Source organism: Promicromonospora sp. CA-289599 (assembly GCF_050936155.1).
Classification (GTDB): Bacteria; Actinomycetota; Actinomycetes; order Actinomycetales; family Cellulomonadaceae; genus Promicromonospora.
Map to the genome: position 1 here is coordinate 4,957,382 of NZ_JBNJNI010000001.1, position 226,428 is coordinate 5,183,809.

The 226,428-nt window shown below is 71.7% G+C and carries 208 protein-coding genes and 1 riboswitch (2 of these 209 only partly in view); of the genes, 119 read left to right on the forward strand and 89 right to left on the reverse strand.

Going from position 1 to position 226,428, the window contains the following annotated elements; all coding sequences use genetic code 11:
• A protein-coding gene (gene glcF, locus ACQEVI_RS22040) for a glycolate oxidase subunit GlcF (protein ID WP_432902832.1) crosses the window boundary here: on the forward strand, positions 1-295 show its end. The gene continues 1,043 nt to the left of window position 1, outside the view; only the last 295 of its 1,338 coding nucleotides appear in the window; its start codon lies beyond the left edge, outside the window; its stop codon occupies positions 293-295.
• Between the two features lie 9 nt (positions 296-304).
• Here glcF and ACQEVI_RS22045 read toward each other — a convergent pair whose 3' ends face one another.
• Positions 305-1,129: a transposase family protein gene (locus ACQEVI_RS22045; RefSeq protein ID WP_432894014.1), complete on the reverse strand. Its 825-nt coding sequence runs from the start codon at positions 1,127-1,129 to the stop codon at positions 305-307.
• A 269-nt stretch (positions 1,130-1,398) separates the two neighbouring features.
• On the opposite strand from ACQEVI_RS22045, the gene ACQEVI_RS22050 reads away from it, so the two are divergent.
• Positions 1,399-3,216, forward strand: a complete 1,818-nt coding sequence (locus ACQEVI_RS22050; protein ID WP_432902835.1) for an L-lactate permease — start codon at positions 1,399-1,401, stop codon at positions 3,214-3,216.
• Between the two features lie 30 nt (positions 3,217-3,246).
• Here the strand turns inward: ACQEVI_RS22050 and ACQEVI_RS22055 are convergent, their stop codons facing one another.
• Positions 3,247-4,794: a hypothetical protein gene (locus ACQEVI_RS22055; RefSeq protein WP_432902838.1), complete on the reverse strand. Its 1,548-nt coding sequence runs from the start codon at positions 4,792-4,794 to the stop codon at positions 3,247-3,249.
• Between the two features lie 18 nt (positions 4,795-4,812).
• Between ACQEVI_RS22055 and ACQEVI_RS22060 the strand changes: the two genes are divergently transcribed.
• From ACQEVI_RS22060 to ACQEVI_RS22125, 14 genes are all read left to right on the forward strand, one after another.
• On the forward strand, positions 4,813-5,733 hold the full coding sequence (locus ACQEVI_RS22060) for a hypothetical protein (RefSeq protein ID WP_432902841.1): 921 nt from the start codon (positions 4,813-4,815) through the stop codon (positions 5,731-5,733).
• A complete protein-coding gene (locus ACQEVI_RS22065; RefSeq protein ID WP_432902843.1) occupies positions 5,730-6,737 on the forward strand; it encodes an HAD hydrolase-like protein in 1,008 nt (335 codons plus the stop codon). Before ACQEVI_RS22060 ends, ACQEVI_RS22065 begins: the two co-directional genes overlap by 4 nt.
• A gap of 128 nt (positions 6,738-6,865) precedes the next feature.
• A complete protein-coding gene (locus tag ACQEVI_RS22070; RefSeq protein ID WP_432902846.1) occupies positions 6,866-7,048 on the forward strand; it encodes a hypothetical protein in 183 nt (60 codons plus the stop codon).
• A gap of 2 nt (positions 7,049-7,050) precedes the next feature.
• Entirely contained in the window at positions 7,051-8,019 is a 969-nt protein-coding gene (locus ACQEVI_RS22075; protein WP_432902849.1) for a TlyA family RNA methyltransferase, read from the forward strand.
• Positions 8,016-8,984: an NAD kinase gene (locus ACQEVI_RS22080; RefSeq protein ID WP_432902852.1), complete on the forward strand. Its 969-nt coding sequence runs from the start codon at positions 8,016-8,018 to the stop codon at positions 8,982-8,984. The genes ACQEVI_RS22075 and ACQEVI_RS22080 overlap by 4 nt, the downstream gene beginning before the upstream one ends.
• Before the next feature lie 8 nt (positions 8,985-8,992).
• Positions 8,993-10,747 (forward strand): DNA repair protein RecN, encoded by a 1,755-nt coding sequence (recN, locus tag ACQEVI_RS22085; protein WP_432902855.1) that lies wholly within the window; start codon positions 8,993-8,995, stop codon positions 10,745-10,747.
• 5 nt (positions 10,748-10,752) lie between these two features.
• Positions 10,753-11,976 (forward strand): putative cytokinetic ring protein SteA, encoded by a 1,224-nt coding sequence (gene steA / locus ACQEVI_RS22090; RefSeq protein WP_432902858.1) that lies wholly within the window; start codon positions 10,753-10,755, stop codon positions 11,974-11,976.
• A 90-nt stretch (positions 11,977-12,066) separates the two neighbouring features.
• Positions 12,067-13,026: a copper transporter gene (locus tag ACQEVI_RS22095; RefSeq protein ID WP_432902860.1), complete on the forward strand. Its 960-nt coding sequence runs from the start codon at positions 12,067-12,069 to the stop codon at positions 13,024-13,026.
• 54 nt (positions 13,027-13,080) lie between these two features.
• The gene (locus ACQEVI_RS22100; protein WP_432902863.1) at positions 13,081-14,007 is read left to right on the forward strand and encodes a hypothetical protein; all 927 of its coding nucleotides are present in this window, start codon (positions 13,081-13,083) and stop codon (positions 14,005-14,007) included.
• A complete protein-coding gene (gene murJ, locus ACQEVI_RS22105; protein ID WP_432902866.1) occupies positions 14,004-15,743 on the forward strand; it encodes a murein biosynthesis integral membrane protein MurJ in 1,740 nt (579 codons plus the stop codon). The genes ACQEVI_RS22100 and murJ overlap by 4 nt, the downstream gene beginning before the upstream one ends.
• A gap of 128 nt (positions 15,744-15,871) precedes the next feature.
• Positions 15,872-17,554 carry a CTP synthase gene (locus ACQEVI_RS22110; protein ID WP_432902869.1) on the forward strand — a complete coding sequence of 561 codons (1,683 nt, stop codon included), beginning with the start codon at positions 15,872-15,874 and terminating at the stop codon, positions 17,552-17,554.
• Positions 17,551-18,183 carry an NUDIX hydrolase gene (locus tag ACQEVI_RS22115; RefSeq protein WP_357455968.1) on the forward strand — a complete coding sequence of 211 codons (633 nt, stop codon included), beginning with the start codon at positions 17,551-17,553 and terminating at the stop codon, positions 18,181-18,183. The genes ACQEVI_RS22110 and ACQEVI_RS22115 overlap by 4 nt, the downstream gene beginning before the upstream one ends.
• Positions 18,184-18,371: 188 nt before the next feature.
• Entirely contained in the window at positions 18,372-19,106 is a 735-nt protein-coding gene (locus ACQEVI_RS22120; RefSeq protein ID WP_432902872.1) for a DUF4230 domain-containing protein, read from the forward strand.
• A 63-nt stretch (positions 19,107-19,169) separates the two neighbouring features.
• Positions 19,170-20,159 carry a hypothetical protein gene (locus ACQEVI_RS22125; protein ID WP_432902875.1) on the forward strand — a complete coding sequence of 330 codons (990 nt, stop codon included), beginning with the start codon at positions 19,170-19,172 and terminating at the stop codon, positions 20,157-20,159.
• A 106-nt stretch (positions 20,160-20,265) separates the two neighbouring features.
• Here the strand turns inward: ACQEVI_RS22125 and ACQEVI_RS22130 are convergent, their stop codons facing one another.
• The 6 genes from ACQEVI_RS22130 to ACQEVI_RS22155 all read right to left on the reverse strand — a co-directional run bounded on the left by ACQEVI_RS22130 (position 20,266) and on the right by ACQEVI_RS22155 (position 27,972).
• A complete protein-coding gene (locus ACQEVI_RS22130) occupies positions 20,266-22,212 on the reverse strand; it encodes a glycoside hydrolase family 48 protein (protein WP_432902878.1) in 1,947 nt (648 codons plus the stop codon).
• A gap of 127 nt (positions 22,213-22,339) precedes the next feature.
• Positions 22,340-23,263: a COX15/CtaA family protein gene (locus tag ACQEVI_RS22135; RefSeq protein ID WP_432902881.1), complete on the reverse strand. Its 924-nt coding sequence runs from the start codon at positions 23,261-23,263 to the stop codon at positions 22,340-22,342.
• A 172-nt stretch (positions 23,264-23,435) separates the two neighbouring features.
• Complete coding sequence (locus ACQEVI_RS22140) at positions 23,436-24,641, reverse strand: S8 family peptidase (protein WP_432906054.1); 1,206 nt, start codon at positions 24,639-24,641, stop codon at positions 23,436-23,438.
• Positions 24,642-24,853: 212 nt separating this feature from the next.
• Positions 24,854-26,086 (reverse strand): S8 family peptidase, encoded by a 1,233-nt coding sequence (locus tag ACQEVI_RS22145; RefSeq protein WP_432902883.1) that lies wholly within the window; start codon positions 26,084-26,086, stop codon positions 24,854-24,856.
• A gap of 129 nt (positions 26,087-26,215) precedes the next feature.
• Positions 26,216-27,001, reverse strand: coding sequence for an ABC transporter permease (locus ACQEVI_RS22150; protein ID WP_432902886.1), 786 nt, complete (start codon positions 26,999-27,001; stop codon positions 26,216-26,218).
• Entirely contained in the window at positions 26,998-27,972 is a 975-nt protein-coding gene (locus ACQEVI_RS22155; protein WP_432906056.1) for an ABC transporter ATP-binding protein, read from the reverse strand. Before ACQEVI_RS22155 ends, ACQEVI_RS22150 begins: the two co-directional genes overlap by 4 nt.
• Before the next feature lie 361 nt (positions 27,973-28,333).
• Between ACQEVI_RS22155 and ACQEVI_RS22160 the strand changes: the two genes are divergently transcribed.
• The 10 genes from ACQEVI_RS22160 to ACQEVI_RS22205 all read left to right on the forward strand — a co-directional run bounded on the left by ACQEVI_RS22160 (position 28,334) and on the right by ACQEVI_RS22205 (position 38,110).
• Positions 28,334-29,098: a helix-turn-helix transcriptional regulator gene (locus tag ACQEVI_RS22160; RefSeq protein WP_432902889.1), complete on the forward strand. Its 765-nt coding sequence runs from the start codon at positions 28,334-28,336 to the stop codon at positions 29,096-29,098.
• Entirely contained in the window at positions 29,098-30,534 is a 1,437-nt protein-coding gene (sufB, locus tag ACQEVI_RS22165) for a Fe-S cluster assembly protein SufB (protein ID WP_432902892.1), read from the forward strand. Before ACQEVI_RS22160 ends, sufB begins: the two co-directional genes overlap by 1 nt.
• Before the next feature lies 1 nt (position 30,535).
• A complete protein-coding gene (gene sufD / locus ACQEVI_RS22170) occupies positions 30,536-31,753 on the forward strand; it encodes a Fe-S cluster assembly protein SufD (RefSeq protein WP_432902895.1) in 1,218 nt (405 codons plus the stop codon).
• Entirely contained in the window at positions 31,750-32,094 is a 345-nt protein-coding gene (locus tag ACQEVI_RS22175) for a non-heme iron oxygenase ferredoxin subunit (protein ID WP_432902898.1), read from the forward strand. Before sufD ends, ACQEVI_RS22175 begins: the two co-directional genes overlap by 4 nt.
• Positions 32,095-32,131: 37 nt before the next feature.
• Complete coding sequence (gene sufC / locus ACQEVI_RS22180) at positions 32,132-32,899, forward strand: Fe-S cluster assembly ATPase SufC (RefSeq protein ID WP_432902900.1); 768 nt, start codon at positions 32,132-32,134, stop codon at positions 32,897-32,899.
• 63 nt (positions 32,900-32,962) lie between these two features.
• Positions 32,963-34,330 carry a SufS family cysteine desulfurase gene (locus tag ACQEVI_RS22185; protein ID WP_432902903.1) on the forward strand — a complete coding sequence of 456 codons (1,368 nt, stop codon included), beginning with the start codon at positions 32,963-32,965 and terminating at the stop codon, positions 34,328-34,330.
• A gap of 55 nt (positions 34,331-34,385) precedes the next feature.
• Positions 34,386-34,868: a Fe-S cluster assembly sulfur transfer protein SufU gene (gene sufU / locus ACQEVI_RS22190; RefSeq protein ID WP_432902906.1), complete on the forward strand. Its 483-nt coding sequence runs from the start codon at positions 34,386-34,388 to the stop codon at positions 34,866-34,868.
• 10 nt (positions 34,869-34,878) lie between these two features.
• Positions 34,879-35,256: a metal-sulfur cluster assembly factor gene (locus ACQEVI_RS22195; RefSeq protein WP_275007227.1), complete on the forward strand. Its 378-nt coding sequence runs from the start codon at positions 34,879-34,881 to the stop codon at positions 35,254-35,256.
• A 201-nt stretch (positions 35,257-35,457) separates the two neighbouring features.
• The gene (locus tag ACQEVI_RS22200; RefSeq protein ID WP_432902910.1) at positions 35,458-36,939 is read left to right on the forward strand and encodes a hypothetical protein; all 1,482 of its coding nucleotides are present in this window, start codon (positions 35,458-35,460) and stop codon (positions 36,937-36,939) included.
• Between the two features lie 223 nt (positions 36,940-37,162).
• Positions 37,163-38,110, forward strand: coding sequence for an alpha/beta fold hydrolase (locus ACQEVI_RS22205; protein ID WP_432902913.1), 948 nt, complete (start codon positions 37,163-37,165; stop codon positions 38,108-38,110).
• Between the two features lie 118 nt (positions 38,111-38,228).
• Here the strand turns inward: ACQEVI_RS22205 and ACQEVI_RS22210 are convergent, their stop codons facing one another.
• Entirely contained in the window at positions 38,229-40,847 is a 2,619-nt protein-coding gene (locus ACQEVI_RS22210; RefSeq protein ID WP_432902916.1) for a glycoside hydrolase family 9 protein, read from the reverse strand.
• Between the two features lie 239 nt (positions 40,848-41,086).
• On the opposite strand from ACQEVI_RS22210, the gene ACQEVI_RS22215 reads away from it, so the two are divergent.
• The 4 genes from ACQEVI_RS22215 (at position 41,087) to ACQEVI_RS22230 (ending at position 44,171) form a co-directional block, all read left to right on the forward strand.
• Positions 41,087-41,983, forward strand: coding sequence for a DUF4397 domain-containing protein (locus ACQEVI_RS22215; protein WP_432902919.1), 897 nt, complete (start codon positions 41,087-41,089; stop codon positions 41,981-41,983).
• The gene (locus ACQEVI_RS22220; RefSeq protein WP_432902921.1) at positions 41,980-42,702 is read left to right on the forward strand and encodes a class F sortase; all 723 of its coding nucleotides are present in this window, start codon (positions 41,980-41,982) and stop codon (positions 42,700-42,702) included. Before ACQEVI_RS22215 ends, ACQEVI_RS22220 begins: the two co-directional genes overlap by 4 nt.
• A gap of 169 nt (positions 42,703-42,871) precedes the next feature.
• Positions 42,872-43,432, forward strand: a complete 561-nt coding sequence (locus ACQEVI_RS22225) for an RNA polymerase sigma factor (protein WP_432906058.1) — start codon at positions 42,872-42,874, stop codon at positions 43,430-43,432.
• The gene (locus ACQEVI_RS22230) at positions 43,416-44,171 is read left to right on the forward strand and encodes an anti-sigma factor (protein WP_432902924.1); all 756 of its coding nucleotides are present in this window, start codon (positions 43,416-43,418) and stop codon (positions 44,169-44,171) included. Before ACQEVI_RS22225 ends, ACQEVI_RS22230 begins: the two co-directional genes overlap by 17 nt.
• A gap of 21 nt (positions 44,172-44,192) precedes the next feature.
• Here the strand turns inward: ACQEVI_RS22230 and ACQEVI_RS22235 are convergent, their stop codons facing one another.
• Positions 44,193-45,377 (reverse strand): polysaccharide pyruvyl transferase family protein, encoded by a 1,185-nt coding sequence (locus tag ACQEVI_RS22235; protein WP_432902927.1) that lies wholly within the window; start codon positions 45,375-45,377, stop codon positions 44,193-44,195.
• 112 nt (positions 45,378-45,489) lie between these two features.
• Between ACQEVI_RS22235 and ACQEVI_RS22240 the strand changes: the two genes are divergently transcribed.
• Positions 45,490-47,682 (forward strand): glycosyltransferase, encoded by a 2,193-nt coding sequence (locus tag ACQEVI_RS22240; protein WP_432902930.1) that lies wholly within the window; start codon positions 45,490-45,492, stop codon positions 47,680-47,682.
• Positions 47,679-48,986 (forward strand): nucleotide disphospho-sugar-binding domain-containing protein, encoded by a 1,308-nt coding sequence (locus ACQEVI_RS22245; RefSeq protein ID WP_432902933.1) that lies wholly within the window; start codon positions 47,679-47,681, stop codon positions 48,984-48,986. Before ACQEVI_RS22240 ends, ACQEVI_RS22245 begins: the two co-directional genes overlap by 4 nt.
• Here the strand turns inward: ACQEVI_RS22245 and ACQEVI_RS22250 are convergent.
• The 5 genes from ACQEVI_RS22250 to ACQEVI_RS22270 are packed head-to-tail and all read right to left on the reverse strand — an operon-like array spanning position 48,950 to position 53,030.
• Positions 48,950-49,639, reverse strand: a complete 690-nt coding sequence (locus ACQEVI_RS22250; protein WP_432902936.1) for a hypothetical protein — start codon at positions 49,637-49,639, stop codon at positions 48,950-48,952. The two genes, ACQEVI_RS22245 and ACQEVI_RS22250, sit on opposite strands and share 37 nt — an antisense overlap.
• 32 nt (positions 49,640-49,671) lie before the next feature.
• Positions 49,672-50,277, reverse strand: coding sequence for a response regulator transcription factor (locus ACQEVI_RS22255; RefSeq protein ID WP_432902939.1), 606 nt, complete (start codon positions 50,275-50,277; stop codon positions 49,672-49,674).
• Positions 50,274-51,437 carry a sensor histidine kinase gene (locus ACQEVI_RS22260; protein ID WP_432902942.1) on the reverse strand — a complete coding sequence of 388 codons (1,164 nt, stop codon included), beginning with the start codon at positions 51,435-51,437 and terminating at the stop codon, positions 50,274-50,276. Before ACQEVI_RS22260 ends, ACQEVI_RS22255 begins: the two co-directional genes overlap by 4 nt.
• A gap of 10 nt (positions 51,438-51,447) precedes the next feature.
• Positions 51,448-52,257: an ABC transporter permease gene (locus tag ACQEVI_RS22265; protein ID WP_432902945.1), complete on the reverse strand. Its 810-nt coding sequence runs from the start codon at positions 52,255-52,257 to the stop codon at positions 51,448-51,450.
• Positions 52,254-53,030 carry an ABC transporter ATP-binding protein gene (locus ACQEVI_RS22270; protein ID WP_432902948.1) on the reverse strand — a complete coding sequence of 259 codons (777 nt, stop codon included), beginning with the start codon at positions 53,028-53,030 and terminating at the stop codon, positions 52,254-52,256. The genes ACQEVI_RS22265 and ACQEVI_RS22270 overlap by 4 nt, the downstream gene beginning before the upstream one ends.
• 136 nt (positions 53,031-53,166) lie before the next feature.
• On the opposite strand from ACQEVI_RS22270, the gene ACQEVI_RS22275 reads away from it, so the two are divergent.
• The 12 genes from ACQEVI_RS22275 (at position 53,167) to ACQEVI_RS22330 (ending at position 59,866) form a co-directional block, all read left to right on the forward strand.
• Positions 53,167-54,234: a MerR family transcriptional regulator gene (locus ACQEVI_RS22275; RefSeq protein ID WP_432902951.1), complete on the forward strand. Its 1,068-nt coding sequence runs from the start codon at positions 53,167-53,169 to the stop codon at positions 54,232-54,234.
• A gap of 56 nt (positions 54,235-54,290) precedes the next feature.
• Positions 54,291-55,328 (forward strand): YdcF family protein, encoded by a 1,038-nt coding sequence (locus tag ACQEVI_RS22280; protein WP_432902954.1) that lies wholly within the window; start codon positions 54,291-54,293, stop codon positions 55,326-55,328.
• A 156-nt stretch (positions 55,329-55,484) separates the two neighbouring features.
• A complete protein-coding gene (locus ACQEVI_RS22285) occupies positions 55,485-55,931 on the forward strand; it encodes an Asp23/Gls24 family envelope stress response protein (RefSeq protein ID WP_432902957.1) in 447 nt (148 codons plus the stop codon).
• Positions 55,928-56,119 (forward strand): DUF2273 domain-containing protein, encoded by a 192-nt coding sequence (locus ACQEVI_RS22290; RefSeq protein WP_432902960.1) that lies wholly within the window; start codon positions 55,928-55,930, stop codon positions 56,117-56,119. The genes ACQEVI_RS22285 and ACQEVI_RS22290 overlap by 4 nt, the downstream gene beginning before the upstream one ends.
• Positions 56,116-56,472 carry a hypothetical protein gene (locus ACQEVI_RS22295; protein ID WP_432902963.1) on the forward strand — a complete coding sequence of 119 codons (357 nt, stop codon included), beginning with the start codon at positions 56,116-56,118 and terminating at the stop codon, positions 56,470-56,472. The genes ACQEVI_RS22290 and ACQEVI_RS22295 overlap by 4 nt, the downstream gene beginning before the upstream one ends.
• Entirely contained in the window at positions 56,469-57,035 is a 567-nt protein-coding gene (locus tag ACQEVI_RS22300; protein WP_432902966.1) for a hypothetical protein, read from the forward strand. Before ACQEVI_RS22295 ends, ACQEVI_RS22300 begins: the two co-directional genes overlap by 4 nt.
• Positions 57,032-57,640 (forward strand): hypothetical protein, encoded by a 609-nt coding sequence (locus ACQEVI_RS22305; RefSeq protein ID WP_432902969.1) that lies wholly within the window; start codon positions 57,032-57,034, stop codon positions 57,638-57,640. The genes ACQEVI_RS22300 and ACQEVI_RS22305 overlap by 4 nt, the downstream gene beginning before the upstream one ends.
• 138 nt (positions 57,641-57,778) lie before the next feature.
• A complete protein-coding gene (locus ACQEVI_RS22310; RefSeq protein ID WP_432902971.1) occupies positions 57,779-57,952 on the forward strand; it encodes a CsbD family protein in 174 nt (57 codons plus the stop codon).
• 105 nt (positions 57,953-58,057) lie between these two features.
• On the forward strand, positions 58,058-58,327 hold the full coding sequence (locus ACQEVI_RS22315) for a GlsB/YeaQ/YmgE family stress response membrane protein (protein ID WP_432902974.1): 270 nt from the start codon (positions 58,058-58,060) through the stop codon (positions 58,325-58,327).
• The gene (locus ACQEVI_RS22320; protein WP_432906060.1) at positions 58,324-58,890 is read left to right on the forward strand and encodes an RNA polymerase sigma factor; all 567 of its coding nucleotides are present in this window, start codon (positions 58,324-58,326) and stop codon (positions 58,888-58,890) included. The genes ACQEVI_RS22315 and ACQEVI_RS22320 overlap by 4 nt, the downstream gene beginning before the upstream one ends.
• Positions 58,887-59,486, forward strand: coding sequence for a hypothetical protein (locus ACQEVI_RS22325; RefSeq protein WP_432902977.1), 600 nt, complete (start codon positions 58,887-58,889; stop codon positions 59,484-59,486). Before ACQEVI_RS22320 ends, ACQEVI_RS22325 begins: the two co-directional genes overlap by 4 nt.
• A gap of 17 nt (positions 59,487-59,503) precedes the next feature.
• Positions 59,504-59,866: a hypothetical protein gene (locus tag ACQEVI_RS22330; RefSeq protein ID WP_432902980.1), complete on the forward strand. Its 363-nt coding sequence runs from the start codon at positions 59,504-59,506 to the stop codon at positions 59,864-59,866.
• Here the strand turns inward: ACQEVI_RS22330 and ACQEVI_RS22335 are convergent.
• The 6 genes from ACQEVI_RS22335 to ACQEVI_RS22360 form a co-directional block, all read right to left on the reverse strand.
• Positions 59,855-60,859, reverse strand: a complete 1,005-nt coding sequence (locus ACQEVI_RS22335; protein WP_432902983.1) for an aldo/keto reductase — start codon at positions 60,857-60,859, stop codon at positions 59,855-59,857. The genes ACQEVI_RS22330 and ACQEVI_RS22335 overlap by 12 nt on opposite strands.
• The gene (locus tag ACQEVI_RS22340; protein ID WP_432902985.1) at positions 60,831-61,289 is read right to left on the reverse strand and encodes a MerR family transcriptional regulator; all 459 of its coding nucleotides are present in this window, start codon (positions 61,287-61,289) and stop codon (positions 60,831-60,833) included. Before ACQEVI_RS22340 ends, ACQEVI_RS22335 begins: the two co-directional genes overlap by 29 nt.
• A 56-nt stretch (positions 61,290-61,345) precedes the next feature.
• Positions 61,346-62,092 carry an SDR family NAD(P)-dependent oxidoreductase gene (locus tag ACQEVI_RS22345; protein ID WP_432902988.1) on the reverse strand — a complete coding sequence of 249 codons (747 nt, stop codon included), beginning with the start codon at positions 62,090-62,092 and terminating at the stop codon, positions 61,346-61,348.
• A gap of 146 nt (positions 62,093-62,238) precedes the next feature.
• The gene (locus ACQEVI_RS22350; protein ID WP_432902991.1) at positions 62,239-64,995 is read right to left on the reverse strand and encodes a PKD domain-containing protein; all 2,757 of its coding nucleotides are present in this window, start codon (positions 64,993-64,995) and stop codon (positions 62,239-62,241) included.
• A 13-nt stretch (positions 64,996-65,008) separates the two neighbouring features.
• Entirely contained in the window at positions 65,009-69,391 is a 4,383-nt protein-coding gene (locus ACQEVI_RS22355; protein WP_432902994.1) for a family 16 glycoside hydrolase, read from the reverse strand.
• A 192-nt stretch (positions 69,392-69,583) separates the two neighbouring features.
• Complete coding sequence (locus ACQEVI_RS22360) at positions 69,584-70,600, reverse strand: LacI family DNA-binding transcriptional regulator (RefSeq protein WP_432902996.1); 1,017 nt, start codon at positions 70,598-70,600, stop codon at positions 69,584-69,586.
• A gap of 136 nt (positions 70,601-70,736) precedes the next feature.
• On the opposite strand from ACQEVI_RS22360, the gene ACQEVI_RS22365 reads away from it, so the two are divergent.
• The 5 genes from ACQEVI_RS22365 to ACQEVI_RS22385 all read left to right on the forward strand — a co-directional run bounded on the left by ACQEVI_RS22365 (position 70,737) and on the right by ACQEVI_RS22385 (position 75,272).
• On the forward strand, positions 70,737-71,105 hold the full coding sequence (locus ACQEVI_RS22365; RefSeq protein ID WP_432902999.1) for a hypothetical protein: 369 nt from the start codon (positions 70,737-70,739) through the stop codon (positions 71,103-71,105).
• 272 nt (positions 71,106-71,377) lie between these two features.
• Entirely contained in the window at positions 71,378-72,259 is an 882-nt protein-coding gene (locus ACQEVI_RS22370) for an ABC transporter permease (RefSeq protein WP_432903002.1), read from the forward strand.
• 74 nt (positions 72,260-72,333) lie between these two features.
• Entirely contained in the window at positions 72,334-73,353 is a 1,020-nt protein-coding gene (locus ACQEVI_RS22375; protein ID WP_432903005.1) for an ABC transporter substrate-binding protein, read from the forward strand.
• Positions 73,350-74,168 (forward strand): ABC transporter ATP-binding protein, encoded by an 819-nt coding sequence (locus ACQEVI_RS22380; RefSeq protein WP_432903008.1) that lies wholly within the window; start codon positions 73,350-73,352, stop codon positions 74,166-74,168. Before ACQEVI_RS22375 ends, ACQEVI_RS22380 begins: the two co-directional genes overlap by 4 nt.
• Positions 74,169-74,225: 57 nt before the next feature.
• Positions 74,226-75,272: a Gfo/Idh/MocA family protein gene (locus ACQEVI_RS22385; RefSeq protein WP_432903011.1), complete on the forward strand. Its 1,047-nt coding sequence runs from the start codon at positions 74,226-74,228 to the stop codon at positions 75,270-75,272.
• Positions 75,273-75,279: 7 nt separating this feature from the next.
• Here the strand turns inward: ACQEVI_RS22385 and ACQEVI_RS22390 are convergent, their stop codons facing one another.
• Positions 75,280-76,299, reverse strand: a complete 1,020-nt coding sequence (locus tag ACQEVI_RS22390; RefSeq protein ID WP_432903014.1) for an SGNH/GDSL hydrolase family protein — start codon at positions 76,297-76,299, stop codon at positions 75,280-75,282.
• 283 nt (positions 76,300-76,582) lie between these two features.
• Here ACQEVI_RS22390 and ACQEVI_RS22395 point away from each other — a divergent pair, with 283 nt between their 5' ends.
• The 3 genes from ACQEVI_RS22395 (at position 76,583) to ACQEVI_RS22405 (ending at position 79,344) form a co-directional block, all read left to right on the forward strand.
• Complete coding sequence (locus ACQEVI_RS22395; protein ID WP_432903017.1) at positions 76,583-77,542, forward strand: glycoside hydrolase family 6 protein; 960 nt, start codon at positions 76,583-76,585, stop codon at positions 77,540-77,542.
• Positions 77,543-77,618: 76 nt separating this feature from the next.
• Positions 77,619-78,509, forward strand: a complete 891-nt coding sequence (locus ACQEVI_RS22400) for an SDR family oxidoreductase (RefSeq protein WP_432903020.1) — start codon at positions 77,619-77,621, stop codon at positions 78,507-78,509.
• A gap of 19 nt (positions 78,510-78,528) precedes the next feature.
• Positions 78,529-79,344, forward strand: coding sequence for a hydrolase (locus ACQEVI_RS22405; RefSeq protein WP_432903022.1), 816 nt, complete (start codon positions 78,529-78,531; stop codon positions 79,342-79,344).
• A 2-nt stretch (positions 79,345-79,346) separates the two neighbouring features.
• Here ACQEVI_RS22405 and ACQEVI_RS22410 read toward each other — a convergent pair whose 3' ends face one another.
• From ACQEVI_RS22410 to ACQEVI_RS22420, 3 genes are all read right to left on the reverse strand, one after another.
• Entirely contained in the window at positions 79,347-79,757 is a 411-nt protein-coding gene (locus ACQEVI_RS22410; protein WP_432903025.1) for a barstar family protein, read from the reverse strand.
• Positions 79,758-79,842: 85 nt separating this feature from the next.
• A complete protein-coding gene (locus ACQEVI_RS22415) occupies positions 79,843-80,283 on the reverse strand; it encodes a ribonuclease domain-containing protein (RefSeq protein ID WP_432903027.1) in 441 nt (146 codons plus the stop codon).
• Positions 80,284-80,372: 89 nt separating this feature from the next.
• On the reverse strand, positions 80,373-80,600 hold the full coding sequence (locus tag ACQEVI_RS22420; RefSeq protein ID WP_432903030.1) for a hypothetical protein: 228 nt from the start codon (positions 80,598-80,600) through the stop codon (positions 80,373-80,375).
• A gap of 262 nt (positions 80,601-80,862) precedes the next feature.
• On the opposite strand from ACQEVI_RS22420, the gene ACQEVI_RS22425 reads away from it, so the two are divergent.
• Positions 80,863-82,332 (forward strand): cryptochrome/photolyase family protein, encoded by a 1,470-nt coding sequence (locus ACQEVI_RS22425; protein WP_432903033.1) that lies wholly within the window; start codon positions 80,863-80,865, stop codon positions 82,330-82,332.
• Here the strand turns inward: ACQEVI_RS22425 and ACQEVI_RS22430 are convergent.
• Complete coding sequence (locus ACQEVI_RS22430) at positions 82,307-83,356, reverse strand: LacI family DNA-binding transcriptional regulator (RefSeq protein WP_432903036.1); 1,050 nt, start codon at positions 83,354-83,356, stop codon at positions 82,307-82,309. The genes ACQEVI_RS22425 and ACQEVI_RS22430 overlap by 26 nt on opposite strands.
• Before the next feature lie 172 nt (positions 83,357-83,528).
• Here ACQEVI_RS22430 and ACQEVI_RS22435 point away from each other — a divergent pair, with 172 nt between their 5' ends.
• From ACQEVI_RS22435 to ACQEVI_RS22445, 3 genes are all read left to right on the forward strand, one after another.
• On the forward strand, positions 83,529-85,091 hold the full coding sequence (locus tag ACQEVI_RS22435; protein ID WP_432903039.1) for an alpha-N-arabinofuranosidase: 1,563 nt from the start codon (positions 83,529-83,531) through the stop codon (positions 85,089-85,091).
• A gap of 211 nt (positions 85,092-85,302) precedes the next feature.
• Positions 85,303-86,580, forward strand: coding sequence for a glucuronoxylanase (locus tag ACQEVI_RS22440; RefSeq protein WP_432903042.1), 1,278 nt, complete (start codon positions 85,303-85,305; stop codon positions 86,578-86,580).
• A gap of 149 nt (positions 86,581-86,729) precedes the next feature.
• Positions 86,730-87,347 carry a DUF5134 domain-containing protein gene (locus ACQEVI_RS22445; protein ID WP_432903045.1) on the forward strand — a complete coding sequence of 206 codons (618 nt, stop codon included), beginning with the start codon at positions 86,730-86,732 and terminating at the stop codon, positions 87,345-87,347.
• Positions 87,348-87,386: 39 nt separating this feature from the next.
• Here ACQEVI_RS22445 and ACQEVI_RS22450 read toward each other — a convergent pair whose 3' ends face one another.
• Both ACQEVI_RS22450 and ACQEVI_RS22455 read right to left on the reverse strand, forming a co-directional pair.
• Complete coding sequence (locus ACQEVI_RS22450; protein ID WP_432903048.1) at positions 87,387-87,806, reverse strand: BlaI/MecI/CopY family transcriptional regulator; 420 nt, start codon at positions 87,804-87,806, stop codon at positions 87,387-87,389.
• Between the two features lie 117 nt (positions 87,807-87,923).
• Positions 87,924-88,145, reverse strand: coding sequence for a hypothetical protein (locus ACQEVI_RS22455; RefSeq protein WP_377139468.1), 222 nt, complete (start codon positions 88,143-88,145; stop codon positions 87,924-87,926).
• 216 nt (positions 88,146-88,361) lie between these two features.
• On the opposite strand from ACQEVI_RS22455, the gene ACQEVI_RS22460 reads away from it, so the two are divergent.
• Positions 88,362-89,798 (forward strand): glycoside hydrolase family 30 protein, encoded by a 1,437-nt coding sequence (locus ACQEVI_RS22460; protein WP_432903052.1) that lies wholly within the window; start codon positions 88,362-88,364, stop codon positions 89,796-89,798.
• Between the two features lie 38 nt (positions 89,799-89,836).
• Here the strand turns inward: ACQEVI_RS22460 and ACQEVI_RS22465 are convergent, their stop codons facing one another.
• Entirely contained in the window at positions 89,837-95,887 is a 6,051-nt protein-coding gene (locus tag ACQEVI_RS22465; RefSeq protein WP_432903055.1) for an Ig-like domain-containing protein, read from the reverse strand.
• A gap of 193 nt (positions 95,888-96,080) precedes the next feature.
• On the opposite strand from ACQEVI_RS22465, the gene ACQEVI_RS22470 reads away from it, so the two are divergent.
• Entirely contained in the window at positions 96,081-96,374 is a 294-nt protein-coding gene (locus tag ACQEVI_RS22470; protein ID WP_432903058.1) for a hypothetical protein, read from the forward strand.
• A gap of 12 nt (positions 96,375-96,386) precedes the next feature.
• On the opposite strand, the gene thiE is transcribed toward ACQEVI_RS22470, so the two are convergent.
• On the reverse strand, positions 96,387-97,034 hold the full coding sequence (thiE, locus tag ACQEVI_RS22475; protein ID WP_432903060.1) for a thiamine phosphate synthase: 648 nt from the start codon (positions 97,032-97,034) through the stop codon (positions 96,387-96,389).
• Positions 97,035-97,117: 83 nt separating this feature from the next.
• Positions 97,118-97,221: riboswitch (TPP riboswitch) on the forward strand.
• On the opposite strand from thiE, the gene thiO reads away from it, so the two are divergent.
• From thiO to ACQEVI_RS22500, 5 genes are all read left to right on the forward strand, one after another.
• Positions 97,211-98,512: a glycine oxidase ThiO gene (gene thiO, locus ACQEVI_RS22480; protein WP_432903063.1), complete on the forward strand. Its 1,302-nt coding sequence runs from the start codon at positions 97,211-97,213 to the stop codon at positions 98,510-98,512. It overlaps the preceding riboswitch by 11 nt.
• Entirely contained in the window at positions 98,509-98,787 is a 279-nt protein-coding gene (thiS, locus tag ACQEVI_RS22485) for a sulfur carrier protein ThiS (protein WP_432903065.1), read from the forward strand. The genes thiO and thiS overlap by 4 nt, the downstream gene beginning before the upstream one ends.
• Positions 98,788-98,789: 2 nt before the next feature.
• The gene (locus tag ACQEVI_RS22490) at positions 98,790-99,635 is read left to right on the forward strand and encodes a thiazole synthase (protein ID WP_432903067.1); all 846 of its coding nucleotides are present in this window, start codon (positions 98,790-98,792) and stop codon (positions 99,633-99,635) included.
• Entirely contained in the window at positions 99,632-100,852 is a 1,221-nt protein-coding gene (locus ACQEVI_RS22495) for a ThiF family adenylyltransferase (RefSeq protein WP_432903069.1), read from the forward strand. The genes ACQEVI_RS22490 and ACQEVI_RS22495 overlap by 4 nt, the downstream gene beginning before the upstream one ends.
• A gap of 149 nt (positions 100,853-101,001) precedes the next feature.
• Entirely contained in the window at positions 101,002-101,886 is an 885-nt protein-coding gene (locus ACQEVI_RS22500) for an HAD family hydrolase (protein WP_432903072.1), read from the forward strand.
• Here ACQEVI_RS22500 and ACQEVI_RS22505 read toward each other — a convergent pair.
• The 4 genes from ACQEVI_RS22505 to ACQEVI_RS22520 form a co-directional block, all read right to left on the reverse strand.
• On the reverse strand, positions 101,874-102,608 hold the full coding sequence (locus tag ACQEVI_RS22505) for a lytic murein transglycosylase (protein ID WP_432903075.1): 735 nt from the start codon (positions 102,606-102,608) through the stop codon (positions 101,874-101,876). The genes ACQEVI_RS22500 and ACQEVI_RS22505 overlap by 13 nt on opposite strands.
• A gap of 195 nt (positions 102,609-102,803) precedes the next feature.
• Positions 102,804-105,131, reverse strand: a complete 2,328-nt coding sequence (locus ACQEVI_RS22510; RefSeq protein ID WP_432903077.1) for a hypothetical protein — start codon at positions 105,129-105,131, stop codon at positions 102,804-102,806.
• 174 nt (positions 105,132-105,305) lie between these two features.
• A complete protein-coding gene (locus ACQEVI_RS22515) occupies positions 105,306-107,114 on the reverse strand; it encodes a DUF222 domain-containing protein (RefSeq protein WP_432903079.1) in 1,809 nt (602 codons plus the stop codon).
• Between the two features lie 292 nt (positions 107,115-107,406).
• The gene (locus ACQEVI_RS22520; protein ID WP_432903082.1) at positions 107,407-108,390 is read right to left on the reverse strand and encodes an ArsR/SmtB family transcription factor; all 984 of its coding nucleotides are present in this window, start codon (positions 108,388-108,390) and stop codon (positions 107,407-107,409) included.
• Between the two features lie 154 nt (positions 108,391-108,544).
• On the opposite strand from ACQEVI_RS22520, the gene ACQEVI_RS22525 reads away from it, so the two are divergent.
• A complete protein-coding gene (locus ACQEVI_RS22525; RefSeq protein WP_432903085.1) occupies positions 108,545-108,991 on the forward strand; it encodes a GbsR/MarR family transcriptional regulator in 447 nt (148 codons plus the stop codon).
• Positions 108,988-110,205, forward strand: a complete 1,218-nt coding sequence (locus ACQEVI_RS22530; RefSeq protein ID WP_432903088.1) for a glycosyltransferase — start codon at positions 108,988-108,990, stop codon at positions 110,203-110,205. Before ACQEVI_RS22525 ends, ACQEVI_RS22530 begins: the two co-directional genes overlap by 4 nt.
• A gap of 38 nt (positions 110,206-110,243) precedes the next feature.
• Here the strand turns inward: ACQEVI_RS22530 and ACQEVI_RS22535 are convergent, their stop codons facing one another.
• A complete protein-coding gene (locus ACQEVI_RS22535) occupies positions 110,244-111,536 on the reverse strand; it encodes a glycosyltransferase (RefSeq protein ID WP_432903091.1) in 1,293 nt (430 codons plus the stop codon).
• Positions 111,537-111,677: 141 nt separating this feature from the next.
• Here ACQEVI_RS22535 and ACQEVI_RS22540 point away from each other — a divergent pair, with 141 nt between their 5' ends.
• The 3 genes from ACQEVI_RS22540 to ACQEVI_RS22550 are packed head-to-tail and all read left to right on the forward strand — an operon-like array spanning position 111,678 to position 114,489.
• Complete coding sequence (locus tag ACQEVI_RS22540) at positions 111,678-112,310, forward strand: TetR/AcrR family transcriptional regulator (protein ID WP_432903094.1); 633 nt, start codon at positions 111,678-111,680, stop codon at positions 112,308-112,310.
• Positions 112,307-113,500, forward strand: a complete 1,194-nt coding sequence (locus ACQEVI_RS22545) for an FAD-dependent oxidoreductase (RefSeq protein WP_432903097.1) — start codon at positions 112,307-112,309, stop codon at positions 113,498-113,500. The genes ACQEVI_RS22540 and ACQEVI_RS22545 overlap by 4 nt, the downstream gene beginning before the upstream one ends.
• Positions 113,497-114,489 (forward strand): phosphotransferase family protein, encoded by a 993-nt coding sequence (locus ACQEVI_RS22550; RefSeq protein WP_432903100.1) that lies wholly within the window; start codon positions 113,497-113,499, stop codon positions 114,487-114,489. Before ACQEVI_RS22545 ends, ACQEVI_RS22550 begins: the two co-directional genes overlap by 4 nt.
• Positions 114,490-114,525: 36 nt before the next feature.
• Here ACQEVI_RS22550 and ACQEVI_RS22555 read toward each other — a convergent pair whose 3' ends face one another.
• Positions 114,526-116,025, reverse strand: coding sequence for a SulP family inorganic anion transporter (locus tag ACQEVI_RS22555; RefSeq protein ID WP_432906063.1), 1,500 nt, complete (start codon positions 116,023-116,025; stop codon positions 114,526-114,528).
• A 244-nt stretch (positions 116,026-116,269) separates the two neighbouring features.
• Here ACQEVI_RS22555 and ACQEVI_RS22560 point away from each other — a divergent pair, with 244 nt between their 5' ends.
• Positions 116,270-116,662, forward strand: a complete 393-nt coding sequence (locus ACQEVI_RS22560; protein ID WP_432903102.1) for a MerR family transcriptional regulator — start codon at positions 116,270-116,272, stop codon at positions 116,660-116,662.
• Positions 116,663-116,803: 141 nt separating this feature from the next.
• Positions 116,804-118,096: a Na+/H+ antiporter NhaA gene (gene nhaA / locus ACQEVI_RS22565; protein WP_432903105.1), complete on the forward strand. Its 1,293-nt coding sequence runs from the start codon at positions 116,804-116,806 to the stop codon at positions 118,094-118,096.
• Positions 118,097-118,118: 22 nt separating this feature from the next.
• Here nhaA and ACQEVI_RS22570 read toward each other — a convergent pair whose 3' ends face one another.
• Genes ACQEVI_RS22570 through ACQEVI_RS22585 form a run of 4 tightly spaced genes read right to left on the reverse strand, consistent with a single transcriptional unit; the run spans position 118,119 to position 121,624 of the window.
• A complete protein-coding gene (locus ACQEVI_RS22570; RefSeq protein ID WP_432903107.1) occupies positions 118,119-118,907 on the reverse strand; it encodes an ABC transporter permease in 789 nt (262 codons plus the stop codon).
• Entirely contained in the window at positions 118,904-119,650 is a 747-nt protein-coding gene (locus ACQEVI_RS22575; protein WP_432903109.1) for an ABC transporter ATP-binding protein, read from the reverse strand. The genes ACQEVI_RS22570 and ACQEVI_RS22575 overlap by 4 nt, the downstream gene beginning before the upstream one ends.
• Positions 119,647-120,213: a TetR/AcrR family transcriptional regulator gene (locus ACQEVI_RS22580; protein WP_432903112.1), complete on the reverse strand. Its 567-nt coding sequence runs from the start codon at positions 120,211-120,213 to the stop codon at positions 119,647-119,649. Before ACQEVI_RS22580 ends, ACQEVI_RS22575 begins: the two co-directional genes overlap by 4 nt.
• A 43-nt stretch (positions 120,214-120,256) precedes the next feature.
• Positions 120,257-121,624 carry a TrkH family potassium uptake protein gene (locus tag ACQEVI_RS22585; protein WP_432903116.1) on the reverse strand — a complete coding sequence of 456 codons (1,368 nt, stop codon included), beginning with the start codon at positions 121,622-121,624 and terminating at the stop codon, positions 120,257-120,259.
• 168 nt (positions 121,625-121,792) lie between these two features.
• Here ACQEVI_RS22585 and ACQEVI_RS22590 point away from each other — a divergent pair, with 168 nt between their 5' ends.
• Together ACQEVI_RS22590 and ACQEVI_RS22595 are read left to right on the forward strand one after the other, a co-directional pair.
• Complete coding sequence (locus ACQEVI_RS22590; RefSeq protein WP_432903119.1) at positions 121,793-122,284, forward strand: GbsR/MarR family transcriptional regulator; 492 nt, start codon at positions 121,793-121,795, stop codon at positions 122,282-122,284.
• Positions 122,281-123,441: an FAD-dependent monooxygenase gene (locus ACQEVI_RS22595; protein WP_432903121.1), complete on the forward strand. Its 1,161-nt coding sequence runs from the start codon at positions 122,281-122,283 to the stop codon at positions 123,439-123,441. Before ACQEVI_RS22590 ends, ACQEVI_RS22595 begins: the two co-directional genes overlap by 4 nt.
• Positions 123,442-123,453: 12 nt before the next feature.
• Here the strand turns inward: ACQEVI_RS22595 and ACQEVI_RS22600 are convergent, their stop codons facing one another.
• Positions 123,454-124,461 (reverse strand): hypothetical protein, encoded by a 1,008-nt coding sequence (locus ACQEVI_RS22600; protein ID WP_432903124.1) that lies wholly within the window; start codon positions 124,459-124,461, stop codon positions 123,454-123,456.
• Between the two features lie 169 nt (positions 124,462-124,630).
• Entirely contained in the window at positions 124,631-125,623 is a 993-nt protein-coding gene (locus ACQEVI_RS22605; RefSeq protein ID WP_432903127.1) for a LacI family DNA-binding transcriptional regulator, read from the reverse strand.
• Positions 125,624-125,797: 174 nt separating this feature from the next.
• On the opposite strand from ACQEVI_RS22605, the gene ACQEVI_RS22610 reads away from it, so the two are divergent.
• Genes ACQEVI_RS22610 through pcaC form a run of 12 tightly spaced genes read left to right on the forward strand, consistent with a single transcriptional unit; the run spans position 125,798 to position 136,793 of the window.
• Positions 125,798-126,301 (forward strand): TRAP transporter small permease, encoded by a 504-nt coding sequence (locus ACQEVI_RS22610; protein WP_432903130.1) that lies wholly within the window; start codon positions 125,798-125,800, stop codon positions 126,299-126,301.
• Positions 126,298-127,572 carry a TRAP transporter large permease gene (locus ACQEVI_RS22615; protein ID WP_432903133.1) on the forward strand — a complete coding sequence of 425 codons (1,275 nt, stop codon included), beginning with the start codon at positions 126,298-126,300 and terminating at the stop codon, positions 127,570-127,572. The genes ACQEVI_RS22610 and ACQEVI_RS22615 overlap by 4 nt, the downstream gene beginning before the upstream one ends.
• Positions 127,573-127,628: 56 nt before the next feature.
• Entirely contained in the window at positions 127,629-128,651 is a 1,023-nt protein-coding gene (locus ACQEVI_RS22620) for a DctP family TRAP transporter solute-binding subunit (protein ID WP_432903136.1), read from the forward strand.
• Positions 128,648-129,670: a phosphotriesterase family protein gene (locus tag ACQEVI_RS22625; RefSeq protein WP_432903139.1), complete on the forward strand. Its 1,023-nt coding sequence runs from the start codon at positions 128,648-128,650 to the stop codon at positions 129,668-129,670. Before ACQEVI_RS22620 ends, ACQEVI_RS22625 begins: the two co-directional genes overlap by 4 nt.
• The gene (locus tag ACQEVI_RS22630) at positions 129,667-130,608 is read left to right on the forward strand and encodes a shikimate dehydrogenase (protein ID WP_432903142.1); all 942 of its coding nucleotides are present in this window, start codon (positions 129,667-129,669) and stop codon (positions 130,606-130,608) included. The genes ACQEVI_RS22625 and ACQEVI_RS22630 overlap by 4 nt, the downstream gene beginning before the upstream one ends.
• The gene (gene aroQ, locus ACQEVI_RS22635; RefSeq protein ID WP_432903145.1) at positions 130,605-131,096 is read left to right on the forward strand and encodes a type II 3-dehydroquinate dehydratase; all 492 of its coding nucleotides are present in this window, start codon (positions 130,605-130,607) and stop codon (positions 131,094-131,096) included. The genes ACQEVI_RS22630 and aroQ overlap by 4 nt, the downstream gene beginning before the upstream one ends.
• Before the next feature lies 1 nt (position 131,097).
• A complete protein-coding gene (locus tag ACQEVI_RS22640; protein WP_432903148.1) occupies positions 131,098-132,948 on the forward strand; it encodes a bifunctional sugar phosphate isomerase/epimerase/4-hydroxyphenylpyruvate dioxygenase family protein in 1,851 nt (616 codons plus the stop codon).
• The gene (gene pcaH / locus ACQEVI_RS22645; RefSeq protein ID WP_432903151.1) at positions 132,945-133,730 is read left to right on the forward strand and encodes a protocatechuate 3,4-dioxygenase subunit beta; all 786 of its coding nucleotides are present in this window, start codon (positions 132,945-132,947) and stop codon (positions 133,728-133,730) included. The genes ACQEVI_RS22640 and pcaH overlap by 4 nt, the downstream gene beginning before the upstream one ends.
• Positions 133,723-134,334: a protocatechuate 3,4-dioxygenase subunit alpha gene (pcaG, locus tag ACQEVI_RS22650; protein WP_432903154.1), complete on the forward strand. Its 612-nt coding sequence runs from the start codon at positions 133,723-133,725 to the stop codon at positions 134,332-134,334. Before pcaH ends, pcaG begins: the two co-directional genes overlap by 8 nt.
• Entirely contained in the window at positions 134,327-135,568 is a 1,242-nt protein-coding gene (locus ACQEVI_RS22655) for a lyase family protein (protein WP_432903156.1), read from the forward strand. The genes pcaG and ACQEVI_RS22655 overlap by 8 nt, the downstream gene beginning before the upstream one ends.
• Positions 135,565-136,386: an alpha/beta fold hydrolase gene (locus tag ACQEVI_RS22660; protein WP_432903158.1), complete on the forward strand. Its 822-nt coding sequence runs from the start codon at positions 135,565-135,567 to the stop codon at positions 136,384-136,386. Before ACQEVI_RS22655 ends, ACQEVI_RS22660 begins: the two co-directional genes overlap by 4 nt.
• Positions 136,383-136,793, forward strand: a complete 411-nt coding sequence (gene pcaC, locus ACQEVI_RS22665) for a 4-carboxymuconolactone decarboxylase (protein ID WP_432903161.1) — start codon at positions 136,383-136,385, stop codon at positions 136,791-136,793. The genes ACQEVI_RS22660 and pcaC overlap by 4 nt, the downstream gene beginning before the upstream one ends.
• Before the next feature lie 80 nt (positions 136,794-136,873).
• Here the strand turns inward: pcaC and ACQEVI_RS22670 are convergent, their stop codons facing one another.
• The 3 genes from ACQEVI_RS22670 to ACQEVI_RS22680 all read right to left on the reverse strand — a co-directional run bounded on the left by ACQEVI_RS22670 (position 136,874) and on the right by ACQEVI_RS22680 (position 138,963).
• Positions 136,874-137,023, reverse strand: a complete 150-nt coding sequence (locus ACQEVI_RS22670) for a hypothetical protein (protein WP_432903164.1) — start codon at positions 137,021-137,023, stop codon at positions 136,874-136,876.
• A 121-nt stretch (positions 137,024-137,144) separates the two neighbouring features.
• Positions 137,145-137,789 (reverse strand): trimeric intracellular cation channel family protein, encoded by a 645-nt coding sequence (locus tag ACQEVI_RS22675; RefSeq protein ID WP_432903167.1) that lies wholly within the window; start codon positions 137,787-137,789, stop codon positions 137,145-137,147.
• Between the two features lie 73 nt (positions 137,790-137,862).
• Positions 137,863-138,963, reverse strand: a complete 1,101-nt coding sequence (locus tag ACQEVI_RS22680; protein ID WP_432903170.1) for an amidohydrolase family protein — start codon at positions 138,961-138,963, stop codon at positions 137,863-137,865.
• A gap of 243 nt (positions 138,964-139,206) precedes the next feature.
• On the opposite strand from ACQEVI_RS22680, the gene ACQEVI_RS22685 reads away from it, so the two are divergent.
• The 6 genes from ACQEVI_RS22685 to ACQEVI_RS22710 all read left to right on the forward strand — a co-directional run bounded on the left by ACQEVI_RS22685 (position 139,207) and on the right by ACQEVI_RS22710 (position 145,282).
• Entirely contained in the window at positions 139,207-140,094 is an 888-nt protein-coding gene (locus ACQEVI_RS22685) for an SIS domain-containing protein (protein ID WP_432903173.1), read from the forward strand.
• Positions 140,095-140,177: 83 nt separating this feature from the next.
• Positions 140,178-141,506, forward strand: a complete 1,329-nt coding sequence (locus ACQEVI_RS22690; protein WP_432903176.1) for an ABC transporter substrate-binding protein — start codon at positions 140,178-140,180, stop codon at positions 141,504-141,506.
• Positions 141,503-142,438, forward strand: a complete 936-nt coding sequence (locus ACQEVI_RS22695; RefSeq protein ID WP_432903179.1) for a carbohydrate ABC transporter permease — start codon at positions 141,503-141,505, stop codon at positions 142,436-142,438. The genes ACQEVI_RS22690 and ACQEVI_RS22695 overlap by 4 nt, the downstream gene beginning before the upstream one ends.
• A complete protein-coding gene (locus ACQEVI_RS22700) occupies positions 142,438-143,331 on the forward strand; it encodes a carbohydrate ABC transporter permease (protein ID WP_432903182.1) in 894 nt (297 codons plus the stop codon). Before ACQEVI_RS22695 ends, ACQEVI_RS22700 begins: the two co-directional genes overlap by 1 nt.
• Positions 143,328-144,335 (forward strand): carbohydrate kinase family protein, encoded by a 1,008-nt coding sequence (locus tag ACQEVI_RS22705; RefSeq protein WP_432903185.1) that lies wholly within the window; start codon positions 143,328-143,330, stop codon positions 144,333-144,335. Before ACQEVI_RS22700 ends, ACQEVI_RS22705 begins: the two co-directional genes overlap by 4 nt.
• A complete protein-coding gene (locus ACQEVI_RS22710; RefSeq protein ID WP_432903187.1) occupies positions 144,332-145,282 on the forward strand; it encodes a PfkB family carbohydrate kinase in 951 nt (316 codons plus the stop codon). The genes ACQEVI_RS22705 and ACQEVI_RS22710 overlap by 4 nt, the downstream gene beginning before the upstream one ends.
• Positions 145,283-145,398: 116 nt before the next feature.
• Here ACQEVI_RS22710 and ACQEVI_RS22715 read toward each other — a convergent pair whose 3' ends face one another.
• The gene (locus ACQEVI_RS22715; RefSeq protein WP_432903190.1) at positions 145,399-146,205 is read right to left on the reverse strand and encodes a DeoR/GlpR family DNA-binding transcription regulator; all 807 of its coding nucleotides are present in this window, start codon (positions 146,203-146,205) and stop codon (positions 145,399-145,401) included.
• Between the two features lie 99 nt (positions 146,206-146,304).
• Here ACQEVI_RS22715 and ACQEVI_RS22720 point away from each other — a divergent pair, with 99 nt between their 5' ends.
• Both ACQEVI_RS22720 and ACQEVI_RS22725 read left to right on the forward strand, forming a co-directional pair.
• On the forward strand, positions 146,305-147,621 hold the full coding sequence (locus ACQEVI_RS22720) for an alpha-glucosidase/alpha-galactosidase (RefSeq protein WP_432903192.1): 1,317 nt from the start codon (positions 146,305-146,307) through the stop codon (positions 147,619-147,621).
• Positions 147,618-148,469 (forward strand): class II fructose-bisphosphate aldolase, encoded by an 852-nt coding sequence (locus tag ACQEVI_RS22725; protein ID WP_432903195.1) that lies wholly within the window; start codon positions 147,618-147,620, stop codon positions 148,467-148,469. Before ACQEVI_RS22720 ends, ACQEVI_RS22725 begins: the two co-directional genes overlap by 4 nt.
• A gap of 90 nt (positions 148,470-148,559) precedes the next feature.
• Here ACQEVI_RS22725 and ACQEVI_RS22730 read toward each other — a convergent pair whose 3' ends face one another.
• Positions 148,560-150,110, reverse strand: coding sequence for a DUF4832 domain-containing protein (locus ACQEVI_RS22730; RefSeq protein ID WP_432903199.1), 1,551 nt, complete (start codon positions 150,108-150,110; stop codon positions 148,560-148,562).
• 164 nt (positions 150,111-150,274) lie between these two features.
• On the opposite strand from ACQEVI_RS22730, the gene ACQEVI_RS22735 reads away from it, so the two are divergent.
• From ACQEVI_RS22735 to ACQEVI_RS22750, 4 genes are all read left to right on the forward strand, one after another.
• Positions 150,275-151,198 (forward strand): carbohydrate ABC transporter permease, encoded by a 924-nt coding sequence (locus ACQEVI_RS22735; protein ID WP_432903202.1) that lies wholly within the window; start codon positions 150,275-150,277, stop codon positions 151,196-151,198.
• Positions 151,195-152,079: a carbohydrate ABC transporter permease gene (locus ACQEVI_RS22740; protein WP_432903205.1), complete on the forward strand. Its 885-nt coding sequence runs from the start codon at positions 151,195-151,197 to the stop codon at positions 152,077-152,079. The genes ACQEVI_RS22735 and ACQEVI_RS22740 overlap by 4 nt, the downstream gene beginning before the upstream one ends.
• A 26-nt stretch (positions 152,080-152,105) precedes the next feature.
• Positions 152,106-153,449, forward strand: coding sequence for an ABC transporter substrate-binding protein (locus ACQEVI_RS22745; RefSeq protein ID WP_432903208.1), 1,344 nt, complete (start codon positions 152,106-152,108; stop codon positions 153,447-153,449).
• A 158-nt stretch (positions 153,450-153,607) separates the two neighbouring features.
• Complete coding sequence (locus ACQEVI_RS22750; protein ID WP_432903211.1) at positions 153,608-155,113, forward strand: glycoside hydrolase family 36 protein; 1,506 nt, start codon at positions 153,608-153,610, stop codon at positions 155,111-155,113.
• A gap of 68 nt (positions 155,114-155,181) precedes the next feature.
• Here ACQEVI_RS22750 and ACQEVI_RS22755 read toward each other — a convergent pair whose 3' ends face one another.
• Positions 155,182-156,333: an ROK family transcriptional regulator gene (locus ACQEVI_RS22755; protein WP_432903214.1), complete on the reverse strand. Its 1,152-nt coding sequence runs from the start codon at positions 156,331-156,333 to the stop codon at positions 155,182-155,184.
• 97 nt (positions 156,334-156,430) lie between these two features.
• Positions 156,431-156,640 carry an EF-hand domain-containing protein gene (locus ACQEVI_RS22760; RefSeq protein WP_432903217.1) on the reverse strand — a complete coding sequence of 70 codons (210 nt, stop codon included), beginning with the start codon at positions 156,638-156,640 and terminating at the stop codon, positions 156,431-156,433.
• Between the two features lie 145 nt (positions 156,641-156,785).
• Here ACQEVI_RS22760 and ACQEVI_RS22765 point away from each other — a divergent pair, with 145 nt between their 5' ends.
• The gene (locus ACQEVI_RS22765; protein WP_432903220.1) at positions 156,786-157,379 is read left to right on the forward strand and encodes a hypothetical protein; all 594 of its coding nucleotides are present in this window, start codon (positions 156,786-156,788) and stop codon (positions 157,377-157,379) included.
• Positions 157,380-157,444: 65 nt separating this feature from the next.
• Here the strand turns inward: ACQEVI_RS22765 and ACQEVI_RS22770 are convergent, their stop codons facing one another.
• Positions 157,445-158,125 carry an alpha/beta fold hydrolase gene (locus ACQEVI_RS22770; protein WP_432903223.1) on the reverse strand — a complete coding sequence of 227 codons (681 nt, stop codon included), beginning with the start codon at positions 158,123-158,125 and terminating at the stop codon, positions 157,445-157,447.
• Positions 158,126-158,351: 226 nt separating this feature from the next.
• Between ACQEVI_RS22770 and ACQEVI_RS22775 the strand changes: the two genes are divergently transcribed.
• Positions 158,352-158,924, forward strand: a complete 573-nt coding sequence (locus ACQEVI_RS22775) for a dihydrofolate reductase family protein (RefSeq protein ID WP_432903226.1) — start codon at positions 158,352-158,354, stop codon at positions 158,922-158,924.
• Between the two features lie 101 nt (positions 158,925-159,025).
• Here ACQEVI_RS22775 and ACQEVI_RS22780 read toward each other — a convergent pair whose 3' ends face one another.
• Positions 159,026-159,475, reverse strand: coding sequence for an SRPBCC family protein (locus tag ACQEVI_RS22780; protein ID WP_432903229.1), 450 nt, complete (start codon positions 159,473-159,475; stop codon positions 159,026-159,028).
• Between the two features lie 126 nt (positions 159,476-159,601).
• On the opposite strand from ACQEVI_RS22780, the gene ACQEVI_RS22785 reads away from it, so the two are divergent.
• The 3 genes from ACQEVI_RS22785 to ACQEVI_RS22795 all read left to right on the forward strand — a co-directional run bounded on the left by ACQEVI_RS22785 (position 159,602) and on the right by ACQEVI_RS22795 (position 161,995).
• The gene (locus ACQEVI_RS22785) at positions 159,602-160,555 is read left to right on the forward strand and encodes a helix-turn-helix transcriptional regulator (RefSeq protein WP_432903232.1); all 954 of its coding nucleotides are present in this window, start codon (positions 159,602-159,604) and stop codon (positions 160,553-160,555) included.
• A 49-nt stretch (positions 160,556-160,604) separates the two neighbouring features.
• Positions 160,605-161,552 carry a diacylglycerol/lipid kinase family protein gene (locus ACQEVI_RS22790; RefSeq protein ID WP_432903235.1) on the forward strand — a complete coding sequence of 316 codons (948 nt, stop codon included), beginning with the start codon at positions 160,605-160,607 and terminating at the stop codon, positions 161,550-161,552.
• 116 nt (positions 161,553-161,668) lie between these two features.
• Entirely contained in the window at positions 161,669-161,995 is a 327-nt protein-coding gene (locus ACQEVI_RS22795) for a DUF5808 domain-containing protein (protein WP_432903238.1), read from the forward strand.
• Positions 161,996-162,046: 51 nt separating this feature from the next.
• Here the strand turns inward: ACQEVI_RS22795 and ACQEVI_RS22800 are convergent, their stop codons facing one another.
• Both ACQEVI_RS22800 and ACQEVI_RS22805 read right to left on the reverse strand, forming a co-directional pair.
• The gene (locus tag ACQEVI_RS22800; protein ID WP_432903240.1) at positions 162,047-163,426 is read right to left on the reverse strand and encodes a PH domain-containing protein; all 1,380 of its coding nucleotides are present in this window, start codon (positions 163,424-163,426) and stop codon (positions 162,047-162,049) included.
• Positions 163,427-163,572: 146 nt separating this feature from the next.
• Positions 163,573-164,094: a PH domain-containing protein gene (locus ACQEVI_RS22805; RefSeq protein WP_432903243.1), complete on the reverse strand. Its 522-nt coding sequence runs from the start codon at positions 164,092-164,094 to the stop codon at positions 163,573-163,575.
• Positions 164,095-164,232: 138 nt separating this feature from the next.
• Between ACQEVI_RS22805 and ACQEVI_RS22810 the strand changes: the two genes are divergently transcribed.
• Positions 164,233-165,600, forward strand: coding sequence for an FAD-binding oxidoreductase (locus ACQEVI_RS22810; protein ID WP_432903247.1), 1,368 nt, complete (start codon positions 164,233-164,235; stop codon positions 165,598-165,600).
• A 3-nt stretch (positions 165,601-165,603) separates the two neighbouring features.
• Here ACQEVI_RS22810 and ACQEVI_RS22815 read toward each other — a convergent pair whose 3' ends face one another.
• From ACQEVI_RS22815 to ACQEVI_RS22830, 4 genes are all read right to left on the reverse strand, one after another.
• Positions 165,604-166,179 carry a hypothetical protein gene (locus ACQEVI_RS22815; protein ID WP_432903249.1) on the reverse strand — a complete coding sequence of 192 codons (576 nt, stop codon included), beginning with the start codon at positions 166,177-166,179 and terminating at the stop codon, positions 165,604-165,606.
• Positions 166,180-166,197: 18 nt separating this feature from the next.
• Positions 166,198-168,522 (reverse strand): glycoside hydrolase family 9 protein, encoded by a 2,325-nt coding sequence (locus ACQEVI_RS22820; protein ID WP_432903252.1) that lies wholly within the window; start codon positions 168,520-168,522, stop codon positions 166,198-166,200.
• 62 nt (positions 168,523-168,584) lie between these two features.
• A complete protein-coding gene (locus ACQEVI_RS22825) occupies positions 168,585-169,595 on the reverse strand; it encodes a hydroxyacid dehydrogenase (protein WP_432903255.1) in 1,011 nt (336 codons plus the stop codon).
• Between the two features lie 80 nt (positions 169,596-169,675).
• Positions 169,676-170,791: a substrate-binding domain-containing protein gene (locus ACQEVI_RS22830; protein ID WP_432903258.1), complete on the reverse strand. Its 1,116-nt coding sequence runs from the start codon at positions 170,789-170,791 to the stop codon at positions 169,676-169,678.
• A 206-nt stretch (positions 170,792-170,997) separates the two neighbouring features.
• On the opposite strand from ACQEVI_RS22830, the gene ACQEVI_RS22835 reads away from it, so the two are divergent.
• Positions 170,998-172,998 (forward strand): DUF2264 domain-containing protein, encoded by a 2,001-nt coding sequence (locus tag ACQEVI_RS22835; RefSeq protein ID WP_432903261.1) that lies wholly within the window; start codon positions 170,998-171,000, stop codon positions 172,996-172,998.
• Here the strand turns inward: ACQEVI_RS22835 and ACQEVI_RS22840 are convergent.
• The 4 genes from ACQEVI_RS22840 to ACQEVI_RS22855 form a co-directional block, all read right to left on the reverse strand.
• On the reverse strand, positions 172,988-173,926 hold the full coding sequence (locus tag ACQEVI_RS22840) for a carbohydrate ABC transporter permease (protein WP_432903264.1): 939 nt from the start codon (positions 173,924-173,926) through the stop codon (positions 172,988-172,990). The genes ACQEVI_RS22835 and ACQEVI_RS22840 overlap by 11 nt on opposite strands.
• Positions 173,923-175,008: a carbohydrate ABC transporter permease gene (locus tag ACQEVI_RS22845; protein ID WP_432903267.1), complete on the reverse strand. Its 1,086-nt coding sequence runs from the start codon at positions 175,006-175,008 to the stop codon at positions 173,923-173,925. Before ACQEVI_RS22845 ends, ACQEVI_RS22840 begins: the two co-directional genes overlap by 4 nt.
• Before the next feature lie 6 nt (positions 175,009-175,014).
• Positions 175,015-176,319: an ABC transporter substrate-binding protein gene (locus tag ACQEVI_RS22850; RefSeq protein WP_432903270.1), complete on the reverse strand. Its 1,305-nt coding sequence runs from the start codon at positions 176,317-176,319 to the stop codon at positions 175,015-175,017.
• A gap of 286 nt (positions 176,320-176,605) precedes the next feature.
• The gene (locus ACQEVI_RS22855) at positions 176,606-178,270 is read right to left on the reverse strand and encodes a thiamine pyrophosphate-binding protein (RefSeq protein WP_432903273.1); all 1,665 of its coding nucleotides are present in this window, start codon (positions 178,268-178,270) and stop codon (positions 176,606-176,608) included.
• Positions 178,271-178,552: 282 nt separating this feature from the next.
• On the opposite strand from ACQEVI_RS22855, the gene ACQEVI_RS22860 reads away from it, so the two are divergent.
• On the forward strand, positions 178,553-179,359 hold the full coding sequence (locus ACQEVI_RS22860) for a GH12 family glycosyl hydrolase domain-containing protein (RefSeq protein WP_432903275.1): 807 nt from the start codon (positions 178,553-178,555) through the stop codon (positions 179,357-179,359).
• A gap of 123 nt (positions 179,360-179,482) precedes the next feature.
• Here the strand turns inward: ACQEVI_RS22860 and ACQEVI_RS22865 are convergent, their stop codons facing one another.
• From ACQEVI_RS22865 to ACQEVI_RS22875, 3 genes are read right to left on the reverse strand one after another with little or no spacing between them, the layout of a single operon-like run.
• A complete protein-coding gene (locus ACQEVI_RS22865) occupies positions 179,483-180,946 on the reverse strand; it encodes an NAD-dependent succinate-semialdehyde dehydrogenase (protein ID WP_432903278.1) in 1,464 nt (487 codons plus the stop codon).
• Entirely contained in the window at positions 180,943-182,898 is a 1,956-nt protein-coding gene (locus ACQEVI_RS22870; protein ID WP_432903280.1) for an FAD-binding monooxygenase, read from the reverse strand. The genes ACQEVI_RS22865 and ACQEVI_RS22870 overlap by 4 nt, the downstream gene beginning before the upstream one ends.
• A 48-nt stretch (positions 182,899-182,946) precedes the next feature.
• A complete protein-coding gene (locus tag ACQEVI_RS22875) occupies positions 182,947-184,326 on the reverse strand; it encodes an MFS transporter (protein ID WP_432903283.1) in 1,380 nt (459 codons plus the stop codon).
• Between the two features lie 240 nt (positions 184,327-184,566).
• On the opposite strand from ACQEVI_RS22875, the gene ACQEVI_RS22880 reads away from it, so the two are divergent.
• Genes ACQEVI_RS22880 through ACQEVI_RS22905 form a run of 6 tightly spaced genes read left to right on the forward strand, consistent with a single transcriptional unit; the run spans position 184,567 to position 191,077 of the window.
• Entirely contained in the window at positions 184,567-186,087 is a 1,521-nt protein-coding gene (locus ACQEVI_RS22880; protein ID WP_432906066.1) for a fumarylacetoacetate hydrolase family protein, read from the forward strand.
• Positions 186,084-186,851, forward strand: a complete 768-nt coding sequence (locus ACQEVI_RS22885; RefSeq protein ID WP_432903286.1) for a GntR family transcriptional regulator — start codon at positions 186,084-186,086, stop codon at positions 186,849-186,851. The genes ACQEVI_RS22880 and ACQEVI_RS22885 overlap by 4 nt, the downstream gene beginning before the upstream one ends.
• Positions 186,848-188,368: a 5-carboxymethyl-2-hydroxymuconate semialdehyde dehydrogenase gene (gene hpaE / locus ACQEVI_RS22890; RefSeq protein WP_432903289.1), complete on the forward strand. Its 1,521-nt coding sequence runs from the start codon at positions 186,848-186,850 to the stop codon at positions 188,366-188,368. Before ACQEVI_RS22885 ends, hpaE begins: the two co-directional genes overlap by 4 nt.
• A gap of 2 nt (positions 188,369-188,370) precedes the next feature.
• Positions 188,371-189,480, forward strand: coding sequence for a 3,4-dihydroxyphenylacetate 2,3-dioxygenase (hpaD, locus tag ACQEVI_RS22895; RefSeq protein ID WP_432903291.1), 1,110 nt, complete (start codon positions 188,371-188,373; stop codon positions 189,478-189,480).
• A gap of 17 nt (positions 189,481-189,497) precedes the next feature.
• Complete coding sequence (gene hpaH, locus ACQEVI_RS22900) at positions 189,498-190,283, forward strand: 2-oxo-hept-4-ene-1,7-dioate hydratase (protein WP_432906068.1); 786 nt, start codon at positions 189,498-189,500, stop codon at positions 190,281-190,283.
• Positions 190,268-191,077, forward strand: coding sequence for an HpcH/HpaI aldolase family protein (locus ACQEVI_RS22905; RefSeq protein WP_432903294.1), 810 nt, complete (start codon positions 190,268-190,270; stop codon positions 191,075-191,077). Before hpaH ends, ACQEVI_RS22905 begins: the two co-directional genes overlap by 16 nt.
• A 387-nt stretch (positions 191,078-191,464) precedes the next feature.
• Here ACQEVI_RS22905 and ACQEVI_RS22910 read toward each other — a convergent pair whose 3' ends face one another.
• Entirely contained in the window at positions 191,465-192,025 is a 561-nt protein-coding gene (locus ACQEVI_RS22910; protein WP_432903297.1) for a TetR/AcrR family transcriptional regulator, read from the reverse strand.
• A 110-nt stretch (positions 192,026-192,135) separates the two neighbouring features.
• On the opposite strand from ACQEVI_RS22910, the gene ACQEVI_RS22915 reads away from it, so the two are divergent.
• Entirely contained in the window at positions 192,136-193,650 is a 1,515-nt protein-coding gene (locus tag ACQEVI_RS22915; protein ID WP_432903300.1) for an MFS transporter, read from the forward strand.
• Between the two features lie 45 nt (positions 193,651-193,695).
• Here ACQEVI_RS22915 and ACQEVI_RS22920 read toward each other — a convergent pair whose 3' ends face one another.
• Both ACQEVI_RS22920 and ACQEVI_RS22925 read right to left on the reverse strand, forming a co-directional pair.
• On the reverse strand, positions 193,696-194,157 hold the full coding sequence (locus ACQEVI_RS22920; protein ID WP_432903303.1) for a zf-HC2 domain-containing protein: 462 nt from the start codon (positions 194,155-194,157) through the stop codon (positions 193,696-193,698).
• A gap of 439 nt (positions 194,158-194,596) precedes the next feature.
• A complete protein-coding gene (locus ACQEVI_RS22925) occupies positions 194,597-195,142 on the reverse strand; it encodes a ferritin (RefSeq protein ID WP_432903306.1) in 546 nt (181 codons plus the stop codon).
• Positions 195,143-195,214: 72 nt separating this feature from the next.
• On the opposite strand from ACQEVI_RS22925, the gene ACQEVI_RS22930 reads away from it, so the two are divergent.
• Both ACQEVI_RS22930 and ACQEVI_RS22935 read left to right on the forward strand, forming a co-directional pair.
• Positions 195,215-195,604, forward strand: a complete 390-nt coding sequence (locus ACQEVI_RS22930; protein WP_432903309.1) for an ArsR/SmtB family transcription factor — start codon at positions 195,215-195,217, stop codon at positions 195,602-195,604.
• Position 195,605: 1 nt separating this feature from the next.
• Positions 195,606-196,103: an SRPBCC family protein gene (locus ACQEVI_RS22935; RefSeq protein WP_432903312.1), complete on the forward strand. Its 498-nt coding sequence runs from the start codon at positions 195,606-195,608 to the stop codon at positions 196,101-196,103.
• 68 nt (positions 196,104-196,171) lie between these two features.
• On the opposite strand, the gene ACQEVI_RS22940 is transcribed toward ACQEVI_RS22935, so the two are convergent.
• The gene (locus ACQEVI_RS22940) at positions 196,172-196,642 is read right to left on the reverse strand and encodes a MarR family winged helix-turn-helix transcriptional regulator (RefSeq protein ID WP_432903315.1); all 471 of its coding nucleotides are present in this window, start codon (positions 196,640-196,642) and stop codon (positions 196,172-196,174) included.
• A 90-nt stretch (positions 196,643-196,732) separates the two neighbouring features.
• Here ACQEVI_RS22940 and ACQEVI_RS22945 point away from each other — a divergent pair, with 90 nt between their 5' ends.
• Positions 196,733-197,791 (forward strand): LLM class flavin-dependent oxidoreductase, encoded by a 1,059-nt coding sequence (locus ACQEVI_RS22945; protein ID WP_432903318.1) that lies wholly within the window; start codon positions 196,733-196,735, stop codon positions 197,789-197,791.
• The gene (locus tag ACQEVI_RS22950) at positions 197,791-198,474 is read left to right on the forward strand and encodes an NADPH-dependent F420 reductase (RefSeq protein ID WP_432903321.1); all 684 of its coding nucleotides are present in this window, start codon (positions 197,791-197,793) and stop codon (positions 198,472-198,474) included. Before ACQEVI_RS22945 ends, ACQEVI_RS22950 begins: the two co-directional genes overlap by 1 nt.
• An 11-nt stretch (positions 198,475-198,485) precedes the next feature.
• Here ACQEVI_RS22950 and ACQEVI_RS22955 read toward each other — a convergent pair whose 3' ends face one another.
• Complete coding sequence (locus tag ACQEVI_RS22955) at positions 198,486-199,658, reverse strand: MarP family serine protease (protein ID WP_432903324.1); 1,173 nt, start codon at positions 199,656-199,658, stop codon at positions 198,486-198,488.
• A 315-nt stretch (positions 199,659-199,973) separates the two neighbouring features.
• Between ACQEVI_RS22955 and ACQEVI_RS22960 the strand changes: the two genes are divergently transcribed.
• Complete coding sequence (locus ACQEVI_RS22960) at positions 199,974-201,512, forward strand: alanine/glycine:cation symporter family protein (protein WP_432903327.1); 1,539 nt, start codon at positions 199,974-199,976, stop codon at positions 201,510-201,512.
• 76 nt (positions 201,513-201,588) lie between these two features.
• Here the strand turns inward: ACQEVI_RS22960 and ACQEVI_RS22965 are convergent, their stop codons facing one another.
• From ACQEVI_RS22965 to ACQEVI_RS22990, 6 genes are all read right to left on the reverse strand, one after another.
• The gene (locus tag ACQEVI_RS22965; protein ID WP_432903329.1) at positions 201,589-202,539 is read right to left on the reverse strand and encodes a 3-hydroxyacyl-CoA dehydrogenase family protein; all 951 of its coding nucleotides are present in this window, start codon (positions 202,537-202,539) and stop codon (positions 201,589-201,591) included.
• Entirely contained in the window at positions 202,536-203,018 is a 483-nt protein-coding gene (locus ACQEVI_RS22970; RefSeq protein ID WP_432903331.1) for a ribose-5-phosphate isomerase, read from the reverse strand. Before ACQEVI_RS22970 ends, ACQEVI_RS22965 begins: the two co-directional genes overlap by 4 nt.
• Entirely contained in the window at positions 203,015-204,793 is a 1,779-nt protein-coding gene (locus tag ACQEVI_RS22975) for a dihydroxyacetone kinase family protein (protein WP_432903333.1), read from the reverse strand. Before ACQEVI_RS22975 ends, ACQEVI_RS22970 begins: the two co-directional genes overlap by 4 nt.
• Positions 204,790-205,707, reverse strand: a complete 918-nt coding sequence (locus ACQEVI_RS22980; protein WP_432906071.1) for a sugar phosphate isomerase/epimerase family protein — start codon at positions 205,705-205,707, stop codon at positions 204,790-204,792. The genes ACQEVI_RS22975 and ACQEVI_RS22980 overlap by 4 nt, the downstream gene beginning before the upstream one ends.
• A 213-nt stretch (positions 205,708-205,920) precedes the next feature.
• On the reverse strand, positions 205,921-206,988 hold the full coding sequence (locus tag ACQEVI_RS22985) for a LacI family DNA-binding transcriptional regulator (RefSeq protein WP_432903336.1): 1,068 nt from the start codon (positions 206,986-206,988) through the stop codon (positions 205,921-205,923).
• A 113-nt stretch (positions 206,989-207,101) separates the two neighbouring features.
• Positions 207,102-207,704, reverse strand: a complete 603-nt coding sequence (locus ACQEVI_RS22990; RefSeq protein ID WP_432903339.1) for a TetR/AcrR family transcriptional regulator C-terminal ligand-binding domain-containing protein — start codon at positions 207,702-207,704, stop codon at positions 207,102-207,104.
• A gap of 81 nt (positions 207,705-207,785) precedes the next feature.
• Here ACQEVI_RS22990 and ACQEVI_RS22995 point away from each other — a divergent pair, with 81 nt between their 5' ends.
• Positions 207,786-208,619 (forward strand): SDR family oxidoreductase, encoded by an 834-nt coding sequence (locus tag ACQEVI_RS22995; protein WP_432903342.1) that lies wholly within the window; start codon positions 207,786-207,788, stop codon positions 208,617-208,619.
• A gap of 13 nt (positions 208,620-208,632) precedes the next feature.
• Positions 208,633-209,553, forward strand: a complete 921-nt coding sequence (locus tag ACQEVI_RS23000; RefSeq protein ID WP_432903345.1) for an alpha/beta hydrolase — start codon at positions 208,633-208,635, stop codon at positions 209,551-209,553.
• 35 nt (positions 209,554-209,588) lie between these two features.
• Here the strand turns inward: ACQEVI_RS23000 and ACQEVI_RS23005 are convergent, their stop codons facing one another.
• The 6 genes from ACQEVI_RS23005 to ACQEVI_RS23030 all read right to left on the reverse strand — a co-directional run bounded on the left by ACQEVI_RS23005 (position 209,589) and on the right by ACQEVI_RS23030 (position 217,675).
• Positions 209,589-210,383, reverse strand: coding sequence for an SDR family NAD(P)-dependent oxidoreductase (locus ACQEVI_RS23005; protein WP_432903348.1), 795 nt, complete (start codon positions 210,381-210,383; stop codon positions 209,589-209,591).
• Positions 210,384-210,682: 299 nt separating this feature from the next.
• Positions 210,683-212,446 carry a zf-HC2 domain-containing protein gene (locus ACQEVI_RS23010; RefSeq protein WP_432903351.1) on the reverse strand — a complete coding sequence of 588 codons (1,764 nt, stop codon included), beginning with the start codon at positions 212,444-212,446 and terminating at the stop codon, positions 210,683-210,685.
• A 118-nt stretch (positions 212,447-212,564) separates the two neighbouring features.
• Positions 212,565-213,083, reverse strand: a complete 519-nt coding sequence (locus tag ACQEVI_RS23015; protein ID WP_432906074.1) for a mycothiol transferase — start codon at positions 213,081-213,083, stop codon at positions 212,565-212,567.
• An 83-nt stretch (positions 213,084-213,166) separates the two neighbouring features.
• Positions 213,167-215,059 (reverse strand): PhoX family protein, encoded by a 1,893-nt coding sequence (locus tag ACQEVI_RS23020; RefSeq protein WP_432903354.1) that lies wholly within the window; start codon positions 215,057-215,059, stop codon positions 213,167-213,169.
• Positions 215,060-215,228: 169 nt separating this feature from the next.
• Entirely contained in the window at positions 215,229-216,266 is a 1,038-nt protein-coding gene (locus ACQEVI_RS23025) for an L-idonate 5-dehydrogenase (RefSeq protein WP_432903357.1), read from the reverse strand.
• Positions 216,263-217,675: an MFS transporter gene (locus tag ACQEVI_RS23030; RefSeq protein ID WP_432903360.1), complete on the reverse strand. Its 1,413-nt coding sequence runs from the start codon at positions 217,673-217,675 to the stop codon at positions 216,263-216,265. The genes ACQEVI_RS23025 and ACQEVI_RS23030 overlap by 4 nt, the downstream gene beginning before the upstream one ends.
• A gap of 183 nt (positions 217,676-217,858) precedes the next feature.
• Here ACQEVI_RS23030 and ACQEVI_RS23035 point away from each other — a divergent pair, with 183 nt between their 5' ends.
• Entirely contained in the window at positions 217,859-218,569 is a 711-nt protein-coding gene (locus ACQEVI_RS23035) for a GntR family transcriptional regulator (RefSeq protein ID WP_432903363.1), read from the forward strand.
• Positions 218,570-219,128: 559 nt separating this feature from the next.
• Here ACQEVI_RS23035 and ACQEVI_RS23040 read toward each other — a convergent pair.
• From ACQEVI_RS23040 to ACQEVI_RS23075, 8 genes are all read right to left on the reverse strand, one after another.
• Positions 219,129-220,390, reverse strand: a protein-coding gene (locus ACQEVI_RS23040; protein ID WP_432894622.1) for an IS3 family transposase whose coding sequence is annotated in 2 segments (ribosomal slippage) — positions 219,129-220,045 and positions 220,045-220,390 — 1,263 coding nt in all. Because the reading frame shifts where the segments join, the coding sequence is not laid out codon by codon here.
• Positions 220,391-220,395: 5 nt separating this feature from the next.
• Positions 220,396-222,045, reverse strand: a complete 1,650-nt coding sequence (locus ACQEVI_RS23045; protein ID WP_432903366.1) for a DUF222 domain-containing protein — start codon at positions 222,043-222,045, stop codon at positions 220,396-220,398.
• 283 nt (positions 222,046-222,328) lie between these two features.
• Positions 222,329-223,090 (reverse strand): ABC transporter permease, encoded by a 762-nt coding sequence (locus ACQEVI_RS23050; protein WP_432903369.1) that lies wholly within the window; start codon positions 223,088-223,090, stop codon positions 222,329-222,331.
• 11 nt (positions 223,091-223,101) lie between these two features.
• Complete coding sequence (locus tag ACQEVI_RS23055) at positions 223,102-223,917, reverse strand: ABC transporter ATP-binding protein (RefSeq protein WP_432903372.1); 816 nt, start codon at positions 223,915-223,917, stop codon at positions 223,102-223,104.
• Positions 223,918-224,071: 154 nt separating this feature from the next.
• On the reverse strand, positions 224,072-224,914 hold the full coding sequence (locus ACQEVI_RS23060) for a DUF4097 family beta strand repeat-containing protein (protein ID WP_432903375.1): 843 nt from the start codon (positions 224,912-224,914) through the stop codon (positions 224,072-224,074).
• Positions 224,915-225,003: 89 nt separating this feature from the next.
• Entirely contained in the window at positions 225,004-225,549 is a 546-nt protein-coding gene (locus ACQEVI_RS23065) for a histidine kinase (RefSeq protein WP_432903378.1), read from the reverse strand.
• A gap of 116 nt (positions 225,550-225,665) precedes the next feature.
• On the reverse strand, positions 225,666-226,334 hold the full coding sequence (locus ACQEVI_RS23070) for a response regulator transcription factor (RefSeq protein WP_432903380.1): 669 nt from the start codon (positions 226,332-226,334) through the stop codon (positions 225,666-225,668).
• A protein-coding gene (locus ACQEVI_RS23075) for a sensor histidine kinase (RefSeq protein ID WP_432903383.1) crosses the window boundary here: on the reverse strand, positions 226,331-226,428 show its final stretch. It continues 1,087 nt past the right edge of the window; 98 of the gene's 1,185 nt are visible here — the last part of the coding sequence; its start codon lies beyond the right edge, outside the window; the stop codon is at positions 226,331-226,333. The genes ACQEVI_RS23070 and ACQEVI_RS23075 overlap by 4 nt, the downstream gene beginning before the upstream one ends.

Here is a 226,428-nt window from a genome sequence, read left to right on the forward strand (position 1 = left end):
GCTCGCGACGATCCCCGGTCTCGTGGTCAAGGAGATCGCCGAGGGGGACATGTGCTGCGGGTCGGCGGGCATCTACAACCTGACGAACCCGGAGCCCGCGCGAGAGCTGGGTGACCGGAAGGCCGCGAACGTCGCGGCGACGGGTGCTCAGCTCCTGGTCACGTCCAATCCTGGCTGCCTGCTGCAGATCACGGATGCCCTGGCCCGCCAGGGGCGCGAGATGCCGACGGCGCATATGGTTCTGGTGCTGGACGCGTCGCTGCGGGGGCTGCCGCCTGAAGCTTTGCGCGAGTAAGAGCCCTATTCAGCGCGTGAGTCGGTAGAACTCCAGGTTGGTGATCATGTGGATGATGCTTGGTAGTTCGGCCAGTCGGCCGCGGTAGCCGGCTGAGAGGATCTTCCACTGTTTGAGCAGGGCGATCGCGCGTTCGACCGGTGCTCGGAGGCTGGCGATGTGCCGGTTCCATGCTTTGTCAGCGGTGCTGCGTGGGATGCCGGTGGTCTTCTTGCGCGGGGTCAGGCGGGTGTGCTTGACGTAGGCGGTGTCGGCCAGCACCGCGACCACGCGCTCGGCCCGGGCGGTGGTGATTTGGCCGGCCCATCCGACCTCGTCCAGGGCCCGCGAGTCGTGCCGGGAGCCGCGTACGGGCACGGAGACGTCGGCCAGTGTCCCGTCTCGGAAGGCCGCGACCTGAACGCCCAGCGCCTGCTTCTTGTGCTTGGCGTTGAAGTTCGTCGTCCCGGTCCCGGCACGGTTGCCGGTCGGGATCGGGGTGCCGTCGACCAGCACCGTCCCGCGCGCCAGTGCGTCGGCCAGACGGGTGCGGTCCAGTGCGGTGACCTGTCCGAGCAGCGGCAGTAGGTACCGCCAGATCCGCGAGACCGTGGCCTGAGAGATGCCGAACAGGTCTCCGGTCAGCTGCTGAGCGAGGTTGTGCCGCGCTTTGAGGAGCACCAGCGTCACCGCTGTGCCGAACGGCAGCACGAAGTCGTACCTCTGATCCGGTGGCCGGTTCTGGTGGACCTGCCATGCGCGGGCGATCAGCTCGGTCGTCTGGGCAGGCGTCAGCCCGCAAGTACTCTTGTAGCGCATCGGCCCTTCGATCGGCTCGGAACCTGGCGTAGACAACCTGGATCCAACCGAACGCAAGGGCCGTTGCGCTACCTGCCGAAACTTGCCCCTGACCAGCAACGACGCAGGTCAGGACGTGAAGCACTCATAAGACCCTCGACGCCCCTGAATAGGGCTCTAAGTTGCGCGAGTGAGTTGCGCGGGTGAAACAGGTACTCCCGCTTGCCCGAGGTAACTGCTACGTTTGTCGGCAAGTGGACTGATAGTTCCGACATGCGAAAGTTCCAGCGAACCCTACCCGGCAGCGCGGCCGGACTGGAGTCACCATGGACAACCTCGGCGTCCTCGCCCTGCTCGCCCTCCTCCCGATCCTCGTCGTAGGAACGCTGCTGCTCGGCTTCCGCTGGCCCGCGCGGACGGCGATGCCCGTCGGCCTCGCGGTGGTGGTGGTCGTCGCCCTGTTCGCGTGGAAGATGTCGCCGGTCGCGGTCAGTGCGTCCATCGTGCAGGGGCTGCTGATCGCCGTCGGTCTGCTCTGGATCATCTTCGGCGCGCTGCTCATGCTCGAGACCCTCATCAAGAGCGGCGCGCTGCAGACGATCCGTGCGGGGTTCACCACGATCAGCCCCGACCGGCGGGTCCAGGTGATCATCATCGCCTGGCTGTTCGGGTCGTTCATCGAGGGTGCCGCCGGGTTCGGTACGCCCGCCGCCGTCGTCGCCCCGCTGCTGCTGGCTCTGGGCTTCCCCGCCGCGGCCGCGGTCATGGCCGGGCTGATCATCCAGTCCACCCCGGTGAGCTTCGGCGCCGTCGGTACGCCGATGCTGACCGGGCTCGGGACGGGACTGGCGGACACCTCCGGCGCGCTGGCGCCGGAGGTGCAGGCGCGGGCCGACGTGCTGGGGCTGGACCAGCTCGGCTTCATCGCGCACACCGCCACCCAGGTCGCGACCGTCCACGCGATAGTGGGCATCCTGGTGCCGCTCATCCTCGTCACGCTGATGTGTGGCTTCTACGGCGAGAAGCAGTCGTTCCGCGCGGGGCTCGCCGTCGCGCCGTTCGCGATCTACGCGGCGCTCGCGATGATCGTGCCGTACGTGACCGTGGCGTACGTGCTCGGGCCGGAGTTCCCCTCGATGCTCGGCGGATTCCTCGGGCTGGTGCTCGTGATGTTCACGTCCTCGAAGGGCTTCCTCATGCCCAAGGACGTGTGGGACTTCCCGCCGCGTGAGCGCTGGAGCGACCGCTGGATGGGCACGGTCGACCCGACGAAGGAGGCGGCCGCGCTCACCCGCAGCATGTCGATGGCCCGGGCCTGGGCGCCGTACGTGATCGTCGCGGCCCTGCTGCTCGTGACCCGGAACGTCCCGGCGATCAAGGAGTTCCTGACCGGGCCGGCGGTGATCCCGGTGGAGAACATCTTCGGCACCGGGATCAGCCAGAACCTGGAGCTCCTGTACTCGCCGGGCGCGATCTTCCTGCTCGCGTGCCTCGTCACCTACGTGCTGCACGGCATGAAGGGTGCGCAGATCAAGGCATCGTGGAAGGTCGCAGGAGGACAGCTCGGCGGTGCGGCGTTCGCGCTCCTGTGCGCGGTGCCGCTGGTGCGGATCTTCATCAACTCCGGGCCGGACTTCAACGCGGCGGGGCTCGACTCGATGCCCATCACGCTCGCCCAGGCCGCCGCCGACGTCGCCGGTCAGGGCTGGCCGATAGTGTCGCCGTTCATCGGCGCGCTCGGCGCGTTCGTCGCCGGATCGAACACCGTCTCCAACATGATGTTCGCGCTCTTCCAGTTCAACACCGGGATCGGCATCGGCGCGGCGTCGCCCGAGACCGTGGCCGCGCTGCAGGCGGTCGGCGGCGCTGCGGGCAACATGGTGGCGGTGCACAACGTCGTCGCCGCCGCGGCGACGGTCGGCCTGCTCGGGCGCGAGGGTGACCTGATCCGCAAGACGATCCTGCCGATGACCTACTACTGCCTCGCGGCGGGCGCGATCGGCTACCTGTGGATCTTCGGGTTGGCGTTCAATGCGGGCATGGTCGTTCTGCTCGTCGTGGTGGCGGCCCTGGTCCTGACGGCGACCTGGATGCTGCGCAAGACCGACGCGTACAACCCGGAGGTGGTCCCGGCGCGGGTATGACAGCGCGTCGGCCGACGTCGGCCGCGCACGTCACAGCGGTTCGACCCCGGGAGACGGCCGCTCGCATGGGAGAATGAGCGAGCATCTGTCATCGAAGGGAACACCGTGAACGAAACGCCCCGTGACCAGGGGAACGACCGCGAGGGCGACCGCCGTGGCGAGCGCACAGGCGGCAGTCGCAACGAAGGCCGGGGGCCGCGTCGCGACGACCGCGGCGGAGAGCGCGGTGGTGACCGGGGCCGCCGGTTCGACGGCCCTCGTGGCAGTGACGGCCCTCGGCGCGACGACCGCGGAGCCGACCGTCCGCGCCGACCGTACGAGGACCGGGGTACCGACCGTCCCCGCCGCGACGACCGCGGCACCGACCGTCCCCGGCAGGACGACCGAGGCGCCGGCGACCGCGCGCCTCGGCGCACCGATGACGACCGTGCGCGCCGTTCCTACGGCGACCGGGACAGCCGGGGCGGCCGCGACGACCGCGGCGCCCGTCCTCCGTACCGCGGGAACGACGGCGACCGTCCGCGCCGTTCCTTCGAGGACCGGGACAACCGTGGTGACACCCGTGGCGGAGACCGTCCGGTACGCCGTGACGGTGAGCGTCCCGTTCGTCGTGAGCACGACCGCCCGCTGCGCCGGGACGACGACCGCCCCGCGCGCCGGGACGACGGTCCGCGCCGTTCCTTCGGGGACCGTGACGAGCGCCCGCGCCGTAGCTTCGAGGACCGCGGCGGTAGCCGTCCCGTGCGTCGGGACGACGAGCGTCCGGCCCGCCGTCCGTACGAGGACCGCGGTACCGACCGTCCGCGCCGCGACGACCGGGGTGCGGACCGTCCGGTCCGTCGCGACAACGACCGTCCGGCCCGTCCTTCCTATGGGGACCGTGACGACCGTCCGCGCCGCAGCTTCGAGGACCGTGGGGGCAGCCGTCCCGCGCGTCGGGACGACGAGCGTCCGGCACGTCGGGACGACGACCGTCCGCGCCGCTCGTTCGAGGACCGGGGTACCGACCGTCCGCGCCGCGACGACCGGGGTACGGACCGTCCGGCCCGTCCTTCCTACGGCGACCGTGACGAGCGCCCGCGCCGCAGCTTCGAGGACCGCGGCGCCGGCCGTCCCGCCCGCCGGGAGGACGACCGCCCGCGCCGTGACGATCGTCCCCGTGGGGACGACCGATCCCGGCGCACCGACGGCGACCGTCCGGTTCGTCGCGACGACCGGGGCGCCGATCGCCCGGCCCGCCGGGACGACGACCGTCCGCGTCGCTCGTTCGGCGACCGCGACGACAGGGGCGCCCGCGACAACCGCGGTCGCGACGACCGGGCCGCTCGCCCGTTCCGCGCGAAGGACGGCGACCGTCCCGCGCGACGCGACGACCGTGGCACCGACCGTCTGCACCGTCCGTCCAACGACCGCGCCGACCGTCCGCGCACGGCCGTCCGGGAGGAGCGCGAGGAGCGAGCCCCGCGGCCCCCGGAGCCGGAGATCGCCGAGGACGTCACGTTCAGCCAGCTCGACCGCGAGGTTCGTTCGCGCCTGCGCGGGCTGAGCAAGGACCACGCCGAGTACGTCGGTCTGCACCTGCTGATGGCCGGCCGGATGATCGACGTCGACCCCGAGCGCGCCTACGAGCACGCCCAGGCGGCGCTGCGTGGCGCCGGCCGGATCGACATCGTGCGCGAGGCCGCAGGCCTGGCGGCGTACCACACCAACCGGTTCGCGGAGGCGCTGCGCGAGCTGCGCACCGTCCGCCGGCTGAACGGCTCGTCGGAGCACCTGCCGATCATGGCCGACGCCGAACGGGGGCTCGGACGTCCGGAGCGTGCCCTCGCCCTGGCCGCGTCGGAGGAGGCCGCCTCGCTCGACGCGATGGGCCGTGTCGAGCTCGCGATCGTCGCGAGCGGAGCCCGCTCCGACCTGGGCGAGCACGACGCCGCGCTGGCGGTGCTCGACAAGATCGCCCCGGAGGACGCCAAGGGCGACTCGGGGCTCCGGGTCGTGCAGGCGCGCGCCCTGGCGCTCGAGGCGGCCGGCCGTGTCGACGAAGCCGTAGCGCTGCTGAAGACCGTGGACAGCAAGGCGCTCGAGCGTGCCATCGGCGCCGAGGCGTTCGAGGAGGACATCACGGTGTTCGACATCGAGGAGGACGCTGCGCTCGCCGAGGAGGAGTACGCGGCCGAGCACCCGGAGGAGGTCGCGAAGGACACGTCGGACGACGAGGACGAGGAACCTGAGGGCTCGGACGACGAGGACGCTGCGGAGCCGGACGACGACTCCGCGGACTCCCCGGACTCGGCCGACTCCCCGGATTCTGCCGACTCTGGTGACTCGGCTGATTCTGCCGACTCAGCGGATTCCGCCGACTCACCCGACGAGCCCGAAGCGGACGAGGACGAGTCCGACGAGGAGCCCGCGGAGGAGCAGGCCGACGAGGCGGCTCCCGCACCCGAGGTGAGCGACACCAAGGGTGAGCCGGGCGCCGAGGGCGACCGGTCCGACGTCGGGCAGGAGAAGGCGTGACCGCGAGCGCCGGACTGCTGGCGAGCGCTACCCCGCTCGCCGCCGCGTACGACCTTGCGCTCGTCGACCTGGACGGCGTGGCGTACAAGGGGCACCTGCCGATCGAGCACGCGGCGGCGAGTCTCGCCGCCGCGCGTTCGGGCGGGATGCGCCTGCTGTTCGTGACGAACAACGCGTCGCGCGAGCCGGAGGACGTCGCCGGCCAGCTCACGGGCCTGGACATCCCGACGGACCCGGACGAGGTGATGACGGCGGCGCAGGCGTGTGCCGCGCTGCTCACCACCAGGCTCGACCCGGGCGCGAAGGTGCTGGTGGTGGGCGGGAAGGGCCTGGTGACGGCGGTGCGGTCGGCCGGCTTCACGGTCGTGGGGTCGGCGGACGACAAGCCGGACGCCGTCGCGCAGGGGTACTCGCCCGAGGTGGGCTGGGCGGAGCTTGCCGAGGCCGCCTATGCGGTGGGTGCTGGTGCGTGGCACGTGGCGAGCAACCTGGACCTGTCGCTCCCGACGGCGCGTGGTTTCGCGCCGGGGAACGGTGCCCTGGTAGGTGCCGTGGTGTCGGCGACGGGTGTCACGCCGGACAGTGCCGGCAAGCCGTCGCCGACCATGTACCGCCTTGCGGTCGAGCGGGCCGGGGCGAGCCGGCCGCTGGTGATCGGCGACCGGCTCGACACGGACCTCGGGGGTGCGCGCGGCGGCGGGTACCCGGGGCTGCACGTGCTGACGGGCGTCTCGACGGCGCGCGACGCGGTGCTTGCGGTCCCGGGTGAGCGCCCGTCGTTCCTGGGGGCTGATCTGCGCGCGCTGCTCGAACCGCACCCGGCGCCGGTCCGTACGGACGGCTGGTACGTGTGCGGGGGCGCATCGGCGCAGGTGGCCGACGGCGTGCTGCGGCTCGACGGGTCGGGGATCGACCTGGTGCGCGCCGCGTGTGCCGCGGCGTGGGCCGCGGTCGACGCGGGCGACGACCTGGACCCGGCGACGGTGCCCGAGCTGCCGGCCTGATCCGGGCCGTTCCTCCCGGGCGCTGTCAGGGGCGGCGGGTACCGTGTGCAAGCAGATGGCAGACAGCTCAGGGGCAACGGGTAACAGCCCGACGGGCACGGACGAGCACAGTGGAGCGTTGACGCACGATGGATGAGTTCTACGAGATCGAGGAACCCTCGAGCGGCCCGGCGGATCCCGACGCGGGTGTCCGGAGTGCGCTCGACGCGCTCGACGGGCTCGACGACCTGCCGCCGGCGGAGCACGTCGCCCGGTTCGAGGCAGTGCACGACGCGTTGCGGGCCCACCTGAGCGGTGACACCGCCCTGTGACCATGACGACAGGTGCGGGTCAGGGCCGTGTCGACGCCGAGCTGGTGCGGCGTGGCCTGGCGCGGTCGCGCAAGCACGCGGCCGAGCTGATAGCCGCCGGGCGGGTGGTGGCAGGTGGCCGCGCGGTCGCCAAGCCGTCGGTGCTGGTCGCTGCCGGCGAGACGATCGAGGTGTCGGGCGGGGAGTACACCGAGTACGAGTACGCCTCCCGTGCGGGGCTCAAGCTCGCCGGGGCGCTCGACGCGCTGGACGCCCTCGCGGCAGGCTTGGTGGTCAGCGGCGCCTGGTGTGTCGACCTCGGCGCGTCGACCGGCGGCTTCACCGACGTGCTCCTGCGGCGTGGCGCGGGACACGTCCTCGCCATCGACGTCGGCCACGACCAGATCGTGCCGCAGCTGCGGGAAGATTCGCGCGTCACGGTCGTGGAGGGGTTCAACGCGCGCGACCTGACGCCGGGAGACCTCGAGCGGATACCGGACGTCGTCGTGGCGGACCTCTCCTTCATCTCGTTGCGGAAGGTGCTGCCCGCCGTGGCCCGGGTCGCAGGCCCGGACATGCACGCGCTGCTGCTCGTCAAGCCGCAGTTCGAGGTAGGCCGGGAACGGCTCGGCTCGGGCGGGGTCGTGCGTGACCCGGCTCTGCACCGTGACGCGGTCGAGTCGGTCGCCCGCGCAGCCGAGGAGGCGGGCCTGCGGGTCCGCGCGGTGGTGCCGAGCTCGTTGCCGGGCCCGAACGGCAACCGTGAGTTCTTCCTCTGGCTCGTGTCGACGGGGCCCGTCGCGTCCGTCGGCGCGATCGACGAGGCCGTGGCACAGGCCGTCGCCTGGGACCCCGCGGCGGGGGCGCCGAGCGAGCCGGGTGCGGTAGCCGGCCCGCCGCCCGTGCCGCCGGCCGTCGTCGTCCGGGAGATGCAGCAAGGCGACCAGCCGGCCGACCAGCAGAACGACGAGCAGAAGGAGCAGGTGCGGTGACCAGGCGCGTCCTGATCGTGACCCATGGCGGACGCCCTCGGGCGGTCGCGGCGCTGGCCGAGGCCTTGCGTGAGCTGAAGGCGGCGGGCTTCGAGGCGACGCTGCACGACGACGCGCTCGCGGAGGAGTTCGGCGACCACATGGCCGCGAACCGGGTCCGTGAGGGGGTGCACCGGTCCGAGGCGGTGATGGTGCTCGGGGGTGACGGCACGATCCTGCGTGCGGCGGAGCTGACCCGGGGCACCGACGTGCCCCTGCTCGGCGTGAACCTTGGCCACGTGGGCTTCCTCGCCGAGTCGGAGCGGGAGGACCTGCGCGCCGCCGTCCAGCGGCTCGCGGCCCGCGACTACGAGGTCGAGGAGCGTGCGACCGTCGAGGTCACGGTCCACCTGCCGGGTACGGCGGAGCCGGTGGTCGGCTGGGCGCTGAACGAGGCGACGGTCGAGAAGGCCACGCGCGACCGCATGCTCGAGGTCGCGATCGGTGTGGACGGCCGTCCGCTGCTCTCGTTCGGCTGCGACGGCGTGATCATGGCCACGGCCACGGGCTCCACGGCGCACGCCTTCTCGGGCGGCGGTCCGGTGATCTGGCCCGACGTCGACGCCGTGCTCATGGTGCCGCTGTCGGCGCACGCCCTGTTCGCGCGGCCGCTGGTGATCGGCCCGCGGTCGCGGTACACGGTCGACGTGCTGCCCCAGTCGACGGTCGAAGGAGTGCTGACCTGCGACGGCCGCCGGGAGATCCGGCTGCCCCGCGGGTCTCGCGTCGTCGTGCGGCAGGGGGGTACGGTGCGGCTCGCACGGCTGTCGAACGCGCCGTTCGCGGACCGTCTCGTGTCGAAGTTCAGTCTGCCCGTGTCGGGGTGGCGGGACCGTGTCGGGTCGGGTCACGCCGAGGCGCAGGATGTACCTTCTGACCCAGCCGACACTGCAGAGATACCACCAGAGATACCACCAGAGAATTAAGGAGTCCGGTGCTCGAGGAGATCGCTATCGAGAACCTGGGCGTCATCCGCTCGGCCCGGGTACCCCTGTCCGACGGCCTGACCGTCATCACGGGTGAGACGGGTGCGGGCAAGACGATGGTGCTCACGGGTCTCAACCTGCTCATGGGTGCCAAGGCGGATCCGCAGTCGGTGCGTCCGGGGGCGTCGTCGGCGGCTGTCGAGGGCCGCGTGCGCGTGTCCGGCCGCGACGCGGTGCTGAGCCGGGTCGACGAGGCGGGCGGCGAGGTGGAGGACGACGGCACCGTCGTGATCCTGCGCACCATCGCCGACGGCCGGTCGCGTGCGCACCTGGGCGGCCGTGCCGTACCGCAGGGTGTGCTCGCGGAGATCGCCGAGGACCTGTTCACGGTGCACGGCCAGTCGGACCAGCTGCGGCTGCGCACGTCGGCGAAGCAGCGCGACGCCCTGGACACATTCGTCGGCCCGGCCCACCAGCGCGTGCTTGCCTCGTACCGCACCGCCTGGACCGAACGCGGCGGGCTCCTCGCCGAGATCGCCGACCTCGAGGCACGCGGCGCCGAGCGGGCGCGCGAGGTCGAGCTGCTGCGGATCGGCCTGGAGGAGATCGAGCGGGTCGATCCGGTGACGGGCGAGGACGCCGAGCTGCAGGCGCAGATCGAGCGACTGTCCAACGCCGAGGCCCTGCGCACCGCGGCGACCGAGGCGCACGAGGCCGTAGCGGGAGAAGACGCCGACGGCGCGCGCGAGAACGCGATAGCGCTCGTGGAGCGCGCGCGGCGCGCCCTGGACTCCGCCGCCCACTCGGACGCCGCGCTCGGCGCGCTCGCCACGCGGTTCGCCGAGGTGGGCTACATGCTGTCCGACGTCGCGACCGACGTCGCCGCGTACGTCGACGACCTGCAGGCGGATCCCGCCGGGCTGGAGACGGCGCACAACCGCATGGCCGAGCTGAACGCCCTGACGCGCTCCTACGGTGAGACGATCGACGACGTGCTGCAGTGGGCGAGCGACGCGGGCCTGCGCCTGCTCGACCTGGACGACGGCGGCGACCGCCTCGTCTCGATGCGCGACCGGGTGACCGAGCTGGACGGCGATCTGGCCAGGCTCTCCGAGATCCTCACGGCGGAGCGCTCCCGCGGCGCGTCCCAGCTCGCCGAGGCGGTGACCAACGAGCTGCACGGCCTCGCGATGGGCGGCGCCCACCTCGTGGTCCAGGTGGAACCGCTTGACCAGCCCGGACCGTTCGGCGCGGACCAGGTCACCTTCCTGCTCGTGCCGCACCCGGGCGCGCCGGAGCGACCGCTGGGCAAGGGCGCGTCGGGCGGTGAGCTCTCGCGCGTCATGCTCGCGCTCGAGGTCGCGCTGGCGACGTCCGGTGGCGCGGCGGCGGCGCGCACCGCCGACACCCCGCGCAGCACCTTCGTGTTCGACGAGGTCGACGCCGGCGTGGGCGGTCGGGCGGCGGTCGAGGTGGGCCGTCGTCTGGCACAGCTCGGTCGCAGCACCCAGGTGGTCGTGGTGACCCACCTGGCGCAGGTCGCGGCCTTCGCGGACGCGCACCTGGTGGTCACCAAGAGCTCGGACGGCGACGGCGCCACGCAGGGTGAAGATGACGGAATGATCACGGTTACGGGCGTCCGCGAGGTCACCGCCGACGCGCGGGTGCGGGAGCTGGCGCGCATGCTGTCCGGCCAGGACGACTCGGAGACGGCGCGTACCCACGCGCTGGAGCTCCTGGAGTCCTCGGTCGTGGGACGATAGAGCGGATGAAGCTGATCTCCCGACCCGAGAAGCGCGCCGAGAAGAGCGCAGCGAAGAGCGCCGCGGCGCAGTCCCTCGCGACGACGCAGGCCACGGTGCACGGGCCTGCCCGGATCGGAGCCCGTACCAAGGAGCTCACGTCCCGGCTGAACAACGGTGACATCGCGGTGATCGACCACGTGGACATCGACCGTGTGGCAGCGGACGCGCTGGTGTCCGCGGCGCCCGTCGCGGTGCTGAACGCGGCGCCGTCGACCTCCGGCCGTTACCCCAACACCGGCCCGAACATCCTGGTCGAGGCGGGGATCGTCCTGGTGGACGGCCTCGGCCCGGCGATCATGGCGCTGGACGAGCGGGCCGACGTCCAGATCGTCGGCAACGAGATCCTGGTCGACGGCGAGGTGGTGGCCAAGGGCACCTACCAGACGCCGGAGACGGTGGCCGCTGACCAGGCGGCCGCCCGCGAGGGTCTGTCCGCCGAGATCGAGCGGTTCGCCGAGAACACCATGACGTACCTGCGCCGCGAGCGGGACCTCCTGCTCGACGGCGTGGGCGTGCCCGACATCACGACCTCCATCGAGGGCCGTCACGTGCTGATCGTGGTGCGCGGCTACCACTACCGGGAGGACCTCGCGCTGCTGCGGTCCTACATCCGGGAGAACCGGCCCGTCCTGATCGGCGTGGACGGCGGCGCGGACGCGATCCTCGACGAGGGCTGGCAGCCCGACATGATCGTCGGCGACATGGACTCCGTCTCCGACCGGGCCCTGGCCTGTGGTGCTGAGATCGTCGTGCACGCCTACCGCGACGGCAAGGCCCCCGGGCTGGAGCGCGTGAAGGCGCTCGGTGTGGAGCCCGTGGTCTTTCCTGCCACGGGTACCAGCGAGGACATCACCATGCTGCTGGCCGACGACAAGGGTGCCGAGCTCATCGTCGCCGTCGGCACGCACGCCACGCTCGTCGAGTTTCTCGACAAGGGGCGCTCCGGCATGGCCTCCACCTTCCTCACCCGGTTGCGGGTCGGCGGCAAGCTCGTGGACGCCAAGGGCGTCTCGCGGCTCTATCGCACGCGGATCTCCAACACCCAGCTCACGCTGCTGTCGGGCGCGGGTGTCGCGGCTGTGCTCGCGGCCCTGGCCTCGACCTCGGCGGGCCAGACCTTCTTCGGGCTGATCGGGGCACGCATCGACGACGTCGTGTCCTGGATCAGCCTCCTGTTCGGCGGCTGACCGGTCGGGAGCTCGCTCCCTGACCCCTGCCGCCCCGACCTGACGCCGGGCTCTGACCGCCCGGAACATGCCTAAGGACTCTTCCGTACCGTGATCGACTTTCGATACCACCTCGTCTCGCTCATCTCCGTCTTCCTCGCGCTCGCCGTCGGCATCATCCTCGGTGCCGGCCCGCTGCAGGGCGCGATCGGGGAGACCCTGACGGAACAGGTGGACGCGCTGCGTGCCGAGCGCACCGACCTGCGCACCGAGCTGGACGCCACGCAGACCGCCCTCGACGGCGACGAACGCTTCATCGAGGCCGCGGGCGCACAGCTCGTCACCGGCTCGCTCCAGGACCAGCGGGTCGCGATCGTGCAGCTCGGCGAGGTCCCGCAGGACGAGGCCGACGGCGTGCTGAACCAGCTCACCACGGCGGGCGCCAACGTCGTGTCGACGTCCGTGCTCACCGAGTCCTGGACCGACGCCGCCGAGGAGACGACCCGCGAGACCGTCGCCGGCGGGCTGCGCGCCAACCTGGGCGCGGCCGCTCCGGAGAGCGAGGACGCGAGCGAGACCCTCGGCGCGGCGCTGGCGCTTGCGCTCACCGGCACGGAGAACGGCGCCGAGCGCAGCGCGCAGGCGATTGACCTCGAGGTACAGCTGGAGCGCCTCGGCCTCGTCGAGGCCGGCGACGAGCAGACGGAGCCCGCCCAGGCGCTCGTGCTGCTCGTCGGCTCGGCCGCGCAGCCGGAGCCGACGACCGACGGCGCCACCGAGGCGGCTGAGCCCACGCCCGACGTGTGGACCTCCGTGACCCGCGCCGCCCAGGAGGTGTCCGGAGCGGCAGTGCTCGCCGGGCCGACCGACGAGCCCAACGACACCGTGCAGGCCGTGCGCGACGACGAGGAGATCGCCGCCGAGGTCACCACGGTGAGCGGCATCAACAGGCTCGTGGGGCGCATCAACGTGCCGCTCGCGCTCGCGGCCCGCCTGGACGACGTCGTCGGCCAGTACGGCTTCGAGGACGACGCCACGGCCGTCATCCCGCCGGCGGTCGAGGCCGAATAGCTTGTTGACGTACTGATTGCTGACGTACTGGCCGACACAGACCGAGGGGTAGTCATGGGTGCAGGCAGGTTCATCGCCGCTGGCATTCTCGCCGGAGCCGCGACGGCGTTCGCGCGCCGCAAGCTGGACGAGAAGGTCGCGGAGGGTCGCCTCGGCGGCGCCGCCACGTGGACGCGGACCAACCATCGCGGCGAACCGATCAGTCTGCTGGAAGGCCCCGCGGTCACCGTGGGCCTCGTGGCCGGCGCGGCGGTCGGGGGCGGCGACGCCCCCGGGGCGACGGCGTTCGCCACCGCCGCCGCGGGCGCCTTCGGCCTGGTGGACGACATCGCAGAGGACACCTCGGTGCGCACCAAGGGCCTGCGGGGCCACCTCGGCGCCCTCCGGGAGGGCCGTCTGACCACCGGCGGGCTCAAGGTGCTCGGCATCTCCGGCTCCGCGCTCGTCGCCGCAGCCGTGGGCACGCGCCGCACGGGCAGCGCGTTCGGGCACCTGGTCGACGTCGGGCTCAACGGCGCGCTCATCGGGGGCACCGCGAACCTGATCAACCTGTTCGACCTGCGCCCCGGCCGGGCACTCAAGGCCGGCGCGGCCGCGAGCCTCCCGTTCATGCTGGGCGGCGCGGGCGCCACCGGCGCCGTGCTCGGCGCCGCCGCGGCGGCAGCTCCCGGCGACCTGGGGGAGCAGGACATGCTGGGTGACGGCGGCGCCAACGCGCTCGGCGCGCTCGTCGGCAGCCAGATCGCGTTCGGCACGTCCCGCGCGGTGCGGTGGACGGCGCTCGCGGGCGTGGTCGGGCTGATGCTGGCCTCCGAGAAGATCAGCTTCTCCAAGGTCATCGCGGGGAACGAGTGGCTGAACAAGATCGACATGCTCGGTAGGCGGCCGGTCGAGCCGGCACCGGTGACCGAGCCTGGTCCGGTGACCAGCGGCGTACGGTCGACCTCTGCCTCCGACCCCATGGGTTCCCCGGGCGCGTGAGCCGCGTCAGAACCCTGGCGAGCGCCGCGCTGCTCGTCACGGTCGTCACCCTCGCCAGCCGCATAGTCGGTTTCGGCCGCTGGCTCGGGCAGGGTGCGTGGCTCGGGTCCGACGGCGTCGGGACGGTCTTCAACTCCGCCAACCAGCTGCCCAACCTGCTGTTCGAGGTCGCTGCGGGCGGCGCGCTCGCGGGCGCCGTCGTGCCGCTGCTCGCCGGGCCGCTGAGCCGGGCGGCGTTCACCGCCGACGGTACCGCCGCCTCGAAGGAGCAGGCGTCGAGGATCGCCTCGGCGCTGCTGGGCTGGACGCTGCTGGTGCTGGTGCCGCTGGCCGGGCTCATGGCCCTCCTGGCGCGCCCGATCATCGGCCTGACCGGCCTGACCGATCCGGTGCACGTGGACGTCGCCACGGCCTTCCTGCGCGTGTTCGCCGTGCAGGTGCCGCTCTACGGCCTGGCTGTCGTCCTGGGCGGCATCCTGCAGGCGCACAAACGGTTCTTCTGGCCGTCCTTCGCGCCGCTGATCTCCAGCCTCGTCGTGATCGTGGTCTACGCGGTCTTCGACGCGCTGGCGAACGGCGACCAGCAGCAGGTCGCCGAGCTGTCCGGCCGGGCGCTGGTGTGGCTGGCGTGGGGGACGACGGTCGGCGTCCTGTTCCTGGCGCTGCCGCTCGTCGTGCCCGTGTGGCGCACCGGGCTGCGGCTGCGGCCCACGCTGCGGTTCCCGTCGGGGGAGGGGCCCCGGGCCGCGCGCCTCGCGTTCGCGGGTGTGGGGGCCCTGGTCGTCCAGCAGCTCTCCGTGTTCCTGACGCTGCGCGCGGCCAACGCGGCCGGCGGCGACGGCACGCTCTCGGTCTACCTGTACGCCCAGCAGGTCTACCTGCTGCCGTACGCGGTCCTCGCGTTCCCCATCGCGACCAGCGCGTTCCCGCACTTCGCGGAGCACGCGTCGGCGGGCCGCCTCGACGAGCTGCGTCCGCTCGTGGCGCGGACCACCCGCAGCCTCCTGCTCGTGACCGCCGCCGGCGTCGCCGCGCTGATGGCCGCCGCGCCGTACGTCGAGCGGGTCTTCGACCTCATCGTGCGGGGCGACGCCCCCGGCATGGCGGCCGGGCTCGTCGCGCTGGCGCCGGGACTCATCGGCTTCGCGCTGATCCTGCACCTGTCGCGGGCGCTGTACGCCGTCGACCGCGGCAGGGCCGCCGTCATCGCCACCGCGAGCGGATGGGGCGTGTCGGCGATCGGCGCGGCCCTCGTGCCCGTGCTGTTCGCCGGACGGTCGCCCGGCCGCGGCTGTGCGACACCTGCGTGTGCTGACAACGCGCTGCAGACCGACGTCATGGCGGTCCTGGGGGTCGTCGGCACCGCGGGGATGGTCGTGGCCGGTCTGGGGCTGCTCCTGGCCGTGCGCAGGCACCTGGGCCCGGACGCGCTGAACGGCGTCTGGCGGGCGCTCCTGGTGCTCGTGGCGGCCGCGGGCGTGGGAGCGGCCGCCGGGTGGCTCGTGCCCGCCTGGCTCGGGTCGCAGAAGTTGTTCGGCTGGTTCGTGTCCGGGTCGCGGCACGAGGTGGAGTTCGGCGGCGGCCAGTTCGCCGTCGAGCTGGGCCTCGGACTGGCGGTAGGTCTGCTGGCCGCGTTCGTCACGCTCGTGCTCGCGGCGCTGCTCGACCGCGACCTGCGCGCCGCCGTCGGGCCGCGCCTGGGCGCTCTGCGAAGGAAGTTCTCCCGGAAGTCCTGACACAGCGAGCGCGACGGGCCCGACGGGGGCAGACTCGATCCGAATCAAACCGACAATCCCGGAGCAATGAGCGCGTGTGCTGGTTCTAACACCACCAGCAGGCCGCACCTCGGATAGGGTGGAGTTCCGTGGTCGAACACCGAAACAGTCTCCAGTCCCGTCAGCGGTCCGGCGCCTCCACGCCGACCAAGCACATCTTCGTCACCGGTGGTGTGGCGTCCTCTCTCGGCAAGGGGCTGACGGCGTCGTCGCTCGGCCGACTTCTTCGCTCCCGTGGCCTCAGCGTCACGATGCAGAAGCTGGATCCCTACCTCAACGTGGATCCCGGCACGATGAACCCGTTCCAGCACGGCGAGGTCTTCGTCACCGAGGACGGTGCCGAGACCGACCTGGACATCGGGCACTACGAGCGGTTCCTCGACATCGAGCTCCCTGCCTCGTCCAACGTGACCACGGGCCAGGTGTACTCCCGCGTCATCGCGAAGGAGCGCCGCGGCGAGTACCTGGGTGACACCGTGCAGGTCATCCCGCACATCACCGACGAGATCAAGTTCCGGATGCGCGAGCAGGCCTCCGACGCCGTCGACGTGATCATCACCGAGATCGGCGGCACGGTCGGCGACATCGAGTCGCAGCCGTTCCTCGAGTCCGCGCGTCAGGTGCGGCACGAGCTGGGCCGCGACAACGTGTTCTTCCTGCACGTCTCGCTGGTGCCCTACATCGGCCCGTCCGGCGAGCTGAAGACCAAGCCGACGCAGCACTCCGTCGCCGCGCTGCGCACCGTCGGCATCCAGCCCGACGCGATCGTCCTGCGCTCCGACCGCCAGGTGCCGCAGGGCATCAAGAACAAGATCGCGCTCATGTGCGACGTGGACACCGAGGCAGTGATCAACTGCGCCGACGCCCCGTCGATCTACGACATCCCGCGCGTCATCCACGCCGAGGGCCTGGACGCCTACGTGGTGCGCCGCCTCGGGATGCCCTTCCACGACGTGGACTGGGACGGCTGGAGCCGCCTCCTGGAGCGCGTGCACGAGCCGGAGCACAACGTCGAGGTCGCGCTGGTCGGCAAGTACATCGACCTGCCCGACGCGTACCTGTCCGTGACCGAGGCGCTGCGGGCCGGCGGCTTCGCGAACGACGCGAAGGTCGGCATCCGCTGGGTCGCCGCCGACGACTGCCAGACACCGGAGGGCGCTCAGGCCTCCCTCGAGGGCGTCGACGCGATCCTGGTGCCCGGCGGCTTCGGCGTGCGCGGCATCGACGGCAAGGTCGGGGCGCTGCGCTGGGCCCGCGAGAACCTCGTGCCGACCCTCGGCATCTGCCTCGGCCTGCAGTCGATGGTCATCGAGTACGCGCGCAACGTCCTGGGCTGGGCGGACGCGTCGTCGACCGAGTTCCACCCGAACAGCAGCCACCCCGTGGTGGCGACGATGATCGAGCAGAAGGCGATCGTCGACGGCGAGGGGGACCTGGGCGGCACGATGCGCCTGGGCGCCTACGAGGCGCAGCTCGCCCCGGGCTCCGTGGTGGCCAAGGCGTACGGCAGCGAGAAGGTGACCGAGCGGCACCGCCACCGCTACGAGGTGAACAACGCCTACCGCGCCGAGCTGGAGGAGGCGGGCCTGCTGATCTCCGGCACGTCGCCCGACTCGTCGCTCGTCGAGTTCGTCGAGCTCCAGGCCGACCTGCACCCGTACTACGTGTCCACGCAGGCGCACCCCGAGTTCAAGTCGCGCCCCACCCGTGCGCACCCGCTGTTCTCGGGCCTGATCGCGGCCGCGCTCGAGAAGCAGGCCGCGGGAGCATGAGCAGCGACGAGGTCACCGACGTCATCGACCCGCGCCCGGCGCGGCGGCTGGACGTCCCGTTCCAGGGCTTCGTGGTCGACATGGTCTCGGACGAGGTCGACCTGGGCGAGGCCGGCGGGATCGTCCGCAGGGAGTACGTGGACCACCCGGGCGCGGTGGTCGTGGTGGCGCTGAACGACGACGGCGACGTCCTGCTCCTGCGCCAGTACCGGCATCCCGTCGGCGCGTTCCTCTGGGAGGCGCCCGCCGGCCTGCTCGACCTGGACGGCGAGGACCCGCACGTCGCGGCGGCCCGTGAGCTGGCCGAGGAGGCGGACATGTCCGCCGCCACGTGGGACGTGCTGCTCGACCTGCTGCCCACACCGGGCGGCAGCAACGAGGCGGTGCGCGTCTACCTGGCCCGCGACCTCACGCCGGTGCCCGACGACGAGCTGCACACCCGGGAGGCCGAAGAGGCCGACATGGTCGTCGTCCCCGTGCCGCTGGAGGAGGCCGCGGCGCTGGCGCTCGCGGGCAAGCTGCACAACGCGGCGACGATCGCGGGGGTGCTCGCGGCGGCGATCGGGCGGGCCTCGGACTGGGAGACGCTGCGCCCGGTGGACAGCCCGTGGGAGTACCGCAAGAACTGACGGCAGGGTGACCTCGGTCGGTTGCCTCGAGATCGGTCCGTCGACGGACCGATCTGGAGGCAACCGACCGAAGTCGTCGATCCGGCCGTGCAGCCGACCGATATCGCGTCCGCCCGGCGAGTGTCAGTGAGTGGGGCTAGCGTGTGACTCCACGAGATATTCGGACATATCTCCCTAAGGGGGCGGCTGTGTTGACCAACACCGCGTTGACCGGCACCGACGCCGGCACCGAGCAGGTGCCTGCGCGCCGGCGCATGCCGTCCTGGCTCGCCGGCACCATCGGGCTCCTCGTGGGCCTCGCGCTCGCCGCCGGGGTGGTCCTCGGTGTGCTGTCAGCGCTGCGCGACGACTTCCGCGACGCGTTCTGGCGGGTGCTCGTGGACGGGCTGAACCCGTTCACGACGAGCGAGGTCGACCGGTCCGAGCGTCCGGTCCTGCTCAGCATGAAGGACCTCGCGCGGTTCGTGGCGGGCGAGGCACAGTACGAGGTCCTCGTCGACCTGGAGCGCGACGTCAAGTACGTGCCCGGCTGGGTCGCGGGGGAGCGCACCGTGCTCGTGGTGAACGGCTCGGTCGAGGCTTACGTGGACTTCGAAGGCCTCACCGAGGAAGCCATAGAGATCTCGGACGACGGCACGACGGTGTCCGTCACCCTCCCCGAACCGGAGCTCGCCGAGCCGCGCATCGATCTCGACACCAGCCGCGCCCTGACGGAGGACCGTGGCCTGGTCGACCGCGTGGGTGACTTCTTCGACACCGACACCGACGCGCGCCAGGAGGCGCTCGCCGCGGCGCAGGACCAGATATCGGCCGCGGCCGAGGAGTCCGACCTGGACGAACGTGCCCGGGCGAACACCGTGAAAACCCTTGAGGTGATGTTGTCCGCGTCCGGGTTCGACCAGGTAGTGGTCGAGTTCCGGTAAGTCCGGCCGGTCGCGTACCGGGACTGTCATAACGACGTCACCGGGCTGCGCTATTCTCCCCGCGTGACCAGCGAACCCGACATGCTTCCCAACGTATCGTCCCTTCCGGCGTGGCTCGTTCCGTCCGTCTACCTCAACTGGTCCGAGGACTGGCTGGGCGAGGCGGTCGCCATCGCGAGCCGTAGCCACGAGCACCGTCTGCCCGGTGGCGCGGACGGCCCGCAGCGCGGCGACGTCGTCGTCACCGTCGTGGGCTCCGAGCCGGGCATCGTTGCCGCGGTCGAGCTCATGGGCGCCAGCCAGGGCGAGGACTGGGTCAGTGACGAGGTGTTCGGCCCGGACAAGCCCGTCGTCTGGGACGACCTCTTCAACGGCGCCGCGGCCTACGCGCGGTCGTCCGGCTGGCTGCCCCAGGAGCACGCCCGCCTGGTGCTCGACGGCATCGCCCACCAGTACAAGCACGGCGCCACCGGCACGCTCGACGCGGGCAACTGCGAGACCGACGAGCTCTCGCCGAACCTGCACGTCCTGCGCCTGCTCGGGCACAAGCAGGTGGCGGGCACCGACCTGCGCCGCGAGGAGCGCTGCGCCTCGTGCGAGCGGTTCGTCGACGTCATGCAGCTGATGCCGCACGACGACGGCGCCCACACCGGCGAGACCGGCGAGCGTCCCCTCGCGGAGCTCATCGAGCAGACGTTCCTCGTGTGCGGCCCGTGCCACGCGCTGCTCCACCCGCACGCGGTGCTGTCGCAGCGCGCGCAGATGCGTCCGTCGTGCCCGTCGTGCGGTCAGCGCGGCGCCACCAAGCGCATCGTGTGGGGCCAGGCCATCAACGACAACATGAAGCTCGAGCCGGACGTCGTGTACGGCGGTTTCGACACCCCGGTGCCGACGCCCGACTGGTACTGCCCCGAGTGCTACGCGAACTTCTCGTCGGGTGCCGTGGCGCAGCGCGCGCTGGGCGACCTGCCGGAGGCCGCGCCGGTGCCCGTCTCCGTCGGCGCCGTCGGCACGCCCCCCAACGGTGAGGACCTCTGGGTCCCGGAGGTCTGACCAGGCGCCTGCCGCAGGTCGAAGTCCGCTCCTACCCAGCGATTCGGCCCGAAACTCTCGACAGTTTCGGGCCGAATCGCTGGGTAGGGGCGGACTTTTTGCGGTACTACTCGGCTCCCGCGCCCAGCAGGCGGTCGTACTCCGCCATGGCCGTCGCGACGGCGGTCTGGGCCCAGAACCGGTGGTACGTGAACTGTGGGACGTCGCCGCCGTCCAGGTACTCCTGGACCTCGGGGAACATCGGGTCGTCCGCGTAGAACGCCCGGAGGTCCAGGAACGAGACGCCGGACGAGACCTGGTCGCCGTTCGGGTTGGTGCCCGTCCATCCGCCCGGCACGTAGACGCCGTTCCCGCCGGGCTGGTACTCGTCGTCGAACCGGGCGAAGTCGGCACGGGACTCGACGGTGCCGATGCCCTTCTCGTCGCTGTTCTGCTCCCACATGGCGTCGAGCAGCGCCCTGGCGGTGTCGGCCGCCTGCTGGTCGCCCGAGGCCGCGGCGTAGTAGACGAGCGTGCGGGCGATGGCTCCGGCCACGCCGACGTCCTGCCCGTGCCCGACGACGTCCACGTGCAGGCCCGCGTTGGCCCCGGGGTCGGCCGGGTCCCACGTGTCCGGCGCCCCGCTCCACGAGAGCTCGGACGGCACCTGCCACGAGTCGGCGGTCACGGTGATCTCGTCGAGCACCCAGGGCACCCACTTGTCGAGGATGGACCGCGCGCGCTCGTCGCCCGTCTGGTGGTACAGCTGCGCGATCCGCTCGACGCCCCGCCCCTGCATGCCGAACCACCGGTTCGACGGCGGGTCGTGGTTGACCGGCGCCTCGTCGTACACCATCTCGTAGAACGTCGGCGTGCCCGCCGGGTGCGAGCCGTAGGCACCGTCCACGCTGTTGGTGGCGCCGCCCGCGATGCCACCCTCGGCCGACTGCAACCACCGGAAGAACTCGAGCTGCCGGCGCATGCTCGTCGACCAGTCGTCCTGGGCGGTGGGGGAGGCGGGCACGAGGTCGGCGTCGGCGGACAGGGCGTAGGCCGCGAGCGGGTTCTGGTAACCGAAGTGCGCGTGCGAGGAGCCGATGCGCCACGCCCAGGGGCCGCTCGTGTCCAGGGCGCCGCCCCAGGCGTAGTACCAGGACAGCAGATAGTGCGCCGAGCTGCGCCCGGAGCCCGCCCCGTCTCCCGTCGACGCGCAGCCGATCTCCTTGAAGTACTTGTCGAACAGGGAGTAGCGCAGGTAGTCGCCCATCTTGGACGCCTTGTCCACGGTGCCGGAGATCTCGCCGCCCGCGCCCTGCTCGTTCGCGAACTGCTTGGCCCAGTACACGGCCTCCACGGCCCGGGCGTCGGCGTCCGGCGCGTTCGTGTACTTCCACTGGCGGGCGTAGCTCGCATCGCCCGTGAACAGGTCCAGGTAGCCGTTCGGACCGCCGTAGGAGAAGTCGTCGATGGCGGGCTGGGGGATGGTCTCCCAGACCGACTCCTGCGGGCCGCGCTGGAACGTGTTGATGTACGACGTGCCCTCGTAGTCCGGGCCCAGCAGCTCGGAGGAACCGGGAGCCGCGCCGAAGCCGTACACGTTGTCGACGTCGGCCAGCCAGTGCATGCCGTAGACCTCGCTGGTGCCGTAGGTCTGGCGGAGCTCCGCGCCGATCGGGTCCTGGCCCACCGCGACGCCGGAGTCCAGCCGCGACGGGTAGGCGCTCGGGTGGTTGTGCTCGGGGGCGTACGTGGCGGGCGACGCCGGGTCGTACGCGCCGTTGGTCGGCTGGTTCTCCTCTGTCGGGATCATGTACTCCTCGAGCGTGTCCCACGCGTGGTTGAACGGCTCCCAGTCGCCCGTGATCTGGCCGTAGGAGGCCTCCAGCCAGAGCCAGAAGCTGTACGCCTCCGACGTCGTCTCGTGGCCGTAGTCGGGGGCCTCCACCAGGAGGGTCTCGGCCGAGTGGTAGGGGATGCCCTGCGCGGAGAAGTAGCCGTTGGCGGGATCGTGCAGCTTCGCGTACATCGCCAGGAACCGGTCGGCGTACTTCCCGGTGACCGCACGGGGGTTCATGGCGGGGCCTCCGATGCGTGCGTCGTCGAACGGCGCCCGCGGTGCGAGCGTACTTCCGACGGTCGGTGCCCCGGTCCGCACCGGCAACTGACTTAACTGATTCACACGGCCGACGGCGGCCGCGGGCTCAGCGCACCCGCGTCGTCAGCCACACCCGCGTGGTGCCGGCGATCAGCACCGCCGCGCCGATCATGTGCAGCCCCACCAGCAGCTCGGGCAGGTCGGTGAAGTACTGCACGTACCCGATGAGGCCCTGCCCCAGCGTGATCCCGAGCAGGATGAGGGCGGCGCGCCGCACCGCCGTCGGCCCGCCGCGCACGGACACCAGGTAGGCGACCAGCGCCACCAGGAATGCCCACACCGCTACGGCGTGCCACCTGGTCAGCAGCGCGGGGTCGACGGCGATGCGGTAGCCCACCTCGGCGTCGCCGCTGTGCGGGCCGGCGCCCGTGGTGAGGACGCCGAGCACGACGACGACGGCGGTCAGCCCGGCCAGCGTCCAGGCCAGGGCGCGCACGCGCGGCCCGACCACGAGCGTCGGGGCGTCGTCGCCCTCGCCGAACCGGTGCAGCACGTACAGCGACGCGGCGACGAGCCCGGCCGAGACGCCGAAGTGCAGCGAGACCCAGCCCGGGTGCAGATCGAGCAGCACGACCACGCCACCGATCACGGCCTGCGCCACCACGCCGACGATCGGCACCAGACCGAGCAGGCGGTAGGACCGCGACCGCTTGAGGTCGGTGCAGACAGCGACGGCGAGCAGCACCCCGATGACCGCCAGCACGCCTGCCAGCGTCCGGTTCCCGAACTCGATGTAGGGGTGCAGCGTGGTCGCCTCGTGGAACTGCGGCGTGAAGTGCCCCGGCTCGCACTGCGGCCAGGTCGAGCAGCCCAGGCCCGACTCGGTAAGACGCACGGCGCCGCCGGTCCCGATGATGGCTATCTGGCCGACGAGGTTCGCGATGAGCACGGCGCGGGTCCAGTGGCGGAAACGATCGACCCGTCCGGCGAACGCGGCGAACCAGGAGGTGGGGGCGGCGGTTACGGTCACCCCCCAACGCTACTGGGCGACGACGGCGTCGCCTCCCGCACAGGTCCCGGAATCGCTGTGATCCTGAGCCGACGAGCTGTCAGGAACGCCACAGCCGCCCAGACGTGGACGTGTCAGACCGTCAGGTCACCCGGGTGACCTGACGGTCTGACACGTCGGAGGCGGCCTACCCTCAGAGACCGGTGACGTTCAGCAGCCGGTTGGGCGAACCGGTGCCCGGGTTGGTCACGACGCCCGTCGTGGCGGCGTTGTTCAGCGTGGTGCCGACCTGGGCCGGCGTGGCGCCGGGGTTGGCGCTGAGCACGAGTGCCGCGGCGCCCGCGACGTGCGGCGTGGCCATCGAGGTTCCGCTGATGGTGTTGGTGGCGGTCGGGCTGTTGTACCAGGCCGACGTGATGCCCGAACCCGGCGCGAAGATGTCCAGGCAGGTGCCGATGTTCGAGTACGAGGCACGGGCGTCCGTGCTCGTGGTGGCACCGACGGTGATCGCCGACGGGGTGGAGGCGGGCGAACGGGTGCAGGCGTTCGTGCCGTTCTCGTTGCCCGCGGCGACCGCGTAGGTGACACCGTCCGCGACGGACCTGGCGACGGCGTCGTTCAGGGCCTGCGAGAACCCGCCGCCGAGCGACATGTTGGCGACGGCCGGCTGGCCGGCGGCGTGGTCGGCGGTCACCCAGTCGATGCCCGCGATGACGCCGGCGAGTGTGCCGCCCCCGCTGCAGTCGAGCACGCGGACCGCGACGAGCGTGACGTTCTTGGCCACGCCGTAGGACGCTCCGCCCACGGTGCCCGCGACGTGCGTGCCGTGGCCCTGGCAGTCGGTGGCGTTGTTGTCGTTGCTCACGGTGTCCCTGCCGTGGATCGCGCGACCGCCGAAGTCCTGGTGGGTGGTCAGGATGCCCGTGTCGAGGATGTACGCCTTCACCCCGGCGCCCGTGCTCGTGTAGGTGTACGAGTTGTTGAGCGGCAGCGCGCGCTGGTCGATGCGGTCCAGACCCCAGGAGGGCACCGGCGTCTGCGTGGCGGTCGCCGTGACCACCTGGTTCTGCTCGACGTACGCGACCGACGGGTCGGCCTCGAGCTGCTTGGCGTCCGCCGCGGACATCGTCGCCGAGAACCCGCGCACGGCGTTGCTGTACGAGCGGTCCACCTTGCCGCCGTACTCCCGCACGAGGCTGCTGGCCGCGTTCCTGACCTGCGTCCTGGCGACGTCGTCGTTGTTGAGCACCACGATGTACGAGTCCTCGACCGCCGCGCCGGCGACCGGCGCGGACGCCGGCTCCAGCGGTGTCGACGCCATCGCCGCTGCGGCCGGTGCCGCTGCGAGGACGATTGCGATACCGGTGCCGACGATCAGCCGACGGCGGTTGCTGTGCATGGTCACGTTGCCCCCCTGGGGTATGTAGGTGAAGGTGACCCTAAGTCGGTAATTTCATCCCGCATACCTCACAAAAAGGTCATACTCTCCACATATGGGGTTGGGGTGGCCTTTACCTGGAGGTTGCCGGGTGCGGCGTGGCACCGGACATGTCAGACCCTCAGGTCACCTGGGTGACCTGAGGGTCTGACACGTGCGGGGTTGGGTGACTCTCAGAGGCCGCTGACGTTCAGCAGCAGGTTGGGCGAGCCGGTGCCCGGGTCGGTGACGACGTCCGGCAGGGCAGCGCCCGTCAGGGCGTCGCCGACCTCGGCGGGCGTGGCGGCGGGGTCGGCGCTGAGCACCAGCGCCGCGGCGCCCGCGACGTGCGGCGTGGCCATCGAGGTGCCGCTGATCGTGTTCGTCGCCGTGTCGTCGGTGTACCAGGCCGAGGTGATGTCGGTGCCCGGCGCGAAGATGTCCACGCAGGTGCCGACGTTCGAGTACACGGCGCGGGCGTCAGTGTCCTCGGAGGCGCCCACGGTGAGGGCCTCGGGGGTGGAGCCCGGCGAGCCGTCGCAGGCGTCCGCCCCGCCGTCGTTGCCCGCGGCGAGGGCGAACGTGACGCCGTCCGCGACGGCCGCGGACACCGCGTCGTTCACCGCCTGGGAGAAGCCGCCGCCGAGCGACATGTTCGCTACCGCAGGCTCGCCGGCGGCGTGGTCGGCGGTGATCCAGTCGATGCCGGCGATGACGCCGTCGAAGCTGCCCGAGCCGCCGCAGTCGAGCACGCGGACCGCCACGAGCGAGACGTCCTTGGCGACGCCGTGCTCCGTGCCGCCGACGGTGCCGGCCACGTGCGTGCCGTGCCCGGCGCAGTCGGTGGCGTCGTCGTCGCCGTCCACCGTGTCGATGCCGCTGACCGCACGGCCGCCGAAGTCCTCGTGCGTGGTGAGGATGCCCGTGTCGACGATGTACGCCGTCACGCCCGTGCCGGAGCTGCCGTACGTGTACGAGTCGTCGAGCGGGGGCGCCGCCTGGTCGATGCGGTCCAGGCCCCAGGAGGGGACCGGCGACTGCGTCTCGGTCGCCGTCATCACGCGGTTCTGCTCCACGTACGCGACGGACGGGTCGGCCTCGAGCTTCTTCGCCTGGCCGGGCGACATCGACGCGGAGAAGCCGCGCACCGCGTTGGTGTACGAGTGGCGGACCTCGCCGCCGTACTTCTGCACGAGACCGCTGGCAGTGCTCCTGACCTCGGCCTTGGCGACGTCGGCGTCCTTCAGCACGACGATGTACGAGTCCTCGATCAGCGCGCCGGCGACGGGCGCAGCCTCCTGTGCGGTGGCCGGCGCCGTGGCCGGTGCCGGCGACGTCATTGCCGCGGCGGCCGGGGCTACCGCGAGCGCGAGCCCGATGCCCGCACCGGCGATCAGCCGACGGCGGTTGTTGTGGGTGGAAGTCACGTTGCCTCCTGGGGAGCGTAGGTGAAATGGACCCTAAAGGTGCAGATTTCACCCGCCAACCCCACGAATTGGTCATACCTCTGGCGTATGGCCCCTCGGTAGGTGCTTACCCGGATACGGGCAGGCCGGTCAGTGCCAGCGGAAGAGGCGCGCGGCGCCGGCGCCGAGCGCTGCGGTCCAGCCCAGCAGGATCACGACCGAGAACGGCGGCACGGATCCGTGCAGCAGCGCGCCGCGCATCGCCTCGCCCAGCGCTCCGGAGGGGAGGAGCACCGCGACGTGCGCCAGCGGGCCGGCGAGCTGTCCGGCGGGCAGGAGCACGCCGCCGCCCACCGTGAGCAGCACGAGCACGAGGTTGGCCACGGCGAGCACGCCCTCGGCGCGCAGGGTCCCGGCCAGCAGCAGCGCGAGGGCGGTGAACGCGGCGGTCCCGAGCAGCCCCGCGCCGACGACGGCGGGCAGCGCGCCGAGCTCCGGACGCCAGCCGAGGGCGACCGCGACGCCCGCGATGACGAGGACCTGCACCACCTCGACGGCGAGCACACCGAGCACCTTGCCGGCCAGCAGCCCGCCGCGGCCCAGCGGGGTGGTGGCCATGAGGCGCAGCACGCCGTTGCGCCTGTCGAACGCGGTGGCGATGGCCTGGGACGTGAACGCCGTCGACATCACGGCGAGCGCGAGCACGCCCGGCGTCACGAAGTCGATGCGGGTGTACCCCTGCGTGTCGAGGTCGAGGAACGAGGTGCGCACGAGCCCCACCAGCACCAGCACGGGCAGCACGATCGTCACGAGCAGCTGCTCGCCGTTGCGCAGGATCGCGCGCGTCTCGAAGGAGGCCTGCGCGGCGATCCGGCGGACCACGGGCGCGGCGGCAGGGGTCTCGACAGGTGTCCGAGCCTGTCGGACGGCGCTCATCGCAGGTTCCTTCCGGTGAGGTCGAGGAAGACGTCCTCGAGCGTGCGCCGGCCGGTGCTGACCGACCGGGCCAGGACGCCGCGCTCGGCGAGCCAGGCGGTCACGACCGCCAGCGCGGCGGGATCCACCGCCCCGGTCAGGGTGTACACCCCGGCCTCACCCTCGCTGGCCGCCCAACCACCCTCCCCGCTTCGTTGAGTGCTGGATTTTCGCCCGTTCGATGCCTCTTGACCGGGCGAAAATCCAGCACTCAACGAAGTGAGCAGGTCTGTCAGGGCCAGGCCCGGGGTGGCCTCTATGCGGATCGTGCTCGGGCCCGTGGCCCCGTCCGTCAGGTCGCGAACCGTGCCGGACGCGATCACCTTGCCGTGGTCGACGACGTGCACGTGGTCGGCCAGGTCGGCGGCCTCGTCCATGAGGTGGGTCGTCAGGACGATGGCGACGCCGTCGGCGCGCAGCTCGCGCACGAGGTCCCAGACGGCGCGCCGGCTCTGGGGGTCCATGCCGGCGCTGGGCTCGTCGAGGAAGACGACGTCGGGCCGCCCGACGACCGCTGCGGCGAGGGCGACACGCTGGCGCTGCCCGCCCGACAGACGGCGCACCGTGGTGCGGGCGAAACCGTGCAGACCCAGGCGTTCGGCGAGCTCGTCCACGGGCCGCGGGTTGGCGTACATCGCGGCGACGTGCCGCAGCAGCTCCAGCGCGCGCACCCCGGTGGGGAGGCCGCCGTCCTGCAGCATGACGCCAACGCGGGGGCGCAGGGCGCGGGCGTCGGCGACGGGGTCGAGGCCGAGCACGCGGACCGTGCCGCCGTCGGGGGAGCGCAGGCCCTCGCAGCACTCGATGGTGGTCGTCTTGCCCGCACCGTTGGGGCCCAGGACGGCGGTGACGGCGCCCTGGCGGGCGATCAGGTCGAGACCGTCCACCACCGCGCGACCGTCGTAGCGTTTGACGAGGCCGCGCACCTCCACGGCAACCGCGTGGTCGGGGCTGGCGGCCGCACCGGCGGCGCTGACTGTGGTGGCGCCCGCGGTGGCCGCCTGGGCGGAGTCGATCGCGGGCGCGTCGGACAAGGACACCGGACAATGGTAGGTGGCGGCGCGCGGACCGTCGTCGTGCGACGTGACCTGGGTGTGGATCACACGTGTGAGATGTGTCGCGAACTGCCCCAACTGAGGTTCGCCTTCCTTGCGCATCTCGAATTAGGGAACAAGGATGTTCTCAAAAGCATTGGCGTCTACGAGGCGTGCACACCGAGGGTGAAGTTTGCCTCCGGGCCGACGTGAGATCGATGTGGACCGACGCAGGACCGACGTGAGGGAGGTGACCAGCATGAGCGCAGCGACACAGGTGGCGGTGGGCCACGTGGCCAGCCACGAGACCGACGGCACCACGCGTCGTCGAGTGCTCGAGCTCGTCGCCTCCCGGGGCCCGGTCACCGCCGGCGCCCTCGCCGCCGTCCTGGAGCTGACGGCGCCCGCCGTGCGCAGGCACCTGACCCTCCTGGAGGAGGACGGCAAGATCGCCGTCCACGAGGCCTCGCGGTCGGGCGCGCCCCGCCGCGGGCGCCCCGCCCGGCGGTACGTCGTCACGGGCGGCGGCCAGTCCGAGCTCGCCGGCGGCTACCAGGAGATCGCGCGGCAGGTCCTGCGGTTCCTGCGCGAGACGGGCGGCAGTGACGCGGTGGCGGGCTTCGCCAAGGAGCGGTTCGACGCCGTCGCCCGCAGCTATGCGCCGCACCTCACCGCGGAGACCGCCGAGGGCCGCGCCGCCCAGCTCGTCCAGCTGCTGTCGGCCGACGGTTACGCCGCCTCCGTGCGGCCCGTCCCCGCACCGCTGAGCGGCCCCACCGCCGGCACGGTCGCCCGTGCGGTGCAGCTCTGCCAGGGGCACTGCCCGGTCCAGCACGTGGCCGAGGAGTTCCCCGAGCTGTGCGAGCAGGAGGCCCGCGCGTTCAGCGAGCTGCTGGGCTCGCACGTCCAACGCCTCGCGACCATCGCGGGCGGTGCGCACGCGTGCACGACGAACATCCCCGTGAACCTGCCTGTGAACATCCCCCTGAACCACCCCGCGAAGACCCCCACCGAAGGAAAGTGATGAGCGCAGAAACGCAAGCGCCAGAGCAGCGCTCCGACGATGAGATCATCGCCAGCATCGGCTCTTACGAGTACGGCTGGCACGACAGCGATGCCGCGGGTATGTCCGCGCAGCGAGGCCTGAGCGAAGAGGTGGTTCGCAACATCTCGGCTCTGAAGGACGAGCCCGAGTGGATGCTGAACCAGCGGCTCAAGGCCCTGCGCCTCTTCGGCAAGAAGCCCATGCCGAGCTGGGGCTCCGACCTGTCGGGCATCCACTTCGACAAGATCAAGTACTTCGTGCGCTCCACGGAGAAGCAGGCCACCTCCTGGGAGGACCTGCCCGACGACATCAAGAACACGTACGACAAGCTCGGCATCCCCGAGGCGGAGAAGCAGCGCCTCGTCGCGGGCGTCGCCGCCCAGTACGAGTCCGAGGTCGTCTACCACCAGATCCGTGAGGACCTGGAGGAGCAGGGCGTCATCTTCGTCGACACCGACACGGGCCTGCGCGACTACCCGGAGCTCTTCCAGGAGTACTTCGGCACGGTCATCCCCGCCGGCGACAACAAGTTCTCCGCGCTGAACTCCGCCGTGTGGTCGGGCGGCTCGTTCGTCTACGTGCCGCCGGGCGTGCACGTGGAGATCCCGCTCCAGGCCTACTTCCGGATCAACACCGAGAACATGGGCCAGTTCGAGCGCACGCTGATCATCGCCGACGAGGGCAGCTACGTGCACTACGTCGAGGGCTGCACGGCGCCGATCTACACGTCGGACTCCCTGCACTCGGCGGTCGTCGAGATCATCGTGAAGAAGAACGCCCGCGTTCGCTACACGACGATCCAGAACTGGTCGAACAACGTGTACAACCTGGTCACCAAGCGCGCCACGGCCGCAGAGGGTGCCCAGATGGAGTGGGTCGACGGCAACATCGGCTCGAAGGTCACCATGAAGTACCCGGCGATCTACCTGCTGGGCGAGCACGCCCGCGGCGAGACGCTGTCCATCGCCTTCGCCGGCGAGGGCCAGCACCAGGACGCCGGCGCCAAGATGGTCCACGCGGCGCCGAACACGGTGTCGTCGATCGTCAGCAAGTCCGTGGCGCGCGGCGGCGGCCGCACGTCCTACCGCGGTCTGGTGCAGGTGCTCGAGGGCGCCAAGCACTCCGCGTCCAACGTCCTCTGCGACGCGCTGCTGGTCGACCAGATCTCCCGCAGCGACACCTACCCCTACGTCGACGTCCGCGAGGACGACGTCTCCATGGGGCACGAGGCCACGGTCTCGCGGGTGAGCGAGGACCAGCTGTTCTACCTCATGTCCCGGGGTATGGAAGAGACCGAGGCCATGGCCATGATCGTGCGCGGGTTCGTCGAGCCCATCGCGCGCGAGCTGCCCATGGAGTACGCACTCGAGCTCAACCGCCTCATCGAGCTGCAGATGGAAGGGTCCGTCGGCTGAGATGACGACTGCTACCACCGATCTGACGACAGATCACACACGCGCTGTTGCCGACGGCGCCCACACGCACGGCGCCGTCAAGCCCCAGGGCTCACGGGCCGAGCGCCGCACGTCCTTCGACCTGGCGGACATCCCCGTCCCCAACGGCCGCGAGGAGGAGTGGCGCTTCTCCCCGGCGGACCGCCTCCAGCCGCTGTTCCAGGCCGAGCTCGGCGCCTCGGGCGTCACGGTCCAGGTCGCTGCGGCCCCCGAGGTCACCGTGGAGACCGTCGGCCGTGACGACGCCCGTCTCGGCACCGCAGGCAAGCCCGGCGACCGCACGGCGGTCACCGCGTGGAACGCCTTCGAGCAGGCCACGATCGTGACCATCCCGAAGGAGGCGGTGGCCTCCGACGTCACCTCCGTGCGCCTGACGGGTGTGTCGAAGGACGCGACGGCGGCCCACGTGCTGGTCCGCGCCGAGCGGCACTCCGAGGCAGTGGTGGTCCTGGACCACGACGGCGCCGGAACGCTCGCCGAGACGGTCGAGATCGTCGTCGAGGACGGCGCGCAGCTCACCGTCGTCAGCGTCCAGGACTGGGCCGAGGGCGCCGTGCACGCCTCCTCGCACCGTGCCCGCATCGGTCGCGACGCGAAGCTCAAGCACGTCGTCGTGACGTTCGGCGGCGACGTCGTGCGCGTCACGCCGGACGCCGAGTTCACCGCCCCCGGCGGTGAGGTCGAGATGGTGGGCCTCTACTTCGCGGACACGAACCAGCACCAGGAGCACCGCCTCTTCGTGGACCACGCGGTACCGGACTGCAAGTCTCGCGTGACCTACAAGGGCGCCCTGCAGGGTGCCGGCGCGCACACCGTCTGGGTGGGCGACGTCCTGATCCGGGCCGCCGCCGAGAACACCGACACCTACGAGCTCAACCGCAACCTCGTCCTGTCGGACGGTGCACGCGCGGACTCGGTGCCGAACCTCGAGATCGAGACCGGCGAGATCGCCGGCGCCGGCCACGCCAGCGCCACCGGCCGGTTCGACGACGAGCAGCTCTTCTACCTCCAGGCCCGCGGCATCCCCGAGACCGAGGCGCGCAAGCTCGTCGTGCGCGGCTTCTTCGCCGAGCTCATCCACGAGATCGGCGTCCCGTCGGTCGAGGAGCGCCTGCTCGCCTCCATCGAGGCCGAGCTGGAGAAGTCGATGAGCGTGATCACCGGAGCACCGACCGCATGACCGCGCAGCTGGCCTGCATGACCGACGACCTGGGACCGGAGGAGGCGATGCTCGTGGAGCTCGACGGCGCCGACGGCGCCCCGGTTCCCGTGGCCGTCGCCCGGGACGCGGACGGCAACTTCCATGCCATCTCCGACATCTGCTCCCACGGCGCGGTCTCGCTGTCCGACGGCGAGGTGGAGGGCTGCCTGGTCGAGTGCTGGCTGCACGGCTCCCAGTTCGACCTGCGGACCGGTCAGCCGATCCAGCTCCCGGCTGTGCGCCCCGTGCCCGTCTACCCGGTGACCGTCGACGGCGACAAGGTGCTCGTCGACATCGACGTCACCGTGCCTGTTTCCTGAATCCTCTGACTTCGCAAGCAACCCTGGAGTAATCGATATGCCCACCCTCGAGATCCGCGACCTGCACGTCAGCGTCGAGACCAAGGAAGGCCCCAAGCCGATCCTGCGCGGTGTCGACCTGACCATCGCCAGCGGTGAGACCCACGCCATCATGGGCCCCAACGGCTCGGGCAAGTCCACCCTCGCCTCGGCGCTCGCCGGCCACCCCAAGTACACGGTCACCTCGGGTACCGCCACGCTCGACGGCGAGGACCTGCTGGCGATGTCCGTCGACGAGCGCGCCCGCGCCGGCCTGTTCCTCGCCATGCAGTACCCGGTCGAGGTCACCGGCGTCTCCGTCGCGAACTTCCTGCGCACCGCCAAGACCGCCATCTCCGGCGAGGCCCCCGCCCTGCGTACGTGGGGCAAGGAGGTCAAGGGCGCGATGGAGAACCTGCGCATGGACCCGGCCTTCGCCGAGCGCTCCGTGAACGAGGGCTTCTCCGGTGGCGAGAAGAAGCGCCACGAGATCCTGCAGATGGAGCTCTTCAAGCCCCGCTTCGCGATCCTCGACGAGACCGACTCCGGCCTCGACGTCGACGCGCTGCGCATCGTGTCCGAGGGCGTGAACCGGGCCAAGGAGCAGACCGACATCGGCATCCTGCTCATCACGCACTACACGCGGATCCTGCGCTACATCAAGCCCGACTTCGTGCACGTCTTCGTCGACGGCAAGATCGCCGAGGAGGGTGGCTCCGAGCTCGCCGACCGCCTCGAGGAAGAGGGCTACGACAAGTACCTCGTCAACAAGACGGTCTCGGCCTGATCCACCGCTGACGCTCTGCCGATGCTCTGCTGATGCTCTGCTGATTTTCTGCAAGGGGACACCATGACCACCACCGCCACCGTGCGACCGGGCAACCAGGAACCGCTGGCTGCCGGCGCGGGAGCCGCGCCCGTCGAGACGCAGCTCTCGACGACCGAGCTCGCCGCCGTCCGCGCGGACTTCCCGCTGCTCGAGCGCACGGTGCGGGGCGGTCAGACCCTCGTGTACCTGGACTCCGCCGCGACCTCCCAGAAGCCGCAGGTGGTGCTCGACACCGAGGTGGACTTCTACGAGCAGCGCAACGCCGCGGTCCACCGCGGTGCGCACCAGCTCGCCGAGGAGGCCACCGAGGCGTTCGAGCAGGCCCGCGCGGCCGTCGCGGCGTTCGTCGGGGCCGACGAGGGAGAGATCGTCTGGCAGCCGGGCGCGACCGCAGCGATCAACGTGGTGGCCTACGCCTTCTCCAACGCGTCCCTGGGACGCGGGGGAGAGGCCGCCGCGCGGTTCCGGCTCGCGCCGGGCGACGAGATCGTCGTCACCGAGGCGGAGCACCACGCGAACCTCGTGCCGTGGCAGGAGCTGTGCGCCCGCACGGGCGCCGTCCTGCGCTGGATCCCGGTGGCGGACGACGGCCGGCTCGACCTGTCGAACCTCGACGTGCTCGTCACCGAGCGCACCAAGGTGCTGGCCTTCGGGCACGTGTCGAACGTGACCGGGGCGGTCGCGCCCGTCGCCACGCTCGTCGCGGCGGCTCGGCGGGTCGGCGCCCTCACGGTGCTCGACGCGTGCCAGTCCGTGCCGAACATGCCGGTGGACTTCCACGAGCTCGGCGTCGACTTCGCCGCGTTCAGCGGGCACAAGATGCTCGGCCCGACCGGCGTCGGCGCGCTGTACGGGCGGCGCGAGCTGCTCGAGGCCATGCCGCCCACCGTCACCGGCGGGTCCATGGTCGAGGTCGTGACCATGGAGAGCACCACGTACGCGCCGCCCCCGCAGCGCTTCGAGGCGGGCACCCAGATGGTCGCCCAGGCGGTCGGCATGGGGTGCGCGGCCCAGTACCTCGACGAGCTCGGCATGGCCGGCGTCGCCCGGCACGAGACCGAGCTGGCCGCCGAGATGCTCAAGATCGCCGACATCCCGGGCGTGCGGGTGATCGGACCGCTGAGGGCGGACGGGGTGGGTGAAGAGATCAGCAGGTTGGCGGTCGTCTCGTTCGTGGTCGACGGCGTGCACGCGCACGACGTCGGACAGGTGCTGGACGACAAGGGCATCGCCGTCCGCGTCGGACATCACTGCGCGCAGCCGCTGCACCGCCGGTTCGGGGTCGCGGCGACGGCCCGTGCGTCGGCGTCGGTCTACACGACCGTTGAAGAGGTAGTGGCGTTCCGGGAAGCGTTGGCGGGGGTCCGCGCGTTCTTCGGAGCAGAGTGAGAACTTCGGCACCACCGTCCGGACGGGTGTCCGGGCGATCGAGAGAGGCAGCGTCGTGAGCACGCTCGAGCAGATGTACCAGCAGGTGATCCTGGACCACGCGAAGCGTCCGGTGGGGCACGGCCTCGTCGACCTCGCATCGGTGGTGGAGGGACACCTCGCGGGGGAGTCGCACCAGGTGAACCCGACCTGCGGCGACGAGGTGACCCTCCGGGTCGACGTCACGCCCGAGGGCACGGTGGCGGGCGTCTCGTGGGAGGGGCAGGGATGCTCCATCTCCCAGGCGTCGGTGTCGGTGATGACGTCGCTGGTCGAGGGTGCGCCCCTGGCCGAGGTGGCACGGCTCGACGGCCTGTTCCACGATCTGATGTCGTCCCGCGGCAAGGGCCTGGACGACGACGCCGCGGAGGACGCCCTCGGGGACGCGACAGCGTTCACCGGTGTGTCGCAGTACCCCGCGCGAATCAAGTGCGCGCTGCTCGGCTGGGCAGCGCTCAAGGACTCGCTGGCGCGCAGCGGCGCGCTCGCAACGAGCTGAGGAGAGACCGATGACTGAGGCGAGTACCGAGGTCGGGCAGGAAGCCCCGGCCGCTCCCGCTGAGGGAGTGGGCCCGTCGCCCACCACTGCGGTGGACGTCGAGGAAGCGATGCGCGACGTGATCGACCCCGAGCTGGGGATCAACGTCGTCGACCTGGGCCTGGTGTACGGCATCCAGGTGGACCAGAACAACCACACGACCATCGACATGACGCTCACGTCGGCGGCCTGCCCCCTGACGGACGTGATCGAGGACCAGACCGCACAGGCGCTCGAGGGCATCGTGGACGGGTTCCGCGTGAACTGGGTCTGGATGCCGCCGTGGGGTCCGGAGAAGATCACGGACGACGGCAAGGAGCAGCTGCGGATGCTGGGCTTCAACGTCTGATCCAACGCCTGAGGATCGATGACGTCGGGCGGTAGTTCCCTGAGCTGGGGAGCTGCCGCCCGCCGCGCAAGAGCGGACCCCGGGTTATCTCCCGTGACTTTCGGCGCTTTGACCGGCCGGGAGAGCTACCTTGGCAAGAGTCTGCCGAACGCAGGCCCAGCGCGTCTGGGCATCCTGGGCGCCCCAGCCCCGGGAGTAGTCATGCACCCACCCGTACGACGTCTCTCCAGAGCCCTGGCCACAGCCGCCGCTCTGACCCTCCTCGTGACACCGGCGGTCGCGGTCGCCGCGCCTGACGGGAATGCCAACGGCGGCATCGCTACCACGGTGAGCAGCCCGGAGACGCGCGAGAGCGCCGACGTTCCCCTGGAGACATCGGAGCCGACGATCGACGGCACCCTCCGGGTGGGTTCGACCCTGCGGGCGCTCGCGGGCGAGTGGACGTCGGGTACCCAGTTCACCTATCAGTGGTTCGCGGACGGGGTGGCGATCAGTGGCGCGACGGGGTTCGCCTTCACGCCGACCGCGGCGCAACTCGGTACGGGGATCTCTGTCCGGCTCGATGGTTCCCGGGAGGGCTTCGTTCCGGCGAGCCGGACCAGTGCGGCCACGTCCCACGTGAACGTGGGGTTCTTCTCCCAGGAGCGGCCGGTGATCGTCGGCAACGCGGCGCCTGGTGCCACGCTGACCGTCGCCCGGCCGCCGGCCGTGCCCGCGCCCGATTCCGTGTCCTACCGGTGGCGGCTCGATGGGGTGTCCATCCGGGGTGCGAACCGCAGCGAGCTGACCGTGAGGTCCGACTGGAGGGGGCACGTCATCACGGTCAGCGTGACCGTGAGCAAGGCCGGGTACGTCGTCAAGAGCGTCACGTCGGCGGGTGCGCGGGTCGGGGGCGCGTACACGAGGTCCCCGAGGCCGGTGATCTCCGGGACCGTGCGCGTCGGTTCCACGCTCACGGCGATCCGCGGTACCTGGTCGCCCACGCCGTCGTCGTTCTCCTTCCAGTGGTACGCGGACAGACGGCCGATCTCCGGGGCCACCACGTCGAAGTACACGCTGAAGGGCAGCGACTACAAGAAGGAGATCACGGTGTCCGCGCGCTCCTACCGGGCTGGTTACGGCACGGTGCTGCGGCGTAGTGCGGCGACCGGCGAGGTGCTGGCGTCAGCCGTGCGGTGGGCCGCCCGCGGGGAGATAGGCGGCTGGTCCTCCTTCCCGGTGGGGCCGGGCGGTGTAGCTCCGACGACCTACATCGCGCAGCCTGGCCCAACCACCAGCTGCTACTGGGAGCGCTCCGCTCCCGCACGCCCGAGCGCCGACCCGGACGGCACCAGCGAAGGCTATGGCCAGTGTGTGTTCGAGGTGCTCGACACCGATGTCAGAGTCGGGGCCAGCAAGGACTGCGGCGTCTTTATCAAGTACTACCCCGGGATGGTCAGGACCAGCGACGCGACTGCCGCGCACGGTGTCTATGTCCTTGGCGATCACCTCGAGCGCGGTGTCTACTCCACCTCCGGTCCGGCTGCCGGCGCGGGGGGGTGCGAGTACACCTTCTACAAGGGCTTCTACGGTCACAAAGCGGAGATCGGTTGGGGCTACGTGACGGAGGTCGCGACCATCACGATGCCGGACTCCGCTACCGGTTTCGAGACGGATGGCTGCATCTGGAAGCGCATCGGCTGATCTGTCGCCCGGGCGCCGGGCGTGCGGGGGGAGACCCCGCGCGCCCGGCCCACGTGCGACGTCGCGCCCCCGAATGCCTGGATGTGAAGGGGGGAGACCCCCGAGTGCGGTGCCGAAAAACCTCCTGAGAATGCTCAAGGCTGCAGGATCGTTCGACAGCCTGGATGCGCCGAGGATTGAGCCCGTTCGGTTCATGCAACCACTGCTCCAGGAGATCGCTCTGATGAGAAATGACCTGCACCGTCGACGCGCGCGGCGCGTACTGCCGACGATGCTCCTGCTCGCCGTGACCGCCGGAGCTCTCGCCGCGTGCGGCGACGCGTCCACCCCGGCGAGCTCTACCTCGTCGTCGTCGCCGACGCCGCCCGCACCCGCCGCAGATGCACCCGCCTCGGACTCACCCGCCGACGCCGCGACGCACATGGTCGACGCCGGAGCCGGCCGCAGCCTGGCGTTCCACGTCACCCCCGGTGGTCCTCCCGCCATCGTCCTGGACTCGGGCGGAGGCATGGACTCCTCGTACTGGGACGACCTGGTTCCCCAGCTGGCGGCAGCCACCGGGTCCACGATCATCACGTACGACCGCGCAGGGCTCGGCGACAGCGACGAGGTGCCGGGCGCATGGGACCCGCAGAGCGCCGCCGACGACCTGGAGACCGGTCTGCGCGCACTCGACGTCACGCAGGACGTGGTCCTGGTGGCACATTCCCAGGCGGGTGAGGTCGCCACCTACTTCACCCGCGCCAACCCGCAGCTGGTCTCCGGCGCGGTGCTCGTCGACGCGAACCTGCCTCAGCTCTACACCGACGAGACGATCGCGCGTCTCATCGCCCTGGGCACACCACAGGTCGAGGCCGCGAAGGCGGACCCGTCCACCAAGCAGAACCGCCAGCTGATCGCGACCGCCGAGAACTACGCGCCGATGCACCAGGCCTACCACCAGGTGACCTGGCCGGACGACGTCCCTGTCACCGTCATCGTGGCGGAGAAGACGCCGTTCGACGGTCTGCCGAAGGACGCGCAGCGCTGGCGGGACGCGGCAGCCGCGTTCGTGGCGGCCGGCCCGGATCGCACGCTCGTCACCGCCGAGGGCAGCTCGCACGACGTTCCGATCGACCGACCCGACATCGTGCTCGCCGAGATCGAGACGATGGTCGCCGCACGCGACTGATGCAGCCTTGCTCGTGACTCCGCCTCCCGGCTGATCGCCGCGGCCGACGCCGAGGGCTCGTGGATCAGCCCTCTGGCGTCGGCCGCCCCGACATCCAACCGGTGGTGAATCAGCTCGCCTACGGAGCCGCTTGATCGCAGGCCACGCCGTTCACCGTGAACTCGGTCGGGTTGGTGTTGACGCCGGTGTGCGAACCGTTGAACCCCAGGTCGGTGCTGGCCCCCGGCGCGAGCGTGGCGTTCCATGGCGACCCCGTCGCGGTGACGGCCGTGCCGGACTGCGTCCAGGTGGCCCCCCACCCCTGGGTCACCCGCTGGCCGGACGGGAAGGTGAACCCGAGCGTCCAGGTGAGCGGCGCCGTGGTGTCGTTCGTGATCCGTACCGAGCCGGTGAAGCCGTTGCTCCAGGTGCTCGCCGAGTAGCTGACCCGGCACCCACCGACCGGGCCGGCCGTCGTCTCGAAGGTCGCGGCCGGGCTCGCGCCGGACTGGTTGCCCGCGCTGTCCCGGGCGCGCACCACGAACGAGTACGACGTGCCGGCGGTCAGGCCGGTCACCGTGTAGGTGGTCGTGGTGGACGAGCCGACGAGAACCTCGGTGCTGCCCTGCAGCCGGTAGACGTCGTAGCCGGCGACGCCGCTGGGCGGGTCGCCGTCGTCCGTCACCGCCGGCCAGGTGAGCCGGGCGCCGGAGGAGGTGACGTCGGTCGCCGTCGGCCGGGCCGGGGTGCCGGGCGCGGTGGTGTCGTCGGTGGGTGTACCGGTGGGCTCGGTGCCCCAGATCAGCCTGCCGCCGTCGTACAGCGTGATCGCCTTCGTCTTGACCAGCGCGGTGGAGGTGAGGCCGGCGAACGACGGGTCGTTCGCGTTGTTCCAGCCGGTGCCGCCGCTGACCCGGAACTGGAGCTCGCGGCGGTGCTGCGACTGCCCGCCGGGGTGGATGTTCTGTCCCGCGCAGCTGAGCTCGGCGTAGTAGAGGCTGCCGGACGCCTGCACGGGCCTGGCGGTCTGCGGGCCGCACTCGCTGTAGTTCGCCGACAGGGTGAGGTCGGCCGCGGAGTCGCCCGCGTCGAGGTTGAACCAGTACCGCAGGCGCGCGTTCTCGAGCGAGCGGGCCGGGAAGGCCGACCGGTTGCGGATCAGGGCCTTGATCTCGACGAACGTACCGCTCGGCGGCTGGTTGAGCTGCGCCTCGACGAAGACCTCGTCCTGGTCGGGGGTCTCCGCCTGCGGGAAGCTCGCCAGGGGCGTGCCGCCGTACTCCTCGGCCAGCCGCGCGAGAGCGCTGGAGAAGCCCGCGTTGTAGTCGGTCGCGACCTCGTTGGCCGTGTAGTCCTGGCGTGAGTCGGTGTAGGCGTCGTTGGCCGACGGCGGTCCGCCCACGAGCGCCCCGTAGAGGACGTGCCGGGTCTCGACCGGGTCGGTGATGCTGTCCAGCCAGGACCCGTGCGCGGTGCGGTGGTGCGGCTTGGTCGGCGGGTTGGTGCCGAAGCCCACCACGTACGACGAGTCGCGCGGGTTGTCGCCGAGCGCGTAGTCGATCTGGCGGACGCCGAAGTCGTGATAGCGCGCCTTGAGCGTCGCGTCGGTGAGCCAGTCCGAGTAGACCAGCGCGACGAACGACGTGTTGGCCGCGTACCGCAGCGAGCCCCACGAGTCGAGCACCGCCTGACCGCCGGGGGAGTAGGGCACCTTCTGCCCGTTCACGCCGACCGTCCAGTAGTCGAGCCAGCGGTTGGTGTCGTCGACGTACTTCTGCTTGCCGGTCTCCATCGCCAGCAGCGCGTACGCACCGAACGACTTGTCGTCCCAGGCGATCGTCCACTTGTACTTGCGGGTGCTGGACTGGTTCTCGGTGCCCAGCTTGTCGTACTCGCTCTCGGCCTTGGCCAGGTACGTCGCGTCCCCGGTGGCCTTGTAGAGCCAGTAGGCGCCCCAGACGAGCTCGTCCTGGTAGCCGGACCACGACCTGTAGTAGGGGGCGACCTCGGTGACGCAGTCCGAGTAGCTGCCGCGGTAGGTGTCCGCGAACGAGTAGAGCTGCTTGGCGTGCGTGATGAGCTCGCTCGCGTACCCGGGATCGTCCTGGAGGACGATCGCCGAGGACGCCATCGCCGCGGCCGTCTCGGCGGCGACGTCGGAGCCGGGGCAGGACGCGGTGATCTTGTGCGACGGGCGGTCCATGGTCATGACCTCGGCCGGGCCCCACCACTTGTGGTCGTCCTCGCCGTCGCCCACCTGCACGTACAGCTCGTTCGGCGCGGTGTGGGCCTTGACGAGGTAGTCGTTGACCGAGCGCAGGTTGTCCTTGAGCTCGTCGAGCTGGCCGGCCCTCGTGTATCCCTCGGGCGACTCGATCGCGCCCCACGCGAGCATCGTCGTGCTGAACGCCATCGGGAAACCGAACTTCACGTGGTCGCCGGCGTCGTACCAGCCGCCGGTGAGGTCCTTGCCGACGTCGGCCCCGTCCTGCAGGCCGGAGTCGCCGCGCCAGCTCACCGGGTAGTCGTCCGGCAGGTCACCGGACTGCTGTGCCTGGTAGAAGAACATCGACTTCTGCAGCGCCTCGGCGTAGTTGAAGGCAGGGTCGGCGTTGAAGGCCGGGTCGGCGGCCGGCGCGCCCGTGGCGGGCGACGCGACGAGCAGGGCGGCGGCGAGCGAGAGAGCCGTGCCCGAGGCGAGGGCGGCGGCCCGCCTGCGGCGGGCCGGCGCGTCGGGTGTGCCGGACGGGTGTGCCATGAGGACCTCTTCAGCGCTGGAGACGGTCGGGGAGACGACGTCGGGCCGTGGCACGCCGTCGCCCCGGTGCGACGCGCCTGGACATCGTCGCGAGGGGCGGATTTCGCCGTCAACGACCTAAACGATTCACCGCAGGACAAGAAGTACGGCATCAGGTGCATCCGATCGGTACCTCGGGGCGGAAGTAGGGGTGTCAGCACCCAAGACGCCTCCCGAGGCGTCGCGATCTGGAGGGCACCATGCACCGAACAGCACGCCGCAGCGCAGTGCTCGCTGCCGCATCATCCTTCTCCGTCCTGGTCCTGAGCGCGGTCGGCCTGGCGGCGCCCGCCGCCGCCGACGCCGGACAGGACGCAGTCCTGTCGGTCATGCACGGTGTGCCGGACACCCCCGTGGACGTGTGGGTGAACGACGAGCTCACCGTGGACGACTTCCAGCCCGGCGACATGGCCGGACCGCTGGACCTGGCCGCCGGGACGTACACCGTGGCCGTCACCGCGCCCGACGCCGAGGACACGAGCGAGCCGGTGATCGGGCCGGTCGACCTCGACCTGGAGGCCGGCGGCAACTACACCGCGGTGGCACACCTCGACGCGGAGGGCGCGCCGACGGCGACCCTGTTCACCAACGACCTCTCGGCCACCGCGGCCGGGGAGGGCCGGCTGACGGTGCGGCACACGGCCGCCGCGCCCGCCGTCGACGTCCTGGCCGGCGGCGAGGCCGTCGTCTCCGGGCTGGAGAACCCGGACGAGCAGGCGCTCGACCTGCCCGCGGGCACCGTCTCGGCCGCGGTCGCGGCCGCGGGGACGACCGACCCCGTCGTCGGGCCCGCCGACGTCGAGGTGGCCGACGGCGTGAACACGATCGTGTACGCCTGGGGCAGCCTGGAGGACGAGAACCTCGCCCTCGCCACGCAGACGATCGAGGGCCTGCACTCGGCACCCGGCGGCGTGCCCGCCGGTGTCTCGGGCCTGGCCGCCGACGAGGTGGGCGGGGCGATGTCCGGCCCGGTCGTGGTGGTCTCGGCCGCCGCGCTGCTCCTCCTGCTGGCGGCGCTCGCGCTCGTCGCCGGGCGGCAGTACCGCACGCAGCGGGCGACCGCGGACGACGAGCGATCCGGCCGCACGCGTCGATGACCTCGGCGATCCCATGGAGCACTGCCGCGCGAGCCACCCACCGGGCGGCCCGCGCGGCGGTGCCGGCTCTCGTGCCGGCCCTCGTGCTCGCTCTCGCCGCGTGCGCCGGGCCCGTTCCCGCGGAACGGGCCGCTACGGGTCCGACGTCGGCCGGGCCGTCGGCGTCGGCATCCGCATCGGCATCCGCATCGCGGTCGGCGGCACCGGCGGACGGTGCGGTGACGACGGTGCCCGTGCGTCCCGCACGGGACGTGCCCGATCCGGTGGGCCCCGCGGCCACCCGGCTGCAGGTCCCGGCGCTCGGGATCGACGTCCGCGTCGTGCCGACCGGGGTGGACGGCTCGGACCAGATGGAGCTGCCGGAGTCGTCGGACGTCGCGGGCTGGTACCGGTACGGGCCGGCTCCCGGGAGCGACGCAGGGGCGACGGTCGTCGCGGCGCACGTCGACGACGAGGACAAGGTGGGCCCGTTCGCGCGCCTGCCCGGTATCGCGGAGGGGACGGAGATCAGGGTGCGGACGGCGGACGGGTCCGACCACAACTACACAGTGACGAGTGTTCGGGAACAGCCCAAGGCGGAGGTCGCGTTCGACGCCGTGTTCGACCGGTCGGGGTCGCCGCGGCTGGTGCTGGTGAGCTGTGGCGGGGCCTGGGACGCCGCCGCGGACTCCTACACGGACAACGTCGTGGTGACCGCGACGCCCCGTCCGGCTCCGTGAGCCGGCCCGCAGGGGGTACTTGATCCGTGGTCTCCATGGTCTGCGGCATGGTCTGCGGCCGCGCGCGGCCCTACCATCTGCCATATCAGTGCGGTGCCGCGCCAGGGTCACCGCCTCAGCCCGAGGACGAGCTCTGAACGCCGACGACGCCGCGCTCGACGACACCGAGCTGGACGTGGTGCGCCTCGGCAAGCGCTTCGCCGTCGGCGAGGAGGCGGCGCTCGGCGAGGCGTACGAGCGCTGGTCCGCGCTGGTGCACACGCTGGCGCTGCGGTCGCTGGGATCGCGCGCCGACGCCGAGGACGTGACGCAGCAGGTCTTCGTCGCGGCGTGGCGCGGCAGGCACCGCTACGACCCGGACAAGGCGCGCCTGCCCGCCTGGCTGGTCGGCATCACCCGGCACACGATCGCCGACGCGCACCAGGTCCGCACCAGGGTGCGGCGCTCGGAGGAGGCGGTGACCAGCCAGGCCGCCGTCGACCAGCCGAGCGGTTCCGAGGCCCGGCCGGTCGCCGAACGGGTCGCCGACCGCATAGTGGTCGAGGACGAGCTGCTCCGGATCACCGATCCCGCGCGCACGATCCTGCGCCTAGCCTTCTACGAGGAGCTCTCGCACGCGCAGATCGCCGACCGGCTCGACCTGCCGCTGGGTACGGTCAAGAGCCACATCCGCCGGAGCCTGACCCGGCTCCGCGACCGATTGGAGGTGGACGATGCCGCACATCGATGACGAGACCCTCGCGCTGCACGCGCTCGGCGAGCCCGTGCTCGACGCCGAGCAGCGCGACCACCTCCGCACCTGCGCCACGTGCGCCGCGACGGTGACCGGCCTCGCGCGCGTGGTCGACGCCGCGCGCACCCCGGTCGGCGCGGTCCACGCGGACCTGGTCGCCCCGTCGCCGAGCGTGTGGGCGGGAGTCCGGGACGAGCTCGACCTCGGCGGGAGCGCCACCGACCTGCCGGACACCGCGGACGTGCCGGACGCCGCGGACGGGCCGGACGCCGTCGTCGTCCGGCCCGAGTCCCGGGCGCGCCGCAGGTGGCTGCCTGCCCTGGTCGCCGCCGCCACCGCGCTCGTCCTGGGGCTCGCGGGCGGCGTGCTCTGGGAGCGGCGGGACGCCGACGGCGCCGGGACCACCGTGGCCAGCGTGGCGCTGGAGCCGCTGCCCGGGTGGCAGGGGGCCTCGGGCGAGGCGGTCGTCCAGGAGTCGTCCGACGGCCGCCGCCAGATCGTCGTCAGCGTGGACGCGCCCGCGCCCGACGGCACCTACCGCGAGGTGTGGCTGCTGCGCCCCGACGTCAGCGGACTGGTCAGCCTGGGCATGCTGGAGGGGGACCAGGGGCGGTTCGACCTGCCCGACGGCCTCGACCTGGCCGACTACCCCGTGGTCGACGTCTCCGAGGAGCACTTCGACGGGGACCCCGCCCACTCGGGCGACTCCGTCGTCCGGGGCGAGCTGGCCACCTGACCCGCACCTGGCCGAGCCGCGTCAGGATCGGCGGAACACCGCCGCGACCTCGTCCCACCACGCCGAGAAGTCGGCTCCGTGACGAGCCAGACGTGCGGCCGCCTCCTCGGCGATGCGCGAGCGCGCGCTGTGCAGGCGCTCGATCAGGGCCGGGGCTCGCTCGTCCAGCTCGTCGAGAGCGGCGGTGGTCGGGTCGCCCCAGTGCCCGAGCGCGCCGCCGAGCTTGATGCCCGTGTAGGCGTCGGCGACCAGACCCAGGGTGGGAACCCCGGCTGGGGCGGCGAAGACGGCGGGGTGGTAGCGGCTCGTGAGCACCAGCGCGGCGCCCCTTGCCAGCGCCGCCGCGTGCCGCGAGTCGTCCGTGGGCACGACCTCGCTCGGCACAGGGAGAAGCCCGCGGAGGCGCTCGTGCAGCGCCGCGTCACCGCGCGGCTCGGCGGCGGGATCGAGGGGACCGTAGTGGGCGTGGAAGCGGAGCGGACCGCCGGTGACGTCCGCCGCGCTGCTGATGAGGCGCGCGAGTGATGCCTCGGCCAGCGCCGGCGGGCAGCTGCCGAACCAGCCCGAGAGGCTGACGACGATCCCCGAGGGATCGGTCGGCGGCTCGACACCGCCGCCGAGGAACGTGGCGTCGTCGACCCCGCAGCGCACGTCGAGTCCCCACGAGGCGGCGAGCTCCGCCGAGGCAGGTTCCCGCACCGCGGCCAGCACGGCACCGCGCAGCATCCCCGCCACTGCCTTGGCATCCGCCGCCACGAGGTCCGGCCCGAGCGTCTGGCCGCTGACGACGACGGGCAGCCCGAGCGCGCGCGCCATCGCGGCCAGCGTGGAGCGTTCGTGGACGTGCACGCGCCAGCGCGAGGCGAGGTTGCCGCCGCCGGCCACCAGCACGCCGTCGGACTCCTGGAGGGCCGCGAGAGCGGACACCGCGGGATCGTCGGCCGCCAGCGTCGCGGCACCGGATGCGGCGGCGACGAGCAGTGCGGAACGGGTGGCGGCGTCGCCGCGGCTGAGCCCGGCGAAGCCGAGCCGCGGCACCGCACCGATGCCGTACCGGGCGGCGGACTCCGCGGGCGCGGAGGAGACGCCGACCGCGCTGACCCCTCGGGTGCGGAGCTCGTCGACCGCCGCTTCGAACATCGCCTCGTCGCCGATGTGCATCATCTTGTCCACGACGCCGATGTCCCCGATGACGAGCACGGACATGCTGTGACACCTCCGCCGGTAGTGGCAGGGCTCACGCTACTGCGCGCTCGTCGTGCCCGTTACCATTCGAGCGACGGCTTCCTGCGGCCGTTCCTCACAGGAAGCTGGGCACATGGGGATCCAGACCACCTTGGACGCACTCGCCGGCGCACCACGCATCATCGATGCGATGCGGCTCGCCGACGACCTCGCTCTCGAAGCCCGCCGCGATCCCGGTCTGCGCACCCTCCGGGTGCTCTCCGCCGCGATCGACCGGGACGACCAGGTCGTCGCGATCGCCGCCGTGCACGCGCTGGCCGGTGTCGTCGACCAACAGGCGTCGCGACGGCTCAGCGCGCTGCTGTCCGACGACCGCCCGTTCATCCGGGAGCACGCCGCATGGGCGCTGAGCGAGACCCTTCCCCGGTTCGACGCCGTCGCCCGGCTGCTCACGCTCACCGCGGGCGGAGGCTTCACCGGCATGCTCGCCCAGGACACGCTCGAGAAGTGGTCGGGCACGGTGGGCGACTCGCTCGCCGTCGCGATCGAAGCCGCTCTCCTGGGTGTCGTCGAGCCGGACCCGCGCACCCGCCTCGTCGAGACCCTGGGGCTCGTGCGGCAGCCCATCGCCGACCGTGTTCTCGTCGAGGTCGCCCTCGACGAGCGGGAGCACGAAGACGTCCGTGTCGCGGCCATCGCCGCGCTCGGCCAGCGTGCGAACTCCACACCGGTCGCCGAGAGCCTGGAGAGCCTCGTCGGCGGTTCCGGGCGGCTGTCCGAGGTCGCCCGCCTCGCCCTCGTCGACCTCCAGGTCGTGGAGTCCCGCACCGAGGGCACGGCGGACGGCGGCCTGACCGTCGCCCAGCTCTTCCTGCACGCCGACATCGACCCGTCGTTGTCGGCCGCGGGCTCCGGTGACAACGGCGGCATCGCCACGCTCCTCGTGCGCCTCGGCGACGCCCTCGTCGCCGACCCGGCCGCCCACGTGGACCGGGTGCTCACCCTCTCCCGCGGGGACGCGACCCGCGCCGCCGCCGACCTGCTCTCGGTCGGGACCGCGACCGGCCACGTCTACGGACACGTCCCCCTCTCGCCGGTACCGGTGCCCTCCGCCTCCGCGTGGCCACTGCGGGTCACCGCCCGGCGCGGCATCCGCCGGCTGCTGCGCGCTGCCGGGCAGGTCGACGTGCTCCACCTGCGCATGGCCGACGTCGGCAGCCTCGCCGCACGCGACGTCGCGCGGGAGCGCGGGATCCCGGTCGTGTTCACCGTCGCGCCCGACCCGCACTCGATCATCCAGTCGCTCGATCGCTCCGGCGCGCTGACCAGGTCCACCTTCGGCGAGATCGACCTGGGCGAGCACTTCTGGTTCCGTGCCCGCATGGTCCAGACCCTGGCGGCCAACGCCGCGCACACGGTCCTGTTCCCCCGGCCCGAGCTCGCCCGCGACATGCGGGAGCTCGTCGGCATCGACGTCGCCTCGTACCCCGAACGGCACACCATCGTGGCCGAGGGCGTCGACCTCGAGGTCGTCGACCGCGCCGTCGCCGACGCCTCCGCCTTCGCCGCCACGGCCGGGCCCGACGCCAGGCCCGACGCCCGGTCCGCCGACCCGGCCGCCCCCGGGTGCTTCGCCGACCTGGCGGCCCTGCTCGACGACCTCCCCGCGGACCGCCGCGGGCTCCCGCTGATCGCGACCGTGGGCCGCCTGCACCGGGTGAAGGGCATGGCGACCCTCGTCGAGGCGTGGGCGACGAGCGAGCTGTCCGACCGCGCCAACCTGCTCGTCATCGGCGGCGACCTGGAGCACCCCTCCCTCGACGAGCGGGAACAGCTCGACCGCATCGACGCCGTGGTGCCCGCCGCGTCGCGGGCGCGGGCGGGCCTGCTCCTGCCGGGGCACCAGCCGAACGGCGTCGCCGCCCGCTGGCTCGCCGCCGCGCGCTTCGGTGTGCCGGGCCGGGCGGCCCCGCACGGGGTGTACGCCTGCGCGAGCCTCAAGGAGGAGTTCGGCATCGCGCTCCTGGAAGCGATGGCGACCGGGCTCATGGTCGTCGCTCCCGACGCGGGCGGCCCGGCGACGTACGTCGAGGACGGCGTCACCGGCGTGCTCGCCGCGACGTGGGACCCGGCGGCGCTCGCCACCGCCGTCGGCACCGCCCTCGACCTCGCCGCCCGCGGCGACGAGGTCGTCGCCGGCCGTGCGCACGACATGGTGGCGGAGCGCTTCACCATCCAGGGGATGGCCGCCGCCCTCGGTCCCGTCTACCGGGAGGTCACGGTCGACGAGGCCGAGCTGCTGCGTGCCGCGGGGCCCGTCACGTGACGCTGCTCGTCATCACCCCCGACTACGCCTCGCACGTGCTGCCGCTCGCGACGCTCGCGACCGCGTGGCGCGACGCCGGCTCGGACGTGGTCGTGGCCACCGGTCCCGCCACGGCGAGCATCGTGGCCGGCTTCGGACTCGGCCGGACCGACCTGCCCCTGGGGCGGGGGTCGAACGCCGGGGTCATGCGGGCAGGGGAACAGCCGAAGGACGAGGCGGCGTCGCTGCAGGGGTTCTTCGACGCGACCCGGCAGGGCATGGTGCCCACCCTGAGCTACCAGGCCCGTGAGCGGCTGACCGACCTCATGTGGGATCCGGTCGGACGTGCGCGACGTACGCTCCAGGTGGTCGAGGAGGTCGCGCCCGACGCGATCCTCGTCGACCACCTCGCCTTCAGTGCCCGCCTGGCGCTGCAGACCGCCGGCGTGCCCTACGGCGACGTCGTGCTGGGCCACCCGAGCGCGCTGCCCGTCGCGGGTGAGCTCTACGGCTGTCCACCGTCCTGGCCGCACGCCTTCGCACCCTCGCCCGAGGAGCTGCACGGCCTGCGGACGCTGTGCGCCGAGGTCTCGCGCCGCTTCACCGCCCAGTGGAACGCCGCCGCGCGCGAGCTCGACCCGGCCGCCGCCGAGACGCCCGACGCGTTCGCCACCCACGGCGACACCGTGCTGTACAACTATCCCGCCGCCCTCGCCGCCGGCGACGGGCGGGTCCTGCCGCCGCACGCCTTCCTGGGCTCGACCCGCCGCGAGGAACGTGTCGACGACGACGTCGAACGCTGGCTGGCAGAGGGCGAGCCGTACGTCTACGTGAGCTTCGGCAGCTTCCTGTCGGTGCGCGACGACGTGCTCGCCCGGGTGGCCGAGGCGCTCCGTCGGGTCGGTCTCCGCGCCGCCGTCGCGACGGGTGCGAGCGATCCCGTCTCGCTCGGGGAGATACCCGCGACCTGGCTCGTACGCGACGTGCTGCCGCAGGTGCGCCTGCTGGGCGGCGCGGCGCTCGCCGTCACGCACGGCGGCAACAACTCCGTCACCGAGGCGGTGGGACAGGGGGTGCCCCTTCTCGTGCTCCCGTTCTCGACCGACCAGTTCGCGGGAGCGGCCGCCGTCGAGCGCCGTGGCATCGGCCGGGCCCTCGACCCGAACCGGGCCGACGCCGCGGCCCTCGCCGACGCGGTGCGCGAGGTGGCGTCCCTCGACGCCGGACCGCGCGCCCTGCTCGACGACATCGCCCGCGAGCAGGAGCGGCGTCCGGGCCCGGCCATCGCCTACGACGTGCTGACGGGCACCTCGGCGACCAGCTGAGCCATCGCCGCCGGGTCCCCGGCCGCCGCGCGGTAGCGCTCCATCCGCGCGGCGTTGGCCTCGTACTGCGTGCCCGCGCGTACCTCGCCGACGTGGTGCAGCGCGTAGACCCGGCCCGGGTGACGCACGGGCTCGGCGCCGAGCAGCGCCTGGTGCGCGAGGAACCACGCGGCGTCCTCGAACCCCCAGCCCCGGAAGTTCTCGTCCTGCCCGCCGTGGGCCGCCCAGGTGCGCGGCGTCGCGACGTACACGCCGGAGCACGCGCCGACCACGAGCTCGAAGGAGCAGTCCCGGGGCGGGACCCCCGCGTCGAGCTGCGCCGAGCCGGCATGCCCCAGCCAGCGGTACTGGTCGTACGGCAGGTGCACGCGAGCGCTGCCGGCCGCCGCCGCGATCGCCGCGCGCAACGGCTCCGGCTCGGGCAGGGTGTCCGCGTCGCCCACGACCACCACCGTTCCCTCGGGAACGTCGCGCATGGCCCTGTTGCGGCACGCCGCGAGCACGAACGGCTCGTCGTCGGTGTCGACCGTCGTGACGCGCAGCTCGGGAAGCTGCTCGGCGTACCAGGCGAGCACCCGCTCGAACGCGGGGATGCGCGAGGGCGCGGGACGCCACGGAAGCACGACGATCGCTGGGACGCGCGCGAGACTCACGGCATGAGCGTAGACCGATTCGATGCCGACGCTCAGAGCCAGCCGTTGTCCTGCGCGACACGTACGGCCTCGGCCCGCGTGCGTGCCCCGGACTTGCCCATGGCGGAGGACAGGTAGTTGCGTACGGTGCCCTCGGAGAGGTGGGCCTCGTGGGCGATCTGCGCCGCCGTCCCGCCGTCGGCGGCCAGGACCAGCACCCGCGCCTCCTGGTCCGTCAGCGGGCTGGACCCGATGGTGAGCGACGCGACCGCCAGGTCCGGGTCGACGACGCGCAGTCCCGCGTGCACGCGGCGCACGGCATCGGCCAGCTCGCCGGAGGGCGTGTCCTTGACCACGAACCCGCTCGCCCCCGCGTCCAGGGCGCGCCGCAGATAGCCCGGTCTGCCGAAGGTGGTCACGATCAGCGACCGGCAGCCCGGCAGGGCCTGGGTGAGCGCGGCCGCCGTGGCGATCCCGTCCAGACCCGGCATCTCGACGTCGAGCAGCGCGACGTCGACCCGCGCCTCCCTGGCGGCGGTGACCACCTCGTCGCCGCGGCCCACCTGCGACACGACCTCCAGGTCGGACTCCAGGTCGAGCAGCGCCGCGAGCGCGCCGCGCACCAGTGCCTGGTCGTCGGCCAGCAGCAGCCTGATCATGTGGCGTCCCTGTCGTCGATGTCGTCGGACCTGTCACTGTCCGGGACACGGACCGCCAGCCGCAGTCCGCCCAGCGGGCTGGGCCCGGTCCGTACGACCATGCCGACGGACCGGGCGCGCTCGGTCAGGCCGGCCAGGCCGTTTCCTCCGGTCGTCTGCCCTTCCCGGCCGGGACCGCGGCCGTCGTCGTCGACGAGCAGCGTGCCCGGGGCCAGGGTGACCGTGACGCGGCGGGCCGCGGCATGGCGCAGGACGTTGGTGGTGCCTTCACGCAGTGCCCAGGCGAAGACCTCGCGGTGGTCTTCGGCGACCTCGTCCACCGCGCCGGGCAGGTCCGCCTCGATCCCTGCCGCGTCGAAGGCGGAACGGGCCGCTGCGAGCTCGCCCGCGAGGGTGACCTGGCGTTCGGCCGACACCATGCCGCGCATGTCCGCGAGCGTGGAGCGGACGAGAGCCTGGATCTCCGCGACCTCGTCCCCGGCGCGCTCGGTATCGGCGCGCAGCAGGCGCGTGGCGAGCTCCGCCTTCACGGAGACGACGGTCAGGGAGTGCCCGAGGATGTCGTGCATGTCGCGGGAGATCCGGTCGCGCTCCTGGGCGGCGGCGAGCACGGCGACCTCCTGCTGCGTCCTGTGGAGGGTGCGGTTGCGCTCGGTCGCCCGGCGGAAGCTGAAGATGGCGAGGCTCGCGAGCAGCGCGGTCAGCACCAGGCCGTCCTCGGGCTGCCAGCCGGGTACCACGCGGGGCAGGGCCAGCAGCGCGAGCACGACGGCGCCGACCACGACGACACCGGACCGCGTGGACGCGAACATCATCACCGTGGCGCAGACGAGCACGAGGCCGACCAGACCGGCCTGTCCGGCGGCCAGCGTGATCAGTGCGACGCATACGAGCTCGGCGGCGACCAGGACGGCCGGCGTCCGCCGTGCGGGGGACCGGCCGGCCCAGTGGCGGACGAACGACCAGGCGAACAGCGCCGCGAGCCCGGCTACGCCTGCCGCGCCGACCACCCGCATCGGTGCGGTCGCGGCACCGGCCGCCTCGCGCAGCGGTATCGCCAGGAAGACGATCCAGACCATGGCGAGCAGGGCGCCGATCCAGACCCGCCTCGGCGGCCTGGCTCCGGCCTGCCCTGCCGGGGGTTCCTGTTGCGTCGTCACGTCGTCATCCTCACACCCGAGCCGTGTCCTTGCGGAACCGCCAGACCGCGCCGGCGAAGAAGATCGCGGCCCAGGCCGCCACGTTGACGACGGCGACGACCTCGAAGGACGCGCCGCCGAGGGGAGCGCGGGCGAGCTCGGCGAGCCCATAGGTGGGCATCACCCGGGAGACGGCGGCGAACACGGTGCCGTCGCTGAACGGCAGGAACAGGCCGCCGGCGAAGGAGAGCACCGTCAGCACGGGGCCGAGGACCTGGGCCACGCTCGCTGTGGGCAGCAGGTATCCCATGAACAGTCCGAACGCCGCGAAGACCAGCGAACCGCACCAGGCGATGAGCGCGCACAGGACCCAGGCGGACGCGGGCATCCGCGCACCCGCGAAGGCGCCCACGCCGAACGTGAGGAGTACTGAGACGGCTCCGACCGCCATCGAGGCGAGCACCTTGACCAGCACGTACGCCCACGGCGCCAGGGGCGTCAGGCGCAGCTGGCGCGTCCAGCCCTGAGCGCGCTCCACGGCGACGCCCGCCCCGCCCGATGTCGCCGTCAGCAGCGCGCCGTACAACGCGATGGAGACCAGGAGGGAGGCCGCGAGGTTGGTGTCGGGGCCGATCTGGGTGGTCCTGTTGTCGGCGGACGAGCCGATCCACAGGAAGATGGCGGGCGGGACCACGAGCGAGAAGACCAGGGTGCGCCGGTCTCGCAGCATGCGGCGCAGCTCGAGCCGCAGGTAGGTGCGGATCGCGCCGGCGCGGGCGATCGGGCGGACGGCGCTGCCCGACGTCGGTCGGGTCGCCTCGGGCAGGGGGGCGGAGGTCATCGGCCGGCTCCTTCGGCAGGGGTGGGTGCGTTCTCTTCGGTCTCGCGGTCCGCGGTGAGGGCGAGGAAGACGTCCTCGAGGTTGCGGGACGCCGCGAGTGCCTTCACCTCGGACACCGTGCCGTCCGCGACCAGGCGCCCGTGGCTGACCAGGACTATCCGGTCGGCGTAGGCGTCGGCCTCCTCCAGGTAGTGCGTGGCGAACACGACGGTGCGTCCGGCGTCGGCGTCGTGCCGGATCGCGGTCCAGAACTCGCGACGTCCTCGCACGTCCATGCCGGTGGTGGGTTCGTCGAGCAGCAGGAGGTCGGGGTCGGAGACCAGCGCCATGGCGAAGCGCAGCCGCTGCTGCTGGCCGCCGGAGCACCTGCCGACCTTGCGGCGGGCGATGTCGGCGATCCCTGCGCGCTGCAGGAAGGGCGCGGCGGCGCTCGTCCGGCCGAACAGCCCGGCGGTCAGCTCGACCGTCTCGCTCACGGTGAGGTCGTTCAGGAGACCGCCGGACTGCAGGGCGGCCGCTACCTGACCGTCCGCGATGGCCCGGGCCGGCTCCTTGCCGAACACCCGGACGGTCCCGGACGTCGGCCGGGCAAGCCCCAGCACCATGTCCAGGGTCGTGGTCTTGCCCGCGCCGTTGGGGCCGAGGAAGGCCACCACCTCGCCGGGCCGCACCACCAGGTCGAGCCCGTCGACGGCGCGGACCGCGCCACCCGGGCCGCGGAACTGCTTGACCAGTCCCGTCGCTTCGATCGCCGGAGCAGTTGTCGATGTCATGCCTTCACCCTGTGGCACGAGCGCGGGCAGGCGTGATGCCGGATATCACCGGACCGACATGACACATGTCATCTCGTCCCCGGGTGGGCGGAGGCGGGCTTGCACCTCAAGTGGCTCGAGGTCGCATGGTGGGCGCATGAACACCACGGACACCACGGACAACACCCTGTATCCCATCGGCGACGTCGCGCACCGGACCGGACTGAGCGTGAGCGCCGTCCGCTTCTACTCCGACGAATGCATCGTCGAGCCCACCCGCCTGACCGCCGCAGGCCACCGCCTCTACGGAGTGCGGGCGATCGCAGAGCTCGACTTCATCCGCACCCTGCGCGAGCTGGGCACCGGCCTGGAGCAGATCCGTCAGGTCCTGACCGGCGAGTCCACGCTGCGCTATCTCCTCGCCGAGCACCTGGACGTCGTCGAACGGCAGGAAGCAGACCTGCGCACCAGGCGCTCCGTCCTCCGAGCGCTCGTCCGCCAGGAGAACCCAGGAGAACGGATCAGCCTGATGAGCAGACTGGTGACGATGCCGGACGCCGACCGCCAGCGGTTGATCGCAGGCTTCTGGCAAGAGGTGAGCGCCGACCTGCCCACGGACGTCGCCGAGCGCGTGGGTGAGGCGCAGCCCCGCCTCCCCGGGGACCCGACGGCCGCACAGCTGGAGGCCTGGATCACTCTGGCGGAGCTCCTGCAGGACACCGAGTTCCGCAGCGCGACCCGCGCCTATCTCCAGGAGACCTACGGCAGCGGCCCCGGAGCGATCGTCTCGACCCCGCCGGTCCAGATCTTCATCGCAGCCGCCGGTGAAGACGTGATGCCGAAGCTGATCGCGGCACACGCCAGCGGTCTCGCTCCTGACGACCCGCACGCGCGAGAGCTTGCCGCGCGCCTGGTGCACCAGAGCGCGGACGCGCTCGGCGCGCCGCTCGACGACGAGCTGTGGGAGCGCATCGCCTTCGGGTTTCCCCGGATGGGCCAGGTCGTGCACGAGGCGCTGCACGACCCCGACTACGAGGCGACCCACGGGCGATACCTCTCGCTCGTCGCCACGATCAACGGCGAGCCCTCGCCCGATGCCGAGCTCGAGGCAGCATCGGACCCCGGCCTCGGCCGTGCGGGGGAGACGGTCCTGTCCGAGCTCGGCCGTTGGCTGGCGGCAGCCATCCGCGCCGCGAGACCGACCGGCGCCGGCCCCGAGCGATGATCCTGCCGTCACGACGTCAGCGAGCCGTCGTACCTGGTTGTCCTTAGGATCGAGCGGTGCCCGGATCTCTCGCCCTCGTCTTCGCCGTCGCCGGTCTCGTGCTCGCCCGTCGCGATCCTCGGCGTCTCCTGCCCGGGGTGCTGCTCGGCCTCGCGGCGACGTCGCTCGTGGCGTGGCTGGTAGGGAGTGTGCTCGAGCTCGGTGCCGCGCTCGCGGGGCTCGACGAAGGGGCAAGAAACCTGGCCGGCGGCCTGCTCATGCTTGCCGTACCGCTCGTGGCGGGCGTCGCGCTGGGTGTCGCGCTCGTGATCAACGGCATGACGATGCTGCGCCGCGAGCGCCGGTCTCTCGGGAACACACTCTCGCTGCTGGTCGGTGTCGCCATGCTCGGTGTGCTCGTGGTCGGTGTGCTCGCGGTCCGTGTGGGCTGGCTGCAGCTGGCAGTCGTGCTCCTGCTCCTGATCGCGCCGGTCGCCTACATCGGTTCGGGATTCGCCGCGTACCTCGGCTGGTCGCTCGTCTATGCCCGGCTCGCGCGTCGAGCAGCCACGCCGGCCGCCGTCGTGGTTCTCGGGTCCGGTCTTGTCGGGGGAAAGGTGCCACCGTTGCTGGCTCAGCGTGTCGCGCTCGGCGTCGAGGTCCAGAGCACGCAGCACACGCCGGTACTCGTGCTCTCGGGCGGCCAGGGCGCCGACGAGCCGCGCAGCGAGGGGGAGGCGATGGCCGAGTACGCGCGCGAGCTCGGTGCTCCTTCCGAGCGCATGCTCGTCGAGAGCGCGTCGACGACGACCGAGGCGAACCTCGCGCTCTCGCGGACGCTGCTCGCCGAGTCCGGTGTCGAGGGACCGGTGCTGGCCGTCAGCAACGACTATCACGCGTTCCGTGCGGCCACGTTGCTCCGCAAGCTCGGCATCGACGGGCATGCCATCGGCGCACGCACCGCGCGTTATTACCTGCCGAGCGCGTTGCTGCGCGAGTTCGTCGCGCTGCTGCGCGATCACCGTGTGCTCAACGTGACCGTGCTCGGCATCCTCATGCTGCCGGTCGTGGCATTCGTGGTCTTCTCGCTCGGCCGGCTCCTGGGCGGTATCTGAGCTCACCGGTTCCCGGCGGGACCCGGCCGGACCCGGCCGGGAACCGTCGCCGGAAAAAGTTTGTGACGATCGCTCGACCGCTTCCGTCTCAGGTGTGTCGCCGTTGTGGCGGCTCGCACCCAGGGGGGTGCGAAACGGAGCGTGAAGGAGTGCATCATGGCGAACGTTACGGATGGGGCTCGGTCGAAGGTCCAGACGGACTCCCTGGGGTCGTCCCGGGTCGAGGGCAGGACGACGATCGAGGACTCCGTCGTCGCGAAGATCGCCGGTATCGCCGCCCGTGAGGTCAGCGGTGTCCACGCGCTCGGCGGCGGCGCCGCCCGGGTGGTCGGCAGCATCCGCGACGCCCTCAACTCCACGGACCTGACGCAGGGGATCAGCGTCGAGGTGGGGGAGAAGCAGGTCGCGGTCGACGTGACGATCGTGGCGGACTACCCCGTCGCCCTGCAGACCGTCTCCGACGGCGTGCGCACCGCGATCTACCAGGCGATGCACGACCTGGTCGGGATGGATGTCGCCGAGGTGAACGTGACCGTCAACGACGTGCACCTGCCCACGGACGACGACCAGGAGAGCGAGCCGCAGACGGGCCGGGTCCAGTGAGCGCCACGACCACCGGCGCCGCCGCCGGAGCCGTGCTCGCCCTGACCTGGGTCGTGCTCGGATTCTGGGCGTTCCTCCTGGTAGCGGTAGCGATGCTGATCGGTGCGGCCGCCGGACGGGTGGCCGACGGGCGGCTGGACGTCCGCGCCCTGGCGGACGCCTTCCGCGGCAGGCGTTCCTCGTCATGACGGTCGTGGACCGCTCGGTGGCGGTAGAGCCGGTCGTCCCCGGGGCTACACGGATCACGGCTCGAGCCCTGGAACGCCTCGCCGTCGGGCTGGCCCGGGACGCGGCGCACGTGCCCTCTCGCGACGTCTCGGTACAGCTCTCCGATGCGCGCGGCGGGCTGGCGGTCGCGGTGACCGTGCCGGTCGTCATCGGTGGCTTGGGACCGCGCACCGGGCTGTCGGTCGAGGACCGGGGAACCAGGCTCCGCCAGCAGGTGATCGACGGTATGCGCGACCTCGCGGGGCGCACGGTGAACACCGTCGACATCCGCTACAGCGGCGTCCGTCGTACCAAGCAGGGGAGGGCCAGGTGAACAAGGAGCAGGCGGTCCATCGCCGGGTCCTGCACCGGGAGACGCGCTCCTCGCGCACGGGCGCCGCCGTCGTCCTCGCGTCCGTGCTCATCGTGCTGCTCGTCACGGCCGTCACCCTCAGCGTGTGGTGGCTCGTCGACCCGGGGTCTCGCGACGTCGTGGCGGCTCAGGCCGCCGTCGTGTCATCGATCGCCGGTGACGACGGCACCTTGCTGGCTGCCGGTTGCGTCGCGGTCGTGCTGGCCGTCGTACTGATTGCCGTAGCCCTGCTCCCGGGTCGTCTTGCGCGACGGGCACGCAGCACCGACCGCCTGGCGTTGCTCGTCGACGACGGTGTCCTCGCGGACACGGTCGCCGACGCCGTAGCTGCCCGGTGCGGGGTCGACCCGCGCCAGGTCTCCGCCACGGTCAGCCGAGGCAGCGTCACCATCCGGGTGACGCCGACCAGCGGCGTCGACGTCGACCGTGCCGCGGCGACGGACTCCGCCGTCGCGGCGCTCGCGGCGGTCGGGTTCCCCGTGGCGCCGAAGCTGTTCGTCGCACGTGAGGGAGTGGTCGCATGAGCTCGGCCAGCAGAGTGCTCAACCGTGGTCTGCTCCTGCTGTGCGGTCTGCTGCTGGGTGTCGCCGGGGCGGCCGCGATCCTTGCCGGCGCACCGCAGGGGTACACCGTCGGCTGGTTGCCGGTCGAGCCCGGTGCCGCGGCCGTGGCGCAGGCCAGGTCGGCGGCGGCGGACCTGCCCGCGGTGGGTGGTGCGCCCGGTGCCCTGATCGTCGCCCTCTCCGTGGCGGTCCTGCTGACCGTTCTCCTGGTGGTGTTCGTCTGCACGCGGCGCAGTCGCCGCACGGCGACGGTGCTCGATCTCCGGTCGGGCGACGGGCACATCAGGGTCGACCCGAACGTCGCCGACGCGCTGCTCGCCGGAACGCTCGGCGAGCGTCCCGACGTGCTCTCGGCCCGCACCGCCGTGTACCGGGTCAAAGGGGCGCCGGCGATCAGCCTCGTGCTGACGGTGCGTCGCGGCGCCGACCTGTCCCGGGTGCTGTCCGCGGCCGAGGACGCGCTGGACGAGTGGGACGCGCTGGCGGGCGTCCGGGTACCGGTCATGGTCCACCTGTCCGACCGGAGCTGGCTGGACGGGCTCCGCTCCGCTGCCCGGGTGCGTTGAACCCGGCCGGAAGAAAGATGCTCGGGCGGGCGAAAAAGCCGCACGTGCTCCACGCTAGAAGTGCGTGCGGAACTGGTAGGTGCAGAAGTTCTCACCCATGCGGAACCCGTCCCGGGGGCCGCGCAGAGAGGAAAACCGATGAGTGCAGCAGACAAGATCAAGAACGCAGCGGAAAGCGCACTCGGCAAGGCGAAGGAAGTGGTCGGGAACGTCACCGACAACGACAAGCTCGTCGCCGAGGGCAAGACCGACCAGGCCAAGGCCGAGATCAAGGACACCGTCGAGGACGTCAAGGACACCTTCAAGAAGTAGCCGGCCCCGGGGTGAGGCCGCACCGCGAGGTCGAACGGTGCGGTCTCACCCCGGCCCCGGAACTTCCCCTGTACCCGAAACATCTCTCTGCAAAGGAATTTGATCATGGGATTCTTCAGCTTCTTGTTGCTCGGCCTGATCGCCGGTGCCATCGCAAAGCTCATTCTTCCCGGCAAGCAGGCAGGCGGCTGGTTCGTCACCCTCCTGCTCGGCGTCGTGGGCGCCATGCTCGGCGGCTGGCTCGGCGGGCTCCTCTTCGACGCCGACATGGAGTCGTTCTTCTCCCTGTCCACCTGGCTGCTCGCGATCGGCGGATCCCTCCTCGTCCTGGTGATCTACGGACTCATCACCGGTCGCCGCAGGAACGCCCACTGAGCGCAGAGCACTCCCCGACCTCGCTCGACGGCGCGGACGACCGGATCGTCGCCGGCCGCGCCGCCGACGGGGACGTCACCGCGTTCGCGGTGCTGGTCCGTCGGTACACGCCGATCATGCGCGCCTACACGCGCCGGATCCTGAACGCCAGCGCGGACGTGGACGACGTCGTGCAAGAGGCGTTCGTGACCGCCTGGCAGCGGCTGTCCGAGCTGGAGGACCCGGGGAAGGTGAAGAGCTGGTTGATGCGGATCGTCAGTCGCAAGGCCGTCGACCGGATCCGTGCGCGACGCCCCCAGGTCAGCGTGGACGACGTCGAACCGTCGGCTCCCGCTCACTCCTCGCCCGCCCGTGTCGCGGAGACGAGGGCCGGGGTCGACGCGCTGGGCGCCGCGCTGCACAGGCTCGCCGACGCCGAACGGGAGTGCTGGGTGCTGCGCGAGGTGGGCGGATACTCCTATGACGAGATCGCCGAGGAGATGGGCGTTCCCGTGACCACCGTCAGAGGACTGCTCGCTCGCGCACGCAAGCACATCATCGTGCGGATGGAGGAATGGCGATGAGACCAGAAGACGACGCACCGACTCCGTTCGCCTTTGGTTCGGAGGACCTCGACGGGCACACCATCGAGGAGCTCACCGACTATCTGGAGGCCGGCCGCACCCCGGCGGACCCTTCGATCGACGGCTCTCCGGCCTGCCTGCTGGCGCTCGACGCCCTTGACCGGCTGCGTGGGCTCACCCCCGCGCTGATCGCCGCCGACACGGCCGCGGAACCGGAGGCCGACGACGGCTGGGTCCGGCAGGTGCTCTCCGGGATCGCCCTGGACGCGCATGCCGGACGCCGTATCCCTCTGCCCGCGCCCGGACCGGCCGCCGACCTGGGCATCACCGAGGGCGCGGTCCGGGGCCTGATCCGTGCTGCCGAGAACTCCGTCCCCGGCGTCCTCGTCGGACGCTGCCGCTTCGACGGTGACGTCACGGAACCTGACGCGCCCGTCCGGGTCCTGGTCGAGGCGAGCGCTCCCTACGGTGTGCCGCTCACAGGCGTCGCGGATCAGCTCAGGGCGGAGATCACCGCCCGGCTCGCGGCGCACACCGCGCTGAACATCACGGCCGTCGACATCACGATCCGCGACGTGCGGCGGTTTCTCCCATGAACCGAGGAGGCTTACCGATGAACACGGCACAGGTCGCCCAGGTCGCGGCCGAGATCGAGGACGTCGTCCGTGCGATACCCGGCGTCGCGGACCTGTACCGCCCGGGATCGCCGTTCGCGAACGTCCTCGACGCGGGCACGCGCGGCCTCGGCCTGCGTGACGACGCCGCGCCGCTGGTCCGGGTCCACCGGGGCGACGGAGAGGACCGGGTGGAGATCGCGATGGGGATCCACTCGGCTGCCGGCGCCGCGGTCACGACACAGGCGGTCTACCGGGCCGTCCGCGACCTGCTCATGGAGCGCGAACGACCCGGTGCGCGCGTGGTCCTCACCGTGGTCCACGTCCATGAACCGCCCCTGCGAGGCGCGTCACCTGTCTAGTCCGGCACCGACTTCGGCGTAGTCCCGCGTTCCCACGATCTCATCAGCGGGCAGCGCCTCCGCCAGCTCCGCTCGCTCCGCCTCCGACAGCACCACTCTGACGCTTTCCAGGTTCTCGTCGACCCGGGAGCGGCGGCGCATGCCCGGAATCGGCACCGCGCCCTCGCCGATGACCCACGCCAGGGCGACCTGCGCCAGCGTCGCACCGCGCCGCCGAGCGATCGCCGCCACTCGCTCCGTCAGCCGACGGTTTGCGTCGAACGCTTCGGGCTGGAAGCGCGGGAGGGTCCGGCGGGCGTCGTCGAGGTCAAGATCGTCGAGCGACGTCACGCTCTCGGTGAGCGCGCCGCGCCCGAGCGGCGAGAACGCCACGAGCCCGATGCCGAGCTCGCGCATCGTCGCCAGCTCGTCGTTGTGCAGCGCGTCCCGCGCGAACAGCGAGAACTCGGACTGCACGGCGGCCAGCGGATGCACGGCGTGCGCCCGCCGGATCGTGGCCGTCGATGCCTCGGACAGCCCGATGTGCCGCACCTTGCCCTCCGCGACGAGTTCCGCCATCGCACCGACGGACTCCTCGATGGGCACATCCGGATCCACCCGGTGCAGGTAGTACAGGTCGATGTAGTCGGTCCCGAGGTGCTTCAAGGAGCGGTGGGCAGCCTTGCGGATGTACTCCCGCGTGCCGTTGCGGCCATGAATGGTGCCGTCGTCGTCGGTCTCGGCCGAGGCCTTCGTCGCGAGGACGATCTCGTCCCGGCGCCTGCCAAGGGCTCGGCCGATCAGCTTCTCGTTCTCGAACGGGCCGTACGCCTCGGCGGTGTCGATGAACGTCACGCCGACGTCGACGGCGTGCCGCAGTGTCGCGATCGACTCGGCCTCGTCGCTCGCGCCGTAGTAGGCACTCATCCCCATCGCGCCCAAACCGATGGGCGGCACGCTCAGCCCGTCGCCGAGCAGTACGGGGTCAAGGCCTCGCTGGTGGGTGTTCGTCATGGATCGTTCCTTCCTCGCCGGCCACGTATGCCCGATACGCGGCGATCTTTGTGTCCAGTGCCGCGAGGTGCTCCTGTGTCCGCTTCAGCTGCGCGAGAACGGCCTGCCGGTGCAGCTCGAAAGCCTCGAGGCGTTCGCGTTCCGTCCCAGGGGTTCGGCTCAACGCGGCAACCTGACGAATCTCAGCGATGGGCATCCCGGTCTCCCGCAGCATGACCAGGCCCACGAGCCAGTCCAGGTCGTTGCGGTGGAAGCGGCGATGACCGTTGCTCCGGCGTGGCGTCGGGTCGAGCAGCAGCCCCTCGCGCTCGTAGTAGCGCAAGGCCTGCACGCTCAGCCCGACGACGGCCGAGGCCTCGCCGATCGACAGGCCCTCGTCGGGGACGTCGACCTCGAGCTGCGGAGTCAGAGCGGGCGGCACACGATCCATGACACAACCTATAGCGCGCTACAGGTCAAGCCGCCTGCTCGGCCGGCGGTCGGGCGTCAGATGTCGAACCCTCCGGAGACCTCGATCGACTGGGCGTTGATCCAGCGGTTGTCATCGGAGAGCAGGCTCGCGATGACGCCACCGACCTCGTCGGGCTCGCCGACCCGGCCCAGGGCCGTGCGTCCGGCGAGCTGCGTCTCGAACTCGTCGTTCAGGCCGCCACCGAGCTCGGTACGGATGGCGCCGGGGGCGACCGAGTTCGCCCGGATGCGGCGGTCGCCGAACTCCTTGGCCATGTAGCGGGTCAGGACCTCGAGGCCGCCCTTGAAGCTGGCGTACGGTGCGACGCCGGTGGTCGCGACGCGGCTTGTCGCGCTGACGAGGTTCACGATCTGACCGCCGTCGGCGATCAGCGGCAGCAGGGTCTGGGTGAGGAAGAACGGGCCCTTGAGGTGCACGCGGAACAGGCCGTCGAACTGTTCCTCGGTGACCGTGGCGATGGGGTTGTAGAGGCCGTAGCCGGCGTTGTTGACCAGGTGGTCGAAGTCCGTCCGGCCCCAGGTCTCCCGCAGGGTGCCGCGGAGTGTCGTCGCGAAGGCGGGGAAGGTGGTGACGTCGGTGACGTCGAGCTCCAGTGCTACCGCCGTGCCGCCGTCGGCGTGGATCTTGCCGACGACGTCCGCGGCCGCGTCCGGGTTGTTGTTGTAGGTGATGACGACGCCGAGGCCGCTCCGGGCGCAGGCGAGTGCCGTGGCGGCGCCGATACCGCGGCTGCCGCCGGTGATGATCACGATGTTGTTCATGACCCTGAGTCTTCGGCCGCGGCGGCGACCGGAGAAGGGCGAGACTGCCTAGGAGCGCCGCACCCAGGATGCGAGGATCGAGGAGGTCGGGCGGCGGCCCCTGAACCGGGAGACCGCCGCCCGACCTGTCCTGTCGTGGCCGAAGGTCAGCTCCTGCCGCCGACCACCGTGATCTCGACCGTCGTCCAGTCGCGGGTCCCCTCGCTGTCCGTCGCGATCAGCCGGGCGGTGTATCTGCCCCGCTCCTCGTAGACGTGCGTGACGGTCGGCCCCTCCGTCGTCGTCCCGTCTCCGAGGTCCCACTGGTAGGAGACGATGTCGCGCCCTTCAGGTGCGATCGCGGAGCCCGAGAGGTCGACCGGGCGCCCTGCCCGCACGATCGGACGGCCGGCCTCTGCCGTCACGACCGGGGCGGTGGTGTCGGCGACGCCGCGGCCGTGGAAGACGAGCCAGTCGAGACCGAGGTTCGCGCCGCCGGCCGGCTCGCGCCTGCTCTTCGCGACGAGGTACAGCGTGGTGGCACCCCGCCGCTCCCGGAGCTCGACGGTGGGCGAGACGACCTGCCCGGCGCCCGTGGCCCTGGCGATCTCGACCCGGCCGAGCGTGCGCCCGGTCGGGCTACCGGTCCGCACCTCGACGGTGGTGTCGGAAGCGCCGCGGACGGCGCCCACCGTCAGCGCGTCGATGCCGCGCAGGTCGACCGGGCCGAACGCGATCCAGTCACCGTGGTCGACGTCGGTCACCAGCCGGCCGCCCCGGGCGTCGGCGCCGTCCGACACGGTCACGCCGGAGCTGTCCGCGAAGAACTCGGCCTCCTTGTCACGCACCTGCAGGTTGATGACGTCCTGGCCGGCCAGCGCGGGGACGCCGCCGCTGCCGAGGTCCTCGTAGCCGGCACCGAGCACGGGGTAGACGTTTTGCCCCACCCCGTGGTCCGCCGGATCGAGGAACACCGACCCCGAGCACCCGGTGTAGTTGTCCAGCGGGTGCGCGTGGGTGTCGTGGCCCAGCTGGGTGTTCACCGTGACCTGCTCGCAGTCGATGGTGCCCGCCTCGGTGGAGCCGTCCTCGGGGTCGTCCACGTCGACGGAGTAGTCGACCGTGTCGCCGAGCTCGGCGAAGCCGCCGTGGAACGGCGCCCCGAAGGAGACGTCCGGCCGGGTGTTGCCGACCGTGATCTTCTGCACGGAGACGCCGGTGAACCCGTCGCTGTCGGTGACCGTCAGGCGGGCACCGAACTGGCCCCGCTCGGTGTACGTGTGCGTGGGGGCGGCCTCGGTGGAGTCGACGACGCCGTCGTTCTCGAAGTCCCACTCGTAGGTGATCTCCAGCCCGTCCGGACTCTCGCTGGCGCCGCCGTCGAAGGCCACGGTCAGCGGTTCGTGGCCGGAGTCGACGTCCGCGGTGAACCGCGAGATCGGCCGCCGGCCGTCGGCCGCGTAGTCCACGCGGTAGATGCCGGCGTCGGTGTTGGTGCTCCCTCGGCCCGCGCCCCGGCCGAGGCCGAAGTCGATGACGTAGAGCGAGCCGTCCGGACCGAACTCGGCCTCGAACGGGGCGACGAACGTCTCGCCCTCCAGGAACGGGTCGATCGAGGCGAGCTCACCCGTGCCCTCGTCCAGCGAGAGCACCTTGTAGAAGTTGCGGGCGTACTCGGAGACGAACCAGTGCCCGTCGAAGGTTTCAGGGAACTTCGTCTTCACGTCGAGCTCCGGGTCGAACCGGTAGACCGGGCCGCCCATCGGGGCCGCCCCGCCGGAGCCCAGCTCGGGGAACTCCTCCGAGACCCCGTACCCGTACCAGACGAGCGGCTCCTGCGACGGCGGGAGCTCGCGCAGGCCCGTGTTGTTGGGGGAGTCGTTGACCGGGTTGGCGCAGTCGAACGCCTCGCCGGAGGCCCCGGTCGCGAAGTCGTAGTCGATGTACGCCTGGTTGTCCGCGTGGCAGTACGGCCAGCCGTGGTTGCCCGGCTGCGTCATCCGGACGAACTCGACCTGGCCGTCGGGACCGCGCAGCGGGTCGGCCACGCGGGCGTCGGGCCCGTAGTCCCCGATCAGCACCGCGCCGGTACCGGGGTCGACGGTGATCCGGAACGGGTTGCGGAAGCCCATCCCGTAGATCTCGGGGCGGGTGCCCTCCGTACCCGGCGCGAACAGGTTGCCCTCCGGGACCGAGTAGGTGCCGTCGTCCTCGGGGGTGATCCGCAGCACCTTCCCGCGCAGGTCGTTCGTGTTCGCGGAGGTGCCCTGCGCGTCCCAGCCGCGGCGGCCGGGACGCTCGTCGATCGGGGTATAGCCCGCCTGGTCGAACGGGTCGGCGTTGTCGCCGGTGGCCACGTACAGGTCGCCGTCGGGACCCATCGCGAGCGAGCCGGCCATGTGGGAGTTGGCGCGGCCCTCGCCACGCCAGATGGTGAAGTCGAGCAGCCGCTTCTCCGACGCCGGGTCGATCGTGTCGTCCGGCGCCATCGTGAACCGCGACAGGTTCATCTTCGCGACGTCCGGGTCGCTCCAGAGCAGGTACAGCCACCCGTTCTCCGTGAAGTCCGGGTCCAGGGTCAGGCCCAGGAGGCCGTCGGACTGCGTCAGCAGGTCGAGCGAGTAGTCCAGGTCCAGGGCCGTCTTCTGGCGGAGCGTCTCCTGGTCCAGCACGACCACCTGGCCGGTGCGCTGGATGTAGACGACGCGGCCGTCGTCGGCCACGTCGAGCTCGAACGGGTCGGCGAGCCCCTCGGTGACCAGCGGGACCTTGTCGAACTCGGTGGTCCCGGCATGGTCGGAGCCGGCCGGGACGTCGTGGGCGGTGGCGGCGGTCGTGGCGGGGACCAGGGCACCGAGCGCGACGACCAGACCGGTCGTCGCGGCCAGTGCCCGACGGCGTGCCAGGCGGTGCGGTGCAGACATCAGTACTCCCCTCTCAGTAGCGCAGCTCGGCGAGGTAGCCGAGGCTGGTGCACGCGGACGTCACGCCGTCAGGAGACGGCTGGTCGTGCTCCGTGAAGCCGTACCGCACCCCGGCGAGCGGCACGGCGGCGAAGATCTCGGCGAAGTCGATGGTGCCCGCGCCGACGTCGGCGAAGGAGCCGTCCTCGGCGATGTCCTTGAGGTGCAGCAGCTCGAACCGGCCCGGGTAGCGCGCGAACAGGTCCGTGGCGTAGGTGTCCGTGCTGGCCGCCCAGTACACGTCGAGCTCCATGGTGACGAACGCCGGGTTGGTCTCCCGGACCAGGACGTCGTAGCCCGTGACGCCGTCCTCCTCGGTCTCGAACTCGTACCCGTGGTTGTGGTACGCGACCCGGATGCCCTCGGCGCTCAGCCGCTCGCCCGCCTCGTTGAGGATCGCGGCCGTCCGCGAGTAGTCCGCCAGCGTCCACGAGCCGGAGCCCGAGATGCGCACGTACTCGGCCCCGATCGCGTGCGCCTCGGCGACCACCAGGTCGACGTCGTCCTGCAGGTTCGACAGGCTCACGCCGAGCGACGGCACCTCCAGCCCCGCCTCGTCCGTCAGCGGCGCCAGCTCCGCGGCCGTGTAGCCGTAGAAGTTGCCGGCGGCGCCCGAGGGCTCGATGTTCCGGAAGCCGCACTCGGCCAGCGCCCCGAGCGTCCCTTCGGCGGCCGTCGGCATGGTCGCGCGGACCGTGTAGCCCACCAGGCCGATCGCGGACAGGTCGACCGACCGCTCGCCGGTCACCGGGTGCGGCCTGCCCACCGCCGAGGCGGCCGCTGCGCGGAGGATGTCCCGGCGCTCGCGGCCGGTGAGGACCCGATCGCGGACGAGGTCCTTGGTCACGGAGGCGACCGTGCGGACGAACCTGCCGTGCGTCGCGAACGGCGCGTCGGCCATGATCTCGTCCATCACGGTGCAGCCGGCACGCGTCTCGTGGTTCGGCACGCCGGAGTCGGCGTCGGCGCCGAACCAGACCGTGGCCTCGCTGGTGTAGCCGTACGCGCACACGCTGGTCCCGGGCGGCCCCTCGGAGGGGGACAGGACGGTCAGGTCGACCGTCGTCGTGCTGCGCCCGTACGTCAGGTCGCCGAGGTACTGCACCGTCACCGGGTGCACCCCCTTGGCCAGGCCCGACGTCGGGACGACGACCCGCGCCGGACCGCGGCCCAGCGTGGCCTTCACCGACGTGTCGCCGACCGTGACCCGGACGGTCCCCGTCGGGGCAGGCTCTCCCTTGGCGCCGGGCACCTTGACCTCGGCCCGCACGTCCTTGCCCGCCTTCACCTTCGGCGGGGTGAGCCGCGCCGAGACCTTGGACGCGAGCGCCTGGGAGGTCTCCTGCCCGGTCAGGCGTTCGATCCAGACGTTGCGGAACCGTGGGTTGAGGCCGGCGTCCCCGTGGTCCTGGAGCTTGATGTGGCCCGGCGTCGGCCCCTCGTCCTTGCCGTTGCCGGTCTTGCCGTCGATCGCCACGTCGTCGTGCACCAGCTGCCCGTTCCACCAGAGCGAGAGACGCGCGTCCTCGGTCTTGGTCCCGTCCGGGGCGAACCGGGCGGCACGGAACTGGATGTCGTACGTCTGCCACGTGCCCATCTCGGTCGCGGCGTTCACGTCCGGGGCCTTCTTCAGGTAGATCGAGCCGGCGTCGTTCGTCGCCGGGGGATCGATGCCGAAGGACTCCAGCACCTGCACCTCGTAGCGCTCCTGGATGTAGACGCCGCTGTTGCCGCGGGCCTGCCCGGTCACGTCGTCGGCGTGCTCGGGCTGGAACCACTCGGCGTGCATCCGGAAGTCGCCGAACTTCTCCTTGGTGCGGATGTCGCCGCCGAAGGACTCCATGGTGCCGTCCGCGACGGGCCACGTCGCGGCCCCGCCGCTGACCTTCTCCCAGGCGTCGAGGTCGCCGCCGTCGAACAGGGAGATGCGCTCGCTGGGCGTGACGGTGAGGTTGTCCAGGTTCACGTGCCCCAGGTCGTCCTCGTCGTGCACGTAGGCGATCGTGTTGGCGCCCTCCCGCAGCTGAACCGTCTCGGTCTGCGTCTGCCAGTTGGCCCAGGTCACGGTGCTGTCGAGCCAGACCTGCCGCTGCTTCTCACCGTTGACGTACAGGCTCATCGACCGGGGCGTCGGGCTCGGGTCGGAGTTCTGCCCGTTCGCGTAGCGCAGCCTCAGGTCGTGCGGTCCGGCCTCGCCGGCCTCGACGGCGAAGGTGGTGCGCGCGCCCGGCTCCCAGTTGCGGTCCACGAACCCGGCGCCCGAGTACCCGGCGTGGTTCGTGTTCCAGCCCGCTCCGCCGGAGATGTCGGCGGCCTCGGCCTCGTAGACGGGCGGCGGGGTGGAGCCGTCGGGCAGGCGGTTCAGCGTGTACCAGGCCTCGGTGCTCCACAGCTCCTCGCCGCCCTCGGCCGCGAACGGCCGCGGGGAGTGCACGTTGACCACCCGGCCGGCCTTGAGCCCGTCGATCATGAGCGTGACCGTCCGGCGGTCGTCCGAGAGCGTCGCCGAGGTGACCTCCAGGTCCTCCTCGTCGACCTTGGGCCCGCCGTACTGCGGCGTGGAGACGTAGCGCCACTGCGCCGCCTCGTACTTCTCGGCGAGGTTCTCGGCGGTCTCTGCCGACAGCGGCATCGTGTACTCGATCTCGAAGCCGCCGTCGACGGCCCGCATCTCGAGCATGTCGAACGCCCGGCTCTCGTCGAAGGTGAGCTTCTGCAGGCCGTAGCCGAGCTTGCCCGCCTGACCCCAGTTGCCCGACCAGCCGATGCCGCCCACGTAGATCGAGCCGTCCGGTCCGACGCTCGTCCTGCTCACGCCGGACTCCAGGCCCTGCGTCATGCGGAACACGGCGCCCTGCTCCTGGCCGGCGACGTCCTCCAGGTAGACGCGCTGCAGGCCGCCGTACGTGACGTCGCCGATCGCCATCTGACCCTCGAACACACCCTCGGTGAGGATGACGGGGTTGCTCGGCGAGTTGGAGATCTCGCTGTGCGGCATCCACAGCACGGGCTCGGTGACGGGCTGGTCGTCGTACGGGCCGTCGGGGTTCGTGTAGTGGTTGTAGAACGCGCCCTCCTCGACGCGCACCAGCTTCGACGTCGGCAGGTGCATGCCCTGGTTGTCGGTGACGTACATGCCGCCGTCGGCCCCGAAGCCGAGGCCGTTCGGGGTGCGCAGACCACCCGCGAGGTACTCGACCTCGCCGGTGTCCTCGTCGATCTTCAGCACCGAGCCGCGGTTCTCGACGAGCTGCGGGTCGGCGGTCGCGCCACCGGGCACCATCGCGATGCCCGTGGAGACGTAGAAGTAGCCGTCCTCGTACAGCAGGCCGAACGCGAACTCGTGGTAGTTGCCGCCGAACGGCCAGGTCGCGACCTCGCGGTACTCGTCGGTGACCTCGTCGCCGTCGGTGTCCACGAGCTCGGTCAGCCCGTGCTTCTCGGACACGTAGATGCGGCCGTCGACCACCGTCAGGCCCATCGGTTCCTCGAGCTCCTCGGCGATCTTCGTGTACGTGACGTCGTCGGCGCCGCCGCCACCCGTGACGTTCTCGACCAGGTACACCTCGCCGAGCACGGTCTCGCGGTCACCGCCCCACGTGGCGATGGCCATGCGGCCGTCGGGCAGCCAGTCCATGCCCGTGACCTGCGGCTCGAAGCCGTCGGGGCGCAGGTTCGTCAGCGTGTAGTCGGGGTGCACCTCGGTCAGCGGCAGGCCGTCGCCCGGCGCCTCGTCGACGCCCTCGCAGAGCTTGCGGCCCGGTGAGGTGACGCGCGTGACCTCGGCGTCGGTGCTCAGCACCGAGTTCGGCACCAGCGCGAAGCCGGAGGCGCCCGGCGGGCGCCACTCCAGCGTGAGCTGCTGGCCGAAGTCGCCGTCGAAGTGGTCGATGCGCAGCGCGTGGTACCCGGCCTCCAGCTGGGCCGTCCCGTCCTTCGGCGTCGCCCCGTGCTTGCCGGGGTGGTCCACCACGAGGGTGTCGTCGAGCAGCAGCCGCGCGCCGTCGTCACTGGTGATCCGGAAGTCGTACGTGCCGGCGTCGGGCACGTTCAGGTAGCCGGTGACCTCGGTGACGAAGCGGTCGGTGAGGCCGAAGTCCGCCGCCGTGCGCCAGTCGATCGTCGGCATCAGCTTGTCGATGTTCGGCGTCTGGCCCGGCTTGAGCGTGCAGTAGTCGTCCAGCGGGACCTGGACGTCGAACACCCGGAGCGTGACACCTGGTTCCTGCGGCCGCGTGGGGTCGGCGGCTGCCTGCGCCGGGACCTGGGTGTCGGCCTGCGCCGGCAGCACCGTGAACGGCAGCACGAGCACGCCGAGTATCGCGGCGAGCGTGCGGTAGGTCGATCTGCGTTCCATGGGCCTGCCTCTCCATTGAGGACCTTGCCTGTGCGGGGTCGCGCACGGACGCCGGAGGCGTGGGCGCGCTCCGTCACTATGCGGTCCGGGATGACGCCGGACAACGAGTTGCCGCTTGTTGCCCCTGCGCGACGGCGGACGGCGTGCGTGCGCCCTGTCCTCCGCGAGCCGTCCGCGCGCTGTCTTTGAGCGTCAGGCCCGCCGGGCCGTCGAGCCTCTCTCGACGAGCTTCGCCGGGAGCAGCGCGGGCACCGACAGGCCCGGCGACGGGTTGCGCAGCTGGTTCAGGAGGCGCTGGACGGCGAACGTCCCGAAGTGGCGCAGGGGAGCGGCGACCGTCGTCAGCGGCGGGGTGCAGAAGTCGGAGCCGAAGATGTTGTCGAAGCCGACGACGCTCAGCTCCCGGGGTATCTCGACCCCGAGCCGCGTGAGCCCGCGCATCGCGCCGATCGCGAGCAGATCGTTGTAGGCGACCGTCGCGGTCGCGGTGTGCGTGGTGAGGGCCTGGGCGGCCGAGAGCCCGCCGGCGAGCGTCGGTGCGAACGGGCCGAGGCGGCGTGCCTTCAGGCCGAGCTCCTGGGTCGCCTCGCGGAAGGCGCGCCAGCGCATGCCGTCGGCCCAGGACGCCTCGGGGCCGGCTAGGTAGGTCATCCGGGTGTGCCCGAGGCCGGCCAGGTGCTCGACGGCGCGCCGCATCCCGCGCGCGTTGTCGGTGATGACGCTCGCCACGTCCGTGACGACACGGTTCATCACGACCGTCGGACGCTGTTTGGCGACGGCCCGGATCGCCGAGTCCGAGAGCCGCGAGGTGGCGAGGACGACCCCCTCCACCAGGGGCAGCGTCCGCTCCAGGGCCAGGCGCTCCGCCTCGCCCGACTCGTGCGCGTCCACCACGAGAAGCGTGTACCCGGAGTCGATGGCGGTCTTCTCGGCGCTCCGGATGATCTCGAAGAAGAACGGGTTGGTCAGGTCGGCCACGACGATCGCCAGCAGCGCGGTCCTGCCGTCCGGCAGGCCCCGGGCGATGGGGTTCATCCGGTAGCCGAGCTCGTGGGCGACGCGCCGGATGCGGTCCGCCGTCTCGGCATTGACCCGTCCGGGCCTGGAGAACGCCCGCGAGACCGTCGAGGGCGCCACGCCCGCGGCCTTCGCGACGTCGTAGATGGTCGGTCTGGTGCGAGAGTTCCCGGTATCGCCAGTTTCGCCCATGCGCGGGGAGCGTACGGCGACCTGACGGTCGCGGCAACCAGTTGCCGCGACCGGCCTGGGTGTGACACGTGTTTGCCCGCCCGGCAAGAGGTGGCAACACCTTGACTGTCCAGGTGCGGCACCCTCGAATGACAGCATGACCACGCGCGCCGCGGGCACAGGGACGAGCTCACCACCCGGGGACGACCACGAGCCCTCCGACCGTGAGCCCCGCGACCATCTGCTCCGCGACCAGCCGGTCTACCCCCTCGAAGCGCTGGACCACACCGTGGCGGACGAGGCGCTCCAGGTCGAGGCGGCGGAGAGCGAGCTCAGACGGCTCGGGCTCGAGGGGATCCGCGTGCGGCACCACGGTGACCTGGCCCGGCTCGAGGCGCCGCACCGCGACCTCGCGAGCCTCGCGGCGGAGCCGCTGCGCGGGGAGGTCCTGCGCGCCGTGCGTTCGGCGGGCTTTCGTTCGGTCGCGGTCGACCTCGACGCGGTCACAGCACCGCACGACGGCTGACGGGGCCCGATGGCAACCGCATGTCGCCAGGTGCAGGCGACGGCGGGGCAACAAGTGGCAACTCGTTGTCCGGCCCTGACCCTCCTCATAGTGTCCTGGTGACGCGCAGCCCCGACACCCGGAGCTGCTGACCTGCTCTACCGCACCTGCTCTACCGCACCGGCACTGTGTCCGGACGACGACGTCCGGCGTGCCCTGACCCGCTGTCGCGCGGATTGTCGACGTCGACCCGTGCGACGCAACGGAAAGAGCGAACTATGGAGGATCACGCCATGGTGACCACCCAGGAAGCACGCGCCACGACACCGCCGGCGCGCCGGTCTCGGCCGGTACCGCCGGGAAGGGCGGGCGACACGACGGCCGGGAGCCGCGCGCTGACGCTGCTGGCGGAGTCCTGGCGGCCGGTGACGGTGCTGCTCGGGCTCTTCGCCGTGTGGTGGTTCGTGGCCTGGCGCGAGCTGGTCCCCGCCTACCTGGTGCCCGCGCCGGGCGCGGTCGCCCAGACGATGGTCGCCGACTGGGCGATGCTGCTGGAGCACACCTGGGTGACCACGCTGGAGACGATCGTCGGCTTCGTGCTCGCGGCGGTGATCGGCGTGGCGACCGCGGTGCTCCTCGTCTACTCCAGGACGGCGGAGAAGTCCCTCTACCCGCTCATCCTCTTCGCCCAGGTCATCCCCAAGATCGCGATCGCGCCGATCCTCGTGGTCTGGTTCGGGTTCGGGATGACGCCGAAGATCGTCCTGGCCGTGCTCATCGCCTTCTTCCCGGTGGTGGTCTCCGCCGTCGCGGGGCTGCGCTCCGTCGACCCCGAGCTGCTGGAGATGTCCGCGACCATGGGCGCCTCCCGGTGGAAGACGTTCCGCAAGATCCGCTTCCCCGGGGCTCTCCCGCAGCTCATGTCCGGCCTGAAGGTAGCGGTCACGCTGGCTGTCGTGGGCGCCGTCGTCGGCGAGTTCGTGGGCGCGGACCGCGGTCTCGGGTACGTGCTGCTGCTCGCCAGCGGCAACCTCGACGCGCCGCTGCTGTTCGCCGACCTCATCCTCATGTCGCTCATCGGCGTGGTCCTCTTCGTCCTGGTCGAGGTGCTCGAACGCCTCCTCATCCCATGGCACGCCTCCCGGCGCGGCAACCTCGCGCTCGCGACGGTCTGACCCTCCGGACCGTCAGGCACGACTCCCAGGTCCGCCCCGTCCGAGACGGCGGAACGAGCAGAAAGGCTCTACCCATGCGTGGTGGCACGTTCGGAAAGTCGCTGGCAGTGGCAGGCGTCGCGGTGGCAACGGTCTCGGCCTGCGGGCAGACCGCAGGGGACTCCCCGGGCCAGAACGCCGACGGCCTGAGCGAGGTCACGGTGACCCTGAACTGGGTCCCGTACGGCGAGCACGCGCCGTTCTACTACGGCGTCGAGCAGGGGATCTTCGAGGACGCGGGCATCGACCTGACGATCCAGCCGGGCAACGGCTCCGGCAACACCGTCCAGCAGGTGGCGCAGCGCAACACCGACTTCGGGTGGGCGGACACCCCGCCCCTGGCGAACGGGATCAGCTCGGGCATGCCGGTGCGCAGCGTCGGCGTCTTCCTGCAGACCGGTCCCAGCTCGGTCGAGTTCTTCGACGACCAGGGCATCACCGAGCCCGCCGACCTCGTGGGCAAGACCGTCGGCGGCACCCCCGGCGACGCCATGTACGGCACGTTCCCCGCATGGCTGGAGCTCAACGGCGTGGACCCCGCGGACGTGACGGTGGTCAACGTCGACGCGGCGGGCAAGATCGCCGCGCTGATCGAGGGCAAGGTCGACGCGATCCAGGGCTTCCACCACGACCAGGCACCGACGATCGAGAACCAGACCGACAAGGAGGTGTCCGCGCTCCCGTTCTCGGACTTCGGCATGAACCTGCTCGGTACGGGCCTTGTGGCGAACGAGGCGACGATCGAGAGCGATCCCGAGCTCGTCCAGGCGATGGTGCGGGCGACGTCGGAGGCGTTCCTCGCGGCGTCGGAGGACCCCGAGGCCGCCGTCGCCGCGATGGCGGCCGGTGCGGAGCAGGCGCCGGACGAGAGCGTGCTGGCGGCACAGCTCGAGGCGACGATCGGCCTCCTCGACCTCGAGAGCGCCCCCGCTCCCGGCGTCAACTCCGAGGAGCAGTGGACCGACACGCTGACCTTCCTGTCCGAGAACACGGACTTCGAGGGCCCGGCGACGCCGGACAGCTACTGGGACGCGACCTTCGGGGAGGACCTGTGACCGCCACGACCGACGCCGGGGCATCCGTCCGGACCGTCGGCACCGAGCCCATCATCGACGTCTCGCACCTCACGAAGCGGTTCACCTCGAAGCGCTCCGAGACCGTCGCGCTCGACGACGTGTCCCTCGCCGTGCTGCCCGGCGAGTTCGTCACCATCGCGGGGCCCTCGGGCTGCGGCAAGTCGACGCTGCTGAAGATGATCGCGGGTCTGACCCGCGCCACGGAGGGTGAGGTGCGCCTGTACGGGCAGCTGGTCACCGCGCCGCAGCGCGACATCGGGTTCGCCTTCCAGCGTTCGGCCCTGCTCGAGTGGCGGGGCGTGCGGAAGAACATCCTGCTGCAGGCCGAGATGCGCGGGATGGACCGGCGCCTCGCCCAGGAGCGTGCGGACCAGCTCATCGAGCTGACGGGCCTCACGGGGTTCGAGAAGGCCCTTCCGCACGAGCTGTCCGGCGGGATGCAGCAGCGGGTCGCGCTGTGCCGCGCGCTGCTGCACGAGCCCCGGGTGCTCCTCATGGACGAGCCGTTCGGCGCGCTCGACGCGCTCACGCGCGAGCAGATGAACATCGAGATGAACCGGATCTGGCGGGAGACCGGGACCACGGTCGTGCTGGTGACCCACTCCGTGCCGGAGGCGGTGTACCTGGGGAGCCGGATCGTCGTCATGAGCCCGCGTCCCGGCCGGATCCTGGAGACGCTCGAACCGGGCCTGCCGGACCGTCGCGCCTACGGCGCGACGCTCGCCGATCCCCGGTTCACCGCGGCGGCGGAGCGCCTGCGCGAGCTGCTCGGTGCGAGCCATGCGCCCGAGTGACGTGCGCCCGCGTGACGTGCGCCCGCGTGACGTGCGCCCGCGTGATGAGGCCCGCCCGTGACGGCACGCCCGCTCGGCGTGGGGATCGTCGGTATGGGCGGCATCGGAAGGATGCACGCCCGGGCGCTGGGTGAGCTGGCGGGCCGGGCACGTCTTGTCGCCTTCAGCGGCGGGACGGCGGACGGCGAGCGGGAACTCGCGGGCGGATCCGCGGAGCGTCTGGCGCCCGGCGAGGTCATCGCCCGGCCCGACGTCGACGTCGTGGCGATCTGCACGCCGAGCGGGACGCACGCGGCGCTCGCGCTGGCCGCGCTCGAGGCCGGCCACCACGTCGTCGTCGAGAAGCCGCTCGCGCTGGACGTCGACGACGCGCTGCGTGTCGCGCGTGCCGCGCACGAGCGGGGGCTGACGGTCTCGATGATCTCCCAGCGGCGCCTGGAACCTCAGTACGTGGCGCTCGAGCGGGCCATCGCCGAGGGGGCGCTGGGCGAGCTGCGGCTGGCGACGACCCACGTGCACTGGCACCGCGACGACGACTACTACCGCGCCGCGGGCTGGCGCTCCACGGCGGAGCAGGGCGGTGGGTCCCTGATGAACCAGGGCGTGCACAACGTGGACCTGCTGCGCTGGCTGTGCGGTCCGGTCGAGTCGGTGACGGCGCAGTCCGGCACGCTCGCGCACGCGATCAGGGCCGAGGACACGACTGCCGCGACCCTCCGGTTCGTCTCGGGTGCGCTCGGTGTGGTGACCACGACGACGGCGACGCCGCCGGGGTTCCCGGCGACGATCTCCGTGTTCGGCTCCCGGGGGTCGGTCGAGCTCGGCCAGGGCGAGGTACGCCGCTGGGACGTGCCAGGGGTGCCCGAGCCGGGGGCGGGCGGTATCCCGAGCGGCGCGGCCGAACCGCTCATGATCGGGCACGCGGGACACCTGGCCCAGTGGACCCGGATCATCGACGCGCTCGAGACCTCCTCGCTGGTACCGGTCGGCGTCGACGACGCCCTGGAGACGGTCCGGCTGCTGTGCGCGATCGAGCTGGCCGCGGCAACCGGGGTGGCGGTGCGGCCGGCGGAGCTGGGCGAACCGCCACCCCGTGAGGTCTGAGCATGCATCAGGCCTCGTTGCCCACCTCGGCCCACCACGTGTCGAAGTTGATGCCCCTCTCCTTGGCCAGCTCTTCCAGACCGGCCTTGGTCGGGGGCTGGAAGAGCTTCGGCTTGATCTTGCGGTCGGCGTCGGCGTATCTCCGCTGCAGTTTCGCCTGCTCCGCGGCGCCGTCCTCGGCCTCGGCGAGCACCTCACCGGTCACGCGGACGCTCGTGCCGGTCAGCACCCCGCTGACCAGCGGCGTGTAGCCGTTGGCATGACCGAGGCGGTTGGGGTGGAAGGACTCCTGCTGCGGGTTCGAGTAGCCGTTGATCCACTCGGTCGAGTCGCACACTGCGTGGCCGGTGAAGCGGCTGACCGGGTTGACGAAGGTGAACCCCTTGGCGGAGGCGGCCGTCGAGGTGACCGAGTTGATGAGCACGACGGCGTTGTTGAGCGCCGTCTGGTCCTCCGGGCTGAAGAAGGTCGCCAGGTTGCAGTCCTCGCCCATGAACATCTTCGGGTAGCCGACGGCGACCACCTTCGCGTTGGGCGCCCTCGTCCGGATGGCGGCGTAGAGCGTGTTGAGCCGGCCCGGGAGGGTGTTGGAGATGAATGCGCGTGCCCCGGCGACCGTGCCGGCGCAGTCGCTGGCCCAGCCCGGGAGGGCGCACTCGGTGAGCACGTCTGCGAATCCGGCGTCGTTGCCGCCGATCGAGATGGTGACGTACCTCGTGCTCGAGCTCAGGGCGCTGAGCTGGGTGTTCGTCACGTCGGCCACTACCGCTCCCGAGCAGGCCCGGAAGTTGAGGGTGTAGCTCCTGGCCGCCGCGGTCAGGCTCGCGTAGGCGTAGACCGAGCGCAGGCACTGGGTGCCGTCGGCGATGTAGGTCCTCGTGCCGGTGCCCGAGGAATAGGAGTCGCCGAGGGCGACGTAGGACTCGCCGGCGGCGTGTGCCGGCAGGGCCGGCGTCGTCACCAGCCCGACCGTGGCAAGGCTCGCCGCCGCCATGGCGGCGACGATGCGGAACAGGCGTAGCTTCATTGGGCCGCTCCCGAAGGTCCGTCGAGTCGCTCCGGAGTGACTCGATCGCTCCCTTTATAGGAGATTTCACCCGAACAGCGCAATGACGAGCAAATGAAATCCTCAAGTTTTTGTCCAGCAGTAACCATGGGTTTCCCTGCGGCGTCCACGGTGTGGTCGATCGCTTTTGTTCGGGCGGGCCCGGATGAATTGACGTGGCCGTCATGGTGGGCCCAGCGTTCCGCCAACGGAAGTCCTTCAACGAGGAAGGGCTCCGGAGCTCAGAGTCAGAGAGGACTCCGGCATGTACCTCCTGAAGACCCTCATCCTGAAGACCCTCGCCGCAGTGCTGGCTGCGGCCGTCGTCCTGCTGCCGGCCGCACCCGCTGCCGCGGCAGACCCGGTCGGTCTGACCAGTGGTTTCTACGTCAACCCCGATTCGCTGCCCGCGACCTGGGCCCGCAACAACTCCGGCGATGCCCGGGCGGCCCGGATCCAGGCATCGATCGGGTCCAAGCCGATCGCCCGCTGGTTCGGCAACGACGCCGCGATCGGCAGCACGGTGGCCAACTACGTCGGAGCGGCGGACGGGCAGGACAAGCTGCCGGTCCTGGTCGCCTACAACATCCCGGACCGGGACATCTGCGCGGGCCACTCCGGTGGTGGCGCCGGCAGCGCCGGCGCGTACCGGACCTGGATCTCCAGCTTCGCGGCGGGGATCGGCAGCAAGCCGGCCGTGGTGATCATCGAGCCGGACGCGCTGAACGGCATGGACTGCATGTCCCAGACGCAGAAGGAGGAACGGCTGGGGATGTTGCTCTACGCGACCCAGATGTTCCAGCAGAAGGCGCCGAACACCTACGCCTACCTCGACGCCGGGAACTCGGGCTGGACCAACGCGTCCACGATCGCCTATCGGCTGAACCAGGCCGGGATCGGCAACATCCGCGGTTTCTCGGTGAACGTCTCGAACTTCTACACGACCAGCGAGTCGATCAGCTACGCGAGCTCGGTGAACGGCTACCTCGGTACGACGAAGCCGTTCGTGATCGACACCAGCCGCAACGGCAACGGCCATGGTGATGGCTGGTGCAACCCGGCCGGCCGCAGACTCGGTGTGACCGCACAGACCGGCGGCGGCGCCGAGATGCGCCTGTGGGTCAAGACCCCCGGCGTCTCCGACGGCCCGTGCGGGACCGCCCCGTCCGTCCCAGCCGGCACGTTCGATCCGGGTCTTGCCGTCCGGCTGATCGACGGCTCATGACCAACGGTCCCTGTGCGAGTGAACGCCGTCCCTTGCATGCTGGACGCTCCGCTCGAAGTCGACAGGGGAGTGACACATGTCGGACCAGACCACGCCGCAGGACCCGACCACCCAGCACCCGCGACCGGAGCAGCCGGCGGACGGCCTGCAGCCGCCCGGCCGCACGGGGGACATGTCGCAGGAGCCCGACCACGGGGAGTCCACGTACCGGGGATCCGGCCGGCTGGACGGCAAGCGGGCGCTGATCACCGGCGGCGACTCCGGCATCGGGCGAGCGGTCGCCCTCGCGTTCGCGCGCGAGGGCGCCGACGTCGCGATCTCCTACCTGCCGGAGGAGGAGCCCGACGCCCGGACGACGGCGCACTGGGTCGAGGACGCGGGCCGCAAGGCGGTGCTGCTGCCGGGCGACATCCGGGACGAGGAGTTCTGCGGTCGGCTCGTCGCCGACGCGGTGGACGGGCTCGGGGGCCTGGACATCCTGGTGAACAACGCCGCGTACCAGATGTCCCAGGACGACGGGCTGCGCGGCATCACGACGGACCAGCTCGACCGGGTGCTGAAGACCAACGTCTACGCGCTGTTCTGGATCACCAGGGCCGCGCTGGACCACCTGCCCGAGGGCGGGTCGATCATCAACACGACGTCCATCCAGGCGTTCGATCCCAGCCCTCAGCTGCTCGACTACGCCACGACGAAGGCGGCCATCCTCAACTTCACGAAGGGCCTGGCTCAGCAGCTGGCCCCGGAAGGAATCCGGGTCAACGCGGTGGCGCCGGGACCGATCTGGACACCCCTGATCCCCGCCACGATGCCGGAGGAGAAGGTGGAGCAGTTCGGTGCCGACACGCCGCTGGGTCGCGCCGGCCAGCCCGCCGAGCTCGCGCCGGCGTACGTGTTCTTCGCCTCCCAGGAGTCGAGCTACATCACCGGCGACCGCATCGGTGTGACCGGCGGCCGCCCGCTGTAGCAGGCGAGAGATCTGTCGCGTGACGTTCTGGATCTGCGCCAGGTGCGGCGTCGAGCACGAGAACCGGCCCGCCGTGTGCGCCGTCTGCGCCGACGAGCGCGAGCTGGTGCCTGCCGACGGGCAGCGCTGGACCACCCTCGACGAGCTCGCGGCGGACGGGCAGACCATCGCCGTCGAGGAGCTCGAACCCGACCTGTACGGCCTCACGACCATGCCCGACGTCGGGATCGGCCCCACCGCGAAGATCGTCCGCACCGCCGGCGGCAATCTGATGTTCGACGTCCCGGCCTACCTCGACGACGCGGCGGTCGCCGCGGTCCAGGGCACGGGCGGGCTGGCGTACATCGTGGCCAGTCACCCACATATGTACGGGGTGCAGGTCGAGTGGAGCCGCCGGCTCGGCGGTGTGCCGGTCCTCGTGAGCGAGCCCGACGCCGGCTGGCTCGCCCGGACCGACGACGCCGTCGAGCTCTGGACGGACGACCGGGAGATCCTGCCCGGCGTCACCCTGACCCAGCCGGGCGGGCACTTCCCGGGCTCGACGGTCGCGCACTGGGCGGCGGGGGCTTCGGGAAAGGGTGTGCTGCTGGGTGGCGACACGATCTTCGCCAACCCGGACCGGACCTCGGTCTCGTTCATGCGCAGCTACCCGAACCGGATCCCGCTCTCGGGTGCGGTGGCGCTGCGGATCGCGCACCACGTCAGGCGGTTCGAGTTCGACCGGCTGTACAACAACTTCCGGGGCGTCGTCCCGGTCGACGCGCACGAGGTCGTGCTGCGCTCGGCGGAGCGTCACGCGGCCTGGACCCGCGGCGACTTCGACCACCTGACGTAGACCTAGCTCAGCTCGAGCAGGATCCCGTCCGCCGATTCCGTGCCACCGGGCCCGTGCTCGCGGACGATGGCGACGATCTCGTCGAACAGCGTCGGGCCCGCGCCGCGCCGCGCCGCATCGAGCCTCGCCTCGAAGGCCGCGCGGTTCGACGGGTCGACGCCGGGCAGCAGCCGCTCCAGCCGTCGGGCCGTTTCCGCGTGGCCCAGGGCCGCCCGGGACGTCTCCGAGGCGACCCACCTCAGCGTCCAGCCGCCGTCGGGCGTCCCGTACCCCCCGCGGAGCACGTCGTCGAGAGCATCGAGGTTTCCTCGCCAGGTGTACCCGTTCAGCAGACGGGAGAACTCGCGGGCGAAACCGTCGAGGTCGCTGAACCGCGTCCCGTCGACGACGAGCACGGGGAGGTCACGAGTCATGGTCCGAGGCTATCCGTCCGCTCATTGCCGGGTCCGTGCGTTGCGTCCGGCCCGTGCCGGGCCGGACGCAACGCACGGGGCCGGGTCACATCTTGTAGAAGTCGCCGTAGTGGTTCGGCGAGAAGTAGAGGTCGCCGTTGGTGCGGTCCAGGATGAGCCGGTAGGACTGCCGCGCGGCGCCGCAGGCGCGCGGCGTGACGTCGAACTCGAGGTAGGAGTGGCCGGCCGGCAGCTGACCTTCGCGGTTCTGGTGCACGCCGCCCGCGAAGTTGCACTGGCCGCCCGGCCAGCTGACCCAGCCGCGCGTGCTCGGGTAGCCCTTGGAGCTCCAGATCGAGTTCGAGGAGTACGCCTCCGCGCAGCCGCTGTGCGTGCAGGAGTTGAAGACGCTCGCGTCGGCCGGCTGCGCGACGGTGACGCCGCCGGCGACGAAGCCGACCATGGCCGTCAGGACGACGAGCATCCTGAGCATCGTGGACAGGACGCCGTGCTTCTGGACGGACGCGGTGCTGTGGTTCTCGGACACGCTGTTCCCCTCTCGGTTGGGACTACCGGGGGGAATACTGGCCCGCCTACCCGACGCGGACCCGACGACACACCCACCTGCGGGTGAATTTAACTTGTCCGTATTGTCCGCAGCCACCGCTCCCACGGAGGCGAGACCTGCCAGTTGACGCGCAGGGTGCGCCAGGCGCGATCGAGCCGCCGACGCCGCTGCCGCCGCCCGTGCAGGCTCCGCGCGGACACCCCCACCCGCCACGAACGGTCGAGCCGGATGCGCCGGCCGGGGCCGAGCCGGAACGCCAGGTCGAGGTCGTCGTGCACCTCTGCGTCGTCGCGCACGACGTCCCGGTGTACGGCTCGCCACGCGCCGGAGCGCATCGAGGCCCGGATCGGCGGACATCCGTTCCACGATCGTCTGCACCCACCGCGGTCCGGGCCGGGAGTCGGCGTCGAGCCGCGCGAGCAGGGACAGGCACACGTCCAACGCCCGTGCGTCGTCGCGTACCGGGATCACCACCGAGACCGTCGGTGTGAGATCAGGCGTCATGACTCGGCGGCGACGCGGATGGCAACGCGCATCCGGCACGGTTACGTTGATGCGATGACTGCGTCCCCGGCACTGGTGTGGTTCCGTCGCGACCTTCGCGTGGCCGACCAGCCCACCTTCCTGGCTGCGGGCGAGGGCTCGCCCGCCCTCGCCCTGTTCGTGCTCGACCCGCACCTGATCGAGCCCGCGGGCAAGGCGCGGCTGTGGTTCCTGTACGGCTGCCTGCGGGACCTCGACCAGAGCCTGGGCGGCCGCCTCCTGGTCGTCGAGGGGAACCCGGTGGACGTCGTCCCGCAGGTAGCCCGCGCGATCGGCGCCGGGACCGTCCACATCGCCGCCGACTTCGGACCCTACGGCCAGGACCGCGACCGCGCCGTGGAGCGTGCGCTGGCCGAGGAGGACCGCGAGCTGGTGCGTACCGGTTCTCCCTATGCGGTGGCGCCAGGTCGGGTCCGGACGGGGGACGGCGGCCGCTACCGGGTGTTCACCCCGTTCAGCAAGGTGTGGGCCGACCACGGATGGCGCGCCCCGGCAGACACCGACGCCGGCTCCCTGGACTGGATCGATCCCGCGACGGTCGAGGTGCGGGCGACGGCGGTGCCTGCCCCGCCCGACGTCGACGCGACCCTGCCCGAGCCCGGCGAGCGGGCGGCGCGGCAGCGCTGGCAGGAGTTCGTGCGGGACCACCTCCAGGAGTACGCGGACGGCCGTGACCGGCCCGACCAGCCGGGCACCTCGCGCATGTCGGTCTACCTGAAGTACGGCTGCGTGCACCCCCGCACCCTGCTCGCCGACCTCGCGGCCGGCACGTCGGCGGGGTCGCGCTCGTACCGCAACGAGCTCGCGTGGCGCGACTTCTACGCCGATGTCCTCGACCAGCGCCCGGACTCCGCTCGCCGCAACTACGACCGCGCCTTCGACGCGCTCGAGACCGACAGCGGGCCGGACGCCGACCGGCTGTTCGCCGCCTGGCAGGAGGGGCGTACCGGGTTTCCCGTCGTCGACGCCGGGATGCGGCAGCTCCTGGCCGAGGGGTGGATGCACAACCGCGTGCGCATGATCACCGCGTCGTTCCTCGTCAAGGACCTGCACCTGCCGTGGTGGTGGGGCGCCAGGCACTTCATGCGGCTGCTCGTCGACGGCGACCTCGCCTCCAACCAGCACGGCTGGCAGTGGGTCGCCGGCACCGGCACCGACGCGGCACCGTTCTTCCGCGTGTTCAACCCGGTGCTGCAGGGCGAACGGTTCGACCCGGACGGCGACTACGTGCGGACCTACGTCCCAGAACTAGCGGGTGTGACCGGCAAGGCGGTGCACAAGCCCTGGACGCTGCCGGACGGCCCACCGGCCGGGTACCCGGCGCCCGTCGTCGACCACAAGCACGAACGCGCGGTGGCCCTGGACCGCTACCAGGCGGTCCAGGAGGCCAGACGTCGCAAGCCCGAAGGCGGTACGGGCGAGGCGGACCTGCCCGCTGCCGGCCGGGCACGCAGCAGCGCTACGCGGGGCGCGTCGACTCCCTGACCACGAGCCGCGCGGGGATGGTCACCTCGGTGGTCGGCTCGGACGCCGCCTCGGGCTGCTCGCTCGAGTGGGCGGCCATCCGGGACTCCAGGAACCGGAGGACGGTCGCGGCGATCTGCTCGTTGCCGGGGTCGACGGAGGTGAGCCGTGGCGTGGTGAACTCCGTCTCGTCGATGTCGTCGAACCCGACGACCTGGACGTCCTCGGGGACCCGGATCCCCAGGTCCCCGAGGGCGCGCAGCGCACCGATGGCCACGACGTCGGTGACGGCGACGATGCCGTCGAACGCGACGCCGTCGTCGGCGAGGCGGCGGACCGCCGCGTAACCCGACGCCATGTCCAGCAGCCGGATCGGTGCGACGAGCCCCTCGTCCAGCGGGACGCCGAGGCGGGCGTGCGCCTTGTAGTAGCCCAGCGTGCGGAGCGTCGGCATGTCCTGCTCCGTCGTGCCCTGTCGTCCGCCCAGCATCACGATGCGGCGCGACCCACGTTCGAGCAGGTGCGCGGTGGCGGCCGCGGCGCCCTCGACGTTGTCCATCATCACGTGGTCGAACGTCCGGGGGAGCGGGCGCTCGCCGACGAGCACCACCGGCGTGCGGAAGTTGAGCTGCTCCAGGTCGGGAGGGTTGAGCCCGACGACGGTGATGATCACGCCGTCGTACATGCGGAGGCGGGCGAACGAGGCGGCGGCCAGCTCGTCGGCCCGGCTCAGGCCCGAGCGCTGGACGACGAGGTGCCTGCCGGTGGGCTCCAGGGCGTCGGCGAGGCGGGTCGCGAGCTGACCGAAGTACGGCCGGTCGAGCTCCGGCACCAGCAGGCCGATGGCGTCCGTGCGGCCCGCCCGCAGGTTCCGCGCGGTGGGATTCGCCTGGTAGCCGAGCTCGGCGACCACGTCCAGCACGCGCTCGCGGGTCCGCGGTGCGACGCGGGGCAGCCCGTTGATCACCTTCGACACGGTGGTGGTCGAGACCTGTGCCGCCCGTGCCACGTCGCCGATGGTCACCGCACGTGGGCTGGTACTCATACGAACCTTCCTCACCGTCTCGACCGGAGGACGCCTCTTGACATCCGCATCCGCCGAGGGAATCGTTACCGCAGCGACGAGGACCAGTGAATTCCGGCTGTCAAAGCGGCTCCTCTGCGCCCTTGAGGAAACGATACCTCGGTCGAACCCCTGCGTCCGGAAGGCCTTTCGCATGCCCACTGAGCTGTCCACTCAGCCGTCCACCGAATCTGCCCGCGTCGTGATCGATCTCGACCTGCCCGGGCCCACGATCAGCCGACACGTCTACGGGCACTTCGCCGAACATCTCGGACGCTGCATCTACGGCGGGTTCTGGGTGGGGGAGGACTCGCCGATCCCGAACGTCGGCGGCATCCGCCTCGACATCGTCGAGGCGCTGCGAGCGCTCCAGATCCCGAACCTGCGCTGGCCCGGTGGATGCTTCGCCGACGACTACCACTGGCGCGACGGTATCGGCCCGCGTGCGGAACGCCCGCGGATGGTCAACTCCCACTGGGGCGACGTCGTCGAGGACAACTCGTTCGGGACGCACGAGTTCATGGCGCTGTGCGAGCTGCTCGGCGCGGACGCGTACATCAGCGGCAACGTGGGCTCGGGCACGGTGGCGGAGATGAGCGAGTGGATCGAGTACCTCACCCGCGCCGACGACTCCCCGATGGCGGCGCTGCGCCGGCAGAACGGCCGGGAGGAGCCCTGGAAGGTGCCCTTCTTCGGCCTGGGCAACGAGGCGTGGGGCTGCGGCGGCAACCTGCGGGTCGAGCAGTTCGCCTCGCTGGCGCGGCAGTACTCGACGTACGTGCGCAACCACGCGGGCAACGACGTCTACCGCATCGCGGCGGGCGCCTCGGACGACGACTACCACTGGACCGAGGTCCTGATGAAGTCCTTCGGCCCGCTCGACAAGGCCGACGGGCCGGCAGGGCCGTTCCAGGGGATCTCGCTGCACTATTACACGATGACCGGATCCTGGGAGGACAAGGGCAGCGCCACCGCTTTCTCCGAGGACGAGTGGTACCTCGCCCTGTCCCGCGCGGGGCACATGAACGAGCTGCTCACCCGGCACAGCACGGTGATGGACCGCTACGACCCCAACAAGCGCGTGGGCCTCGTGGTCGACGAGTGGGGCACGTGGTGGAACGTCGAGCACGGCACCAACCCGGGATTCCTGTACCAGCAGAACACCCTGCGTGACGCGCTGGTCGCCAGCGTCCACTTCGACGCGTTCCACCGGCACGCGGACCGGGTGGTCATGGCGAACATCGCCCAGACGGTGAACGTGCTGCAGGCGATGATCCTCACCGACCCGGACACCGGCGCCCTCGTGCTCACCCCGACGTACCACGTGTTCGCGATGAACGCCCCGCACCACGACGCCACGTCGCTCGCCGCGCACGTCGTCGCGCCCGGCGCCACGCGCGCTGTCGACGGCAAGGAGATGCAGCTCCTGTCGGCCTCGGCGTCCACCAAGGGGTCGACGGCGCACGTCTCGCTGTCCCACCTCGACGCCTCCCAGGCCCGCACCGTGGTGCTCGACCTGCGCGGCCGCGACGTCGTCGGCTTCTCGGCACAGATCCTGACGGCGCCGGAGCTGCACGGCCACAACACGCCGGAGCGGCCCGAGGCGGTGGCGCCGCGCAAGCTGGAGGAGATCCGCAGGCACCCGCGCGGCCTCGAGCTCGACGTGCCCGCGCACTCGTACGTCACCGTCGCGCTGGAGCTGGGCGCCGACGACTGACGCGCTGGACCGACCCCGCCGGACCGACGCCCTGACCGAAGTCATGGTCGACGTCCGGCGGCTCGGCGGCGTATCGTGCGCGCCGTACCGTTCGTCACGAATGACCGGGTAATGGAGCCCGGTCGTCCGCGAGGTATGCGCCCACCGTTCGACGTCGAGCGGTGCGGCCGAGTGGATAACGTTTCACAGCGCTCCGACGACAGAGAGGGCAATGATGCTGCTTCCCAGGAGAACCGACGAGCCGCGCTTCGACCCCGTCAGCAGGCGGGCCTTCCTCACGCTCTCCGCCACCGCCGCGGTGGGTGCGGCCGGCCTGGTGTCGGCGCAGCCTGCCGCCGCGGCCCAGGTGCTCGTCCAGCCGTCGATCCGGCAGCAGACGATCCAGGGCTTCGGCGGTATGAACCACACGGCCTGGATCAGCGACCTCACGGCGGCACAGCGTCAGACGGCGTTCGGGAACGGTGCCGGCCAGCTCGGCTTCACGATCCTGCGGATCCCCGTCCACGAGGACCCGGCCAGGTGGGCCGGCGAGGTCGCGACGGCCAAGCGTGCGATCGAGCTCGGGGCCAAGGTCTTCGCGTCGCCGTGGAACCCGCCGGCGGCGATGACGGAGACCTTCTCCGGCGGCAAGCGGCTGCGCTACGACCAGTACGGCAACTACGCCCGGCACCTGAACGACTTCGTGCGCTACATGCGCGACCGCGGGGTGCCCCTTTACGGGATCTCCGTCCAGAACGAACCCGACTACGCGCACGACTGGACGGCGTGGACGCCGGCCGAGATCGTCCGGTTCCTCCGCGAGAACGCCGGGTCGATCGACGCCAGGGTCATCGCCCCGGAGTCGTTCCAGTACCGGAAGAACTTCTCCGACCCGATCCTCAACGACCCCGCGGCGCTGGCCAACGTCGACATCCTCGGGGCGCACCTGTACGGCACCCTGACCTCGGACCTCGCCTACCCGCTCTTCGTGCAGAAGGGTGCGGGCAAGGAACTGTGGATGACGGAGGTCTACCACCCCAACAGCACCGACTCGGCAGACCTGTGGCCGCAGTCGCTCGCCACCGGCGAGAACATGCACAACGCCCTCCTGTACGGCCGGTTCCAGGCGTACGTGTGGTGGTACATCCGCCGTTCGTACGGGCCGATGCGCGAGGACGGGCAGATCAGCAAGCGTGGCGCGAACATGGCGCACTTCTCGAAGTGGGTACGCCCCGGCTACTGGCGCGTCACGGCGACCGCGAACCCCGAGTCGAACGTCTTCGTCACCGCGTTCACGAACGGCTCGAAGCTCGTGATCGTCGCGATCAACAAGACCTCCGCGGGGGTCTACGTCCCGTTCAGCGTGGAGGGTGCGGGTTCCGGCGCGTTCTCCACCTGGGTGACGGACGCGAACCGGACGCTCGCCCCGTACAACAGGGTGGTCATGACGAACGGTGCGTTCGGCTCGGAGCTGCCGGCGCAGAGCATCAGGACCTTCGTCACGGAGTAGGGCTCTCGGGGACCCGGTTCTGACGTCGTCGACCCCACTTCATCTCTACATCATGTGGTAATGTCGCGGCGGTTTGATCGCTGTTGTCGCTTGTCGAGAACGCGGGGGCGCCAGTGCCGTCCGACCCAGCCGTGCAGTGGATCCTGACAGTGTTGTTCGCCGCTCTCGGCGCGCACTCCCTCTGGCGTCTCGTGACCTCACGCCAGCCGTTCGCCGTGACCGGTTATCTGTGCCACCTGGGCATGAACCTCGTGATGGTCGCGATGGTGTGGCCGTGGTGGGTCCGCCTGCCCGCGCCGCCGCAGCTGGCCTTCTTCGTGCTGGCCGCGGTGTTCTTCGCCGCGGCTGCCGGCTGGCACCAGGCCGATGCCCTGTCGCGCGGCCCGGCGACCGTAGCCCCGCGGGCCTGCCACCACGAGAACCCCGGGACCCAGGCCGTGCACGCCGTCATGATGCTGGCGATGGTCTGGGCGGTGGTGGTCATGCACCCTGACCTGACGGCGTCGCGAACGCTCGCGACGGGACACGGAGCGGTGCACGCCGCAGACCACGCAGAGGCGCACGCGCAGCTGAGCGGCTGGTCCACGGTCAGCGGTGCGCTGCTGCTCGCGGCGCTCGTGGTCGGCGGGACGGTCTTCCTCGTCGCCCTGTTCCGCTACCTGCGCGGTGGTGGCTCGGTGCGCGGCCATACCGGCTCCGACCTGCTGGCGAGCTCCGCGATGAGCTTCGGGATGGCCGCGATGTGCTGGCTCATGCTCACGGGCTGATCGGCCGGGGCCGAACAGCCCGGGCCGACGGGCGCCGGATCAGCCGGCGCGCTGCCCCTCGGTGTGCCTCGGCCGTAGCGCGCGCTCCAGCATCTCGGCGTCTCGCGCGGTCAGGTGGTCCGCGAACTGGGCGAGCGCTTCCTCGCGGTCGCCGGTGCTCTCCAGCACGGACAGCATCGCCGCTCCCGCGCGCTCGCCGTCCGAACGGGTGGGCCGGAAGCGGACCTTCCGCGGGGAGGTCGCGATCCGGACGACCTCACCCTTCTTCTGGAGGCGGTCGAGCACCGTCAGGAGTGTCGTGTAGGCCGGGACGTGCTCGTCCCCGAAGCTCTCCTGGACGACCCTCGCTCCGATCGCGTCCTCGTGGCTCCAGAGGATTCGCATGACCTCTGCCTCGAGCTGTCCGCGTTCGCGGGTCCTGCCTGCCGGGGTCCTGCCTGCCCGTGCCCTGCCTGACATTTTGCCCTCCTGGCAGGACCATACTGCAAAGGTGGCGGCCCATTCGCTGATGGGCAGCCACCTCTGCGTCGTCCGGGATCCCGGACGGAACGGTCGTCAGGCGTCAGGCGTCAGGCGTCAGGCCGGCTGGAGCGCCGCCGCGTCCAGTGCGCCGCTGCGCGCCTGCTCCACCAGGTCCGCGAGCTGGTCGTGGCTCATCTGGATCCGCTGACCGAAGTCGTCGGTGATCACTATCTGCTTCAAGGGCTCGGCGCTCGGGTCGACGAACAGCTCCGGGCAGCCGCAGTCGCACTTGCCGCAGAACGTGGCCACATGAAGAAGCTGAGGGTTGTCGCTCATCGTTGTCTCCTTTGCCTGGACGTGCATGGGATGGAACGGAACGGACTTCGTGCCGGGCTGGTGCCCTCTACGAGGGTCACGCATATCTCTACAACACGTCAAGATATCGGCGTGATGCGCCGCCCTGGAAGAGAACGTTTTCAAAGCAGCCGGTCCCGGGATAGCGTGACCGTGCACGTGAGGAAGGCGACCCCCAAGGGCTCAAAGGAGAGCACCATGAGACGAGCACTTTCCGTTGTCCTGACCACGACGGCCGTCACCTGCCTCGTGGGGGCGGTCCTGGCGCCCGGCGCAGCCGGGTTCGTGGCCACCGACCGGTCAAGCCCCGGCACCGCCATCGACCTCCGGCCGAGGGACCGGCACCAGACCGTCGAGGGTTTCGGGTTCTCGAGCGCGTTCCAGCGGGCCACCCTGCTGCACCAGATCTCGGAGCCGCAGCGCTCGGAGGCGCTCGACCTCCTGCTGGGCAGGGACGGCGCCGCGCCGGACATCCTGCGGATCGGGATCGGTGGCCAGAGCCACGACACCTACGACGTGATGCTCTCGATCCAGCCCGAGGATCCGGGCGGCCCTGACGCGCAGCCGCAGTACCAGTGGGACGGGTGGGACAACGGCTCGGTCTGGTTCGCCCAGGAGGCCAAGGCGCGCGGCGTCGAGCGCTTCTTCGGCAACGCCTGGACCGCGCCCGCCTACATGAAGACCAACGGCTCGGCCGTCCGGGGCGGTGCGCTGTGCGGTCTCGCGGGCGCCACCTGTGCGAGCGGCGACTGGACCGAGGCGTACGCGAACTACCTGGTGGCGTGGGCCGACTTCTACGGCCAGGAGGGCATCGACATCGAGAGCATCGCCTTCACCAACGAGCCGGACTGGACCGCGAGCTACGAGTCGATGCTGTTCACCCCGGCGCAGGCGGCGGAGTTCACCGGCATCGTCGGCCCCGTCGCGAAGCGGGCCGGCTACGGCGTCGTGTGCTGCGACTCGTTCGGCTGGGAGCAGGGCAAGCCGTACCTCGAGGCGCTCAAGGCCGACAGGCGTGCGTGGCGGTATCTCGACGCGTACAGCGCGCACTCCTACGCCAGCCGGTCGGCGACGCCCGCCGGCACGAACAAGCCCGTCTGGATGTCGGAGTGGGCCTCGTCGGCCTCGGCGGCCGGGTGGAACGAGAACTGGGACGGCGGCCAGGGCGTCTCCACCGACGGCGTGGTCATGGCGGAGCACATGCACGACTCACTGGCTCAGGCAGAGGTCACCGCCTACCTGTGGTGGCTGGGCGTCAGCCAGGGCGCGTCCGCCTCGCTGATCCAGGCCGACGTCGCCGGGGACACGTACCGGGTGTCGTCGAGGTACTACGTCTTCTCGGCGTTCAGCCGGTTCATCGACCCGGGCGCCGTCCGGTTCGGCGTCGAGCACGAGACGGAGGGTCTCAAGGTCTCGGCCTACCGGAACCCGGACGGCTCACGCGTCGTACAGCTCCTCAACCTCAACCAGACGCCGGTGAGCACGGACATCGATGTGTCCAGCCCCGTGACCACCTACCTGACCGACAACGACCACGACCTGCAACAGGTCGACACGATCGCCACCAGGGCACGCGGTGCCACGGGGCTGGAGCTGCCCGGCCGGTCGCTCGTCACGCTCGTGACGGGGCGGTGAGCCGGGCGTGAGCGCCGGGCGGCGAGGGCCGCCCGGCGTCAGCGGACGTTCCAGATCCTGGTCTCGTACCGGACACCGTCGACCATGAACGCGACCTCTGTCCCGTTGTAGCTCGAGCCCATGTAGCAGGAGAGCTGCCTCGAGCCCGAGGAGCCGTTCATCGGGTACTTGGTGCTGCCCTCCCACGTCCTGGCGTGCCCCTCGTGGATGTCGTGCCAGTAGTTCGGTCCGTTGTCGACGCCCGACGTGTCACCCGCCCAGCACGCGACCTGGCTGGTCGCGTCGAAGCCCTCCCAGTTCACCACCCAGTAGCGGGTGCTGGAGTTCGGCCCGCTGTTCGCCGCCGTCACCCACGCCCTCGGCTGCAGTACCTGCGCCGAGTCGCACGCCTCCTTGCTCTCCCCGTTCTCGTCGGTGACCCTGACGCAGGCCTGCAGGGTCTGACCAGGGTTGCCGTCCGCCGTCGCGGTGCCGGTCTTGCTCGTGCTGCTGACGGCCCCGGACACCTGGACCCTGGTCTCCACGCCGTTGTACCCGTCCGCGTCCCACGTGAAGGACACGTTCCCGATCCCGGGGGTGGCGGTGATCGTCGGCTGGATCGGCGGACCGTACGGCGTCTGCGCGTTCGACGAGTCCGACCAGACCGAGCAGGCGCCTCCCGCGTTGCATGCCTGTACCTGGAAGGTGTACGACGTCCCGTTGTTCAGGCCCTTGTGGGTGTACGGCGGGTTGGCGCCCGCGTTGTGGGCCGTCCCACCGTTGGCCCGGACGTTGTAGAACCCGCCCTTGCCGCGGAAGTCGCTGATGCGGTTCCACTGCACGTCCACCTGACCGCTGGTCTCCGAGCCGAGCCGGGCCGTCGGGGTGCCCACGGGGTCCGGTGTGCCGTACGGCACCGTCTCGGCGGACTCCGCGCTGACCGGCGACCTGCCCGCCTTGTTCTCGGCCTGGACCGTGTACTTGTAGGCAGACTCGGTGCTCAGCTTCTGGACGACCATCTCCAGGTCGCTGTCCGTCATGGTCCTGGTCCTGACCCCGTCCCGGTACTCGGTCACGTAGTACTTCCTGATCGCGTCACCGTTGTTCGCCGGGGCCTGCCAGGCGACGGTGATCTGACCACCGGCGGCAGTGTCCGAGCTGGTGGCGGTCGGTGGGTTCGGCTGCGCGGGCTTCGCGGCGGGGGTCTCCTCCGCGGACGGGTCGCTCCAGTCCGACGGCTGCTCCGCTTCGTTCCTCGCCTGGACCCGCACCGTGTAGGAGGTGCCGTTCTGCAGCCCCGTCCACTCGATCGGACTGCTGGTCTCGCATGTCTTCTGGGAGACGTTGTCAGCCGGCGGCGGGCTGATCTCGAGGGTGACGCACTCGATCGGGGACCGGTCCGTGTACGCCCTGTTCTTCCACGAGACCGTCAGCTTCTGGTCGCCGAACTTGAGCGTCGGCGGCTCCGGCTTCTCCGGCTTCTCGTCGGGCCGCACCTCGGCGGACGCCGGTGACGGCGCCGAGTCGGCCACCTCGTTGGTCGCGACGACCGTGAACGTGTACTTCACGTTGTTCCGCAGCCCGTCGAACGTGCAGGTGGTCGTGGCGCACCTGTGTTCCTGACCGCCGTCGGTGCGCAGGGTGTAGCTGGTGATGTCGGCGCCGTTGTTGTTGGGCTGGTCCCAGCTCAGCACCACGGTCTGGGAACGCACCTCCTCGATGCGGGGCGCCCGGGGAGCGTCGGGCTTGCCCAGCACCGTGAGCTTCACGAAGCCGTCGACCTGGCGGTCCGGGTCCCCGGTGCCGTCCTGCACCGTGTACCGCACCGTCATGACGCCGGTGAAGTCATCCTCGGGAGTGACGACCACGTCGGAGTCGGTGAACGACACCTTGCCCCCGCCCGCCTCGCTGGCCGCCGCGACCACCTTCAGCGGTGTCCCGGGGAACGGGTTGGTGTCGTTCCTCAGTACCGGGACGGTCGACGGTTTGCCCTGGTGCGCGTCCGGCACCTTGTCGTCGGTCGTCTTCACCTCCGGCTTGGTGGACTGCACGACCTTGACGGTCAGCTCGGCGCGGACGGCCGGGTTCCTGCCGTCGGAGACGGTCATCGGGAGCCGTGCGACGGTGCCCTTGGGGACCGCCCCGACCTCGCCGATCACCGTCGTGCCGGAGACACTCATCTCTATGCCGTTCTTGCTCCCGACCTGGAAGGTCAGCGGGTCCTTGTCCGGGTCCTTGACGTAGCGCGACAGGTCGACGGTCGCCTTCTCGGCGGCCGCGACCTCGAGCACCGGGGTGCCGGTGATCTTCGGCGGCTGGTTGTTGGAGGGGACGACGTCGATCAGCAGCGTCAGCACCGCGGTCAGGCCCTTGGCGTCGTCGGGGCCGGTGCCGTCGGTCACCTCGAAGCTGACCGACGCCGCTCCCGCGTAGTCCTCCGCGGAGGTGTACACGAGCGTGTCGTGGTCGGTCATCGCGACCTTGCCCGCCACGGCCTTGACCGTGTTGTCCTTGGTGATGCGCGGCTTGTGGCCCTCCCGGACCACCACGTAGTCCTCGAGCTCGATGGTGAGCGGGTCACCGCTGAAGGCCTTGAGCGGAGCCAGGCCCGGCTTGATGTGCGGCCGCGCCTGGTCGCCCGGTACCCGCACGAACGCCTTGGCCTCCAGGCCGTCCATGTCGGTGACGGTGTACGTGATGACCCGGGCGTTCTCGGTGAGCTCGACCTTGATCGCGTTCGACTCCGTGACCGTCACCCCCTCGAGGCCCGGGTCGACGCTCACGTCCAGGTCGGCGCCCACGCCGTCCGGGTCGGTGTCGTTGGCGAGCACGTTCACCGTGACGCTGGAGCGGCCCTCGACGTCGTCGGACGTCACCACGTCGTCGTGTGCGATGGGGCGCAGCAGCGGTGCGTCCGGGTCGACGTTCAGCGTGATCGCGCCGCTGTTCCCCGCCTGGTAGCTGTCCTGGATGCCGTAGTAGAACGAGTACGGGCCGGCCTCGGCGGGCGCGGTGACGACGACGTCGTCATCGACGGCCCTGGGCTTCAGGCCCTCGGTGCCCTCGAAGCCCTTGGCGACCAGGCTGATCCGGTCCCCGTCCGGGTCCGAGTCGTTGAGCAGCGCCGGGATGGCTACCGTGCGCTCCGGCCGGACCGTGGTCTCGTCGTCGATCGCCTGCGGTTCCTGGTTGGTCGCCGGGGGCACCGCGATACCCACCCGGACGACACCCTTGCCGAGGGCCCCGCGCGTGTCGGTGACCTGGTAGCCGAAGGTGTCGAAGCCCGTGGTGTCGGAGGCCTGGTAGTCGATGGCCCCGTCCACGATCTTGGCGGTGCCCTTGGTGGGCGCCGCCGAGATGGAGCTGAGCGACACGTGGTCGCCGTCGGGGTCGATCCCGTCGAGCGGCAGCGGGATCCGCACGATGCCGGTGCTGAGCACCCGTGCCTCGATGTCCGGCAGCTGCGGGGCGGTGTTCTCCGGGTCGTCCTTGATGGTGATGGTGACCTGCGCGGAGTCCTTCTGGCCGTTGGCGTCCTCGACCTCGTAGACCGCGTGGACGGTCTCGGCCTTGTCACCGGCCCGGAAGCGCACGGTGTTCTCGGAGACGAAGGCCTCACCGAGCGAGGACGGCGGCGCCTCCTGCAGCTGGTCGGTGACCTTCATCGCGAGACCGTCCGGGTGGCTGTCGTTCTTCAGCACCGGGATCGTCACCACGTCGCCGACGCGGACGGTCGCCTCGTCAGGGCCTGCCTCCGGCGGCCGCATCTGCGCGGACGCCGGGATGGGCACCACGCGCACCTGGCCCGTGACCGTACCCGAGCCGTTCGCGACCCGGTAGGTCACGAGGACGGGCTCGCCGAGCCGCTTGATCTCGGACACCTTCAGGATCTGGTGGTTCAGCACCGACACGTTCACCGGAGCGCCGGTGGGCACGTTCACGCCCTGCACCACGAGCACGCCGCCCGCGGGGTCGGTGTCGTTGGCCAGCACGTCGACCAGGGCGGAACCGCCGGTCGGCAGCAGCACCTGGTCCGAGACGGCCACCGGCGCGCCCGCCTCCTCGGGCGGATCCACCACGTCGACCCGCACCAGACCCATCGTCTGCTCGATGCCGTCGGAGATGTAGTAGGGCACGTCGTACGAGCCCGCCTGGTCGCTCCGGAACTTGAAGTTCCCCGCCGACGTGTTCTGCGTGATGCTGGCGCCGGCTGCCTCGGTGACGCTCGTCAGCCGCAGCTTGTCGTCGTTGGCGTCGTGGTCGTTCACCATCGGGTTCACTGTGACCGGTTCGCCGGTCAGCACGGTCACGTGGTCCTGGACGGGCACCGGCGCGACGTTGGCGGCGACGACGTCCACGTGCATCTTGCCCTCGAAGGCCTCGCCCTCCGAGTCCGAGACCCGGATGTCGACCACCTTGAGGCCCGTGGCGCCGCCGCCGTCACGGAACTCGACGGTGCCGTCCGGGCGGAACCGCACCTCGTCCAGCGGGTTGGCGGTAGTCGCGTTCGAGAGGTAGAGGTCGTCGCCGTCGGGGTCCTGGAAGTACGGCAGCACCTTCATGCTGGCCAGACGGTCCTGGCCCACCTGGAGCACGGGTTCGCCGTCGGGCTGGACCGGTGGGTTGTTCTCCGTCAGCGGTACGATCCGCACGGTGGCCTCGGCGGTCGCCTTGCCGTTCTCGCGGCCGTCGTCGACCTGGTACGTGAAGGTGGTGTCACCGGTCGCGTCGTCCGGCACGTCGGCCTGCAGGGCCGCTCCGCCGAGCACGCGGTCGACGGTGACGCCCTCGGGCGGGGTGACGACCGAGGCCGTCAGCACGTCGCCGTCCTTGTCCATGTCGTTGCCCAGCACGTTCAGCACGGTGGTGCGGCCGGGCCGGACGCCGATCGAGTCGTCCTCGGGTACCGGCGTGGTGTTGGCCTTGTTCCGGTCGGCCACGAAGTGGTCGACCTGCATAGCGGTGGTCTGCTCCGACTCGGTCTTCTCGCCGTCGCCGTCCTTGGGCTGCATGTAGTCCCAGTCGTCGACCATCTCGAAGTCGTCGGCGGCCATCCACAGCTGACCGTTCGCGACGTCGTTCAGCACGATGACCTCACGGTTGACGCGGTAGACCAGGTTCGTGGAGGCGTCCGCACCCTCCAGCGCCTGCCTGACGTCGTCGGCCTCGCCCGCGCACTCCCGGACCACCTGACCAGGTCCCGACCAGGCGCCGTAGACGCACCCGCCGAGCTGCACGGGGGCCGATGCGACAGCTGCGGGCCCGTCCGTCAGCGAGTGCAGGGTGGAGGTCCCGCCTGCGAGCGGCTGGACGACCAGGCCGTTCAGCGTCGCGACCACCACGTTGCCGGTCGCGCTCGACGGCTGCTGCAGCGTGCCCTGTGCGCCGTCGGCGATCTTGACCGTCTCGCCGCCCGGCAGGACCAGGGTCCCGGACGTCTGGTCGAACACCACTGGTTCGTCACCCACCGCGGAGACCTGCACCTCGGCGTCGGCGCCGAGGGGGAGGCTCGCCTCGTCCACCTGCTCGGCGACGCCCTGCTTGGTGGTGGGGATCGTGTAGAGCTTGCCGTCGCCCGGGACGGCGAGGAGGACCGTGCCGTCGTCGCCGACGGCGAGCCTGCCACCGGTGCCCGCCTTGACCGTGGGCTTGAGCTTGGTCTCGTCGAACGTGGTGGAGGCGAACGGGAGGACCCAGGCCCTGCCGGTCTCCGGGTCGTAGACGGCGGTGGTCGCGCTGCCCGAGGCGACCTGCGCACCGGCGGGAAGCTTCATCGTGGCGTCGAGGACGAGCTGCCCCGGGTTCACCGGGCTCGCGGAGAACTTGCTCGTGCTGTTCAGGAGGACACGCTGTGCGTCCTGCTCCACGTCGAAGCTTCCGGCGCCTGCCAGCAGGACGCCGTCCAAGGCCTTCGCGTCGTAGTTGAACCGGCCGAGCTCGCCGTACGCGGTCCGCGTCACCCAGACGCCCGAGTCGTTCAGCTCGACGTCGGCTGTCGTCTCGCCCTCGTACAGGAGCGCGAAGCTCACGAGCCCCACCCCGAAGAGGGTCACCACACCGGCAGACACCACGGATCGACGGTTCTTCAACGCGCGTGAGACCAGGCTCATGCGTCCTCCTCATTCCACGAAAGATTGCTCGCCCGGACGGTCCACACAGGCGCAACCGGAGCACCCTACCGAGTACAAAGGTGAAAAGTCGTCGAATATCGGTGGGTAGAACTACCCGGAATGACCCGTCTGTCCACCGGGTGGCCAGGAACGACGGTTGCCCTCGGCGACGTGCGCCGGGAGGATGAGCGGCATGACAGCCACCCCGCCTCCGGTACCCCGTCGGGAGCGCGCCGTACGTGTCGTCGTCCCGGTCCTCGCCGTCCTCGGACTCGTGCTCCTGGGCACCGCCGCCTGGTTCGAGAGCCGCCCGACGTCCTACGGCTGGTTCGCGTACGCGCCCCTGTCGGGCACGACCTACGTCCCGGACGGCACCTATGCGCCCGGGGCGGCAGCACTGCTGTCCGGCGCCGGGGCGCTCCTGATCGGTGGTGCGGTCGGCTTCGTCCTCGGACGGCGCAGCCGGCCCGCGGCGGACGAGCGCTGACCCCCGCTCGCGCTACCCGTCCGCGTCCGTGATCCTGCGCCGCAGACCGGCGGCGGCGGCCCTCGGGTCGTCCGCCTGCGTGATGGCGCGGACGACGACGACGCGGCGCGCCCCGGCGTCGAGCACCTGGTCGAGGCGGGCGTCGTCGACCCCGCCGATGGCGAACCAGGGCGTGGCCGGCTCCTTGGCGGCGACGTCGCGCACCAGGTCGACGCCGACGGCCGCGCGGCCCGGCTTGGTGGGTGTGGCCCAGACGGGACCCACGCAGAAGTAGTCGACGCGGGCGTCGGCCTCGGCTGCCAGCGCCTGGTCGAGGGAGTGGGTGGAGCGGCCCAGCACGGGGCCCTCGCCCAGCAGGGCCTGCACCGCGCCGGACGGCAGGTCGCCCCGGCCCATGTGCACCACGGGAGCACCGGCGATCCGCGCGATGTCGGCCCGGTCGTTGACCGCCCACAGCGCGCCGTGCTCGGTGGCCACCCGAGCGACGAGGGCGTGCAGCTCTACCTCGCGGGCCGCCTCCAGGGACTTGTCCCGGAGCTGGACGACGTCGACGCCGCCCTCCAGCGCCGCGTGCAGGAACGGTTCCAGGTCACCGGTGGTCTGACGGGCGTCCGTGCACAGGTACAGGCGGGCGTCGGCGAGCCGGGTACGGGGATCCACGAGCGTGAGTGTATGTCGACGCGCTGGTGGGCCGGCGCCTGGTGCACAGGCGTCCCGGAGCGGCCGCCGGGCAGGGTTATGGTTGTCGCGTGCACGGGAGCCCCGGACGGGGCTGAGAGGGCGCAGGGCGCCGACCGTCGAACCTGATCTGGGTCATGCCAGCGAAGGGAGAACACTTGAGCAGCCGTGCGAGCAGCCACGTTGTCAGCTGTGCGAGCAGTCACGCGTGCGACGTCCTCGTCGTCGGCGGGGGCATCATCGGCCTGACCGCTGCCTGGCGTGCGCTGGAGGCCGGGGCGAACGTCGTCGTCCTGGACCCGGCGCCCGGCGACGGCGCCACCCACGCCGCCGCGGGCATGCTCGCGCCGGTCATGGAGGCGGGCTTCGGGGAGGAGGCGCAGACGCGGCTGGGCACGGCCTCGCTCGCCCTCTGGCCCGAGTTCGCCGACGCGCTCGAACGCGCGGCGGGGCTGCCGGCCGGCGCCGTCGGCCTGGAGACCGCAGGGACCCTCGCCCTCGCCTACGACGGCGACGACCTGGTCGCGCTGCGCCGGATCCTCGCCCTGCACCGGGACCTGGGTCTCGGCTCGGTGGAGATCACGCCCGCCGAGGCGCGGCGGCGCGAGCCCGGCGTCGGGCCCCGGGTGGCGGGTGCGGCGTGGGTCCCCGGCGACCACCAGGTGGACCCGCGTGCGGTGCACGCGGCGCTCGCCGTGGTCACCGCCCGCGCGACCCACGTGCCCCGCGCCGCGGTCTCGCTGACCTGGGCGGACGGCGCAGTCGTCGGCGTGCTCGACGACGCGGGCACCGCCTACTCCGCGGGGACGGTGGTCCTGGCCGCCGGCCACGCGAGCGCAGCCCTGTTCGCGGGTGCGCCCACCCGGCCCGTACCCGGCACGACCCTGCGCCTGGACGCCGCCGCCGACCGTTCGCCCGCGGTAGTGGTGCGCGGCACCGTGCAGGGGCGACCCGTCTACGTGGTACCCCGCCGGGTACGGCCCGACGGGCGGCGCGAGCTGGTCGTCGGCGCGACGTCGGACGAGCGCGACGACAACCACCTGACCCGCGCCGGCGACGTCTTCGCGCTGCTGCGCGACGCCCGCGCCCTGCTGCCCGAGCTCGACGACGCGGTCCTCCTGGGGGCCATCACCCGGGCCCGGCCCGGCAGCCCGGACAACGCACCGCTCCTGGGCCGGGCGGCCGACGGCCTGTACCTGGCCACGGGGCACCACCGCAACGGCATCCTGCTCACCCCGCTGACGGCGGCCGCCGTCGACGAGGCGCTGGGCGCTGCGCCGCCGGGGCCGCCGGGGTCGCCGGGCGGGCCGGAGGTCAGGGCCGCCGTCGAGGCGGCCACCCGGTACGCGGACCCGCTCCGGTTCGCCGTCGCGGACCGCGCCGCGCCACACAGCACCACACCACACAGCACCACACCACACAGCACCACACCCAGGACCGAACGAGGAGGCACAGCATGACCACAGCACCGTCCGCGACATCCGGCACCGCCGGAGCGCAGGCTCCCGGGGCGCCCGGCGCGGCCGTCGTCAACGGCGAGCCGTACCCGCTCGACGGCCCGCTGCCGATCGCCGACCTGGTCGCCCGCCTGCTGCCCGACCTCGTGGTCGACGGCGCACCGCGCGGGGTCGCCGTCGCACTCGACGACGCCGTCGTGCCGCGCAGCGCCTGGGGCACCACGTACGTCCGGCCGGGCGACCGTGTCGAGGTCGTCACCGCAGTGCAGGGAGGCTGAGCATGCTGAGCACTGACACACCGTTCACCATCGCGGGCACGACGCTCGGATCACGCCTGGTCATGGGCACCGGGGGAGCGGCGAGCCTGCTCGCCCTGGAGGACGCGCTCGTGGCCTCGGGCACGGAGCTGACGACCGTCGCGATGCGCCGCGTGTCCCGGCCCCGGCCGTCGGACGACCCGGCAGCCGCCGGCGACCCGTCCGTCTGGGGGCTGCTCGAACGCCTGGGCATCCGCGCCCTACCCAACACCGCCGGCTGCTTCTCCGTGCGCGAGGCGGTGCTCACCGCGCAGCTCGCCCGCGAGGCGTGCGCGACCGACTGGGTCAAGCTGGAGGTCATCGCCGACGACGTGACGCTCCTGCCCGACGTGGTCGGCCTGGTCGAGGCAGCCAAGATCCTGGTCGACGACGGATTCACCGTGCTGCCGTACACCAACGACGACCCGATCACCGCGCGCCGCCTGGAGGACGTCGGCTGTGCGGCGGTCATGCCGCTGGGCTCGCCGATCGGCTCCGGGCTCGGCATCGCCAACCCGCGCAACATCGAGGCGATCGCCGGCGCCGCGTCCGTCCCGGTGATCCTGGACGCGGGGATCGGTACGGCGTCGGACGCGGCGCTCGCGATGGAGCTCGGGTGCGACGGCGTCCTGCTGGCGACCGCCGTGACCCGCGCGGCAGACCCGGTGCGGATGGCGCACGCGATGCGGCTCGCGGTCGAGGCCGGGTATGCGGCGGCCGGTGCGGGCAGGCCGCCGCGGCGGGAGCGGGCGCTGGCGTCGTCCCCGGTCGGGGGCCTGGTCGCCGTCGGCGACAACGTGGTCGGCGACAACCTGGACCTGGCGCTGTGACCGCGCTGCCGCCGCTCGTCGAGCCCGGCCGCGCGCTGGACCGGGACGAGCTGGCCCGGTACGCGCGCCACCTGGTGCTGCCCGGCATGGGCACCGAGGGGCAGCGCCGGCTGGCGAGCGCCCGCGTGCTCGTGGTGGGTGCGGGCGGCCTGGGCAGCCCCGCCCTGCTCTACCTCGCCGCGGCGGGCGTCGGCACGCTCGGAATAGTGGACGACGACCTCGTCGAGACGTCGAACCTGCAGCGTCAGGTGATCCACGGCGTCTCGGACCTGGGCTCGCCGAAGACCACGTCGGCACGCGCGACGGTCGCGGAGGCCAACCCGCACGTTCGCGTCGTCGAGCACCGGGAGCGGCTGACCGCCGCCAACGCGCTGGCCGTGCTCTCCGGCTACGACGTGGTGCTCGACGGGACCGACGCCTTCGCCACGCGCTACCTCGTCTCCGACGCCGCGGAGGTGCTGGGCATCCCGTGCGTCTGGGGCGCGATCTACCGGTTCACGGGACAGGTCGCGACGTTCTGGGGCGCGCCACCGGCCGGCGTGGACGGCGTGACCTACCGGGACGTGTTCCCGGAGCCGCCGCCGGCCGGCGCCTCGCCCGACTGCGCGACGGGCGGTGTGCTCGGCGCGATGTGCGGCACCCTGGGCTCGGTCATGGCGACCGAGGCGATCAAGCTCGTCACCGGGCTGGGCGACACCCTGCTCGGGCGGCTCGCGACGTACGACGCACTGGCCCTCACCTGGCGACATCTCACCGTCCGGGGCGATCCGGCCCGGGAACCCGTCACGGCGCTGCTGGCCGGCACCGGCGATGCCGACCCGTACGCGGTGTTCTGCGGGCTGTCGCCGGCGGACGGCTCGGAGCCCTCGGACGGCGCGGCGGCCACTGCGCGGACCAGCGTAGGGGAGCTGGCGGCATTGCGCGCGGACGGTCCGGAGCCTGCGGTGCTCGACGTGCGCGAGCCCTGGGAGATCGAGCTCGCCGCCCTGGCCGGCGCCCGGCCGGTCCCCTCGGGTGCCTTCGCCGGGGACCGCGCGGGGGTCGTGGTCGACGACGTCACGGCCTGGGCGGCGGGCCGCCCGGTGCACGTGCTGTGCAAGTCCGGCGCCCGGTCTGACCGCGTGGCCCGGCAGCTGCGCGGGACAGGACTCGATGCCCGGTCGGTCGAGGGCGGCATGGACGCGTGGCTACGGGAGCACACCGCGAGCACCTCGTGAGCAAAACGTGAGCAAATAGGAAGTAAATCTGCGGCAAATTGGGTCATAATCATCCGTATGACGCTTGCCCAGGTGAGGCCAGGACGCTTCGGCGGGCCGGCGTTCCGGGAAGTGCTGTGACATCCGGGTGGGCAGCGCGTCTGAGAGGTATGACGCCGACGACAGGTACCGTGACGCCGTCCACCACCGACCCGCAGCGGGCAGCCGTGCCCACTCCCGGGACCTTTCCCGGAAGCGGCGCCGCGGCCGGCGCCCTGATCGCGCTCGACATCGACGGCACCCTGTCGGCGGGCGGCATGATCGTCCCCGCCGTGACCGTCGAAGCAGTGGAGGAGGTGCGGCGGGCCGGACACCACGTGGTGCTGGCCTCGGGTCGGTCTCTGGTGGGTGTTCTACCCGTCGCTCGCCGGCTGGGCATCGACCCGGGCTGGGTCGTCGCGTCCAACGGTGCGGTGGTCGCGCGGGTCGGTGCTGCCCTCTCCGGCGGGTTCCGGCTCGAGACGGTGCACGCCTTTGACGTCGAGCCGGTGATCCGCCTCGCTCGGGCTGCCCTCCCCACCGTCCAGGTGGGCGTCGAGGAGATCGGCTGGGGCTACCGGGTCAACCGGTTCTTCGACCCGAGCCTGGTGAACGGGGAGCAGCGCGAGGCCCCCGACACGGAGCTGTGGGACGTGCCCGCGTCGCGCGTCATCCTCCGGGCCGCCGGCGTCCTGGACCTGATCGACCCACTGCGCGCGCTGGGTGTCACGCCGACGCCGGCCGGTCCCGACTGGCTGGACGTCACGCCGCGCGACGTGAGCAAGGCGACGGCACTCGAGCGGATCCGCGAGCGGATCGGCGTGGACACCGGGCGAACCGTGGCCGTGGGGGACGGGATCAACGACCTGGAGATGATCGCGTGGGCGGCTCGCGGCGTCGCGATGGGCCACGCGCCCGCGACCGTCGTCGATGCCGCGGACGAGGTCACCGGGACCCTGGCGGAGCACGGCGTCGTCACGGTCCTCCGCACCCTGACCGCGCGTCACGAGGCCTGAGGTCGATCCGCGTACGACCCGGCGAGATCTGCCACGTCGTTGGCGTACGACACCGAGCGGTTGTAGGCCGCCAGCGCGCTGGTCCACCCGTCGTCGGTGGTGACGTCGCCGCCGCTCTCGCACAGGTAGTGGGCGGCGGTCAGCGCCGCGTCGTCGATCTGGTGCGGATCGGCCTCCCCGTCGAGGTTGCCGTCCTCCGCGTGGTCCGCCCAGGTGGTCGGGATGAACTGCATGGGTCCGACCGCGCGGTCCCACTCCACGTCCTCGTCGAGCTCGCCGTCGTCCGTGTCGGTGATCGCCATGACGCCCTCGCTGCCGTCCAGCGGGATGCCGATGATCGCCGGGCGCACCGTGCCGTCGTCGTCGGTGCGCGCCCCGAGGTAGGTGCCGTGCACCGACTCGACCATGCCGATACCCGCGAGCGTGTTCCACCCGATGCCGCACTCGGGCTGCGTCCGTGCCAGCCGCAGGGCCGCGCCGGCGTAGGCCGCCAGGGCTCGTGCCGGGATCTCGGTGTGCTCCGCGGTGTCCGCCAGCCAGCTCGCGTGCGCCAGCTCCGCGAGAGGCACCTCGGCCGTGTCGCCTCGGCCGGCCGCCTCGGGAAGCTGCTGGAGCGGCACGGGCGCGTAGGCGAGATCCGGCGGCCACGCCGTCCCGCCTGAGCTGCAGCCGGTCAGCAGCAGTGCGCTCGCGAGCGCGATGGTCCGGAGTCTTGGTCTCACGGTGATGATGCGTCTCCGAGGTCTGGGGAACAGGCCGGCAGGCGATGACCCCCTGGCGCTCGCCGTGCTGCCCTTGAGGCTACGGCCAGGTGAGACCGATCTGGCATACCCCGACAGGACCTCCCACAAACGTGCGCTTTCGCAGCAGGTGCCGCCCTTCCCGTCGACGAGAGCCGGCGGGAAGGGCGGGCGGTGCTATCGCCGCTGCCTCGCGTGGAGCCGGGAACGCAGGACGATCAGGGTCGCGCCGGCCAGCACCAGCGCGAGCGCGGCCCAGATCGGCCAGCCGCCCGAGAACCCGGTGGCGGCCAGCTCGCCGTCGTCCGGCCGGTCTGCGGCGTCCGGGGTGGGCACGCTCGTGTCGGGTCGGTCGTCCGAGCCGTCACCCGGCGTGCCGTCACCGGGCCGGTCGGTGCCGGGACCGTCGTCACCCGGGCCGTCGGCGGTCGGGGTCGGGGTGGGCGTCGGGGTGGGCGTCGGCTCCGGGTCGGGGTCCGGCTCCGGCAGCGTGCCGCCGCCGAGCCAGGCGGTCCCGACGTCTGCCTCGGGGCCGACGTCGCGGTCGGCGACCGCCTCGTACTTCGCGTCCTGCACGCTCTCGGGCAGGGTCGGGTGCTCCCGCTCGAACTGTGCGGCTGACATCGGGTCGCGCGGGGCGTCCGGCAAGGCGATCCCGCCGGTGACGTCCATGTAGTACGGCATGTCGCCGTGCTCGTACTCGTAGCGGAACTGCACGGTCTCCCGGGCTTCGAGGAACGCGTCGTACACGTCCTGCGGGTCCCAGCCCTCCCGCACGGGCCACTGCGACACGTCGCGGCTGTCGATGACGTCGTGGAACGCGCCCGGCCGGACGGCGTCGCGCTGCCTGAGCCATTCCGCCGCGATCCGTGCCGTGTAGACGCGACGCAGGTCCGCGTACTCCGGGGCCGTGTTGACGGCCTCCTCGACCAGCGGGGTCATGCTCTCGATCAGGCGCTGGAGATTCCGGTTCGCGACATCCTCGGACACGACTTCCTCGCAGGTCGGCCCCGACCCCGGTGCGGAGACGTCGAACGGCTCCATCTGGACTCGCAGCGGTGCGTCCAGGATGTACAGCTGGTCGCCGTCCTCACGGGCCGACGCGGGCAGCGGCTCGACCCACATGCGCCACGAGGCCCAGCACAGCTCGCCGTTCGGGCCGCGTTCGAGAGAGTCGAAGAATTCCCTGCCCGTCTCGGTCTCCGGGTTCATGTTGTCGTAGAGGCTGCTCTTGAGCTCGAAGTCCGACTCCAGCAGGACGCGCCCCGCCTCGGTGGTCGCGAACTGCTCGTCGATGATCGTGTCGGGCTGGTCGGGGTTGAGGTTCACCCAGAACTGTCTCCGGTCGAGGGCGAGCCAGGTGAACAGCGCGTCGGACGACAGGTCGAGCGTCGCCTCGCCGCCGAACGACGGCTCTGCCCCCTCCGGGACCTCGGCGGCCGAGAAGGCGTAGTCGAACTCCTGCGCGCTCGGGTCGTCCGAGACGTACCGCAGCTCCAGCGACGTCCAGTCGATGCCGCCCACGCGGAACGGGGGCGGGAACCGGCGTGGCGAGGAGTTCATCAGCTGGTTGCTGGCGGTGCGCAGGTTCACGGCGTTGCTCGCGCTGGTGCCCGAGTTGCGCGCGAGGCTGTTCACGGCACCGCCGCTCGACCGCCAGTTGCACCTCGCCCGTTCCCGGCAGTCCCGGTTGAACGGCCCGCCCGGGCTGGCCGGGCCGCTCCCGGTCGCCCGCTGTACCGAGTACGTCGCGCCGGACGCGCGCACCTGTTGCGCCGTGGTCGTGCTCGGCGTGGTGCTGAACACGTGATGTGCCCGGTAGCCGGAGCTGGTCAGGTCCTTGTACGAGTTGAGCCGGGCCTGCGAGATCGTGTTTCCGGGGGAGACGTTGACGAACTGTCGAGTGCGGTTGTTGACCGCGCTCGTCGTGCGGCCGTTGTCGAGCTTGATGTCCCGGCACAGCCAGTCGGCGGTGTCCATCGGGAACAGGTTCGAGAGCGCTGTCTTCTCGTATGCCAGGCCTCTGCTCTGGTCGTGGTTGAAGCCCTTGTACGTTTCCTTCCACTGGTCCCACGACAGCTTGGGGTTCTCCCCGGCGAGATGGGTCTTGTAGCTCCAGTCGAGGCGCTCCCTGGTGTCTACCGGCTCGGCTGCCCACTCGTCGGGGACCCGGTCCAGGTACTCCCTGGTCGGTTCCACGTAGGAGTCGAGGATCGCGTCGAGCTCGGCATCGAACGTGTAGTCCTCGGCCTCGCCCTCGACGGGCGGGGAGCCCTCCTCGGGGAACTCCTCGTAGATGTACTCCTCGGACTGGTTGACGAGCTCCGAGCAGAACTCCGTGTGCGAGTGGGCCACCGCGTCGGGCGCGTCGTACACCGGCACGAGTGCGGCGCCGCTGACGGCGGTGGTCACGCCGATGGCGACCACGCGGAGCAGGGGCTTTCTACGACGTTCCCGTCGCCGGCGCCGCGTGGGCGCAGGGTCTCGGGTCTGGGGCAGGTTCATGACGGGCTGCGTCTCCGTGGGTCGGAAGGGGTGAAATCAGACAGACGCAACGTAGAAAAGGTGTGCGGCGACGGCAATCAAATGCACCCTGCCGCAAAGGCTTGCCACCGCGCCCAGCCGTGAGTCCCTGCCGCAGGGGCCAGGCGGTGTCGGTCGGCGGCGGCGTCTCCGGGGTCAGGCGGCTTCGGCGGCTGGTGGATCTGGGGTCGGGTCCGTGCCTGATGGTGGTGGGGCTTCGATGGGTTCGGGGAGGCGGATGCGGTGTCCGCGGGCGTCGGTGAAGGCCCACCCGGTCTTCAGCAGGGTGTTTGCTGTGTTGTCGGCCGGGGGCTTCCCGGTCCAGTGCATGGTGATGCCCTTGGAGTCCACGAGCTGGTGGTGGTACCAGCACAGCAGGGCACTGTTGGTGACCGACGTGCCCCCACCATCAGCCCAGTGGGTGATCGCGTGGTGGACCTCGCAGCGTGAGGGTGGTTGGTCGCATCCTGGCCAGACGCAGTGCTGGTCTCTGGCGATGACGGCGCGTCGCATCTGTCCGGTCACGGTGCGTTGGGCGCGTCCGACGTCCAGGACGGCGCCGTCGGGTCCGAACACGATCCGGGTCACCGCACTGTGGCACGCCAGGCGGCGCACCAGGGCGCGTGGGGCACGGCCGCCGGTCTCGGTGAACACCGGACCACCGGGTGACAGGAATCCGGACACGGTTGCTCCCACGGCACTCCAGCTACCCGGGCCTCCACCTGGACTACCGGTCGGGCTTCCGGTGGGGCTCCCGGTCGGTTCTCCGGCCGCTGGACCGGTGGTCGCTGCCCCTGCACCGGCATCCGCACCTGCTTCGATGCCAGCCCCCACGCCAGCGCTCGGGACGTTCGGACCCGCGCCGAGGTGGTTGCCGCGCCCGGGTCGGGTCTGTCCGCAGGTCAGGCATAGGCCGTCGCGGGTGCGGGTGACCTGGGTGACGAACTCGTTCCAGGACACGGTCACGTTCAGGTGCGGTGCGATCGCGGCCCCTGGGGAGGCCTGGTTCGTGTCCAGCACGACCCGGGCGATGTCGGCGAGGCCTTGTGCGCGGCGCTGCGTCGTGGTGCGACCGTCGTCCGCGGACGGGGCGCCCAGGACCGCGTTGATCGCGGTGCTGACCAGGAGGCCGTGCTCGTCGGTGAGGAACCCGGCCACGTGGTACCCGCCGAACGTCTTGGCCAGGTCGAAGAACTCACCCTGCGCGGCCTTGTCGTCATCGAGGTCGTCGGTGTCCGGGTCGGTCACGGTCGCGAACCGGCGCGCGACCGTGCGGAACTGGTCCGCGTTCAACACACCCGCTTCACGTAGGACGATGCCCTCACCCGTGACCAGGGTTCCCTCCGTGACCGCGCCTTCCAGGACCTGGGTGACCAGCTCCCGGGTACGGGTCCCGTCCGGGTCCTCGGCCGGGTCGGGGAAGTCGACCGGGACGCTCTGCACGAACTGTTCCGGGGTGGTGGTGTGCCCGGTACGGGTATCGATCAACCACGCCAACGCATCCGTACGCGTCTCACTGGTGGGTGCGACCTCCGTCATCACGCGGGCGTGGTCGACACCCAGGGTGCCGGCGACCAGGCGCTCCCGGGTGGCGGGCAGCGCCGTCGCGAGACGCCGCGCGATCGTCATGTCCTTGCCCGCGGTGCGCGCGGAGATCCCTTCACGCAGGCGCAGCCAGGTCGTGAACGTGCGCGTCATGCCACCCGAGCGCCAGGAGCCCTCGTCCTCGATCCGGGGCAGCAGGGTGTACCGGACACCGTCCAGACGGCCGGTGAGCCGACGGATGCGGGTGTGGGCTTCGACCAGGCGGCCGACCGCCGGGGCGTCCCACCCGGTCAGCGTCTCCGGGGTGGTCAGGGTGGTGAGGTTGTCGATCTCGTTCTCGATCCGGGCCAGCACGTCCTCGATCGAGACCACAGCAGGCAGGCCCCCAGCGGGACCACTGTTCGTCGTCTGCTCCACCATGCCCACCCCCGCCCACCTGAATCGCTGGTCTCTAGTTCTCACTCTCTCAGTGCATCTATTATGTCGAACACTCGTGCGGTCTGCATGATGGATCTCGAATCTGTGGATAACCCTTCAGGCGCCAATGCAGATGTCGCTACGGCATGCTTGAGAAGCGTCAGCGGTCGGGGCGCGTCCGCGCCGAGACCTTCATGAGGAACGGCCAGGCGTGAGGGCCGTGCCCGTTCCTGACGGTGCCACTGCGGCCACCCGCGTAGGTTGATCCCCTCCAAGCCCTCAGTCCTGCCGCTGGTCAGCGCCCGTGGACCAGGTCGTTCCCCATGGTGGTGCGCAGGTGCAGCACGCTGGTGCCGCTGCGCCAGGTGGTGATCAGCCCGGCCCGCCGGAGCACCGCTGTGTGCCGGCTGACGCTGGAGGGTGAGGTGGACGTCCGTGCCGCTAGGGCGGTGGTCGACAGCTCGATGTCCAGCACCCGGAGCACCGCCGCTCGGGTCGGGCCCAGCAGCTCGCTGAGGGCATCGGCCTGTGACCGGTCCGCGGGATCGCGGTCGGGGCGCCAGAACGGCTCCCGGCTGACCGGGTAGACCAGTACGGGCCGCAGCTCCGGGTCGGCAAGGGTGATCGGGTGGTTGATGCCGAAGAAGGTCGGGACGAGGGAGAGCCCGCGGCCTTCGAGATACAGGTCCCGCGTCACCGGGTAGTCGATCTCCAGGACCGGCGCCCGCCAGCGGGTCTTGGGGCCGAGCGTGCTCAGCACCGCGTCGACGCCGTGCGCGAGCGTCCGGTGCGCCAGGCCGGCCACCCAGCGGCCGGTGATCTCCGCGGCCTGGTCGGCGTGCGGCGTCATCACCGTCCGGTGGTAGCGGCGCATGGCCACGCCGAGCCGGTGCAGGGCGGCTGGGCGGCCGGCCGCCACGTCGGCGAGCCACGGCCCGGCGCCTCTGCCACCGTCGAGCCTGCCGACCTCCGCCCTGAGCTGCTGCTTGCTCGTGGCCAGCACGGTCTCGACGCCCGCCTCGAACTCCGTCGGCAGGGCCGCGGGCGTCAGGAAGTCGGGGAAGTAGCCGCGCGCGGGCGTCAGCGTCGCGAGCAGCTCGGCGTCGCGCATCGTCCCGGCCTGGACGAGCCTGCGCCGGGCCAGCCTGCTCCAAGAGCCGAAGTACGACGCGGGCTGGGCCACCTGGTGGACGCTGAGGACCAGCTCCCACATCGGATCGAGCCGGGTCCCGACCCGGGTGCGCACGAGGTCGGTGGCAGAGAAGTGAATGCGAAGCACAGGTCCCCCCAGGACTGTTCCGGCTCTCACGGCGGCGCGCTCCCGCGCGAACTGTAGAGAGGCGAGATCCAGCGCGGTAGTACATCGCTGCAGACTTGATGTGACCGAGTTCGGTATGTTCGGAACGGACCGAACAAAGGGTAGTGTGGGCGTCATGAGCGCCATCGAGGACTTCGCCGAAGAGGCAGGACTGTTCTACGAGCGGCTGGGCCTGAGCCGCACCGCGGGCCGCGTCATCGGGCACCTGCTCACGTCCGACGACGACGGCGCGGACGCCCCTGAGCTGTGCGAACGGCTCGCCGTCGCCAAGAGCAGCATGAGCGTGGCACTACGCCAGCTCGACCGGTCCGGGATGGTGGAGCGGTTCCGGCGACGCGGCGAGCGGCGTGACCGGTACCGCCTGACCGAGGACGTCTTCGGGCGGGCGTTCCGCGCCAAGATGGCCGAGCTCGGTGCGTTCCAGGAGCTCGCCGCACATGGCCTCGCCGCGGTGGGCGACGACCCGCGGCGGCGCAAGCGGCTGGAGAACATGCGCGACATGTACGCCTTCATGGCGGACCGGTTCCCCGCGCTCCTGGACGAGTGGGAGGCCTCGCGATGAGGGTCCTCCTGGTGACCACGGGCAGCCGCGGCGACGTCGAACCGTTCGTCGCGCTCGCGCTCGGGCTCGCCCGGGCGGGCCATGAGCCGCTGCTCGCGGCCCCCAGGCGCCTGACGGGCGACGCCGCGGCCCGCGGGGTTCCGGTCGCACCGCTCGACGACGGCATCTTTGCTCTCCAGGAGGAGGTGGCGGGGAAGGGGGCGCGTGCGTCCGTCACGGCGGCGCGCTCGGCCGTCCCGCTGCTGCGGCGCTGGCTGGACGACGTGGCCACGCTGCGGGACGGTGGCGCCGACGTCGTCGTCCACGCCCCCAAGTCGCTGGGCGCGCACCACCTGGCGGACTCCCTGGGGGTGCCGTCGATCGCCGCCCTGCCGGTCCCGCTGTTCAGCCCGACGGCACGGTTTCCCTCGCCGCTCAGCCCGGTCCGGCCGCCGCGGTTCCTCAACCGGGCGAGCTGGCGGCTCGCGAGCGTGGTCGAGGCGCCCTACCGGCGCATGGTCCGCTCCTGGCGGTCCGAAGCGCTCGGCCTGACCGGGCCGACGGCGAGCCTGACGGACCGCATCGCCCGCGACGGCGTCCTGCACGCATGGAGCCCGCACCTGCTGCCTGCCCCGGACGACTGGGCGGCCGGCCTGGCGCCGATGGGCTTCTGGAGCCTGCCGCCGCGCGACGACTGGACGCCGCCCGAGGCACTGACCCGCTTCCTCGATGACGGAGAGCCGCCCGTGTACGTCGGCTTCGGCAGCATGCTGGCCAAGGATCCGGACGCGTTCACGAGGACAGTGCTCGATGGCCTGCGGCGTTCCGGTCGCCGCGCCGTCCTGGCGACGGGCTGGGGCGCGCTCAGGCCGTCACAGGTGCCCGAGTCCGTCCATGTGCTCGATCAGGCGCCGCACAGCTGGCTGCTGCCCCGCACCGCGGTCGCGGTACACCATGGTGGAGTAGGAACGGTCGCCGCCGCCCTGCGGGCGGGGGTGCCGCAGGTGATCAGGCCGTTCCAGGGTGACCAGTCCTTCTGGGCGCGGCAGGCGCACGAGATCGGGATCGCGGCGTCGCCCCTGACCGGGACACTCACCGCGGACCGCTTCGCGGCGGCGATCGACGACGCCGCATCGCGAGGCGAAAGGGCGCGGGGGCTTGCCGCGAAGGTCGCCAAGGAGGACGGTGTGGCCGTTGCCGTCGCCAGGGTCGAGCAGGCGGTCGCGGAAGCCTGATCCGCCGGCCGGCGGCCGCCGTGTGCGCCCGGCGAAGGTCATCGACCGGCCTCGACGGCGCGCTCGACAAGGGCGACCGCCCGGTCCAGTCCTCGCTCCCGGGAGATGCGAGCCCCGAGCTCCGCCGCCGCGGCTGTCGCCGCCGGCGCGCACGCCTCGCCGATCCGCCCGGCCAGCGCCGGTCCGGTGAGCCTGCGCTGGGACAGGGGCATCGGGGCGACGCCGCGCGCGTGGGTCACACGCCCCCAGAAGGGCTGGTCGGCCACGAACGGGCACACGACCTGGGGTCGTCCGGCCGTGAACGCGGTGCCGGTGGTGCCCGCACCGCCGTGATGCACGACGGCGGCCATCCGTGGGAACAGCTGCTGATAGTCGACGTCGCCCACCACGAGCAGCTCCACGCGGTGCTCGACGGCCGCGGTGCGTGCTGTCTCGGCGTCGAGCCCGCCCCAGGCGGTGGCCAGCACGAGCCGGTTGCCGGTCAGTGCTGCCGCCTCGACCACTGCGCGGGTGCTCGTCTGCGGGGCGAGTCCTGACATCGAGCCGAACCCGGCGAACAGCGGTGCCGGACCGGCAGCCAGGAACTGTTCGACGTCGTCCGGGAGCCGGGGCTCTGGCGGGAGGAACCAGTACCCGGTGACCTCGGCCCCCGCGGGCCAGTCCTCGGGTTGCGGCAGCACCGCGGGGCTGTGGGCGTGCAGGACCGGGGCCGGGGCGCCGTCGGGCCGGACGGTCGGGTCGTGCCGACCCGGCCTGGACGGCAGGCCGAGGGTGTCCCGGCGCCAGCGGTCGATCACGCGGCCGAACATCGCCGCGGGCAGCCGCATCCCGCCGAACGTGGCTCGGTTCAGCCGGCCCGGCAGGTCGAACGGCAGCGACTGCCCCGGCCACGGGTACTCGCGCGTCGGGACGTACATCGGTAGCGGCAGACCCAGGACCGCCGGGATGCCGAGGGCTTCGGCGACGTGCTGGCCGGCCAGGATCTGTCCGTTGTGGATGACCACGTCCGCACCCTTGCCGGCGCCGTGGGCGGCTACCTGCCAGGAGTCGGCAAGGACCTGGTCGAACATCGAGGGCATCTCGCGGATCTGCCGCAGCCGCATCCGGGGGCCGCCCTCGAACGCCTCGCCTGCTTCTGCGGGCGAGTCGAGCTGACGCAACGGGCCGTCGTCGACCCCCGCGAACGTCACGCCGTTCCCTGTGACGAGCTGTTCGAAGCGGTGCGGCGCGCACAGCACGGCCTCGTGGCCGGCGCCCTCCAGTGCTTGCGCCAGTGCGACGAACGGCTGCACGTCACCGCGGGTGCCGAGGGTCATGATCAGTGCCTTCATCGGGAAGCTCCTTCAGGGTCGACGAGATGAACGCCGACCAGGCTTCCCGGCACACCAGTAGTGACGGTAGACCTGCCTACCGCCCGCGTCAAAACAAATTGCCGTATATGTTTTCATGGTCGCAAGCGAAGGAGGCCGACGGTGCCACGAGGATTCACGACACAGGAGCGAGACCGGATCAGCCAGGCTCTGCTGGCGGCCGGCCGGGAGCTGTTCACGAGGCAAGGGCTGCGCAAGACGGCACTGGAAGAGCTCGTGGCCCCGGCCGGGATCGTGAAGAGCACCTTCTACCAGTTCTTCGACTCGAAGGAAGCGCTCTACCTCCAGCTCGTGCTGGACGAGGCGGAGCAGGTCAAGGACCAGGTCATCGACCGGGCGCTGCTGTCCACCGACGACACGCGCGAGGGGCTGCGCCGGTTCCTGCACGCCACGCTCGACGTGCTCGAGACGAACCCGTTGTGGCGCAGGCTCGTGACCCATCCGCAGGAGATGACGGCCGTCGCGGCACGGCTCGAACCGGAGCGGATGGTCGCCATGGGCGACAGCAACCCCGCGACCGCGCTCACGGCCTACGTGACCGAGCGGCAACGGCGCGGCGACCTGGTCGGTGACGACCCGCACGTCGTCGTCGGGGTGCTGCAGTCGGTGCTGCTCATGCCGTTCAACGCCGCGCACATCGCAGCCGGGGAGTCCGGCACCTACCGCAAGTCCCTGGACCTGCTCGTCGACATCGTCGCGACAGGGCTGACCACACCCGAAGGAGACCCAGCATGAGCACATACCGCCCTCGCGCCGTCGTGATCGGAGCAGGGATCGCCGGGCTGAGCACCGCGCTGCGGCTGCACCAGGCCGGCTGGGACGTCCTGGTGGTCGAGCGGACGCCGTCGCGCCGCCCGGGCGGGTACGCCGTGACCTTCGCGGGCGTGGGATACGACGCCGCCGAGCGGATGGGCATCCTGCCCGAGCTCGTGAAGCGGCACATCACACCCGACCGGATGGACTACGTGCGGCCCGACGGCCGCACCCGGTTCTCCGTGCCCGGCCGCACCGTTCGGGCGCTGGTGGGGGAGCGGTCGCTGAACCTCCTGCGGGGCGACATCGAGGACGTGCTCTACCGCGCGGTGACCGCCCAGGCGCCCGGACAGGGACCGGACGCTGTGGAGATCCGCTTCGGGACGAGCATCGCCGGGGTCGAGCAGGACCCGGACGGTGTGGACGTCACGCTGGACGACGGCACCGTCGAACGGGCCGACCTGCTCGTCGGTGCGGACGGCCTGCACTCGGCGACCCGGCGCCTCGTCCTCGGGCCGGAGGACGACCTGCGGCTGGACCTGAACCACATGGCCGGCGTCTTCACGCTCGACACGCTGCCCGACGGCGTCGAACCCGGTGTGACCGCCTCGCTCACCGACACGGGCCGCACGCTGGCCGTCGTCAGCCTCGGCGCGGACCGTGCGGTGGCATTTTTCGGCTACCGCACCGAACGGCCCATGGACGAGCTCGCTGACGGCCCGCAGGTCGCGCTGCCCCGCGCGTACGGCGACATGGGCTGGGTCGCGCCGGACGTGCTCGACCAGCTGACCAGGGCCGAGTCGGTGTACTTCGACACGATCAGCCAGATGGTCGTCGACCGCTGGAGCCAGGGCCGGGTGGTCCTGCTGGGCGACGCCGCCTGGTGCGTCACCCTCTTCGCCGGCTACGGATCCGCGCTGGCCGTCGCCGGGGCTGACGCCCTCGGCGCGGCGCTCGAGCGCCACCCGGACGACCTGCCCACGGCGCTGCGCGAGTGGGAGGCCGAGATCCGGCCCGAGGCCGAGCGGAAGCAGCAGCTCGGCCGCCAGATCAAGGGTTTGTACGCGCCCGCCGGCCCGTTCGGCGTCTGGCTGCGTGACCTGCCGCTGCGGCTTGCCTCCTGGCGTCCCGTCTCGGCGCTGCTCCAGCGCCGGCTCCAGCTGAGCTCATGAGCCGTTCTCCGCGGGGCATCAGGGATAGTGCGGAGCTTCGGGAGGCGCTCGCAGCGGTCGGCGTCATATCGCCCGGGTACACCGGCAGCCTGGAGGTCGTCAGGATCGGTGCCGGGTTCGGTCTGAGCGGCGTGACGGCCCGGGTGGTCGTCGAGGAGGCACCTCGGCGTGCGGTCGTCGTGAAGCGTGACGCCGCCGAGACGATCCGCCGCGAACAGCTCTTCTACACCCGCGGGGCCCTGGCCCTGGGCAGCAGCGTTCCCGGCTACCTGGGAGCGTTGGTCGACGGCGACACCGGGCTGCTCGTGCTGGAAGACGTGGCACCTGCCCGGTCGCTCGACGTGCTCGCCGGATGTGACGACGCGACCGCCGAACGCCTGGTGGCGACGCTCGCCGTGCTGCACGCCTCGACCTGGTCCGGGTCGGACCCGACGCGGACCGACCCTGCGCTGCCACGTTGGCGTTGTCGTGCCTGCACAGCGGGCGAGTGGGCTGTGCGACTCGGCATGGCCAGGCGCCGGTTCCCGGACCTCCTGGACGACGAGGCCACCGACGTGCTCATGGCCCTGCCGGGCCGGGTCACACAGGTCCTGGACCGTCTCGCCGGTGGCCCGCAGTGCTGGATCCATGCCGACGCCCACCTCGACAACGTGCTCAGGCGCCCCGACGGGACGGTGGTCCTGCTCGACTGGGCGACGTCGTGCTCGGGCCCGCCACTGGTCGACCTCGCCCAGCTCCTGGCAGGCGGCCTCGTGAACGACCCGGTGTCCCAGCGAACACGCACCGCTGCACTGGTCCAGGCCTATACCGACACGCTCACCGACCACGGCGTCACCGACGCAGGCAGCTCTGCCGCGGCCGTGGCCGAGGCCGCGCTGCCCTGGGTGCAGGGAATCGTCGGTTGGGCCGCGGCACCAGAGCTGCCGGCAGGCCGGGCAGGCGACGTGCTGCGCGCCCAGCTCGCTGTTGCTCTCGCCTGGGCGCGGTGAACGCAGGCTCGGGCCGGGACTGCGTCCCGGCCCGAGTCAGTGGCCGGCGCCGAGGTTTCCGGCCAGCCGCCCGTGCCGCGCGGCGGAGTCGTCGTTCATCCCGACGATCGTCACGCTCTTGCCCTTGGCCTCGTACTTGGTCGTGATCGCGTCCAGCGTGGCGACGGTCGAGGCGTCCCAGATGTGGGCCTTGGTCATGTCGATCACGATGTTCCTCGGGTCGCCCGCGTAGTCGAACTGGTACACGAGGTCGTTGGACGAGGCGAAGAACAGCTCACCCTCCACCGCGTAGACCCGCTGGTCGTCGGCGTCCGAGGCGTCCAGGCGGGTGACCGAGGTGAAGTGCGCGACCCGGTTGGCGAACAGCACCATCGCGACGATCACGCCCACGATCACGCCGTAGGCGAGGTTGTGCGTGGCCACGGTGACCACCACGGTTGCGGCCATGACGGTGGTCTCCGACTTGGGCATGCGCCGCAGCGTGGCCGGGCGGATCGAGTGCCAGTCGAACGTGCCGACCGAGACCATGATCATCACCGCGACGAGCGCCGCCATGGGCATGATCGCCACGACGTCGCCCAGACCGACGACCAGGATGAGCAGGAACACGCCGGCGAGGAACGTCGAGAGCCGGGTGCGTGCGCCGGAGGCCTTGACGTTGATCATGGTCTGGCCGATCATCGCGCAGCCGCCCATTCCGCCGAAGAACCCGGTGATGATGTTGGCGGTGCCCTGGCCCCAGGCCTCGCGGGTCTTGTTCGAGTGGGTGTCGGTGACGTCGTCGACCAGCTTGGCGGTCAGCAGCGACTCCAGGATGCCCACCAGTGCCATGGCCAGCGCGTACGGGGCGATGATCTGCAGCGTCTCGAGGTTCAGCGGGACGTTCGGGAAGAACAGGCTGGGCAGCGACTCGGGCAGCGCGCCCTCGTCTCCGACGGTGGGCACGTTGATCGCCGCGACGACCACGGCGACGGTCAGCAGCACGATGGCCACGAGCGGCGCGGGGACCACCTTGGTCCAGCGGGGCAGCAGCACCATGATCACGATGCCGACGGCGACCAGCGGGTAGACGATCCACGGCACGCCGATCAGGTGCGGCACCTGGGACAGGAAGATCAGGATCGCGAGCGCGTTGACGAACCCGACCATGACGGAACGCGGGATGAACCGCATGATCTTCGCGACGCCGAGCACCCCGAGGACCACCTGGATGACTCCACCCAGCAGCACTGTGGCGATCAGGTAGTCCAGGCCGTGCTCGCGCACGACCGGCGCGATGACCAGCGCGATGGCCCCGGTCGCGGCCGAGATCATGGCCGGGCGCCCGCCCAGGAACGAGATCGACACGGCCATCGTGAAGCTCGCGAACAGTCCGATGCGCGGGTCGACGCCCGCGATGATCGAGAAGGCGATCGCCTCCGGGATCAGCGCCAGCGCTACGACCAGGCCGGCCAGGACCTCGGTGCGCAACGTCCTGACGGAGCTGAACGCGGCCCGGAACGAGCCGGAGGCGGTGGCCTCCGGGGCGCCCGTCACAGGGATCGGCGCCGGGGCAGGGTCAGGCAGGTCAAGAGGTGTGTGTGACACGCAGTGTTTCCTTACGGGCTCCGGGACGCGCGCGCCCCGAGGACCAGGTCGCGAGACCCGGTCCGGGTGGACAGGACTGAGCACGCGACACTGCGTACGAAGAGTGTGGGATGGCGCAGGCCCTCCCGGAACGGGTAGGCAGGAGGGACGCGCCGTCGACAACTCTACCCTCACGTAAGGGTAGGGTTGCAACATGGGCAACCCCGACACGTCGACCACCGAGCACATCGGCGCCGTCGCCGAGCGCACCGGTCTCTCCCTGCGCACCCTGCGGCACTGGGACGAGGTCGGCCTCGTCACGCCGTCGGGCCGCACGGACGGCGGGTTCCGCCTCTACACCGAGTCGGACGTCGAGCGGATCCTGCTGGTGCGCCGCATGAAGCCGCTCGGCTTCTCCCTCGACGAGATGGCAGACCTGCTCGACGTCACCGATCGGCTTGCCGCCGGACAGGCCGTCGGGGCCGACGGCGTCGTCCTGCGCGACCGGCTGGACCAGTTCGTCGTGACCGCACGTGAGCGCCGGGCCGACCTGGCGCGCAAGCTCGACATGGCCGACGAGCTGATCACGCTCCTCGCCGCGCTCTGACCCCACCACCGCGAGGCCGTGCGCGGGACCCTGAGGTCGGGCAGGTAGGGTGGCTGTCAGGTGTGCCGGGAAGTCTGGTCGGCGTGGACCGGCCGCGCGCCGGTCCGGTTCAGCTGACCCCACCGGCCCGAGAGGACCCTTGTGCCCCGCACCACCTCCACCCTCCCTTTCCTCCAGCGACTGCGTAGCTGGGTATCGCGCGAGACCACCGGCGGTGCGCTCCTGATCGGGGCAGCCCTCGTGGCGCTGCTGTGGGCCAACTCTCCGTGGCGTGAGGCGTACGCGTCGCTGTCCGCGGCGGTGGTCGGTCCCGCCGCCCTCGGACCGATCCCCGTCCACCTCGATCTGTCGCTGGCCACCTGGGCTGCCGACGGGCTGCTCGCGATCTTCTTCTTCGTGGTCGGGGTCGAGCTCAAGCACGAGTTCGTCGCCGGGAGCCTGCGCAACCCGCGGGAGGCCGGCGTACCGATGATCGCCGCGGTGGGCGGCATGGCCGTACCCGCCCTGGTCTACGCCGGCGTGGTGGTCGCACTCGGCGACCCGGGCGCCCTGCACGGGTGGGCCATCCCGACCGCCACCGACATCGCGTTCGCCCTGGGTGTCCTGGCGATCTTCGGGCGCGGTCTCCCGGTCGCGATCCGTACGTTCCTGCTCACGCTCGCCGTCGTGGACGACCTGCTGGCGATCATCGTGATCGCCGTCTTCTACACCGAGTCGATCCACTGGTGGTCGCTCGCCGGTGCGCTGGTGTGCGTGGCGCTGTTCGCCTGGCACGTCCGGTCGCGCACACCCCGCTGGTTCGTCCTGCTGCCGCTCGCGATGGTCGCGTGGACCCTGATGCACTCCTCGGGTGTGCACGCGACCGTGGCCGGCGTGCTGCTCGGCTTCACCGTCCCGGCGATCGCGATGCGCGGCGAGCCGGAGTCCCGCACCCACGCGTTCGAGCACGCGGTCCGGCCCTTCTCGCAGGGACTCGCGCTGCCCGTGTTCGCGTTCTTCGCCGCGGGCGTCTCCCTGGTCGACGGCGACGGTGCCGGTGCGCTGTTCGGGCAACCGGTCGTGCTGGCGATCACCGCCGGGCTGGTGCTGGGCAAGCTCGTCGGCGTGCTCGGGGCCACGGCTCTGGTCACGCGCCTGACCCCCTTGCGCCTGCCGGCGGGTATCGGTGTGCGCGACCTGCTGCCCGTCGGGTTCCTGGCCGGGATCGGGTTCACGGTGTCGCTGCTGATCAGCGAGCTGTCGTTCGGCGACGCCGAGCACGCCGACGGCGCCAAGGTCGCGATCCTCGGCGCCTCGGTGCTCGCCGCGATCCTCGGTGCGGTCTCGCTGCGCTGGGACGCCCGGCGTGCCCGCGCCGCTGACATGAACCTCGACGGGGTGGACGACGTCGTCGAGGGCTACATCGGGGACGTCAAGGACCGCGAGACCCACTGAGCGGCCGGCCCCGGTCGGCGCCTCACACGTTGGTCAGGCGCCGCCAGGCGTGGACGACGGCGGCGGCGCCGAGCGGGGCCATCGCTGCGGCGAGCATCAGGTGCGGCGGGCCGACGGCGGCCGCGGCATCCGCTCCGCCCATGCCCGCCCACAGCGACGGCGCGGCGTAGGGGAACCAGGTGCCGCCGAGCAGCACCACGATCTGGGTGAACGCGACCATGCCGACCAGTGCGCCGACCGTGCCGATCTGGCTGCGGGTCACGGTCGCCACCCAGGCGAACGGCAGCGCCAGGCCACCGCCGAGCAGCCCGGCGGCGACGGCGTCCCGCGCTCCGGTCCATGCCGCGAAGGGTTCGCCCGATACCCCGGCGACGACCGCCGAGACAGCCGTCGTCACGGCGACGGCCAGCACCACGCACGACGTGATCCAGGCCAGCGCGACCAGGCACTTGGCCAGGGCGACGGTGCCGCGCGGCACGGCCAGCCCGAACAGCGCCCCGGCGGTGCCGCTCTCCAGCTCGCGCCCGAACGACCACGCGACGAAGAACCCGCCGGCGGCCAGGGCTGCGACGGAGAGGACCTGGCCGCACACCAGCAGGTGTGTCGTGGCGAGATCGCCGGTCGCGTAGTCGGCGAGCTTGGCCGCCGTCGGACCGACGGCCTGCGGCGACCGCGCGAGCGCGACCATCCCGACGCTGCCGAGCGGGACGAGCAGCACGAGCAGCGCGGTCGCGATGCGGGCGACGGTCGAGCGGCGGAGCTTGAGCGTCTCGACGGCCAGGGCGGCGCGGAGCGCGGTACCGGCGGTCATGTCAGGCTCCCGCTGCCGGCTGCGTGAGTGGTGTCGGCGTCCAGGACCATGGCGAAGAACCGCTGCTCCAGGTCCGTTCCGCCGGGCTCCAGGCGCCCGACGTCACGCCCGCCGTGCAGCACGACTATCTCGTCGGCGACCCGGGCGACCTCGTCGAGGTGGTGGCTCGAGACGAGGACCGCCGCGCCGTCGTCGGCCAGGCCGCGGACCAGCTCGCGGACCAGGACGACGCCCTGCGGGTCGAGGGCGCTGGTCGGTTCGTCGAGGATCAGCGCCGTGGGTCGGTGGAGGGTCGCGCAGGCCGTCCCGAGGCGCTGGCGGTTGCCCGTCGAGAGTGCGCCGGCCCGGGTGTGGCGCCACGGGTCCAGCCCCGCTCGGCCGACGGCGGCGTCAGCTACTGATGCGGCGGCGTGCCGCGCCAGGCCGTGCAGGCGGGCGGCGCAACGGAGGTTCTCGGTCACGGTCAGCTCCGGGTGGACCAGCGGTGCGTCGACCACGTGGCCGAACCGTCCGGCGACGTCGACGGGCATGTCGGCCGGGTCGTGGCCGAGGATCCTGGCCGCGCCGTGCGTGGGGCGCAGGCGACCGGTCAGCGCGCGCAGCGCCGTCGTCTTGCCCGCGCCGTTGAGGCCGATCAGGGCGGTGACCCGGCCGGGTAGGACGGTCAGCGTGAGGTGATCGAGGGCCGCTCTGCCGCCGAAGGTGTGCGAGACGTCGTCGAGCAGCAGCGCGGGCGCGGTCATGAGGCGGCTCCTGCCGGTGCGAGGTGTGCCAGGGCGCGGCGGACGAGGTCGGAGAGGGTGACGTCGCCGGGTGCCGAGCCCCAGGCCAGGAGGGCCGTCGTCGTGGCGGCGAGGCAGGCGGAGGTGGCGATGGCCGCGTCGAGCCGCTCGACGCCGTCGCCGACGAGACGCTCCACGATCGCCTCCTGCGTGGCGTCGGTGCCGACGGCTACGGCGGCGCGGAGCGACGGTGACCGCGCGACGAGGGCCACCCGGCGCCTCGCCGTCGCGTCCTCGGTGGGCGTGATGTCGCCGAGGGCGGCGAGCAGGCCGCGCCGGGTGCGCTCCAGGGGCGGCAGGTCGGCCGGCTGGGCCGCCACCGCTTCCGCGATGAGGGGGTCGTACGGGTCGGTGACCAGCACGGCGTCCTTGGTGGCGAAGTGCCGGAAGAACGTCATCGGGGTGACGTCGGCGGCCTCGGCGATCTGGTTCACCGTCGTGGCGTCGTAGCCCTGGCGCTCGAAGAGGTCGAGCGCGGCATCGAGGATGCGGGCCCGGGTGCGGAGCGTGCGGGGTGTGACCACAGCACAATGTTAGTCACTAACATTGTGCTCGCCAAGCCCTGTCTCAGCCGATGATCGGCGCGCTCTCCGGGAGCCGGTACAGGCGCCCGCGGGCCCGGAGGACCAGGGTGGTGCCGAGCGTGATCGGCCCGAGCCGCCCGATGAACATCAGGACGCAGAGCACTACCTGGTGGTACCAGGCGAGCTGTGCCGTGATCCCCGTGGACAGGCCTGTCGTGGTGAACGCGGACGTCACCTCGAACAGGATCTCGTCGACCTGGAACGGCGACAGCGCCGTCATCCACAGGGAGGGCAGGACCACCATCGCCACCGCCAGCAGGGCCAGGGTCAGTGCCTGCCGCTGGGTGGCCAGCGAGATGCGCCGGTCGAAGACGCCGGCGTCGGGGTCGCCGCGCAGCTCCGACCAGATCACCACCGCCAGCACGGCGAACGTCGTCACCTTGATGCCGCCGGCCGTTCCTGCCGAGCCGCCCCCGATGAACATCAGGATGATCGTGCCGAGCCAGGTCTCCGTGTGCATCTCACCGGTGGCTACGGAGTTGAACCCGGCCGTGCGGGCGTTGGCGGACTGGGTGAACGCCGCCAGGACTCGGCCCCCGGTGTCCAGCGCACCCATGGTCGCGGCGTTGTCCCACTCCGTGACCAGGAAGAACCCGGTGCCGCCCACCAGCAGGAACCCGGTCATCAGCAGCGTGATCTTGGTGTGCAGGCTCCAGCGCGTCGGGCGGGGTCGCCCGCGCAGCAGCTCCAGGATCACCGGCAGCCCCAGGCCGCCGATGATCGTGGCGGCAGCGATGGGCACGCAGATCCACGGGTCGGCCACGAAGTCCATCAGCGACAGCGAGAAGAGCGCGAAGCCCGCGTTGTTGTAGGCCGAGACGGCATGGAACACGCCGTCCCACAGCGCCCTGCCCAGCGGCTCGTCGTAGGCGACGGCGAAGCGAAGGGTCAGGACCAGCGCGACGACGGCCTCCACGACGAACGCGATCACGACGACCCGGACCAGCGTCCGCCGCACGTCCCCCACGCCCACCGTGCGGGTCGACGCCGCGGCGACCAGCCGGGAGCTGAGGTCCAGGCGCCGCGAGACCAGGACGCCGAGCAGCGACGCGACAGTCATCACGCCGAGGCCGCCGATCTGGATCAGCACCAGGATCACCGCCTGGCCGAACCCGGACCAGAACACCGGCGTGTCCGTGACGATCAGCCCGGTCACGCACGCGGCCGACGTCGCGGTGAACAGCGCCTCCATGAACGACGCCGGCTCGCCGGCGGCCGAGACGGGGAGCAGCAGGAGCAGCGTGCCGACCGCTATCGCGCCGACGAAGCTGACGATCACGAGCTGGCCGGGCCGTCGCCGCAGAGCCGCACCCCGGCTCTTCTCGTGACCTGCCGAGCTGCTGAACCTCATCCGACCACTGCCGCCTTTCCTCGCCACCCCGACGTCATGCGCCGCGCCCGCACCGCCGCGGTGCCCGACGCCACCGTAGCCTCTCGCTCGCCGGCCTACCCGCAAGGAAGATCCCTTGACCGTCGGCGAGTTTCAGTCGATAGTGAAACAACTGATATCGGAGGTGGCATGGATCCCGAGGACCCCGTGCTCGAGTGGGTCGAGCGCGTCTCGATGTACCTGGCCGGCGACGGTGTCCCGCCGATCGCCGGGCGGGTGCTGGGCTGGCTGATGGTGTGCGACCCGCCGGAGCAGTCGGCAGGACAGATCAGCGACGCGATCGGCGCCAGCCGCGCCTCCCTCACGTCGAACCTGCGCCTGCTGACCACCATGGGTTTCCTGAGCTCGCGGACCAGGCCCGGCAACCGCACCACGTACTACCGGATGGCGGACGACGCGTGGTCCATCGTGGTCCGGCGGCAGATCGAGGCCATGGCGTCCTTCCTCGACCTCAGCCGCGACGGCATCGCCCTGGCCGGTCCGGGCAACGACGACCGGGTGCGCCAGGCGCACCGGACCTTCGAGTGGATGGGCGCGGCGTTCGCTGCCGCTCCGCCGCTCACCGCAGTGCCGCGCACCACCAGCTCGGCAGAGCCCGACGACGAGGAGAAGAAGCGATGACCGGACACGCGATAGTCGTCGGGGGCGGCATCGGCGGACTGGCCACCGCCGTGGCGCTGCGCCGGATCGGCTGGCGCGCCACGGTGCTGGAGCGCGCGCCCGAGCTCGGCGAGGTCGGCGCGGGCATGTCCCAGGCGCCGAACGCGCTGCGCGCTCTGGCCGAGCTCGGCCTCGAGGCGGAGGCCCGCGCCGTCGGCGTCCCGACCTTCTCGGCGAGCAACCTGCGCCGGTCCGACGGCCGCTACCTGCAGCGTGCCCAGCCCGGCGACCCGACGCCGCTGCTCGGGTTCCACCGTGCCGACCTGCACCGTGTCCTGCTCGACGCCGTGCCCGCCGACTGGCTGCACACGGATGCCGAGGTTACGGACGTGCGGCAGGACGGCGACGGCGTGACCGTCGTGGCCGGAGGCGCGCGGTACCGGGCGGACCTGGTGGTCGGCGCCGACGGGATCCGCAGCGCGGTCCGGACCGTCCTCTGGCCCGACGCCGAGCCGCCCCGCCATCTGGGGCGCACGGCGTGGCTCGGCGTCACCGACGTCGCGGGCCTGCCCGGCGACCTCACCGGGAGCGTCACCCTGGGGAACGGCGACCTCTTCCTCATCCACCCGGTGTCGCGAGGACGGGCGTACTGGGCGCTCCTCACGGCCGAACCCAGGGCGGACGTGCGGTACGACGACGAGAAGGCCGCCGCACTGGACCGGGTAGGGGACTGGCACCAGCCGGTGCCCGACCTGATCGGCGCGACACCGGACGCTGCGGTGATCCGCACCGACATCCGTGAGCTCCCGCCGCTACCCACCTACGTCCGCGGGCGAGCTGTGCTGGTCGGTGACGCGGCGCACGCCATGAGCCCCGACCGCGGGCAGGGCGCCGGGCACACCCTCGAGGACGCGGTGGTGCTCGCCCACACCCTCGCGACCGCGCCCACGGTCGACGCCGCACTGGCGCGCTACGACGCGGAACGTCGCCCGCGTGACCAGGCCACCGCCCGTGGTGCCCGGAGCGACGGCGCCCGGACCACCTCCCGTGCCGGGCAGCGCGTCCTGGCGGAGATGGTCCGGCTCATGCCTGCTGCCGTCTGGCGCAAGGGCCTCGCGCCGGACGGCAACCCCACCTGGCGCTGGCGGCCACCCGAGCTCCCGGTGCGGAGCAGCTGACCACCACCGCGATCAGCTCGCCCGCGCGACGGCGATGTTGGTGTTCCCGCGCCGGCCGGCCTCGTAGAACATATGGAGCCGCCCGCCCTCCTCGGCGAAGCTCGGCGCCGCGGCCCGGGTCGCCACCGGCTCGGTGTACAGGACGCCGAGGTGGTTCTCGCGGTCGAAGCTCGTGCCCACGTGGGCGACGTGGATCGAGCCGCTGCCGCCGTGGTAGACCACGTGGCCGCCGCCGTTCCGGGACCAGTAGTGGGCTCCGGAGAGCTGGCCGCCCTCGCCCGCGGCGGGCGAGATCAGCGGTTCGGGCTTGAACTGCCAGCCCGAGGCCAGCTGGTGCGACCACCCGATGAAGATCTTCCGGGTACCCGACTGGTTGCCCATGAACAGCATGACGTACATGCCGGGCCGAGACGGGTGCGGGAACACCCGCGCGTAGGAGGACTCGCTGACGTTGGAAGGCAGCATCCCCGTGGTGAGCACCGTGCCGCCGTAGGTGAAGCCGCGCCCGTCGGCGGACGTGGCGACCCTGGTGGTGGTGTTCTCCCCGTGGAAGTACAGGTAGACCCTGCCGTCCGCGGCGTTCCAGAGCGCGTGCGGGCTCGAGACGTGGCTCACCGAGTAGTGGGGCGACCAGGTGCGGGCGATGATCGGGTTGCCCGGGTGCTCCCGCCAGGGGCCCGCGAGGGAGTCGGCGTACGCGAGGCAGATCCCGCCGGGCGCGTCGTGCGGGGCGTAGTACATGTACCAGGCGCCGAGCGGGTTCTGCACCCGCCCGGCGACGTGCAGGATCGACGGGAAGATGAGCTCGCCGGTCGGGTTGTAGGCGAGCGCCGACTTGTCCAGGGCCGCGCCGAGGCGGGTGAAGGTCGGAAAGCCCGGCACCGCCGCGCTGGCCGGGGCGGCGATGCCCAGGGCGGCGGCCGAGCCGAGCACCGTCGCGCCCACGAGCAGGCTTCGCCGGTCCAGCAGGGGCTCTCGGTTCGAGTCCGGTCGGTTCGAGTCCGGTCGGTTCGATCTCATGATGACTCCAGTCCGGCCCGGGCGACCGCCACCGCGCTACGGTGGGCGACGGCGTGAGGATGCCGCGCCGGGCCAATCGGGATCGAATCTGTGGCCGGCGGTGTCTCGCGGTCAAGATGATCATGAGGATCTTCAGCAGTCATGCGGATCCTCGGCAGATCGTCGCCGGTCAGGACCCCCGCGGCGCCGGACCCGACGACTCGCGCAGCACCAGCTCGGTGGGCAGCCTGATCTGCTCGGCGTCCTGCACCGAGCGCCCGGCGAACTGGTCGATCAGGAGCTCCACGGCCAGCCGGCCGGCATGCGCGCCCGGCCCGCCGAGCGTCGTCAGCGACGGGTGGACGAAGTCGGCGGCGAAGATGTCGTCGAACCCGACCACGCTCACGTCGTCGGGCACGCGGACGCCGCGCTGGGTGAGCCTGCGGATGACGCCGAACGCCAGCAGGTCGTTGTGCGCGACGATCGCCGTCGCGTCGGTACGCAGCGCGCCGTCGGCCGCGACGCCACCGTTCGCGACGTTCGGCGTGTACGGGCCGACCCGGTGCGCGGTCATGCCGTGCTCCTCGGCCCCGGCGCTCAGCGCCGCCCACCGCACGGCGCCCATCCAGGAACCGGGCGGCCCGGCGCAGTAGGTCAGGCTCCGGTGCCCGAGCGAGGCCAGGTGCTCCAGGATCTGCTGGCAGCCCGCGCCGACGGCGAGTGCCACGCTGGTCAGGCCGGTGAGCTCACGGTTGAGCAGGACGACGCGGTGCCGGCCGGCCAGGGCGACCAGGTCGTCGTCGGCGAGCCGGCTCGCGGCGAGGACGAACCCGTCGACGGTGGGTGCCAGGTCGCGGATCTGGCCCTCCTCGACCCGCTGCGACTCCTCGGCGTTGACGATGACGAGCGTGACGTCGGACGCCCTGGCGCGCTGCTCCGCGCCGCGGATGAGCTCGAAGAAGTGCGGGTTCGTGATGTCGGACAGCACCATCGCGATGGTGCGGTGCCGCCCGCCCGGCAGCGCGCGGTTCTGCGGGCTGTGCTGGTACCCGAGCTCGGACGCGGCGGCGAGCACCCGTTGCCGGGTCGCCTCGTTGACCCGGCCGGGCTTGTTGAAGGTGCGCGAGACCGTCGACGCGGCCACGCCTGCCGCCTTCGCGACGTCGTAGATCGTGGGCTGCACCTGGGCATCTAGCCACACGCGCGGCAATTTTGGCAACTGCTTGCACAAGTTGTCGGGTGGTTTCTACTGTCGCCGCAGTGACGACGCCACATGCCGACGTGTGGTGGCGACCGCGCCGCACACCGAGGTGTGGCTCAACGGAAGGGGAACCGTCACGATGTACGTGAACCGGGTATGAACCAGGGTGTGCAGCGCCTCGTCAAGGTGCTCACGGCCGTCGAGCTGACGATCGCGGGCCTGGCCGGGGCCATGATCTTCGTGCTCATCCTGTTCCAGGCGGTGCAGCGCTATCTGCCGCTGCCGCAGGTCGTCTGGACCGGTGAGCTGTCGCAGTTCGCGCTGATCTGGCTGACCTTCGTCGCGGCAGGCGTGCTGGTCACCCGCAACGGGCACATCGCGCTGCAGCTGGTGGACAGCTTGCCCAGCCCCACGACGGTCCGGATCGTGCAGACGTTCGCGTCGGCCCTCGTCGCGCTGATCGCCGCCGGGTTCAGCTGGGCGTGCTGGGAGCTCGTGTCCTCCGCCGGGTTCCTGACCTCGCCGGCGCTCGGCCTGCCGATGTCCTGGGTGTACGCGATCGCACTGATCGGTCTGGTGAGCGCGACGATCCGGGCCGCCGTCAGCGCCGTGCAGGTAGCGCGGTCCGGGCCCATCACCGAAGGCGAGGCCGAGCGATGACCGTGCTGCTGCTCCTCGTCACGATCCTGGCGCTGCTGGCCCTCCGGGTGCCGGTCGCGTTCGCGTTTCTCGGTCCTGGCCTGGCCTACCTGCTCATCGAGGGTCAGTCGCTCGGTCTGCCGATGCGGCTGGTCGCCGACGCGACGGGCAACTTCGTGCTGCTGGCGGTGCCGCTGTTCATCCTGCTCGGGGTGGTGGCCAACCACGCGGGTATCGCGGACCGCCTCTTCGACTTCGCCCTCGCCCTGTTCGGCCGGGTTCGCGGCGGGCTCGGGTACGTGAGCGTCGGCGTCAGCCTCGGCTTCTCCTGGATGAGCGGCTCCGCGGTGGCCGACGCCGCGGCTCTCAGCAAGGTGGAGATCCCGCCGATGCTGCGCGCCGGGTACTCCCGCAGGTTCGGCCTCGGCGTCGTCGGGGCGTCCGCGCTCATCGCGCCGGTCATGCCGCCCAGCATCCCGGCGGTGATCTTCGCCGGGCAGGCGTCCGTCTCGACGGGGGCGCTCTTCGCCGCCTCGGTGGTGCCCGCGCTGCTGATGGTGGCCGGGCTGTGCGTCGTGGTGTTCCTGCTGGTGCGTCGCCAGCCCGAGATCCGGCACGTCGGGTTCTCCTGGGCGCGTGTCGCCGAGACCGGCAAACGGGTGGTGCTGCCGCTCGGGGCGCCGGTGGTGATCCTCGGTGGCATCCTGGGCGGGCTCTTCACGCCGACCGAGGCCGCCGCGGTCGGCGCCGCGTACATGATGGTTCTCGGCTTCGGCTACCGCCGGCTGAAGCTCCGGGACCTGCCGAAGATCCTCGTCGAGACCGTGCTGACGACGGCGTCGATCATGCTCATCGTCGCCTCGGCGGCACTGCTCGGGTACGTCCTGGCCAAGGAGCGGGTGCCGCAGGAGCTGACCCAGCTGGTGCTCGGCATCACCGGCGACGGCACGGTGTTCCTGCTGCTGGTCATGCTCCTGATGCTGCTGCTCGGCACGGTCATCGACGCGACGGCCACCCTGGTGCTGGTCGTGCCGATCCTGATGCCGATCGCCCTGACCCTGGGGGTGGACCCGATCCTGCTCGGCGTCGTGATGATCGTCTCGCTGATGATCGGCCTGCTCACGCCCCCGGTGGGCACCGTGCTCTACGTCCTCAGCTCCACCCAGAAGGTGCCGGTCGGCGAGGTGTTCCGCGGCGTGCTGCCCTTCCTCGTGCCGCTGTTCCTGGTCTGCCTGCTGATCATCTTCTTCCCCGGGCTCGCCACCTGGCTACCTGCACAGCTCGGTCTGTGACCGCTCCGCTCACCATCGTCCGACGACGACGTCGGCGTGAACCGAAAGGACTCATCATGACCTTCCACCGCACCACCGCCGCGAGCGCGGCCGTGGTCCTGCCCCTGGTGCTGCTGACCGCATGCGGCGGCTCCGGTGACGATCCCGGCGCCGCCGGGGGCAGCCAGGTCGAGCTGACGCTCGCCCACAGCTACACCGAGGACCAGCCGCAGCACATCTGCGGTGCGCAGGTGATCAAGGAGGAGGCCGAGGCGGCCGACGTCGGGATCACCGTCGAGGTGTACGCCAGCAGCCAGCTCGGCGGGGACGCCGACCGGATCGCGTCGGTGCAGTCGGGCGACGTCGACATCGACATCCAGGGCGCCTCCGCGCTGGCCGCGGTCTACGAGCCGGCCGGCGTCATCGATGCGGCCTACGGGTTCGACGACGCGGCACACCTGGACCAGTTCTTCACCGACGGCTCCGCCGACCCGCTCGAGGCGGACTTCAAGGAGGCCTCGGGCGGTGTGTCGATCCTCGGCGCCTGGTCCGCCGGAGCTCGCCAGTTCACCGCGAACAAGGCCATCCGGGAACCCTCCGATCTGGAGGGCCTGCGGATGCGTTTCCCGGGCTCCGGGCAGTTCTTGCTCAACGCGCAGGCGCTCGGCGCGGAGCCCACCGAGGTCGCGTACGAGGAGCTCTACCTCGCGCTGCAGCAGGGCGTGGTCGAGGGCCAGGAGAACCCCCTGACCAACATCTCCGCCAGCAACCTGGTGGAGGTGCAGGACTACGTGAGCATGTCCGCGCACCAGCAGAACTCGAACCTGATCGTGGTCGCGCCGTCGTACGACTCGGAGCTGAGCGACGAGCAGCGGACGGCGTTGGAGGACGCCGTCGCGGCCGCCGTCGAGCAGATGCCCGGCTGCGTCGAGGAGGCAGAGCAGGAGATCCTCGACGGCTGGGAGCAGGAGGGCACCGTCGAGATCGTCGACGACGTCGACCAGGAGGCCTTCGCGCAGCAGACCGACGCGTGGTTCCGCGAGAACCTCGAGGGCGACTCGCTGGCGGTCTACGAGGCCATGCGGAGCTCCGCACAGTGACGCCGGACTCGTCCAGCAGCCCGGGCGGCGCCGCTGTTCCGACCTATCAGGGTCGGATCGGTGGTGCCGACCTGGGATGGACGCTGACGCACGAGCATCTGTTCGTGCTCGCCCCGGAGCTCGACGGCGACTATCCCCACCCCGAGTGGGACGCCGGCGAGGCGGTCGACACCGCCGTCCGTGGTCTGGACGAGCTGTACCGGCTTGGTGTGCGGACCGTCGTCGACCTGACCGTTCCGGGGCTGGGGCGGGACGTGGCCCTGGTACGGCGGGTCGCGGAGCGGACGCCGGTCCACCTGGTGGCCGCCACCGGCTGGTACACCGACGACGTCCTGCCGCCGTACTTCCGGACCCACGGCCCGGGCCGGCTCGTGGGTGGCCCGGACCCGCTGGCCGGGATGTTCCGCCGGGACGTGACGGTGGGCATCGGCGGCAGCGAGGTCCGAGCGGGAGTGATCAAGGTGGTCACCGGTGCGCCGGGGCTGACTCCCGACGTCACGCGGGTCATGGAGGCCGCTGTGCAGGTGCACGGTGAGACGGGCGTGCCGATCAGCACCCACAGCGACCCGGCACGCGGCACCGGCCTCGACCAGGCCCGGTTCTTCACGGAGCGGGGCGTCGACCTCGCGCGTCTGGTCATCGGGCACAGCGGGGACGGTGAGGACCTCGACCACCTCCTGGCCCTGCTCGACACCGGGGTCACGCTCGGGATGGACCGGTTCGGGATGGCCCATACCGGCGACGACGAGAAGCGGATCGGCACGGTCCTGGAGCTCCTCGCCCGGGGATACGCGAGCCAGCTCGTGCTGTCCCAGGACTGCGCGTACTTCAGCCGGGTCACGCCGCCGTCCTGGCGTCGCGAGCACACGCCGTCCTGGACCCACGACCACCTCAGCCTGCGGATCATCCCGCGCCTCGTCGAGGCGGGCGCCGAACCGCGCGACGTCGAGCGGATGATGGTGGACAACCCCCGCCGGCTTCTCGCGGGCGAGACGAGCGAGCAGGTGAGCGAGCGATGAGCGACCGCTACCGGGTGGCGCTCCTCGGGAACGGCATCAAGCTGTCGCTCTCGCCCGCGCTGCACATGGAAGAGGCCCGTCACCTCGGCCTCGACTACGAGTACCGGACGGTCGACCTCATCGACCGCCCGGACGTCGACCTGGGCGCCGAGCTGCGCCGGCTGGAGGACACCGGGTTCGACGCGGCCAACGTGACCCACCCGTTCAAGCAGACAGTGCTCGAGCACGTGGCGGACCTCAGCCCGACAGTGCGCCGGCTCGGGTCCGCCAACCTGGTGCTGCTCGGCAACGGCCACCGCACCGCGCACAACACCGACCGCACCGGCTTCCGCGCCGCCCTGGAGAGCTTCTTGTCTGACGGCGCTGACGGCGCTGACGGCGCTGACGGCGCTGACGGCGCCGGCCGCGCGGCGTCCGGCACCGTGCTCCAGATCGGTGCCGGGGGTGCCGGGCTCGCCACCGCGTCGGCGCTGATCGACATGGGGTTCGACCGGATAGTCGTGCACGACGTCGTCCCGGCGGCGGTCGAGGCGATGCTCGACCGCTTCTCCGACGCTTCCTCCGGTGCAGTCTCTGATGCGGCCCCCCGTACCAGCCCGACCCTGCTGCAAGGCAGCGGCGGCTCGCTCGACGACTGGCTGCCCCGCGTCGACGGCGTCGTCCACGTCACCCCGGTCGGCATGACTGAGCACCCCGGCATCGCGTTCGACGTCGACCGGTTGCGTCCGGACGCGTGGGTGGCCGAGGTCGTCTATCGCCCTCTGGAGACCGAGCTGGTGCGCCGTGCTCGCGCGCGCGGCCTCGCGACTCTCGACGGTGGTGGGATGGCGGTGGGGCAGGCAGTGGAGAGCCTGCGCCTGATCACCGGCCTCGACCCCGACACCGACCGCATGCACGCCCACTTCAACCGGCTCGTCACCGGGGTGACCACGTCGTGACACAGGCTCCCGTATCTCACCGAAGCGGACGACCCGGAGACACCTTGCGAACCATCCACATCCTCAACGGCCCCAACCTGAACCTCCTCGGCACGCGCGAGCCCGGCATCTACGGCACCACGACGCTCGCCGACGTCGAGAGCCGGTGCGCCGAGGTCGCGACCGCGCTGGGCGGACGGGCCGACTGCCGCCGGACCAACCACGAGGGGCAGCTCGTCGACTGGCTCCAGGAGATCGGTCGGGAGGTGGCCGAGGGCCGCAGCGTCGGCGTCGTGCTGAACCCCGGGGGGTACACCCACACCTCCGTGGCGATCCGCGATGCGATAGCCGGCGTGCAGGTGCCCGTGGTCGAGGTGCACATCACCAACGTCCACGCCCGCGAGGAGTTCCGGCAGCACTCCTTCGTGACGCCGGTGGCCCGGGGAGTGATCGCCGGGCTGGGACCGGTCGGGTACGAGCTGGCGATTCGCGCACTGATGGAGAGCTGACATGCGCAAGTCGATCGCCACGGTGTGCCTCAGCGGCAGCCTGGAGGACAAGCTCTACGCGTGCGCCGACGCCGGGTTCGACGGCGTCGAGATCTTCGAGTCCGACCTCGTGGTCAGCGACCGCAGCCCCGAGGAGATCCGTGCCCTGGCGGACCGGCTCGGCCTGGGCCTCGACCTCTACCAGCCGTTCCGTGACTTCGAGGGCGTCACGCCCGACCTGCTCGAGGAGAACCTGCGCCGGGCGCGGGCGAGGTTCGAGACGATGCGGCGCCTCGGGACCGACACCGTGCTGGTCTGCAGCAACGTGGCGACCGCGACCATCGATTCCGACGAGGTCGCGGCCGAGCAGCTGCGGTGCCTGGGCGACCTCGCGGCGTCGTACGGGATCCGGGTCGCCTACGAGGCGCTGGCGTGGGGCCGGTACGTGGACGACTACCGGCGTTCGTGGCGGATCGCGGAGCTGGCCGACCACGAGGCCGTCGGCGTCTGCCTCGACAGCTTCCACATCCTCTCCCGCGGTCACGACCCGGCCGGGATCGAGAAGATCCCCGGCGAGAAGATCTTCTTCGTCCAGCTCGCCGACGCGCCCGACCTGAGCATGGACGTGCTCTCCTGGAGCCGCCACTACAGGCTCTTCCCGGGCGAGGGCGTGTGGGACCTCGGCCGCTTCGTGACCCACCTGACCCGCGCGGGCTACGCCGGCCCGCTGTCGTTGGAGGCCTTCAACGACGTCTTCCGGCAGACCGACACCCGGTGGACCGCCGAGCACGCCCTGCGCTCGCTCGTCTGGCTGGAGGACCGGGCGGCCCGGCTCCTGGACGACGGCGGTGCCGGTGCCGGCGCCGTCGGGCTCGAGCGGATCGCCGACGTCGACGTGCCCACCGGCTACGACTACGTGGAGGTCAAGGCCGAGGACACGAGCGAGGTGGAAGCGCTGCTCGATCAGCTCGGGCTGACGTTCCGCGGCCAGCACCGCACCAAGCAGGTCCGGCTGTGGTCGTCCGGCGATGCGCGGATAGTGCTCAACGAGCAGCACGCGCGCGACCGGGAACCGCACCTGGCGGGTATCGGCCTGGGCGTGGCGGACGCCTCGGTGGCGAGCGATCGGGCTCGTGCCCTGGCCGTGCACGCGGCACCGCGCCGGACCCAGGCCGGTGAGCTCGACCTTGCGGGGTTCGTCGCTCCCAGCGGGCTCGAGGTGTTCCTCAACGATCGCCGCACCGACGCCGAGACGGGGGAGGAGCCGGCCTGGGTCGCCGAGTTCGGCCGCGGTCGGCCCGGCGGAGGCGGGGAGATCACCGGCGTCGACCACATCAACGTCTCGCACGGCTGGGACGCCCACGACGAGGCGGTGCTCTTCTACACGAGCGTGCTCGGCCTGGAGAAGCCGACCGTGACCGAGGCCGCCGGACCCCAGGGCCTGGTCCGCAGCCAGGTCATGCGTACCCCGAGCGGCGCGGTCCGGATCTCGCTGAACGTCGCGCCCATCGGTGTCACGCATCCCGAACATGTCGCGCTGGCCTGCACCGACGTCGTGACGGTCGCCCGGCGGGCCCGGGAACGCGGGCTGCGTCCTGTGCCGGTGCCGGACAATTACTACGACGACCTGAGGGCCAGGTTCGGGCTCGACGAGGCGACGCTGGCTCTCCTGCGGGAGCACCAGCTCATGTACGACCGGACCGAGACGGGCGAGTTCTGGCACTTCTACACGCCGCGCGTCGGCCGCGTCTGCTTCGAGCTGGTCCAGCGGATCGGCGGGTACGACGTCTACGCCACCGACAACACCCCGGTCCTGCTGGCCGCCCAGGACCGGCTGGACAGAAGCGCGCGACAGGGCGGGAGGACGGCATGACACGAGAGGCGGCGTCCGAGACGCAGGCGCAGCTCAGCGCGGAGATCGAGGCCGGGCACGACGCGTATCAGAAGGGTGTGCGGGAGGGCGCGCCGGAGGAGTTCGGTCCGCGGCGCGACTGGCCGCCGTACCGCAGCTCGCTGCTGCGGCACCCGACCAAGGACCTGCACCACGCCGACCCGGAGACCATCGAGCTGTTCGCGCCCGTCTTCGGGGAGCGGGACATCGGTGCGCTGGAGGCGGACCTGACGGTGCAGCACAACGGCGAGCCGATCGGGGAGCGCATGGTCGTGCGCGGCCGGGTGGTCGACGGGGAGGGCCGGCCGGTGCGGCGTCAGCTCGTGGAGGTCTGGCAGGCCAACGCCGCTGGCCGGTACGTCCACAAGCGTGACCAGCACCCGGCGCCGATCGACCCGAACTTCACCGGGATCGGGCGGATGCTGACCGACGACGACGGCTGGTACCGGTTCCAGACGATCAAGCCGGGCCCTTATCCGTGGAAGAACCACTTCAACGCGTGGCGTCCGGCGCACATCCACTTCTCGTTGTTCGGGCGGGAGATCACCCAGCGGATCGTGACCCAGATGTACTTCCCGGGGGACCCGCTGTTCCCGCTGGACCCGATCTACCAGTCGATCCAGGACCCGCGGGCGCGCGAGCGGCTCGTGGCGACCTACGACCACGATGTCTCGCAGCACGAGTGGGCCACCGGGTACCGGTGGGACATCGTGCTGACCGGGTCGTACCGCACCTGGACCGAGCCGGAGGACGGCGATGAGTGAGCCCGCCACGAAGGACCTGCTGCCGCCGACGCCGGGACAGACCGTGGGGCCGTTCTTCGGCTACGCGCTGCCGTACGCACGCGGCAACGAGCTGGTCGAGCCTGGCACACCGGGTGCCGTCCGCCTGCACGGGACCGTGTACGACGGCGCGGGCGCACCGGTCCCCGACGCGCTGGTCGAGATCTGGCAGGCCGACCCCGCCGGGAAGGTCGTCGAACGTTCCGGCTCGCTGCTCCGGGACGGCACGTTCACCGGGTGGGGCCGCGCCGAGACCGACCGCGAGGGCGGGTACTGGTTCCGCACGCTGCACCCGGGCGCTACCGAGCCGGGCCGGGCGCCGTTCTTCGCCGTGACGGTCTTCGCCCGCGGGCTGCAGGACCGGCTGTTCACGCGCGCCTACCTGCCGGACGCCGAGTCGCTCGCCACCGACCCGTTGCTCGCCTCTCTCGATCCCGGACGCCGCGCCACGCTGGTCACGACCCGTGAGCCCGACGACGCACTGCGCTTCGACATCGGCCTGCAGGCCGGCGCGCAGTGCGAGGAGACCGTGTTCCTGACCTACGACCCGGCCCCCGAGGCCGGAAAGGACGGTGTCGATGCCTGACGTCGGCCTGCTGACGCCCGGCGCGGACCTCACCCCCGGCTCACCGGGCGCGGTCACCGACGACGTGGCGGTGCTGCGCGCGATGCTCCACGTCGAGGCGGCGTGGGTGCGGGTCGTCACGAGGCACCGCGGCCTGGACCCGAGTCGCCTGGGTGGCGCGGACATCGACGCCGTCGTCGACCGCCTGGCCGGTGCGGACGACGCCGCGCTCGCCCTCGCGACCAGGATCGCCAGGGCGGGCGGCGCCGGGGCGAACCCCGTCATCCCGCTGGTCGCCGTGCTGCGGGAGGCGGCGGGGCCGCATCTCGCGCCCATCGTGCACACCGGGCTCACGTCCCAGGACGTGCTCGACACGGCACTCGTCCTCGTGCTGCGCGACGCCGCCCGCGTCGTCCGCGCGGACCTGAGCCGGGCCGCGACCGCCGTTGCCCGTCTGGCCGTGGAGCACCGCGGCCAGGCAGCGCTCGGCCGCACCCTCGCCCAGGCTGCCGTGCCGACCACGCTCGGGGCACGGTTCGCGGGCTGGCTGCAGGGCATCCTGGCCGCGCGGGCCTTCCTCGCGGAGGCCGCCGACGCGCTCCCGCTCGCCTACGGCGGCGCGGCGGGCGAGCTGTCCGGCGTGAGCGACATGGCCGACGGCGACCCGGTGGCCGACGGAGATCCCTTCGCGCTCGTCGAGGCCTGGGGGGCGGAGCTCGGGCTGCCCGTCGGGCCCGGGCCGTGGCACGTGGCGCGCACGCCCGTCGTCCGGATCGCGTCGGCGCTCGCGGAGACGTGCGCGGCGCTCGGCAAGTCGGCGAACGACGTCCTGCAGGCCGTGCGGCCAGGGGTCGGCGAGCTGCGGGAGCCGGGCGCGCCGGGCCGCGGGACGTCGTCGACCATGGCGCACAAGCGCAACCCGGTGCTGTCGGTGCTGGTGCGGCGCTCGGCGATCGCCGCGCCGCACCTGGCGGCGCAGGTGCTCACCGCAGCGGGCCTCGCCGTCGACGAGCGGTCCGACGGCGCGTGGCACGCCGAGTGGCCCGCCCTGCAGCAGCTCGCGCGGCACGCTGTCGCGTCGGCGCACGTGGCCGCGGAGCTGCTGGAGGGTCTCGAGGTGGACACCGACGCCGTCGACCGGAACCTGCGGGCCGGCCTGCCCGACGTCGGACGGGCGCCCGATGTGGGGGCGGCGGCCGCGGTGGTGGACCGGGTGCTCGGCCGGTTCGGCCGGGCGAGCGAAGGCGGGCCGTGACCGCGCGGCCCCGGCTGGGCGCCGTCGAGCTCATGCTGCGTGACGCGACGCGTCCGCTGCTGGTCCTCGGCCCTTCGCTGGGCACCTCGGTGGCGGCGCTCTGGTCGGACGCGGCGGGGCTGCTGGGGGATGACGTCGACGTGGTCGGCTGGGATCTGCCCGGCCACGGCACCGCCCCGTCGCCCACGCCCGGTGAGCTCGACGGGCTCACCATGGGCGACCTCGCGTCCGCCGTCCTCGGCGTGGTCGAGCGGGCACAGGCCCGGCGCGGTGACTCCGGCGCGCCGTTCTGGTACGCAGGAGTCTCGGTCGGCGGCGCGGTCGGCCAGCGGCTGCTGCTGGACGCGCCCGGCCGGGTGCTCGGCGCCGCGCTCATCTGCACCGCCACACGGTTCGGCGAACCGACCGCATGGGCCGAGCGCGCCGACCTGGTGCAGCGGGCGGGCACCCCGACCCAGGTGGAGGCGGCGGCCGGACGGTGGTTCGCCCCGGGGTTCCTGGACCGTGGCCCGGAGGTCGCCCTGCGGCTCCTGGCCGACCTGCAGAGCGCGGACCGGTTCGGTTACGCCGCGGTCTGCCGGGCGCTGGGCGGCCACGACCTGCGGGGGCGGCTCGGCGTCGTCGGCGTCCCCGTCGTGGCGATAGCGGGCGCGGCGGACCGGGCGACGACGCCCGCGCAGCTGGCGGAGATCGCGCAGGCCGTCCCCGGGGCCCGGCTGACGGTGCTGGACGGGGCGGCGCACCTGGTGCCGGCCGAGCGGCCGCAGACGATCGCCGTCCTGGTCAGGGAGCTGGTGGAGGGGTGGGTGGCGGCATGACCGACCGCCCGGGTGCTTTCGGATCCGGCGAGGACCAGCGCCGCGAGGACGGCACTACCGTGCGGCGCGAGGTGCTCGGCGACGCGCACGTGGACCGCGCCGTCGCGGGCACCACACCGTTCACGGCCGACTTCCAGGACCTGATCACCCGGTACGCGTGGGGCGAGATCTGGACGCGGCCCGGGCTGGACCGACGGAGCCGGTCGATGATCACGCTGACGGCCCTGGTCGCGGGCGGCCACTGGGAGGAGCTGGCGATGCACGTACGCGCTGCCGTGCGCAACGGGCTGAGCGTCGACGAGATCGGGGAGGTGCTGCTCCAGACCGCGGTCTACTGCTCGGTACCGAGTGCCAACCGCGCGTTCAGGATCGCCCAGGAGGTGCTGGGCGAGGACGGGCTGGTCTGAGTTCGTGGGGACGGCCCAGGCCGCGACCTGCCGGGGGCTTCAGCAGATCGCGGCCTGGAGAGGTCCGGTACGGTCCGGCGCTATGTCCGGGTGCGGTTGACGAGGCCGATGACCACGCTGGCCACGAGCACGATCACACCGATCCAGATGAGGAACTGGCCGATCTCGGTGGCGACACCGAGAACCACGAGAACCACGCCTACCAGGACGAGAATGAGCCACGATGGCATGTTGATCTCCTTCTTCCTCACAGCGCGCTGTCGCGCCGTGCTGTGATCGACACTGCTCCTGTTCCCAGTTACTCGCATCTCGGGCATATGAGGCATTCTCGTGAGGCGCCCTCGGTCGGTGTCACACCGCGGGCGGCGGGAGCGCCGGGCCGTGGTGGCCACCGGCGGGCGGCGCTCCCCAGCGATACCGCAGGGAGACCATCCGCAGGGCGAACACCACCGCGGCGATCGCCGTCCCGGTGCCGACACCGAACCAGTCCGCCCAGGAGGTGAGGCTGGTCAGCGCCGCACCGATCAGCGCGGGGATCGCGTACAGGCCTCGGGCGCGGAAGATCTGCGGCACGTCGTTGGCGACCACGTCGCGGATCACGCCGCCGCCGACGGCGGTGACCACGCCGAGGATCGCGGCCGCCGTCGGGTTCATGCCCGCCGCGAGGGCCACCAGCGTGCCGGTGACGGAGAACAGGGCCATGCCCGCGGCGTCGAAGGTGAGCAGGAGGTCGTGGAAGCGCTGCACGGCGTGGGCGAAGAAGTACACGACCACGGCTGCGAGGACCGGCGGGACGAGGTAGATCGGCGAGTCGAACGCGCGGGGCACGCCGTCGTCGAGGATCACGTCCCGCAGGATGCCTCCGCCGAGGCCGACGCAGGTGCCCAGCAGGAGCGAGCCGACGATGTCGAACTGGCGCCGGACGGCGAGCAGCGAGCCCGACACCGCGAAGAAGAAGACGCCCAGGAGGTCCAGGGCGAGCGACGTCCACGCCACGTGGAGCTCCTTTCCGGGGGAAACGCCTGACAGGTCAGTCTCTGACGGGCAAGTCTAGAGCGGAACGAGGCGATCAGCTCTGGTCGAGCCCGAGCACCCGGCGCGCGTTGCCCGCGTACAGGGCGGGCAGCAGGTGCGCGGGCAGGTCGGCGCCGGCGATCTGCCAGCGGCCCTGGGGCGGGATCTCGTCGCCCGGCGTGTAGTCGAAGCACTCGTCGTCGGTCTCGAGGAAGCGGAGGTAGACCTCGAGCTGCTCGGGGGAGAGCGGGAAGGCGTCGGTGCCGAAGAGCACGCGGTCGGGGAACGCCTCGACGAGCCGGCGGAATCGCCGGGGCTGCCGGCCCAGCTCGCCGAGCCGGCCCGCGATGTCGACGACCAGGTTCGGCGCCGCGCGCAGCAGCCGCTCGACGCGGTCGAGGTCCTCGGCGACGCAGCCGACGTGCGCCCCGATGTACCGCGTGCCGGGTGTCGCGACGAGCAGCCGCTCGAAGGAGTCCAGGAGCTGGTCGAAGGACGGGTAGCGGTCGCGGTCGGCGAACGACCAGTCGGGCTGGCCGGCGAGCTCGTCGAGCCGTTCGTTGTGCGCGTCCAGCGGCTCGAAGAACGCCTTCGGGTCGGCGACGTGGATCAGGACGGGCAGCCCGAGCTCGCCGGCCAGGGCGAGCACGTCGACCACGCGCCGGTCGTCCGGCGCGACGAGCTCGCCGTCGGGCCCCAGGACCGTCAGGCCGACGTTCTTCCACACCTTGACCCCGCGGGCGCCGCGTGCGGCGCTGTCGCGCAGCTGGTCCTGGATCTGGCGCTCCCCGCCGGGGTGGCGCAGGAGGGTCCAGTCGACCTGGCAGAACGTCACGAACCGTCCCGGGTGGGCGCGGTCGTACCGGTCGAGGTTGGCCTCCAGCTCGTCGCCCCACAGCCCGTCGAGGTTGACGACGGTCGCCAGGCCGGCGTCGTCCATCATCCGGAGCAGCTCCGCGACGTCGGGTGCGCACCAGTCGGTGGTGAGCCAGCGTCCGAGGTGGTTGTGCACGTCGATCGCGGGCACCGACGCGCGCGAGACGTGCGTGGCGGGCACGCTGACCTGGGGACGCGGGGCCCAGTCGACGAGCCGGAGGTCCGGCACCGAGACGGTGGTGGGGCCCGTGGCTCCCAGGGGGCTGTGGTCGTGGCTCATAACTGGCTCCTCGGCGACGGTGCTGGAAAGTGCTCGACGTGAGCGGGACGTCCCCGAGGATCGAGCATGCGTGAGCAGATTGCCGACTTGTTACGCGATTCAATCACTCAGAGTGATCGAGTTCGCCAGTCTTGGTGACTGCCGCGCAACTGTCGAGCACGATGGGCGTCGACGGGGCCGAGCAGTCGGCGCCGACCACGGCGCCCGGCAGCGGGCGCCCCGGACGACGACAGGAAGCCGCACGTGAGCATCAGCACCACCACCGACCGTGAGATCCGCAGCCAGCCCGAGGTCTGGGCACGCGCAGTCGCCGCGGCGGGGAAGGGCGCGCGGGTGCTCGGCCGGCCGGGCGAACGGGTCCTGCTGCTCGGTTGCGGCACCAGCGCGTTCGTCGCCGAGTCCATCGCCGTCCTGCGCGAGCGGGCCGGGCACGGCGAGACCGACGCCGCCTACGCGTCGGAGTGGACGCCGGGCCGCACCTACGACCGCGTGGTCGTGATCAGCCGGTCGGGGACCACGAGCGAGGTGCTCGAGGCGCTCGCCCTCGTTCCCGCGGGCACGGTCCGGGCGGCAGTCGTCGGCGTGGCCGGCTCCCCGGTGGCCGACGCCGCCGAGGAGGTGCTCGTGCTGGACTTCGCGGACGAGGAGTCGGTGGTCCAGACGCGCTTCCCGACGTCGGTCCTGGCGCTGGCGCGCACCGGGTTCGGCGAGGACCTGTCGCCGGTGCTGGCCCAGGCAGCTGAGGTGCTCGCCGCGCCGCTCCCCGTGGAGCCCGCGCGGTTCGACCACTTCGTCTTCCTCGGCCGGTCCTGGAGCTTCGGGCTCGCCCAGGAGGCCGCGCTCAAGATCCGCGAGGCGGCACAGGCCTGGTCGGAGTCCTACCCGGCGCTCGACTACCGCCACGGACCCGTAGCCGTGGCGGGGGAGAGCAGCCTGGTGACGCTCTTCGGTGCCGCCGACCCGGCGCTCGCCGCCGACATCGAGCGCACGGGCGCCACCGTCCAGCACTGGGACCTCGATCCGCTGGTCCAGCTGGTGCAGGCGCAGCGCCTCGCCGTCGAGCTCGCGAGGGCGCGCGGGCTGGACGCGGACCACCCCCGGCACCTGACCCGTTCGGTGGTGCTCAGCTGAGCTGAGCACGCACGTCTGACAGCACTGCCAGCAAGAGACAACCCAAGAAGACAGCGAAGTACGCAGAAGAGACGAGGACGATCATGCTGCGTCAACACAGAGGTACCTCCCGAGGACGGGCCGCCGCCGGCGCCGCCGCCCTGCTCACGACGACGGCCCTGCTCGCCTCGTGCGCATCGGGTGCCCAGGGGGCGACGACGCTCGACAAGGAGGCCGACGTCACGCTCACCTGGTGGACGGGCCAGGCCGACCAGGCCCAGACCATCCTCACGGGACTCGCCGAGGAGTTCGAGGAGGAACACCCCAACGTGACCATCGAGGTCTCGTCGGGAGCGCCGTCGACCGAGGACCTGTTCCAGAAGCTGTCGTCGTCGTTCGCCGGCGGCACCTACCCGGACATCTCGTACGCGTTCGGCTCGTGGGCGAGCGAGCTCGCGGAGTCCGAGCGCACGCTCGACATCACCGAGCAGGTCGCCGACCCCGCCGTCGGCTGGGACGAGTTCTCGGGCGCGGCGCAGGCGACGGCGCGGCCGACGGGCGACGCCACCATCGGGTTCCCCGCCGTCGTGGACAACCTCTCGCTGATCTACAACAAGACGGTCTTCGACGAGGCCGGCGTCGAGTACCCGACCGCCGACTGGACCTGGGACGACTTCCGTACCGCCGCGAAGGAGCTCACCGACCCCGCCACCAGCACCTACGGGTACGCGTACTCGGTGTCCGGCTCGGAGGAGACCACCTGGCAGTTCTGGCCGCACCTGTGGCAGAACGGCGGCGAGATCCTCGACGAGTCCGGCACCGAGGCGACCTTCGACTCGGAGGCCGGCGTGGAGGCGCTCACCCTGCTGCGGGACATGGCCGTCGAGGACGAGTCGGTCTACCTCGACCAGACCGACACCAAGTTCGGGCAGATCTTCGCCAGCGACCAGATCGGCATGATCACCTCGGGCCCGTGGTCGCTGTACGACCTGGGGGTGGCCGGCACCGACTACGGCGTCGTGCCGCTGCCCGGGACGGACGGCGAGCACACGACGATCTCGGGTGCGGACCTGTGGGTGCTGTTCGACCACCAGGACGCCAACCGTGAGTACTGGTCGTACGAGTTCACGAAGTGGCTCACCGACCCCGAGCAGGACGTGCGCTGGAACGTCGTCTACGGCAACCTCCCGCTGCGCGAGAGCGAGGTCGAGTCGCCGGAGTTCCAGGCGCAGGTCGAGGAGATGCCCGGCCTCGACGTGATGGCCGAGAACAGCGTGAACGCGACGATCCCGCGCCCGACCGTGCCGGGCTACGTCAACCTCTCCGAGGCGATCGGCACCGCGATCTCCGAGGTGCTGCAGGGCCAGGGCGAGCCGGCCGAGGCGCTGACGCGGGCCGCTGACGAGGCGTCCGCCGCGCTGGCGGACAAGTGACGGCGACCACCGCCGTCCGGACCAGGCGGGCCGTCCCGGACCGGCGGCCCGCCTCGGCCCGCCGGGGCCGGGACGGCCTCACCGGGTGGGGGTTCGTCGCGCCGGCGACCCTCATCGTGCTGGGCCTGTCGATCTTCCCGGCGGTCTGGGCCTTCCTGCTCTCCCTGCAGGACTGGAACGGGTTCTCCACGCCCGAGTCGGTCGGGTTCGACAACTACCGCGACATGGCCACCGACGCGGACCTCGCGGCGGCCGCCGGGCACACCCTGCTGTACACCGCGCTGTTCGTGCCCGCCTCGGTGCTGCTCGGCCTGGGCCTCGCCGTCGCCCTGAACCGGCGCATCGTGCTGGTCGGCCTGTACCGCACCCTGATCTTCCTGCCGTTCGTGGTGTCCGCCGCCGCCACAGGCATCCTCACGACCTACCTGTTCAACCCGCAGTTCGGGCTCGTCAACAACGTGCTCCGTGTCGTCGGGCTGCCGCAGCAGGGCTGGCTGGAGGACCCGCACCAGGCGATGGTGGTCCTCGCGATCATGTCGCTCTGGGGGCAGGCCGCCTTCACGACGGTCATCTACCTCGCCGCGCTCCAGGACATCCCCGCCGAGCTGGAGGAGGCCGCCCGCGTCGACGGCGCCAACCGCTGGCAGTCGTTCTGGCACGTGACGTTCCCGCAGCTCGCGCCCGTGACGGTGTTCGTGGCGATCTGGCAGACGATCCAGGCGATCCAGCTCTTCGACCTCGTGTACACGACCACCCGCGGCGGGCCGCTGAAGGCCACCGAGACGATCGTGTACTACCTCTGGACCTCGGCCTTCAAGGACCTCGAGTTCGGCTACGCGTCGGCGGTGGCCTACGGGCTGTTCGCCGTCACCCTCGCGATCACCATCGGCGTGACGATCTACTCACGCCGCAGCACGGTAGGTGGATTCTGATGACCATGATCCGCGTTCCCACCGGACCGCTCCCCGCTCCGCCGTCGGCCGTCGAGGCCGCCGAGCCGCTGCCGCGCCGCAAGCGGCACGCGGGCTGGCCGCACCTCCTGCTCGTACCCGTGGCGCTGCTGTTCGCCACGCCGTTCGTGCAGATGTTCCTGACCTCGCTGACGCCCGAGTCGGAGATCAACCGGTTCCCGCCGCGCTTCTTCCCCTCCGAGCTCACGCTCGACGGGTACGTGAAGCTGTTCCGCGACACCGACGTGCTCCTGTGGACCGGCAACACGGTGCTGGTCTCCCTGGTCGCGGTGGTCTCCCACCTCGCCCTGTGCTCGCTCGCGGGCTACGGGTTCGCCCGGCTGAAGTTCCCGGGGCGCAACGTCGGGTTCCTCATGATCATCGCGACGATCATGATCCCCACCCAGCTCCTCATGGTGCCCACCTACGTGATGTTCGCCCGCGTCGGCATCATCGACACGCTCGCCGCGGCGATGGTGCCGTGGCTCGCCTCGGTGTTCGGGATCTTCCTGATGCGCCAGTTCTTCCTGTCGCTGCCCGCGGAGCTGGAAGAGGCCGCGGAGCTCGACGGCTGCTCCCGCTGGGCCACGTTCTGGCGGATCATCCTGCCGCTCGCCCGGCCGGCGCTCGCGACGCTGGCGATCTTCACGCTCCTGAGCTCCTGGAACGACCTGGTCTGGCCGCTGATCGCGATCAACGACCCCAGCGCGTTCACGCTGCAGCTCGGCATCACCAACTTCCAGGGCGCACGGCGCACCGACTGGTCGCTGCTCATGGCGAGCAACGTGGTCGCGACGCTGCCCCTGATCCTCTTCTTCGTCTTCGCGCAGAAGCAGTTCATCGCCACCATGACGTTCACGGGAGTCAAGGGATGACCGAGCTCGACCCGGCCGCCGGTACCGATGCCGCCGGACCGCACGCACCGCTGCCCGTCGTCGTGGTGGGGGACGCGAACGTCGACCTCGTCCTGCGCGGCGACGTCGTGCCCCGCTTCGGCCAGGCCGAACAGCTCGCCGACTCCGGCGACCTGGTCCTGGGCGGCTCGGCGAGCATCGCGGCGTCGGGCGTCGCACGCCTGGGCGTGCCGACGTCGCTGGTGGCGCGCGTGGGCGCCGACACCTTCGGCACGTTCACGCTCGACGCCCTGCGCGGATCCGGCGTCGACGTCGGCTCCGTCGAGGTGGCGGACGACGAGCCCACCGGGCTCTCCGTCATCCTCTCCACACCCGGGGACCGGGCGATCCTCACGGTGCCCGGCACGATCCCCACGCTCACCGGCGAGCGGGTCACGCAGGTTCTCGATGCCCGGGACACGCCGGGGCTGCTGCACGTCGCCTCGTACTTCCTCCAGCCAGGCCTGGCCCGCGACCTGCCCGGCGTGCTCGCCCGCGCGCGGGCCCAGGGCTGGACGACGAGCCTCGACACCAACTGGGACCCGGGGGAGGAGTGGGCGGGGCTCGACGCCGTCCTGCCCCACCTGGACCTGCTGCTGCCCAACCGCAACGAGCTGCGCGCCATAGCGGGCGCGCTCGGCGAGCCCGCGGACCCGCACGACGGCATCGACGACGTGGCGCTCGCGACGCGGCTCGCCCGCCGCGGCCCGCGGGTGGTCGTCAAGGACGGGGCCGACGGCGGCTGGTCGGTGGGAGCTGACGGCGTCGTCGTCCGTGCGCCTGGCGTGGCCGTGGACGTCGTGGACACGACGGGGGCGGGGGACAGCTTCGACGCCGGCTACCTGGCGGCCCTGGCGTACGGCGTCCCGGACGAACGCACGCGTGTGCGGTGGGCGACCGTCGCTGGCTCGCTGTCGACGCTCGGCTCGGGCGGCACGGGACGGCAGGCGACCCGGGTCGACCTGGAGCGGGAGCTCGCGCGGTGATCTCCGCGATAGCGCTCAGCCCGTCGCTCGACGTCACGTACGTGGTCGACGAGCTGGCGGGGATCCAGCGCCCACGCTCGGTGCACCGCGTCGCGGGCGGCAAGGCGCTGAACGCGGCGCGTGCCGCCGCGGCCCTCGGTGCGCGGGTCTCCGCGGTGGCGGTGCTGGGTGCGGGCGCGGGGCAGGACGTCGCGGACGGCGCCCGGGCCGACGGCGTCGACGTGCACGTGGTGCCCGGCGCCGAGCCGACACGCACCTGCGTCTCGATCTTCTCGGTGGGCACCGGGCGGCTCACGGAGGTCTACGAGCGCGCCGTCCCGGTCGCCGCGAGCGAGGCCGCCGCCGCGCTCGACACCGCCGTCCGCCTGGCCGTGGACCGGCCGGGGTGGTGGCTGATCTCGGGCGGCCTGCCGGACTCCGCTCCCGGGGGCCTGCTCGCGGACGCCGTGCGGCGCCTGCACGACGCCGGGGTCCGGGTCGCCGTCGACAGCCACGGCGCGGCGCTGCACGACGCCGTGGGCGCCCGGCCGGACCTCGTCAAGGTGAACCGCGCGGAGGCGCTGGAGCTGGTGGGTGCGGGTGGCGGTGCTGCTGGCGGCGGCGATGTCGCCGAGCCGTCCGTGCCCGAGCTGCTCGCCGCGGTGCACGCACGCACCGGAGGGCTGGCCGTCATCACCGACGGCGCCGCCGGAGCCTGGGCGACGGACGGCGACCGGGTCCTGCGGGCCCGGCTCACGGGCCACACGGGTGGCTTCCCGGTGGGCAGCGGCGACTCGTTCCTCGGCGGACTGCTCGTCGCGCTCGACGGCGGCGCCGACCTCGCGGCGGCGCTGGCGCTGGCCACGGCAACCGGCACGGCGAACGCCCAGGCCCCGGGCGCGGCCGTCCTGGACCCGACCCTGGCCCGCCGCCTCGCCCAGAAGGTGCACGTGACCACGGCCATCTGAGGGCGCCGAACCGCAACTTCCACGTCCGGCACTGCGCCGAACCGCAACTTGCGCGCGTATCAGGGCCTCGGTGGGCGCGTAACCTTCGGATGGGCGGCCGGATAGACCAGCAGGCCTCAGTCCGGGACCACCTGGATCTCCACGCCTGCCGCCTCGATCGCGGCCAGGGCCTCCGGGTCGGCCGAGGAGTCCGTCACCAGCACGTCGATCTCCGCGAGGTCGGCGACCTTCGCGAGCGTCACCCGGCCCACCTTCGAGCCGTCGGCCACGACCACCACGTGCTCGGCGTGCGCCAGCATGGCGTGGTTGGTGCGGGCCTCGGTCTCGTCGTGGGTCGTCGCGCCGCCGCGCACGCTGATGCCGTCGGTGCCCAGGAACGCCGTGCCGACGTTGATGGCGTTGAACGTGTTCTCGGCCAGTGCCCCGACGGCCTCGAACGAGCTCGACCGCACGAACCCGCCGGTCATGATGACCTTCAGGTTGCTGCGCGACGCGAGCTCGGTGGCGGTGGTCAGGGCGTTGGTCACGATCGCGAGGTCGGGGCGGGTCGCCAGTTCGCGCGCGACGGCGGCCGCCGTCGTGCCACCGCTGATGGCCACCGAGTAGCGCCCCGCCGGGAGCAGGCCCGCGGCGTGCTCGGCGATGCGCAGCTTCGCGTCCCGGAACCGGTTGTCCCGCAGCAGCACGGGCACCTCGGTGGTGGGGTCGAGCGCGCGGACGCCGCCGTGCGTGCGCACCAGCAGGCCCTGTTCCTCCATCGCGGCGAGGTCGCGCCGCATCGTCGCCGAGGACACACCGAGCTCCCGGATCAGGTCGGTGAGCCGAGCGGTGCCCTGTTCGTTGACGTAGGTCAGGGTCCGCATCATGCGCTCCGTGCGCTTGTGCGAGATGGCGCGTGGTTCCGATTCCGCCGTGGTCGCCATGCCGTTCCCTTCTCGAACCGCTCACTCAGACTGATCGTTTAGCGCCAATTCTGATCGCATTCTTGCACATCTTGCGCGGGCCACCGGATGATCGACGGCATGGTCAGCATCGCGTTCATCGGCGCCGGGAGCGTCGTCTTCACCCGGCAGCTCGTCGCCGACATCCTGCGTTTCCCCGAGCTCGTGGACGCGCGTCTCGTGCTCCACGACATCGACCCCGAGCGGCTCGACGTCGCCGAGGCGACCGCGCGACAGGTCGACCGCCAGCTCGGCGGCCGGGCGACCGTCGTCGCGACGGCGGACCGGCGGGCCGCGCTCGACGGCGCGGACTTCGTCATCAACATGATCCAGGTCGGCGGCGTGGACGCCACGATCGCCGACCTCGAGATCCCGGCGCGCCACGGCCTGCGCCAGACGATCGGCGACACCACCGGCGTGGGCGGCATCTTCCGCGCGCTGCGCACGTTCCCCGTGCTGACGGCGCTGGCCGCCGACATGCGCGAGCTGTGCCCGGACGCGTGGCTGCTCAACTACACCAACCCGATGGCGATGAACGTCTGGTGGCTGTCCGTCGTCGCCCCCGAGCTGAAGGTCGCCGGGCTGTGCCACAGCGTCTACTGGACCGCCCACGACCTCGCGGAGCTGGTGGGCGTCCCGGTGGAGGAGACCCGCTTCCGCGCGGCCGGCGTCAACCACCAGGCCTGGCTGCTGGAGTGGGAGCACAAGGGGCAGGACCTCTACCCGGTGCTGCGCGACCGCATCCGGACAGACCCCGAGCTGGAGCGCCGCGTGCGCGTCGAGATCTTCCGCCGCATCGGCTACTACCCCACGGAGACGAGCGAGCACTCCTCGGAGTACCTGTCGTGGTTCCTGCGCGCGGACGCGCAGGTCGAGCGCTACCGGCTCCAGCCGCTGGAGTACGTCGGCATCAGCCGCGAGAACCTCGCCGAGCTCGACCGCGCGAAGAGGACGCTGGCCGCGGGCGGTGAGCTGGAGCTGGAGGAGGGCGCGAGCGAGTACGCGCCGCAGATCATCCACTCGCTGGTCACCGGGACCCGCCGCGAGGTGCACGTCAACGTGCCCAACCGGGGGCTGATCGACAACCTCGGGCAGGACGCCGTCGTCGAGGTGCCAGCGATCGTCGACGGATCGGGTATCGCGCCGGTGGCGATGGGCGCGCTGCCGATCCAGTGCGCCGCCGTCAACCAGGCGTACGTCTCCGTGGGGCGGCTGACCGTGGAGGCCGCCCGCACCGGCGACCCGCTCCTGGTCCGCCAGGCCGCGCTCATGGACCCGAACACTGCCTCCACGCTGACCCCGGAGCAGATCTGGGCGGTCTGCGACGAGCTCACCGCCGCGCACGGCGACCTGCTGCCCGAGGCGCTGCGCACTCCGGTCCCAGCGAGCGCGCAGTGACCCTCGCGGCGACGGGTTCCCTGGTCGCCGACGCCGTACGGGCTCGGGGCGCCGTCCTCGCGTTCAACGTCATCACGCTGGAGCACGCGGAGGGGATAGTCCTGGGCCTCGAGGCGGCCGGACTGCCAGGGATCCTGCAGGTCAGCGAGAACGCGGTGAACTTCCACGGCGGGCGGATGGCGCCGCTGGTGGCGGGGTGCCGGGAGGTCGCGGCGTCGGCGGGCGTGCCGGTCTCGGTGCACCTGGACCACGTCCAGGACCTCGACCTGGCCCGCTCGGTGGTCGCGAACGCCTGGCCGCTCGGCGTCTCCTCGCTCATGGTGGACGCGGCGCACCTGGACTACGAGGACAACGTCGCGGCGACGGCGGAGCTCGCCGCGGCCGGGCACCGCACCTCTCTGTGGATCGAGGCCGAGCTCGGCGCGATCGGCGGCAAGGACGGCGCGCACGCGCCGGGCGTGCGCACCGACCCGGACGAGGCGGCGTCGTTCGTGGCGCGGACCGGCGTGGACGGCCTCGCCGTCGCCGTGGGCAGCTCGCACGCCATGACGAGCGCGACGGCGGAGCTCGACCTCGACCTGGTCACCCGGCTCGCGGAGCGTCTCCCCGTGCCGCTCGTGCTGCACGGGTCCTCGGGGGTGCCGGTCGTGACGCTCCGGGCGGCCGTCGCCGCCGGTATCCGCAAGGTCAACGTCGGCACGGCGCTCAACGTGGGCTACACGGCCGAGGTGCGGCAGTACCTCGCGGCCGACGGCGCGGTGACCGACCCACGCAAGTACCTCGCCCCGGCACGGGCCGCTGTGCGGGACGTGGTGGACCGGCTGGCGACGGACGTGCTGCACGTCTGACCTGCCGGAGTGCCCGCGCAGCCCAGCGATCCGGCCCAGAACACGTACGGGATCTGGGCCGGATCGCTGGGCTGCGGCACATTCGGCGGGCTACGACACCGAGGGGACCTCGCCCAGGGTGAGGTACCCCGGCGCGTCCTGGTCCTGGGTGGTGTTGGCGAAGCGCAGCGGCGCGCCGCCCGCCATGACGTTGGGCACGTGGAAGGCCACCGTGGCGCCGCCGAGGTCCTGGCCGGCACCGTCGAGGGTCCCCTCCACGGTGGCGGTGGCGCCGGGCTGGATGCTCGGCAGGTCGGCGTCGACGACGGTCCGACCGACCACCTCGCCGTCGTCGTCCAGGACGACGAGCTCGGCCGGCCAGTCGCCGTAGAAGGGTGCGACGCCACGGTTGGTGAGGGTGAGCGTGACCGACGCCCCGTCGCCGTCGTTCGTCAGCGTGGCCTGCGTGCCGGCGAGGTCGTACCCGAGGGCGGCAGCGGCGGCGACGGCGCGCTCGCGGTCGTCGCCGTCGTACCCGGTCGCCCACGCCTGGTGGTTGATGATCCAGGAGGCGTGCGACGCCGTGGTCGAGCCGGCGACGTCGTAGTCCCGGCCGGCCGCTATCTCCTCCGCGGCGTTCGGGCAGTCGAGCGGCTCCGAGAAGATGCAGGTCTGCAGCGGCGGGTACAGCTCGCCGCCGATCGGCGCCGTGCGCCAGGCCTCGGTCATCCCGGCGGCCTGGACCTGGGAGAGGAAGTGCCAGTCCGTGGTGGGCAGGGTCGCGTACGCGAACGAGTCGTCGTGCAGCCCGAACCCGTGGGAGGCCACGTCGGCCGTGGGGTAGCGCGCCTGGAGCCAGGTCTCGTCGATGGCGGCGTCCCACGCGTCCCAGATCGTCGCGCGCGTCGCCGCCGACGGCATCCAGTCGATCCCCTCCGGGTTCGTCGGTTCGACGAGGCCGTTCATCGGGTACGTGTGGTCCTCGCCCCAGAAGCCGACCAGCCCGGCCGTGAGGTACGCGATCCGCGGGTCGCCGTCGTACCGCTCGCCCAGGGCGCCGATGAAGCCGGTGATCAGGTCCACGACCCGCGGGTCGTCGTAGTCGGGGGAGAAGCTGACACCGTTGTTGTCCCAGAAGTCGTAGCGGCGCTCCTGGCTGATCCCGCCCTCGCCGAGCAGGTACGCGGGCACGCCGGAGTCGCGGCCGGGGTAGTCGAGGTAGAAGCGCAGGACCGACTGGTGGCCGCGCTCGGCGATGCTGGAGAGGTAGGCGTCCACCCGGGTCCAGTCGTAGGTGTCCTCGCCGGTCACCACGGCGTCGACCGGCAGGTAGAACCACTCGAGCGTGTGCGGGAACGACGGGTCCGCGGCGTCGAGCGCCTGTCCGGGCTCCGGCGCGAAGGGCAGGAATCCCTTGAGCGGGTTGTCCGCCAGCGCGGCGGTCGGCTCGAGCGTCACGGTGTGGGTCACGGCGCGGGTACCGCCGCGGTTGCCGCCGTCGCCGCCGGACGAGGCGCCGGACGAGCCGCCCGGCGAGGCCGCGGCGCTGGTCCAGGCGGCCGTGCCGCCCAGCAGGGCCACGGCGCCCAGCGCGACGACCCCGACCAGAGCGGCGGCGGAAGATCTTCTTCGGTGACCTGACGTGGTGCGTGGAACTGACATCGACAGTCCTCCTTGACCGAGCGAACGGCGCCGGGCACGTCCCGGCGCCGTTCGGCCATCACAGCAGGAGTGAGCAGGTTATGCAAGAGGCTTGACATGGTTCTGTCAAACTGCTTGCCTAACGCCTGGCCCGCAGTGGGCCGCAGCCCATGAGGAGGGTCTCGATGACGAGAGCGATGACTGTCGACCTGCGCCGGCGTCGTGCGCCGGCCGTGCCGCGGCTGCGCAGGGCCGACAAGTGGGCCGCCGCCGTCCTGCTGTTCCCCGCGCTGCTCGGCTTCGTCCTGTTCTACCTGTACCCGACGGTCCGGGGCGTCTACTACTCGATGACGGACTTCAACCTGCTCAAGGAGCCCGGTCTTGTGGGCGCCGAGAACTTCCGGACGCTCGTCGCCGACCCGCAGGTGTGGACGTCGCTGCGCATCACCGCCGTCTTCGCGCTCGCGAACCTCGTGGTCATGCTCGTGCTCGCGCTCGGGCTCGCCGCGCTCATGCAGCGCCTGCGGCTGCGCACCTGGGTGCGTTCGCTCCTGCTGCTGCCCTGGCTGGTCCCCAACGTGGCGATCGCCCTGATCTGGGGCTGGCTGCTGGACGCCAACGTGGGCTTCCTGAAGAACCTGCTCGACTCGATCGGGATCGAGGGCGTCACGTTCTACAACCCCGACGCGGCACTCTGGATAGTCGTTGGCATCTCGGTCTGGTCCGGTCTCGGCTACACGGCCCTGCTGCTGTACGCCGGGATGCTCCAGGTGCCCGCGGAGCTCTACGAGGCGGGCGCGCTCGACGGCGCGAGCGAGACACGGATGTTCTTCCGGCTCACGCTTCCCCTGATCCGGCCCGTCCTCGCCCTGGTGCTCGTGGTGTCGCTCATCGGGTCGTTCCAGGTGTTCGACCTGGTGCAGGTGGGGTACGGCAACAACCCGATCCCCGAGGTCCGCGTCATCTACTACTACATCTATCAACAGGCATTCGCGTTCTACAAGATGGGCTATGCCTCCGCGATAGCGATCCTGCTCGTCGTCATCCTCGGGGCGCTCACCTACGTGCAGATGCGTCTCATGCGCGCCAACCGATCGGACCTGTCATGAGCGCGATCGCGATCCGACCGGGCAGGCTGGTGGCCTGGGGGGCCGTGGCCGTGGTGGTCGTCGCGACGGTCTTCCCCTTCTTCTGGATGGTGCGCACCGCGTTCACCCCCGCCGCCGGGCTCATCGAGGAGGCCGGCCGGCTGTGGCCGACCGACCCGACGCTGGTCAACTTCCGGCGCGTGCTCGGCCTGACGAGCGTGGAGGAGGCGGTCGCGGCCGGCGGCACCGGGGCCGCCATCGACTTCGTCCGCTACACCGCGAACTCGCTGCTCTACGCCGGCTCCGTGGCCGTGATCCAGACGTTGTCCTGCGCGGCGGCGGCCTACGCCTTCGCGCGCCTGCACTTCCGCGGCCGGGACGCGCTGTTCGGCCTGGTCCTCGCAGGGCTGATGGTGCCGGGCATCTTCACGCTGCTGCCGAACTTCGCCCTCATGCGGGAGCTGGGCCTGCTGAACACCATGGTGGGGCTCGTCGCGCCCGCGCTGCTGATGAGCCCGTTCACCATCTTCTTCCTCCGCCAGTTCTTCCTGTCCCTGCCGACCGACGTCGAGGAGGCGGCGATGCTCGACGGCGTGGGCAGCCTCGGGCGTTTCTGGCGCATCGCCCTGCCCATGAGCCGCGGACCGCTCGCCACCATGATGCTCATCACCCTCGTGGGCATGTGGAAGGACTACCTGTGGCCGCTGGTCGCGGGCAGCTCGCCCGAGACCCGCGTGCTGACCGTCGCGCTCGGGGTGTTCCAGCAGCAGTCGCCCAACACGGCACCCGACTGGACCGGGCTCATGGCCGGCGCCACCTTGTCGGTCGTCCCCGTACTCCTGCTGCTCGTCCTCCTGGGCAGGCAGCTCGTGCAGTCCCTCAACTTCTCCGGCGGGAAATGACCCCCGTGCGAACCGAAAGGAAGACCATGAAGAGGACCAAGGCGCTCGCGGCGCTCGGTGCCGCGTCGTTGCTGGCGCTCAGCGCGTGCTCCTCGGGAACCGGTGGCGACGATGCCGCCGGCGAGGCCGTGACGATCGACTACTGGCTCTGGGACGACACGCAGCTCCCGCTGTACCAGCAGTGCGCCGACGACTTCCACGAGCTCAACCCGGAGATCACGGTGACGCTCACCCAGACCGGGTGGGCGCAGTACTGGCAGAACCTGAGCACGCAGATCACCGCCGGGACAGCCCCGGACGTGTTCACCAACCAGATCTCGTACTACCTCCAGTTCGTGCAGAACGGTCAGCTCCTCGACCTGACCGACCGGGTCGAGGCCTCCGACGTCGACCTCGCCGCCTTCAAGGAGGGCCTCGCCGACCGGTGGGTCTTCGAGGGCAAGCGCTACGGGCTGCCCAAGGACTGGGACACCGTGGCCCTCCTGTACGACACGGAGGTCGCGAAGGAGGCGGGCTTCAGCGCCGAGCAGATGAGCGCGCTGACCTGGAACCCGGACGACGGCGGCACCTTCGAGGAGCTGGTCCGGGCCATGTCGCTCGACTCAGCGGGCCGCACGGGCCTGGACCCGGCGTACGACAAGGACGACGTCGTCCGCTACGGGTACTACCCCGAGTGGGCGGACGGCGCCGTCGGCCAGAACGGCTGGGGCAACTTCGCCCACTCGACAGGGTTCACCTACAGCGACGACGAGGGCGCGCCCACCTCGTTCAACTTCGACTCCGCCCCGCTGGTCGAGACCGCCGGCTGGCTGCAGGCGCTGATCGAGGACGGGTACGCGCCGCCGTTCGACGAGCAGTCCACGCTCGGTACCGAGGCCGTGATCACGAGCGGCAAGGCCGCGTCGACGATCACGGGCTCGTGGACAGCGTCCACGTACCTCGCCGAGGACGTGCCCCTGGACCTCGCCTTCGCGCAGGTGCCCGCAGGGCCGCAGGGGCGCACCGCCGCCACCAACGGTCTCGCCGACTCCGTCTGGGCCGGCACCGAGCACCCGGACCAGGCCTTCGCCTGGGTCGCGTACCTCGCGTCGTCGGCCTGCCAGGACACGGTGGGGGAGGCGGGCCTCGTGTTCCCCGCGCTGAGCTCGGGTACCGAGGCGGCGCTCGCGGCGCGCGCGGAGCAGGGCCTCGACTCGTCGGCGTTCGTCGGCGTGGCCGACGCAGGCGAGATCTTCGCCGTCCCGGCGTTCAACAACGCCGCGGAGGTGAACGCCGCCGTCCAGGACGCCATGCAGGCGATCGCCCAGGGCGCCGACCCGGCAGTGCGGCTGGGGGAGGCGAACGACGCCGTCGAGTCGCTCTTCGAGTAGCCCGGACCGGCTCGAGCAGCCCAGTTCGAACAGCCCAGTTCGAGCAGTCCAGACCGGCCGGCGGCCTCCGCCGTCGGCACACCGACCGACCTCGTGTCGGTCCGTACCACGGCGGGAGCGGTGCGCGGCACCGCTCCCGCCGTCCACGAGGAGAACGCATGTCAGCTGGAACCCAGGCCACCGTCCCGATGCGTCTTGACGGCGCGGTGTGCGCGGAGCGGCCGAGCTGGGCTCGGCCGGCGACGGAGGTCGCGGAGACCTTCCTGAACGCCTCACGCGTGTCCGTCCTGCACGGCATCGCCGACGGCGACGTCTACCGGAACGGGCAGAACTCCTGGTCCCCGACGGGCTGGCGGCGGCTCACGCAGGAGCCGCTGCGCGTCGCCGACGTCCGGCGCAGGCAGACCGCCGACGACACCGGCTGGGACGACCCGTCGCGGCACCACGCGTCGTGGATGATGACCGTGACCGACGGCGCCACCGCGTACCTGCTGGGCTGCCTGGAGGGCGACACCCCCAGGCTGCACGCCGACCGGGACGTGCTCGCCGCCTGGACCGAGACGGGGCGGGCGGCCTCCTGGGTGCTGCTGGCCGGCACCGAGCACGAGGTGTTCACGCGGTACCGCGACCTGCTCGCGGACCGGTACGGCGTGCGGGGCGAGGACCCGGGGACCGTGTGGTCGTCCTGGTACTCGCTGTACGAGACGGTCTCCCGTGCGGACCTCGACAAGATCGTGCCGCAGCTCCCGGAGCTGGGCTTCGACACCGTCCAGATCGACGACGGCTGGGAGGAGCTCGTCGGGGACTGGACGCCGAACGAGAAGTTCGCCGCGGGCATGAAGGACGCCGCCACCGCGATCACGGACCGCGGGATGCGCCCCGGGCTGTGGATCGCACCGTTCATCGCGCTGCCGCAGTCGCGGGTGGTCCGGCAGAACCCGCAGATGCTGCTGCGCGACGTCGACGGCGCCCCGGTCCGTGCCGGGTCCAACTGGGGCACCGACTACTACACCTTCGACTTCACGCGGCAGGACGCGCGGGACTTCCTCGCCGAGACGGTGACGCGCGCCGTCGACTGGGGGTTCAGCTACCTCAAGCTCGACTTCATCAATGCGGGCGCCGTGGCCGGGGTGCGCGCGGAGGACGTCGACCGGGAGGCCGCCTACCGTTCGGCGATCGAGCTGGTCCGGGACGCCGTCGGCCCGGACGTCTACCTGCTGGGGTCCGGCGCGCCGGTCTTCCCGTCGCTGGGAGTGCTGAACGCGGTACGCACCGGGCCCGACGTGGCGCCCATGTGGGACAACTACGCCAGCGACGACCCGTCCGACGCCATGGCGCGCAACGCCGTCTTCAACGGCGTGAACCGGCTCTGGATGCGCGGCCTGATCGGTATCGACCCCGACGTCGTGTACTTCCGGCGTCGGCGCAACCTGCTGAGCGACGAGCAGATGCAGTGGCTGCGGGACTGTGCGCGGCTCTCGGCGTTCCGCGCCGTCTCGGACCCGCCCGACTGGATCGAGCCGGCCGACCTACCGGCGCTGCGCGAGTTCCTCACGAGTACGCCGGCCACCGAGCGGGTGGACCGCTACCGCTACCGGATCGGCTCGCGCCTGGTGGACTTCGGTCCGGCGATCGACGGCGGAGCGGGCCACTACCCCCTCTAGGTTCTCCTCCTCGACGTGTCAGACCCTCAGGTCACCAGGGTGACCTCAGGGTCTGACACGTCGAGGGCTCAGGCGTGGGGGCGTTCGGCGGGCAGCAGCCGCTCGGCGTAGAAGGTCGACTCGACGTCGGCCATGGCCAGCCGGACGGCCCCGCGCGCGACGTGGTCGGGCCCCAGGGAGGAGACCTTCACCTGGGGCATCCGCACGACGCTCTTGCTGAGCATCGCGCCGAACTCCGCGCCCCAGAGGTCCGCCCACGGTGTGCTGCCGCCGCCCAGCACCACTATCTCGGGATCGAGCGTGAGCACCACGGCGGCGGCCCCGGTCGCGAGGTCGCGGGCGTACCGCCACACCGCCTCGCGTGCCTCGGCATTGCCCTGCCGAGCCTGCCGGAACGTCCACGCGGACCGTTCGCTCTCCCGGAGCGACCCGGGCATGCCGGGCACGTGCTGCAGGTCCTCCAGGGCCGTGAGCCAGCGGACGGCGGGGAGCGCGCCGATCTCCCCGGCGGCCCCGCCGTGCCCCCGCACCAGCCGGCCGTTGACAAGTGCGGCCGCCCCGGTGCGCAGCCCCGCGAGGATGTAGACGACGTCCCGGGCGCCGCTCACCACCCCCCACTCGTGCTCGGCGAGGAGGGCCACCTTGACGTCGTTCTCCACCTGGACGGGGCAGGTGAACCGGCGGCCGAGGTGCCCGACGAGGTCGACCTCTGCCCAGCCCGGCAGCGGGCTCACCATCGACGTGCGGCCCTGTGCGTCGACCGGACCCGTCACGGCGGCGGCGACCGACCAGACCGCTTCCGGCGTCGCGCCCGCGCCGGCGAGCGCCGCCTCGACGACCTCGTCGAGCCGGTCGAGCCGCTGCGCTGGCGCCGCCGTCGGCTCGACGGCGAGCTCGTGACCGGCCAGGACCGTCCCGGCGAGGTCGGTCAGCACGGCGCTGATCCGGTGCACCCCGATGTCGATCCCGAGGATCCTGCCGATCTCGGCGTGGAAGCGGAAGCGCTGCGGCGGGCGGCCGCCCTGACCGTTCGGCACCGGCTCCACCGCCACTACCCAGCCGAGGTCCGTCAGCTCGGACACCAGGGAGTTGATGCTCGGGCGGGACAGCCCGGTCGCGCGGACCAGCTCCGTCGTCGTCGACCCGGAACTCGCGCGGACCTCGCGGAAGGTGCGCACGAGGTTGAGGTCGCGGACCTGGGGATTCTCGCGCTTCGTCACGGGGCCATCCTCTCGCGCCCGGCGGGCGCCGGCCCAACCGAGCGGTGGGGCGCGCGTAGGACTCCGTCCGTTCAGGCCCTCGACCGGCGCGGCAGGGTCAGGCGTCCCAGGCCTCGGTGAACTCGGCGAGGTTGATCTTGCCGTCGTCGTCGTTGTCGGCCTTGCCGAAGATCTGCTCGAGGTCCTTGTCGGAGGTCTCCTCGCCGCGCGTGGCCATGGCCTGGCGGAACTCGTCGGCGGTGATGTGGCCGTCGCCATCGCCGTCGAACTCGACAAACGTACGGCTGAGCTCGTCGTTGGTGGTCATGGGCAATACCTCCGCAATGTCGGAAAACAAAGTCGGGGAGTATGCAACCACAGATCGGTCGCGGCGGCCCCCGAAACTGGCTCGGTTCCGCTACGGTGCGCGTGCGACTTGCCGACGTCCGGAAGACCAGACAATGAGGTTGTCCATGAGGTTGTACGCAGCAGCGCCCGCCCGAGGTGCCCGTCAGGTGCTCGGTGACCTGATGCTGCTCGCCTGGATCGCGGGCTGGGCCTGGGCCGGACGCGAGACCCACGACGCGACGCTGACTCTCGGGCAGCCCGGCCTGGCGACGGCGTCGGCGGCCGACGAGATGGCCGGCCGGTTCCACGACGTGGAGGGCCGGATCGGCGGTATCCCCGGCGTGGGGGACGACCTGGCCGCACCTTTCCGCGGCGCCGCCGACGCGGCAGAGAGCCTGGCCGTTGCCGGCCGGTCCCAGGCCGAGACCGTGGCCGACATCGCGCTGCTCGTCGGGTTGGCGGTGTTCCTGGTCCCGGTGCTGCTGATCGCCGTGCTGTACGTGCCGTTCCGGGTCCGGTTCATCCGGCGCGCGACCGCCGCCCGGCGGTTCGTGGGCGCCGACCCGCAGCTGCTGGCGCTGCGTGCCCTGGCGAACCAGCCGCTGAGGTCCCTGACCCGCATCTCGGACGACCCGGTGGCCGCATGGCGATCCGGCGACCCGACAGCGGTCCGCAAGCTGGCGGACCTGGAGCTGCGCTCCCTCGGCCTGAAGCGTTGAGTGCTGGATATTCGCCCCTTCGCACGCGAATGAAGGGCGAATATCCAGCACTCAACGGACGTGGGTCAGGCGGCTGGGTCGGCCAACAGGGCTGCCAGGGCGGCCGGGCGGGTGAACATCGGCCAGTGGCCCGAGTCCAGGTCGACCAGGTCGACGTTCTTCGCCCGTGCGAGCTCCGGCACGTCGCCGGCCTCGATCCACTGCCTCGCCTGCTCGGCCGTGAACTCGGGGCACACGACGACCACCGGCACGTCGAACCGCCGCTCGTCGGTCAGCTGCACCACGCCTCGGGCCACCCCCTCGGGGACCGGGACCGCCTTGGCCGCGAAAGCATTCTTGAGCTCGTCGGAGAGGTCGGCGGAGTCCGGGCCCTCGAACGGTCCCCAGCCGGGAAACGGCATGACGCCGTCGGTCATCTCGAACAGGTCGGCGTAGAGCTTGCCGTCGTCCCACGGGAACCCGCCGATCAGCACCACGCCGGCGAGCTCCTCCGGGCGGGCGTCGGCGGCGAGCCAGGCCAGGGTGCACGCGGCCGAGTGGCCCACGACCAGCGGCTTGCCGGCGCTCGCGTCCACCGCCGCGAGCACCGCGGTGACCTGGTCCGCCAGCGTCGCCGTCGTCGAGCCGTCGCCCTGTCCGGGAAGCGCGACCGGCACGGCACGGTGGCCGAGCGCCTCGAGCTCCGGCACCACGCCGTCCCAGGCGGACGTGTCGAGCCAGAGGCCTCCGATGAGCAGGATGTCCATGATTTCTCTCCCGTGGTGAGTGCGGCAGGATGCCGTTGAGCACCACGCTAGAACCAGTTCCGGACGTTCTACTTCCGGATCAGTTCTCGGATCATTTCCGATGTCTCATTCGATGTCTGAATGCCGATGAGTTTTTCGTCCCCGGTCGTCAGAGTAGGCAGAGGGCCGAGCAGGCCACCGCCACGTGCACCACCACGTGAACCACCACTACCCAGGAGAGCCCCGCATGAGCACCATCGTCGCCACCCACTTCGTCTCGCTCGACGGCAAGGTCGACCCGACCGGCGGGGACCCCGAGCTGCACGACACGGAGTGGACCTTCAAGACTGTTGCCCCGGCGCCGGAGGCGTACGAGCTCAAGGGCCGTGAGCAGGAGGAGGCGGGCGCGCTGCTGCTGGGCCGCGCCAGCTACCAGATGTTCGCGCCCGTGTGGCCCGACATGGAGGAGTTCACGCGCTACAACACCCTGCCCAAGTACGTCGTCTCGACGACGCTCACCGAGGCGGACCTGACCGAGGGCTGGGGCGAGACCACCATCCTGCGCTCGCTCGACGACGTCGCGAAGCTCAAGGACTCGGACGTCGGCGAGATCCAGGTGCACGGCAGCGTCTCCCTCACGCGGGCGCTCGCGGACGCGGGACTCATCGACGCGTACCACCTGCTCGTGTTCCCGGTGCTCCTGGGCCAGGGCAAGCCGCTGTTCAGCGACGCCGACAAGGCGGCCCAGAACCTCCGCCTCGTCGAGCACGAGGCGTACAAGAACGGCGTCCAGAAGCAGATCTTCGAGGTGGTGCGCTGACGGTCCCGTACCGTCTGTCACGTGCGATGACCGCCCCCGGACCGATCGGCCCGGGGGCGGTCAGCACACCCGTCAGCGCAGGACGGCCAGCGCAGCAGCGGTCAGCTCACGTCGCCGCGCCAGGCGCCCGTCTCGGTGCCGCGCGACTCGATGAACTCCTTGAACCGGTCAAGGTCGCCCTGGACGCGGCGGTCGTCGAAGTTCAGGGCGCTGCCCACCTTCTCCGTTGCGTTGTCCGGCTCCCAGTCCAGCTGCACGGTGACCCGGGTCTGATCGTCCTGGAGCCGGTGGAACGTGACGACGCCGGCCTGCTGCGGCCCGGTCCGGCTCGTCCACGCGACCCGCTCGTCCGGATGCTGTTCCGTGATCTCGGCGTCGAACTCCCGCTCGACCCCGCCCACCTTCGTCTTCCAGTGGGTATGGGTCGTGTCGAGCTGGCGGATCTCCTCGACGCCCTCCATGAACCGGGGGAACTCCTCGAACTGCGTCCACTGGTTGTAGACGGCGCTGACGGGGACATCCACGTCGATCGACTTCGTGATGGTGGCCACGAGGCTCTCCTTTCGTCGGGTCCCTTCACCGTGACCCGGGTGGGACCCACTCGCACGTGCGCCGGGCACACGCGCCGGGCACCCGCTCCCGGCACGCCCTGGAGGACATGGCCGTAGCCTGCACGTGTGCCCTCCGAGATCAGCCCCACCGCGCGTGCGCTCCGTGCGCTGGAGGTCCTGCAGACCCGCCCCGGCACGACGGCGAACGAGCTCGCCGACCGGCTCGGCGTCACCGAACGGGCTGCCCGGCGCTACGTCGAGATCCTGCGCGAGGCCGGCATCCCCGTCTCCTCGGCCCGCGGGCCGCACGGCGGCTACCGCCTCGGCCGCGGCACCCGGCTCCCGCCCGTCACGTTCACCCAGACCGAGGCGCTCGGCCTGGTCATGGCGGTGCTCGACGGTCACCCCGACGTCGACGGGGACGACCTCGTCGACACCGCGCTCGGCAAGGTGATCCGGGCGCTGCCCGAGGACGTCGGCAGGCAGGCCGCCGCGCTGCGCGAGCACGCGACCGCCGCACCCGACCGGTTCGCCGCCCGCCCCGACACCACGGTCACCAGCGAGCTCGTCGCCGCGATCGCCGCCCGACGGCGCGTGCTGGTCACCTACCGCGGCGAGTCCGGCAGCGAGTGGGTCGCCGAGGTCGACCCGTGGGCCGTCGTCGTGCGCTACGGGCGCTGGTACCTGCTGTGCCACTCCCACCGCGCCGGCGCCACCCGCACCTACCGCGTCGACCGGGTCCACGCGGTCGAGCACACCGACCGGGGGTTCACACCACCCGACGGCCTCGATCCCGTGGCCGCGCTCGAGGAGCACCTGGGCACCGGATGGCAGTTCACCACCCGCGTCGTGTTCGACGCCCCGCTCGCCGACGTCGCCCCCTGGGTCGGCGCGCAGATGGGCCGGCTCGAAGCGGTCGACGACGGGTGCGTCCTCGTCGGCAGCACCCGGAACCCGGCGATGTACGCGCAGGAATGGCTGGCGAGCGTGCCCTACCCCTTCCGGGTCGAGGGCGGGCCCGAGCTCCAGGAGGCGGTCAGGGCCCTCGCCCAGCGGTTCGCCGCGGCGGCGGACCCGTGACCGGCGGGTTCGGGTCGAGGCACCCGACCGGCTGTGGAAGCATGCGGCCATGAGCGCACAACGCGTCTGCATCATCTGGAACCCGGCCAAGACGACCAGGGCCGACCTCGAGTCCGGGCTGGACCGGGCGGCCGCCGCGGCCGAGACGACCTTCGAGGCCATCTGGTTCGAGACGAGCGAGGACGACCCGGGCCAGGGCGTCACGGCGCAGGCGCTCGCCGCGGGCGCCGACCTGCTCGTGGTCGCCGGCGGAGACGGGACCGTCCGGGCCGTCGCCGAACGCCTCGCGGAGGCGGACACCTCCGCCGAGCTGGCGATCGTCCCGCTCGGCACCGGGAACCTCCTGGCGCGGAACCTCGGCGTGCCGCTGAACGACATCCCCGGCGCCCTGACCCGGGCGCTCGGCGGCGAGGCACGGGCCATCGACGTGGGCTGGCTGGAGATCGAGCTCCCCGGCGGGCCCGAACGCCACGCGTTCGCGGTGCTGGCCGGGTTCGGCCTCGACGCGCACATGATCACCGAGACCGATGACGACCTCAAGGACAAGGTCGGCTGGCTGGCCTACGTGGAGTCGATGGGGCGCGCGATCGCCGCCAGCGACACCCTCGACGTCCGGATCACCGCGGACGGCCAGGAGCACGGCGAGGACAGCGTGCACACGCTGCTCGTCGGCAACTGCGGCATGCTCCAGGGCGGCTTCAACCTGCTGCCCGACGCCGACCCCTCCGACGGCGAGCTGGATCTGCTCCTCCTGAGCGCGGACGGCGCGGCCGGCTGGCTCGACACCATGCGGAACCTGGTCTGGGACAACGGGATCAAGCGCCTCGCGACGGGCGGCAAGGTGGCCGAGAGCAGCGACAGCGCCACGCACCTCCGGGTACGGAGCCTGCGCCTCGAGCTCATGGAGCCGCGGGTCTTCGAGATCGACGGCGAGGACCTGGGCGAGACCCGCCGCGTCAGCATCACCATCCAGCCGGGCGCCGTACGGGTCCGCTGACCCCGTCCGTGTTGCACCGTCCGTGTCGCACCGTCTGCGCGTTGCACGGGCCAGTGGGGCGCACATGCCCCAGGATGGTCGTGCAGGCGGGAACCGAGAGCACGGGAGGCACCACGATGGGTCGCAAGAAGCACACCGATCACGCCGAGAAGGCCGCGCACGGCGGCGGAGGGCTCAAGAAGTTCCTGACGCTCGTCGCGATCGCGCTGACGGCCGCGGCGGTCGTGAAGGAGCTGCGCAGGCCGAAGGAGGAGCGGACCTGGCACGGCAAGATCGCGTCGGTCGTCCCGTACGAGCTGCGCGTCCCGACCCTGGAGCGCGCCAAGGAACGGCTGTGGAACCCGGATGCCGAGCACGTCGTCGGGCCCCGCGTGTTCGGCGTCGGCTGGAGCGTGAACATGGGCAAGGCCGTCGCCGTGGTGCGGCAGAAGGCCGGCGTCTGAGTCGTCTGAGTCGTCTGAGTCGTCGGCTCCGCTGAGCCGTCAGCGGAGCCGTCAACGCAGCGGGGTGACCTCCGGCTCGGCGTCGGCACCGATCAGGAACGGCCGCAGCAGGCCGGGGACGGCGGCGTCCGCGAGGGCGAGACCGTCCGCCACTGCCGCGTCGCGGACGGCGTACGCGCCGGCGCCCGCGGCTGTGGTGGCGACGACGGTGACGAGCCCTGCCCGGCGCTGGAACCACGACTGTCGGACGGTCCAGCCCACGATGCCGCGCCGCTGGAGCGCCACCGTCGCACGCCGGACGGTGCCGCTGCGTGCCACCAGATAGCCGGCCGGGTACGCGCCGGTGAGGGTGTGGCCCAGCGCGCGGTAGGCGTCGTTCGCCAGCGCGACCGCCACGGGGAAGAGCACGAGAGCGCTGATCCACGCGACGTGGAGCAGCACGGGCGCGAGCAGCGCCCCGAGTACGAGCACCACCGCCTCGACCACGAGCACCGTGCCGAGCGCCCAGCGCAGCCGGCGTCCCCGGGCCGCCTCGGGATGCGGCGTGAGGGGCGCCGACGTCGGCGGGGTCGGCTCGCGGAGGACCCTCGCGGCCACCTGGTCGGCGAGCTCCTTCGGCGCGGTGGGCAGGAGGGTTCGGCTCTCCGTCTTGTCCTCGTCGTCGGTCGTGAGCCCGGTGGCGACGGCGTCCACGCGCGCGCCGCCGGCGAGACGGGCGGCGAGCGGTTCGACGACCTCCAGCCCGCGGAGCCGCGACTCCTCCAGCGTGATCGACCGGGTGGTGAGCAGGCCGCGCCGCACCTGCAGCGTGCCGTCGGCCTGGCGGTCCAAAGTGTGGTTCCACCAGGTCTCGACCCAGAGCGCCACGGTGGCCACACCGCCCACGAGGAGCAGTGCGACGGCCAGCGCGAGGGCGACGAGCAGCACCGGGGCGAGACCGAACCACGACCCGACGACGTCGAACACCCGCTGCTGCATCCCGAACCACTCGGCCACCTGGAGCGTGCCGCCGCCCGCGGCGGCCCCGAGCGCCGGGGTGAGGAAGGACAGCGGGGCGAACCGGATCCACCCGCGGTCGAACCGGGCCAGCGACCCGCCGTCGGCGTCAGGCCGCGCGGCGTGCGCCAGCAGGGTGGCGCGCAGCGCCTCGGCGGACGCGCGGCGCACCGGCCAGAGCGTGACGGTGCCCTCGGCCCCTGCCTTCTCGCCGGTGCCCACGCGCATGGTCACCGCGCCGAGCACGCGCAGCACCGGGTCCGCGGTGAGGTCGACCGAGCGGATCCGCTCCCGGCGCAGGGCGAGACGCTTGCGGAACACGACGCCGGTGTGCACGTGGAACCGTTCGGAGTCGACGCGATAGCTGGTGACCCGCCACATCCACTCGCCGGACGCGGCACCGGCGGCGGTGATGACCACGAAGGCCGGCAGCACCCAGGCCAGCGCAGTGCCGACGGTGCCGCCGACGGCCAGCCAGTAGCCCGTGACGAGAGCCGCGCCCGCGGCCGGCAGCGCGGTGTAGATGCCGCCGGCGAGGAAGGCCCGGCGGTCCAGCCGCTCCCACGCCGGGTCGTCGGTGCTCAGGTCGCGTCCTCGGGTGTGGCCTGCGTGGCGACGGTGAGCTCGGCGGCGAGGTCGGTGGCCGTCTCGGCGTCGAGCCCCTCGACCTTCACCGCGCCCTTCGCGGACGCCGTCGTCACCGTGAGCGTCGCCAGCCCGAATCGCTGCTCCAGCGGTCCGCGGACCGTGTCGACGGTCTGGATCCGGGACAGCGGCGCGACCCGCCACTCCTGGAAGAACCAGCCGGTGCGCGTGTAGACCGCCTCCTCGGTGACCTCCCAGCGGTGATGGCGGAACCACAGCCGGGGGAGGGCGACGGCGGCGAGCACCCCCAGGACGGCAAGGATCCCGGCGGGGACGAGCAGCCACAGGCGGGCGGGAGGGATCAGGAGGCCCAGCACGCCGAGGGTCACGACGGGCGCTGCCATCCAGAGCACGAGCTGCAGCGACCACCAGCCGACGGCGCGCGGTTCCACGGCATGCCGTGGCGGGCGCAGACGCAGGGGTGGATCCGGACTCTCGTCGATCGTCGGCGCGGTCACGGCCCCATGGTCCCAATCCGGGCCGACGGCGGCAACGCCATTCGGGGTGGGCCGACTGCGATGAGTCCTCCGCCTCCGGACGGTCTCTTGTGGACCGGGGCACCAGGACGAGGGGCCCTGCTCGAGGAGGAGCGAAGCATGGACACGATCGACGGCTCAGCGGTGTCAGGGCTCGACGTCCTGCGCCCGGGCGACGCCGGGTTCGACGAGGCCCGCGCGGTGTGGAACGCGATGGTCGACCACCGGCCGGCCCTGGTGGTCCGCGCCCGCCGGACCGACGACGTGGTGGCGGCGCTCGCGCTGGCGCGGCGGGAGGGCCTGGAGGTCGGTGTCCGCTGCGGGGGCCACAGCGTCGTCGGGCACGGAGTTCCCGAGGGCGGGTTGATGATCGACCTGACGCCGATGGGCGCGGTCCGGGTGGACCCGGAGCGTAGGCGGGCGTGGGTGCAGGGCGGCGCGCTGCTGGGCGCGCTCGACGCCGCGACGCAGCCGTACGGGCTCGCGACGACGGCGGGCAACGTGTCGCACACGGGCGTCGGCGGGCTCACACTGGGCGGCGGGATGGGCTGGCTGGCCAGGCAGTGCGGCCTGGCCTGCGACAACGTCGTCTCCTACGAGGTGGTCACGGCGGCCGGTGAGGTGGTCCGCGTGTCGGCCGACGAGCGGCCCGACCTGTTCTGGGCGCTGCGCGGCGGGGGCGGCAACTTCGGCGTCGTCACCGAGTTCGAGTTCCGGCTGCACGACGTCGGCACCCGCGCGCTGAGCGTCGAGCTCGACTTCCCGGTCGGGGGAGCGGCTCCGACCGTCACCCGGTGGCGCGACCTCGCCGTGCGGGCCCCGCGCGCGGCCACCTACACCGCCGGTGTGCACGACGGCGTGGTGGCGCTCGGTCTGGTGTGGGTCGGCGACCCGGCGGAGGGACTTGCGCACGCGGCGGAGCTCGAGGCAGAGCTCACTTCGGTCCCCGGTTCTCCGGGCACACCGGTGGCCCGCCGGGTCGAGGAGCTGTCCTACCTTGACCTCCAGACCCGGGAGGACAGCACGGCCGGCCACGCCGTGCGCCGCTACTGGAAGGGGCACTACGTCAGGGACCTGTCCCTCGGCGCGATCGAGGCGCTCCTCGCCACCGAACCCGGCGTCGGGGCAGGCCTCCAGGCCTACGGCGGCGCCATCGCCGACGTGCCCGACGACGACGCCGCTTTCAGCCAGCGGGACACTCGCTTCGAGTACGTGGCGGCCACCGGCTGGACCGACCCGGCCGAGGACGCCGACAGGATCGCGGCGGCCCGGGCCAGTGCGGCCCGTCTGGAACCCTTCGCCAGCGGCGTCTACGTCAACGTGCTCGGTGACGACGGCGCGGCCGGCGTCCAGCGGGCCTACCCGCCCGCGAAGCTCACGCGCCTCGCCGCGGTCAAGGCCGTCTACGACCCGGGCAACGTCTTCCACCTCAACCAGAACATCGCGCCCGTGGCGGGACCGGCGCTCGCGGCGGAACCTGCGGAGTGACCGTCATTCCTCGCCGAACGAGCCCGCGAACTCCTCGATCGCGCCGACGACCTCGTCGAGGATCGCGAGGTTCTCGGCCCGGGTGCCCGGCACCTCGAGGTTGTGGTCGGCGTCCTCCACCTCCAGGACGTCGGCCTCCGAGCCGTCCGCGAGCTCCCCGTCCCACAGGGGGTCCGCGGTACCGCCGATCAGGAGGTGGTCCTCGTCCAGCTCGGCGGCCGTCTCCCGGACGTCGGGCGCCTGCTCGCTGGTGAGCACCGGGGTGAGCCAGACGCCCGGCAGGCCGAGGTGGACCGCCATCGGCATGGCGAGCGTGCCGAGGGACTTGGCCACGACCAGGTGCAGCGCGTCCTGGCCGGGTCCGCGGCGGCCGTCGAGGACCTCCGCGTACGCCTCGCGCGCCGTGCCGAAGGACGGCCTGGCCACCCACTCCAGGGTGCGGACCGTCCAGCCCAGGTCGCGCAGCGCACTGCGCGTGTACCAGAGCAGGGGGCCCATGGCGGTGTAGCCGCTCCCGGGCAGGACCGTGACGACGCGCGCCGGGTCGGCTTCGGTGACGTGCAGGTCGTAGGCGGTCACCCGTTCATCATGGCAGGTTCATCTCAGCAGGTTCGTCTCGGCAGGGCCGTAACCGTTGTGGCGCCCCGCACCCCGACCGTCGCCCAGGTCGGCGGCGAAGGAGGCGACCCAGGCGAGCGACGAGTTCCAGTTGATCGTGATCTCGTTGACCGCCCACGCGCGGATGTCGTCGACGTAGCACCACTGGGGCAGGCAGCCCTCGAGCCACGCCCCCGAGACCGGGTCCTGGATGCTCGAGTTCGGCCCGCCGGCGACCGTCCCGCGGGGCGGGGCGGGCAGCGCCGGGTCGAGGCTGTGGGCGTACCAGCGGCTGTGCTGGTTCTGCGCGTAGACCGTGCCGTATCCCGTGACGTAGGACGTCCCGAGCACGTTGCGGCCCAGCAGGTAGTCGAGCCCTTCGAGCACGGACCGTGCGTACTTCGCGCGACCCGTGATGTCGAACGCGGTGGCGATCACCACCTGGTTGTTGAGCATCGAGCTGTTCGATCCCCAGGCGTAGCGGCCGTCGGACGGTGTGTAGGTCTGGCCGAAGGCCTCGCGCTCCTGGAGCGCGACGAGGTGGTCTGCGCCGGCCACCACCGAACGTCGCACCCGGCCGCGGTCGGGCAGGCGCGACGGCACGGTGGCGAGGTCCAGGCGGGCCAGGGCCGCGACCGAGCCCCAGTAGAAGCCCTCCGAGAACACGTCCGCCCGGTGCAGGGGGCTGGCGGTCACGTCACGCCGGTACCGCGCGGCGCCGGTCGTGAGATAGAGCTCCGCGGCGGCCCAGTAGAACTCGTCGGAGACGTCGGAGTCGGCGTACGGGCCACCCCCGGACTCGCCGTCCGCGCGCGGCGCGAACAGCGCCGGGTGCGCCTGCGCGGCCTCGTACGCCGTGGTGGATGCCCGGAGCAGCTCGGCGGAGAACGCCGGGTCGATGTCGCTCCACAGCCGCGCTCCGGTCGCCGCGACGGCGGCGAGGTTGAGCGTCGCTGCCGTCGACGGCCGGTGCAGGGCACGGGCCTTGGGGTCGGCCGCGGGGAGCATGGGCAGGCCGGTCCACTCGACGTCGTGCACCTTGTGGTGCGCCATGCCCGCCAGCGGCTCGCCGTCGGGCACCTGCATCTTGAGCATGAACTCGAGGTTCCAGCGTGCCTCGTCGAGGATGTCGGGCACGCCGTTGCCCCGTTCGGGGACACTCAGGGTCGAGTCGGCGAGCGCTCCCCGGTCGACGGTGTCGGCGTGCAGCGTGCGCTCGTAGGCGGTCAGCAGCTGGTGGGTGGCGATACCGCCGTTGACGACGTACTTGCCGTGGTCGCCCGCGTCGTACCACCCTCCTGTGACGTCGAGGGTGTAGTCGCAGGTCCAGCCGTCCATCCAGGCCCGTGGTTCCTGGCACGGCACGGAGACGTCGCCCTGGTTGGGGAACGCCCCCACGTGGCCCGCCTCCCGCGCGTACCCGGCCCCGGCGACCGCACCGTCGATGGCCGTGCCGGAGCGGTTCGTGTAGAAGAAGGCCATCGAGTCCGCCCGCAGGTCCTGGTAGACGTCGGCGTCGATGTCGAACGGGTGGCTCGACGCGTCGCCCACCACGAGCCGCACGTCCCGCGCGGACCTGGTGTACCGGGAGAAGTCGATGGTCTGCACCCGCTCGCCGGACGAGGGGTCGGTACCGCGGGGTCTGGTGACGCCGTGGGCGAGCCGCTCTCCGGTCGCCGACTCCAGGCTCCACCGCTGCGGCCGCGTCGCCGCGGTGACCACGGTCGCCGCCTTCGGGCCGCGTGGCAGGTAGCCCGCCTGGTTGACCTTGACGGCCGGTCCGGTCTCCGGCACGTACTCGAACGCCGGACCGGTGAGGCTCACGTCGTCGAGGCATACGCCGTACGCGCCCCCGCCCCCGAGCTGGAAGTGCAGGGTGTTGTTGACCGGGAGCTCCTGGTCGGGCGTGACGAACGTGTAGGTCGTCGTCGCGGCCACTGTCCCGACCGTCGTGCTCCTGGTCAGGTAGGTGCCACCCGCGGAGCCGTCGGCGGGCTGCACCACCGGCCGGATCGTGACGTTCCGGTCCGCCCGCGCGGTGAAGCTGAGCGTGTACTCGGTCGCCGGCCGGAACGCCAGGTCGTTCTGCCCGACGATCGCCCCCCACGGGTTGGCGACGGCGGGCACGTCGACGCACAGCTCGCCGGTCGAGACGTCGGGTGTCATCCCGGCGTTCGTCCACCACGGCTTGTGCCCCGTGTCGAACGTACCGTTGATCAGCAGCTCTTCCTCCTCGCCGACGGCGGCCCCCGCGGCGGGCAGGGATCCGGTCGCCAGTGCCAGCGCGACGAGCGGCGCGACGATGCGCCATGGTGTTCGGACCACGTTGTCCTCTTTCGTTCTTCGGGTGGAGTCCGACGGCCCGGTCGGCCGTCGGCGGGTGCGACTCAGGCCATGATGGCGAGGGTCTCGGGGTGTACGGGGCTACGGAAGCTTCCGGTGCGTACCCAGGACTCGACCTCGTCGGCCGCCGTGTGACCGAGCCTCCGCAGCTCACCGCCCACGGACCCGGCCACGTGCGGCGTCAGGACCACTCCTGGGTGCTCGTACAGGGGAGAGTCCGGGGCGAGGATCTCGGGCTCGGTGACGTCGAGGACGGCGCGGACCCGGCCGGCCACGACCGCGTCGGTGAGCGCCGCCGTGTCGACGAGGCCGCCCCGGGCCGTGTTCACCAGCGTGGCGTTCGGCCGCATGAGCGCGAGGCGGCGGGCGTCGACCAGGTGCCGGGTCTCCGGCAGGTCGGGGGCGTGCAGGGTCACGACGTCGCTCGCCAGGAAGATCTCGTCCAGGTCGACCCGGCGCGCGCCGAGCCCGCGCGCGGTCGTGTCGTCGACGTACGGGTCGTGGAGCAGCAGCTCGAGGTCGAAGGCGGCCAGGTGGTTCAGCACCCGCCGGCCGATCCGGGACGCTCCGACGACACCCACCGTCCGCTGGTAGTTGCCCGCCTCGGGGAACCGCCCGTTCCAGTCCGCGCCTGCCCGCTCGTCGCGGTACGCGGCCCGCATCGTGTCGAGCTGCTTGTTCGCCAGCAGGATCTGCGCGACGGTGTACTCGGCGACCGGGACGGCGTTGGCGTCGGCTGCCGAGCTGACGGCGACCCCCGAGGCCCAGAACTCATCGGAGAGATGGTTCTTCACCGTCCCGGCGGCGTGGACGACGGCCTGGAGCCGGCCGCTCGCCAGGACCGCGGGGCCGATCACGGGGCAGCCCCATCCGGTGATCAGGAGGTCGGTCGTATGCAGCTGCCGGCGCGCCGCGGGCGGCGCGAGGTCATCGATGACCTCGGTGCGAAGATCGCCGAGCGCCGCCAGCCTCCGCATCGTCTCGTCGTCGAAGAGACGAGGTCTGAGTGCGCGCTGCATGGCGAAGGAGATCGTCAACGGCTCTGGTCGCGACATGGCATCCTCATGGTCCGGGGCTGGTCGGACGATCATCCCGGCACGGCGGGGCAGGGCGCCGTCTCACCCCGGTAAAGCGGTCAAGAGCGATCACCGGCGTCGTGCGGCGCCGTCCGTGTGGTGCCGGGCGGTGGGGTGCCGGGCGGTGCGGTCGAGCGCCGCCGGACGAGGCGGGGGACGAGGCGGACACGCTGGGTCGCGGCGCGGTCCCCGGCCGTCACCCGGCGCGCGGCGACCGACACCGCGAGGCGCCCGACGTCGTACTTGGGCGGGGCGACCGCGGTGAGCGGTACGGACCCGAGGGCTGCCAGGACGTCGTCGTAGGCGACGATCGAGAGGTCCTGGGGTATCCGCAGTCCTCGCTCGAGGGCCAGGCCGAGGAGCGCGACGGCGTCGTCGTCGGAATGGACGATCACCGCGGTCGTCCCAGTGGCCGCGCAGCTGTCCAGGAGCGACTCGAGTGCGGCGTTGCGCTGCGACAGGTCCTGGTCCTCCCAGACGAAGGTCACCGGGGGGAACGGGGCGTGCATCCCGCTCCGCGCGGCGAGCGCGGTCTCGAACCCGGCGATCAGCCGGACCGAGGTCGGTGTCGAGGACAGCACCGCCAGCGCCACTCGTTCGTGGCCCTCCTGCGCGAGGTGGTCCAGCGCGACCTCCACTCCCGCCTCGTGCTCGGAACGGACGTAGTCGACACCGCGCGCGGCACACTGCCGTTCGACCAGCACGACGGGTCTGTCCAAGGTGGCGAACCAGGACGGGAGCCGTTGGTCGGTCGGCCGTGCCGTGGCGATCAGGAGGGCGTCGACGCGCGCACGCCGCAGCCGGTCGACGATTCGGCTCTCCTCGGCCTCGTCGTAGTACGACGTCGCCAGGATGAGCCGGACGCCCGCCTCCCGCGCACCCTGCCGAGCGCCCGCGAGGATCTCCTGGAAGTAGCCGTGGCCGGACGGTATGACGACCCCGATCACACCGTGCCGGGTGCCGTCGTCCGCCTCCGTGGGAACGAGCACCCCGCCGCCGTGGACACGCTGCAACCTGCCCTGACGAGCCAGCGCCACGACGTCGCGCCGTGCGGTGACCAGGGAGACCCCGAACCGGTCGGCGATCTCCTGCACGCGGACCGAGCCGTGCAGGCCGAGGTCCGTCAGGATCGCCGCCCTGCGTCGTGCGGCCATCTCCCGCTCACGTGCGGTCATCGGGACCCCTGTCGTCACTCCGGCGGTGCCGGCCATGCCGCCGGCTCGCCACCAGATCTGCCGCCTGCGCTGCCGGTGCCGGCCACGGTGCCGGTACCGGCCACTGTGCCGGGTGCCGGACGCGGGTGCGGACCGGGGACGAGCAGACCGATCATAATCGATCACCGCCGTTGGACGCCTTCCGCCCGCGCCGTGAGGATCGGTGCATGACACCGACGCCCCGGCCCGCCGACGGAACCACCCGTACGCCCCACTCCTGGCCGGCGGCCTGGGGTCCCGCACCGGCCGCCGACCTTGCCACCAGCCCGTCTAGCGGACTCACCCGCGAGCACTGGATCGCGGCGGCCGACGGGCTGCTGCGCTCGGCGTCCCGCTCCGCGACCGCGAGCGGTGCCGGGATCGTCCTGGAGGGTCCCCAGTCGTGGAACGGGGCGGACTCGGACGCGCTGGAGGGGTACGCGCGCACGTTCCTGCTGTTCGCGTGGCGCCTGTCGGGAACGGGCGAGGTCGCCCCCGAGCTCCTGGACCAGTACACGTCCGGGCTCGTCGCGGGTACGGACGCCGCCCATCCCGAGGCCTGGCCCAGGGTCTCGCCCGACTGCATCCAGGCACTGGTCGAGGCCGCCTCTGTGGCGCTCGCGCTGCACCAGACCCGGCCCTGGATCTGGGCGCGGCTCTCGGCCGAGCACCGCACCGCCGTGATCGAGTGGCTGCTCGGGGCGTTCACGGTGGACGTGCCGGACAACAACTGGCACTGGTTCCGGGTGGTCGTCGCCACGTTCGTGGCGACGACGGGCCATCCGCTGAGCGACGTCCAGCTCGATGTCGTCGACGCCGACCTGTCCCGGATCGAGGACTTCTACGTCGGCGACGGCTGGTACCGCGACGGGGCGGGGGAGGGCGACCGGTTCGACCACTACGGCGGGTGGGCCATGCACTTCTACCCCGTCCTGTGGCACCGCATGTGCCGGTCGCTCGACCCGGCCTCGCGCCTCGCCAGGCGGTCGGCGGACGCACGGGCCGCCCACCGCTCGCGGCTCGCGGAGTTCCTTGAGTCCTACTACGACCTCGTGGGTGCGGACGGCGCTCCGCTCTTCCTCGGCAGGTCGCTCACCTACCGCTGGGCCGCCGCCGCCGCACCGCTCGCGGCGGTGCTCGACCAGGGCTCGCAGTGGCCGCCCGGGCAGACCAGGCACCTGGCGAGCGCGATGCTGCGCCACTTCCTGGACCACGGTGCCATCGGGGAGGACGGTGTGCCGTACCTCGGCTGGTTCGGTCCGTACCCGCCGATGATCCAGGGGTACTCGGCCCCCGCGTCCCCGTTCTGGTTGTCGAAGGCGTTCGTCTGTCTCCTGGTCGATGCCGAGGACCCGTTCTGGACGGCTGCCGAGGAGCCGCTGCCCGCGGCCGTCGCGAGCCGCACCCGCACGATGCCCGCGCCGGGGTTCGTCGTGTCCTCGACCGTCGAGGACGGGATCGTGCGCGTCGCGAACCACGGCACCGACAACCACCGCGCCGGTGTGGCGGACGACCCGCTCTACTCGCGGCTCGCCTACTCGACCGTGACGGCGCCGATCCTGGGCGAGGCGGCGCCGCTCGTGCCGGACAACCACGTCGGCCTGCTCCAGGAGAGCCGGATCTCGCGCCGCGGACGGATCCACCGGACGACGACCGGCGACGGCTGGGCGGGGTCCTGGCACGTGCCTACCTGGGTCGACGGCGACACCGTGGTCGAGGCCACCGGGACGCGCATCGAGACGGTCAGCGTGCTGGAGGGGCCCTGGGAGCTCCGTGTCCACCGGGTCGAGGCGGGGGAGGGCCTCGCCGTCGTCGACAGCGGCTGGGCGGTGGCCGGCGACACGCCGCCACGAGTCGAGCGGGTGGGGCGCCTGCTGCGGCTGACCGGCCGCGGAGGCCTGGTCAGCGTGCTGCTGCCCGTCCTCGGCGAGACCGGCGAGCCGGTCGCCGAGGACGTGGCGGGCGGGAACGCGCTGGGCGCGTTCGCACGGGTGCCCACCGTGACGACCTCGCGGCAGGCCGGCGCGGTGAGCATCCATGCGGTCCTCGTCGGCCTGTCCGGCCCGGCGTCCGGTCTGACGCTCGACCGCGACCCGGAGGTGGTCGTGGAGGCCGGGACCGGCGGGGCGTACGTCGTGCGGGTCACCATGCCGTCCGGAGCAGAGCGGCTGGTCACGTTCAGCCCTTGACCGCTCCCTGCATGATGCCTGCCACGAGCTGGCGGCCCGCGACGGCGAAGACGAGCAGGAGCGGCAGCGTGACGAGGAAGACTCCGGCCATGATCAACGAGTAGTCGTCGCGGTAGCCGGCCGTGAGGTTCTGCACCGCGATGGGCAGCGTCGGGTTCTGTGACCCGAGGACTATCGACGGCCAGAAGAACATCGTCCACTGCATCACGAAGACGAACAGGCCGAGCATGGAGGCGGCGGGCAGGGCCGCGGGCACGGCGATGCTCCAGAAGGTCCGGATCATCGAAGCGCCGTCGACCCGGGCGGCCTCGATCAGCTCGTAGGGCAACGCCGACTCCAGGTACTGCGTCATCCAGAAGACGCCGAAGGCACTGACCAGGGCGGGCACGATGACCGCATGGATCTTGCCGATCCACGACAGCTCCGACATGAGGATGTACATCGGGATGACGCCCAGCTGTGTCGGGACGGCCATGGTCGCGATGACGAACACCAGCAGCGCGTCGCGTCCCGGGAAGCGCAGCTTCGCGAACGAGAACCCGGCAAGGGTCGACGTCAGCACGGTCGCGAGGGACACCACCACGGCGATGACCAGGGAGTTGGTGAGTGCCAGCCAGAAGTTGATCTGGCTGGACGCCATGACGTCGGCGAAGCCCTCGAAGATGCTCGCGTCCGGCCACAGCTGCGGGATCGCCCGCTGCGAGATCGACACCTGGTCCGAGGAGCCCAGCAGCAGCGTGTAGTACAGCGGGAACGCCGAGACCACGAGCACGATCGCCAGGACCGTGTACGTGATCCGGCCCGGCCGGCGCAGTGTCGAGCCCGCGCTGTGCTGTCTCGTGGGCCGCTGAGTACGTGCCCGCCTGCGGGCGGCCGCCCTCGCGGCCCCCTTGCCGGCCCCCTGGGCGGTGGTCGCGACCGAGCTCATGAGTCCCTCCGGTCCGTCGTCGAGGTGGTGTTCGTGGTGGCAGCCGTGGCGGAGCGGGCGTCGGCGAGCATCCGGCGGGTCACCGAACGCCTGACCCTCGGTGCCCTCCTGCCCGAGGACGCGATCCGCTGGCTGAGCAGGAAGTTGACGAGGCCGATGGCGAGGACGAGCACGAACAGCATCCACGCGACCGCCGCCGCCCGTCCGAAGTCGCGCTGGTTTCCCCAGGCCACGTCGTACATGTACAGGACCGTCGTCATCCACTGGCGGTCGGCACCGCCCAGACCTGCGGCGTCGAACAGTCGCGGCTCGTCGAAGATCTGCAGGCACCCGAGGGTCGCGGTGATGACCACGAAGATGATCGTCGAGCGGATCTGCGGCACGGTCACGGAGAAGAACTGGCGCAGCGGCCCGGCGCCGTCGATCGTCGCCGCCTCGTACAGATCACGGGGCACTACCTGCATCGCCGCGAGGAAGATCAGGGCGTTGTAGCCGGTCCAGCGGTAGTTCACCATCGTCGCGATGGCGACGTGGCTGGCCAGCCGGTCCTGGTGCCAGCCGATCGGGTCCAGGCCGACGGTACCCAGGAGCTCGTTGATGAGCCCGAACTGGTCCGCGAACAGGCGCCCGAAGATCAGGGACACGGCGATCGGCGCCACCACGTACGGCACCAGTACGCCCATCCGCCAGAACGTCGCGTTCCGGAGGTTCTGGTCCAGCAGCGCCGCGAGCGTGATCGCGATGATCACCTGCGGCACCGCCGACAGCACGAAGATCGACAACGTGTTGCCGAGCGACTTCCAGAAGATCGCCTGCCCCAGCACGTCCGCGTAGTTCTGCCAGCCGACGAACTCTCCCTGCCCGCCCAGCAGGTTCCAGTCGTACACCGACACCACCGCCGTGTAGGCGAGCGGGAAGAGGCCGGTCAGCCCGAACAGGACGAAGAACGGCGAGATGTAGAGATAGGGGGAGACCTTGACGTCCCACCGGCTCAGTCTCTGCGAGAGACCGAGCCTGCGTGGCGGGCGAGGCTCAGGTGGCGCGAAGCCTGTCGCGGGCTTCACGAGCTCGAGTGCGGCCATGTCGTCCTACTCCAGACCGAGCGTCTCGTACGCCTCGACCGACTTCGCCCAGGACGTCTCCGGGTCCTCGCTCGACGTCTCGACCCGCTCCAGACCCAGCTGCACCGTCTGGTGGATCGCGAAGTAGTTGGGGCCCTTGAACGGGTTGCCCTCGATCGCCTCGGCGCGGTTCGAGAAGATCTTGCCCACCGGGGCGTCGTTCATGAACTCGTTCACGTGCGACTGGACCTGCTCCGACTGCTGCGCCTCGACCTGTGACGGGAAGTTGCCGGCCTCCTCGAACGCCGCGGTCTGCTGCTCGGGAGCGGTGAGCCACGCCGCGAGCTCCTTGGCCTCCTCGACGTGCGCGCCCGACGCCGGGACGGTCAGGAACGACCCGCCCCAGTTGCCGCCCCCGCCAGGGAACACGTCCGCGATGTTCCAGCCGTCGACGCCGCCCGAGTTCGACTCGATCGAGCCGGTCATCCACGCCGGGCACAGCATCGTCGCGAAGGCATCCTTCTGGAACCCGGTGGCCCAGTCCTCGCCCCACTGCGCGAGGCCGGCCGACAGCCCGGCGCGGTCCTGCTCCACTATCGTGTCGAACAGCTCCCTGATCTCGGAGTTGCCGGCCAGCGGCTTGGGCGTGCCGTCCGCGTTCTCGTAGGCGTGCTCGACCTGGTTGACCAGCCCCTGATAGGTGGCCACGCCGGAGTCATACCAGGCGGCGTCCGAGCTCTTGACGAACTCGGCGCCGGCCGCGAAGTACTCGTCCCAGGTGGCGTCCTCGCCACCGAGGAGCTCGGCGACCTCGTCCGGTTCGGACGGAAGACCGGCCTCCTCAAGCAGGTCCTGGCGGTAGCAGATCGCCTCGGGGCCGATGTCGGTCCCGTAGCCGATGAGCTTGCCGTCCGGCGTCGTGCCCTGCTCCACCTTCCAGTCCAGCCAGCGGCCGTCGAGCTCCGGGTCGGCCAGGTCCGTGAACAGCTCGGGGTACTGAGCGAGCTCGCTGATCCAGTCGACCTCGATCGCCTCGACGTCCGCCAGGCCCGCGCCTCCGGCGGCCAGCTTGGTGGTCAGGTTGGTCCGCGCGTCCTCGGCGCTCGCCGCGTCGATGAGCTCCACGGTGACGTCCGGGTGCTCCTCGGAGTACTTCGCGAGGAGGTCCGCGGTGTACCCGAAGTTGTTGAAGGTCGCGACGCTGAGCGTGATGGGACCGTCGTCCCCGGCTCCGTCGCCGGCGGTCGCGCCACAGGCGGCGAGGGCAAGGGCGGTGAGCGCGGCGCCGGCCGTCGTGACGGTGGCGCGGCGGGCAGACTGAATGCTTCGCACGGTGACTCCTTTGTCTGTTCTGAGAGGCCGGATTCCACGGCAACCGGTCGGCGGGCGTGCCTCGACGAGTCCGCGTGACGGACGCCCGTACCTGTCGCTGATGCTCGTTCGCGCCGTCGCGGAGCGTCAACGAGCGGCGGCCGGTCAGGCGGCCCACAGGGCCGAGAAACGGCTGGTTCCCGCCGTTTCTGCGGCCCCAGGAGGTGGAGTGCGAGGTGATCGATAATGATCGAGACCGGCACCGATCGTGATCGGTACCGGTCTCGGCCTGCGCGGCGTCGGCGTCCTAGCGCGTGCGGTTCGCCCGCAGGATCTCCTCCTGGTACGGGGCGACGACGTCCCCCGAGACGCGGCAGTCGAGCAGCAGGAACTGGCGGTCGGCGACGGGCTCGGCGGCCCACGTCGCGAGGCGGTCCAGGTCGGCGAGCGAGCGCACGACGACGCCCTCGGCTCCGACGGCGGCGGCCAGGGCCGCGAAGTCTGTCTCGGGGATGAGCATCGGTTCCTTCGTGATGCCCTGCCGCCCGTAGACGTGCACCTCGGCGCCGTAGGCGGCGTCGTTCCAGACGACGGTGATGCCGCGCCCGCCGGCGGTGCGCACCGCGGTCTCGAGGTCGGCGAGTGCCATCAGCCCGCCCCCGTCGCCGGTGGTGAGCACGACGGCGTCGTCGGGCCGGGCCGCGGCGGCGCCGGCGACGCTGGGGAAGCCGAGCCCGATGGACTGGTAGGCGGTGCCGACCATCACCATGCGGTCGGGGGAGGCGACCGGCCAGTACATGTTGGCCCAGCCGATGAAGTGCCCGCCGTCCGAGACGACCACGCGCTGCGCGGGCAGCAGGTCGGCGAGGCGGTGCGCGACGGCGCGCGGGTCGAGTCGCCCGTCGGGGGCGATCCCGTCGGCGGGGCCGGTGTCGTAGCGTCGGGCCGCCGCGACGTCCACCGTCTCGCGCCAGCCGGACGGCTTGGCGGCCAGGGTGTTCAGCTCCTCCAGGAGGATGCGGGTCACGAGGGCGGCGTCGCCCCGGACGAAGCCCCCGACGTGCCGGTGCGTCGCGGCGGGCGCGGTGTCGACCTGGACGACGCGGGTGCCGGGCGCGAACAGGTCGCCGAACCGCATGGTGAACTGGTTGAGCGACGCCCCGACCACGACGGCGACGTCGGCCTCGCGCACCAGCTCCATCGCCCGCTCGGCGCCGAAGCCGCCTGCGACGCCGAGGTCGTACCGGCCGTCGGGGAAGATTCCCCGGCCCAGCGCGGTGGTGGCGGTCAGCGCCCCGGTCGCCTCCGCGAGGTCGCCGAGTGCCGGGCCCGCTCCGGCGAGCCAGGCTCCGCGCCCGGCGAGCAGCAGCGGCCGCTCGGCGGTCGCGAGGTGCTTGGCGAGGTCGGTGACGGCGGCGGCGTCGAACGGCCCGGTCGGTGCCATCGGCGCGGGGAGCGTGGGCTCCGGCGCGTCGGGGATGGGCCCGGCCTCCAGCGCGGCGACGTCGTAGGGGATGGCCAGCACCACGGGCACGCGGTAGGTCAGGGAGTGCTCGATGGCGATGACGCTCGTGGCCGCCGCGTCCGCGCGGCCGACGGTATAGGTGCGCGCGCCGACGGCGGCCGCGAGCGCGATCTGGTCCACGTCCCAGGGCCTGGGGCCCGACGTCGGCTCGTCGCCGGTCAGCAGCACGAGCGGCACGCGGGCCGCTGCGGCCTCGGCGAGCGCGGTGAGCGCGTTGGTGAACCCGGCGCCGTAGGTGGCGGTGGCGGCGGCGATGCGGCCGGACGCGCGGAAGTGGGCGTCGGCGGCGACCACGCCACCGGCCTCGTGGCGGACGGCGGTGAACCGGGCCTGCGTCGAGCGCGTGAGGTCGTCGAGGAACCAGGCGTTGCCGTTGCCCATGACCCCGAAGACGTGGTCCACATGGCGGGCGACGGTACGGGCGACGTGTGCGGACACGGTGGGCACAGGGGCCTCCAGGGAAACAGTGACGGATGAGTGGTGCGGTCCGTATGTGTCCCGTGCGGCCCGGCTGGAGGGCTGCCGCGCGCCCCTTTTTCGAGCGCAGGCGGTTCGTCCGCCTTGACGCCTCGAGTATAGCTACGCCGTCGTGGCGCGGAAGCGCTTCGACGAGTTCATGCCAAACGATGGACATTTCTGAAAGTTCACCCCATCATTGTTTTCACCCGCTTTTCAGCGGATTTCGTCGGGCCAATGAGGGTCCGGCGAGACCTGACCGAAAGGACCGAGATGCGTCAGAGTCGAACCGCATCGATCAAACACCGGATCACCGGCATCGTCGCCGCGCTGTGCCTTGCCGTAGTCCCCGTCGTGGCCACCGCCGCGCCGGCTCAGGCCGCTAGCACGTGCGCCAGCGGCGGCAACATCCCGATGGGCAAGTACTACGTCGTCAACAACCTCTGGGGCAGCGGGTCCGGCTCCGGCTGGCAGTGCGTGTGGGACAACTGGCAGTCGGGCGACACGATCGGCTGGGGCACCAACTGGGAGTGGAGCGGGCAGTCCAACTCGGTGAAGAGCTTCTCCAGCGTCGTCCTCGGCTGGCACTGGGGCTGGCAGCGTTCGGGCACGGAGCTTCCGGTGCGGCTGAGCGCTAACCGCAGCGTCCCGACCACGTGGGACTACGGCGTGACCGGCTCGGGCACGATGAACGTCGCCTATGACCTCTGGCTGCACAACGAGTCGAACCCCGGGGCCTCGAGCGGCCCCAGCGACGAGATCATGATCTGGCCCTACAAGTCGGGCGGGGCAGGGCCTGCCGGCACCCGCCAGGCGACCGTCAACATCGGTGGCGGGACCTGGGACCTGTACCGCGGCTGGATCGACGCCGGCAACGGCACCGGGTGGAACGTGTTCTCGTTCGTCCGCACCTCGAACACCAACTCGGTGAACTTCAACCTGCGGGACTTCACCAGCAACCTCGTGAACCGAGGGTGGATCAGCAACAACAAGCACCTCACCAGCGTCCAGGCGGGTACCGAGGTCTTCACCGGCAACGGCCAGCTGAACACCAACAGCTACTGGGTCGACGTCCAGTAGCGCAGGACACCGCCCTGTAGCTGCCGCGAAGTAGTAGAGCGCTTGTCCGAGTCTTCCTGAGCACTCCGGGAAGACTCGGACAAGTGCCTACTTCGCGGCAGTTCGCGGCAACGGGGGTGACCGTCAAGCCGGGGTGAGCGTGTACTTGGTCTGGAGGTACTCGTGGATGCCCTCGGCGCCGCCCTCGCGGCCGAGGCCCGACATCTTCCAGCCGCCGAACGGCGCCGCCGCGTTGGAGACGACGCCGACGTTGAGGCCCATCATCCCGGTCTCCAGGCGCTCGATCATGCGCTGGCCGCGTGACAGGCTCTCGGTGTAGACGTAGCTGACGAGCCCGTACTCGGTGCCGTTGGCCAGCGCGACCGCCTCGTCCTCGGTGTCGAACGTGGCGATCGCGAGCACGGGGCCGAAGATCTCCTCGCGCAGGATGTCGCTGCCCGGCGTGACGCCCGTCAGGACCGTCGGCTCGAAGAAGCTGCCCGCCCCGTCGATGCGCGAGCCGCCGGTGGCGAGCTCCGCGCCCCGGGCCACCGCGTCCTGGACGAGCGCCTCGGCCTTCGCGACTGCCTTGTCGTCCACCAGCGGGCCGATGGTCACCCCGGACTCTGTGCCGCGGCCGATCACGAAGCCGTTCACCGCGGCGGTCACCCGGCGGGCGAACTCGTCGGCGATCGAGGAGTGCACGATGAAGCGGTTGGCGGCCGTGCACGCCTGCCCGATGTTGCGGAACTTCGCCGCCAGGGCGCCCTTGACCGCCTGGTCCAGGTCGGCGTCGTCGAAGATCACGAAGGGGGCGTTGCCGCCCAGCTCCATCGAGGTGCGCAGCACGCCCGGCGCAGCCTGCGCCAGGAGCTTCTGGCCCACCGGCGTGGAGCCCGTGAAGGACAGCTTGCGCAGCCTCGGGTCGCTGATGATGGGCTCGGAGACGGCGCCGGAGCTGGACGTGGTGATCACGTTGACCACGCCGTCGGGCAGACCGGCGTCCTGCAGCAGCCTCGCGAGGTAGAGGGTGGTCAGCGGCGTCAGCGCCGCGGGCTTGACCACCACGGTGCAGCCGGCCGCGAGGGCGGGCGCGATCTTGCGCGTGGCCATGGCCAGCGGGAAGTTCCACGGTGTGATGAGGAAGCAGGGCCCGACGGGGTGCTGGCTGACGATGATGCGGCCGGTGCCCTCGGGGTTGGGCCCGTAGCGGCCCGTGATGCGCACGGCCTCCTCGGAGAACCAGCGCAGGAACTCGCCGCCGTACGTGACCTCGCCGCGGGCCTCCGCGAGCGGTTTGCCCATCTCGAGGGTCATCAGCAGGGCGAAGTCCTCGCTGCGCTCCTGGAGGAGGTCGAACGCGCGGCGGAGGATCTCGCCACGGGTCCTCGCGGGGGTGGCGGCCCACGCGGCCGCTGCGCCGACGGCGGCGTCGAGCGCGGCCATGCCGTCCTCCGCGCCGGCATCGGCGATGGTCTTGATCGTCTTGCCGGTCGCCGGGTCCTCGACGGTGAGCGTGGCGCCGGCCGTGGCGGGCCGCCACGCACCGCCGATGAGGAGCCCGTCGGGGACGGAGCCCAGCAGGTCGGACTCGCGGGTGTCGGTCATGTGTTCTCCTTCGTGGGCATGTTCGTGATCGTGGGCGTGTCCGTGGGCATGGTGTCCGGCTGGAGCAGTGCCCCGGCGAAGAACGCGCTGAGCTCGTCCGTCGCGCTCAGGGGGAGCACAGCGGCAACGTACTGGTCCGGCCGCACGACGACCACCACGCCGCCCCGGTCGATGCCCCGCAGCTCGAAGATGTCCTGGGCGGGGTCGGTCGCGTACACCTTCTCGTGGTCGACCAGCTCGAACGGGCCGACCCGGGGCTTGAAGACCTCCGGCACGTCGGGGAACTCCACGCCGAAGTGGTCCTGCTGGTAGACGACCTTGACGTCGAGCACCGAGTCCGGGTCGGTGCCGGCCGGGGTGTGGCGCAGCAGTGGTGAGTCGGGTGCCGTACCCAGCCACTGGGCCCACTCCCGCAGCGCCGAGGGTTCGCCGGGCGCCGCCGCGTCGGCGAACGCGTAGACGCGCCACCGCCCGTCGGCGCGGGCATGGTGCCCGAGGTGGGCGGGGTTGCCCTCGGCCACGCGTTCCACCGGGGCCGACTTGAACCGCTTGCCCACCGGGAAGCCGGTGGCGAGGTGCTGATGGACCGGCTCGGACACGATCATGGACGGCTGGTACTGCGTCATGAACCCGCAGGGGAACTCGGCGGTCTTGACGTAGAAGTCCTCGAGATAGGTCGGGTCGGGCAGGTCCTCCGGGGGCGTGGCCATGAGGCGCGACCACTCCCGGTCGAAGTCGATGAGGTCCTGCGCGACGACCTGCCGCTCGGCCGAGTAGGTGGCCAGCAGGGACTCCGGAGCCCGGCCCGTGAGCACGTGCGCCAGCTTCCAGGCGATGTTCCAGCCGTCCTGCATCGACACGTTCATCCCCTGACCGGCCTTCGCGCTGTGCGTGTGGCAGGCGTCGCCGGTGAGGAACACCCGGGGCGTGCGGATGCCGGTGAGGTCGTCGGGTACGTCGTCGAACCCGTCGGTGACCCGGTGTCCCACCTCGTACACGCTGTGCCAGGGCACGTCCTTCACGTCCAGCGTGTACGGGTGGATGATCCGGTTCGCCCGCGCGATCACCTCGTCCAGCGACGTCACGCGGATGCGGGTGCCCTCGCCCGGCGGCACCTCGCCGAGGTCGACGTACCAGCGGGCCAGGTACCCGCCCTCGCGGGGGATGAGCAGGATGGAGCCGCCGTCGTGCGACTGGATGGCGCACTTGGTGCGTACGTCCGGGAAGTCGGTCACGGCGAGCACGTCCATGACGCCCCAGGCGTGGTTGGCCCGGTCGCCCACGGGCTTGCGGCCGATCGCCTGCCGGACGGCGCTGTGCGCACCGTCCGAGCCGATGACGTAGCCGGCGCGCACCGTGCGGGACGCGCCCTTCTGTGGTCCGGTCGTGTGTCGCAGCGTGACGGTGACGGGGTGGGCTGTGTTCTCGTCAGGCTCGGCGACGGTGAGCCCGACGAACTCCAGCCCGTAGTCCGGGGTCACCCGGGCGGGTGCCCGTGCCGCGACCTCGGCGAAGTAGTCGAGCACCCGTGCCTGGTTGACGATCAGGTGCGGGAACTCGCTGATCCCGTGGGCGTCGTCCGGCGGGACGGCGCCGCGGACGATGTTCGCCGGGTTGGCGGGGTCGGGCTTCCAGAACGCCATCTCGGTGATCCGGTAGGCCTCGGCGGTGATGCGTTCCGCGAACCCGAACGCCTGGAACGTCTCGACGCTGCGTGCCTGGATGCCGTCGGCCTGGCCCATCTCGAGGCGGCCGGCCCGCCGCTCGACGACATGGGTGCGGATGCCGGGGAACTGCGCCAGCTGGGCGGCGGCGATCATGCCCGCCGGTCCGCTGCCGACGATGAGCACGTCGACCTCGTCCGGCAGCTCGGCGGGGCGATCGAGACCGTAGCCGGCGGCGGGCTGGACGCGCGGGTCACCGGACACGTAACCGTGATGGTGGAACTGCATCGTTCTTCCGTTCTGCTCGTGGGGCCTGCTCGGAGGGCCGGCCCGGGCTCAGGCCCGGGCGAGCCCGTAGATCGGGCTGGCGGCCTGCTGTTCCTCGTGGTCCGGGCCGAGCGGGATGCCCGTGCGATCGCGCAGGAGCAGCGTCGCGGCCAGCCCGATCACCGTCATGCCTGCGAGATACAGGGTTACCGACGTCGTCGTGCCCGTCGACTGCACCAGCGCCGTCGCGATGGTCGGTGCGAACGCCCCGCCCAGGATCGACCCGATCGCGTACGAGATGGAGACGCCGGAGAACCGGATCGACGCGGGGAACAGCTCCGCGTACAACGCCGCCTGCGGGCCGTAGGTGAGCCCCAGACCGATCGACAGGAAGCTCAGGCCGAGCACCAGCGAACCGAACGTCGCGCCGTTGACCAGGGGGAACAGCGTGAGCACACCGGCGAGCTGGACCACGAAGCCGATGGCGTACGTGGTCCGGCGGCCGAGCCGGTCGGACAGACCGCCCGCGAACCACGTCGCCACGAGCCAGACGACGGCGGAGATCGTCACGGCCCACAGGACCGGCCCCTGGCCCAGCCCGACCGGGCCTTCCGGATCTGAGGCGTAGCGCTGGATGTAGCCCCCGGTGGTCATGTAGCCGACGGCGTTGTTGCCGGCGAAGACGAGGGCCGCGACGATCACCAGCGGCGTGTGCTTGCGGAAGAGCTGCAGCAGCGGCTGCCGGGTGGTCTCGGCGCGCTCGGCGATCTCGACGAACACTGGGCTCTCCTCGACGCTGCGGCGCACCCAGTACCCGACACCGATGAGCGCGACGCTCAGCAGGAACGGTACGCGCCAGCCCCAGGCGAGAAACGCGTCGCCCGGGGCGACGGCGGTCATGATGCCGAGGACCGCAGACGCGAGCAGCAGGCCGAGCGGGACGCCGATCTGGGGCGACGCACCGAACAGGCCGCGGCGGTGCACCGGCGCGTGCTCGCAGGACATGAGCACGGCTCCGCCCCACTCCCCGCCGGCCGAGATGCCCTGGAGGATCCGCAGCGTCACCAGCAGGACCGGAGCTGCGACGCCGATCTGGGCGTACGTCGGCAGGAGGCCGATGAGTGCGGTCGCCACCCCCATCAGCACCAGGGTCAGGACGAGCACCGGGCGCCGCCCGTACCTGTCGCCGAGATGCCCGGCGACGAACGCGCCGAGCGGGCGGAAGAGGAAGCTCACGCCCACAGAGCCGAAGGCGAGCAGAGTACTGAGGCTGGGGCCCGCGGGCTCGAAGAACAGCTGGCCGAAGACAAGGCCGGCGGCCGAGGCGTAGATGAAGAAGTCGTACCACTCGACCGTCGTGCCGACGACGGTCGCGAGGACGACGCGGCGGCGCTCGCGGGACTCGGGCGCGCGGGCCGCGGAGGGCCCGTCCGGGACTAGGCGTGACATCGCATGACTCCCTCGTCATCCGGGCCTGCCGTCGTTGGCGGGCCTGTGGTGGGCGGCTCGGCCGGGGTGGCCTTGCCGGGTTCCCACGGACCATATACGATTTGAGATACAAAGCGCCAGAGGTCACGGGAAGCAGCGGACGGACCGGCGGAACGACGGGCAAGGGAGCTCATGGGTACCGACGCAAGTACCGAAGCGCAGGCCTCGGCGACGCGGACGCCAGCGGCAGGCGGTCCGCTCATGGAGCGGCCGGGCAAGATCGTCGCTGTCCACATCGCGTACCTGTCGCGCGCCGAGCAGCGCGGACGGCGGCCCGTCGCGCCGTCGTACTTCCTCAAGCCGACCAGCTCGCTCGCCGCCACCGGAGGAGTGGTCGAGCGGCCGGCCGGCACGGAGCTGCTCGCGTTCGAGGGGGAGGTCGCGCTGGTCATCGGCAGACCCGCCCGGCATGTGTCCGTCGAGAAGGCCTGGGACCATGTCGCCGCCGTGACCGCGGCCAACGACCTGGGCGTCTACGACCTGCGCTGGGCCGACAAGGGCTCGAACGTGCGCTCCAAGGGCCGCGACGGCTACACGCCCGTCGGCCCGGCGCTCATCGACGCCCGCGCGGTCGATCCCGCCGGGCTGCGCGTCCGCACCTGGGTCAACGGCCAGCTCGTGCAGGAGGACACCACGGACGAGGACGCGCTGCTGTTCCCGTTCGCGCAGCTCGTGGCCGACCTGTCCCAGCACCTCACGCTCGAGACCGGCGACGTCGTGCTCACGGGCACGCCCGCCGGATCGAGCGTGGTGGTGCCGGGCGACGTCGTCGAGGTCGAGGTGGACGCCCCGGCGGCGCCCGGCGCGCCGACGTCGGGCCGCCTGGTCACGACCGTCGTGCAGGGCGACGTGCCGTTCTCCGACGTCGGCGCCGGGCCGAAGGTCGACGACACCCAGCGTGCGGAGGCGTGGGGGAGCCGCGAGGCGGCAGGACTGGCACCGGAGCCGGGTGCCGAGCCAGACGCCGGGACGGAGCCGTTCGTGCTCACCGACGAGCTCGCGGACAAGCTGCGCCGCGCACCCGTCGCCGGGCTCTCGGCCGAGCTGCGCAAGCGCGGCCTGGACAACGTGATCATCGAGGGCGTGCGGCCCAACGTGCCGGGCGCGACGATCATCGGCCGCGCGCGGACCCTGCGGTTCGTGCCGAACCGGGAGGACCTGTTCGCCGCGCACGGCGGCGGATACAACGCCCAGAAGCGGATGTTCGACACCGTCGGCGCCGGCGAGGTCATAGTCATCGAGGCACGCGGCGAGAAGGGGTCGGCGACCCTCGGCGACGTGCTGGCGCTGCGCGCGCACGTGCGCGGGGCGGCAGGTGTGGTCACCGACGGCGGCGTGCGCGACTTCGAGGCCGTGGCCGCGACAGGGCTCCCCGTCTTCTCGGGCGGTCCGCACCCGGCGGTGCTCGGCCGCCGGCACGTCCCGTGGGACACCGACGTCGCAGTCGCCTGCGGCGGAGCGACGGTGCTGCCCGGTGACATCGTCGTGGGCGATGCGGACGGCGTCGTCGTCGTACCGCCGCACCTGGCCGAGGAGGTGGCCGAAGCGACGATCGCCCAGGAGGAGCAGGACACCTGGGTCGCGCAGCAGGTGGCCGCCGGCCACCCCGTGGACGGGCTCTTCCCGCCGAACGCCGAGTGGCGGGCGCGGTACGAGACCTGGAAGTCGCAGGTGCAGGGGGCCCAGGCGCCGACTCCTGAGGCCGAGGGAGAGTCGCGATGACCGGCGGCGACGTGACGGCGTCGGCCGTCGAGACCGCGTTCGCGGGCGCGCTCAGCAAGTCCCAGCTCGCGTACGACTACCTGCGCGACCGCATAGCGCTGCACGAGCTGAGCCCCGGCTACCGCCTCGTGCTGCAGAGCATCGCCGACGAGCTGGCGATGAGCGTCGTGCCGGTGCGCGAGGCGATCCGGCGGCTGGAGGCCGAGGGCCTGGTGACGTACGAGCGCAACGTCGGCGCGCGGGTCGCGATGGTCGACGAGCACGGTTACGTCGACGCCATGCAGGCCCTCGGCGTCGTCGAGGGGGCCGCCACCGGACTCTCCGCGCGCGCCATCTCGGCCGCGGACCTCCAGCGGGCGACCGAGGTGAACGACCACCTGCGCGCGGTGCTCGACCACTTCGACCCCCACGCGTTCACCGCACTGAACCGGCAGTTCCACTCGGTGCTGTTCGAGTCGTGCCCCAACAAGCTGCTGCTCGACATGGTCCACCGCGGCTGGGCCCAGCTGTCCGGCCTGCGGGACTCCACGTTCGCGTTCGTACCCGGCCGCGCCAGGGACTCCGTGGCCGAGCACGCCCACATCCTCGACCTGATCTCCGGCGGTGCCGACCCGCTCGAGGTCGAGATCGCCGCACGCAACCACCGCTGGGCGACCATGCAGGCCTTCCTGGACGCCCGCGCCGACAGGGCAGACAGGGTCGACAGCGCAGACAGGGCCGACAGCGCAGTGGCCCGCCCGACACCACTCAGGGAGACCCCGTGACCGACGAGCCGACCAACCAGCCGACCCGCCACGTGCCGGCCGACCTGCCCGGCCGCATCCAGCACTACATCGGCGGAAAGTTCGTCGACTCCACCGACGGCGACACGTTCGACGTGCTCGAACCGGTGACCAACGACGTCTATCTCCAGGCGGCGGCGGGCAAGCAGACCGACGTCGACCTGGCCGTCGCCGCGGCGCGCGACGCATTCCTGAACGGACCCTGGCCCAGGATGCTCCCGCGCGAGCGCTCGCGGATCCTGCACCGGATCGCGGACATCGTCGAGTCGCGTGACGCCCGGCTCGCCGAGCTGGAGAGCTTCGACTCGGGCCTGCCGATCACCCAGGCGCTGGGCCAGGCCCGCCGCGCCGCGGAGAACTTCCGGTTCTTCGCCGACCTCGTGGTCGCGCAGGCGGACGACACCTTCAAGGTCCCCGGCCGGCAGATCAACTACGTCAACCGCAAGCCGATCGGTGTCGCAGGCCTCATCACGCCCTGGAACACACCGTTCATGCTCGAGTCCTGGAAGCTCGGCCCGGCGCTCGCGACCGGCAACACGGTGGTGCTCAAGCCCGCGGAGTTCACGCCGCTCTCGGCGTCGCTGTGGGCGGGCATCTTCGAGGAGGCGGGACTCCCGACCGGTGTGTTCAACCTGGTCAACGGCCTCGGCGAGGAGGCGGGCGACGCCCTGGTCAAGCACCCGGACGTGCCGCTGATCTCGTTCACGGGCGAGAGCCGCACCGGCCAGCTCATCTTCGCCAACGCCGCCCCGCACCTGAAGGGCCTGTCGATGGAGCTGGGCGGCAAGTCGCCGGCCGTCGTCTTCGCCGACGCCGACCTGGGCGCCGCGATCGACGCGACGATCTTCGGCGTCTTCTCGCTCAACGGCGAGCGTTGCACCGCCGGCAGCCGCATCCTCGTGGAGCGGGCGGTCTACGACGAGTTCGTCGAGCGCTATGCCGAGCAGGCGAAGCGGGTGGTGGTCGGTGACCCGCAGGACCCGCGGACCGAGGTGGGCGCGCTGGTGCACCCCGAGCACTACGACAAGGTCGTCTCCTACATCGAGATCGGCAAGACGGAGGGCCGGCTCGTGGCGGGCGGCGGACGGCCGGAGGGCTTCGGAGGAGGCAACTTCGTGGCGCCCACGGTCTTCGCCGACGTGCCGCCGTCGGCCCGGATCTTCCAGGAGGAGATCTTCGGCCCGGTCGTGGCGATCACCCCGTTCGACACGGAGGAAGAGGCGCTCGCCCTGGCCAACGGTGTGAAGTACGGGCTGGCCGCCTACGTGTGGACCAACGACCTGAAGCGCGCGCACAACTTCTCGCAGGCCATCGAGGCGGGCATGGTCTGGCTCAACTCGAACAACGTGCGCGACCTGCGCACGCCGTTCGGCGGGGTCAAGGCCTCCGGTCTCGGGCACGAGGGCGGCTACCGCTCGATCGACTTCTACACCGACCAGCAGGCCGTGCACATCACGCTCGGCACGGCGCACAACCCGACCTTCGGCAAGGGAGCCTGAAGATGACCGACCCGATCCCCACGCCCCTGGCGTCGCCGCCGGACATCCTGCGGTGCGCCTACATGGAGCTCGTCGTCACCGACCTCGCCGCCTCGCGGAACTTCTACGTCGACGTGCTCGGCCTGGTCGTCACCGCGGAGGACGACGACGCGGTCTACCTGCGCAGCCTCGAGGAGTTCATCCACCACAACCTGGTGCTGCGCAAGGGGCCGGTAGCCGCCGTCGCCGCGTTCTCCTACCGGGTGCGCAGCCCCGAGGAGCTGGACCGCGCGGTCGCGTTCTACACCGAGCTCGGCTGCCGCGTCGAGCGTCGCGCCGAGGGCTTCACGAAGGGCATCGGGGACTCGGTGCGGGTGATCGACCCGCTCGGCTTCCCGTACGAGTTCTTCTACGACGTCGACCATGTCGAACGCCTCGCGTGGCGGTACGACCTGCACACCCCCGGCGCGCTGGTGCGCCTGGACCACTTCAACCAGGTGACGCCGGACGTGCCGCGCGCCGTGAAGTTCATGGAGGACCTCGGCTTCCGTGTCACCGAGGACATCCAGGACGCCGAGGGCACGACGTACGCCGCCTGGATGCGCCGCAAGCCGACGGTCCACGACACGGCGATGACGGGTGGCGACGGCCCGCGCATGCACCACGTCGCGTTCGCGACACACGAGAAGCACAACATCATCGCGATCTGCGACAAGCTCGGCGCGCTGCGCCGCTCCGACGCGATCGAGCGCGGCCCGGGACGGCACGGCGTGTCCAACGCCTTCTACCTGTACCTGCGCGACCCGGACGGGCACCGCGTGGAGATCTACACGCAGGACTACTACACCGGCGACCCGGACAACCCGGTGGTGACCTGGGACGTGCACGACAACCAGCGTCGTGACTGGTGGGGCAACCCGGTGGTGCCGTCCTGGTACACCGAGGCGTCGCTCGTCCTGGACCTGGACGGCAAGCCCCAGCCGGTCGTCGCGCGGACCGACTCCTCCGAGATGGCCGTGACCATCGGCGCCGACGGGTTCTCCTACACGCGTCCGGAGGACTCCGCCCGCACAGGTGGAGACGGGCTGCCCTCGTGGAAGCAGGGCGAGTACAAGCTGGGGCACCAGCTGTGACGGGGGCGGGGGAGCGCGTGCTGGACGACGCGACGATCACCACCATCGCCGACGAGCTGGCCCGCGCCGAGGCCGACCGCACCACCGTGCCGCTCCTGACGGCGCGGTACCCCGGCATGACCGTCGAGGACTCCTACGCGGTGCAGAACACGTGGCGCCGGCGCGGCATCGAGGCCGGACGACGCCCCGTGGGTCGCAAGATCGGGCTGACGTCGAAGGTCATGCAGGCCGCCACCGGCATCACCGAGCCGGACTACGGCGCGATCTTCGCCGACATGGTCTTCGACAACGGTTCGGTCATCGAGCACTCGCGGTTCTCGAACGTGCGGATCGAGGTGGAGCTGGCCTTCGTGCTGCGCGACGGGCTGAAAGGGCCGGACGTCACGGTGTTCGACGTCCTGCGTGCCACCGAGTACGTGGTCCCGGCCCTGGAGATCCTGTCGTCGCGGATCGAGATGGCCGGGCGCACCATCGTCGACACGATCAGCGACAACGCGGCGATGGGCGGCATGGTCTACGGCGGCAACCCGGTACGGGTCGGCGAGACCGACCTGCGCTGGGTCTCGGCGCTGCTCTACCGCAACGAGACCATCGAGGAGTCCGGCGTGGCCGCCGCGGTCCTCAACCACCCGGCCACCGGCGTCGCCTGGCTGGCGAACAAGCTCGCCCAGCACGACGACGCGCTGGAACCCGGGGAGATCGTCCTCGCCGGCTCCTTCACGCGGCCCGTGTGGATCGAGCCCGGCGACACCGTGCTTGCCGACTACCGAGAGCTGGGGACCGTCTCGTGCCGATTCGTCTGACCCTCCCGCCCACGTTCCGCGACCGCATCGCCGGCTCCGACCGGCCACAGGCCGGCATGTGGGTGTGCACCGGCAGCCCGCTCGTGGCGGAGATCTGCGCGGGCGCCGGCCTGGACTGGCTGCTGATCGACGGCGAGCACTCGCCGATCGGCCTGGAGACGACGTCGGCGCTGCTGCAGGCGGTGGCGCCCTACCCGGTCACGCCGGTGGTGCGGGCACCGTCGGACGACGCCGTGGTGCTCAAGCAGCTGCTCGACCTGGGCGCCCAGAACCTGCTGGTGCCCATGGTCGACACCGCCGAGCAGGCGGCCGCCGTCGTGCGAGCGGTGCGCTACCCGCCGCGGGGCATCCGCGGCGTGGGCAGCGCGCTGTCCCGGGGCGCGCGCTGGAACCGCGTAGTGGGCTACATGCCCGACGCCGACCAGCACGTCTCGCTGTTCGTGCAGGTCGAGTCGGCCACCGGTGTCGAGAACGCCGCGGGCATCGCGGCCGTCGACGGGGTCGACGGCGTCTTCGTGGGCCCGTCCGACCTGGCGGCCTCCATGGGCGTGCTCGGGCAGCAGACGCACCCGGACGTCACCGCGGCGGTCCGCGCGACCTTCGAGGCGGTGCGTGCCGCGGGCAAGCCCGTCGGCGTCAACGCCTTCGACCCGGCGGTGGCCCGGTCGTACCTGGAGGCGGGGGCGTCCTTCGTGCTGGTCGGCGCCGACGTCGCCCTGCTGGCCCGCGGTTCGGAAGCCCTGGCAGACACGTGGATCGGCAGCGGTGAGGGCGAGGCGGACGCGGGGGAGTAGCCCGCCTGCGCCGTCGCGCCAGCCGCCTGGTGGCCGGCGCCGGGCCGCCGTAACACCTGGGCAAGGTGCCGGGCGTGCTGAACTCCGTGCACCTGGAACCCGAGTTCGCGGGTTCAGCTGAACCGTTCAGCTGCGCCGAATCAGACGTGACTCTGCCGAACCAGGTTCAGCCGAGCCGGCAACCCCCAACCGCAACTTGTCGGTCCACCCGCGAGCGGAACGGCGCCGAACCGCAGCAGACACGTCATTCGGGATCCATATCGACCTGCAACTCGCGGTTCGGCTCGTCGGGTGACCCGCACCTTGCGGTTGGGCGTCAAGCGCGCGACGCGTAACTTGCGGTTCGGCGTCCTGAACGGCCGGTGACGGCGGAGCCTGCAGCGTCCGCTAGCGGTCGACGAACGTCAGCGCCAGCAGGTGTTCGCGGAGCCGCGTCAGCTCCTCCGGTGCGGGCTCCATGCCCCAGACCGGCTGGGCGCTGACGCCGTCGGCCGCCGCGAGGACGAGCGAGAGCACGTCCTCGGGGAGGCCGTCGGCCCGTAGGTCCTCCTGCCAGCGCTGCGCGTCGGCGCGCGCGAGCTCGGTGACCGCGTCCACCGTCGACAGGTGCGCGATCACGACCAGCGCGTCGCGTGACGCCGCCGGGTCCAGCGCACCCTCGATCGACACTCGCACGTAGCCGCGCACCAGGCGCCCGGGAGCGTCGTCGTCCGGGGGGACGGCGGCCAGCACCTCGACCCGGAACCGCTCGAGCCAGTCGGCGGCCATCGCCAGCAGGAGCTCCTGCTTGCTCGCGAAGTGGTACAGCAGCCCGCCCTTGGAGACCCCCGCGCGGCGTGCGACGTCGTCGAGGGTCGCCGAGATCCCGCGCTCGCGGACCAGTCGGCTCGCCGCGTCCAGCAGCGCGGCGCGCGTCTGCTCCGGGTCCCTGCCCGCCGTCCGACCCACTGGCCAACACCCCACTCTCTGCTCTCGAACGTACTGCCCGGCATGGACTATAGAGCCCCCGGCCAGAGCCACCGACAAAAACTGTACCGGCTGGACGGTACAGTAGTGCGGTGACCGCTTCATCTCCCGCCCTCTCCGCGCGCCGCAGGTGGGCCGCGCTCGCCGTCCTCGTGCTGGCGGTCGGCCTGCTCGCCATCGACGGGACCGTCCTCTACCTGGCGGTCCCGTCACTGACCCGCGACCTCGCACCGACCGCCACCCAGGTGCTCTGGATCGGCGACATCTACTCGCTGGCCATCGCCGGTCTCCTCGTCGCGATGGGCACCCTCGCCGACCGGGTCGGGCGCAAGCGCCTCCTGCTCATCGGGTCGACGGCGTTCGGCGCGGCCTCGGCGCTCGCGGCCTTCGCACCGAGCGCCGAGATCCTCATCCTGGCCCGCCTCCTGCTCGGTGTGGCGGGCGCGACGATCATGCCCTCGACGCTCTCGCTCATCCGCACGCTGTTCCCCGAGGCGCGCGAGCGCAGCCGGGCCATCGCGGTGTGGTCGGCGGCGGCCGGTGGCGGCGCCGCGATCGGACCGCTGGTGGGCGGTGCGCTGCTCGAGCACTTCTGGTGGGGTTCGGTCTTCCTCGTGAACGTCCCGGTGGTCATCGTGCTGGTCATCGCGGGCGCGGTGCTGCTGCCCGAGGCGAAGGACCCTGAGCCCGGGCGCCTCGACGTCCTCTCGGTCGTGCTGTCGTTCGCGGCGGTGATGCCTCTGGTGTGGTCGATCAAGCACGCGGCCTCCGAGGGCGTGGACGCGCTGGCGGTCGGGGTGCTGGCGCTCGCGGTGCTCTCCGGCTTCGGTTTCGTGCGGCGTCAGGCCCGGCTCGTCGCGGACGGGCGCGGCCCGCTGCTCGACGTCGGACTCTTCAAGATCCCCGCGTTCAGCGGAGCCGTGGCGGCGAACCTGATAGCGATCTTCGCGCTCACCGGCATGCTGTTCTTCTTCTCGCAGTACCTGCAGCTCGTGCGGGGCTACTCGCCGCTGGTCGCGGGGATCGCCGAGCTGCCGGCCACCATCGCGTCCATCGTCGTGGTCGTGGTGGTGGGCTGGTCCATCACGCGGTTCGGCCGTGGCCCCGCCATCGCCCTCGGTCTCGGGGTCACGGCGCTCGGCATGGTCGCGATCGCGGTGGCCGAGGGCGCCGACCACTACGCGTGGCTCGCGCTGGCACTCGTGCCCGCCGGGCTGGGGGTCGGGCTGGCGATGACCCTGACCACCGACGCCGTCGTCTCCGCGGTGCCGCCCGCCAAGGCGGGCGGGGCGTCGGCGATCTCCGAGACCGCCTACGAGCTCGGGGTCGCGCTCGGCGTGGCGGTGCTCGGCTCGCTCGTCACCCTGGGCTACCAGGCGCGCGTCGCGCTGCCCGCCGACCTGACCGCAGGCGACCGGGCGCAGGCGAGCGACTCGCTCGCCTCGGCGGTCGCGGTCGCCGGCGACCGGGCGGACGTCCTGGACGCGGCCAGGGAGGCGTTCGTCGCCTCCCTGCAGGTGGCGTGCGTGGTGGCGGCCGTGCTGACCGCGTTCGCCGCCCTGGTCGCGTGGCGGCTCATCCCGGCCGAGGGCAAGAACGCCCGGTGAGCCTGCGGGAGCCGGTCACCGCGGACTCCGCGGAACTGGGGCGGCTCAGGTCGGGTTGACGGCGCCGGTCCGGGACGCGCGGTGCCGCCCGCCCCGGTGGTCGTCGGCGACGAGCCGTCGTCCGAGGCCGCGGAGCGCCCAGGAGACCTCGCGGACGTCGATGAACGCGCGCGTGCACCCGGCGCAGTCGTCGAGGTGGAGCTCGACACGGTGCCGCCCGCTGGGTGCCAGGCGTCCGTGGAGGTAGTCGTGCAGGGCGGCTCGGGCGACGCGGCACTCTGGCCGGTGCGCGTCCCGGGTGCGGGTGGCGGCGGACCGCCTGGGAACGTCTGCGGAGTCGGCCAGGTCGGCGAGCGCGGAGCGGAGCTGGGCGACGGCGGTCGGTTGTGCGGCGGTCGGCTCGGGGACCGGTGCGACGCCATGGCTGTCCTGCCTGTACGCGGTGACGGGCGAGGTGCCCGGCTCCGCGCGCAGCCGGTCGACCCGAGGATCGCCCGTGGTCGTCATGCGAACCCGTCCCTCTCGATGCCTGGTGTTCCGACCTGGTGCTCCGACGTGGTGCCGACTGCCTGGTGTTCCGACCCGCTGGGCCAGAGTTCCACGAGTCGGGTGTCCCGCAACTCGGGCGCGATGGCAGACGCTATCGCCGCAGGCCGGCGCCGGGCGCACGCCATGCCGATGCCGGCGCTCCACCTCCCGGCCGCCGGGCAAGCGGCAGCACGGGATCGGCCCGGGTCCGGGGCCTGCGGGAAGCGTCCGCGGCGCTCCGCCTACGTCGTCCGATCCCGGGCGAGGTAGCCACCATTCGAAAACTTCTGCTCCGGTGGGTGACGCCGATGCAGTCACCCACCCCAGGACCGCCGAGTGCTGGACATTTGCGCTTCTCAGGCAAGGGAAGGAGCAAATACCCAGCACTCAACAGGTGAGGTGGGTCAGGTGATGTGGGTCAGAGGGATCCGCCTGCGGCCTTCGGGGCGGCGGCGGACTCGCCGGCGTCGCCGATCGTCTCCCGAGCCACGTAGTTCTCCAGGTCGAACAGGTTGTCGCCGGCCCGCTTGGCGACGGTGACGAGGGTGGTCGCGGCGGCGACCTCCTCGACCTGCTCCTCGAGGAACCACATGAGGAACTGCTCGCCGAGCGCGTCGCCCTCCTCGCGCGCCGCGCGGAAGATCGCCTCGATCTGCCGCGTGACCTGCTGCTCCTGGTCCAGTGCGAGCTGCAGCGGCTCGATCACGTCCGCGAAGTCGTTGCGCACCGCGGGGGTCCCGGGGATCTGCACGGGCAGCCCGCGGTCCAGGTGGTACTGCACGATCATCATCCCGTGGTTGCGCTCCTCGAGCGCCTGCCGGTAGAAGTGCGCGGCCAGCTGCGGCAGGTCGTGGCTGTCGAACCAGACAGCGATCGCCACGTACTGCAGGTGCGCGGCCAGCTCGTGGCCCACCTGCTCGCCCAGCAGGCGTAGGTACTGCGAGTTCTCCGAGGTCGTCGTCATGCCCCTCACGCTACCCGGGGTCGGGGACACCCCGCCTCTTGACGCATGCCCATATGGGTATATGTTTGAGCCATGGCACGAGCAGCGACCACTACCGACGCGTTCAACGCGGTGGCCGAGCCGCGCCGTCGCGAGATCCTCGACGCCCTGGCCGGCGGCGAGCTCGCGGTGGGCGACCTGACCGAGCTGCTCGGGCTCGCCCAGCCGCAGGTGTCCAAGCACCTGCGGGTCCTGCGGGAGGTGGGGCTGGTGGACGTGCGCGACGACGGGCGCCGCCGTCTGTACCGCGTGAACGGCGCGCCCCTGCGTGCGGTCCACGACTGGGTCGTCCGGTACGAACGGCTCTGGAACGAGCGGTTCGACCTGATCGACGACGTGCTCGCCGAGCTGTCCGAGACCGAGGGCGATACCGAGAGCGCTACCGAGACACGAGCAGAAGCAGAAACCGGAAGAGGAGATTGACATGGCCACCACGACCAAGGGCAGCGCCGTCCTGACGCTGCCCAGCGACACCGAGATCCTGGTCACCCGGGAGTTCAACGCACCGCGCCACCTCGTGTGGAAGGTGCTCACCGAGCCCGACCTGATCAAGCGCTGGTGGGCCGGGCGGCGCGGGACCGTGACGAGCGCGTCCGTCGACCTCCGGGTCGGCGGCGCCTGGCGGTACGTCATGACGGCCGACGGCGGGTTCGAGGTGGGCTTCCACGGCGAGTTCCGCGAGATCGACGCGCCGGGCAGCATGGTGCAGACGGAGGTCTACGAGGGGACACCCGACGGCGACTCGGAGCCCACCCTGAACCACTACACGCTCACCGAGCGGGACGGGCGCACCACGCTCACGGTCCGCACGGTCACGTCGAGCAAGGAGCTGCGCGACCTGATCATCGACTCGGGCATGGAGGGCGGCATGCAGGAGGGCTACGACCTCCTGGAGGAGCTGGCGGCGGACCTGGCGACCTGACCCCGGCACCTCGTTGAGTGCTGGGTACTTGTCGTGTCGTGAGCCGAAGCTCGACAAATACCCAGCACTCAACGGAGGGTGGTTCGGAGGGCGGCCGTCAGGTCCTCGATCTGGTCGAGCTGCTCGGGTGTGAGGGCGTCTATGAACAGCTCGCGGACCGCGCGCAGGTGCGGGACCGACGCGCTCCGGAAGGCGCGGGCGCCCTCGTCGGTGAGCACCACCTCGGCGCCGCGGTAGTCGACGGCGCAGTCGTCGCGGCGGATCAGGCCGCGCCCCTCCATGCGCCGGATGTGGTGGGAGAGGCGGCTGCGCTCCCAGTCCACCGCCTTAGCGAGCGCCGAGGAGCGGAGCCGGCGCCCGGGTGCCTCGCTCAGGGCCAGGAGCACGGTGTAGTCGCCCGACGAGAGGGCCGACTCGTCGTGCAGGCGGCTGCTGAGCCGTGCGTCGAGCTCGCGTGCGGTCTCGATGAACCCGCGCCAGATGCGCAGCTCGTCCGCCGTCGGCGACTGCCGGGACCGGCGCTGCGTGGTGTTCGTCACGGCGACCTCCAGGTGATTGACGTGTCAACCATATCGGGTACATGATTGACACGTCAATCAAATGTGCAGGGCAGTCGTGGAGGAGTCCTCATGGGCGACATCGAGTTCGGCATCGACACTTTCGGCGACCTGCCGCGGAACGACCGCGGCGAGGTCATGTCCCACGGCGCCGCGATCCGCAGCACCGTCCAGGAGGCGGTACTCGCGGACCAGGTCGGGATCGACGTGATCGCCGTGGGCGAGCACCACCGGCCCGAGTTCGCGATCTCCACGCCGGAGACGGTGCTGGCCGGCATCGCGACCACGACCTCGAGGATCAAGCTCGCCTCGGGCGTGACCGTCCTGAGCTCGGACGACCCGGTGCGGGTGTTCCAGCGGTTCGCGACCGTCGACGCGCTGTCCGACGGCCGGGCCGAGGTGATCCTCGGGCGCGGTTCGTTCACCGAGTCGTTCCCGCTGTTCGGCTACGACCTGCGCGACTACGACCAGCTGTTCGAGGAGAAGATCGACCTGTTCGTCAAGCTCCTCGACGAGAAGCCGGTCACCTGGGAGGGCACGCTGCGGCCCTCGCTGGAGAACGCCGACGTCTTCCCCAAGACGGACTCGGGCCGCCTGACCACCTGGGTCGGCGTGGGCGGTTCACCGCAGTCGGTGATCCGCACCGCCCAGTATGGGCTGCGGCTGATGCTCGCGATCATCGGCGGGGCGCCCGAGCGGTTCGCGCCGTACGTCGACCTCTACCGCCGGGCGACCAGGGAGCTCGGCACCACCGCCTACCCGGTGGGCATGCACTCGCCGGGCTTCGTCGCCGAGACGGACGAGAAGGCGATGGAGCTGTTCTACCCGGGGTACAAGGTGATCCGCGACCGCATCGGCGCGCTGCGCGGCTGGCCGCCCCTGCGCCGCGAGGAGTTCGAGGCGGACGTCGCCGAGGGCTCGCTCTACGTGGGCTCGCCCGAGACCGTCGCCCGCAAGATGGCCCGCGCCATCGGCGCCCTCGACGTCGGCCGGTTCGACCTCATCTACTCCTCGGCGGGCACCGTGCGCGCGAGCGACCGGCTCCGCGCCGTGGAGCTCTACGGCACACAGGTCGTCCCGATGGTCCGCGAGCTGCTCGCCGACCAGCCGGCGAAGGTGGAGGTCGCGTGATGGCGGCGGCTCCCGTGCGCACCCTCGGCATCCTCGGCGCCGGCAAGGTCGGCACCGTGCTCGCCCGCCTCGCCGTCGCGGCCGGATACCGCGTGCTCGTGGCGGGCTCGGGCGACCCGGCCCGGATCGCGCTCACCGTGGAGGTCCTCGCTCCGGGGGCCCGTGCGGTCGACGCCGAGACGGCGGCCCGCGAGGCGGACGCCGTCGTCCTCGCCCTGCCGCTCGGCAAGTACCGGACCGTCCCGGCCGGTGCGCTTGAGGGCAAGCTCGTCATCGACTCGATGAATCACTGGTGGGAGATCGACGGGCCCCGCGACGGGATCCTGCCGGTGGGGGAGTCGACGAGCGAGCTCGTCCAGGCCGCGCTTCCCGGCGCGCGCGTCGTCAAGGCGTTCAACCACATGGGTTATCACGACCTCGAGGACGGAGCCCGGCCGGCCGGCGCGTCCGGCCGCAAGGCGATAGGGATCGCCGGAGACGACACGGCCGACGTCGCGGCCGTGGCCGCGCTCGTGGACCTGCTCGGCTTCGACCCGGTGGTGGTCGGAAAGCTCGCCGAGGGGGTCCGCATGGAGCCCGGCACCCCGGCGTTCGGGGCGAACGTCGACTCCGCGCGGCTCGAGGAGATGCTGGACGGTGACCGCTCGACGGCGACCGACCTGGAGCCGGCCCTGGACGTCTGACAGGTCCGCGGTCAGCTCGCGCACTGCCCCGTCGACACCGCGGTGTCCAGCTCGGTGGCCAGTTCGGCGACCGGGAGCAGCTCGGCGGTCGTCATCGCGTAGCCGATGTTCTCCTCGGAGACGTCGCGCGCGAAGATGACGCCGGCCACGTCGCCGCCGGTGGTCAGGAGCGGGCCGCCCGAGTTGCCCGGGCGTACCTCGGCGGCCAGGGAGTAGACCTCGCGGTCGTTGGCGCCGCGTCCGTACGAGTCCGGCACGCGGGTCGTGCTGACACTGAGCACCCCGGCGCTGCCCGAGGTGAACGGGCCGCCGTAGGGATACCCCTGGACGACGGCGCGGTCGCCCACCGAGAGGGTCGGCGCGATGTCGAGCGGGTCGGCGGTCAGCCCGTTGACGGCGATCACCGCGAGGTCGTCGACGGGGTCGTAGTAGACGACCCGACCCTCCCGGACCTCGCCGCCGGGCAGCTCGACGACCGGAAGGTCCACACCCGCGACGACGTGCGCGTTGGTCACCAGGCGGTCGGGCGCCACGACGAAGCCCGACCCGGTCGAGCTCTTGCCGCACGCGTACGCGATGCCCGAGATCCGGGCCACCGACTGCGCGGAGGCCTCCAGCTCGGCGTTGTCGAGGTCGACGGCGGGCACCACGGCCGTGTCGCGCGGCACCATCAGGATGTTCAGGCGGGGCAGGCCGTCGTCGAGCACGATGGAGCGCATCTCGGCGAGGGGCCTGCCCACGGCGGGCGGCGTCAGCTCGTCGATGGTGCGCAGGACGGCGGACGACGAGACCGCCGAGGCGACGCCGGGCGCACCGGTGGCGCTCACCGCGTTGCCGACGAACGAGAGCGCGAGGGCGACGACGCCCACGTTCGCGACCCCGCCCAGCAGCCGCTCGAGCGGGCGGAGCGAGGTGCGGTCCACGCCCTGGCGCAGGCTCCGGCCCATCCCCGCCCCGACGGACGCGCAGAACAGCGGCAGCAGGATGGCCACGGCGACGGACACCGGCCCGCGCCACTCGGAGGTGGGCAGCAGGTCGTTGACGGCGGGGACCGCCCAGAAGGCGGCGACGCCGCCCACGACGAGCCCGATCAGGCCGCCGAGCGTAGCCAGGAGGCCCCGGCTCAGACCCGCCATGAGGGCCATGAACAGCACCACGAGAAGCACCAGGTCGAACAGCTGCACGGGGCTCCTTCGGGGGCTGCGGGCTGTGGGCGGTCGGGCAGGATGAGATGACCGTAAGCGCTGAACCGCTCAGTCGCGGCGCGCAACGCACGTCCATCACCCGATCCGCCGATTTGCGGTGGAAAGTTCACCGCCACTTTCACCTTTCTTTCGGCCGTCTCGTGCGCGGTGGTGGGCGCGGTGGTGGGCGCGGTGGTGGGCGCGGTCGTGCGCGCGTGCGTGCAGGAACGCCCGCACGCACGCTAGTGTGCCGCCGCGGGCGCGCAGGCCTTTTCACCCGCGCGCTTGTCCGAATCGTCCTATCCTGGAGTGACTATGAGCTTCGACGATCGCATCGTCGCCACGAACGAGCTGATCTGGTCGATCCCGCTGATCGCCCTCTGCCTCCTCGCCGGTCTGTACTTCTCCGTCCGCACCGGTTTCCTCCAGGTACGGCACATCCCCGACATGCTCAACCAGCTCAGGAGCGGCAAGGAGTCGGAGAACGGCACGTCCTCCTTCCAGTCGCTGATGATGTCGCTTGCCGGCCGCGTGGGGATGGGCAACATCGGCGGCGTCGCCACGGCGATCGCGTTCGGCGGCCCCGGCGCCGTGTTCTGGATGTGGACCTCCGCGTTCCTCGGCGCCGCCACCTCGTTCGTCGAGAGCACCCTCGGCCAGATCTACAAGGAGAAGGATCCGGACAGCGGTGAGTACCGCGGCGGCCCGGCCTATTACTTCGAGAAGGCCTACAGGCACAAGGCTCGCGGCCTTTCGCTCGTCTACGCGATCATCTTCGCGGTCGTCACCATCTTCGCGATGAGCTTCTTCCTGCCGGGCGTGCAGGCCAACGGAGTGGCCTCCGCGATCGACAACGCCTGGGGCATCCCCGCCTGGGTCACCGCCATCGGCCTCGTCATCCTGCTGGCCTTCATCGTGATCGGCGGCGTCAAGCGCATCGCGCACTTCGCGGTGATCGCGGTCCCCACGATGGCCCTGCTCTACATCCTCATCGCGCTCGTCGTGTTCGTCGTCAACTTCACCGAGATCCCCGCCGTGTTCGGGCTGATCTTCGGTAGCGCCTTCGGCGCCCAGCCCGTGTTCGGCGCGATCCTCGGCCTCGCCGTCAAGTGGGGCGTGCAGCGCGGCATCTACTCGAACGAGGCCGGCCAGGGCACCGGCCCGCACGCCGCCGCCGCCGCTGAGGTCTCGCACCCGGCCAAGCAGGGCTTCGCGCAGTCCTTCGCGGTGTACGTGGACACGCTGCTCGTCTGCTCCGCGACCGCGTTCATCATCCTCTCGACGGGCATGTTCAACACCTTCTCCGGCGAGACCTGGCCGAGCGAAGCGATCCACGAGGGCAGCGGCGGTCTGAGCACCGACGTCGAGCCTGGCCCGGGCTACGTGCAGCAGGCCCTGGACACGGTGGTCCCGGGTGCGGGTCCGACGTTCATCGCCATCGCGCTCGCGTTCTTCGCGTTCACCACGATCGTGGCGTACTACTACATGGCCGAGACCAACCTGACCTACCTCACGCGCAAGATGACCAACCGTCTCGCGGCGCGCGCCATCCGGCGGGTGCTGCAGGCGCTGGTGCTCGTCTCGGTGGCCTACGGCGCCGTGACCACTGCCGGCGCGGCGTGGGGGCTCGGCGACATCGGTGTGGGCTCGATGGCCTGGCTGAACATCGTCGGCATCCTGTTCCTGCAGGGCCCCGCGCTGAAGGCGCTCAAGGACTACCGCGAGCAGAAGAAGCAGGGCCTGGACCCGCAGTTCGACCCGCGGCGACTCGGCATCGAGAACGCGACCTTCTGGGAGGACCGCGCCGACCACGAGCTCGAGGGCGTGGCCGCCGGGGAGCGGCCCGAGAAGTAGCCCGACCCCGACCGTTGAGTGCTGGATATTTGCCCTTCTGCGGCGTCAGAGAGGGCAAATACCCAGCACTCAACGGTCAGTCGTCCAGGGGGGACGGGCCCAGGTCGTCCAGCAAGTCCTGCATCTTGGCGTAGGCCTTGTTGCGGTAGGCCACCAGCTCCGCCGTCCGGGCCGGGTCGATCTCGCGGAAGCCGCCGCCGGACTTGGTGCCGAGGCGCCCCGCGTCGACCCGCTCCTGGAGGATCGGCGGCGTCGCGAACCGCTCGGGGAACGTCGTCTGCAGCGAGCGGTAGCAGAACGCGTACACGTCGAGCCCCGCCATGTCGGCGATCGCGAACGGCCCGAAGAACGGGAGCCGGAACCCGAACGTGGTCCGGGCGATCATGTCGATGTCCTCGACGGACGCGACCCCCTCGTCCACGAGCTTGGTCGCCTCGTGGAACAGGGCGTACTGCAGGCGGTTGAGCACGAACCCGGTGGCGTCCGTGAGCCGCGCGCTGCGCTTGCCGACCTGCGCCAGCAGGGCCTCGACCGGCTCCAGCACCGCATCGGAGGTGCCGGCGTGCGGGATCAGCTCGACGCCGGGGATGAACGGCGCCGGGTTGCTGAAGTGCACGCCCAGGAACCGCTCGGGCGCGCTGACCTGCTCGGCGAGCTGCGTGATCGAGATGGTCGAGGTGTTGCTGCCGATGATCGCCGTCGGGTTGGCCGCGCTGATCCGGGCGAGGGTCGCGTGCTTGAGCTCCAGGATCTCCGGCACCGCCTCCTCGATGAACCGCGCGCCCTCCACCGCCTCCTCGACGGACGCCGCGGCGCTCAGCCGGGCCCGGACGGTCTCGGTGGCACCCTCGGGGAACAGCCCCTCCGCCTCGAACTCCGCGGTCTCCCGCAGGATCCGCTCCAGGTTGCCCGCGGCCACCTCCGCCGAGACGTCGGCGAGCCGCACCTCGTTGCCCGCGAGGGCGAGCACCTGCCCGATCCCGCCCCCCATGTACCCCGACCCGACGATCGCGATGTGCTCGCTCATACGTTCTCCTCCGTGGTGTTCGCGCGGTCGTACGTTCCGATGGACGCCACCTTCCGGGCCGACGGCGAGGCCTCGTCGAAGCGGTAGCCGAGCCACTCGGCGACGAGCCGCTTGGCGAGCTCCAGCCCGATGACCCGCTGGCCCATGGTCAGCACCTGGGCGTTGTTGCTCAGGACGGCTCGTTCCACCGAGTAGCTGTCGTGCGCGGTCACCGCACGGATGCCCGGTACCTTGTTGGCCGCGATGGCGACGCCGAGGCCCGTGCCGCAGAACAGCAGGGCGCGGTCGGCCTCGCCCGCAGCGACCCGGCGGGCGGCGTCGACCGCGACGTGCGGGTAGTCCGTGTGCTCCTCGCTGCTCACCCCGACGTCGGTCACCGACTCGACCCGCGGGTCGGCCAGGAGCTGCGCCTTCAGCGCGTCCTTGTACTCGAAGCCTGCGTCGTCGCTGCCGACGACGAGGCGCAACCGGTCGGTCATGGGGTTCGTCCTTCTGTCCGGGTGATGCTGGTCTGGGTGATGCCGGTCTGGGCGATGGCGGTCAGCACCAGCGCCAACGAGGTGGCGCCGGCATCGGGGTGGCCGAGGCTGCGTTCGGCGAGCGGCCGGGCCCGGCCGAGCGCGGGCCGTAGCTCGGAGGTCGCCCGGGCGGCCGCCGTGGCGTCCTCGGCGGCGGCGGCGAGCGCGGCGGCCGGCGGCAGGCCAGCGGCCGCAGCGGCCTCCAGCCGCTCGACGTACGGCACGAGCGCGTCGACCATGGTCTTGTCGCCGACCTTCGCCCGGCCCAGCCGCACCACGGTGTCCAGGGCGGCGCGTGCGGCGGCCGCTACCTGCACCGCCGTCACGTCGTCCCGGTCGAGCGCGGGTGCGAGCGACGTCAGCGCCGCCCCCCACAGAGCGCCCGACGTGCCGCCTGCGATCTCGCTCCAGCCCTCGCCGGCCGCCCGGAGCGCGGCGCTCAGGCCGGAGTCCCGGGCAGCGGTCGCCGCGTCCAGCGCCGCGTCGATCCCACGGCGCATGCCGACGCCGTGGTCGCCGTCGCCCGCTATCGCGTCGATGCGGCCCAGCTCGTCCTCGTGCTCATGGAGCGTCGCCTGCATCGCGGCCAGCAGGACCAGCGTGCGGTCGGCCCGCTCGACCGACGCGGGCGAGACGGTCGTGATCGGCTCGGAGACGGAACGCTCCGGGTCGGGGTTCGTAGTGTCGGGGCGCGCGGCGACACCCACGTTGTCGGACCCGCCGGGGGAGGAGTGCCGCTCGACCCGCCCCTTGCGGTACGCGGGCGTGTACGCGGGAGCTCGCCAGAGCTCCTCGAGCTCCTCGGTGAGCCAGAACAGCGTCACCGAGACGCCGGCCATGTCCAGGCTCGTCACCAGCTCGCCGCACTCCGGTTCGACGACGGTCAGACCCGCCTGGCCGAGCCGCGCGGCGACCTGGCCGTAGAGCACGAAGAGCTCCTCGTACTTGACCGTGCCCAGGCCGTTGACCAGGACGGCGACACGGTCCCCACGGTCCTCCGGCACGTCCGCCAGCAGCTCGGAGACCAGGATCTCGGCGATCTCGGCGGCCGAGCCCATCGGCACGTCCCGGATCCCGGGCTCGCCGTGGATGCCCAGCCCCACCGACATCATGCCGTCGGGAACCGTGAACAGCGGGCCGTCGGCCCCGGGGAAGGTGCACCCGCCGAACGCGACCCCCAGGGTCCGCGTGCGATGGTTCGCCGCGATCGCGAGCCGCTCCACCTCGTCGAGCGAGTCACCCCGCTCGGCGGCCGCGCCGGCCACCTTGAACACCACGAAGTCGCCGGCGATGCCTCGCCGGTCGTCGATCCGGTCGGCCGGGGCGCTCGCGATGTCGTCGGTGACCAGCAGGGTGCGCGCGTCGATCCCCTCGGCGCGCAGCCGCTCCTGCGCCGCGCCGAAGTGCAGGACGTCGCCCGCGTAGTTGCCGTAGCTGAACAGCACGCCGCCACCGGCGTCGGCCGCGCTCGCCACCCGGTAGGCCTGGCCCGCCGAGGGCGAGGTGAAGATGTTGCCGCAGACGGCGCCTGTGGCCAGCCCCGCACCGACCACGCCGGCGAACGCCGGGTAGTGCCCGGAACCGCCGCCCACCACGACCGCCGTCCGGCCGGGCGGCAGCGGGTCGGCGCGCACCACACCGCCGTCGACCCTGCGGACCAGGTCGCCGTGCACGGCGGCGAACCCGGCCAGGGCGTCCTGGACGAAGCCCTCCGCGGTGTCGAGCACCCGCGTCATCGGGCCGCTCCGGCCAGGTCGTGCTGCCGCACGCGGCTGGTGCCGAGCGCGTAGCCGGGCCGCTTGGGCAGCACGTGCCGACGCAGGTAGTCGCGGTTGGCCGCGCACACGCTGAGCCCGTCGCCGCCGTAGTTCTCGGTGCAGATCACGCCCTGGAAGCCGTTGGCCAGCGCCGTGCGGAACGCCGACCGGTAGTCGATCAGACCGAACTGCATCGGGGCGGGGACGGCGAGGTAGGCGTCGCGTTCGGGGTCCTCGTCGCGCGAGTAGTTCTTGACGTGCCAGAAGTTCGTGTACGGCAGCGTCTTCTCGACCAGCTCCTGCCACGGCTCGACCGGCCGGTGCAGGCGGACCAGGTTCGCGATGTCCGGGTTGAGGCCCACCTCGGGCAGGCCGATCTCCTCGATCAGCTGGACGGCGGAGTCGGCGGTGCCGAGGAAGGTGTCCTCGTACATCTCCAGGGACAGCAGCACGCCGACCTCGGCGGCGTGCCGGCCCAGCTCCTGGAACCGGGCTACCGCGAGCGGCCGGTCGGCCGGGTCGTCGTGGTGCCCGGGGGCGGTCCAGAACCAGAGGCGTTCCTTCTGCTGCGCGGTCAGCGCCTGGTGCAGACCGACCGAGACGACGCCGATGCCGAGCGCGGCCGCCGCGTCGATCGTGCGGTGGCTGTAGGCGAGGTTGGCCGCGCCGTCCTTCGCGTCGATCACGCTGCGCCGGATCGCCGACACCGAGGCCAGGCCGAGGCCGAGGTCCCGGGCCGTGGCGGCGAGCCGGTCGAGCGCCGGACCGTCCAGGTCGCCCGGCCGCAGCCAGGAGTCCGTGAGGTCCACGTGGCCGAACCCGGCGTCGGCGATGTCGGTGAGCACCTCGTGCCAGACGGTGGGGTCGTCCTGGGCCGCCCGGCCGTCCGGCATCACCGCCGGGAACGGCAGGGTGCTGGCCGCGATCGGCCAGTCGGCCGCCAGGAGGCGCCCGTCCGGGGCACCGCCCGGCCCGCCGCCCGGCTTCCCGGTGTCGCCGGACGCCGTCCGGTCAGGTGTGGTGGTCTGTTCCGTGGTCAACTCTGACCTCCGTCCTGGGCACGCCGGTCTCCGTTGAGCCGGGCCGTGCCCTCGTAGGTGTTGTGGCTACTTTTCGGCGCGTGGGCTGTCGGCGGGCGGGCTGGTGGACCCGCGGACCACCAGCTGGGTCGCGAGCTCGATGTGGCGCGAGACCGGCTCCTGGCCGGCCGCCAGGGCCAGGACGCTGTCCAGCGCGACGCGCCCCATCTCCCACAGCGGCTGCCGGACGGCGGTGAGCGGCGGAGTCGACCACGCCGCGAGGTAGGTGTCGTCGTAGCCGACGACGCTCAGGTCGCGCGGCACGTCGAGCCCGTGCTGGCGGGCCGCTTCGAGCACCCCCATGGCCTGGGTGTCGCTGGCCGCGAAGATCGCGGTCGGACGCAGGCCGGACCGGAACCAGCGGTCGGCGACCGCGAAGCCGGAGTCGTAGTCGAAGCCCGTGAACTCCACGAGCTCCTCGTCGACGGGGACGTTCGCCGAGGCGAGCGCGGCCCGGAACCCGTGGACGCGCGCCGTCGCCGCGACCGACTGCGGGCGCCCGCCGAGCGCGGCGACCCGCCGGTGGCCGAGGCCGAGCAGGTGCTCCGTGGCCGACATGCCGCCGGCGAAGTTCGTCGAGCCGACGCTCGGGACGTCCGGGTTGGTCAGGTCGAGCGGGTCGATGACGACGACGGGGAGATGCTCCTGGCTCAGCCCGGAGACGTGCTCGGGGCTGAGCTCCGCCGTGAGGATGATCGCCCCGGTACGGCCGGCGCCCGACAGGCGGCGTGCCCAGTCGCCCGGCGCCAGCCAGCCGGTGTCAGGTGCCGCCCGGTGAAACCGGCTGACGACGATGTCGGCCTCGGCCGCCTCGGCGGCGTCGGTCACCCCGCGCAGCACCTCCATCGCGTACGGGGTGGTGAGCTGGTCCGCCATCACCTCGATGCTGCGCTGCGCCAGCGGTCCGCGCGTGCCGCGGCGCACGTAGCCGAGCTCCTCGATGGCCGCCTTGACCCGTGCGCGGGTCTCCACGGCGACGTCGGAGTGCCCGTTGAGCACCTTGGACACCGTCGGCATCGAGACGGCGGCGGACCCGGCGACGTCCGCGAGGGTGGGCCGCTTGCCCGCAGTTCTTTCGAAATATTTCGCTGGCACGCCTTCGAATCTAGCCCAGTGGCGGGCTGATGGGCAACGTTTTCGACGAACAGGACACTGCCGTTGGAGGTGGGCCCGGGCGGGGTGATGTCAGCGAAATATTTCGACGGCGGCTACGACGAGGACGGCGGGGCAGTGGGAGCCAGCAGGGCGTCGACGATCCCATTCATCGTCTCGGGCATCGGCAGCCGGGCGAGCGCCCGGAAGAGCAGGGTGCCGAGCAGGGCGTCGGCCACGGACTCGGGGCTGACCGCGGTGCTGAGCTGGCCGGCGTCCTGCCCCTGCCTGAGCCGGGCCACCAGGGACTCGTAGGACGGCTTGGTGATGTGCTCGTAGAGCCTGCTCGCGTCCTGCTCGGGGCCGGTCGCCGCGGTGACGAGCGCCCGGACGACCTGCAGGAAACGAGAGTCGCCCATCTTGGCGGCCGAGGCCGCGGACCACGCCTTGAGGTCGGTGCTCAGGTCGCCGGTGTCGGGGAGATCCAGGGCGGGGAGCCGGAGGAGGCCCTCGATGACGGCGTCCGCGACCACCATCGACTTGGCCGACCACCAGCGGTAGATGGTCTGCTTGCCGGCCCCGGCGCGGGACGCTATCGCGTCGATCGTGACGTGGTCGTATCCCAGCTCCGTGGTGAGGGCCGCGGCGGCCTCGAGGATGGCAAGTCGGGTCGCCTCGCTCCGCGGCCGTCCGGTCCTCGTGCCTGTCGTGCCCGTCATGGGGTGAGTCTATGGTCTACTCTCTACTTACGAGACGTGGAGTCTCGATAATCGCGTCTCGAGAGCAGCGAGGGAGCAGCAATGACTGACGAAGTGGTCGTCGTGATCGGCGTCGGAGGTATGGGCCAGGCGATCGCGCGGCGCCAGGGCTCGGGCAGGAAGCTGGTCCTCGCCGACTTCGACCAGGCAGGTCTGAACCGGACCGTCGAGACCTTGCGCGGTGAGGGGCACCAGGTGGACGGGCACGCGGTCGACGTGTCCGCCGCACGGTCGGTCGCCGATCTTGCCGAGTCCGCGGCTGCCGCGGGCGCCGTCGTGCAGGTGATTCATACGGCCGGCCTTTCACCGACCCAGGCGACGGCGGACCGGATCCTTCAGGTCGACCTCCTGGGGGTCGCTCACGTCCTCGACGCCTTCGGCGCGGTCGTCGCGCCGGGCGGTGCGGGCGTGGTGATCGCCAGCATGGCGGGAAGCCTGACCGCGGAACGCTTTCCCGCCGAGCTGGAGGGCGCCCTGGCGCTGATGCCGACCGACCAGCTCCTCGACCTCCCGTTCTGGACCGACCAGGCGTTCGCCCACCCGGGCATCGCCTACGGCCTCGCCAAGCGAGCCAACCAGCTCCGGGTCCAGGCCGCGAGCCTCACGTGGGGTGCGCGCGGCGCACGGATCAACAGCGTCAGCCCCGGTGTCGTCTCCACACCGATGGGCCAGGAGGAGCTCGACAGCGGGAGCGGCGCGCAGATGCGCGGCATGGTCGAGGCCTCTGGCACCAAGCGGCTGGGCACGCCGGGCGACATCGCGAACGCGGTCGCGTTCCTGCTCGGTCCCGAGTCGTCCTTCGTCACCGGCACCGACCTGCTGGTCGACGGCGGAGTCGTCGCGGCTGTCCGCTCCGGCGCGCTGCCCATCGGCTGAGGGGCGCGCCGACATGAAGCTCTCCCAGGTGAACCCGGAGCTCCGGCGCGGTTACCGGATCATGCGGACCACGCCGGTGAGCAATCCGCTGGTGCTCAGGCTCATGCAGCGCCTGACGTCACTGATCCCCGATGCCAAGGCGCCGGAGGGCGCGACGCTGGAGAAGGTCCGGTTCGGCGACGCGGGTGGTGTGTGCGTCTACACTCCCGCGGGTGGCGGCTCCGGTGCCGCACTGCTGTGGATCCACGGTGGCGGCCTCGTGATCGGCAGCGCGGCCCAGGACGACCGCCGGTGCTTCGCCATTGCGCAGGAGCTCGGCGTGGTGGTCGTGTCGGCGGAGTACCGGCTGGCACCGCAGCACCCGTTCCCGCTGCCGCTCGACGACTGCCTGGACGCCTGGGACTGGTTGCAGCGGAGCGCGGCCGCGCGCGGCATCGACCCCCGGCGTGTGGCGGTCGGCGGTCAGAGCGCGGGCGGCGGGCTGGCCGCGGCGCTCGCGCAGCGTCTCCACGATCGAGACGGCGTGCAGCCCGTCGCACAGTGGCTGTTCTGCCCGATGCTCGACGACCGGACCGCGGCGAACCGCGAGCTCGACGGCGTCGGGCACATCCTCTGGAACAACCGGTCCAACCGCGCCGGCTGGAGCGCCTACCTCGGGACCGCAGGTGCCGCGGAGGTACCCGACTACGCCGTGCCCTCCCGGCGGACGGACCTCACGGGCCTGCCGCCCGCGTGGATCGGTACGGGCGACATCGACCTCTTCCACGACGAGAACAAGGCGTACGCGGAACGGCTGACGGCTGACGGCGTCCCCACCACGTTCGACGTGGTCCCGGGCGGCCCGCACGCCTTCGAGTCGCTCGGCGCGGACGCCAAGGTGTCCGTGGCCTATATCGGCCGGGCACACAGCTGGCTGCGGGAGCGACTCGGCTGAGGGGCAGGTCGGCCGAGGGGTAGGTCGGCCGAGGGTCAGGGGAGTATCGAGTCCACGTATCCGCCGTCGACCCGGACGGCGGCGCCCGTCGTCGCCGAGGCGAGCGGTGAGCTGAGGTAGGCGACCATGTTCGCGATCTCCTCCGGCTCGATGAGCCGCTGGAGCAGCGACTGCGGGCGGTGCAGCCGCATGAACTCGCGCTGCGCCTCGTCCCAGGGCAGGGCAGGGTCGACGAGCTCGTACACGAACTTCTCGACCCCGCCGGTGTGCGTGGGACCGGCGATGACGGAGTTGACCGTGACACCGGTGCCCGCGGCCTCCTTCGCGAAGCCGCGGGAGACGCCCAGCAGCGCCGTCTTGGAGACGCCGTAGTGGATCATCTCGGCGGGGATGACTATCGCGGAGTCGCTCGCGATGTTGAGCACGCGCCCCCAGCCGCGTGCTGTCATGCCCGGCAGGCTGGATCGGATCAGGCGGACGGCGGCGAGCACGTTGACGTCGAAGTACCGGCGCCACTCGTCGTCGTCGATCTCGAGCGGCGGCACGCTGCCGAAGATGCCCAGGTTGTTGACGAGGATGTCGACGTCGCCGGTGACGGCGAGCACCTCCGCGGCGCCGGACGCGGTGGTGACGTCGCCGGCCGCGGCGACCAGCTCACGGTCCGCAGACTCCGCCCGGAGCTCGGCGATCGTGTCCGCCACGCCCTCCGCACGGCGCCCGTTGACCGCCACCCGGGAGCCCGCGTCGGCGAGCGTGGCGGCGATCGCGCGGCCGATGCCCTGGGTCGAGCCGGTCACGAGCGCGGTCTTGCCGGTCAGATCGATGCGCATGTTGTCCCCTTGCTGTCTCGTTGCTGCCCCGTAGGCGACTGGGCCGCTCTGGACGTGGCTCGGTCGGTGAAGTAGACCCGTGGAGCAGGTGCCGGACCTGCTGAACTCTGTTCAGCCTCGCCCGCCCCAGTTCATCGAGGCTGAACAATTCGGCACAGCCCGCAGAACCGGTCCCCAGCCGAACATATTCCGGCCGACCTGGCACCTTCCGAAACTGTGCACCTCGCCCAGAGGGGCCGGCGACGGGACTGCTGCTGAGGCCGTCGTCGCGCCGGTCGTCGGCGCTGTGGACCGAGCTCCTAGCTCTCTTCGGCGCGGGTCCACCGCTCCCAGAGCCACAGGATCAGGACGATCAGCAGAAAGCCGGGTATCCCGACGGCGCCGAGCTTGCCGAGCCAGTTCGTCACCTCGGCCCCGATGCCGGTGTCCGCGCCGTCGGCGGTCGTGGTGCCGGTGCCGTCACGGCCGCTGGTGTCCGGATCGCCTCCGGCAGCGGGCCCGCCGCCCGCCTCATCGCTGCCCGAGCCGTTGCCGCCCGCGTCTGTGCCGTCCGTGTCGCTCCCACTCGCGTCGCTGCCGTCGGCGGAGCCGGTTCCCAGACTGCCCGATCCGCCGTTCTGCCCGTCGGACGGCTCCCCACCGATGCCGAGCCCGGCGAGCCAGTCGGTCACCGTCGCGCCGATATCGGGGAGCGTGTCGTCGGCGGTCCCGGAACCGTCGCCACCCTCAGCGTCGCCACCCTCTGCGCCGTCGCCCTCGGAGCGGTTGGTTCCGGGTGGGGAGTCCGACCCGGGTCCGCCTTCAGGCGAGCTGTTCGTACCGTTCGCCGAGTCGCTTCCGCCACTGCCTGTGTCGCCGGAGCCACCTGCTCCGTTCCCTGCCCCTGTGTCACCGCCGCCGTCACCTGCGTCCGCTCCGCCGCCCGAGCCGTCGTCGTCAGTGCTACTGCCGTCACCAACATTGCCGGCACCTTCACCGGCATCGCCACCTTCACCGGCATCGTCGGTACCGTCAGCACCAGCGCCGCCACCCGCACCGCCTCCGCCCGCGCCCTCACCACCCGCGCCTGTACCCGCACCTGCACCGCCTCCGCCCGCGCCGCCCTCACCCGCACCGCCGCCCCCACCAGCGCCCGGAATCGGCGCCGACTCGGCAGCGGGCGGATCAGCGGGCTGGTTGGCGACGAGCGCCGCGGCGCCACCTCCGAGGGCGAGCGCCGCGAGGACACCCGCGGCGATCGCCGTCTCCTTCTTGCCGAACGGGCGCGGCGCGCCCGCCCCCGCTGCGCCTGCCCCCGCTGCTCCGCCCGCTGCCCCGGCCGCCGCTCCGCCGACCGCAGCGCCGAGGGCTCCGGTGGCGATCGCTCCTGCGATGACGTGCTGTCCGAGGTCGCGGAGCATCCAGGACACCTCGCGGACGTCGACGAACGCCCGGGTGCACTCGGCGCACCCATCCATGTGGGCCTCGAACCGGGTGCGGCGCCGGGGGAGCAGCCGGTCCTTGAGGTAGTCGTGCATGGCGGCGCGGGTGGTGCGGCACTCGGGTTCGTTGACGCCTTGGGCGTGGGCTGCGGCGAAGGCGCCGGCGAGGCGTTCTTCGGCGCGGCGTAGGCGCATGGTGACGGCGTGGGGGCGCACGCCGAGATTGGTGGCGATGTCGGTGACCGCCCGGTCGTGGACGTGACGTTCCAGGAGGATCTGTCGGTCGTCGTCGGCGAGGTCGGACAGCGCGGTGCGGAGCATGGCGACGTCGGCGTGGCGTTCGGCGTCGAGCTCTGCTCCCGCCACGGGGGGCGTCAGTCCGTCGAGGGTGTCGTCCTCGACCGGGTGGGCACGCCCGGCTTCGCGGGTCATCGAGATCGCTTCGTTGACCGCCGCGCGTCGCCAGTACGGCGCGGGGTCGTCGATCGTGCGGCCGGTGGAGACGATCCGGACCATCTTTTCCAGGGCCCGGCTGGCGGCTTCCTCGGCGTCGATGCCGGGTACGCGTGCGGCGACCGAGCGCACGACGTTGGGCCGGTGCACCACCCAGTCGTCAATCCGCAGTGCGCGTGCCGCCGTCATCTCGGATGCCCCCTTCCGATCCGCGATAATTCCACCGCGATCGGGAGGACGCACGACGAATCACACGATGTGCGTCAACGCACTGATTGGCCGGTAAGCGCCGTTTCCTGCCCGCAGGTCACCGCGCGCGTCGGCGCAGCACGACACCCCGGAGGAAGCCCGCCTGGCCGGCGTGCTGCAGGTCGTCGTTGATCACGCTGATCAGCCGGACGCCGAGGGTGACCGGCGGGTCCCACGACTCGTCGATCACCCGGTCGAGATCGTCGTCGGACAGGGTGCTCAGATACCGCAGGGTGCGCTCGTGCACCGCGTCGTGGTAACCCGTGAGCAGCTCGCCCGACGGGACGCGGACGGCGGAGACCTCGTCGGCGTCGTGCCCGTACCCGGTCTCCTCGGCGGGGAAGGGCAGCCCGAAGCGGCGGTCCCACCCGTCGTCCGACCAGACCTGGCTGATGCCCGCCGCGTCCGCGACGTGGTCGTCCTGGACCCGGGTCAGGTGCCAGACGAGCCAGGTGATCGAGTTGGCGTCCTCGTCGAGGCGAAACGCGAGCTCCTCGCCCGACAGTCCGAGGACCGAGCTGTGCACCGTCTCCTTGATCCGGCCGAACGCGTCCGCGAGCAGATCCGTACCACGCATAACGAGCCCCTCCTGTGCCTTGACGTCCCGGCCCACGGTGCCACGGCTCACGATGCCATGGCGCCGCGGGCTCGCGCAGAGCGCTACGCGCCGACCACCCCGCCGTCCTCCCGGGTGATGACGATGGTGGCGGACCGCGGGCGGCCCGTCGGGCTGTAGTCGGGCCAGCTCGAGCTGGCCCGCGGGTTCTCGGGGGTGCCCGAGTCGCCGGGGTGCTGGATGTTGACGAACAGGGAGCGGCCGTCCGGGGTGGCGGTGATGCCCGTGATCTCGCAGCGCGGCGGACCGACCAGGAACCGGCGGATGTCGCCCCGGCGGGTGTCGGCCACCAGCATCTGGTTGTTCTGGTTGGCGCCGTCGACCTGCGGCTGGGTGCCGTCGGTCAGGATCCAGAGCCGGCCCACGGCGTCGAACCAGAGGCCGTCGGGGGAGCCGAACGCCTGGTCCGGCGGGACGGTGGCGCCGCTGGCCTGGTCCCCGGCGAGCAGGAAGATGTCCCAGTCGAACCGCACCGCGCTCGGGTTGCCGTTCTCGTCGATCTTCATGATGTGCCCGAACCGGTTGTTCAGCCGCGGGTTGGCGGCGTCCACGGACTCGGTGCGGGCGGTGTTGTTGGTGCAGGTGAAGTACACGGCGCCGGTGCCTGGCTGCACGGTGCACCACTCCGGCCGGTCCATCGGCGTCGCGCCGACGGCGTCGGCCGCGAGGCGCGTGTGGATCAGCACCTCGGCCTGGTCCGCGAAGCCGTCCGCCGCGGTCAGCCCCGGCTCGCCGTGCACCAGGGGGAGCCACCGGCCGGAGCCGTCCTCGTCGAACCGGGCGACGTACAGCGTGCCCTCGTCGAGCGGGCTGCGCCCGGCCCGGCGCGCCTTGGCGATCGGTTCCGCGCCGACGAACTTGTAGAAGTAGTCGAACTGCGTGTCGTCGCCCATGTAGACGACTGCCTCGCCGCGACGGCCCCGCACGACGACGGCGTTCTCGTGCTCCATGCGGCCCAGCGCCGTGCGCTTCTTCGGCGTCGACTCCGGGTCGAAGGGGTCGACCTCCACCACCCAGCCGAACCGGTTGAACTCGTTGGGCTCGGTCCGCATGTCGAACCGGCTCTCGGTGGTGTGCCAGGGGTACGGGCTCTCCGAGCCGATGCCGTAACGCTCCTCGACCGACCCGGCGGGCGGTGGCTGCTCGCCGTAGTAGAAGTACTTGTTGATCGTCTCCTCGCAGGTCAGGTACGTGTCCCACGGGGTGGGGCCGCTCGCGCAGTTGTTCAGCGTGCCCAGCACCCGCACGCCCTCGGGGTCCGCGTTCGTGCGCATCAGGGGGTGCTTGGCCGCGGGGCCGGTGATCTCGATCGGCGTGGTCATGGTGATCCGGCGGGCGAACCTCGACTCGGCGACCTCCCAGCCGCCGTCGCGGTCCTCCTCGACCTGGATGACCGAGACGCCGTGGGCCGCCATCGACTTGGCGGTCTTCTCGGGCGACCAGGCCGCCCGGCCGTCGGTGTGCAGCAGGTTCTCGGTGGTGGCCTCGTGGTTGACGCAGAGCAGGCCGGAGCGACGGTCCCGGAGCGGGAAGAACCACATGCCGTCGTGGTGGTCCCCGGCCTGCTGGGCCTGGTCGGCGGCAGTGTTGCTCGCGTCCTCGGCGAAAGCCGGCCCGGAGGGGACGATCGGGTGGCCCCACGGGTAGAGCACCTGGTAGCGGTAGCCGGGCGGCAGCACGACGGCGTCGGCGGTGCTGGGTGCGACGGCGGGGAAACCGAGCAGCGGCCGCCCGGGGCCGTGCCCGCCGCCATGCCCGCCGCCATGCCCGCCGCCGTGGCCCGAGCCCTCCACGACGCCGGCCGCGGCGTCCGGTCCAGGGGCCCCGAAGAACGCGGCGGCAGCGGCGGCCAGGCCGCCCGCCATCGCGGTCCGGCGGGACAGGCGGAGCTCGGCGAGCTCGGAGATCGACGGCGGACGAGGCATGTCGGCGTTCACTGAGGGCTCCAACCTTGGGGGCGCGGACCGCTGAGCGGCCGGGACGCGTGCCACGGTAGGTAGCCGAGATGGCCGGGTCCCCACACCCATGTGAACGACGGCGAAAGACGATCCGAGCGCAGGTCAGGACGGCGAGGGTCAGGCCGGCGCGCGGAGGATGTGTCCGGGCTCAGCCGTCGGACAGGCGGATCAACACCTTGCTGCTGTCCGGCCCGGCAGCGGCGGCCAGCGCCTCGCCCGCCTGCTCGATGCCGAAGCGGTGCGTGACCACGGCGGACACGTCGAGCCCGCCGCCCAGCGCGGCGAGGGCGTCCCCGATCTCCTCGACGAACCGGTAGGCCCCGACCCACGTGATCTCGCGGGTGACGAGGTCGCCGAGGGCGGCGGGTGCGGCAGTGCCGGGCAGGTTGCCGACCTGGACGAGGGTGCCGCCGCGGGCCGTGGCCCGCAGCACCCCGCCCAGGGCGGCGGGTGCGCCGGAGGCCTCGAAGACGAGCGCGCAGTCCTCGGGCAGCCGGTCGCCCGAACTGATGTCGATGACCCGGTCGGCGCCCAGTTCCTTGGCCACGGCCAGCGACGACGCGGAGAGGTCGGCCGCGGTGACCGACGCCGCGCCCGCGTGCTTCGCGGCGGCGACGACGAGGCAGCCGATGGGGCCCGCGCCGTTGACGAGCACGTCGCGTCCGCGGACGTCCGCGCCGACCTGGCCCGCGCGGTTCACCGCGTGCATCGCCACGGCCAGCGGCTCGGCGAGGGCGCCCTGTTCGGTGCTCACGCCGTCGGGCAGCCGCCGTAGCTGGTGGGCCCCGACCACCCGCAGCTGGCTGAACCCGCCGTCGGTGTGCGGGTGGAAGGCCGCCGAACCGAAGTACCGGACTCGCGAGTGCAGGTTGGCCCGCCCCGCGAGCCGTTGCGGCAGGACGGAGCCGTCGGCGGCCTGCGCCGGGTGCACGGTGACCGGCGTGCCGGGCTCCCAGCCGGCGACGTCGGGCCCGCTCGTTACCACCCGGCCTGCCACCTCGTGTCCGAGGACGAGCGGGTCGCGCAGGACGGCGGTGCCGGAGGCGCCGTTCTTCCAGTAGGACACGTCCGACCCGCAGACCCCGCCCCACTCCATGGCGACGACCACCTCGCCGGGTCCGGCGACGGGATCGGGGCGCTCCTCGACCCGCAGGTCGCCGGCGCCGTGCACCACGACGGCCCTCATACGGCGTCCTCCAGCCGGACCAGGTCGCGGCCACGGGTCTCGGGCGCGAGGCGGGCGGCCACCAGGGTGATGAGGGAGTAGACGATGAGCATCGCGGCGATCGGCCACCAGCTGCCGGTGGCCGCGGTCAGCGAGGCGGCGACGACCGGGCCGATGGCGGTGGCGAGGATGCCGCCGATCTCCTTGGAGAGGGCCAGCTGCGTGAACCGGGTCCGTGCGCCGAACAGCTCGGCCATGGTCACGCTCTCCAGTGCGAACAGGCCGAGGACGCCCAGGTTCAGGCCGGCGATCATGCCGAGCATCAGGCCCGTGGTGGTGCCGCTGGTGATCAGCAGCATCATCGGGAAGGCGAGCGCGATGGTGATCAAGGAAAGCGCGGTGTACATCGGGCGCCGGCCGAACCGGTCGCCGAGCATGCCGATCAGGGGCACCGTCGCGAAGCCGATGATGGAGCCCCACATGATCGCCTCGGTGGCCAGCGCGTCGTCCATCGCGAGCGTGGTGGCGACGTAACCGACCAGGAACGTCTGCACCAGCCCGGAGTTGCCGGCCTGACCGAACCGCAGGGCCAGCGCCAGGAAGAACGCCTTGCCCTTGCGCTGCTTGAGGGCCGCCTGGAGCACCGGCTCCGCGGTGGCGGTCTTGGTCTCGTCGCGGGAGAGCTCGTCGCGGGAGAGGGCGACGCCGTCGACGACGTCGGCGCGGGCCTCGAAGACCGGGCTCTCCTTGACGTTGGTGCGGATCCAGACGGCGAAGATCATGAGCACGAAGCTGAGCAGGAACGGGAGCCGCCAGCCCCAGCTGAGCAGCTGCTGCTCGCTGAGCACCGCAAGCAGCAGCGCCCACAGGGCCGACGCCGCCAGGGTGCCGGAGTTGGTGCCGAGCGAGACCAGCGAGGCGACGAGGCCGCGCCGTCGGACGGGTGCGTACTCGGCGAGCAGCACCGTGGCGCCCGCGATCTCGGCGCCCGCGCCGAAGCCTTGGACCAGCCGCAGCACGACGAGCAGGATCGGCGCCAGGATGCCGACCGTCTGGTACGTCGGCAGGACACCGATCAGGGTCGTGGACACACCCATGAGCGCGACGGTGATGAACAGGACCTTGCGGCGGCCGAGCCGGTCACCCATGCGGCCGAAGTAGATGGCGCCCGCGAGCCGCGCCACGTAGCCGACGCCGTAGGTGGCCATCGCGGCGATCAGGCCGATCGCGGGGCTGACGTCGGGGAAGAAGATCCGGTTGAAGACGATCGCCGCCGCCAGCGAGTACAGCTGGAAGTCCATGAACTCCATGGCCGTGCCGAGCCAGCCGGAGACGGCGGCCTTGGTGAGGTCCTTGGTCGAGCGGGTGACGGTCTTGTCCGGGGGAGTGCCCGACGGGGTACCTGGTGGGGTCATAGCTGTTTCCGCCATCGGAAGAGTGCTCCTTGCCGTCTTTTTGGCTTGCCTTCATTGACTTGCCTTCTTGACTGACGTCGCTGCCTGGAGTGCCGGTCAATCAATGTGTGGCAGTACTTGTATGTAAGCAGCGTCGACAAGAGGGTGTCAACTGTTCGTGGTGCGGAAGCGCGCCGCCTCTCGCCTAGACTCGCGGGTATGAGGGAAGCCTCGAACCGGTCCAACAGGCGAGTCGTCTACGAGACGCTGCGCCGCAAGGTGCTCACCCTCGAGCTGCCGCCTGGTGCCTCCCTCTCGGAGAACGAGCTCGCGGCGTCCCTCGGCGTCAGTCGGACGCCCGTGCGCGAGAGCCTGATCCTCCTCGGTGAGGAAGGCCTGGTCAGGGTGTTCCCCAAGGTCGGGTCCTTCGTGTCCCGGGTGGACGCCGAACGCGTGGCGGACGCGCAGTTCCTCCGCGAGGCGGTCGAGCTGGCAGCGTTCGACGACATCCCGGAGGCCCTCGACCCGGACCTGGTCGCCGAGCTGCGCGCCAACCTGGAGCAGCAGCGGGAGGCGCGCCACGACCTCGAGAAGTTCTTCGAGCTCGACGAGGCGTTCCACCACGGGCTCCTGCGCCTCAGCGGGCACGGCAGGGCATGGTCGACGGTCGTCGCCGCCAAGGGGCACCTGGACCGCGCGCGCCGACTCGGCCTGCAGGAGACGAACGGCATGGGCCGCTTCGTCGACGAGCACCACTCCATTCTCGACGCGGTGGTCGCCGGCGACCTCTCCGGCGCCCGCGACAGCCTCCGGGGCCATCTCCGCGCCGTGTTCGACGACATCGAGAAGACCCGGCAGAGCTCGCCGGAGCTCTTCGCGACGGACGACGGGTCCGTCCCGGTGCGTCGCAGCATCGCCGTCTGGGAGTAGTCGGCGCACCCTCGGGTTCGGCGAGAGGGTGGCTGCGGCTGCCAGGATCCGCGCGCGCTCATGCGGTACGTCGCTGTCGCTGTCGCTGTCGCTGTCGCTGTCGCTGTCGCTGTCGCGACCACCGTGCTCCTGTGGGCCCTGTGCGGCGTCATGGGGCCCTGCCCGCTTATACGGCGGTGCTCGGGCTCACCGGCCTGCTCGCGATGATGGCCGTGCTGCCTGGCGGGAAGGACCCGACTCGTCAGGCAAGGTGTGGAGTGAGGCGGCCTGAGTGATCCGAGGTCAGGCCGCCTCAGCGGACGCTGACGCTGGCGGTGGGCTCGGTGGGCTCGGTGGGCTTGGCAGCGGGATCGGGCTGGTCGGGTCACGCCAGGTTCGGCCGGCCGGTCGGTCGGCTTCGATGGGTGGCGTCGGCTCGGTGGTCGGGTTGGTGTCGCGTGGTGGTGGGGCTTCGATGGGTTCGGGTAGTCGGATGCGGTGCCCGTAGGCGTCGGTGAAGGCCCACCCGGTCTCCAGCAGGGGGGCCTTCGCCCCGAGAAGTGGACACGTCTTCGTGTGGTCAGGCGGCCAGCCGTAGCGTAGCCGGGTCGGTCTCGTGTTCGTAGTCGATAGGGCTCTGGTTCCCGAGGCGGGAATGCGGGCGGCGCAGGTTGTAACGCGTGATCCAGCGGAAGACCGCGAGGCGGCAGGCGCGGGCGCCGTCGAACGCGGGTGCGCCGGCCAGGGTCTCGCGTTTCAGCGTGGCGTTGAACGACTCTGCCAGGGCGTTGTCGGCGCTGGTGCCGACCGCGCCCATGGACTGAGTCACCTGCAGCCGGCCGCATAGCTGCGCGTAGTCCTTCGATCCGTACTGGGCTCCGTGGTCGCTGTGGAAGATCGCGCCGGCCAGAGAGCCGCGCTCGGCTACGGCGGCCTGGAGGGCGTCGGTGACCAGCTCGGTGCGCATGTGATCAGCCAGCGACCAGCCCACCAGACGGCGCGAGTACAGGTCGATCACCGTCGCCAGATACAAGAACTGCCCGCCACCGACCGGCAGGTAGGTGATGTCGCCGACATACCTGCGGTTGGGTGCCTGCGCGGTGAAGTCCCGCTTGATCAGGTCGCCCACCCTCTGCCCCGATGGGTCCGGGACTGTGGTGCGTACTCGTCGTCGTAGCCGGATCCCCGCGATGCCGTGCTCGCGCATCACACGAGCGACCCGTTTGTGGTTCACCGGCGGCCCGACCGGGTCGGCCTTACGCAGCTCGGTCGTCACCCGCGGCGAGCCAAGAGCCGGATCCTCCTTCAGCAGAGCCCGGATCCGCGCCGCCAGCCCGGCATCAGCAGCAGCCCGGGCGGCACGACCAGCGGCGCCGTCGCGCCACTTGTAGTAGCTCGACCGGTTGATCTCAAGGACCTGGCACAGCCGCTTCACCGAGTAGGTGGGATGGTGCTCGGCGACGAACTGGAAGCGGCTCACCAGGTCGTCTCTCCCGCGAAATACTTCGCGGCCTTACGCAGGATCTCCCGCTCGGTGGCGAGCTTGCGCTTGTCGGCCTCCAGGCGGGCGTTGGCCGCCTCGAGCTCGGCGACCCGTGCCTCCAGCTGCCCGACCCTGCCACCGGAACGCACCGCGGGCTCGCCGGGCGTCGTGCCCGCTGCCGGACCGGCCGTCACGGCGGCCTGCCCGCGCTGCTCGGCAGCGCGGCGCACCCATAACCGCAACGTCTCTCGCGAGACGCCCAAGTCCCGGGCGATGCCCTTGATCGTCGCCCCGGGCGTGGACTCGTACAAGGCCACAGCATCGGCCTTGAACTCCTCCGGATAGTTCTTCATAGCCATGCGGATCAAACTCGCTTCCTCTGGATCCACGATCCAGTATCAGCGTGTCCACCAAACGGGGTGAGGGCCCGGGCACCGGTGGTCGCGTCGTTGTCGGTGGTGGTGGTCTTGCCGGTCCAGTGCATGGTGATGTTCTTGGTGTCGACGAGCTGGTGGTGGTACCAGCACAGCAGGGCACTGTTCGTCACCGACGTGCCCCCACCATCAGCCCAGTGGGTGATCGCGTGGTGGACCTCGCAGCGTGAGGGTGGTTGGTCGCATCCTGGCCAGACGCAGTGCTGGTCCCTGGCGATGACGGCGCGTCGCATCTGTCCGGTCACGGTGCGTTGGGCGCGTCCGACGTCCAGGACGGCGCCGTCGGCTCCGAACACGATCCGGGTCACCGCACTGTGACACGCCAGGCGACGCACCAGGGCGCGTGGGGCACGCTCGCTGGTCTCGGTGAACACGGGACCACCAGACGTCAGCAATCCGGCCACTGCCGTCGGACTGGCTGTGTCGGTGCCTGCGGTACCCGCTGTGCCTGCGGCACCCGTTGCACTCGTTGCGTCTGGTCGGGTCGTGGAGCCGGGTCGGGTCTGTCCGCAGGTCAGGCACAGGCCGTCGCGGGTGCGGGTGACCTGGGTGACGAACTCGTTCCACGACACGGTCACGTTCAGGTGCGGTGCGATCGCTGCCCCTGGGGAGGCCTGGTTCGTGTCCAGCACCACCCGCGCGACGTCCGCGAGGCCTTGTGCGCGGCGCTGCGTCGTGGTCCGGGCGTCGTCCGCGGACGGGGCGCCCAGGACCGCGTTGATCGCGGTGCTGACCAGGAGGCCGTGCTCGTCGGTGAGGAACCCGGCCACGTGGTACCCGCCGAACGTCTTGGCCAGGTCGAAGAACTCACCGTGGGCTGCCTTGTCGTCATCGAGGTCGTCGGTGTCCGGGTCGGTCACGGTCGCGAACCGGCGCGCGACCGTGCGGAACTGGTCCGCGTTCAACACACCCGCCTCACGCAGCACGATGCCCTCACCCGTGACCAAGGTCCCCTCCGTGACCGCGCCTTCCAGCACCTGGGTGACCAGCTCCCGGGTACGGGTCCCGTCGGGGTCGTCTGCGGGGTCGGGGAGGTCGACGGCAACGGTCTGCACGAACTGTTCCGGGGTGGTGGTGTGCCCGGTACGGGTATCGATCAACCACGCCAACGCATCCGTACGCGTCTCACTGGTGGGTGCGACCTCCGTCATCACGCGGGCGTGGTCGACACCCAGGGTTCCGGCGACCAGGCGCTCCCGGGTCACGGGGAGCGCGGTCGCCAGACGCCGCGCGATGGTCATGTCCTTGCCCGCGGTGCGCGCGGAGATCCCTTCACGCAGGCGTAGCCAGGTCGTGAACGTACGCGTCATGCCACCGGAGCGCCAGGAACCCTCGGCTTCGATCCTCGGTAGCAGGGTGTACCGGACCCCGTCCAGGCGGCCGGTCAGCCGACGGATCCGGGTGTGGGCCTCGACCAGGCGGCCGATGCTCGGCGCGTCCCACCCGGTCAGGGTCTCCGGGGTGGTCAGGGTGGTGAGGTGGTCGATCTCGTTCTCGATCCGGGCGAGGGTTTCCTCGATCGAAGCCGCAGCAGGAGGCGGGCCACTGGCCGGACCACTGTTCGTCGTCTGCTCCACCATGCCCACCCCCGCCCATCTGAATCGCTGATGTCTAGTTCTCACTCCCTCGGTGCATCTATTATCTCGAACACTCGTGCGGTCTGCTTGGTGGATTTCAAATCTGTGGATAACCCTTCATGCCGCCGCTGCGATGCCCAAGGGCAGCCCCGAAAGTCCCGCCGAGCCAAGGCGTGTCGACCGATCTGCCGGACAGGCCCATCCCACGCTCCGCAACGAAACAGTCCTTGACCGCACACCGGATGGTGCGCGGTCGAGGACCGTGGTCGAGCCGGTACCTACGCCGTCAGGAGAGCTTCCGGCGGTACGCGGCAGTGGCCAGGACGTACGCGACCGCAAGGATGCCGACGCACCAGCCGAGCGCCACCCAGATGTCCGTGCCCACCGGCTGCTGGGCGAGCAGGTCCCGGATCGTGTTGACGATGGAGGTGACGGGCTGGTTCTCGGCGAACCACCCCACGGGGCCGGGCATGGTCTCGGTGGGTACGAAGGCCGAGCTGATGAAGGGTAGGAAGATCAGCGGGTAGGAGAACGCGCTGGCGCCGTCAACGGTCTTGGCCGACAGGCCGGCGATGACCGCGAGCCAGGTCAGGGCCAGCGTGAAGAGGGCCAGGATGCCCGCGACGCCGAGCCAGGCCAGCACACCCGCGCCCGAGCGGAAGCCCATGAGCAGGGCCACGAGCACGACTATCGTCACCGAGACCAGGTTGGCGACCAGCGACGTCAGCACGTGACCCCAGAGCACCGCCGAACGCGCGATCGGCATGGACTGGAACCGCTCGAAGATGCCGCCCTGCATGTCGAGGAACAGCCGGTAGGCCGTGTACGCCATACCCGACGCGATGGTGATGAGCAGGATGCCGGGCAGCAGATAGTTGACGTAGTTGTCGGTGCCGGTGTTGATCGCGCCGCCGAAGACGTAGACGAACAGCAGCATCATGGCGATCGGTGTGACGGCGGTGGTGATGATGGTGTCGGGGCTGCGCATGATGTGGCTCAGGGAGCGCCCGGTCAGGACGGCGGTGTCGCCGAAGAAGTGCTTGCTCATGGTCTCGTTCCTCACTTGTCCGTGCTGACGGGGGTGCTGGGCGGGTCGCCGGCGGTGCTGTCGCCGACGACGGCGAAGAACACGTCCTCGAGAGTGGGCTGCTTCTCGACGTACTCGACCTTGGCCGGCGGCAGCAGGGCCTTCAGCTCGGCGAGGGTGCCGCTGACGATGATGCGGCCCTGGTGGAGGATCGCGATCCGGTCGGCGAGCTGTTCCGCCTCGTCGAGGTATTGCGTGGTGAGCAGCACCGTCGTGCCGTTCCGGGCGAGCTCCTTGACGGCTTCCCACACCTCGATGCGGGCCTGCGGGTCGAGGCCGGTGGTGGGCTCGTCGAGGAAGATGATCGGCGGGTTGCCGATCAGGCTCATCGCGATGTCCAGCCGGCGCCGCATGCCGCCCGAGTAGGTGGCGGCCTTGCGCCCGCTGGCATCCGTGAGCGAGAACCGGGTCAGGAGGTCGTCGGCGATCTTGCCGGGGTTGGTCAGGTGCCGCAGCCTGGCGACCAGGATCAGGTTCTCCCGCCCGGTGAGGACCTCGTCGACCGCGGCGAACTGCCCGGTCAGGCTGATCGACTCCCGCACGTCGGCGGCCTGTGTGGCGACGTCGTACCCGTTCACGCTCGCGGTGCCGGCGTCGGCCCTCAGCAGGGTGGACAGGATCTTGACGACCGTCGTCTTGCCCGCGCCGTTGGAACCCAGCAGGGCGAAGATGCTGCCCCGCGCGACCTCGAGGTCCACGCGCTTCAGGACGTGCAGGTCCTTGTACGACTTCTCGACGTTCTGCACTCGGATGGCGGGCTCGCGGCTCCGCTCGCTGTTCGTGCTCATGGTCTTCCCTTTCTGGGGAACGCTGGGGAACGGTTTTTGGGTAGGGGGTAGCCAGGAAGGTGGTTCGGGTTCTTTCTCGGGCCGACGACGCCGGTCCGCGCCTCAGGTCAGGTCGGGCTCATACCCGGCCAGTGCTCGCGGAAGTTCAGGGACCTCAGGGCCGCCGGACGATGACGTCGCCCCAGCCCGTGCTGGCGTGGATCTCCGCGGTGGCCTCGTTCTCGACGGGGCCGTCCGTGGGGGTGAGCTGGTTGTGGACGGTGCCGTGCTCCGAGGCGATGTCGAGCCACGCGGCGGTGCCCTCGGGCACGTCGACCTCGATCGAGCCGTAGGACGTCGTGAGCGTGACGCTGCCCGACTCGACCCGGTCGACGCGGATGCCGGCATGCGCCGACTTCACGCAGAGGGTGCCGTGGACGCGGCCCACGGTGATCTCCGCGTGCGCCCCGACGACGTCCAGCGTTCCCGTCACGGACCCGACGGTCGTCGTCCCGTTGCTGGCGCGGATGGTGCCCTCGCCGGAGAACTCCGTGACCCGGACCCCGCCGGCGCTCACCTTCATGGAGGTGGGCCCCGTGGCCCGGCCGACGACGACGGACCCGGCGGAGACCTTGAGGTCGAGGCGGGCTGCCTCGTCGAGCCGGACGTCGCCGCCGTTCAGGGTGAGGTCGACGTTGCCGAGCAGCCCCTCGGCGTACAGGGAGCCGGCCTTGCCGCTGAGGTGCGAGCCGATCGGCAGCTCGATGTTGACCTGCGCGCCGCCGGCCGCGAACGGAAGGACGTACTGCTTCCAGGAGGACGGGTAGATGATCGTGACGGCGTCACCGTCACGCTGGACGCGGGTCTCCTCGGCGGCGCGCACCGAGCCCGACTTGGTGGGGTCGGCGGGCAGGACGGTCACGACGACGTCGTCGCGCTCGGAGGCGACCACGTGCAGGTTGCCGAAGGGCACGTCCACGACGACCGGGACGGGGCTGGTGGCGGGGAAAGTGGGCATGACAACTCCAGGTGAGGACAAGGGCGGGAAGGCGAGGGGGTAGCGAACCGGCGGCGAGCCGGGTGGTGTCGGAGTGGTGTCGCTGCGGGTCAGCGCACCCAGCCGGTGAGGCGGTTCCCGCTCGGCAGCCCGGAAGCGGTCTGCGGGGCGGGGCGCGCGGTGGGCCGGTCGAGCGCGGCGGCGACCGCCCGCACCAGCCAGGTGTTGACCGAGACGCCGTCACGGGTGGCGGCCGCCTCGGCCTGCGTCTTGAGGTGGTCGGGCAGACGCAGGGTGGTGCGCGTGGTGGCTCCCGCGTCGGCGTCGGCTGCGGTGCCTGCCGGCCCGGCGGGGGTGGGCGGCGTCGCAGCCTGCTCAGCGACGGCGGTGGGCACAGCGGCGGGCACGGCGGCCGCGGGTGCGGCGACGACGAACTCGGGCTCGCCACCGCGAAGGCGCACGTCGACCGAGCCGGGTGCGAGCTCCGCGGAGATCTCGCCGGCCGCGGCGGACAGGGCCTCGAGCAGGACGAGCCGTGCGGCGGCGTCGAGCGGGGCGGTCAGCCGGCCGGCGATCTTGCGCACCTCTTCCCCGCCCGCGGCGGCCGCGGTGGAGAGCTGGCGCTGCAGCTCGTCGACATATCTCGTGAGGTCCATGACCCCACTATGACACCACTCGTGGTGTCAGTGCAAGACCTGTGACGTCATTTGCGACACCAAAGCGGTGTCACGTGGTGTCATCGCTTAAAACCGCAGGTCAGAGACGTGATGCGCTAACGACCGCCCGGCTGGACGAGCCCGTTCTCGTACGCCGCGATGACGAGCTGCGCGCGGTCGTGCGCGTTCAGCTTCGTCATGACCCGGTTCACGTGCGTCTTCGCGGTGTGCGGAGAGATGGCCAGCAGCTCCGCGATATCGGCGTTCGAGCGGCCGGTGCCGACGAGCGCCAGCACCTCCGACTCACGTTCGGTCAGGTCGTGCAGCGCCCGCGACGGCTCGCTCGTGTGCAGCCGTTCGGACCGCACGTACCTGTCGATCAGCGTCCGGGTCGCGACGGGGGAGAGCAGAGCATCACCCCGGTGGACCGCCCGGATCGCGGCGGCGATGTCGTCCCGCTCCGCCCCCTTGCCGATGAAGCCGCTCGCACCGGCGCGCAGCGCCCCGACGATGTACTCGTCCTCCTCGAACGTCGTCAGCACGAGCACCCGCACCGCCGCGAGGTCCGGGTCCGCGCAGATCTCGCGGGTCGCGGCGATACCGTCCAGGCCGGGCATCCGGATGTCCATCAGCACGAGGTCCGGACGGCGCTCGCGGGCCAGCGTGATCGCCTCGTACCCGTCCGCCGCCTCCCCGGCGATGGTCAGACCGTCGCTGTGCGTGATCAGGTCGGCGATCGCCGAGCGGATCAGCGCCTGGTCGTCGGCGATGAGCACGGAGATCATGGGTGGCTTCCTGGTCCGGGGGTGGGTAGGGGTACGGGGGTGGGCAGGTCCGCGTCCAGCGCCCACGAGCCGACGCCTGCCCTGCCGTGGGTGA

Bases quoted from the DNA above. Each gene is read 5' to 3' on its own strand.
- ACQEVI_RS22845 (WP_432903267.1), bottom strand. From the start codon at position 175,008: ATGGCCGCACTCGAGCTCGTGAAGCCCGCGACAGGCTTCGCGCCACCT.
- ACQEVI_RS22200 (WP_432902910.1), top strand. From the start codon at position 35,458: ATGCACCCACCCGTACGACGTCTCTCCAGAGCCCTGGCCACAGCCGCC.
- ACQEVI_RS22830 (WP_432903258.1), bottom strand. From the start codon at position 170,791: ATGACCGCACGTGAGCGGGAGATGGCCGCACGACGCAGGGCGGCGATC.
- ACQEVI_RS22885 (WP_432903286.1), top strand. From the start codon at position 186,084: ATGACCGGCGGCGACGTGACGGCGTCGGCCGTCGAGACCGCGTTCGCG.
- ACQEVI_RS22070 (WP_432902846.1), top strand. From the start codon at position 6,866: ATGGATGAGTTCTACGAGATCGAGGAACCCTCGAGCGGCCCGGCGGAT.
- ACQEVI_RS22240 (WP_432902930.1), top strand. From the start codon at position 45,490: ATGGGGATCCAGACCACCTTGGACGCACTCGCCGGCGCACCACGCATC.
- ACQEVI_RS22875 (WP_432903283.1), bottom strand. From the start codon at position 184,326: ATGTCACGCCTAGTCCCGGACGGGCCCTCCGCGGCCCGCGCGCCCGAG.
- ACQEVI_RS22355 (WP_432902994.1), bottom strand. From the start codon at position 69,391: ATGGAACGCAGATCGACCTACCGCACGCTCGCCGCGATACTCGGCGTG.
- ACQEVI_RS22220 (WP_432902921.1), top strand. From the start codon at position 41,980: ATGACCTCGGCGATCCCATGGAGCACTGCCGCGCGAGCCACCCACCGG.
- steA (WP_432902858.1), top strand. From the start codon at position 10,753: ATGAAGCTGATCTCCCGACCCGAGAAGCGCGCCGAGAAGAGCGCAGCG.
- ACQEVI_RS23025 (WP_432903357.1), bottom strand. From the start codon at position 216,266: ATGAGGGCCGTCGTGGTGCACGGCGCCGGCGACCTGCGGGTCGAGGAG.
- ACQEVI_RS22230 (WP_432902924.1), top strand. From the start codon at position 43,416: ATGCCGCACATCGATGACGAGACCCTCGCGCTGCACGCGCTCGGCGAG.
- ACQEVI_RS22395 (WP_432903017.1), top strand. From the start codon at position 76,583: ATGTACCTCCTGAAGACCCTCATCCTGAAGACCCTCGCCGCAGTGCTG.
- ACQEVI_RS22195 (WP_275007227.1), top strand. From the start codon at position 34,879: ATGACTGAGGCGAGTACCGAGGTCGGGCAGGAAGCCCCGGCCGCTCCC.
- ACQEVI_RS22295 (WP_432902963.1), top strand. From the start codon at position 56,116: ATGACGGTCGTGGACCGCTCGGTGGCGGTAGAGCCGGTCGTCCCCGGG.
- ACQEVI_RS22870 (WP_432903280.1), bottom strand. From the start codon at position 182,898: ATGCAGTTCCACCATCACGGTTACGTGTCCGGTGACCCGCGCGTCCAG.
- ACQEVI_RS22770 (WP_432903223.1), bottom strand. From the start codon at position 158,125: ATGGACATCCTGCTCATCGGAGGCCTCTGGCTCGACACGTCCGCCTGG.
- ACQEVI_RS22430 (WP_432903036.1), bottom strand. From the start codon at position 83,356: ATGAGTACCAGCCCACGTGCGGTGACCATCGGCGACGTGGCACGGGCG.
- ACQEVI_RS22075 (WP_432902849.1), top strand. From the start codon at position 7,051: ATGACGACAGGTGCGGGTCAGGGCCGTGTCGACGCCGAGCTGGTGCGG.
- ACQEVI_RS22775 (WP_432903226.1), top strand. From the start codon at position 158,352: ATGAGCACCATCGTCGCCACCCACTTCGTCTCGCTCGACGGCAAGGTC.
- ACQEVI_RS22375 (WP_432903005.1), top strand. From the start codon at position 72,334: ATGCGTGGTGGCACGTTCGGAAAGTCGCTGGCAGTGGCAGGCGTCGCG.
- ACQEVI_RS22335 (WP_432902983.1), bottom strand. From the start codon at position 60,859: ATGACGAACACCCACCAGCGAGGCCTTGACCCCGTACTGCTCGGCGAC.
- ACQEVI_RS22390 (WP_432903014.1), bottom strand. From the start codon at position 76,299: ATGAAGCTACGCCTGTTCCGCATCGTCGCCGCCATGGCGGCGGCGAGC.
- ACQEVI_RS23005 (WP_432903348.1), bottom strand. From the start codon at position 210,383: ATGCGCATCGATCTGACCGGCAAGACCGCGCTCGTGACCGGCTCGACC.
- ACQEVI_RS22860 (WP_432903275.1), top strand. From the start codon at position 178,553: ATGCGTCAGAGTCGAACCGCATCGATCAAACACCGGATCACCGGCATC.
- ACQEVI_RS22615 (WP_432903133.1), top strand. From the start codon at position 126,298: ATGACCGTGCTGCTGCTCCTCGTCACGATCCTGGCGCTGCTGGCCCTC.
- ACQEVI_RS22990 (WP_432903339.1), bottom strand. From the start codon at position 207,704: ATGACGGGCACGACAGGCACGAGGACCGGACGGCCGCGGAGCGAGGCG.
- ACQEVI_RS22265 (WP_432902945.1), bottom strand. From the start codon at position 52,257: ATGACCTCCGCCCCCCTGCCCGAGGCGACCCGACCGACGTCGGGCAGC.
- ACQEVI_RS23070 (WP_432903380.1), bottom strand. From the start codon at position 226,334: ATGATCTCCGTGCTCATCGCCGACGACCAGGCGCTGATCCGCTCGGCG.
- thiS (WP_432903065.1), top strand. From the start codon at position 98,509: ATGACCACAGCACCGTCCGCGACATCCGGCACCGCCGGAGCGCAGGCT.
- sufC (WP_432902900.1), top strand. From the start codon at position 32,132: ATGCCCACCCTCGAGATCCGCGACCTGCACGTCAGCGTCGAGACCAAG.
- ACQEVI_RS22455 (WP_377139468.1), bottom strand. From the start codon at position 88,145: ATGAGCGACAACCCTCAGCTTCTTCATGTGGCCACGTTCTGCGGCAAG.
- ACQEVI_RS23010 (WP_432903351.1), bottom strand. From the start codon at position 212,446: ATGACGGCGGCACGCGCACTGCGGATTGACGACTGGGTGGTGCACCGG.
- ACQEVI_RS22525 (WP_432903085.1), top strand. From the start codon at position 108,545: ATGAGCGCCATCGAGGACTTCGCCGAAGAGGCAGGACTGTTCTACGAG.
- ACQEVI_RS22750 (WP_432903211.1), top strand. From the start codon at position 153,608: ATGTCAGCTGGAACCCAGGCCACCGTCCCGATGCGTCTTGACGGCGCG.
- ACQEVI_RS22960 (WP_432903327.1), top strand. From the start codon at position 199,974: ATGAGCTTCGACGATCGCATCGTCGCCACGAACGAGCTGATCTGGTCG.
- ACQEVI_RS23065 (WP_432903378.1), bottom strand. From the start codon at position 225,549: ATGGACCTCACGAGATATGTCGACGAGCTGCAGCGCCAGCTCTCCACC.
- ACQEVI_RS22730 (WP_432903199.1), bottom strand. From the start codon at position 150,110: ATGTCAGTTCCACGCACCACGTCAGGTCACCGAAGAAGATCTTCCGCC.
- ACQEVI_RS22840 (WP_432903264.1), bottom strand. From the start codon at position 173,926: ATGAGCTCGGTCGCGACCACCGCCCAGGGGGCCGGCAAGGGGGCCGCG.
- ACQEVI_RS22620 (WP_432903136.1), top strand. From the start codon at position 127,629: ATGACCTTCCACCGCACCACCGCCGCGAGCGCGGCCGTGGTCCTGCCC.
- ACQEVI_RS22450 (WP_432903048.1), bottom strand. From the start codon at position 87,806: ATGTCAGGCAGGGCACGGGCAGGCAGGACCCCGGCAGGCAGGACCCGC.
- ACQEVI_RS22050 (WP_432902835.1), top strand. From the start codon at position 1,399: ATGGACAACCTCGGCGTCCTCGCCCTGCTCGCCCTCCTCCCGATCCTC.
- ACQEVI_RS22345 (WP_432902988.1), bottom strand. From the start codon at position 62,092: ATGAACAACATCGTGATCATCACCGGCGGCAGCCGCGGTATCGGCGCC.
- ACQEVI_RS22330 (WP_432902980.1), top strand. From the start codon at position 59,504: ATGAACACGGCACAGGTCGCCCAGGTCGCGGCCGAGATCGAGGACGTC.
- ACQEVI_RS23050 (WP_432903369.1), bottom strand. From the start codon at position 223,090: ATGAGCAAGCACTTCTTCGGCGACACCGCCGTCCTGACCGGGCGCTCC.
- ACQEVI_RS22935 (WP_432903312.1), top strand. From the start codon at position 195,606: ATGGCCACCACGACCAAGGGCAGCGCCGTCCTGACGCTGCCCAGCGAC.
- ACQEVI_RS22140 (WP_432906054.1), bottom strand. From the start codon at position 24,641: ATGCACAGCAACCGCCGTCGGCTGATCGTCGGCACCGGTATCGCAATC.
- ACQEVI_RS22510 (WP_432903077.1), bottom strand. From the start codon at position 105,131: ATGAACCTGCCCCAGACCCGAGACCCTGCGCCCACGCGGCGCCGGCGA.
- ACQEVI_RS22130 (WP_432902878.1), bottom strand. From the start codon at position 22,212: ATGAACCCCCGTGCGGTCACCGGGAAGTACGCCGACCGGTTCCTGGCG.
- ACQEVI_RS22270 (WP_432902948.1), bottom strand. From the start codon at position 53,030: ATGACATCGACAACTGCTCCGGCGATCGAAGCGACGGGACTGGTCAAG.
- ACQEVI_RS22160 (WP_432902889.1), top strand. From the start codon at position 28,334: ATGAGCGCAGCGACACAGGTGGCGGTGGGCCACGTGGCCAGCCACGAG.
- ACQEVI_RS22100 (WP_432902863.1), top strand. From the start codon at position 13,081: ATGGGTGCAGGCAGGTTCATCGCCGCTGGCATTCTCGCCGGAGCCGCG.
- ACQEVI_RS22720 (WP_432903192.1), top strand. From the start codon at position 146,305: ATGGTCAGCATCGCGTTCATCGGCGCCGGGAGCGTCGTCTTCACCCGG.
- ACQEVI_RS23060 (WP_432903375.1), bottom strand. From the start codon at position 224,914: ATGCCCACTTTCCCCGCCACCAGCCCCGTCCCGGTCGTCGTGGACGTG.
- ACQEVI_RS23035 (WP_432903363.1), top strand. From the start codon at position 217,859: ATGAGGGAAGCCTCGAACCGGTCCAACAGGCGAGTCGTCTACGAGACG.
- ACQEVI_RS22425 (WP_432903033.1), top strand. From the start codon at position 80,863: ATGACTGCGTCCCCGGCACTGGTGTGGTTCCGTCGCGACCTTCGCGTG.
- ACQEVI_RS22310 (WP_432902971.1), top strand. From the start codon at position 57,779: ATGAGTGCAGCAGACAAGATCAAGAACGCAGCGGAAAGCGCACTCGGC.
- ACQEVI_RS22865 (WP_432903278.1), bottom strand. From the start codon at position 180,946: ATGACCGACACCCGCGAGTCCGACCTGCTGGGCTCCGTCCCCGACGGG.
- ACQEVI_RS22585 (WP_432903116.1), bottom strand. From the start codon at position 121,624: ATGAGGTTCAGCAGCTCGGCAGGTCACGAGAAGAGCCGGGGTGCGGCT.
- ACQEVI_RS22205 (WP_432902913.1), top strand. From the start codon at position 37,163: ATGAGAAATGACCTGCACCGTCGACGCGCGCGGCGCGTACTGCCGACG.
- pcaH (WP_432903151.1), top strand. From the start codon at position 132,945: ATGACACGAGAGGCGGCGTCCGAGACGCAGGCGCAGCTCAGCGCGGAG.
- ACQEVI_RS22590 (WP_432903119.1), top strand. From the start codon at position 121,793: ATGGATCCCGAGGACCCCGTGCTCGAGTGGGTCGAGCGCGTCTCGATG.
- ACQEVI_RS22060 (WP_432902841.1), top strand. From the start codon at position 4,813: ATGATCGACGTCGACCCCGAGCGCGCCTACGAGCACGCCCAGGCGGCG.
- ACQEVI_RS22825 (WP_432903255.1), bottom strand. From the start codon at position 169,595: ATGTCGCGACCAGAGCCGTTGACGATCTCCTTCGCCATGCAGCGCGCA.
- ACQEVI_RS22305 (WP_432902969.1), top strand. From the start codon at position 57,032: ATGAGCTCGGCCAGCAGAGTGCTCAACCGTGGTCTGCTCCTGCTGTGC.
- ACQEVI_RS23015 (WP_432906074.1), bottom strand. From the start codon at position 213,083: ATGCGTGGTACGGATCTGCTCGCGGACGCGTTCGGCCGGATCAAGGAG.
- ACQEVI_RS22365 (WP_432902999.1), top strand. From the start codon at position 70,737: ATGACCACGCGCGCCGCGGGCACAGGGACGAGCTCACCACCCGGGGAC.
- ACQEVI_RS22340 (WP_432902985.1), bottom strand. From the start codon at position 61,289: ATGGATCGTGTGCCGCCCGCTCTGACTCCGCAGCTCGAGGTCGACGTC.
- ACQEVI_RS22325 (WP_432902977.1), top strand. From the start codon at position 58,887: ATGAGACCAGAAGACGACGCACCGACTCCGTTCGCCTTTGGTTCGGAG.
- ACQEVI_RS22285 (WP_432902957.1), top strand. From the start codon at position 55,485: ATGGCGAACGTTACGGATGGGGCTCGGTCGAAGGTCCAGACGGACTCC.
- ACQEVI_RS22765 (WP_432903220.1), top strand. From the start codon at position 156,786: ATGAGGTTGTACGCAGCAGCGCCCGCCCGAGGTGCCCGTCAGGTGCTC.
- ACQEVI_RS22745 (WP_432903208.1), top strand. From the start codon at position 152,106: ATGAAGAGGACCAAGGCGCTCGCGGCGCTCGGTGCCGCGTCGTTGCTG.
- ACQEVI_RS22315 (WP_432902974.1), top strand. From the start codon at position 58,058: ATGGGATTCTTCAGCTTCTTGTTGCTCGGCCTGATCGCCGGTGCCATC.
- ACQEVI_RS22640 (WP_432903148.1), top strand. From the start codon at position 131,098: ATGCGCAAGTCGATCGCCACGGTGTGCCTCAGCGGCAGCCTGGAGGAC.
- ACQEVI_RS22470 (WP_432903058.1), top strand. From the start codon at position 96,081: ATGACAGCCACCCCGCCTCCGGTACCCCGTCGGGAGCGCGCCGTACGT.
- ACQEVI_RS22560 (WP_432903102.1), top strand. From the start codon at position 116,270: ATGGGCAACCCCGACACGTCGACCACCGAGCACATCGGCGCCGTCGCC.
- ACQEVI_RS22595 (WP_432903121.1), top strand. From the start codon at position 122,281: ATGACCGGACACGCGATAGTCGTCGGGGGCGGCATCGGCGGACTGGCC.
- ACQEVI_RS22740 (WP_432903205.1), top strand. From the start codon at position 151,195: ATGAGCGCGATCGCGATCCGACCGGGCAGGCTGGTGGCCTGGGGGGCC.
- ACQEVI_RS22215 (WP_432902919.1), top strand. From the start codon at position 41,087: ATGCACCGAACAGCACGCCGCAGCGCAGTGCTCGCTGCCGCATCATCC.
- ACQEVI_RS22700 (WP_432903182.1), top strand. From the start codon at position 142,438: ATGACCATGATCCGCGTTCCCACCGGACCGCTCCCCGCTCCGCCGTCG.
- ACQEVI_RS22880 (WP_432906066.1), top strand. From the start codon at position 184,567: ATGGAGCGGCCGGGCAAGATCGTCGCTGTCCACATCGCGTACCTGTCG.
- ACQEVI_RS22500 (WP_432903072.1), top strand. From the start codon at position 101,002: ATGACGCCGACGACAGGTACCGTGACGCCGTCCACCACCGACCCGCAG.
- ACQEVI_RS22360 (WP_432902996.1), bottom strand. From the start codon at position 70,600: ATGGGCGAAACTGGCGATACCGGGAACTCTCGCACCAGACCGACCATC.
- ACQEVI_RS22575 (WP_432903109.1), bottom strand. From the start codon at position 119,650: ATGACCGCGCCCGCGCTGCTGCTCGACGACGTCTCGCACACCTTCGGC.
- ACQEVI_RS22440 (WP_432903042.1), top strand. From the start codon at position 85,303: ATGATGCTGCTTCCCAGGAGAACCGACGAGCCGCGCTTCGACCCCGTC.
- ACQEVI_RS22275 (WP_432902951.1), top strand. From the start codon at position 53,167: ATGAACACCACGGACACCACGGACAACACCCTGTATCCCATCGGCGAC.
- ACQEVI_RS22370 (WP_432903002.1), top strand. From the start codon at position 71,378: ATGGTGACCACCCAGGAAGCACGCGCCACGACACCGCCGGCGCGCCGG.
- ACQEVI_RS22175 (WP_432902898.1), top strand. From the start codon at position 31,750: ATGACCGCGCAGCTGGCCTGCATGACCGACGACCTGGGACCGGAGGAG.
- ACQEVI_RS22400 (WP_432903020.1), top strand. From the start codon at position 77,619: ATGTCGGACCAGACCACGCCGCAGGACCCGACCACCCAGCACCCGCGA.
- pcaC (WP_432903161.1), top strand. From the start codon at position 136,383: ATGACCGACCGCCCGGGTGCTTTCGGATCCGGCGAGGACCAGCGCCGC.
- sufD (WP_432902895.1), top strand. From the start codon at position 30,536: ATGACGACTGCTACCACCGATCTGACGACAGATCACACACGCGCTGTT.
- ACQEVI_RS22410 (WP_432903025.1), bottom strand. From the start codon at position 79,757: ATGACTCGTGACCTCCCCGTGCTCGTCGTCGACGGGACGCGGTTCAGC.
- ACQEVI_RS22945 (WP_432903318.1), top strand. From the start codon at position 196,733: ATGGGCGACATCGAGTTCGGCATCGACACTTTCGGCGACCTGCCGCGG.
- ACQEVI_RS22350 (WP_432902991.1), bottom strand. From the start codon at position 64,995: ATGTCTGCACCGCACCGCCTGGCACGCCGTCGGGCACTGGCCGCGACG.
- ACQEVI_RS22515 (WP_432903079.1), bottom strand. From the start codon at position 107,114: ATGGTGGAGCAGACGACGAACAGTGGTCCCGCTGGGGGCCTGCCTGCT.
- pcaG (WP_432903154.1), top strand. From the start codon at position 133,723: ATGAGTGAGCCCGCCACGAAGGACCTGCTGCCGCCGACGCCGGGACAG.
- ACQEVI_RS22715 (WP_432903190.1), bottom strand. From the start codon at position 146,205: ATGGCGACCACGGCGGAATCGGAACCACGCGCCATCTCGCACAAGCGC.
- ACQEVI_RS22925 (WP_432903306.1), bottom strand. From the start codon at position 195,142: ATGACGACGACCTCGGAGAACTCGCAGTACCTACGCCTGCTGGGCGAG.
- ACQEVI_RS22920 (WP_432903303.1), bottom strand. From the start codon at position 194,157: ATGACGACCACGGGCGATCCTCGGGTCGACCGGCTGCGCGCGGAGCCG.
- ACQEVI_RS22185 (WP_432902903.1), top strand. From the start codon at position 32,963: ATGACCACCACCGCCACCGTGCGACCGGGCAACCAGGAACCGCTGGCT.
- ACQEVI_RS22630 (WP_432903142.1), top strand. From the start codon at position 129,667: ATGAGCGACCGCTACCGGGTGGCGCTCCTCGGGAACGGCATCAAGCTG.
- ACQEVI_RS22670 (WP_432903164.1), bottom strand. From the start codon at position 137,023: ATGCCATCGTGGCTCATTCTCGTCCTGGTAGGCGTGGTTCTCGTGGTT.
- ACQEVI_RS22435 (WP_432903039.1), top strand. From the start codon at position 83,529: ATGCCCACTGAGCTGTCCACTCAGCCGTCCACCGAATCTGCCCGCGTC.
- ACQEVI_RS22570 (WP_432903107.1), bottom strand. From the start codon at position 118,907: ATGACCGCCGGTACCGCGCTCCGCGCCGCCCTGGCCGTCGAGACGCTC.
- ACQEVI_RS22115 (WP_357455968.1), top strand. From the start codon at position 17,551: ATGAGCAGCGACGAGGTCACCGACGTCATCGACCCGCGCCCGGCGCGG.
- ACQEVI_RS22600 (WP_432903124.1), bottom strand. From the start codon at position 124,461: ATGAGATCGAACCGACCGGACTCGAACCGACCGGACTCGAACCGAGAG.
- hpaD (WP_432903291.1), top strand. From the start codon at position 188,371: ATGACCGACCCGATCCCCACGCCCCTGGCGTCGCCGCCGGACATCCTG.
- ACQEVI_RS22490 (WP_432903067.1), top strand. From the start codon at position 98,790: ATGCTGAGCACTGACACACCGTTCACCATCGCGGGCACGACGCTCGGA.
- ACQEVI_RS22965 (WP_432903329.1), bottom strand. From the start codon at position 202,539: ATGAGCGAGCACATCGCGATCGTCGGGTCGGGGTACATGGGGGGCGGG.
- ACQEVI_RS22790 (WP_432903235.1), top strand. From the start codon at position 160,605: ATGAGCGCACAACGCGTCTGCATCATCTGGAACCCGGCCAAGACGACC.
- ACQEVI_RS22930 (WP_432903309.1), top strand. From the start codon at position 195,215: ATGGCACGAGCAGCGACCACTACCGACGCGTTCAACGCGGTGGCCGAG.
- ACQEVI_RS22735 (WP_432903202.1), top strand. From the start codon at position 150,275: ATGACGAGAGCGATGACTGTCGACCTGCGCCGGCGTCGTGCGCCGGCC.
- ACQEVI_RS22835 (WP_432903261.1), top strand. From the start codon at position 170,998: ATGACACCGACGCCCCGGCCCGCCGACGGAACCACCCGTACGCCCCAC.
- ACQEVI_RS22550 (WP_432903100.1), top strand. From the start codon at position 113,497: ATGAGCCGTTCTCCGCGGGGCATCAGGGATAGTGCGGAGCTTCGGGAG.
- ACQEVI_RS22690 (WP_432903176.1), top strand. From the start codon at position 140,178: ATGCTGCGTCAACACAGAGGTACCTCCCGAGGACGGGCCGCCGCCGGC.
- ACQEVI_RS23055 (WP_432903372.1), bottom strand. From the start codon at position 223,917: ATGAGCACGAACAGCGAGCGGAGCCGCGAGCCCGCCATCCGAGTGCAG.
- ACQEVI_RS22980 (WP_432906071.1), bottom strand. From the start codon at position 205,707: ATGCCGGACGGCCGGGCGGCCCAGGACGACCCCACCGTCTGGCACGAG.
- ACQEVI_RS22460 (WP_432903052.1), top strand. From the start codon at position 88,362: ATGAGACGAGCACTTTCCGTTGTCCTGACCACGACGGCCGTCACCTGC.
- ACQEVI_RS22680 (WP_432903170.1), bottom strand. From the start codon at position 138,963: ATGAGCCACGACCACAGCCCCCTGGGAGCCACGGGCCCCACCACCGTC.
- ACQEVI_RS22950 (WP_432903321.1), top strand. From the start codon at position 197,791: ATGGCGGCGGCTCCCGTGCGCACCCTCGGCATCCTCGGCGCCGGCAAG.
- ACQEVI_RS22545 (WP_432903097.1), top strand. From the start codon at position 112,307: ATGAGCACATACCGCCCTCGCGCCGTCGTGATCGGAGCAGGGATCGCC.
- ACQEVI_RS22795 (WP_432903238.1), top strand. From the start codon at position 161,669: ATGGGTCGCAAGAAGCACACCGATCACGCCGAGAAGGCCGCGCACGGC.
- ACQEVI_RS23045 (WP_432903366.1), bottom strand. From the start codon at position 222,045: ATGGTGGAGCAGACGACGAACAGTGGTCCGGCCAGTGGCCCGCCTCCT.
- ACQEVI_RS22705 (WP_432903185.1), top strand. From the start codon at position 143,328: ATGACCGAGCTCGACCCGGCCGCCGGTACCGATGCCGCCGGACCGCAC.
- ACQEVI_RS23030 (WP_432903360.1), bottom strand. From the start codon at position 217,675: ATGGCGGAAACAGCTATGACCCCACCAGGTACCCCGTCGGGCACTCCC.
- ACQEVI_RS22255 (WP_432902939.1), bottom strand. From the start codon at position 50,277: ATGATCAGGCTGCTGCTGGCCGACGACCAGGCACTGGTGCGCGGCGCG.
- ACQEVI_RS23000 (WP_432903345.1), top strand. From the start codon at position 208,633: ATGAAGCTCTCCCAGGTGAACCCGGAGCTCCGGCGCGGTTACCGGATC.
- ACQEVI_RS22995 (WP_432903342.1), top strand. From the start codon at position 207,786: ATGACTGACGAAGTGGTCGTCGTGATCGGCGTCGGAGGTATGGGCCAG.
- ACQEVI_RS22530 (WP_432903088.1), top strand. From the start codon at position 108,988: ATGAGGGTCCTCCTGGTGACCACGGGCAGCCGCGGCGACGTCGAACCG.
- ACQEVI_RS22535 (WP_432903091.1), bottom strand. From the start codon at position 111,536: ATGAAGGCACTGATCATGACCCTCGGCACCCGCGGTGACGTGCAGCCG.
- ACQEVI_RS22655 (WP_432903156.1), top strand. From the start codon at position 134,327: ATGCCTGACGTCGGCCTGCTGACGCCCGGCGCGGACCTCACCCCCGGC.
- ACQEVI_RS22235 (WP_432902927.1), bottom strand. From the start codon at position 45,377: ATGTCCGTGCTCGTCATCGGGGACATCGGCGTCGTGGACAAGATGATG.
- ACQEVI_RS22465 (WP_432903055.1), bottom strand. From the start codon at position 95,887: ATGAGCCTGGTCTCACGCGCGTTGAAGAACCGTCGATCCGTGGTGTCT.
- ACQEVI_RS22970 (WP_432903331.1), bottom strand. From the start codon at position 203,018: ATGACCGACCGGTTGCGCCTCGTCGTCGGCAGCGACGACGCAGGCTTC.
- ACQEVI_RS22610 (WP_432903130.1), top strand. From the start codon at position 125,798: ATGAACCAGGGTGTGCAGCGCCTCGTCAAGGTGCTCACGGCCGTCGAG.
- ACQEVI_RS22210 (WP_432902916.1), bottom strand. From the start codon at position 40,847: ATGGCACACCCGTCCGGCACACCCGACGCGCCGGCCCGCCGCAGGCGG.
- ACQEVI_RS22150 (WP_432902886.1), bottom strand. From the start codon at position 27,001: ATGAGCGCCGTCCGACAGGCTCGGACACCTGTCGAGACCCCTGCCGCC.
- ACQEVI_RS22760 (WP_432903217.1), bottom strand. From the start codon at position 156,640: ATGACCACCAACGACGAGCTCAGCCGTACGTTTGTCGAGTTCGACGGC.
- ACQEVI_RS22975 (WP_432903333.1), bottom strand. From the start codon at position 204,793: ATGACGCGGGTGCTCGACACCGCGGAGGGCTTCGTCCAGGACGCCCTG.
- sufB (WP_432902892.1), top strand. From the start codon at position 29,098: ATGAGCGCAGAAACGCAAGCGCCAGAGCAGCGCTCCGACGATGAGATC.
- ACQEVI_RS22810 (WP_432903247.1), top strand. From the start codon at position 164,233: ATGGACACGATCGACGGCTCAGCGGTGTCAGGGCTCGACGTCCTGCGC.